Below are 230,686 nucleotides of genomic sequence, written 5' to 3'. Positions count from 1 at the left end.
AAGGAAAAATAAAATGGGATGATAAAGTCATCAAATACCTTCCCAATTTCAGGATGTACAATGATTATGTAACCCAAGAATTTACCATTCGAGACTTATTAACCCATAGAAGTGGTTTAGGTTTGGGTGCAGGAGATTTAATGATTTGGCCTGACGGTAGTAATTTTACTGCTCAAGATATAATCGTGAACCTTCAGTATTTAAAACCCGTTTCTCCATTTAGAACTAAATATGATTATGACAATCTGTTATACATCGTTGCAGGAGAAGTAATTCATGTAGTTAGTGGTAAAAGTTGGTGCGATTTTATTGAAGAGCGCATCATGAAGCCATTGGAAATGAACAATAGCGCAGCTTCCTATGTTCGTTTAAAAGACACTACAAATATTATTGCTCCTCATGTTCCTATAAATGGAAAGTTGAAAGTCATTAAAAGATACCAAAACCAATTATTCGATGCTGCAGCTGGAATTTATTCTAGTGTAAATGATTTAAGTAAATGGGCCATTATGCAAATGAATAATGGAAAATACGGTCCCGAAAATAAACAATTGTTCTCCGAAAAAGAACACGATGAAATGTGGCAATTGCAAACGATTATTCCAACCAAAACAAGAGCGCCTTACAATACTCATTTTAACGGTTATGGATTAGGTTGGTTTTTAAGTGATGTAAAAGGATACAAACAAGTGACACACACTGGAGGATTAGAAGGAATAGTTACTCAAACTACTTATATTCCGGAGTTACAATTAGGAATCATTGTTTTGACTAACCAACAATCGGGTGCCGCATTTAGCGCAATAACCAATACCATTAAAGACAGTTACCTAGATATTAAGTCAGAAGATTATGTAACGCTGTATAGTAGTCGAATGAAGGAACATGAAGACTCTGCCGATAAAGTAACAGATGAAGTTTGGGCTGCCGTTGCCAAAAATAAAAAAGACAATTTAAAACCCGATTATAAAGGAATTCTAGGAACATACAAGGACAATTGGTTTGGAGAAGTGGTCATCAGTGAAAAAAAAGGAAGATTATTCTTTGAATCTCAGCGTTCTTCACAACTAAAAGGAGAAGTGTTTTTCTATAAAGAAGGGAACTATGTTGTAAAATGGAATAATGCTTATTTTCATGCCGATGCCCATCTCTTTTTCAAATATGACGCAACAGAAAAAGCTACTACACTCAAAATGAATCCGATATCTGAATTGACTGATTTTAGCTATGATTTCCAAGACTTAGATTTCATTCGATTATAAGGCTAAATAGGCTTTAAACCGAGAAAAAAAACACTCAAAATATATTTTTTACGCATTAATTTATTGCTTGCATATATGCAAACTTATCGTTATTTTTAGGAATTGAACCATGCCGTTATGATAGAAATAGACATCGAAAAAGAAAATAAAGCAATTGCTCAAGAATATAAAGAATTACTTCGCATCAGTTACCAAACCTTAACTCCCGAAGATAAAAAACTAATTCGAAAAGCATTTGATGTTGCTGTAGAAGCGCATAAAGACCAGCGAAGAAAATCTGGTGAAGCTTATATATTTCATCCTATTGCTGTTGCAAAAATTGTTGCTTCTGAAATAGGTTTGGGAGCCACTTCTATTGCTGCGGCTTTAATGCATGATGTTGTTGAAGACACCCCTACTACAGTAAAAGATATTGAACGCATGTTCAATCCAAAAGTGGCACAACTTGTCGAAGGGTTGACTAAAATTTCTTTGGTTCAAAAAGACATGAATGTGTCTATGCAGGCCGAGAATTTTCGTAAAATGTTATTGACACTTAATGATGATGTACGTGTAATCCTTATAAAAATTGCCGACAGATTGCATAACATGCAAACTATGGAGTCAATGGAGAATTACAAACAAGTTAAAATTGCCTCTGAAACCTTATACATCTATGCTCCTCTAGCTCATCGTTTGGGATTGTATAATATTAAAACCAAGCTTGAAGACTTAGGTTTAAAATATACGGAACCTGCCGTTTTCAATGATATTGTTAGTAAAATAAAAGAAACCAAAGAACAGCAAGATGCTTATATCAAGGATATTTCGGATATTCTTAAAACAGCATTAGATGCTGAAGGAGTAGAATACATTATCAAAGGTCGACCAAAATCCATCTACTCTATCCGCAGAAAAATGAAAGCGCAAAACGTGAGTTTTGATGAAGTTTATGACAAATTTGCCCTTCGCATCGTTTATAAATCAAATCCACACGATGAAAAATTTCTAGCTTGGAAAATTTATTCAATCGTTACCGATCATTACAGGCCAAGTCCTAGCCGATTACGAGATTGGATTTCGTCTCCTAAATCAACGGGGTACGAAGCGCTACATATTACCGTCATGGGACCCAAAGGACGTTGGGTAGAGATTCAAGTTCGCTCGGAACGTATGGATGAAATTGCCGAAAAAGGGTATGCTGCGCATTACAAATACAAAAATGGAGCTACTGAAGAAAGCGGATTGGATGTTTGGCTTAATCTGTTAAAAGAAGCACTAGAAAATTCAGAAAGCAGTGCAGTAGATTTTGTCGAAGATTTCAAAATGAATTTATACTCCAAAGAAATCTACATTTTTACGCCAAAAGGAGATATTAAATCGCTGCCAAAAGGCGCCACTTCACTGGACTTTGCTTTTAGTATTCACTCCGAAATAGGAATCAAAACCCGTGGAACTAGAGTCAACGGAAAATTAGTTCCTTTAAATTACGAGTTGAAAAGTGGTGATCAGGTTGAAATAATAACCTCTCCAAACCAGAAACCTACTATCAACTGGCTCGATTATGTAACCACTTCGAGAGCAAAAAATAAAATTAGAAATGTATTAAATGAGAATACAAAGAAAATTGCTGAAGATGGAAAAGAACTACTTACCAGAAAACTAAAACACCTTAAAGTAACACTAAACGAAGGTGTAGTCAATGAACTAGTAAACTTCTTCCATCTCAAAACGAGTTTGGATTTATTTTACAGAGTAGGTATCGGATCCATAGAGAACCAACAGTTGAAAGACTTTGCCGCTCAAAAAAGCAATACTTTAATAAATTTCTTTAAAAATAAAATCAAACGTTCCGGCAGTACTGCAGATGTTGATATTCACAAACCCATGTTGAATAGCAATTATGATATGCTTGTTTTCGGTAAAGAGCAAGACAAACTGGACTACAAACTATCTGCTTGTTGTAATCCGATTCCAGGAGATCAAGTTTTTGGTTTTGTAACTATTAATGAAGGAATAAAAGTCCACAAAAAAGATTGTCCTAATGCCATCGCTATGCAATCCAATTATGCCTACCGAATCATGCAAGCCAAATGGATTGATTCTTCACAGCAAGAGTTTAAAGCAATCCTTAATATTACAGGAATGGATACTTTGGGACTTACTAACGAATTAACAAAAGTAATCTCAAACAACATGAATGTAAACATTCAAAGTATCTCCCTTAGTGGTGATGCTGGTTTATTTAAAGGGCAAGTTATTGTTATTGTTCAAAACATCACCATCTTGAAAAAACTGATTGACAATATTAAAAAAATTGATGGAGTTGACAAAGTATCAAGAGTATATCAAAAATAATTAACCTGTGAATTTTTGTATTAAAAACAGAATATTGTTGTGGATAGATTGTCAAAATTGGCATTTATAAAAACTGTTTTTGTTTCAAAACTCACAAAATTATCCCCTTATACTTATTTAAACTTGAAAACTATTAAAATAAAAAATTATCTTTGCCAGATATGACACTCATTTCCACAAATAATAACAAAAACCAAGAAATTGTAAAAAATGTTTTTACAATGTATCTTGAGCAAAAAGGACATAGAAAAACACCTGAACGTTACTCTATTCTTCAGGAAATTTACGAAAGTGAAGAACATTTTGATATAGAAAATCTGTATATCAAAATGAAAAACAAAAACTATCGTGTGAGTAGGGCCACTTTATACAACACAATTGAATTGTTATTAGACTGTGCTCTAGTACGTAAACATCAGTTTGGTCAAAATCAAGCACATTACGAGAAGTCCTATTTCGACAAACAACACGATCACATCATCATGACAGATACTGGTGAAGTAATTGAGTTTTGTGACCCTAGAATACAAAGCATAAAAAAAACGATTGAAGAAATATTTGATATTGAAATTACCAATCACTCTTTGTATTTATACGGTGTTAAGAAAAAATCAAAACCCGATAGTGCGGTTGAAGAATAACAAAAAAGAACAAAAAGTTAAAAAATATTATAGCAGAAATTAATCAGTACGGACGACATAAAAGTGGTCTCAACAACAAATAATAATTAGAATGACTGTAGATTTATTACTAGGATTACAATGGGGAGATGAAGGAAAAGGAAAGATAGTTGACGTTCTTACCTCAAAATACGATATTATTGCTCGTTTTCAAGGTGGCCCAAACGCTGGACATACTTTAGAATTTGACGGAATAAAACACGTGCTTAGAACTATTCCTTCTGGAATTTTTCATGGTAATAACATGAATATCATTGGTAATGGTGTTGTAATTGACCCAGTTGTTTTTAAAGGAGAAATTGATGGTTTGGCTAAATTTAATTTGGATATCAAATCGAAATTAATCATTTCAAGAAAAGCACATTTAATTTTACCAACGCACCGTTTACTGGATGCTGCTTCTGAAGCTTCAAAAGGAAAAGCAAAAATTGGTTCTACTCTTAAAGGAATTGGACCAACTTACATGGACAAAACTGGTAGAAACGGTATTCGTGTTGGAGATATTGAACTAGAAGATTTCGCAGCACGTTATAGAGCTTTAGCTGACAAGCATGAAGCAATGATTGCCTTTTATGATGTAAACATTCAATACAACTTAGAAGAACTAGAAAAAGAATTTTTTGAATCAATCGAAGATTTAAAAAAATTAGATTTTATTGATAGCGAAGAATACTTACACCAAGCTCAAAAAGCGGGTAAATCAATCTTATGTGAAGGAGCTCAAGGTTCGTTGCTAGATGTTGATTTTGGAACGTATCCATTTGTAACTTCTTCTAATACTACTGCAGCTGGTGCATGTACAGGATTAGGAATTGCTCCAAACAAAATCAAAGAAGTTTTTGGAATTTTCAAAGCATACGTAACACGTGTAGGTAGCGGACCATTCCCAACTGAACTTTTTGACGAAGATGGTACTACTATGGCACGCGTAGGAAATGAATTTGGATCTGTAACAGGAAGACAAAGACGTTGTGGGTGGTTAGACTTAGTAGCATTAAAATATGCTATTCAAGTAAATGGTGTAACACAATTGATGATGATGAAAGGAGATGTCCTTTCAGGATTTGAAACTTTGAAAGTATGTACAGACTACAATTATAAAGGTAAAAAAATTGCTCATTTTCCATACAACATTGAACCAGAAAATGTAACACCAGTTTACAAAGAATTCAAAGGTTGGAAAGCGGATTTGACGGGTATGACCACTTATGATGAATTACCTATCGAACTAAAAGAGTATATCGAATATATCGAACAAGAAGTAGAAGTTCCTATTAAAATTGTTTCTGTAGGACCAGACAGAAAGCAAACGATACTAAAATAAATTAATTAACGTCCCGATACATCGGGACGTTTTTTTTTATAAAAAAATGTATTTTTACTTGACTAAATTTCAATTTGTAAAAATTATAATTTTAATGAACCATCCTAAGAAAAATATTTTATTACTACTCCCCTTTCTATTTTTGATGCTTTTTCCTTCTTGTAAAAAGGAAGACTTACCCGTTTCAAATGAGAGTAATTTAGATTATTCCATTTCTGGTTCAGCAATTATGCACAAGGGTAAATCCATTCAACTCATTGGAGCCAATGCCTTTCATGTATTTAGTGTAGGCAGTCAAGACATGAACAGTTGGAATCTTGATATAGTGAGGGAATTCATTGGAAATGTTATAGAAACTCCAATCACAGCTGGTCCTATACAATCTACTAACGGATCGTACCTCTATTCATTGCAACGTATCGTAGATGACAATCGCATCAACGGTAAAATCACAATCCTTTGTGCTTTTGGTTGGGATGGAAACAGTCCAACTGAATTTACTGGAAAAAAACCCACGCAAACTTTCTGGTGGAATGATTATAAAGCGAAGTTAGCACAATGGGCGGTTCAGTTTAAGTACCAACCTGATGTTTGGATTGAAGTATGGAACGAACCGTATCAATATGATAGAGGCGATGGATATACCGATACGCTATGGATGAACGACATGAATGAATTGACATCGATAATAAGAAACACTGGAAATCCAAATATAATCCTAATCCCATGTGCCGAACAAGGCCAAGACGAGAGTGTTTTATTAAATAAAGCAACTGAATTCTTGGTCAACAAATCAAATATTTTATTTGACATTCATGCCTACGAAAAATGGCTTTTAGATACTCCAAATTCAATTAATTCCCGCTTAAGCCAGTTACAAAATAAAAAAATACCAATTATCTTTGGAGAAACGGCTCCCATGAATGCTGGCGTTCTAATGAATCCAAAATCCTTTTTAGACATCCTTTCTACCCGTGGAATTTCGGTTTGTGCTTGGGTTTGGAAAAAAGATGGTACTGATCATGATGCATTATTAACTGCTTCAGGTCTTCCAAATGACACTAACAATAATAATTGGGGAAGTACATTTAAAAATCTTAGTTTAACTCCTAGAAATCCTTAATTTTAACACTCAAAAATCAATATACATCACATGCAAAACCCTGAAATAAAAATCAAACAAACTGACCTACTATCCGACAACTGGTACATTCTAAACAGAGTCACTTTTGATTATCAAAAAAAAGATGATTCTTGGATTACTCAAAAAAGAGAAGTCTATGACCGAGGTAACGGTGCCGGTATTTTACTTTATAATTCTAAAGAAAAAAAAGTAATCCTAACTCGTCAATTTCGATTACCTACTTACCTTAACGGAAATCAAAGCGGAATGATGATTGAAGTTTGTGCCGGACTTTTGGATGCCGATCATCCAGAACAATGCATCATTAGAGAAACTGAAGAAGAAACGGGTTATCGCCTAACAACCGTTCATAAAGTAATGGAAACCTATATGTCTCCTGGTGCCGTAACTGAAATTTTATATCTTTTTGTAGGTGAATATGATGAATCCATGAAAGTAAGTGATGGTGGCGGAGTAGCACATGAAGAAGAAAATATTGATGTATTAGAAATGTCCTATGACGAAGCATATGCTATGATTGATAACGGACAAATAAAAGATGCCAAAACAATTATGCTCTTACAATATGCGAAAATACACAATCTTGTTTGATATAAAATACATCCTTAAAAAATGAATAATCAAACAAAAGGCGTTTTATTTGCCTTGACTGCAACTTTACTTTGGTCTGTAAATATGGTTATTGCCAGTGGTATAAAAGGGCATATTCCACCTGTAGGATTGGCGTTTTGGCGATGGACAATTGCTTGTGTGGCTTTGGCTCCTTTCGCGTTAAAGAGCACCATAAAACACAAAACTATTTTACTACACAATAAAGGATATCTGGTTGTAACAGCTATTTTAGGAATTACCATTTTCAATACGTTGATTTACTTCGCTGGCAAAACCACCTCGGCAGTCAATTTGTCTTTGATCGCAATTTCGATTCCGTTATTTATTGTTGTCTTATCCCGAATTGCCTTTAAAGAAAAAGTGGCTGCCATACGGATTCTGGGTATTGCAACCATTATTACAGGTGTTTTAGTACTAATAACCAAAGGATCTTTACAAGCATTACTGGAAATAAATTTTACAATTGGTGATTTATTAATGCTACTTGCTTGTTTTTTCTTTGCGAGTTACACTATTTTGGTACGGCTCAAACCCAAAGAAATTCCGTCAAATGTATTTTTATTTACCGTCTTTGTTATAGGAACCGTTCTATTGTTCCCGTTTTATCTATGGGAACATTTCTATTATAAAAAAGTTGTTTTTGATGCTACCACAATTTATGCTACAACGTATGTTGGGATATTTGCTTCCTTAATTTCCTATTACTTATGGAATGAAGCCATTCGGTTAATAGGAACCAATAAAACAGCATTGATTTATTATTTAATCCCTGTTTTTAGTGGAATATTAGCTTACTTTTTTCTAAATCAAGCGATTGTTTTAACCCAAATTATAAGTATGGGTATCATTATTACGGGGCTATTATTGACTAATAAAAAAGGCTGATTTTAAGAATTGGAATAAAACAATTTAATTTCTTTGCAAACGCTACGATTTTTCTTCTTATTAAATAGATTCCAATAACAAACGAATGCTAAAATATAGCCATGACAAAATAGCACCAATTGGGAGCTTTTTATAGATCTGTTAGGGTATTGAATTAATTATTAATTGTTGCTGTATCCACTGCCTGGAAGAAACGGCTTAGTTTTCCGTTGCTAACCGTCCAGACATGCGTAGCATTGGCTTTGAATGAATTACCAGTAGCGTTATTTGTTCCTTGATAATAACCTACCATGACTACTTTATCAGCTGCTCCAAATATTTCACTTACTGCAATATTGAATCCATCAAAGAAAACGGGCAGATGCATAAAAACGTTAGTTACTATTGCTTCTGGACCTGTAAAAATACCATCACCTTTCACAAAAGGCATACCCTTGCATTCGTGCCATTCCATTGCTGAATCAAATAGGGCTAATACGCCCGGCACATTGCCAGTAGAAAAATGGGAATATGCTTGCTTAACTAAATCTATATTTGTCATAATGATGTTATTAAAGTTAAAAAATAAAGATTAGATATAAAAATAGTGAAAAAGTAGATACCCTGAAAATAAAAATACATTTAACTGACAGCATAAATATTTAAATATCAGTACATTACAATCAACTCAGAAGATTCAGTCTGCTTTACAGCCGCTAGGAATAATATTCTTATTTAAGTAGGTACTCGTCACAGACAAACAGCAGCGTATAAGCAAAAAATGAGAGCCAGTGGTACCTCTTTTTATTTTGTTTGGCGATATAGTTTAGTGTGGTAGCTTCGTTCCTCGCTATGACTTTCTTTGTGAAATCGTATTGTTTTCTCAGTTTGCGTTAAAAGACGGGATAGATCACCCCGTTGAGTCATTGCGAGGAACGAAGCAATCTCATTCCGTTTTTTCGTTTCAAAAATTAAAAATTCGATAGCGTATTTTTAAACCATGGCAATTATCAATTCCAATTCACTTTCGGAGTTTAATTGTCCAAACTCTTTGTGTTCACGGATTGAATCAGTTCTTTGACACAATGTACTCCACTATAGCTTGTGAATGTATTTTAGTTGTGTCAAAAATTGGAATAGTAAAATCGTCTTGACTTATCAACAACGGTATCTCAGTACAACCTAAAATAATGCATTCTGCTCCGTCCTCAACTAATTCATTTACAATTGAAATGTATTTTTTCTTTGTTTCTGGATTTACAAATCCAACTCCTAATTCTTCTTTGACTGTCTGTTGAATATAATCTCTAGTTTCTTGTTTTTTGGGTGTCAATACTTCAAGCCCAAATTCTTCCAGTTTTTCTCTATAAAAGTCCATTTCCATTGTGAACTTTGTTCCCAAAAGCCCCACTTTTTTAAATCCACACTTGTTAATCGCTTTTGCTGTTTCTGCTCCAATATGAATGATAGGTAAATTGATTGTCTCTTGTAATTTGTCTGCAAAAAGATGTGCCGTATTTGCACACAAAACAATACTATCAACCCCATTTTTCTTTAGACTTTGACAGGCATTCAGCAAAATTTCAAATGAGTTTTCCCAACTGACCGCTTGAATGTCTCCAAAATTTAAAGAGTAGATAATACATTCCGCAAAGTTTAACCCACCTAATTTTGTATTAACTCCTTCGTTGATGAATTTGTAATAATCCATGGTCGAAACCCAACTAATTCCGCCTACTAAACCTACTTTATTCATATCCTTTTTGTTTATTACTCTTTTGCCAACTTATTTCAGGACGATAGCGTATCGATTTTATAAGTGGTTCAAAAAACATTTTATTTTTGTTATCTGCGTTGCAAACGCTACTATTTTTAACCTATTTAAGTAGGTCCTCGTCACAGACGAGAACCAGAGGATTTTTTTGAGTAGCACTTGGAAGCGTAAACAGCTAAAGCTTTTACAGGAGAAACTTCGAGTGAAAGTCTTGGAAAAAGTAGAAAAGAAACCTTTTTTACCCAAATGTCCTTGTTGCAAAACAGGGAATTTACATCGAATAGCAGTATTTGATCAGCGTGGTCCGCCTGCTTGGTATCTTGGCGGTAGCCAAAGTTTAAGTTCCTCTATTAACTAATTTATGGGTAAGGGATTTTATGCCCAAAAGTGACCGAAAACACTCAAAAACAAAGCAGAAACTACTCTAAAAAAAAGAGGACCATAAATCCTCTTGATATTCTCTCTAATTTTTTTACGATAAGTGCATAGGGTTGCGGAAGTGGAAGCGGTTCCGTTCAACCGGAGTTTCATTGTTCGTGCTACGCACGCAACGAAACTCTAGCTGTTAGCAGCTGGCTTTATTTTATCGAATTTATTATTTTGGAATGCAATTCTTTTAGTTTTTTATTTGTTTGTGGTATTTCTAAAATAGTTCCTAGGCTTTTAATTTCTTGTTCATTATGTGATTTTCTAGTCATTTGAGCTCGGTCATCTATAATTATGCGTCCTAATCTTTCTTTACTACTTTCTTCAACAGTGACAAAAGAATGACAAATCGTATCTCTTAAATTTCTCACAGTAACACCATTTATAAATTCCTCTGACAAATCAAGCTTTGGCATTTTTGAAGGCATTCCTGCGTCTAATTGGTCGTTAGTGGCGTAAGGAATTAATAAGTAAAGTGCGATTATTTCACGAACACCCGGTATTGAGAGAATTCTATCATTTCCTTCTAAAATATTTTGTGCAATTTCTGAAAGGAAAATTGAATGTTCTTTAAAATTGGTATCTCTGTCTTTATTCATTTTTACAGTTTAATAATATTTTTAGAAAAGTTTATAAGATGTTGATTTTTAAATACTTGACAGTCTATTGCTACTAACTAGTATATAAGCGAAACAAACCTTCGTATATACCCCAAAATTTGGGTAGATTGGCGAAGGTTTGTTTCGCTTTACCTACTCTCAAATATATAACTTATTCTTTAGAAAGTTTGTAAAGTAATTATAGAACCAAAAACGGTCTGCCTAGCCCTGATGGAAATGAAAATCCCGAGCCCTTGCGAAGCTAAAGGGTGAGGATTGTAATGTACAGCAGGACTGAAAGTGGTTTTGGAAAGGAATCGTTTTGCTCCTAAAAAATCTAGCCCATAAAAAAGGGAACTCCAGTAGAATTCCCTTTTTTGCCTTGTATTAATTCCTATTTATTAGGTTGTGGTGTCATCCTTAAATAGTATTTTATTCTTTCGAAACCTTTAGGGAATTTAGCAGGAATGTCTTCGTCTTTTATGGCGGGAGAAATCACTACGTCTTGACCATCTTTCCAGTTGGCCGGAGTAGCTACACTATAATGGGATGTCAACTGCAGGCTATCAATTACACGTAGTATTTCGTCAAAATTCCTTCCTGTCGACGCAGGATAAGTAAGTATCAATTTTATTTTTTTATCAGGTGCAATTATAAAAACGGAACGAACGGTGAAGGTATCGTTTGCATTGGGATGAATCATGTCATACAAATTAGCGACTTCTTTACTTTCATCGGCTATGATAGGATATTGTAAAGTCACATTTTGAACTTCTTCAATGTCTTTGATCCATTTTAGGTGCGATTCGAGTCCATCCACACTTAATGCAATGACTTTGGTATTTCGCTTGACAAATTCTGGATAATAATTAGCCACCGTTCCTAATTCGGTAGTACAAACGGGAGTAAAATCAGCAGGATGTGAGAATAAAACGCCCCAAGAATCGCCTAACCATTCATGAAAATGTATTTTTCCTAATGTTGTTTCTGCAGTAAAATCTGGAGCTATATCTCCTAATCGCAATGTTGCCATGAGTTTTTGTTTTAAATTTATTTAAAATTAGTCAAAAAGTCCCACAAGACACACAACCAACATCATAAATAAAACAAAAATGTTCTAGAAACACTGGTAATGAAACCTAAAAGATAAAGTGAATGGCGTTTTTAAAACCATTGCAAAATAAAGTACCAAAAAACCAAGCTGATAAAAGAGATTGGTATTCCATAACCAATCATCATACTGCTTAATCGGGGTTTTAGACCGTGAGTAGCAGCTAATATACTTCCTGTAATCATAGGCGCCATTGCTGCCTCCATAATAGAAACATCAATCATTTTAGAATGTTGGCCCAAAACGATTACATATAAAAAATAAATTAGCGCAGGTGTCAATAGCAATTTATATAAAAGACCCAGTCCTAAAAATTTCCAGTGCTGACTTCTACTCTCAAATCGCAACTGTAATCCTACTGAAACTAATGCTAATGGAGTAACTGCACTTCCTGTTTTTTGAAAAATAAACTGTATCCATTCTAGAAAATCATATCCAAATACATTCATGAAACAAGCAAAGAGAAATGTAATAAATGGCGGAAAAAACATAATTTTTTTTACAATCTGACCACTGCTTTGTTCCCCTTTTGAATATAAGGTTGCCACTAGAATCCCTAAGGTAGAAAGTACCACAAAAGTGCCCGGCTGATCGACTAATATGGCCGTTTTCATTCCGTCTGCTCCATATAAAGCTTGAATTATTGGAAATCCTAAAAAGGAGGTGTTTCCTAGTCCCGATGTTATAATTAAACAACCAGTCAATTTTTTGGACCACTTATATTTCTTTCCTAAAAAACGAAAAAACACAAATGAAAATCCAAATGTAATCCATGCGACTCCAATGGGAAATAACAATTGATTATTCCAGTGGATTTTTGGAATAAAATACAAGGCCAAAGCTGGAAGACAAATGTAAATAACAATCTTGTTTAACAACTTATAACTATCTGTAGGAAACCATTTTACCCGTTGTAAAACAAGACCGATGAATAAGTATATAAAAATGAGAAGAATATTGATCATAGCGCAACAAATATATTCACTAATTTATATAGTAGCTAGAATAAAAAACAAAATTATTAAAGAAGCTTCAAAAATTTTTACTGCATACTTTTTTAAATACTATTGCTCTTTTCTTATCCATAAAAAATTTAATTAATTCCAATAATTCCCGTTTAAGTATTAATTTTACGGAAAACGATTTAAAATTTTGGAAAACGACAACATAAAACATTCTGCTCTTAACGAAAAAGCTGGAATTTCACCTCCAGAATTTATCAGCTCAACTGTTGTAAAAAAAATTCAGAAATTCAGAAAAATACAACCTTCTGCCGAGGAATTAGTTGGTGGCATTTTATTGGGCAACATAACTGATTTAAGTCGGGCCATTACTTTAGTCGAAAGCTTAAATCCCGATCATTTGATAAAAGCGAATGAAGTGATCAATGCCTGCTTACCGCATGCCAATAAATCAGTTAGAATAGGAATCACTGGTGTTCCAGGTGTGGGAAAAAGTACTTTTATAGAGGCTTTTGGAAAATACTTAACGGAAATAGGCAAGAAAGTCGCTGTTCTAGCTGTCGATCCTAGTAGTTCTATTTCTCACGGAAGTATTCTTGGGGACAAAACCCGAATGGAAGAATTAGTAAAAGATAAAAATGCCTACATACGTCCCTCCGCTTCTGGAGATACATTAGGCGGCGTAGCACGAAAAACAAGGGAAACCATTACCCTTTGTGAAGCTTGCGGTTTTGATACTATTATTATTGAAACAGTAGGTGTAGGTCAGAGTGAGACCGCTGTTCACAGCATGGTTGATTTCTTTTTACTGCTAAAAATTGCAGGTGCTGGTGATGAGTTACAAGGTATTAAACGTGGTATCATGGAAATGGCCGATGCTATCGTTATCAATAAAGCAGATGGAGATAACATCAGAAAAGCAAAACTGGCAAAAACCGAATTCAATCGTGCTTTGCATCTTTTCCCTGCCAAAAAATCAGGATGGACGCCTACAACCGCTACCTGTAGTGCGATTACTCAAGATGGAATATCAGATGTTTGGGAGACTATTTCTACCTTTCTTGAGTTGACAAAAGACAATGATTATTTCTATACAAAACGAGCTGAGCAAAACGAATATTGGCTGATGGAAACCATCAATGAGCAGCTAAAATCTAATTTTCACAATGATCCAGAAATTCAAAAATTATTGGATTCTACTAAAAAAGCGGTGCAAAATGATGAAATTTCACCCTTTGCAGCCGCTCAGTTATTATTAAAAACGTATTTTAAAAAATAAAATTATTCTTTTTCGTAACGCTCCATTTCTCTGTCATAAAAAGCATTCGCCTGTTCTATCAAGCCTTCCATTTCTGAGTTCAATTCAGATTCATCTAGATCTTCTGCTTCTTCCATGAACTCCACTTCATCATCTTTTAGATTAATGATAAATCTAGGGTAATCCAAATGAATGATAAAAATATCATCTGGAAAATCAGTATTGTCGCCTAGTAAAAATTTTGGTAATTCCATTTTTTAATATTTATTGATTGATGTGTTTATCCTGTCTATTATAATCGTTTAAACGAATGAACAAATAACCGAATAAACTTTTAAAAAATCTATTTGTCAGAAAGAATTATTGGAGCACCGCCTTTACCATTCATGAAAATAATTTTCGTATTGGGTGAAGCTGCTAATTCTTTTTGGGCTTTAATCGTTTCGTATTGCAATTGCTTATCGGTTAATCCCGTTGAAATTATTTTTTGATAATCAGCGATACCTTGTGCTTCCACTCTTTTACGCTCGGCCTCTTGTTTTTCTTTTTGCAAAACAAATTGCATCTTTTGCGCATCTTGTTCTGCATTAATTTTACTTTCAATAGTTGTTTTAACAGATGCAGGAAGATTTATATTTCGAATCAATAATTGCTCTAAAATAAGTCCTCTACTTTTAAAATCAGCTTCAATACTTTTAAAAATTCGATCTTGAAATTCATTTCTTTTAGTTGAATATAAAGCTATTGCATCATAATAAACAGCATTGTCACGAATACGAGTACGAGTAACAGGTCTAACGATTTTATCAGAATAATTTACTCCAATTTGTTTAAAAATCTTAGGAGCATCTACTGAAGATACGCGGTATAACACCGTCAAATCAATTACTACTTCCAATCCATCATTAGATAATACACGAATAGCATCATCACCAACTTGAGCACCTTCGCCATGCTCTGCTGACATAGTATAATTTTGTGTTTGAATATCAAATTCAGTGATATCCAAAAGTGGATTAATTAAATGCAAACCACTCTCTAAAATATCCGGTTCTACATTACCATATAGTGATTTCACACCTACTTTTCCAGCATCAATTTGCTTGAAAGCAGAAGAGAAAAAGCCTATAATAATTATTAAAACTCCAATAATCTTAAGTAAGTTAGCAAATTTAGAAAATGGACTATGGTCATTTTTTAAAGTAAAACTCATAACCACTAAGATGATACCCAGAATAATAAATACAATCATTTTTTAAATTTTTAGTTGCCTAGATAAGACGATCAAATGAATAATAAGTTACACAGAATAATTATACTAAATTCAATGGTTTTCCAAAACCAATTTTTTAGTCAATCTAGTAAAGCGAATATACAAAAATAAAGCAGCAGTTGATAATCCTGCGAGAAGTCCTATCCAAATTCCAGTTGCTTTTAATTCAGTATATAAGCCTAAATAAATGGATATCGGAAACCCAACCACCCAATAAGCTACAAAAGTGATGTACATAGGCACTTTTACATCCTGCAATCCTCTTAATGCGCCTAATACAACTACTTGGATTCCATCGGAAATTTGAAAAACGGCGGCAACTAATAATAATTGAGCAGCAATAGTTACGACCTCCGTATTTACGGCTAAATCTTCCATATTTTTCATATCAACAAATAAAGCTGGTAAATAAGAATGAAAAATTACAAATAAAGCGGCAAAAAATGTTTCTAATACAATTGCTAATAAAAAGATAGAAAAGGCAACGATACGAAGTTGCTTATAATTAGCAAGTCCTTTTTGATTCCCTACACGAATCGTGGCTGCTACACTTAATCCCATAGCAAACATAAAAGTAAAAGTAGCCAAACTTAATGCGATTTGGTTGGCTGCCTGATTGATTATTCCTAAACGTCCAGAAAGCCAAATGGCTCCTGTAAACAAACCTACTTCAAAAAACATTTGCATAGCTGAAGGCGCTCCCAATCGGATGATTTTCATATTCACCTCCTTTTTTATATTCTTCAAAGAAAAATTCTCGAAAAAAGGATGAAACTTTTCCTTTTTTTGCATCATATAATGCATATATCCCAACATTACAAAACGGGAAGCTATCGTTCCTATAGCTGCGCCAACAATTCCCAACTCTGGAAAAATCCAAATACCATATATAAACAGATAATTTAAAACCACATTCACTACATTCCCTAAAATAGTAGCCCACATCGAATATTTGGTTTCACTCATCCCATCAGCAAATTGCTTGTATCCTTGAAATATGATTAACGGGATTAAGGAAAAAGCGACAATGTCTAAATAAGGTTTAGCCAACTCGACTACGTTTTCTGGTTGTCCCATGAAACCTATTAATGGTTTAGAAAAGAAAATAAGTCCAAAAAGAAACACGCCTAAAAAAGAACACAAATACAAACCATGATGAAAAGCACTTCGCCCTTCTAAAATGTTTTTTTTGCCGTCAGCTTGTGCAGCCAAAGGGGTAATTGCTGTAGAAAATCCAATCCCCAAAGACATGGCTATAAATACAAAACTATTCCCTAGAGAAACTGCGGCCAATTCAGTTGGGCCTAGTTTACCTACCATTATATTATCTACTATCCCAACAACAGTATGCCCTAACATTCCCAAAATTATAGGATAGGCCAATCTTAAATTATAGGAAAACTCTTTTGTATAACTAGCTAAATTCAATTTTTATTTTTTTTTTAGAAGCAAATATAATTAGAAGCATTTGATTGTTCTTGTATAAATCAATTTATAGCTGAAAAATTTTAAGATTTTTTTAAGGATTCAGATATTATGTAACAAAATCAAATAATTCTATAACATTTCAGGAGGGTCTCAGATATAAATTTGCACCAGTCATCAACACAAAATAAACATATAAGATGGCTTTAAAATTTAATAATATAAAACTCAAAATTATGAAACCTACACAAAAAATTAAAATTTTATTCGTATTTGCAGTCTCGACACTATTTGCAAGTAACGTTCAAGCCCAAGAAAAAACTGAAACTCCAAATTATGATCAAGGATTCCGTTTAGGAGTTGGTTTAAATGCAGGATATGCAACTCAAGACCCATACAAATTGGCTTTAGGAGCTGATGCTAGATTACAATATGATCTATCAAAAATCTACTCTTTGACATTAACTACCGGATACACTAATTTATTTGTAAGCAAAGCAGATACATTCCCAGGTCAAGTAGAAGGAAAAGATCTAGGAATAATTCCAGCAAAAGCAGGTTTTAAAGCATTCGTTTGGAAAGATCAATTTTATTTAATGGGAGAAGCAGGTGCTGCATTTGCAGTTAGTAACGTTGACAACACCAGAGATAAAACATCTTTATTATTGTCTCCAAGTATAGGATACGCTACTAAATACATTGATATATCTGTAAATTATACACATTATAACCATTTTGACCGTATTGACAGTAATGGTTCTATTGGCAGAGGAGTAGGACAAGTTGGTGTACGTTTAGCTTATGGTTTTAAACTATAAAATAGAATTGAATTAGTAAAAAAAATGCGCTGAAATTCAGCGCATTTTTTTTATTTATCATTTTTCAAAATGTCTTTATACATCTCAATATTAGCTTTTATTTTCTCGTCTAGTTCCGGCTCTTTAATATCCGTATGTTTTTGCATTTCTTCCCAAATAATTTTGGCAATTATATAACGGCACATTTCTTTATCATCAGCAGGCACGACATACCAAGGTGCGTTTTCAGTTGAAGTATTATTTATTGCTTCCTCATAATAATGCATATAATCAGCCCAACGTTCTCTTTCTTTTAGGTCACCTGTAGAGAATTTCCAATTGTGTTTTTCTTCATCCAATCGACGCAACAAGCGCTGTCTTTGCTCTTCTTTACTCATATTCAAAAAGAATTTCAGCACGATAATTCCATTTTGGGTAATGTGTTTTTCAAAATTCCTTATTTGCTCCATGCGATTTTCCCAAAATTCAGGCGTAATATCCTCTACCTTTTCGATTCCAGGAATATTTTCATTCATAATATATTCAGGATGCACTCGAGTGACCAAAACATTTTCATAATGGGTACGATTAAAAATGGCAAACTTTCCTTTCTCTGGCAAAGCTAGATAATGACGCCATAAATAATCATGCTCCAGCTCCGTCGAATTGGGCGTTTTAAAACTATGAACGATAACTCCTCGAGAATTGAATTCTTTAAAAACTTCGCGAATCAAACTGTCTTTTCCTGCAGTATCCATCCCTTGCAAACAAATCAAAACCCCGTAACGGTTGTGTGCATACATCACATCCTGCAACGCACTCAGCTTTTCCCGCACATTGTCTAATTTATCTTCTTTTTTATCATCACTTGCTCCAATACTTAAATTGGTCGCCATCTCAGCTAATTTTATGGCATTAACTACTTTAAAATCGTTGGGATCAATAGACTTCATAGGAAAAATTTTATCTTTATAGAATCAAATATAACAAATAATTAGGACTAATCCTGATGTATTTCAGGAGCTATTTCCGGCTATCCGTTGCAATCTTTCTAGTCCTGAACTTGTTTCAGGACTAGAAAGGATTTCCACTGCTATCCGGGCTAGGACATCCGCTTTCACAACAACAATTATGGGCAACTTTACACTCGAATTATTATTTCACATCATTGGCATTGGCTCAGCCTCAGGCCTTTTTTACAAAGAAAACAGCTTACTACTTATTGGCGACAATAGCGGATTCCTTTATGAATACCATCTGGATTCCAAGGCGTTAGAACAGCATCCATTGATACAAAACCCAACAGCAAATATTCCAAAAAGTGAGAAACCTGATTTTGAGTCCATAACTCATTTTCAAGATACTTTATATATTTTTGGTTCGGGTTCCACTCCAAAAAGAAACACGATGGTGGAATTTGATTTAAACAAAAAAAAGAAAATCAAAACCAACAATCTAGTTGATCTCTATGCCGTAATGCAAAGTTTTGGAGACATCAAACCCGAAGATTTTAATCTAGAAGGTGCCGTTTACGATGGTGACAATTGGTATCTATTCAATCGTGGGAATGGAGTTTCAAACAAAAACACACTCTTTACGCTGCATGCCAAAAAACTTAGTGATGAATTCAGCTTACTTTCAAATGATTACAAATTGCCCAAAATAAAAGGAATTTGCTCTACTTTTACTGATGGCGTTTTGATCAATGACAAACTTTATTTTTTAGCCACTGTCGAAGATACTCAATCCACTTATGACGATGGAGCCATTCTAGGCAGCTTCATAGGGCGCATTGATCTTGAAACCATGAAAATCGATTTTACAAAGAAAATAACTAGCATTAATAAATTTGAAGGCATAACTGTTTTCTCCAATTCCAAAGAGAAAATCGAATTCCTTCTCTGTGAAGACAAAGATACTGATGAGTTAAAAACAGCCATTTACAAATTGGTACTAGATTTAAAATAAGATGAGCGATAGTACAAAAACAGCCCAAAAATCAACGGTTATTGGTGGAATCGCATTTCTACTTTTCATCTTATTTACGACCACTTTTTTTCTTCCATCCATAAGACAGTTAGGCATTGATTACAAAACTGCCTTCTTCATCTCTAGATTAATAATTTGGATTTGCTTGCTATTAACATTCCTATATGCCATGTATATAGAAAAGCAACCTTTTTTATTATGGAAAGAAAAAGAATACTCTTTTCCCTATTATTTAGCGTCGATAGCGGTAACGATGATCGTTTTAGTCTTTGTTGTATTTGTAGTTTCTATGGTATTAAAAACATTGGATTCGAATCTTGAAAGTAAAAAAATGAACGAAATCATACAGTTTTTCAAGAATAACACGCCATTAATCTGGTTTACATCCATAACTGCAGGAATTACCGAAGAATTACTCTTTCGAGGCTATCTCATCCCTAGATTGGAAATAATAGTAAAAAATACTTTCCTATCAGTCCTTATTTCTAGTATTTTATTTGGACTTTTACATTATAGCTATGGGACTTTAATACAAGTAATAGGACCGTTTTCTATTGGCTTAGTTTTAGCCTTGCATTATCAAAAATACAGGAACATTAAAATCGTAATCATTTGCCATTCCTTATGGGATCTAGCATCATTATTAGTAAATACATCCCATTAACCCTAACTTTAAGTATTTTTTCACATTGCCCATTCATTTAAAAAAACGGAATGGTTTAACTTTGCTCACAACATCTAAAATTGAATGAAATGACTGACTTAAAAAATAAAAATGCACTGATCACTGGTGCCGGAAAAGGAATAGGAAAAGCAATTACTTTGGCCTTAGCTAAGGAAGGCGTAAACGTAATATTACTTGCGAGAACGCAAGAAGAGATTGATAATGTTGCTGCTAAAGCGCGTTCTTTAAGAGTAAAAGCACTTGCCTTAACCGCTGATGTAGCCGATATTGATTCGGTAAATTCTGCCGTTGAAAAAGCTTTGGCCGAATTTGGAACTATTGACATCTTAATTAACAATGCTGGAATTGCAGCTTTTGGTAAATTCTTAGAACTAGAACCTACAGCTTGGGAACGCATCATTCAAGTCAACTTAATGGGAACCTACTATATGACTCGTGCTGTTTTACCTAATATGATCGAAAGACAAACGGGTGACATCATCAACATTTCATCGACTGCAGGATTAGCAGGAAACGCATTAACGAGTGCGTATAGCGCTTCTAAATTTGCTGTTTTGGGACTTACTGATTCTTTAATGCAGGAAGTTCGTAAGCACAATATTCGCGTAACCGCATTAATTCCAAGCACGGTTGCTACTGATATGGCCAAAGATTTAAAACTAACGGACGGAAATCCTGAAAAAGTAATGCAAGCCGAAGATATGGCTGAATTAATTATCGCCCAGTTAAAATTAAACCGACGCGTTTTCATTAAGAATAGTAGCATTTGGTCTACGAATCCTTAAAATTAGACGAAAGTCAAATGTTTTAAAATCGAAAGACTAATTAGTACTAAAAAACCATTAAGAGATTAAGTTTATTAAGCGCAACACCTAATAAACTTAATCTCTTAATGGTTAAAAAAACTTATATCACTTTAATATTTAATCTTAGGATTGAAGAGTAAAAAACTAAATCTCTTAATGGTTAAAAATTAAACTTCTACTTCAATAAACTCCATTCGCACTGAACCATCCTCATCAATATGAGTCAAATTGATATTGTGTAATGTATTCACCAATTCTGGATTCCAAGGTGTTTTTACTTTTACGTAATTCTCTGTAAAACCGTGGATATACCCTTCTTTATTTTCACTTTCGAATAAAACGGTTCTATTACTTCCTAGCTGACTTTCATAAAAAGCACGACGTTTCTTTACGGATAAACCACGTAACATTTTACTTCTTTTAGAACGTACATTGGCAGCAACAACTCCAGGCATATCGGCAGCTTCTGTATTATCGCGTTCTGAATACGTAAAAACATGCAAATAAGAAATATCCATCTCATTTAAGAAATGATAGGTTTCTAAGAATTGTTCATCGGTTTCTCCGGGAAAACCAACAATTACATCTACACCTATACAAGCGTGTGGCATCACTTCTCTAATCTTATTCACTCGCTCTGTGTACACTTCGCGTTGGTAACGGCGTTTCATCAGTTTTAAAATTTCATTACTTCCTGATTGTAATGGAATATGAAAATGAGGCACAAAAGTTCTGCTTTTAGAAACAAACTCAATCGTTTCATTTTTCAACAAATTAGGTTCAATGGATGAAATTCGTAATCTTTCGATTCCTTCCACTTCATCTAATGCTTGCACTAATTCTAAAAAAGTATGTTCGTGTTTTTTATTACCAAACTCTCCTTTACCGTAATCTCCAATATTTACACCCGTAAGAACAATTTCTTTTATATTTTGTTTTGAAATTTCGTAGGCATTTTTCAATACATTCTCCAGTTCATCAGATCGAGAAATTCCTCTAGCAAGCGGAATCGTACAATACGTACATTTATAATCACAACCATCTTGTACTTTCAAGAAAGCACGTGTTCTATCTCCTATGGAATAACTTCCTACATAGAAATCGGCTTCCGATATCTCGCATGAATGTACCTCGCCCATATCATTTTTGGACAAGTCATTAATATAATCGGTGATTTTAAATTTTTCTGTAGCTCCCAGAACGAGATCTACTCCATCAACAGCCGCTAATTCTTCGGGCTTCAATTGGGCGTAACACCCTACAGCTGCTACAAATGCTTTGTCATTCAACTTCATCGCTTTTTTAACGACTTGCTTGAATTGTTTGTCCGCATTTTCAGTTACTGAACAGGTATTAATTACATACATATCAGCCACTTCTTCAAAATCGACGCGGTCAAAACCTTCATCTTGAAAACTCCTTGCTATTGTTGATGTTTCTGAAAAGTTTAGTTTACATCCCAGCGTATAAAAGGCAACCTTTTTTCTGTTTTCCATAAGTAAACTCAATTTAATGAAATCGTTGTCAAAAAAATTGAGTGTGCAAATTTACATATAAATTGCAAGAATTAAAATTGGATTATCATTATATTTGTAAATAGATTCTAAACAAAAAAAATCATGCAACCTACTAATTTACAAAAAGATAAACTGGAGTTAATTGATAAAATTATCCATACAGAAGATCAAAGCACTTTGGACTTTTTAAAAAATGTCTTAAATGACGAACCATTGGAATACGAATTGACCCATGAACAAAAATTAATTTTAGATGAATCTACAGCAAAATATTATTCTGGGGAAGAACCTTCTTTCACGTGGGAAGAAATAAAAAATAATGCTAGAAAAAACTTTCATGAAAAGAAATCTTAAATTTTCTTTTCGAGCTAATGTAGACACCATTGTTGCTTATGAATTTTATGAATCTAAACGTAAAAATCTAGGCGAACGATTTCTAAACGATTAGAAGAATGCTATAAAGCGATCGTTTTAAACCACACAACTTATAAAGTTGTTTACAAAATATACCATCAAGCAGTCGTGAAAAAATATCCTTTTGTTGTTTTGTATAGTGTTGACGAGAAAGATATTATTATTACCGCTATTTTCAACACTAGTAGAAACCCAAAGAAAAAACTTAGATAGAAATCTATAAGTTCTATGTTCTTTAGACAGATAAACACATTACTTACAAAGTTACTGCACACAAAAAAACCATTAAGAAATTAAGCTAATTAAGACTTACTCTTAACTTTCCTTAATTTCTTAATGGTTCAATTAAACTCTAAAAGATTCTAAGCCAATATAAATCGTCTTACCACCTCAGCAACGCCGTGGTTATTATTTGAAGCCACAATAACATCCGCTTTGTCTCTCAATTCAGGATCCACATTATCGACCCAAACACCTAATCCTGCATATTCAATCATGGTCAAATCATTCCCTGCATTACCTACAGCTATAATTTCCGCCTGAAGAATCCCCAATTTGTCGGCTAAAAATTTGATACTTGCGCCTTTATCTATTCCGTTTTGAGCTACTTCTAAAAAGAAAGGTTTTGACATACACACACTCAGGTGTGGCATTGCTGCTTTTAAATCTTTCTCCACTTCTTTAAGATAACAGGGTTCTTCTAATAAAATACATTTTATAGCTGAAGACTGTACTTCTGCTTTAAAACTTACTACTTTATTGTGTTCTAAACCGGTGATATTTTTTTCGATTTCAATGTATTCAGAATCTGTTTCACTCACGATTTTCCCGTCAACATAAGTAATTATATGCGTTTTGCTTTTTACACTATATTCATATAACTCATGAATTTGTTTTTGAGTTAACGTTTGCTCAAAAATAATTTTACCTTCTTTTAAATCAGAAATTACGGCTCCATTATAAGAAATCATATACGAATTATGTAAGTTCAATTCTTTTGCATAAGCCGTCATTGCGGGCGTAGGTCTTCCCGAAGCCAAAACTACATGAACACCAAGTTCTAGGGCTTTAGCTAGCATTTCCTTATTTTCAATCGAAACTTCATGATCATCATTCAACAAGGTATCATCCATGTCTAAAACCAACATTTTATATTTCATCCCCTTTATATTATTTTAATTTACAAAAAAGAAAACCTTGAGGGTATTTTAAGCATCAAGGAATTAATTTTATAAAACTATTATTGTATTAAATACTTAATCTAAATTCTTCAATAATTGGATTCACCTTAGCAAATTCAGTTTCTTGAACGAATAATTCTACAGCTTGACCATAACTTCCAAAACCTGCCAATCTTGCCGATTGAATATTGTCTTTCTTTACTACATCAACTCCTATTTCTTCAATTTTTTCTTTTAAAGCTAAAGCCAAAATCTCACTTCCCGAAAACACTTTCATTAGTCCCATTATAAATTTTGTTTTATTGTTTAAACCGCAACGTTTTCAGTGCATAAAAATTGAAAACATTGAAAGTCTTTTATTTAATTATTCCCATTTTCTTCATCCCCTTCTTGCTCCTCGAAATCTTCTACTTCCTCATTCTCTTCTTCGAAATCTTCAAAATCAAATTCAAAAGGTTCTACAAGCATTTTATCAGCAAGACTTTCAATTCGATCTGTCATTTGTTCCGTAAAAATGATGCGTTGTGTTTTTATGATGCTATTTGAAATACGCATGATTTTTGTTTCATGACGTAATTTCAAAATAGGATCTGCATCATCAAGAATAAACATTTTTAAACGGTTTACATTAAATCCTGCAGTGGTAAACATTTCACTCAACTTATTAGGTGTACCAATCAACACATCTACTCCACCAGAAATATAATTTTTGTCATATTCCATATCCCCCTTGTCATGCACTCCGTAAACACTGATATCAGTGTGTTTACCATATTTCTCAAAAAGTGCTTCCATGGCCAATACCTTGGCTTTGTCCTCAACAATGATCAAAGCACGTGGAGATTGCTCTCCTTCTTTAACTAATTGCTGGATCACATTGATTACAATAGTAGTCGTTTTACCACTTCCTGCTGGTGCCAAAATAAGGCAATCAGCACCACTTTTTAAAGTTGAAAAAGTTTCTTGTTGCATTGCATTGGCTTCTGTTAAGCCATTTGCAATTAAAGATTCTTTTAAGCCTTCGTTAATTTTTTTTAATTTCATTTATTTTATATTGAAAGATTTAAGAATTGAAAAATTAAAAGAATTTCCCTCCTAATTTTTAAATCTTTAAATCTTTAAATTATTCAATTATTTTGAAGCAAACAACTTCACATCACTCTCGGAAATTTCGTTTCCTCCAAGAATTATTAAACGCTCCACTACATTTCGTAATTCACGTATATTTCCAGTCCAATCGTATTCCTGCAATAATTTGATTGCATCTTTAGAAAAATGTTTTAATGCATTTCCTTGCTCAGAAGCAATTTTGTCAGCAAAATGAGAAATCAACATTGGAATATCGTCACGTCTGTCATTCAACGATGGTACTTTTATTAATATTACTGCTAAACGGTGGTATAAATCTTCACGGAAACGACCTTCGGCAATTTCGACTTTTAAATCTTTATTAGTTGCTGCCACAACGCGAACATTGACTTTGATATCTTTATCAGCGCCTACTCTAGTAATCATACTTTCTTGTAAAGCACGCAATACTTTGGCTTGAGCCGAAAGACTCATGTCTCCAATTTCATCCAAGAAAATAGTTCCTTTATCGGCCGCTTCAAATTTTCCTGCGCGGTCTTTTACAGCCGAGGTAAAAGCACCTTTTACATGACCAAAAAGCTCGCTTTCTATCAGTTCAGATGGGATTGCGGCACAGTTTACTTCGATTAAAGGAAAATCAGCTCTCTCACTTTTTTCATGCAATTGATGCGCCACTAGTTCCTTACCAGTTCCATTTGGTCCTGTAATTAAAACACGAGCTTCCGTTTGAGCAACTTTGTCAATCATCACTTTAATGTGATTGATGGCCTCACTATCCCCAATCATTTCGTAGTTCTTGCTGACTTTTTTCTTTAGAATCTTATTTTCAACTACCAGTTGTTTTTTGTCTAATGCGTTTCGAACGGTATTTAATAAACGGTTCAAATCAGGTGGTTTTGATATATAATCAAAAGCGCCCAAACGCATGGTATTGATTGCCGTTTCCATATCGCCATGACCAGAGATCATCACCATTGGGATTTCGGGTTTTATTTTTTTTACGGCTTCGAGTAACTCCACACCATCCATTTTCGGCATTTTGATATCACACAAAACCAAATCGTAATCGTTGTTTTTTATTTTTTCAAAACCTATCGCACCATCTTCGGCATCTTCTACTTCATAGGTATCGTTCTCTTCGGAAAGTATTTTTGTTAGTACTCTTCGAATAGCTGCTTCGTCTTCTATAATTAGTATTTTAGGCATGTTTTTTTATTATTTTACCGCAAAGTTCGCAAAGTTTTTTTGCAAAGTTCACAAATTAATTATAATCTATTTCAATAACCCTGATTGCAGTGAAAATCCTTTTTTAATTCGCTTCTTTAGCGAATTAAAAAAGATTGAAACGAAAAGCAGGAAATAGTTCCAAATTATTTTAATAGTTAAGCCATTTGTACAACTCTTTCCAAGTTGGTTTTTTACCGTACATCAATATTCCAACTCTATAAATCTTAGCAGCAAACCAAACTACTCCAAAGAAAGTGGCGAATAATAGTGTTACGGATATGGCAATTTGCCACAAAGGTACGCCAAACGGGATTCGCATCAACATAACAATAGGCGATGTGAGCGGAATCATGGAGAAAACGACCGCAATAGTTCCGTGCGGATCATGTATTACACTAAAAAATCCAACATAAACACTCAACATCAACGGCATGATGATAGGCAGTAAAAACTGTTGTGAATCGGTTTGATTATCCACTGCCGCACCGATTGCTGCGTAAAATGAACTGTATAGAAAATAACCACCTATGAAATAAACCACAAAACCCAGCAAAATATTAGCAATGGGTAAGTTCCACAATTCTTTGATATACATTTGGGCTGTACCAGCAAATTCTTGTTGTGCTTGTTGCATTAATTCAGGTGGGACTTTAGCTGTTGGCCCCACATTTACCCCAAAAAACAATGAAGCGGCAAACATTAATGATAGTCCAATTACGGCCCAAATTACGAACTGCAATATTCCTGCTAATGAAGTTCCTATGATTTTACCAATCATTAATTGGAATGGTTTAACTGAGGAAATAATGATTTCTATGATACGATTTGTTTTTTCTTCGATTACAGAACGCATCACCATATTTCCATAAATTATGATGAACATCATTATTAAATAACCAAAACCGCCACCAATAGCAATTTTAATTTCATTTAATCCTTTTACACTTTCTTCCCCAGAAGCTTTGGCCAGACTAATATTTACTACCGATTGTGCCTTTTTAATAGCTAAGGTATCAAGGTGTGCGTTCTCTAAATTTATTTTGGTGATTTTATTGCCTATGACATCTTGCACATTTTCAATAAAAGAAATACTGGGACTACTGTTCGATATGAATTGGATTTTACTTTCAAAATCGGTAATATTTGTTGATTTCGGAATGATTAACAGTCCTTCATAACTTTCGTTAGTGATGCTGTCTTTCAGAAATTTCGAATCGATTACCGATAAATCGAGGTATTTATATTCGCCCTTTTTACTGTTTTGTGCTGTAAAGTCTTTTACAAACAAACCGGATTCGTCGTGAATGGCGATTCGTTTTGTGTCTGCTTTCATCGAACTTAAATAACCTACAAAAGCGGCTATTCCAACAAAAAGTAACGGACTTAAAAAGGTCATTACGATAAAAGATTTATTACGCACTTTGGCAATAAACTCTCTTTTTATGATTAATGAAATGATGCTCATTTTAATTTAGAATTTAGGATTTACCAAAAAATTATTTTTCGCTAACGGATTGAATAAAAATATCATTTACACTTGGTATTTTTTCCACAAAATGAGTGACTTGTCCACGTTGCGTCAATACGTTCAATAGTTCATTTGGCAAGGCTTTCCCTAATTGAATTTCTAGCTTTAGTTCCTTATTTAAGGATTTGAAATTAGCAGGCCCCACAGTGAATTTTTGTGTAATATCATACATCAAACCTTCTACATTATCAGATAAAATCCCCACTTCATAGCTATTCGTTTTGAACTGTCTTTTTACATCACTCAGTTTCCCTTCTAATAATTTGTTTGACTTGTGGATTAAAGCGATATCATCACACAGTTCCTCAACACTTTCCATGCGGTGTGTCGAAAAAATGATAGTGGCACCCTCTTCTCTTAAAGCCAGGATCTCTTCTTTTATAACATTGGCATTTACTGGATCAAAACCAGAGAAAGGCTCATCAAAAATCAATAATTTTGGCTTGTGCAAAACACAAACTACAAACTGAATTTTTTGTGCCATTCCTTTAGAAAGCTCTTGGATTTTTTTGTTCCACCAACCTTGAATTCCTAGTCTATCAAACCAATAATCCAATTGTTTTTTGGCTTCGGCTTTTGAAAGTCCTTTCATTTGAGCCAAATACAAACATTGTTCTCCCACTTTCATACTGGTGTACAATCCTCTTTCTTCAGGAAGGTATCCAATATATTGAACGTGTTTGGGTTGTAGTTTTTCACCATCAAGAATGATTTCACCACGATCTGGAAATGTAATTTGATTTATGATTCGGATTAAAGATGTTTTTCCGGCACCGTTAGGACCTAATAGTCCATAAATACTGCCCTTAGGAACCGATAATGAAACTTCATTAAGCGCTACATAATCACCGTATTGCTTAACTACTTTATTAACTTCAAGTAAAATACTCATGCTGAATTTTGAATTTATTTCATCCGTTTAGCTCGTTATAGCCTAACGCGTGTAAAAGTAAATAATTAGTAGCAAAATAGGCCCAAATGTTACATAAAAAAACCCATCCTTATTTGAACAAGGATGGGAAATATATTTAATTTTTAACCTTTATAAAAATTAAGAAAACATATCTTTTACTTTCTCGAAAAATGATTTATCTGATTTTTCAGGATTTGGAACAAAGTTTTCATCATCAATGTTTTTTTCAAAAAATTGTTTTTGCTCTTTGTTTAATGTTTTTGGAGTCCAAACGTTTACATGAACTAGTAAATCACCACTTCCGTATCCATTAATACTAGGAATTCCTTTTCCTTTGAGTCTAAGGATTTTTCCTGATTGAATTCCTTCTTCCAGTTTGATTCTAACTTTACCATTGATTGCTTCGATATCTTTAGAGATTCCAAGAACCGCCTCGGCAAAACTGATGTATAAATCATAATGCAAATTCTCTCCTTCACGTTTCAAGAATTCATGTTCTAGCTCTTCGATAGCAACAATTAAATCACCTGGAACACTGTTCCCTGGGGCATCGTTTCCTTTATTAGAAACTTTCAGTTGCATTCCGTCAACTACACCAGCAGGTATTTTTATAGATACTGTTTCATCTTCAAGAATCATCCCTTGAGCATCCGCTTCAGATGGTTTTTTGTCTAAAATTTGACCAGAACCACCACAAGTTGGACAGGTTGAAGCTGATTGCATTCTACCCAAAATTGTATTGGTTACACGCATTACTTGCCCTTGACCATTACAAGTAGAACAGGTTTTATACGATACGCCAGGCGCTTGAACCTTGCGTTTTACTTTTACTTTTTTCTCTACACCATTGGCAACTTCTTCCAAAGTTAATTTTACTTTGATACGAAGATTGCTTCCTTTAGTTCTACGTTGACCTCCGCCACCGCCACCAAATCCGCCACCACCACCAAAGGCGCTACCGAAAATATCTCCAAATTGACTGAAGATGTCATCCATATTCATTCCGCCATGATGACCACCGCCACCAAAACCGCCTGAACCATCAAAAGCTTGATGACCGTATTGGTCGTATTTCGCTTTTTTATTCTGATCACTTAAAATTTCGTAAGCTTCAGCAGCTTCCTTAAATTTATCTTCTGCCGATTTGTCTCCAGGGTTTTTGTCAGGATGAAACTCTAAGGCTTTTTTTCTGTAAGCTTTCTTTATTGCTGCAGAATCTGCACTTTTTGAAATGCCTAATATCTCGTAAAAATCTTTTTTCATTTTTTTGTTTTTGAATGGTATAGAAGCAAAAAATTATTTCCTCTATTATTGCCCTATTACAACTTTTGGAAAACGAATAATCTTATCTCCCAATTTATATCCTTTTTCAAGAACATCAACAATTTTACCTTTCATCTTATCAGAAGGAGCAGGAATTTGAGTAATTGCTTCGGCAAAATCAGCATCAAATGCATCTCCTGCTTTTACATCTATTTGTTCCAATCCTTTAGCTACTAAAGTATTTTTAAGTTTTTCATGAATAAGCTCAACGCCTTTCATTAATACCTCATCCTCAGATTTAGCAATTTCAACAACTGCTCTGTCAAAATCATCTAAAACAGGAAGCATCGCCAATAAAACTTCTTGGTTTGCCGTTTTAAACAATTCGATACGCTCTTTAGTCGTTCTACGTTTGTAATTTTCAAATTCAGCAAACAACCTTAAATACTTATCTTTTTCTTTAGCTAAGTCTTGCGTTAATTGCTCCTCAACACTTAATTCTTCAGCAATTACTTGCTCTTCATTAGTATTCGTATTATTATCTGTAGTTACATCCTCTATGTTTTGATCGATTTCTGTATTATCAGTAGCCATATTACTAGTATTTTTAAAAATATTCTTAAACTTCATTTTTTTCACTTTTCTTTGAATTGCAAAAGTACTGCCAAATCTTATAAAATGTCAAATTGTCATTGTTTAATTTAACTAAATTTATTTTCATAAAATATTTCGTTCATTTACTTTTCAACCATAATTAAAATTTTAATATAATTTTAAGACTATTACGTTTTAGTTTCTATAAGTTTGTTACTGGTTCTGATCTAAAAATTTAAGGTTAGTTTCTGTATAATTATTAATTCGTGATTACCTTATATTAAAAAAAGCTTTGTTTACTAAAACAAAGCTTTTTTTTATGCCATTTTTAAAATAACCTAAAAAGAAAAATAAAGGATATTTAAATCAAAATTTACATTAAAGTAATTCTTAAAATCGCAATTTTAAAAAACACCTCTTTCCTGTTTCATAAAATACAGCCCTATGAAGTAAGAATGTTGTCTTAAAAACAGAAAATTACAATCTTCATTTATTCTTCATTTAAGGAATATAATTTTGACTTATAAAATAACCATGAAAAATTGAAGGAAAATTTCAGCATCAATGACGCTTCTAGAATTAAAGTCAAAAAATAGTGTTATCACTTATGAAATAGGGATTATTTGTAACGGAATATTTTACGATACTTTTTTCTTGACAAAATGGTGATTTTATAAAAATTACAGAAAAAGATTAGGTTATTTATATTTTAAAGTTGTTAGTAATAAAAGTCAGTAAAGCAGTTTGCTGGCTTTTTTTTAACTTTAAATAACAATTAAATAGTGTCATATATAAATAAATAGAGAGACCAAAAAGATTTATATTTGATTTGATTCTCAAAAAAATAATTAATGAAACTAACTTTATTAAAATCATTCCTAATTGCGTCTTTTTTAATTCTGATATCTTGTCAAGATAAAAAACAACCCCCTTACAAAGCTGGCGTAGTTATTTCTTTTGATGACGCCTATGTTGATGAATGGTACGAAGCTGATAAAGTACTAAAAAAATACGATTGGAAAGCTACATTTTGTGTTTGCAGAATAGACTCCATTGGTAAACCTCAAATGCAAAAACTGCATCAATTACAAGGTGAAGGACATGAAATTGCAGGTCATGGATACCACCATTATAATGCAGTGAAATTTGTAGCCAAAAACGGAATTGATAAATACATCAAACAAGAAATTGATCCAATGATGGTTTCAATGAAGAAAAATGGTTTTAACGTTTCTTCATTTGCCTATCCTTATGGGGAGCGGTCGGCTGCACTCGATACAGCATTAGCACCAAAATTTAAAATAATCAGAGGAAGAGATTTTGAAAATAAAAAACCGGAGAAAGAAGGCTGCTATTTTAGAAACTCCAAATACCTCTATGCTTTTGATATTGACAACAGTCACATCCATTTTAGCATTCCTTATTTATTGGAGTTATTAGATGATGCTAAAAAACAAAATAAAATTTTGATTTTATGCAGTCATAAACCCGTCAAAAACATAACGGGAAATTATCAAACAAAAATTGAAACTTTGGAGTTTTTATGTAAATACATGAAATTGAATAATCTGAAATTTTATACGTTATCTGACTTGGATAAATTAAAGCAAAACAACTAATATGAACTTACTTATAGTTGAAGACAATAAAGAATTGGCAATTGAACTAAAAGAATTTCTTTCTAGTTCAGGCTATATTTGCAAAATTTCAAATACTTGTGAAGACGCACTTGATGAAGCTAGTAGTAACAATTATGACATCATGATATTAGATTTAGGGTTGCCTGATGGTAGTGGTTTTGATGTTTTAAAATCGGTACGAAAAAACCAATTGAAAATGGCGGTAATTGTCGTTACCGCACGTGGAGAGTTGGAAGATAAAATCAACGGATTACAACTTGGCGCCGATGATTATTTGACCAAACCATTTGCTCTTACTGAACTGCAAGCACGACTTTTTGCCATTGTTAGGCGTTTAGGAGGTTTTGCTCAAAACGAACTCGAATTGTATGGGTTTAAGCTACAATTGCAAGATTACAAAGTAAGTTATAATGGATTACCTATAAAATTGACCAAAAAGGAATTTGATATTTTTCAATATTTAGTTTTAAATAAAAACCGAGTAATTACTCGTATGCAACTCATTGAACACGTTTGGGGTGACATTCTAGAAGTAACTTCCGACAGTAATTTTATTGATGTACATGTTAGAAATCTTCGAAAAAAACTTGATAAACATGCCTCTTTAGAATGGTTTGAAACGGTTAGAAATGTTGGTTATAGAATAAATATTTAGTAGTATAATTCATAATAACAAGATGTATACGTCAGTAAGACTAGTAAGTAAAAGCAACAATAGATGACCTAAAACAAATAACTTTTACAAATATGAAACTAAAACATAGACTTTCATTATTCAATATTGTAACAAAATTATTTTTGATAATTATTTTATGGATAACGTTACCCTACATCGTAAAAAAAGTAATTTACAATAATGCTGATGATGAATTATTAGAAAAGAAAGAAAAGTTTGTTCATAATCTAGATTCTAAAGAAATTAAAGACTTTTTATTAGCCAATGATTCAACTGAAGTATATAGTAATTTCACCATTTTACATAAAGAATTTACTCAATTAGAAGTATCGCCTAATCAAAAAACAATCAGTAAAGATGTTTTTTATAATGACCAAAGAAAAATTGAAAATCAAGAGGCTGAGTATCGAGTTTTACAGCATCATTTTAGCTACAATGCGACCAATTATCAACTTGAAATAGGAACTAATATAAAAGCAATAGATGATCTAATCGTTTTGCTTCACTATATAATCATAATTACTTTTTTGATAGTTACCTTTTTTACATTTATCATCGATCTTTTTTATGTGTCCTATTTATTGAAACCATTTAATAAAATAGTAACAACAAAAATTGCTTTAATCAATGAACCCGAAAAATTCAATCATACTCTAATACACAGTAAAACATCTGAATTTAAAGACTTAGATGATGCCTTAAATAATATGATGAATAGAATTACAGATGCTTTTGATAAAGAAAAACTATTCATAGGTAATGTGTCACATGAGCTCCTTACACCTATTGCTATTTTAAAAAATCGATTTGAAAACTTAATTCAAAACCAGTCCTTAGATGATATTGCTATTGATAAAATTTCTGATTCCTTAAACACATTGGATGCAATGAAAAAAGTAATCAATAATTTACTTTTAATTTCAAGAATTGACAATAAACAATTTCAAACCAATGAAGAAATTAATATTAGTGAGATTATTACGGAACTGATTGAAAATCTAAAAGATAGAATTCAAGAAAGAGAACTTAGTGTAGCTAAAAATATCAGAGAAAATTTTGATTTTAAAGGTAACAAAACACTTATTCAAGTTATGATTACTAATTTAATCACTAACGCAATAAAATACAATAACCCTTCTGGAAATATTACTGTTACAGATTCATGGAATAATAAGAACTATACCTTAATTATTTCAGATACTGGAATAGGAATGAATAAGGAACAACTTACCCAAATTTTTGATCGTTTTACACGAATTAATTTTGAACAAGATGGTCATGGAATCGGGCTTGCTATTGTTGATAGTATTGCCAAATTACATCAAATTGAAATTCAAGTCGAATCAGAAATTAATAAAGGCACATCTTTCAAAATTACATTCCCAATTTCTTAAATATTAATAAAAAGTTAAAAATTATTCCATCGCGAAATCTTCATTTTCTCTTCATTTAACGGTTATACATTTGACGTATAAATAATAACATTTATAAAAAAACAATAACAATTTAAATTTTAGAAATTATGAAAAAAGTAATCCTGTTAGCAATGTTAGTTTTAGGAACTACAGCTATGGTAAATGCACAAACTGCTACTAAATCAACTGCTCCTGCAAAAGAAGTAAAAATTGGAAAACACAAAAAGCACAACAAAAAAGAAGCTGCAAAAATGGAAGCAACTAAAACAGAAGCAACAAAAAAATAATAATTGCTAATCAAAAATTTTTAGTAATTATATGAGATTGAGTATTGACAAAAAAGCTATTCAAAATAAAAATTTGAATAGCTTTTTTTTATAACTCTTTTATGAAGAATGAAATTTTACATAAATAAAGTAGTAAATCTGAGCTTACTCCTTTTTAAAAATTGTATTTCTATTTTTTATTACTCTAGTTTTTTTTTCAAGACTTGGCTTATTACCTATTTTAATAATTCCTTCTTGAGTCCTTCAAGATCAAAAGAAATCTGTTCTCCTGTTACTAGGTTTTTAAGCGAAAATAAATTGGCTTCTATCTCATTTTCACCTGCAATTACTGCATAAGGGATATTTCGTTTATCAGCATGTTGAAACTGTTTTGCCATTTTTACAGCATCAGGATAGAGTTCTACTTTTACCCCTGAAGCCCTTAATTCTTTAACTGCTTTCATGGCATAAAAAGCTTCTCTATCACCATAATTTATGAAGAGTGCTTTTGTGGTTTCAGTAACTGTTTCTGGAAACAAATTAAGCTCTTCTACAACCAAATAAATTCGGTCCAAACCAAAAGAGATCCCAACACCACTCATATTTTTCAATCCAAAGATTCCAGTCAAATCGTCATAGCGACCACCGCCACCAATAGACCCCATAGCGACTGCCTTTGGCGGAGCAACTTCAAAAATAGCACCTGTATAATAATTCAGTCCTCTAGCCAACGTAACATCTAGATCAAGAATCGCAGTTGATAATCCCAATTCAGTAACATTATTACAAATGAAACGTAGTTCTTCTACTCCTTTCATTCCTTCAGCAGAAAGAGCTAAAAGCTGAGATAATTTTTCTATTTTCTCCGAAATTGTTCCTGTGAAATTAAACAAAGGCTGTACTTTTTCAATAGCCACTTCGTCAATTCCTTTTTCAATCATTTCTTTTTTAACTCCGTCCTCTCCTATTTTGTCTAGTTTATCTAAAGCGACAGTAAAATCGATCAATTTATCCGATGCGCCGATAACCTCAGCAATTCCAGATAATATTTTTCTATTATTGATTTTTACGGTTACTCCTTCTAAACCCAAAGCAGTAAAAACAGTATCGTATAGCTGTACTAATTCTACTTCTTGCCATAAAGACTTAGAACCTACCACATCAGCATCACACTGAAAAAACTCTCTAAAACGTCCTTTTTGTGGACGATCAGCACGCCAAACGGGTTGGATTTGGTACCTTTTAAATGGAAATTCGATCTCATTTTGATGTTGCACCACGTATCTTGCAAAAGGCACTGTTAAATCATAACGCAAGGCTTTCTCTGATATACTTGAGGTCAACTTCGTGCTGTCTTTATTTTCTAAATGAGTAACATTGGCTTTGGCCAAATAATCTCCCGAATTTAATATCTTAAAAATCAAACGATCACCTTCTTCCCCATATTTCCCCATTAAGGTATCTGAGTTTTCAAAAGAAGGCGTTTCGATAGGCTGAAAACCAAATTTCTCAAAATTACTTTTAATAATTTGCATGATATATTGACGTTTTGCCACCTCAGCAGGTGAAAAATCTCTAGTCCCTTTAGGTATACTCGGTTTTGATGCCATTTTTATAATTTATAATTCTTGCTGCAAATATCTTATTTTTAAAATAAATATTCCATCTTCTAAAACAAACTTGTAACAAAAATTGTATTTTCGTGTCAAACTAGTATGATGCTAAATTTATTCAAAGAAAATGTACGGATTGCAATTGGTTCTATTAGAACGCAATTATTGCGTACCACACTAACCGTTTTAATCATTGCAATAGGAATAACAGCTTTAGTTGGGATCCTTACTGTTGTGTCCGCATTAGAAAACACGATATCCTCTGATTTCGCATCGATGGGAGCCAATACATTCAATATAAATCAATACGAAAACACTACTCGAAGACGAGGAGAAGAACGAGAAATTATTAATCCAATTATTTCGTATCCCGAAGCTGTAGAATTTAAAAATAAATACAAATATCCTTTTACAGAAACTTCATTATCATTTACCGCCACATCAGCAGCTGAAGTAAAATTTGAAGCCACCAAAACTGACCCTGAAATTTCTGTTGTGGGTGTAGACGAACATTTTATTACAAACTCTGGTTTAGAAACTAAACTGGGACGAAATTTTAATGGTTTTGATATTTCTAATAATACGTATTCTTGTATTGTAGGTTCTGATTTTGAAAAAGGATTATTAAAAGACGTAAACCCAATTGATAAAATAATTTCCATTCGAGGTGCCCGTTTCAAAGTAATTGGAGTACTAAAAGAAAAAGGATCCACCTTTGGTAATAGCCAAGATTTAAGAGTTTTAATTCCTATTCAAGTGGCGCGGTCCTTATTTACAGCTCCTAATATCAATTATACCATGAGCATTATGGTTTCTAAGAAAGAACTTCTAGATCAAGCCATTGATAACGCTACGAGCACTATGCGAAGAGTTCGAAAATTGAGCCCTTTAAAAGACAATAATTTTGGAGTAGTACGCTCTGACGATTTAATAAATAGAATTTTAGGAATCACAAAATATTTAGGATTAGCTTCTTGGCTAATTGGAATTATAACCATCCTAGGTTCGTCAATTGCTTTGATGAACATCATGATTGTTTCGGTAACGGAGCGTACAAGGGAAATTGGAGTTCGAAAAGCATTAGGTGCCAAAAAAAGCACCGTGGCTTTTCAGTTTTTTATAGAAACGCTACTTATTGGTCAATTAGGAGGATTAATGGGAATTATTTTCGGAATTCTGATTGGTTACGGAATAGCAACTGCGATGAGTTTTGCGTTTGTAATTCCATGGGGCGCCATTTTTGCAGCTTTTTTAACCAGTTTCATTGTGGCAATTATATCTGGTTTATATCCAGCTATAAAAGCATCTACACTTGATCCTATTGAGGCTTTACGTTACGAGTAAATAGAAGCTTAAGATACTATATCTCCTTAAGTCAAACTACTTTTGGTCATTCTATCATTTCCGTAAATATCTTTACGCAATTCACTATTTTTAAAAGTCATTTCTTGCAGTAAATCAATCATTTCTTTCCCAAGATATTGATTGATTTCAAAAAACAATAAGCCGTTTTGAGTTAGGTTTTTCTGAGCCAATTCAGCAATTTTTTTATAAAAAATCAAAGCATCTGTATCATCTACAAAAAGAGCCAAATGGGGCTCGTTATCCAAAACATTTTTTTTGATTTCTAATTTTTCTAAATTCCGAACATAAGGAGGATTCGAAACAATAATATCAAACTGCTGCCCTAAATCTTCGGTTTCAAGAATATTTTGATGAATAAATGTGACGTCCACATTGTTTTCAATTGCATTTTTTTTGGCTGTAGCCAACGCTTTTTCCGAGACATCGATAGCAAAAACCTGAGCATCGGGAATATTTTTTGCTAATGAAATCGCAATACAACCGCTTCCTGTACCAATATCTAGAATTCTTAATTTTTGAGTTTTGAGTTTTGAGTTTTGAGTTTCAATAATCCATTCTACCAATTCTTCGGTTTCTGATCTTGGAATTAATACATTTTCATTTACTTCAAAATCCAAACCATAAAAACTCGTTTTCCCTAATAAATATTGAACTGGAATTTCTAGTTTTAGTTGTTCCAAAAAGGAATTCCAAACCAAGATTTCTTCATTTGTGAAAACTAAATCAGGCTGCAAAGCCAAATCAATTCTTTTTAATTGGTTTTTATCTTCTAATATTAAATAGAAAAAACTCTCAGCCTCATCTTCTCCATGAATTGGAGTAAGTGCTTGAATAAATTGATCACGGTATTGTTTAATTTTCATTTTTTTATTGCTTTATGAATTTAAAAATTCACAATTCATAACTTATAATTTTTTCAACATCCAAACCGGACAAGAAGTATGACCTGTGCATCCCATAGGAGAATCTATGTATTCAAAACCTACTTTTTTATACAGTTTTTGAGCGCCAAGCATATAAGGCATCGTTTCAAGATAACAGCTTTCAAATCCAAAATCTTTAGCACTTTGCAAACAAGTAGCCATCATTTGGCTCCCGATTCCCAAACCACGAGTTTCAGGTAAAAAATACATTTTTTGCAATTCGCAAATAGTCTCCGCTTCATTTTCAAGTGGTGCTACTCCTGCAACTCCTACTACTCTTCCTTCGTTTTCAACTACAAAATACGCTGATCTAGGCTTACTGTATTCTTCATACATTAAATCTAAATAAGGGTCGGCATATGCTGTTCCTACTTTTGGAATATTCAATTCATCAAAAACAGAACGAATTAATTTCGCAACGCTTTGATTATCTCTTTTTTCAATTTTTCTAATGATCCAGTTTTCCATTATAATTAAATGCTACTATTTGAAAGACAAAAATAGAAATACTTTATTGTTATTTACTGAAGTTTTAAAACTAAATCATAAACTCAAAAATAACTACTTTTGCATAGTGAAGAAAAATGAAACATACATCAAGCGCTGCATCGAATTAGCCAAAAACGGACTAGGAACTACCTATCCTAACCCTTTAGTGGGAAGTGTTATTGTTTATGACGGCAAAATTATTGGAGAAGGCTGGCACAAAAAAGCGGGTGAACCCCATGCTGAAGTAAATGCTATAAATTCCGTAAAGGACAAATCCTTATTACAAAAAGCGACCATTTATGTGAGCTTGGAACCTTGCAGTCATTTTGGAAAAACGCCTCCATGTTGTGATTTAATTATCCAAAATAAAATTCCAAATGTTGTTATTGGAACTGTTGACCCAAATGAAAAAGTGGCAGGAAATGGAATCAAAAAATTAATTGAAGCAGGAATACATGTCACTGTTGGCATACTCGAAGACGAATGCAACGAGTTAAACAAACGCTTTTTTACTTTTCATCAAAAGAAAAGACCTTACATAATTTTAAAATGGGCAGAAACTCAAGATGGTTTTATTGCACCGAAAGAAAAAACAGAAAAAAGACCCGTTTGGATAACCAATACCTATTCTAGACAACTCGTCCATAAATGGCGAACTGAGGAGCAAGCTATACTTGTAGGCACACAAACTGTGATGGATGACAATCCAAAACTAGATGCTCGCGATTGGAAGGGTCAAAACCCTATTAGGATCATTATCGACCAAAACAATCGGATCCCGAAAAACAGACATGTACTTGACAACCAAGTTAAAACTATAATTTTATGTAAATCCACATCAAATGTTGACAAAGAAAACTGTATCTTTGAAGTAATTGATTTTGGGCAAAACATAGCTCATCAAATCACAAATGTATTATTTCGACACCAAATTCAATCTGTAATTATAGAAGGCGGTAGACAAACTTTACAAACATTCATTGATGAAAACCTTTGGGATGAAGCACGAATATTCGTAAGCAACGTCTCTTTTTTATCAGGAACAAAAGCCCCTGCTTTAGAAAAAAATCAGATCGAAAAGCATTCGATTGGTACTGACGAACTTATAATTTACAAAAACCATGATTAATACTATCATTTTTGATTTTGGGGATATTTTTATAAATCTAGATAAGCAAGCCACTAGTGATGCCTTAAAAAAATTAGGATTAAAAGAATGGAATGAAGATCTAGATAAATTAAATATTGCATTTGAAAAAGGAGAAATTTCTAGAGAAATTTTTTTGATTGGAATTCAAAAACACATTCCTAATGCAAGTATAGATGAAATATTAAAAGCTTGGAATGCCGTACTATTAGACTTTCCATTGTATCGTTTGGAATTCCTTCAAATGCTTTCAAAAAAATACCGTTTATTTTTATTGAGCAATACGGATGCCATTCATATTAAAAAATTTGAACATAAAAGCGGAATATCCTTTTATAGTGATTTTTACCAATGTTTTGAAAAAGTATATTTTTCATTCGAAATTGGCATGAGAAAACCAGACAGTAGCATTTATAATTACGTTTTGAATAAACATGAATTGCAACCCAAAAGAACCTTGTTTGTTGATGACAAAAAAGAAAATACAGATGCTGCCCTTTTACTTGGGCTAAATATTTGGAATTTACAAGTAGGACAAGAAGATGTCGTTGATCTATTTACCAAAAATATAATTTAAAATTCCTTTTGAAAAACAAAGATACTTACAATACCATTGAAGCCCCAACGGAAGAAATTTTATTTAAAGAGAAAAATAGTAAATTTTTTGGTTATGCTTTTCCAATCCAATCGGAGGAGGAAGTAAAACCATTAATTGACGTTCTTAGAAAAAAACATCCAAATGCAGGCCATTTTTGTTATGCATATCAATTAGGCACCGATATGCTGTCCTATAGAGCAAATGATGATGGAGAACCAAGTAATAGCGCAGGAATGCCTATTTATGGACAAATACAATCCTTTGATGTAACAAATACATTGATTGTTGTGGTTCGAATTTTTGGAGGAACAAAATTAGGAGTAGGAGGCTTAATCTCAGCTTATAAAACAACAGCACAGATTACACTTGAAAATTGTACCATATTTGAAAAAACGATAGATATACATTATCTAATTTCATTCGATTATAAAAACATGAATAAAGTCATGCGGGTAATTAAAGAAAAAAAGCTTGATATTGTTTCTCAAGAAATGGAACTAAATGAAGAAACTGGATTACCAATTGGAACAATTGAAATAAAAACACGTAAAAAAAATGCCGAAACAATTTTCGACATTTTTAATTCGTTATATGAAATAGATATTAAAATTAAGGAATAATTATAATACAATTCTAATAATTTTAAATTCGTAATAACTTTTCTTTTACATAGTCTGGTGGAAGTGTGGGGCGAGTCGTTTTCATATCAACAAAAACCAAAATTGAGCTCGCAATTGTTAATAACTCCATTTTTTCATTATATATCTCATAGTCAAATTCTATCTTAACGGAAGTCTGACTTTTAAAAATAGTTTTAACAGTTAAGAGATCATCATATCGGGCTGGTTTTTTGTAATTTATATTCAAAGATACCACAGGAAGCATTATGCCATTTTCTTCCATCCATTTATACGAAACCCCAAGGTTTCTTAGCCATTCCACGCGTCCCATCTCAAAATACTGCGCGTAATTACCATGATAAACAACCCCCATTTGGTCCGTTTCTGAGTATCTAACCCGTACTGTAAATTCGTGTACTTTCATTATGAATTTTATTATTTTAACATTATTATTTTAACATTCAATACCTACTTACAACAATATTTCTTCAAAATCAACCCCTAATTATTTTTTTTTACAGAAATTTGTTCACATATTTGTTACCCCGAAAAATATCATCTTTTTTGATAATATTTAATAAGACAACGATTACTAAATAAAATAATTTACATAGAATTTATGAACAAAACTGCTCAATCAGTATGGGAAAACTGTTTGTCTTTTATAAAAGACAACATTCAAGATCAAGCATTCAAAACTTGGTTTGAACCGATCAAATCAGTTGAACTTACCGATAACGCATTATATATTCAAGTTCCAAGTAAATTTTTCTACGAATGGTTAGAAGAACACTATGTGAAATTATTAAAAGTTGCCTTAACTAAGGAACTTGGTAAAAACGCAAAGTTACTTTATAAAATTAAGATGGAAAACACTTATGGTAATAAACAACCGTTTACGGAACAATTACCAAGTGCCAACCGGGCTCCAATGAAACCACAAAATGTTGACGCCCCTTTTAAAAACTTAGATCCAGAATTAAAAAATCCTTTTGTAATCCCAGGAATTAGAAATTTAAAAATTGAATCCCAACTTAATGCCAACTATAGTTTTGATAATTTCCTTGAAGGAGATTCTAATAGGCTAGCTCGCTCAGCGGGCATGGCTGTTGCCAATAAACCTGGAGGAACATCATTTAACCCGTTATTGATTTTTGGTGGCGTAGGACTTGGTAAAACACACTTAGCGCATGCTATAGGAGTTGAAATCAAAGACAAATACCCAGACAAAACTGTTTTATACATTTCTGCCGAAATATTCACACAACAATATATTGATTCCGTTAAGAAAAATAATAGAAATGACTTCATTCACTTCTATCAATTGATCGATGTTTTAATTATTGATGATGTACAATTCCTTTCGGGTAAATCAGGAACACAAGATGTCTTTTTCCACATCTTCAACTATTTACACCAAAATGGAAAACAAGTAATTCTTACATCAGACAAAGCACCGGTTGATATGCAAGATATTGAGCAACGCTTATTATCTCGTTTCAAATGGGGATTGTCTGCTGAATTACACCAACCAGATTACGAAACTAGAATTTCAATCTTGAAAAACATTCTATATCGGGATGGTGTGGAGATTCCAGAAGAAATTATTGAATATGTAGCACGCAACATTAAATCAAATGTGCGTGAATTAGAAGGAGCAATTATTTCCTTAATTGCACAATCTTCTTTCAATAAAAAAGAGGTTACTATTGAATTAGCCAAAAGTGTGGTAGAGAAATTTGTGAAAAATGTAAAACGCGAAATTTCTATTGATTACATTCAAAAAATTGTTTCTGATTATTTCCAATTGGATTTAGAAACATTACAATCAAAAACTAGAAAAAGACACGTGGTACAGGCGAGACAACTGGCTATGTTTTTTGCTAAAAAATTCACTAAAGCGTCCTTAGCCAATATTGGTTCTCAAATTGGAGATCGTGATCACGCAACAGTATTACACGCTTGCAAAACAGTTGACAATCTTGTGGCAACCGATAAACAATTCAAAAAATTTGTTGAAGATATCCATAAAAAATTAACGTTATAAACGCATCATGCCCGTAAAAATTTTAATGGTTTGTTTGGGCAATATTTGTCGATCACCGTTGGCAGAAGGTATCTTAGCTTCTAAACTTCCAAAAGAAAAATTTACAGTAGATTCTGCAGGAACTGGTTCTTGGCATATTGGCCACGCTCCAGATTCTCGCTCCATTGCTATAGCAAAAAAGTACAAACTAGATATTTCAAAACAAAAAGGAAGACAATTCAATACTTCTGATTTTGAAACTTATGATTACATCTATGTCATGGACAAATCCAATTATGACGATGTAATCGAATTATCTAAAACTCAAGAACAAAAGAATAAAGTACAAATCATTTTGAACGAATTGTACCCCAACGAAAATGTAGATGTACCTGATCCTTATTTTGGTATGCCCAATGGATTTGATATCGTTTATAATATGCTAAATGAAGTTTGCGAAATTATAGCTACAAAAATTAAAGAGACCCACTCATAATTTTAGGAGTCCTATTTTACCCGCAAAACAAATTCATTTCTTTATTAATGCCGTTCTTTGCATTTCTAAATTAGATTAAAAACATAAATCGATCAAAATGAAACCAAATACTTTACTAGGAAAACTCTATTTAATCCCAACCACAATGGGGGATTGCGACCCAATGGATGTTTTGCCTCAAACTGTTAAAAGGACCATCGATTTTATTGACCATTATATTGTAGAAAACGACAAAACAGCTCGAAAATCGATTAAAGAAGTTAATCCCGAAAAGAAACAATCGGACTTAGTTTTGTTTACTCTAAACAAACGCACTGAAGTAAAAGAACATCTTGATTTTATCAAACCATTACTAGAAGGTAAAAACATGGGATTAATGAGTGAGGCCGGTTGCCCTGGTGTTGCTGATCCTGGTGCTGTTATCGTAAAACTAGCACATGAAAAAGGAATTCAAGTAGTTCCCTTAGTTGGCCCCTCTTCTATTCTATTAGCCATGATGGCTTCAGGAATGAATGGTCAAAGCTTTACCTTTCACGGGTATTTACCTATTGAAAAAGACGAGAAAAGAGCCAGTTTTAAAACTTTAGAACGAATTTCTTTCGAAAAAAATCAATCACAAATATTTATTGAAACCCCTTATCGCAACAATAAATTACTCGAAGATTTATTACTGACCTTGCATCCTGAAACACACTTATGTATCGCTACAGACATTACATTACCAACAGAATACATCAAGACTAAGAAAATTGCGGCTTGGAAAAAAGAAACGATTGATTTACATAAACGTCCTACTATTTTTATTATTCATAAAATGTAATTTTTAAACTATAAACTTTTTTATATAATAGAAATCTCAAAACCATATCCATTTTCCTATAAAGTAACTGCTTTGTACGGAAATGGATTTTTGGTTTTTATTAATAATAGTCTTAGCACTTTTTAATTTATAATATTAAATGGCATAAAATTCATTTTATTATCAAAAAATTAATATTAAACACTGATAATCAATATTTTATACTTAAATTTAATATCCCCTTATCTTAACCAAAAATCATCATTATAAATTTAAAAAAATTTAATTATGAAAAACAAGATTTTAAAAGGAGGATTAATGTTGGTTACTATGTCTTTACTGATAGCCTGTAATCAAAAAAAAGAGGCACCCATGGCCGTAATTGACAAAGACGCAATCAAAACCGAAATTCAGTCGATGGAAGATGCATTTGCAACTAACTTTAATGCGAGAAGCACCGATAACATCATGTATTACGCAGATGATGCCATCAGTTTTTCAAATGAAAAAAAACCTTTAGAAGGGAAAGCTGCCATTCAAGCTTCAATAAAAGAGGATTTAAAAACTTTTCCAAAAGGAGCCAAAATCAGTTTTGAAACTAAAGAAGTTCATGTTTCAAATGATGCCAATCAAGTGGTAGAAATTGGCGGCTATGAGGTCAAAGATTCCACTGATGCAAAAATCATGAGCGGCAACTTCATCAGCCTATTTGAAAAAAAAGACGGCAAATACATTTGTATTCGAGACATGGGAAACTCTGATATGCCTAAACCAAAAAAATAAAACAATATCATAAAAACACAAAGTAAAGTACTCCTAACAAAGTACTTTACTTTGTGTTTCCGTTTTAAATAAATACAATGTCGATTACAAAAAAATGAATCCGAAAAATGTATTTCTAAACTCAAATCAAATACTTACTTTTAGATCATTAAAAAAAGAAGCATGTCAAAACTCCCCAACATTGGTACAAGTATTTTTACAGTAATGTCTAAAATGGCAACAGAATATGATGCTGTCAACCTTTCACAAGGCTTCCCTAATTTTCCTGTAGACGAGCGTTTGACTACTATTGTAGCTCAGTTAGCCAGTGAAAATGTACATCAATATTTACCAATGGCAGGTTATCCTCCATTGTTAACCAAAATTGCTCAACAAACCTACCGTTCTTATAAAAGAACCATTCGAACAGACACTGAAATTCTTGTTACTGCTGGTGCGACCCAGGGTATTTTTACCACCATTCAAGCTTTAATTAAATCTAATGATGAAGTCATTATCTTAGACCCTAGCTATGATTGTTATGAAGCGCCAGTTCTTTTATGTAATGCAAAACCAGTGCGAGTTCCTCTTAATGATAATTATACTCCCAACTGGGAAAAGATAGAAAATGCGTGTTCTTCAAAAACAAAAATGATTATTGTCAATAATCCGCATAATCCAACTGGGAAAATTTGGATTCATTCTGATTTTGAAGCATTAGAAAATATATTACAAAAATATCCTGAAATGATTGTTCTCTCAGATGAAGTGTATGAATACATCACATTTGAAAAAAAACATATTTCAGCTCATACACGTGAAAAATTATTAAATCGTTGCATAATAATTTCTTCTTTTGGAAAATCCTTCCATGTTACTGGTTGGAAAATAGGCTATCTCATTGCTCCTGAACATTTGATGAAAGAAATCAAGAAAGTGCATCAATTTTTAGTTTTTAGTGTGAATAGCATTTGTCAGGTGGCTATTAGCAACTATTTAGACTTAGTATCTGTTGAAGAAATAAGTCAATTATATATTGAAAAACGGGATTATTTTAGCGCTTTATTAAAAGAGAGTCGTTTTAAATTACTGCCTTGCGAAGGCACTTATTTTCAAGTTGCATCCTATGCTTCTATATCAAATGAAAACGATGTTGATTTTTGCAAAAGATTAATCACAGAGCATGGGGTGGCGGCAATACCCATCTCTACTTTTTATGAAAACAACATAGCCCATCACCTCATTCGTTTTTGTTTTGCAAAAGACAATGCGACTTTAGAAAAAGCGGCAAAAAAACTATGTGCAATTTAGGTGTAGTCAATTACTTGATTTTATATGCATGCATACTATTTAATTTGTTATATTTACAATAAAAAAATTATATCATGGGTTATACAGATAAAATGTTACGCGATGATGCATTAAAAGGCAAAGTTATAGTCGTAACCGGAGGAGGAAGCGGTTTAGGTAAAGCAATGACAAAATATTTCTTAGAACTAGGTGCAAAAGTAGCAATTACGTCAAGAGACCTAGAGAAATTAAAAAATACAGCCTCTGAATTAGAATTAGAAACAGGTGGAACCTGTTTGCCTTTACAGTGTGATGTACGTCATTATGAAGAAGTCGAAAACATGCTGCAAGGTGTCTTGAAAGCTTTTGGAAAAGTAGATGTCCTTTTAAATAATGCTGCAGGAAACTTCATCTCTCCTACCGAAAGATTATCTACTAATGCATTTGATACCGTAATTGATATTGTTTTAAAAGGAACTAAAAACTGTACACTTGCTTTTGGAAAACATTGGATAGATACCAAACAAACATCATCAACTGTTTTAAATATTGTAACTACCTACGCATGGACAGGATCGGCTTATGTTGTGCCAAGTGCCACTGCCAAAGCTGGAGTATTAGCTATGACCAGAAGTCTGGCTGTAGAATGGGCAAAATATGGCATCCGAACTAATGCAATTGCACCAGGACCATTTCCTACTAAAGGAGCCTGGGATCGATTATTACCTGGAGATCTTGCCGAAAAATTTGATATGGCTAAAAAAGTGCCGTTAAAGCGTGTGGGAGATCATCAAGAGTTAGCCAACTTAGCTGCCTATATGGTTTCTGATTTTTCAGCCTATGTAAATGGGGAAGTAGTTGTAATTGATGGTGGTGAATGGCTTAAAGGTGCTGGACAGTTTAATTTGTTGGAAGCCATTCCAGAAGAATTATGGGACCAACTTGAAATGATGATTAAAGCAAAAAAGAATAAATAACTAAAATCAAAATTATTATATAAAAAGAGCGCTAATTAATTAGCGCTCTTTTTTTATAATTAGGCATTCAAAGCCATCAAAATCTCTGTTTTCAATAATCCGCTACCTCCCCCGTAATGCTGTACCACTGCAGTATTAGAATTTTGTTTCCTAAAAAACAAACGCAAATGGGTTTCGCTTTCTTCAGTAATTCCAGGTCCCAATAAAACTATTTCGAATTTTTTTTCTTGAAAAAGAACTTTAGCTTCTTCATCATTCAAAACACCAATCCCAGACCAATCAGCATTTGCATTAATTAATCGGACTACCGTACGTAATATCTCAAAATTTCTGCCTACGTATAGAATATTTATATTTCCCATAACTTTATCTAAAAAAAACCTCAACTACATGAAGTACCTGAGGTTATGCTAAAAACCGATTATTCTTTTATAAATTGAAGTTCTATTGCCAATTTAACTTCTTCACCAACTAGTACACCACCAGTTTCAAGAGCTGAATTCCAAGTTAATCCCCAATCTTTTCTATTAATTTTACCTTCTAATGAAAGAGCTAATTTTGTATTTCCCCAAGGGTCTTTCATTAATCCACTAAATTCTGCTGGTAGCTTTACTGATTTTGTTACCCCATGCATTGTTAAATCACCTACCAATTCATATTCCCCTTCATTAATTTTAGAGAATGAAGTTGCCGAAAATTTAATTGTTGGAAATTGCCCTGCATCAAAAAAATCAGCACTTAATAAATGGGTATCTCTATCCGCATTACCAGTTGCAATTGAATCGATTGCTCCGGTAAATTCAATTTTTGCATTTTCGAAATTCGAATCATTGGATTCGATTGACGCATCAAATTTTGTAAATTTACCTGAAATAGTAGTAAACATCATGTGTTTCACTTTAAACCCAATTTCTGAATGTGTTGGGTCAATTGCCCATTTTGTTGTTGACATAATAGTATTATTTTTAATTATTTAATTTATTTAGTAACTAATTATAATTTCATGGGTACTTCCATCAAAAGAATTTCGGCATTATCAGAATTAGCAATAAGATTGAATGAATCCGTATCAGTTATTCCCAGACCATCACGCTCATTTAAAGTAATACCACCAATAGTAAAGTCTCCTTTTAAAACAAAAGCATAAATACCGTTTCCTGCTTTCTTTAATTGGTATGAAGTCGAAAAACCTTTATCAAATTTTCCAATATGAAACCAAGCATCTTGATGAATCCAAACGCCTTCATCTTCTGGATTTGGAGATAAAATTTGTTGTAGATTATTGTGACGATCTTTCAAGTCCAAAGTGATTTGGTCGTAACGAGGTGTTACATTTTTTTTATTTGGATAAATCCAAATTTGCAAAAACTTAACCAACTGGTCTTTATTTTTATTATACTCACTGTGAAAAATCCCAGTTCCTGCACTCATCGCTTGAATATCTCCTTCTTTAATTACAGTAGTATTTCCCATACTGTCTTTATGTTCTAAATCTCCTTCGAGTGGGATAGAAATAATTTCCATATTATCGTGTGGGTGTTTTCCAAAACCCATTCCTTGACTCACTCTATCATCATTCAAAACGCGCAATACACCAAAATTCATACGTTCCGGATTGTGATAACCCGCAAAACTAAAAGTATGAAATGACTCTAACCATCCATGATTAGCATGTCCTCTGGTATTTGCTTTATGTAAAATAGAATTTGAAATCAAACCTTCTTTAGTACTATTTGTATTTTCCATTTTCGCTTTTGTTAATTATTATGATACAAAGTTGCGACTAAAAAGAAACTAAAGCATTGAACTAGGACAAGAAATGAAAATAGTTGAAATTAATTTTTAGCGAGTTTTGTTCTAATTTTACTTAGAAACTCAGGAGATATCCCTAAAAAGGAAGCGATATAATGTTGCGCTACACGCTGAGAAAGTGTAGGATATTTATCTAAAAACTCCAGATATTTATCTGTTGCAGTTTTAGAAATAGCATTAAACAATCGTTTTTGCGTTACTGCTAGATTGCGTTGCATTAATATACGGAAAGCCCTTTCAAATCTTGGTGCCTTTGCAAATAACACCTCTTTAGATTCGGGATTGAACATAAAAAATTCGCAATCTTCTAAGGTTTCAATAAATACATCACTGGGACTGTCCTCATAAATACTAAATGAAATATCACTTACCCAAGCATTTTCAATTGCTAATTGCAAAATCACTTCTATACCATTGGAATCTATATAATACTTGCGAACACAACCTTTTACAACAAAAGCTTCAAAATTGCATTTTTCACCTTCATGTAAAAGAATTGTCTTTTTTGGAATTTTTTTATTTTCTAATAAAGAATTAAAAATGCTTAATTCCTCTTTTTCAAAAGTGACATAACGGCTTATATTTTTATTGATTTGAGTATACAAAGTATTATTTTTAGGAAATTAAAGGTACTAAATTAATTCAAAAACTGGTGGGTAAATTGGCATTATAACTGAGTATCTCTTCGGTCAAACTAAAAATTAGCTATTTAATCTATAATGAATAATACGGATTTCCATTTTTAGTTTAAAAAAATTAATAAATACTAATTCTAATTTAGCAATTCTCTATTTTCAATCTATAAATTCCTATTTTTGCTTCATCAATAAATAACTCAACTATTATATGCTTATTATAGGAATTGCAGGTGGAACTGGAAGCGGAAAAACAACCGTAGTTCATCAAATCATGAATGAATTACCCGAAACAGAGGTAGGAATTATTTCACAAGATTCATATTACAAGGAAAATCACGGTCTTTCATTCGATGAAAGAGCACTAATCAATTTTGATCATCCACGTGCAATTGATTTCGAGTTATTAGTCACACATCTTAAAGAATTAAAAGAAGGAAATAACATCAATCAACCCGTGTATTCTTTTGTGACGCACAATCGAAGCGATGATACTGTTTTTACACATCCTCGAAAAGTGATGATTGTGGAGGGTATTTTAATTTTGGCAAATCCAGAATTAAGAGATTTATTTGATGTAAAGATTTATGTTCACGCTGATTCTGATGAAAGATTAATCCGTCGAATGAAACGTGATATTGCTGAAAGAGGTCGAGATATGGAAGAAGTTTTAAACCGTTATCAAACAACATTAAAACCCATGCATGAGCAATTTATAGAACCCACAAAAGCATTTGCGGATATTATCATTCCTAATGACAAATACAATACAGTAGCTATTGATGTAGTTCGGGCAGTAATAAATCAAAGAATTCTATAATTTTATTGTAATTTTATCAGAATATAGGATTCTAGAATTTAATTGCAACGGAAGGCATAAACTAAGCATTATTTTACGTTTTCAACTTTAGTTATGTTAATAAAACATTGGCTATTCGTTTAATAAGGACTTTAAAAAAAAAGAAATGACAAATCCACATAAAGACAAACCTTGGTTTAAATTTTTAAGTAATAAATACATTTGGGTATTGCTTTTCTTTTCAACTTGGATGGTTTTTTTGGACAACTATTCCTATTTTGACCATCGATTTCTAGACACTCAAATTAATGAACTTGAGGATAATAAAGAATATTATCAAGAGGAAATAAAAAAAGACGAAGAACAAATTAAAGAACTTAAAAACCCAGAACAAATAGAAAAATATGCTCGTGAGAATTACTATATGAAAAAAGACAGCGAGGACATTTATCTAATTGAATTTGAAGGTGACAGTATAGAGAACAGCAATAAACCCTGAATTATAAAAACCAAAAATTAAAATGGCTACTAATCTATTTGAAGATTTCGATCCTGTTTCTTCCAAACAATGGAAACAAAAAATCCAGTTTGAACTTAAAGGTGCCGATTATAATGATACCTTAATATGGAATTCTCCAGAAGATATTAAGGTGAAACCTTTTTATCACAAAGATGAATTTACCAAAGCTTTTCCAATAACCACAAAGGCTTCCAACTTTAAAATTTGCCAAAATATATTTGTTTTTGATATTGAGAAATCAATAGAAAGAGCTTTAGATTCTTTAAATAGAGGTGCTGAAAGTCTTCGTTTTACTATTGAAAATGATACTATTGACATTACTAAACTTTTAGAAAACTTACCATTAGAAAATGTTTTTGTTTACTTTAATTTAAACTTTATTTCAATCGATTTCGTAGCTAAAATCAATACAATAGCAATACAAAAAAAGGCAGTTGTATTTATCAATTTAGATCCAATAGGACAATTAGCCAAAGACGGAAACTGGTTTACAACTAAGGATAAAACCAATTTTGATACGCTCAATTTAATTACTACTGCCGTACCAAATCATTCGGTATTAAGCATTGACACTAGTTTATATCAAAATGCAGGTGCCAATATGGTACAGCAAATTGCTTATAGTTTAGCGCATGCCAATGAATATTTTAATAGGATTCCTATTATCAATCAACCCATCGTTTTTGAAGTTGCAGTAGGTACCAATTACTTTTTTGAAATTGCAAAACTACGTGCACTACGCCTTTTATTTAAGCTAATTGCAAAAGAATATAATCACAACTTAGATTGTCATCTCTTTGTTACACCCACAAAACGAAACAAAACCATTTATGATTATAATGTAAACATGTTACGTACCACAACCGAATGTATGTCGGCAATTATTGGTGGTGCGGATACTATTGCTAACTTACCTTATGATTCTTTGTACCATAAAGACAATGAGTTTGGAGATCGCATTGCTCGAAATCAGCTGTTAGTATTAAAAAATGAAAGCTATTTTGATAAAGTAAATAATCCCGCTGATGGAAGTTATTATATAGAAACACTCACCAATCAACTGGCCGAAAAATCGTTGACTTTGTTTAAAGACATCGAATCCAATGGTGGTTTTCTAAAACAATTGAATGAAGGAATCATTAAAAGAAAAATTCAGGAAAGTGCTGATAAAGAGCAAGATCTTTTTGACTCAGGAAAAGAAGTATTGTTAGGTACCAATAAATACCCAAACAAAGAAGATCACATGAAACAGGATTTAGAACTTTATCCATTTGTAAAAATCAATCCAAGAAAAACGTTGATAACCCCTATTATAGAAAAACGCCTTGCCGAGAAAACGGAACAGGAACGTCTCGCATTAGAGTAATTTTTCAATAAAAGGAATCAATTAAAAACGCATAAAAATTAGAGTCAAAATGATAAGAAATGACCTCAAACATATTAAATTAGAAAGTAAAAAGACAAATGATGACCCTCAAAATTCATCGTCAGAAAATTTCTTAACGGCAGAGGGAATCGAACTCAAACCAACCTATTCTGAAAAGGATATTGAAAATCTAGCGCATTTAGATTTTGGAGCTGGCTTTGCGCCAAATTTGCGCGGACCATACACTACGATGTATGTGCGCAGACCATGGACAATTCGTCAATATGCCGGTTTTTCAACTGCAGAGGAAAGTAATGCTTTTTACAGACGAAATCTTGCTGCTGGTCAAAAAGGATTATCCATCGCATTTGATTTACCCACGCATCGCGGATATGATTCAGACCATGAACGTGTTGTGGGAGATGTAGGAAAAGCGGGTGTGGCAATAGATTCGGTTGAGGATATGAAAGTATTATTCGATCAAATTCCATTGGATGAAATGTCAGTTTCCATGACTATGAATGGTGCAGTATTACCCATTATGGCTTTTTACATTGTGGCAGCCGAAGAACAAGGGGTAAAACCTGAATTACTTTCAGGAACGATACAAAATGATATTCTAAAAGAGTTTATGGTGCGTAACACTTACATCTACCCACCAACTCCATCCATGAAAATCATTGCCGATATTTTTGAATTTACAAGCAAGAAAATGCCAAAATTCAACTCGATATCTATATCGGGATATCACATGCAAGAAGCAGGTGCTACTGCCGATATTGAATTGGCTTACACATTGGCTGATGGATTGGAATACATTCGCACTGGACTAGCAACGGGAATGAAAATTGATGAGTTTGCCCCTCGTTTATCTTTTTTCTGGGCGATTGGAATGAATCACTTCATGGAAATTGCTAAAATGCGTGCTGGACGAATGATATGGGCCAAACTAGTAAAACAGTTTAATCCAAAAGATGATAAATCATTAGCATTAAGAACCCATTGCCAAACAAGTGGCTGGAGTTTAACAGAACAAGATCCTTTTAATAATGTAGCGCGTACGTGTATTGAAGCATCGGCAGCCGCTTTTGGAGGAACACAATCACTACATACTAATGCTTTGGATGAAGCGATTGCTTTGCCAACTGATTTTTCGGCAAGAATTGCTCGAAATACACAAATATTTTTACAAGAAGAAACCAAAATTACAAAAACTGTAGATCCATGGGCAGGTAGTTATTACGTAGAAAGCTTGACCGATGAGATTGTCCAAAGTGCTTGGAAACTTATTGAAGAAGTAGAAGAATTGGGAGGAATGACCAAAGCGATTGAAGCAGGGATTCCTAAACTAAGAATAGAAGAAGCAGCGGCTAGAAAACAAGCCCGCATTGATAGTGGACAGGACATAATTGTAGGGGTCAACAAATACCGCTTGGACAAAGAAGATCCTTTACAAATTCTAGATGTCGATAACCAGATGGTGCGAAAGCAACAATTGGAACAACTCGATCGTATAAAAGCAACAAGAGATACTAATAAGGTACAAGAATCAATTAAAAAATTAATCCTTTGTGCTCAAACTGGTGAAGGCAATTTACTGGAAATCGCAGTAGAAGCTGCAAGAAACAGAACTACGCTAGGCGAAATTAGTGATGCCTTAGAAACTGTTTTTGGAAGGTATAAAGCACAAATTAAATCCTTTAGTGGCGTGTATAGTAAAGAAATTAAAGACGATAAAAGTTTTGAAAAAGCAAAACAGCTAGCCGATACCTTTGCCAAACAAGAAGGTCGTCGTCCTAGAATCATGATTGCCAAAATGGGACAAGATGGGCACGATCGCGGTGCAAAAGTAGTAGCCACAGGTTACGCTGATGTAGGTTTTGATGTGGATATTGGTCCGTTATTTCAAACTCCTGCCGAAGCTGCAAAACAAGCCATAGAAAATGATGTACATATTCTTGGTGTTTCCTCATTGGCTGCAGGCCACAAAACTCTAGTTCCACAAGTGATAGAAGAGCTTAAAAAATATGGTCGTGAAGATATAATGGTAGTCGTAGGTGGTGTGATTCCGGCACAAGATTATCAATTTTTATTTGATGCTGGTGCAGTAGCTGTATTTGGACCTGGGACAAAAATTAGCGAAGCTGCTATTAAAATATTAGAAATTCTGATAGGGTAATAAATAATAATAATAATAATAGATAAATCATATAATAGTAAAACACCAACTTTATGTTGGTGTTTTTTATTTTAAAGCGTATTTTATCTAATTAAAAAAAAGGAACCCTTCCTATTAAATATATGGCAATACAGACTTCTATTATTAACAAAATTTACGTAAAACCTTAACTATCAAGTACTAAAAAAATAAATAACTTTACCTAATTAGGCAACTGAACTAATTGTATGCTCCAAGTCTTAACTGTTATTTTATTAAAAAGTGTAGATTAAATTATACTAATAAAAAGGGGAAGAAAACAACAAGCCTTACTAATTTAATTCTACTACTAATTATTAATCAATTAAAAATCAACTATTATGAAAGCGTATATTATTGCCATGTTTGCATTTGGAATAACAAGTTTGTCCTATTCACAGGATATAATGAATGATGATACTGAAGATGTAAGTTATAAAGTAGAAAATTTACCAGCAGTTGTTATCAAAAGTGCAGGAACAGATTTTTCAGTTTATTTACCAGACCGTAATCCTGACAATACCATTAGGAAACTTGAAGATGAATTTATTGCTTACGACTTGGGTAAAGACTATGAAGGTTATGAAACATATTTAGTCGTAATGGAAGTAAAAGATGGCTCATTGGCAGCAACATATAATGAAAAAGGGAAATTAATTCGTGTGGTGGAAAATTACAAGAATGTAAAGCTACCTAGTAAAGTAATTTTCTCTGTTTACAAAAACTATCCTGGATGGCAGATTGTAAATGATAAATATTTATACTCACAAAAAGAAGGAGATATTCAAAAAAAACAATATCATTTAAAAATTAAAAAAGGAAATGAAACACGTAAATTAACGGTTCATCCAGACGGTAAAATTATTGCAGGTATCTAAGTTTAAAAAATATAAAATCATTTGGCTGTTCTTAAAAAAGAGCAGCTTTTTTTGTTTTAACTATCATCAATGATGAATAAATAGCGCTTCAATTTGCTCCTAAAATAATACCTATTACAGTATAGAAAATATAATTTAATTTATCCAAAAGATGACAATTCTTAATAAAAAAAAGAAGTAGAAACCAATTTTATTAACATAAGATACGGATTAAATTAACAGAAATTAGATAAAAAAAAACTACCTTTAAGAAGATTACTTATATGATTATCAACGATTTAAAAAGACCTCAGCATTGAATTAACCTATAATATTATGTATATATAAATATTAATTTAAAAACTAAATATTATGAAATCATTTATTATTATGTTATTAGTTGTAGGCCTATCTTTTTCCGTTTATTCGCAAGATACAGAAAAAGGAAAGGTTAGTGTTGAAGAATTACCCGCAGTGGTAATTAAACGAATTGGTTCTGATTTTTCTGTTTACATTCCAGACAATCATCCCGACCAAGACGTTAGAAATATGGAACAAAAATTTATTGCTTATGACATTGGGAAAGATTATGAGGGATATGAAAACTATTTGGTATTGATGGAAACAAAAAATGGATCTTTATCAGCTACTTATGATGAAAAAGGAAAATTAGTTCGAGTTGTAGAAAATTACCAAAATGTAAGATTGCCTAATGAAGTAATTTATTCAATATATAAAACCTATCCCGGTTGGAATATTGTCAACGATAAGTACTTATATTCTCAAGAAGAAGGGGATATTGTTAAAAAACAATATAATCTAAAGATTGAAAAAGGCAAACAAAAAATGAAATTGTTAGTTCGTTCCAATGGCGAAATATTGAAAGCTAAATAAAAAAATGGCAGACCAAAAAAAATTGGGCTGCCATTTTTATTTTATCGTTATATTATTTAATTTAAGCTTGCTACTGCATTCACATTAGCTACAATAAATGAAGTGTCATATCCTCCAAATGCTTTCATATAACTTCTAATTGAAGTACCATAAGCATCTTTAATAAATTTCTTCCCATTGTGCTTAAAGTATCTTCTTACAGAACCTGCTCCACCAAGATGTGCAGCCGCCAAAATTCCTGATTCTGTTACCAAAATTCCATTAACTACTTTACCATCATACTTTTCGATGATATCTTGTAATATCCATTTGTTTTTTGATAAAAGTGCCACAAAGGCTCTTTCTTGTAATTTGGGGCTTTTTAGGAATAAAATACTATCCTTCACACCAACAGATCTTAAGGTTTCTATACCAAATTGGTATTTACCTAAATAACCGAGAGAATTGATTTTTTTGTACTTCCCTTCTGATTCTTTGAAACCAAGTGCTTCCTTAAAACCAATAAATAAATTTCCAGTAAAAGGGAAATTTAAATTGATATAATCTTCTTGTTCTATGGATGGATATAAGTATCGTGTTCCATCCGTGTTTTTTATTAGAAACCAATCATTTTTTTCTATTTTAAGAGGTTTAAAACCCGCACTTAAAAAGGCTATAATAATCGCCAAACTTGTATAAAAATACCACTTCTTTACCATAAATTGTTTTTCTTCAAAACGCTGTCCCGTTAAGAAATTTCTGCGTGCAAAGATACAATAAATTTTATAAAGCTGAAAATCAACCTATTAAATTTTTAAAAATATAAAATTCGTCCTCTAAAACCCTCGTTAACTGAGTATTCAATCGTTGGAGCTGGAATTTTAAGCGTATTAAAAACAGAAAAAAAAGTCTTCAAAAAATGAGATTTTGTTTCAATTTTCGTCAGGTCAACGTCAAAACTCAAATAAAACTGTCTGAATCTCTCTGTTTTCGGAAGGAGTAATTTATCAGAATTTTCGCTATTTCCACTCACCATTCCATCCGCTCCATAACCCATTGCGAGATTGAGCCATTTTGGTATTTTAGAACCTTTGGAAAAAGAATATAAATTAACCGAAAGCCAATACGTTTGACCGTTATAATCTTTAAGGATCTGCTCCGCTAAGTTGCTTCCTAAAACGTTGGGCCTATATTGGGCAAATTGTGTGGTGTGAAAAGAGAATTTTGGTATAATACGTTGTTCATTCCATAATAACTCTTGGGAAACATATAAAGCCGTTCCAGAAGCATTTGCTATAACATCTCCAGGTGATGCTCCCCATTCAGAAGAATAGCCATCTAAAACCTCAACAGCCGTTAAAAATGCAAATCCTAAACCAGCACCATATAGCAATTGCTTCTTTTTACTAGCTCCACTCCATTGTAGCATTTCACTTCCCATCCTTCCCAATTGATACGAAGAATAGAAATGTCCTATTTTATCCATTTGAAGCCATTCCGCATTATCATTTATAAAATGAAAATTAGATCTTGGATAATCGGCATACCATAGCTGGTTTAGGCCTACTAATGCTGCAGAGGCCAATATTGATTCTGAAAGAATAACTGTATTTTGTCTTTTTATATTTAAAGTGTCCGAAGGTTTTAAAAAACGATCGAATTTACTTTGAGCATCTGCATCACGCAGTCCACTTACCAAAAAAAACATCAGAAAAAAAATAGCTTTATATTTCAAACCTATCTTTTTACTCCTTGGCTGTTGATCCAATCCGAATATTTTTTAGCATTTTTATTATGCTCAGGCAAAGTCGCAGCAAATTCATGGTATCCAAAACGTTCTACACTAGCACAAAAATAAATAAAATCATTCTTTTCTGGATCCAATACTGCTTCTAGAGCTGTAATGTCGGGCATTGCAATAGGACCAGGAGGAAGTCCAATATTGACATAGGTATTATAAGGAGAAGACATAGTCAAGTCTTTAAAAAACACTCTTTTAATTACTTGATTAAAGTCATCGTCTTTTTTCTTGATAGCAAAAATTACTGTGGGATCCGCTTGAAGCGGCATGCCCAATCGCAAACGGTTTAAGTAAACTCCTGCAATTCTTGGTCTTTCATCTTTTTTAACCGATTCTTTATGTACGATAGAAGCTAAAATTGTAGCTTCAATTGGGTTTAAACCTTGTTTTTCTGCTTTAGCAACTCTTTCTTTATTCCAAAAATTACGGTATTCTTTAATCATCTTATCTCGAAACTTCTCTGCAGATGTGTTCCAATACGTTTCATAGGTATTAGGAATAAACATGGCCAAAACATTATCTTCATTAAATCCGTTTTCTTTCAAGAAGATAGAATCTTTAAATGAAGTTAATAATGATAAACTGTCCGCCTCAATTTGGGATCCTACTCGACCAGCAAGATTTTCCACTCGCTCTTGATTATTAAAAGCCAACTTTACAGGAACATTACTTCTTAAAGATTTGACTAATTCATAACTATTCATCCCTTTAGTAAAAAGAAAACGTCCCGATTTTACATTTTCAGGATAACTCATTTTACTGGCTACCATTTCTAAACGGTCGATATTTACGACATAATCTGCCAATATTTTTTTGACATCAGTATACGTTGCATTTGTTGGGATATGAACATAAACTTCTTTATCTGAAAACTTAGTGTTAGCAGCAAAAATTTGGCTCATCAAAACAAAACCGTAAATGATTAATCCACTTACTAAAACAACAGCTGCGATGGTAATATATTTTTTAAAATTCAAAACTTAAATATTAAAGTTGATTATTGATTAATTGAAAAACGGCTTCGTCTTTGTAAACACCATTCACCAGATTCCAATCTTTTTTTGTACCTATATTTTGGAATCCAAATTTAGTAAAAAGAGCGATACTAGATTTATTTTCAGTCCCAATATTTGCATATAATTGATGTAAATTTAAATGGTGAAATGAATACTGAATTAAAAGCTCCAAAGCTTCGGACCCAATGTTCTGTTTTCGATTTTCCTGCCCTTGAATTACAATCCCTACTCCTGCTCTATTATTCTTTGGATCAAAATCAAATAAATCGATTAATCCCAATGCAGGAAAGTCTTGGTCTTGACATATGGCCAAACGCAATTGCTTGGCTTCATAAATATCTTGATGCGCATTCTCCAAGTATTGCTTCACTAAAAATCGACTGTAAGGAGTTTGCGTGTTGCTTACTTCCCAAATACGCTGATCATTCTCAATGGCATAGATGAACTCTAAATCATTAGGTTCCAATGCGCGGATGTATATATTTTCGCCTTTTAGAGTTATCATACAAATTTTGTGAGTTGAAGTTTTAGGCTTTTATTAAATTTCAATAACACCTTTAAAAACAAATTTGGCTGGTCCTATTAGAAAAACATTAGTATATACATTGTTCTTTTTATCAAAAGAAACGGCTAGTTTTCCACCTTCCACATTCAAATCGATAGTTGTAGCATCAGTAACTCCTTTGGCATTCATCGCAATTGCAACCGCAGTCACACCAGTTCCACAAGCTAATGTTTCATCTTCAACTCCTCGTTCATAAGTACGGACCGAAAAAGTAGTATCATCAATTTTATTTACAAAATTGATATTACTACCCGCTTTTCCATATAAATCACCGTATCGAATTGCAGCACCATTTTCTTTTACATTATAATGTTCTAAGTCCTCTACTAACTGAACATGATGTGGAGATCCTGTATTCAGGAAAGAATAATCAGGAGTTTCTTTGATCTCTAAAACATCAATCATTTGTAATGATACAATTCCGTCTTCTGCTACACTTGCATGATGTAAACCATCTATAGCGTTAAAAGTAGCATCGTTTTTAATGACCTTTAGCTGTTGGGCGAAAGCCACTAAACATCTTCCTCCATTACCACACATAGTACTTTGATTCCCATCTGAGTTGTAATACACCATTTTAAAATCGGCTTCAGGATCATTTTCTAATAAAATAAGTCCATCTCCGCCAATTCCAAAACGCCTGTCACATAAATGAGCAATCAACTGTATATTTTCTTTTGGAAAAGTATTCGAACGATTATCAATCATTACAAAATCATTTCCGGTTCCTTGGTATTTATAAAATTCTATTTGCATTATTTTTTTAATTGTGTTTCACAAAAGTACGAACTATTAATGAAATGTTAATCATTGTTAAAGAGCGTTAAACTGTTTTTTAACAATCTAAAATAGCTTTATTTTTACTAGACAAATAACGTAAAACACACTCTATTATGAAAAAATATTCACACCTATTACTGGTGTCTCTGCTTAGCGGAGCCATAACATTAGGGGCTTACAAATTATTATTTGACACTAATGGTTATTTTTCCAACTCAAATCATTCCATAACTACCCTTGCAAACAACTCATTTACCAAAAATGTAGGCCTATCCCCAGATGTACTTGATTTTACCGATGCGGCAGAGAAAACAATTCACTCTGTAGTCCATGTAAAAAATGTTTCATACAAAACCGTTACTAATCCTATGCTGGAATATTATTACGGGTACAAAGGAGGGCAAACCCAGGAGCAAGTAGGAACAGGATCTGGAGTAATAATTTCAGAAGATGGTTATATTGTGACCAACAATCACGTAATTAAAGATGCCTCAGAAATTGAAATTACCTTAAATAATAAAAAAACATACAAAGCAAAACTGATAGGAACCGACTCTAAAATGGATATTGCTTTGTTAAAAATTGATGCCGACGAAAAGCTTCCTTATACTGCTTTTGGAAATTCTGATTCCGTAAAAGTAGGTGAATGGGTTCTTGCCGTAGGAAATCCATACAACTTAACGTCTACAGTAACGGCTGGAATTGTTTCGGCAAAAGCGAGAGATATTGGAACAAGTGGAATCCAGTCCTTCATTCAAACTGATGCTGCCGTTAACCCTGGAAATAGTGGTGGTGCTTTAGTAAACACCCGCGGAGATTTAATAGGAATCAATACCATGATCTCTTCTATGACAGGTTCTTATGTAGGATATTCATTTGCAGTTCCTTCTAATATTGCTCGAAAAATTATCGAAGACATTATGGAATATGGCAATGTACAAAGAGGAATTCTAGGTGTAGAAGGTGGGGAATTGAACGGCCCTGTTTCTAAAGAATTAGGAATCAACCAGACAGAAGGATTTTACATTAAAAATGTAACCAAAAAATCAGGAGCTGAGAAAGCTGGACTTACAAAGGGAGATATCATTGTGAAATTAGACAGTCAAAACATTGCTACTTATGCTGACTTATCTGGATATATTAACACTAAAAGACCTAATGATAAAGTGGATGTAACCATTATTAGAGACGGAAGTAAAAGAACTCTACCTGTAATTTTGAGTAAAAACGAATTTTTTAGTACGGAGTTCAAAGGAATTGAATTAGAAAATATTGACGCCACTGATAAAAAGAAATTTCACTTGGATTACGGAGTAAAAATTAAATCTATCAATAACGAAAATTTGGTCCAATACACAGATGAATTAAAAGGAAATATTATTTTGAGTATTGACAACGTAAAAGCCAAAGACATCGAATCAGTTTCCAAACTTTTAAATAGCAAAGACGAAAGTCAAAGTGTAAGACTAGAAATGGTCAACAAAAATGGAGAAGTATTTCGAATAATCATTTAATTCGATTCTTAAAAATCAAGGAAAGCCAGCTCATTCATTGAGTTGGCTTTTTTTATTTGAAAAAAAATGAAAAATAGTCTACGAAATCGATTGAAATGGGTATTTTTGCACCAAATTTAAAAAAATAACTACTCAATTTTTCAAATTTTCAAGTATGAAAAACACAGCTTTGTACCAAAAAGAAGTCTCATCTCAGGTAGATAGACGACGGGCGGGAGTCAAATTAATTAAAATCGTTAGTGATTTATGGTATGACAAATCCATAGAAATGGTTTTATTTAAAAATCAATTATTAGACAAAAATGTAAGTGACATTATCAACTTGCATCAATATGCAGCCGATTTTGTAGGCAAACCTATTAGTATTTTTGATACCGTTGAAATTGCCAAAGTAGTTCGAGAATTAGACTTACCTCCTTCCAAGTTGGACATTGGTAAACTAACTTACGAATACCTTTTAGAAGAAGACAAATTTGAAGATGCGAGACATTTTGTATTGGATAAACTGAAAGAAGCTAAAACTTCTGAAGAAATCCAACCCAAAGATGTAGTTCTTTATGGTTTTGGAAGAATTGGTCGTTTATTAGCTAGAGAGTTAATGTCTAAAACAGGAAAAGGAAATCAATTGCGATTGAGAGCGATTGTAACTAGAGATAAAAACGATGCTTCCAGTCTTGAAAAAAGAGCTTCTTTATTGCGTTATGATTCCATTCATGGTGATTTTCAAGGATCAGTTTCTGCCGATGTTGCCAATAATGCCTTAATTATCAACGGAACAACAGTACATATTATTACTGCTAATGCGCCTGAAGAAATTGATTATACAGTCTATGATATTGACAATGCTTTAATTATAGACAATACTGGTGCTTTTACAACTGAGGAAGCTTTAAGCAGACATTTAGTTTCAAAAGGAGCACACAAAGTATTGCTGACTGCACCAGGAAAAGGAGTTCCTAATATTGTTCACGGGGTAAACCAAAACGAATACAACCCAGACGAAATTAATATTTTCTCTGCAGCTTCTTGTACTACTAATGCCATTACGCCAATCCTAAAAGCAGTCGAAGATACTTTAGGCGTTGTAAAAGGACATTTAGAAACAATTCATTCGTACACAAACGACCAGAACTTAGTAGACAACATGCACAAAAAATACCGTCGTGGTAGAGCTGCTGCTTTGAATATGGTTATTACTGAAACGGGTGCTGGAACTGCTGTTGCAAAAGCACTACCATCTTTAGAAGGAAAATTAACTTCAAATGCCATTCGTGTTCCTGTTCCGAATGGATCTTTGGTTGTATTGAATTTAGAAGTTTCTAAGAAAACATCAATAAAAGAAATAAATTCGATAATGAAGAAATACGCTCTTGAAGGAGAGTTAGTAGAGCAAATCAAATACTCTATGAATAACGAATTGGTCTCTTCGGATATCGTGGGTACATCGGCACCATCGATCTATGACAGTAATGCAACTATCGTTTCTAACGATGGAAAAAACATTGTATTATACATCTGGTATGATAATGAATACGGTTACAGCCACCAAGTAATTCGCTTGGCAAAATATATTGCAAAAGTAAGACGTTTCACGTACTACTAGCAAATCGCTTACAGGTTGGAATTTGTAATTGCAGATTTTTAGTTTTTAGTTTTTAGTTCAAGTTTTAGATTTAAAGAGTATTGCAATCCAACCTGTATCTAATAAAAAATCCGTTTCGATTAATTTCGAAACGGATTTTTTTATTCTTATTAAAAAGAAAATAGAAGATAGAATCAAAAAAACAAATTATAAAGCATAACAGATTCTAATCTTTTGATTCTTACCCCTTGATTCTAGCTTCTTCTCTCTATAGTAACCTACTCTTTCGCTTTTGTCAAATAATAAACTGGAATACCTATTAACATAATCAATACACCCCAGCCACTTGTACTCGTTTTAGTGTAAAGCAAAGCAATACAAATTGCACTTGCAATAATGATATAAATAGCAGGAATTACTGGATATCCAAAAGCTTTATAAGTACGTTCAGCATCAGGTAATTTTCTACGCAAAATGAAGATTCCTAAAATAGTCAAGATGTAAAAGATCAAAACGATGATGACTACAAAGTCCAATAAGTCACCATATTTCCCTGTTAAACACAAAGCCGAAGCCCAAACACATTGTGCCCAAATAGACCAAGCAGGAACGCTTGCTTTATTCAGTTCAGCTGCTTTTTTGAAGAAAACACCATCTTGTGCCATCGTATAATACACTCTTGCACCAGCCATAATTAAACCGTTATTACAAGCAAAAGTCGAAATCATAATCATTACCGCAATAATCAAGGTCCCTATAGAGCCAAAAATATATTGTGAAGCCACTACCGCTACTCTATCTGACTCGGCTGTTGCTATTTCTTGCAAAGGCACAACCGCCAAATACATTAAGTTTGCCAAAATATAAATTACACTTACAATCAAAGTCCCCAAAAACAAACTCAATCCTACATTGCGTTTTGGGTTCTTAATTTCGGCAGCAATAAAAGTTACTCCTTCCCAAGCCACACTCGAAAACATCGATCCTACCAAAGCAGCCGATATTCCCGATATCAAAGCCGTTCCGCTAATAGGCATCCAAGAACCACTCGCTACATCCAGTGATTGCGATGTCCAGGCATTAGCCCAGTTCGCATCCCAAACCTCAGCTTTAGCGGCAAAAAAACCAAAAAGAATTAATCCCGCCAAAGATAAAATCTTGATTACCGTTAACACGGTTTGTAAAATCTTAGAGTTTTTTACCCCACGACTGTTGATATAACTCAATAAAATAATTGTAAAAATAGAAACCAGTTGCGCTGCATTCAGTTTAAAATCTCCTATTTCATATAGGATGTTTTTATCACTAAACGACGGAAATAAATAGGCAGCAAACTTGGAGAAAGCTACACCCACTGCAGCAATCGTTCCGGTTTGAATCACTGCAAAAAAGCTCCAGCCATATAAAAACCCAATTAATTTACCGTATGCTTCCTTAATGTATACGTATTGACCGCCCGCTTTAGGAAACAAGGCACTCAACTCGCCGTAACTCACCGCAGCAATCACCGTAATAACACCCGTAAGCACCCACATGGCAATCAACCATCCAGCCGAACCCAATTGACGAACCATATCAGAACTCACTATAAATATTCCCGAACCTATCATCGATCCCACCACCAGCATGGTTCCGTCCAGCAGGCCGAGTTCTCTCTTAAAATCGTCTTGGTTATTGTCTTGCATATTTGTTTTTGGTTTTAATGGTTGGCTAAAGATATACTTTTTTTCTAAAAACTTTAAGGTATCCTTAAAACTTACGCTTATTCTTTTTGGCGTGTCCTTGTTACAGAAAATTTCAGCAAAATAACTGCTTAAGTGCGGCAACAAGGTCAGGCTATCCGTTTCAAATAAAATTCACTGAATACCAAATAAAATAATATCAGATGAAGTAATCTCCCTGAAAAACGGGAGGATTTCCACTGCTATCCTTCACGCAACACAAAAATATAATTACTTAATTTACAATTTAGTAAAAATTGAATTCCAAAAAATGATTTGATAAAATAACAAGAAAAAACGCACTCAAGACATCGATTTGAAGATGAAATTTATATATATTTGATTAAAGCTTTAAGGTAATTACAACTTTAGATGATGAAAGTGTACAGAAAAAAAAGACAACATAGTAAACCAACTTTTCCAAAAGTGACACTTCATCAACTTGACTGGTTGGAGTGGATTTCAATTGGGCTTTGTATTTGGTTTTGGTTTTATCCTCATCCATATAAATTAGTTTTTGGTTTAGTTCTTTCGTTACCTATAATTGGACTCATTATAAACGGACTCTCAAAACCAAACCTAGCTTCATTAGTTTCAATTACAAATCAGAAAGGCGAAGAGAAATACGATCTTGCTGACTTTATAGAATTTCCTGGGCTTATTATTTTTATTAGGGTTTTAATTGATTACGAATTTGAAAGTTTTTTTAGCATATTAAAAGTAGGTACTATTAGTTTTCTTTTATTGCTTGTTATACTTGGAACAACACATAAACTTGTCCATAAAACGAATCCTAATATAGTACTAATTTATCTTACAGTTGTAGGTAATATTGCTATATATAGTTATGCAGCAACGTACGGAATTAATTGTGTTTTCGACAATTCTATCCCGAAAATTTATCAGGCTAAAGTAATCAACAAATCAATAAGCAGTGGAAGACGAAGTACAACATATTATTTTAGAGTTGAACCTTGGGGGCACCATCGTGATGCCGAAAATATATCAATAACAAAAACTCAATATAATGAAACAGAAATTGGACAAACAGTTTCAATTGATTTCAAAGAAGGTCTCTTAAATATACCTTGGTATTACATTGAATAATAATCTTATAACAAAAGACTAACCTCCATCTAACCTATGAAAAAAATAATTGCAATTCCAATATTACTATTTAGCCTAAAATCTTTATCACAACAAATAGACACAATTAAGCTTTCTGAAATAAAATTATGCGAATTAACCTTAGACAATCTAAAACAAAAAGACGCTACAATAATTCAAGTCAAGTTAGATGAAATGGACTTATGTACAGATGGCTTTGTACAAGATGAAAGATTTGAGAATCTAATTGGCTACGCCTCTATACTATATCCTGGTGTAATTTTTCAAAAATACAAATCAGATTTAAATACAATTGCAAAAATTCACTTAACCAAAGATTTTAAAGGATATTTACCTGATGGAAATTATGTTGACTTAAAGTATTTAAAAGCAAAAGATGTTCTTATAAAATATGATAGTTTGAATGTTTGGACTTCTAGAGGTTGTTCTGATTATTTAGGAATAAATAAAAGCAAAGCGCTTTACTTTTATGTAAAACTAAATAAGAAAAAAGAACCTCGTTATCCAATAGACTCAAAATACTACTCAGAACAGCAAATTGAAGGAATTGATATTGTTTCAGATTGTTACTCATTTAACAAAAAAGACAATCCAACAATTCAACCACTTTACATTCTTGATGGAAAAGAAGTGAATGAAGATATTTTGAGAGCAATTAAACCCGAAGATGTTGAGTCTATTAATGTTTTAAAAGATAAAAGTGCAGTTGACAAATATGGAGAAAAAGGAAAAAATGGCGTGATTGAAATATTTTCAAAAAGCAAATAATATAATTATTCCTGCAAAAAACAAATTAGCCTTCAAATAAAATTAGCTCAATATTTAAATTAATATTAATCAAATCTATGAAAAAATTAACATTACTACTCCTTATACTTTCTTTTTATTCAAAAGGTCTTGCTCAAGAAACTAAAAAATCAAATACTGACACCCTTTTGAAAGAGTTGGCTGAAAACAGCTGCAAATGCATAGATTCAATTAATGTTTACGATAAAGCTACTGATATAGTAGCAAAAGAAATTAGTAAATGTATTGATGAACAAACTGGAGCACTTCAACTAGGTAAAAAACTAATGAATATCAAAGACTTGAAAAAAAATGCCAAAGAGAAAGAAGGCAAAAAACAAGTGGATATTTCAATTGATTTTAACAAAAATTCAGAAGAGTATAAAAAATCTTATTACGAATTAGAACGGTATATGATGAGTAATTGTAGCTCTATAAAAGACAAAGTGGCGTCAACTGAAAAACAAAGTACAAAATCAGTATCAGAGAATAAAAAAGCTTTAGAATTTTATTCCAAAGGTCAAAAAGAATCTAAAAATGAAAATTATGAAAAAGCAGCACAATATTTTGAAAAAGCAGTGAAAGAAGATCCTGAATTTGCCTTTGCTTGGGATAATTTAGGCATTAGTTACAGACAATTAAATAATTTTGACAAAGCCATTGAATCGTATAAAAAATCTTTAGAATTAGACCCAAATGGATTAATGCCTTTGCAAAATATCGCAATTGTATATCAATATAAAAAAGAATATTCTAAAGCCATAGAAGCCTATGAGAAATTAGCTAAAGTAGACAACAACAATCCTGAAGTTTTTTATGGCATAGGAAATGTTTACACAACAAACCTAAAGGATTACGAAAAAGGATTAGATAATATGTGCAAAGCCTACAATCTATACATCGATCAAAAATCACCTTATAGAACTGACGCCGAAAAAATTATTAATATCATTTATTCTGAAATGAAAAAACAAGGAAAAGAAGAGCAATTTAACACTATTTTAAAGGCCAATCATATTAATCAAAACTAATGAATGCATCATTAGACTGATTTTTATTTCGTATCATAATAACTTCATCTACGCAACTCAAAAAACAACTCTTATTTATTTAACGAATTGAATTACTTTTGTTGAAACATAAAACAACTTTATCTTGAGAAAATTTAAAGCAAAAAAACATTCAATACTAATGCAGTCTTCCATTAGCATCGCATTGGTATTTACTGTTTCAATAATCTGTTTTTTTTCCTTAAAATATATCGATTACAGGATAACTGCATTAATTCTACTGATGACGGTTTCTATTGTTGCAATGCTTTTTGAAATTATACCAGTTGTAGTAACAGCTATTTTAAGTGGTTTGATTTTAAATTTCTTCTTTATACTTCCTCTTTATACTTTTCATATTACAAATACCGAAGACATATTACTGTTTTTAATGTATTTTATTATAGCGTTAGTAAATGCCGTTTTAACCTTAAAAATTCGAGAAGCCGAAAAAAAAGCAAGAGATAAAGAAGAGAAAGAAAAAACAATAAAGCTATACAATACCTTACTCAATTCCCTATCTCATGAGTTGCGAACCCCAATAGCTACAATTATTGGAGCAATTGACATACTCAAAGAAAATAAAAACAAACTTTCAGAAATAAATCAGAACGCACTATTAGATGAAATTGACTCAGCTACTATTCGACTCAATAGACAAGTAGAAAACTTATTAAACATGAGCCGATTAGAAACTGGAATGCTAAAACTAAAACTAGACTGGTGTGATAGTAATGAACTTATTTATGGAGTAATTCAAAAAATAGCAACCATAAAAAACAATCATACCATTCATTTTATTTCAAATGAAAAATTACCATTATTCAAGCTAGATGCAGGATTAATGGAAGAAATTATTCAAAATTTAATAACTAATGCACTACAATATACTCCCAAAAACTCAATCATAAAAATTGAAGCTTCACATCAAAATGACAGTTGCGTTTTTTCAGTTTCTGACAACGGAAATGGCTTCCCTGAAAGTCAAATTCAATTTGCTTTTGATAAATTCTACCGATTACCAAGCACAAAAACGGGAGGAAGCGGCCTTGGACTATCTATTGTAAAAGGTTTTGTTGAAGCCCATAATGGGACTATAAAATTAAAAAATAATCTGAATTCTGGTGCCAATTTCACCGTAACAATTCCTACGGAAACCTCTTATTTAAACAATCTCAAAAATGAATAAAGCCGAAATATTAGTGATTGATGATGAAGCGCCAATTAGAAAACTATTAGAAATTACATTAGAAAGTAACGACTACAAAGTGTGGCTTGCCGAAACAGGAAAAGAAGGAATTCTTATGGCTGTAAATCATCCTCCAGAATTAATTTTATTAGATATTGGTTTACCTGATAAAAGCGGACACGAGATTCTTAAAGAATTACGCACTTGGTACAATAAGGCAATTATTATCCTATCTGTACAAGACAGCGAAGATGATATTGTAAAAGCACTAGATAATGGAGCCACTGATTACCTAACAAAACCGTTTAGAAACGCCGAACTTTTGGCACGAATTCGTTCAGTAATTCGACGAAATCAATTACAAAATGATTGTAGTATTCTTACTTGTGGAGATTTACAAATTGATTTTGGAGCTCGAATCATAAAACAAAATGACGAAGTATTAAAATTAACTACAACCGAATTCAATTTATTATCCCTTTTTATGAAAAATGAAGGTCGAGTATTAACACATCAATTTGTCTTAAAAGAAATTTGGGGAGTGGCCTACCAAACAGAAACACAATACTTAAGAGTTTTTGTAGCAACATTGCGCAAAAAAATAGAAGAAAACCCAAACCACCCAAAACACATCATTACTGAAAGTGGTGTTGGATATCGTTTTATCTAATCTTTATAAAATCTTTATATTCTGCAAATACCATTTTAAAGACCTTTGTATCATTAGAATTTTAAAAAAATTACACAATGAATACAACAAAAAATGGTGTCGCTAATAAAGTAACTATTGCATCACTTTTAGTCGCACTTGGTATTATTTATGGAGATATAGGAACAAGTCCTCTCTATGTTTTCAAAGCAATTATTGGATCTAGAGATATTAACCTAATGTTAGTATATGGTGGTGTTTCCTGCGTTTTTTGGACTTTGGTTTTTCAAACAACAATCAAATATATTTGGCTTACACTTCGAGCAGACAACCACGGTGAAGGTGGGATTTTCTCTCTTTACGCCTTAGTTAGACGTTACGGCAAAAAATTAGTTATTCCAACAATACTTGGAGCTACAACCCTATTGGCCGATGGAATTATAACACCACCTATCTCTGTTTCCTCTGCAATTGAGGGTTTAAATATGGTACACGGTTTAGAAAATATAATTATTCCTGGTAATTTTTTAACTATTGGAATTGTAGTAGCTATTTTATCATTATTATTTTTCTTTCAGCGTTTTGGAACTCAAGTCATAGGTAAAGCATTTGGTCCTATAATGACAATTTGGTTTACAATGTTGTTAGTGTTTGGAATTAAAGAAATTGCGCAACACACAGACATATTACACGCATTAAATCCGTATTATGCTTATGATTTATTAGTAAATTACCCTAAGGGCTTTTGGTTATTGGGTGCTGTTTTCCTCTGTACAACAGGAGCCGAAGCTCTATATTCGGACTTAGGACATTGCGGTATAAAAAACATTCGCATCACTTGGGTTTATGTAAAAATAAGTTTAGTTGTTGCATACTTAGGACAAGCAGCTTGGCTTATGCATCAAGGCGAAACTTTATTAAATGGTAGAAATCCTTTTTTTGAAATTATCCCCACCTGGTTTTTATTACCTAGTGTCATAATTTCTACTTTTGCTACAATTATTGCCTCTCAAGCCTTAATAAGCGGAAGTTTCACCCTAATTAGTGAAGCTATGAACCTGAATTTTTGGCCTCGAATTACGGTAAGACAACCCAGTGACAGCAAAGGTCAAATATACATCCCAAGTATCAATACCATACTTTGGTTTGGATGTGTTTTAATGATGGTTTACTTCAAGGAAAGTGCACACATGGAAGCTGCATATGGTTTCTCTATTACCATTACTATGATGATGACCTCCTTATTATTAAGCTATTTTATTTATTATAGATTAAAATGGAAAAAAATATACGTCATCTTATTTCTAACCATTTTTGGAACTATTGAAATATCTTTTTTCATAGCAAATGTGGCAAAAATTAAAGAACGTTGGATGTTTTTATTCTTCGAATTGTTCATTTTTATGGTAATGTACATTTGGTATTATGCTCGAAAAATCCACAATCGTTTTACAAAATTTGAAGAAATAGGAAAATACAGTTCCCAACTTACAGAATTAAGTCAAGACGATGCCATTCCAAAATTTGCAACGCATTTAATATATTTAACTAAAGCTGACAGAAGACATGAAATAGAAGATAAAATAATCAAATCTATTTTTGCTAAAAAACCAAAACGTGCCGATGTATATTGGTTTTTACACATCAATCGTACCGAAGACCCCTTTACATTATCGTATGATGTTTCGGAATTAGTTGATGATAAAGTTATAAAAATAAACATCAATGTAGGGTTTCGAATACAACCTAAAACGGAACTTTATTTCAAAAATATAGTAAAAGAATTAGTAAACAATAAAGAACTTAATTTAGATATTCGTCCTGACGGATCCAGCAAATACAATAACGAGCCTGATTTTAAGTTTATTGTAATTGAGAAATTTTTATCTATCGAAAACGAATTTACATTACGTGAAGGGCTATTACTAAATGGTTATTTCTTATTGAAACGTTTAGGAGTAAGTGATGAAAAAGCATTTGGATTAGAAAAATCAGATGTTGAGATAGAACAAATTCCTTTAGTTTATCAGCCTATAACTAATATTAAATTGGATCGTGCAACAAGGTAACAACAAGTTTTTTAAACCCTCGTAAACATAATAATTCTACCACAATAAAAAAGCTGCATTTACTCAAAATGCAGCTTTTTTATAATTCAATTAGAAAACAAAACTTATTTATTTTGTTTTCATTGGTGGCAAATCAAACGCAGCTGATTCATGGTCAAAACCGTTGCGGTGTGAACCATCGCAAAAAGGTTTGTTAGATGACAATCCGCAACGACAAAGCCCTAATGCTGTTCTTCCTTCTAATCCGTATACTTTTCCTTCACTATCCATTATTTCAAAATCGCCTTCTATTTTAATAGAACCGTTCTTGTTGATTATTAATTTTGTCTTGCTCATAATGCTATTTATTTCTTTTTGGTTCAAAGATTGCAAAATAAAATATACAATTTTGTATTCGTGGGTATTTTTTATAATTTAAATTCCTAATTTACATCAATTCTATTTTATATAAAGTGTACTTAAATTCAATTAAAGACATGAAAAATGAACCTTCAGATACTGATTTTTTGGCTTCTTTACAATTTCAACCTTTAACCAAAAAGAATTGGAATCAGTTTGTACAATTATTTGGTAACAATGGGGCTTGCGGAAACTGTTGGTGCATGTATTACCGACTTAAAAAAAGTGATTTTGACGAAGGAAAATGCAATGATGGAAATAAAGAAGCGATGAAAGAACTTGTGTGGGACAATCAACCCACGGGAATTTTAGCTTTTTATGAAGATATTCCCATTGCTTGGTGTGCCTTTGCTCCAAGAGAAGACTTCTCAAAGCTAGCAAGATCCAGAGTGCACAAACCCATTGATGACAAATTAGTTTGGTCTATCCCCTGTACATTTATTGCAAAAAAATTCAGACGCCAAGGTGTTTCTGTCGCGCTATTAAAAGGGATTGCAAACTATGCCAAAACAGTAGGTATAAAAATATTAGAAGCGTATCCTACTATTCCCAGTCAAGAAAAACTCCCCGATTCTTTTGCTTGGATTGGGTTATATAAATCATTTGAAAGAGCTGGTTTTGAGATTGTCGATAGAACTTCTAAGAATAGACCGATGGTTCGCTATTATATCGAATAACAAAATCATTAAATTTTTAAAACACGATAATAATTATAATTTATTACTGAAAAATAAACGGTAAATTAGTGCTTCTTTTCTGAGGTTTATAGAAGAGCTCTATGCTCAAATAAAAATCAGATTATTTTTTTAAAAACAAATTAGCGCTATAAAAATGAATACATTAAAATTAGGATGGGTAGGCCTTGGAAACATGGGAAATCCAATGGTAATGAACTTGCTAAAAGCAGGTTTTGAAGTAACTGTTTTCAACCGAACTAAAGATAAAGAAGCTCCACTAATTGAAGCAGGTGCTACAACAGCAAATAGTCCACAAGAACTGATGGAAAAATGCGATGTTGTCATTACTATGTTATCCAATGATGCTGCAGTAAAAGAAGTTTTTGAAAGCCCAACGGGTTTATTATCCAAAGAGTATCCTACGAAAGTTATTATCAACATGAGTACCGTTTCGCCTGAAACATCTCGTTATCTGGCAAGCAGTTGTAGTACCCATAATGTCCATTTTATAGATGCTCCAGTTTCAGGAAGTGTTAAACCTGCTCAAGATGGAACACTAGTAATTCTTGTAGGTTCAAGTACTACTGATTACGAATTAGCAAAACCTATATTTGACGTTTTAGGTAAAACTGCAATACACGTAGGGGAAGCGGGTGTAGCAAGTTCAGCTAAACTAGCGATTAATTACCTTTTAGGACTCAACCTACAAGGATTAGCCGAAACCGTATTGTTTGCCGAAAGTAATGGAGTGAGCAAAGAAGACATGTTAAACATAATTAATGCTGGTGCGTGTGGCAACGGAATTACCAATATAAAAGCACCTTCTATCTTAAATGACTCCTACCCTGCCGCCTTTGCCTTGAAACATCTAGTTAAAGATTTACGATTAGCCAAAGAAGCGGGACTAGATTCTCCATTGATACATCCATTATTTAATAGTTATGCTGCAGCAGAAAAAGAAGGATTAGGAGATCAAGATGTAATGGCAATTTTAAGTAGTTTAAAAAATAAACAATAATTTACAATAAAAATATATGGGATTATTTTCAGCGCTTTTGGGTAATGCAGGAACTGTAAGCCAAGAACAATTAATGAAAGAATACGGTCAACTTTTAATTGATGGAGAAGAAATAGAAATGGGTTTTAAACTCATTCGAGACACTTTTATTTTTACCACCAAACGACTAATTCTAGTGGACAAACAAGGTTTAACCGCAAGTAAAACCGAATACAAATCAATATCCTATAAAAGTATTTCAAGATTTAGTGTTGAAACAGCCGGAACATTTGATCTTGATGCCGAACTTAAAATTTGGGTCTCTAGTGAATTGCAGCCTAGCATCAGAAAACAGTTTAATAAATCAGTCAATGTATATGAAGTACAAAAAGTATTGGCGCATCATGTTTTAAAGTAATACCTAAAAAGAAGTTTACCTAGATTTGAAAGTATGGAACGCGCGCAAAAAAATATAGATAGTTATATCAAAGATTTTCCAAAAGAGATACAAATTATCTTGGAAAAAATGAGAGAAACCATTAGAAATAGCGCTCCCAAAGCAAAAGAAACTATTAAATATGGTATTCCCACTTTTACTCTGCATGGCAACTTGGTACATTTTGCAGCTTTTAAAAATCATATTGGTTTTTATCCTACACCAGGTGGTATAGATGCTTTCAAACAAGAACTTTCAATATACAAAGGTGCAAAGGGATCTATTCAGTTTCCTTTTGACAAAGAAATACCCTATGATTTAATACGCAAAATTGTTGATTATAGGGTAAAAGAAAATGAAATGAAGACCCCTACAAATAAATAAAAGTGCAATACCATTAAATTAACTATCTAGTATACTAGCAAATAATCCCGATTCATTTAAAAAATTATTACTTTAGTAAAAAAAATATCATGAAAAAATTAGGTTTATTATTACTTGTACTTGTAGGTTCTGGTTCGCTTTGGGCGCAGGAATCTAATTTCTTTTCACTAACATTAAATCACGACGCCATATCGGTTAAGGATGTAAACCGTTCGGTTGATTTTTATAAAAATGTATTGCACCTTCAAGAAATTACGAATCGCACCGAAAAAGAAGGAATTCGCTGGATGTCACTAGGTGATGGAAAAGAACTACACCTTATTTCTACTATCAAAGAACCTGTCGTTATTAATAAAGCAGTGCATATTGCATTTACAACTCCGGAATTTGACCATTTTATGAATGTTTTAAAAGAAATGAAAATTACGTACTCTGATTGGGCAGGTTCATTGAACAAAATTAGCATTAGAGCTGATGGGATTCAACAAGTCTACATTCAGGATCCTGATGGGTACTGGATTGAAATAAATAGTGCTGAAAAAATATAAACTATTTTCGTTGCACTACACCAATAGCCCTGATGCAAGTGAAAGCATTATGAAATTCTTCCCCTCTTTTTCTTGAACTAAAAGAGCGACTAAAAGAAGCTCCTTTTAGGGCATTAGAAAAAAGGGAAGAAATAAAATAAGGCTGTAACGACAGCAGAAAAAAGCTCCATAAAAAAACTCCCAAGTAGCCTTGAGAGTTTTTTTATATATCTAATATGTGATTTATATTACAAAACACGATTGATTTGAGTTAACTTCTTACTATAATACTTTTCTTTTATCGAAGAAATAATAACTCCGCCGCCTACAGAAGCGTGGATGAATTTAATATCTCCATCATTTACTTCGACTACCATTCCAACATGATTAATTTGTCTTCTTCCATTAGTTTTAAAGAAAATTAAATCTCCTTTTTGTGCATCTTCATTATTTATTTTAACACCATAACGAGACTGCTCAATAGAAGTTCTAGGCAAATCGATATCAAATGCACCAAAAGTAGTACACATGAGACCGGAACAATCAAAACCCTCTTTTGTAGTTCCACCTGTGCGGTAGCGAGTCCCTATATTTTCAGAAGCGGTTGAAACTAATTGATCTAGAAAATCAGTTCCGTGAAAACCTTTAACATTATAATCTGGGGTTTGTGACGTTTCTGCAATTACTTCTTTAACAATAACGGGTTCAACAATTTTAAGACTATGAATTGACAATTTATAACCTACAGGTAGTCTTTTTACTATTTTAGGATTTTGTCTCTCTAGTTCTTTAACTGAAATACCAAACTCTTTTGCTATACCATATTTAGTTTCTTTAGGTAAAACTTCACGGGTTATTACTGAAGTTTCAACTATTTTATTATCTAATACAACTGGCTGAACAGGGTCTAAAATTACTTTTTCAGTTACTGTTTTATTATTATTATTATTATTATTATTATTATTATCAACAGTTGCGATTGGCTTAGTACTATTTTCTGGTTTCACAGGAATAATAATCTTTTGACCAATTTTTAATGCTTCTGTCTCCAATATTGGATTTGCTTTGTCTAAATCGGCAACCGTAATCCCATATTCTTTTGCAATAGCATATTTGGTTTCACTAGGTTGTATCTCACGAACAATTCCATCAGTAGTAGTTTCAGCAACAATTGAATTTGTTTCTGTTTCTTTTTTTGATGGTGTTTTTTCGGGAACTGTTGTTTTTGGATTTTCTTTTACTGGTTGTTGTACAGCTACTTGTTGCGTTGTAGTATTTAATTCGTTTCCTGGAATAGTGATTTTTTGACCTTTTTTTAATCCTGATTTTTCAAGTGCAGGATTGCTTTTGTATAGATCATTGACCGTAACTCCATATTGTTTAGCAATACCGTAAAGTGTTTCTTTGGAAAGAACTGTATGTGTTTTTTCAGGAAAATTGGTAGTAATTTCGGTAGTTGCAATTTTACCTTTTACTGTAGTTGAAGGAATTAATAGAACGGTGTGAAACTTTATCCCTTTTTTGGCATCAGGATTAAGTTCATAAATAGCACTTGTCTTGACATGGTATTGTTGTGCTATTTTAGTAATTGTCTCTCCTTTAGAAACGGTATGTTTTGTGTACTTTTCTTGCGAAAAAGAACTGAGCCCAGTTAAAAATACCATCCCTAAAATCCAATTACTATACCTCATAAAATACATTTAAACGCTACATACAAAAAACAACACCTTAATTACCAGCAATATATAAAAAAACTTTAATAAAAATCAATTATTTTTTATACTTTAAATTATAAAAAATCAAAAAAATCATTTGATAAAAGCGAATTTAACCAATTAATACAAATATCGTATTTTTTTAACAACTCTTTATATAGAATTTAACAAACCTCAAAAATTAAAAAAACTTTTTAAAATACAGTCATATTATCCTTACTTTTAATTCTAAAATAGAATCTCATATTAAAATTAATGCTTTGAAAAAATTAATATTCCTTTTTACATTTTCCTCCTTACTTACGTACGCACAAAGTATAAAAGGAGTTGTCCTAGATAAAAACACAAACCTAGGTATTGAGGATGTCAATATTACCTCCCAAAAAACAACGGCAACTGCATTAACGGATGAAGACGGCAAATTTAACTTAAAATTGAAAAATGAAATTCAATATAATGATTCCATCTATTTTTCGCATATAGGTTATATTACAAAAGGAATTCTTATTTCAGAATTCAAAAAAAATAATTTTTCTATCCAACTAGAAACTGAAATTGAAAATTTAAAAGAAACGACTATATACAGTACCAAAAATTTAAAAAGTAAAATTAGCTTCACCAAGTTAAGCAACTTAAAAAAAGGGATTTACTCTTTTGGCTCTGTATTAATTGATGGTAAAATATACGTAATTGGTGGTGATACTTCATTTGAATCAGATGCTTTCAAAAAATTGCAATACGAAAACCCCGACTTTACTTTGGAAGATTATATGAGAGAATTAGCTACGCAGTTCAGTGGTACTGCATTTTCAGGCAATTTATATATTTACAACATAAAACAAGATTATTGGGAAAAATCAACAGCTGACTTCAGAAAAAGAGCGTATCATAATCTTAATTATTATGACAATAAAATATACGTAATAGGTGGCAGAAGAAGATCTAGAAATGGTGTCTATGATTATTTAGAAAATACTATTGAAGTATACGATTTGAAAAATAAAACAATTGAAATTGATAAAACAAATCCACACCAAGCCACCAATTTTTCTTCATTTACCTATAAAGATAATATAATCCTCTTGGGAGGATCCACAAAATCAAATGAAAAAGGGGAGAAAATATATTCCAAAGAAGTTCACAACTATGATACTAAATCTGGATATTGGTACAAACTAGAAGACATGCCTACTGCAAAGGAAACATCCGGTGTTCTAGTAGGAGACAAAATTTATTTAATTGGTGGCTACGACAATAAACCATTAACAGAAATTACAACTCTCGATTTACTAACTGGGAAGTGGGATACAATTGGCAATCTACCATATGCAATGGAAAAACCTGCTTTGACAGTAAATAATGATACGATATATATATTTGAAAACGGGAAAATTATCACATTGGACCTCAATTCCAATATTTTAAAGGAATACTTAATTGACTTACCCATGAAGACTTCTCAATTGTATTTCTATAATGATACTATATATTTACTTGGGGGTTCAATAGAAAACTATTATTCGAAGAGCCCATCTGCTAATCTTTACAGTATTGATCTAAATGAATTTACTATTACAAAAATTTACCACTTAAAAACTTTATAACTTGATAAGATTACAAACAAAAAACGCTCTGTTTTCACAGAGCGTTTTTAAATATATAATAAAACTAAAAATTAAGCTTCAGCTGCAATTAAGTTTAATGCTGATCCAGCAACATACCAACCAATTTGCCCTTCATTGTATGTATGGTTAGCCAAGATAATATCTTTACTTCCATCAGCATGAACAAATTCTATTGATATTGGTTTCGCTGGAGCAAAATCGACTAAATCAATAAAGTTGATTGTATCATCTTCTTGGATTTTATCGTAATCTGCTTCATTAGCAAAAGTCAATCCTAAAAGTCCTTGTTTTTTAAGATTCGTTTCATGGATACGAGCAAATGATTTTACTAGTACTGCTTTTACTCCTAAGAAACGAGGTTCCATTGCAGCATGCTCACGAGAAGAGCCTTCCCCATAGTTATGATCTCCAACAACAACGGAAGGGACTCCAGCTGCTTTGTATGCACGAGCAACTGCAGGAACTGCATCATATTCACCTGTTAATTGATTTTTAACTGAATTTGTTTTTTGTGTGTACGCATTTACTGCACCAATCAACATATTATTAGAAATATTATCTAAATGTCCACGAAAACGCAACCATGGTCCAGCCATAGAAATATGGTCCGTTGTACATTTACCAAATGCTTTAATAAGCAATTTAGCTCCTGTAATATTTTTTCCGTCCCACGCATCAAATGGAGCTAATAATTGTAGTCTATCCGATGTTTCACTAACCACTATTTTAACACCAGAACCATCGGAAGCAGGCGCTTGAAATCCATTATCATCAACATCAAATCCTCTTTTTGGTAATTCATCACCATAAGGAGCTTTCAATTTCACTTCTTCTCCATTATCATTCAATAAAGTATCCGTTAATGGATTGAAATCTAATCTTCCTGAAATTGCTAACGCAGCTACCATCTCTGGTGAAGTTACGAAAGCATGTGTATTTGGGTTACCATCTGCTCTTTTTGAGAAGTTACGGTTGAAAGAGTGCACAATTGTATTTTTCTCCTGTTTATCAGCTCCTGCTCTATCCCATTGTCCAATACATGGTCCACAAGCATTTGTAAATACTTTTGTACCCATTTTTTCAAATGTAGCAATTATACCATCTCTTTCAATTGTAAATCTAATTTGCTCTGAACCTGGATTAATTCCAAACTCCGCTTTTGGAGTAATTCCATGCTCAACAGCTTGATTTACGATAGATGCTGCACGAGCCATATCTTCGTAAGAAGAGTTGGTACAAGAACCAATTAATCCCCATTCTACTTTTATAGGCCATCCATTTGCAGCAGCTTCTTCTTTCATTTTAGAAACTGGAGTACCTCTATCTGGAGTAAAAGGCCCATTGATATGTGGTTCTAATTCTGATAAATTTATTTCAATTACTTGGTCAAAATAGTGCTCAGGATTAGCATAAACTTCAGGATCGCCTGTTAAATAATCAGCCACTTTATCAGCAGCATCCACTACATCTTGACGACCCGTTGCAGATAAATACCTACGCATAGAATCATCATAACCAAATGTTGAAGTTGTAGCTCCAATTTCGGCACCCATATTACAAATTGTACCTTTACCAGTACAAGACATATTAGTAGCACCTTCACCAAAATATTCAACAATAGCACCAGTTCCCCCTTTTACAGTAAGAATATCAGCTACTTTTAAGATCACATCTTTTGGAGCAGTCCAACCAGATAACTTTCCAGTTAACTTAACACCAATTAATTTAGGAAATTTTAATTCCCATCCCATACCTGACATTACATCAACGGCATCAGCTCCACCAACACCTATTGCCAACATACCTAATCCACCTGCATTCACAGTATGAGAGTCAGTACCAATCATCATTCCGCCTGGAAAAGCATAATTCTCCAAAACGATTTGATGAATAATCCCCGAACCAGGTTTCCAGAATCCAATTCCGTATTTATTTGAAACAGAAGAAAGGAAGTCAAAAACTTCACTTGACTGTTGTTTTGCTACTGCTAAATCTTTCTCAGCACCTACTTTCGCCAAAATTAGGTGATCACAATGTACCGTTGTAGGCACCGCTACCGTTTTCTTACCTGCATGCATGAATTGCAACAAAGCCATTTGAGCAGTTGCATCTTGACAAGCTACTCTATCTGGAGCAAAGTCAACATAATCAACTCCTCGTCCGTACGCTTGCTTTGCCTTTCCGTCCCACAAGTGGGTATATAAAATTTTCTCTGTTAAAGTTAGCGGACGACCCACTACCTCGCGTGCAGCATCAACACGAGCAGCCATGTTGTCATACACTTTTTTAATCATATCAATATCAAAAGCCATAATATATAAGTGTTTTTGTTGTTCAATTTTAAACACCACAATATACAAAAAAATGAGGAGCTATAAAAAAAAGCCTGAGTTAATAACTCAGACTTTTCATATATTTAATAAAGATTAACAATTACCTAACTAATTGCTTATGAGGAGGTGCAAACTTAGTCAAATTGATTCCTTTTACAGCTACTTTGTATTCTTCTATAGTAGGAGTTCTACCTAAAATTGTGGATAAAACTACAACAGGTGTAGACGAAAGTAATGACTCTCCTTTTTTACCTTCAGTATCCTCAACAACTCGCCCTTGGAAAAGACGTGTAGAAGTTGCCATTACCGTATCTCCTTTGGCGGCTTTTTCTTGATTACCCATACATAGGTTACATCCTGGACGTTCTAAGTACAACATTTTTTCGTATGAAGTACGTGCTATCGCTTTAGGTATGTTATCATCAAATTCAAAACCAGAATACTTCTGTAAAATCTCCCAGTCTCCTTCTGCTTTAAGTTCATCTACGATATTATAAGTAGGTGGCGCCACTACAAGCGGTGCTTTGAACTCTACCTTACCTTGTTGCTCATCTATGTTTTTAAGCATTTGAGCCAGAATTTTCATATCTCCCTTGTGAACCATACAAGAACCTATAAAACCAAGATCTACTTTTTTATCACCACCATAGAAAGAAAGTGGTCTAATTGTATCGTGCGTATATCGTTTAGAAACATCAATATTATTTACGTCTGGATCTGCAATCATTGGCTCTGCAATCACATCAAGATCAACAACAACTTCAGCAAAATACTTAGCATCTGCATCTGGAGTCAATGCTGGTTTGTCACCTGATTTGATTTCCGCAATTCGCTTATCAGCAATAGCAATCAATCCTTTCAGAACTTGTGTTTTATTATCCATTCCTTTATCAATCATGATCTGGATTCTACCTTTTGCAATCTCTAAAGATTCGATTAATGTAGCATCTTCAGAAATACAGATAGAAGCTTTCGCTTTCATCTCTGCAGTCCAATCCGTAAATGTAAAGGATTGGTCAGCTGTAAGAGTACCAATATGTACCTCAATAACTCGTCCTTGGAACACGTTATCTCCTTTAAACTGATGAAGCATCTGAGATTGAGTAGCATGAACTACATCACGGAAATCCATATATTCCTTCATTTCCCCTTTGAAAGTTACCTTCACAGATTGCGGGATTGGCATAGAAGCCTCACCTGTAGCCAATGCAAGTGCAACGGTTCCTGAGTCAGCACCAAAAGCAACTCCTTTAGACATTCTGGTATGAGAGTCACCACCAATAGTAATTGCCCAGTCATCAACTGTAAGGTCATTTAATACTTTATGAATAACATCCGTCATTGCAAGATATTCTCCTTTCGGGTCACGTGCAGTAATCAAACCGAAGTCGTTCATAAACTTCATTAATCTAGGGATATTTGCCTTAGACTTATTATCCCAAACTGAAGCAGTGTGGCACCCTGATTGATAAGCACCGTCAACAATTGGCGAAATCACAGTAGCAGCCATAGACTCTAACTCCTGAGAAGTCATCAAACCAGTTGTATCTTGCGAACCCACAATATTTACGGTAACACGCACATCTGAACCAGCGTGCAATACTTTACCTGGAGTAGTTCCAACAGCGTTTTTATTGAATATTTTTTCAACTGCAGTTAGACCTTGTCCTTCAATAGAAATTTCTTTTGATGCAGCGTACACTTGAGGTATATCAATATTTAAAGTTTTACAAGCAAATGTTTGTAATTTTTTACCAAAAACGATAGCATAAGACCCACCCGCTTTTATAAATTCCACTTTTTGAGGAGTTAAAGAAGATGAAATATCAATCAATTCTTTGTCCCCATTATATAATTTCTTAGTCTTTGTGTTGATTGTAAGAACAGTTCCTGTAGCAACAGAGTACACTTCTTCAAGAATAGCCTCTCCTGCTGCATCAACGACAACATTTCCTTCTGCATCTAATTTTTTAGCCCAGTTTTTAAGATCAATCCCAATCCCACCTGTTACCCCAACAGTTGTTAGGAAAATTGGTGAAATACCGTTTGTACCGGCAATAATTGGAGCAATATTGATAAATGGAACATACGGACTTGCTTTTTTACCTGTCCATAATGCCACGTTGTTAACACCTGACATTCTTGATGAACCTACGCCCATAGTACCTCTCTCAGCGATTAACATAACGCTTTTATCAGGATTAGCTTCTGCCAATGCTTTAATTTCATCTTGTGCTTCAGGAGAAATCAAACATTTACCATGCAATTCACGATCCGATCTTGAGTGTGCTTGGTTTCCTGGAGAAAGTAAATCAGTTGAAATATCTCCTTCACCAGCGATATAAGTAATTACCTTAATTTCTTCAGCTATTTCTGGTAATTTTGTAAAGAATTCTGCTTGAGCATAGCTCTCTAAGATTTCTTTTGCTACAGCATTACCGCTTTTATAAGCCTCTTCTAAACGATCAGTATCTGCTTCATAAAGAAAAACTTGTGTTTTTAATACTGCCGCAGCATCTTTTGCAATAGCAGCATCAGCACCTAAAGCTAAGTCTAGCAACACTTCAACCGAAGTTCCACCTTTCATATGTGATAACAACTCTAAAGCAAAAGCAGGAGTAATCTCAGCAACAACTGATTCTCCTAAAATAATTTCTTTCAAAAATTTAGCTTTTAAACCTGCCGCAGGAGTAGTACCCGGTACCACATTATAAATAAAAAAGTCAAGAGAACTTTCTCTATCCTTGTTATTTAAATCTTTAATTTGCGAAATAACATCGCTTAGTAATTCAGCACCATCAATTGGCTTTGGGTTAAGTCCTTGGTTTTTTCTTTCTTCAATCTCTTGGATGTAATCCTGATACGTATTCATAATAGAAGTCTTTTTCAATTTTAATAGCAGATTCCATTGATAATTTCAATATCAAAAAGCCATTATATATAGGTGATTTTTGTTTTTTCAAGTGCAAATTTACATATTAAAGATGAGAATTAAAAAAATTTAATAGAGGTGCCCTTTTCAAAAATTATTATTATCTAATACTGATTTTTAATGCGTATAATTAGTAAAATAGAAAAAATTTAACACTAAAATGATTAATCCGTAATCAAACATTTGTATTAGTATTTTTTCTAAAAAGCAAAAATCACACTCAACAAGAAAACGTTGTAGTTCTATTCAAAACCCAACTACAAACCAGCTAATAAATTTCATTTTAAAGTAACTTTGAGATTATAATCTCTTCAGTTATCCCCTCAGCATCTGCTTTGTAATTCTTGATAATTCTATGGCGAAGTATGCCAATTGCCACGGCTTTGACATCTTCAATATCTGGCGAAAATTTACCGTTGAAAGCGGCATGAGCTTTGGCAGCTAAAATTAAATTTTGTGATGCCCTAGGTCCTGCACCCCAATCTAAATAATTTTTAACAAACCCATCAGACAAAGCATTATCAGGACGTGTTTTACAAACCAAACTTACTGCATATTCAACAACATTATCGGCAACTGGTATTCTACGTATCAAATGCTGAAAGTCTATTATTTCTTGAGCCGTAAAAAGAGGATTAATACTTGAACTCACATCAGAAGTAGTTCTTTTAACCACTTCTACCTCTTCATCAAATGAAGGATATTCTAATTTTATAGCAAACATAAAGCGGTCTAACTGCGCTTCTGGCAACGGATAAGTTCCCTCTTGCTCAATAGGGTTTTGTGTAGCTAAAACGAAATAAGGCAGATCCAGTTTGTAATTCTCACCTGCTATTGTAACAGAACGCTCTTGCATCGCTTCTAATAAAGCGGCTTGTGTTTTAGGAGGTGTTCTATTGATTTCATCCGCAAGAATGATATTCGAAAAAATAGGTCCTTTTATAAATTTAAATTGGCGATTTTCATCTAATATTTCACTACCTAAAATATCGGAAGGCATCAAATCTGGTGTAAATTGTATTCTTTTAAAATGAAGCCCTAAAGCTTGAGCCAGTGTATTTACTAACAATGTTTTTGCTAATCCTGGAACACCAACTAAAAGAGCATGACCTCCAGAAAAAATACAGAGTAAAATTTGATCTACTACTGCATCTTGACCCACTATTATTTTGGCGATTTCGTTTTTAAGATCGTTCCGTTTCTGTACTAAATTATGTATTGCTGCTACATCAGACATTTATAAACCTATTTAAATTAAAAAAGAGTTAACGCTATGAAAATCCATAAAGCTAACTCTTTTTATTTATTTTATAAAAATTATTTTTTCTTCAACCAGTTATTGGTAAAATCACAATCTCTGTATTCACCAAGAACCTTAATATACGTTTCATTTATTTTCTCATCAAACCATTTTCCAACAGCTTTAATTTGTTTTTCTTTTAAAGCCAACTCTTTTATTTTAAGATAATCGGTGGCATAATCCGCAACATGTTCGTTGATTCTATTTGTCACAGTAATAAGCTTAAAACTTTTTTTACCGTTTTCATCCGTATCCAATATAGGTTGTGAAATCGCATCATCTTTTAAATTTGAAACTTGACCATACAGACTAGGATCCATTTTTGTCAATTCGAAACGCGTATCTTGCGTTTTTGGATTAATCAAAACACCACCATTTGCTTTAGTTTCCTTTTGATCAGATTCTGTTCTAGCCGCTTCTGCAAAAGTTATTTTTTTATCTACAATTTTACTTCTAATTAAACTTATCTTCTCTTTAGCTTCATTAATAGCTTCGTCAGAAACTGTTGGCGTCAATAATATATGGCGTAATTCAATTTCTTGTCCTTTAATTTTCTCTATGTATATAATATGAAACCCGTAAATAGTTTCAAACGGAGCCGATATCTCCCCTTCTTGCAAACTAAAAGCAACATCCTTAAATTCTTTAATAAAAGCTGTTTTTCTATTCATTTTATAATAACCTCCATTTGTAGCTGACCCAGGATCTTTAGAGTATAAAACTGCTTTAGTTGCAAAACTAGAACCTTCTTCTACTTCTTTCTTAAACCCATTAAGTTTATCAATTACTTTTTGTTTTTCAGCATCCGAAACTTTAGGAGTAATTACGATTTGCGCTACTTCCATTTCTGCACCAAAAAGAGGCAATTCATCCTTAGGTATTTTTTTGAAAAAATTACGAACTTCTTCTGGTGTAATTTCAACTCCTTCAACAATCTTTTTTGTCATTTCAGAAGTTAATTTTTGCTCTTTCAAAATATCAAAAAAGTAACTTTTAAACTCCTCTTCTGAATTTTTTTTATAGTATTTTACTACTTTTTCAAGAGATCCAATTTGACCTACCATATAGGCTAATCTATCTTCCAACATCCCTTTTACTTCAGCATCAGTTACTTTAATACTATCCTGAATTGCTTGATGCGCATACAGTTTGTCTTCCATTAGTTTTCCTAACATCTGACATCTTGTTATATCTTTAATTGAACCTCCTTGACTTGAAATTTCTAAATACGATTTATCAATATCTGAATCCAATATAATATAATCCCCTACAGTAGCAACTACACCGTCTATTTTTTGTCTTTGATTGGATTGGATTTTCTTAACAGGAACAATAACACTGTCTTTAATTATCTCTTGAGCTCTTGAAATTGTACTTGAAAATAGTAAAAGAAAAAAAACAAGCGCAATTTTATTATTTATGGACTTCATTTGTAATTTATTTAATAGCATTATTTGAAATTTATATTACGGCAAAGGATTCTGTTCCTCAATTCTTCAAAATTTATTTATAGAAGTCTTTACTTTCGCGACCAAATATACGCTATAAGTATCAAGAAATAAAAATGTTCTTACAAACCTTTTCCCATAATTAAAACGAACAAAAATAACAATTCAATTACATAATACAAGTTTCCACTCTACTATTAACAAAATTTTATAGGAGCATTATTCTTTATTAGAAGTACTGCATTAATAGTCCTTTTAACTTATTGAAATCGAGTTTGCAATAATTATAAATGAGGCTATTCTAAAAGAGAGCCTCATTTTTTTTTATTAGCATTTATAAATAGTACTTTTGCAAACTATTTACAGTAAATATGAGCTTTTTAAAAGAAATACAAAGAAGAAGAACTTTCGGAATTATCTCGCATCCCGATGCAGGTAAAACAACACTAACAGAAAAATTGTTGCTTTTTGGAGGAGCAATTCAAGAAGCTGGTGCAGTAAAAAACAATAAAATTAAAAAAGGAGCTACGAGTGATTTCATGGAAATTGAGCGTCAGAGAGGAATTTCGGTTTCTACCTCTGTTTTGGCTTTTAATTACCAAGATAAAAAAATCAATATTCTTGATACTCCTGGGCATAAAGATTTTGCCGAAGATACTTTTAGAACTTTAACCGCTGTTGACAGTGTTATCGTTGTAATTGACGTAGCAAAAGGGGTTGAAGAACAAACAGAAAAATTAGTCGCAGTTTGTAGAATGCGAAAAATTCCTATCATCGTTTTTATTAATAAAATGGACCGTGAGGGAAAAGATGCTTTTGACTTGATGGATGAAGTGGAACAAAAATTAGGACTTACTGTCACACCTCTTAGTTTTCCAATAGGAATGGGGTATGACTTTCAAGGTATTTATAATTTATGGGAACAAAACATCAATTTATTTAGCGGAGACAATCGTAAAAATATTGAAGAAACAATCGCTTTTTCTGATGTTCAAAACCCTGAATTAGAAAAAATAATAGGTCAAAAACCTGCAAATACTTTACGTGAAGAACTAGAATTGATTGATGAAGTTTATCCAAAATTTGATCGTCAAGACTATTTAGACGGTAAACTACAACCCGTGTTTTTTGGATCGGCATTGAACAATTTCGGGGTAAGAGAATTACTAGATTGTTTTGTTGCTATTGCACCTTCACCTAGACCAAAAGAATCCGAAACAAGATTAGTAGATCCAAAAGAAGAAAAAATGTCTGGTTTTGTATTTAAAATCCATGCAAATATGGATCCAAAACACAGAGACCGTCTTGCTTTTATAAAAATTGTTTCTGGAACATTTGAAAGAAACAAACCCTATTATCATGTACGTCAGAAAAAGAATTTAAAATTCTCAAGTCCAAATGCTTTTTTTGCAGAAAAGAAAGAAATTGTAGACATCTCTTATCCTGGAGATATTGTAGGTCTTCACGATACAGGAAATTTCAAAATTGGCGACACTTTAACCGAAGGAGAAATCATGAGCTTTAAAGGAATCCCTAGTTTCTCTCCAGAGCATTTTAGATACATTAATAATGCAGATCCAATGAAAGCAAAACAACTGGATAAAGGTATCGATCAATTGATGGATGAAGGGGTTGCACAGTTGTTCACACTTGAAATGAATAACCGTAAAATCATTGGAACTGTAGGTGCACTTCAGTATGAAGTAATCCAATACCGACTAGAACATGAATATGGTGCTAAATGTACTTATGAAAACTTTCCTGTACACAAAGCATGTTGGGTAAAACCAGATGATGCTAAAAACAATGAGTTTAAAGAATTTAAAAGAATCAAACAGAAATTCTTAGCGCACGATAAATACGGACAATTAGTCTTTCTAGCTGATTCCGACTTTACAATCCAAATGACTCAAAACAAATACCCAAGTGTAAAATTATTCTTTACATCAGAATTTGAATAAGGTTATAAAAAATACAAGAACAAAAAAAAACGCTAATTCACATTAGCGTTTTTTTTATCCCTTTTAAATTTTATTTTGTTTATGCTAAAGCACTTTCAAAATTCACTGCTTTTTTCAAGAAAGCTTTAATCAATAAACGATTAGGTGCCAACCCAGAAGTCATAATTTGTTTTTTTGTATTTATACCCTCAGTAGATATTGTACTGTTTGGATCTTGTTTTGAACCCATGAACCAAAGAACAAATTCCATATTAGCTGCTTTGTTATTTTCTTGTTTAACCTCATTAGTAGATTCTGTAGTATTTGATACTAAAGAATTAACAATTTGAGTTTGAGAAAATGAAACATTAGACAACAAAATAAAAGCAAACATTAAAAATAATGTTATTGAATTTCTCTTGTTATTTATAGCTACTGAATTGATCATAATTTTTGTTTTTCAATAAGGATTATTAATTTATCTCCTTATTCTTTAGCAAAAATACAACCGCATTAGACTTTTAAAAAATATTTCCGATGAACACCACTTAAACTCGTTAACTAACAAAAGAACAGTTTAAACGCTAATATGTACGTTCACTGACCTACTAATTTTCACATTAACAACAAATATTTACTACTTACTACGAATATCCCATTTGCAATAATAAGATATAACAAAAAAGGCTCCATAAAAATGGAGCCTTTAATAAAAATTATGCTTGTCCTGCAGGACCAAAATTCAGCGGTATTGGAGGTTGTTCAGTATCTTTAATCTCACCATGGGCAAGTTCAAAACGATGAATATTTTCTCCAATTGCTTTCAACAATCTTTTGGCATGCTGCGGAGTCAAAACTATTCTTGACTTTACTTTAGCTTTAGGAATACCAGGCATGATACTTACAAAATCGAGAACAAACTCTGAAGATGAATGATTAATTATTGCTAAATTGGAATAAATTCCTTCAGCAGTTTTTTCATCCAACTCTATATTAATTTGTTCCTGTTGTTGTTTAGAATTACTCATATCTTAATAAATATATTCCTCTTTATTAGCCATCATATCATTATAATCTTCTTTTGATCCTACTATCGTGTGATCGTATTCTCTCATACCAGTTCCGGCAGGGATTCTATGACCAACAATAACATTTTCTTTCAATCCTTCTAAATAATCAATTTTACCCGCAACAGCAGCTTCGTTTAATACTTTAGTTGTTTCTTGGAAAGAAGCAGCAGAAATAAATGATTTTGTTTGTAATGACGCTCTCGTAATACCTTGTAAAACTGGAGTACCAGTAGCAGTAATAACATCGCGTGCTACAACAATATTTTTATCATTACGTTTTAAAAGTGAATTTTCATCACGTAATTCACGAGGCGTTATAATTTGACCTTCTTTTAGGTTAGTCGAATCACCAGCTTCTTCAACAACTTTCATACCATAAAGCTTATCATTTTGAACGATAAAATCTTTAGTATGAATCAATTGATCTTCTAAGAATAAAGTATCTCCAGGATCTTGAACTCTCACTTTACGCATCATTTGACGTATTACTACTTCAAAGTGCTTGTCGTTAATTTTCACCCCTTGTAAACGGTATACTTCTTGAATTTCATTAACCAAATACTGTTGAACAGCAGCAGGTCCTTTAATTCTTAAGATATCATCTGGTGTGATTGCTCCATCAGATAAAGGTACACCAGCTCTTACGAAGTCATTTTCTTGAACAAGAATTTGACTTGAAAGTTTTACTAAGTACTTTCTGATGTCACCAAATTTAGATTCGATAACAATCTCACGGTTACCTCTTTTGATTTTTCCAAAAGAAACAACACCATCAATTTCAGAAACTACAGCTGGATTAGATGGATTACGAGCTTCTAACAACTCTGTAATTCTTGGTAAACCTCCTGTAATATCTCCTGATTTAGAAGAACGACGTGGAATTTTAACCAATACTTTACCTGCTTTAATTTTCTCCCCATTTTCAACCATTAAGTGGGCACCTACTGGTAAGTTGTAAGAACGAATCAATTCACCTTCTTTACCGTAAACCAATAAAGTAGGTATTAATTTTTTAGCTCTTGACTCAGAAATTACTTTTTCTTGGAAACCCGTTTGCTCATCAATTTCAACCATAAATGATTGACCTTGCTCTAAATCTTCGTAAGCAATTTTACCCGTGAATTCCGAAACAATAACTCCATTATATGGATCCCATTTACAGATTACATCTCCTTTTGCAACGGATTGACCGTCTTTTACAAAAATACTTGAACCGTAAGGGATATTATGAGTATTTAATAAAATACCTGTTTTTTCGTCAATTAATTTTAATTCAGTTGAACGAGAAACTACGATATCAACTGCATTACCATCATTGTCTTCACCTTTAACAGTTTTTAAATCTTCAATTTCTAGTTTACCGTTAAATTTAGTAACGATGCTAGATTCTTCAGAAATACCACCCGCAACCCCTCCAACGTGGAAAGTACGTAATGTCAGCTGTGTACCTGGTTCTCCAATAGATTGTGCTGCAATTACACCAACTGCCTCACCTCTTTGTGTCATTTTACCAGTAGCTAAGTTTCTACCGTAACATTTAGCACAAATACCTTTAGGAGCTTCACATACAAGAGGCGAACGAACTTCCACTTTCTCGATTGGAGAAGCTTCAATTACTTTCATTATTGCCTCAGTAATTTGTTGTCCAGATTGTACTAATACTTCATTAGTTAAAGGATTAATAACATCTTGCAATGCAACACGCCCTAAAATTCTTTCTCCTAATGATTCAACAATTTCTTCATTCTTTTTCAATGCTGAAACTTCAACACCTCTTAATGTTCCACAATCTTCGATGTTAACAATAACATCTTGAGAAACATCATGCAATCTTCTTGTTAAATATCCTGCATCCGCCGTTTTCAAGGCAGTATCCGCAAGACCTTTACGCGCACCGTGAGTAGAGATAAAATACTCAAGGATAGAAAGACCTTCTTTAAAGTTAGACAAAATCGGGTTTTCAATAATTTCCCCACCACCAGCAGTCGATTTTTTAGGCTTAGCCATCAAACCACGCATACCAGTTAACTGACGAATTTGTTCTTTGGAACCCCTTGCTCCAGAATCAAGCATCATATACACTGAGTTGAAACCTTGTTGGTCTTCTCTAATGTTTTTCATTGCTAATTCAGTAAGCTGAGCATTTGCAGAAGTCCATACATCAATAACTTGGTTGTAACGTTCGTTATTTGTAATAAGACCCATGTTATAATTAGCAGAGATACCTTCAACTTGCTCTCTAGCATCTGCAATTAATTTTGGTTTTTGCTCTGGAATTCTAATATCACCTAATGAGAATGATAATCCTCCTCTAAAGGCGAATTTATACCCCATATCTTTCATATTATCCAAGAAAGCTGCTGTTTCAGGTACACTAGTCGCGTTTAATACGTGACCAATAATATCTCTAAGGTTTTTCTTAGTTAATACATCATTGATATAACCTGCTGCTTCTGGTACTACTTCATTAAATAATACACGACCCGCAGTAGTTTGAATGATTTTATATACTAATTCTCCAGCATCATTAAAATCTTTAGCTCTAATTCTAACACGAGCATTCAATTCTAATTTACCTTCGTTTAATGCAATATTTACTTCTTCAGCAGAATAGAAAGTCAAATCTTGACCTAAAATAATGTGTTCAGGAGTTGAGATACGTTCTTTGGTCATATAATATAGACCCAAAACCATATCCTGAGAAGGTACAGTAATTGGCGCACCATTTGCAGGATTCAGAATGTTATGAGAAGCCAACATTAATAATTGTGCTTCAAGAATAGCTTCTGGTCCTAACGGCAAGTGAACTGCCATTTGATCCCCATCAAAATCCGCATTAAATGCAGTACAAACTAAAGGGTGCAATTGGATTGCTTTTCCTTCAATTAATTTTGGTTGGAACGCTTGTATACCTAATCTGTGCAAAGTAGGAGCACGATTCAGTAATATTGGGTGACCTTTAATTACATTTTCAAGGATATCCCAAACTACTGGCTCTTTCTTATCTATTATTTTCTTAGCTGATTTTACAGTTTTAACAATACCTCTTTCTATCAATTTACGGATAACAAAAGGTTTGTATAGTTCAGCTGCCATATCTTTAGGGATACCACATTCGAACAATTTCAATTCAGGTCCAACAACAATTACCGAACGAGCAGAATAATCCACACGTTTTCCAAGTAAGTTTTGACGGAAACGTCCTTGCTTACCTTTAAGGGAATCAGATAATGATTTTAATGGTCTGTTAGATTCTGTTTTAACAGCAGATGCTTTTCTAGTATTGTCAAATAATGAATCTACTGATTCTTGCAACATACGTTTCTCGTTTCTTAAGATCACTTCTGGAGCTTTAATCTCCATTAATCTTTTCAAACGGTTGTTACGTATAATTACACGACGGTATAAATCATTTAAATCTGAAGTTGCAAAACGACCTCCATCAAGTGGCACAAGTGGACGTAATTCTGGTGGAATAACAGGAACTACTTTCATAATCATCCATTCTGGACGATTCTCACGGTTCAAGTTAGATTCACGGAAAGACTCAACTACTTGTAATCTTTTTAATGCTTCTGTTTTACGTTGTTTAGACGTTTCATTGTTAGCACTATGTCTTAATTGGTAAGATAACTCATCCAGATCAATACGAGCTAATAAGTCCATAATACATTCAGCTCCCATTTTGGCAACGAATTTATTAGGATCGAAATCATCTAAATACTGATTATCAGCAGGAAGTGTATCTAAGATATTCAAATATTCTTCTTCTGTTAAGAAGTCTAATCTTTGAACTGATTCACCTTCTGCATTTTTAGCAATACCAGCTTGGATTACTACGTATCTTTCGTAGTAGATAATCATATCTAATTTCTTAGATGGAAGACCAAGGATATAACCAATTTTATTTGGAAGAGAACGGAAATACCAAATATGAGCAATTGGCACAACAAGGTTGATGTGACCTACTCTATCTCTACGTACTTTTTTCTCAGTAACTTCAACACCACAACGGTCACAGATGATCCCTTTATAACGAATTCTTTTGTACTTTCCACAAGCACATTCAAAATCCTTAACAGGTCCAAATATTCTTTCACAAAAAAGACCGTCACGCTCTGGTTTGTGTGTACGGTAGTTGATTGTTTCTGGTTTCAAAACTTCACCTCTAGACTCTTTCAAGATAGATTCTGGAGAAGCAAGACCAATTGATATTTTATTGAACCTTTTTACAGGGTTCTTATCTTTATTATTATTTCTATTATTCATCATAGTTTTTACTATTGATTTAATTGCAATTAAAAATTGATTCTAGTAAAGGACTTCATGTCTTTACTACTCCGGATTACTTCTCAAAACTTTAAACTTGTTATTTAAAGCGCTAGTTACACAAATAGCAATCTGCATAAAAAATCGGAACGGTTTACGGCTCTAAATCCTAAAAACTTATTAAAAAAAGTGTTCAGTATTCAGCTTTAAGTGTTCAGTTTATCACTGATTACTAAAAACTGAACACTGAATACTAAAATATTATTCTTCTAATCTAATGTCTAACCCAAGACCTTTCAATTCATGCATTAATACATTGAATGATTCAGGTAATCCTGGTTCTGGCATAGACTCTCCTTTTACGATAGCTTCGTAAGTTTTAGCTCTACCAATTACATCATCAGACTTCACTGTCAAGATTTCTCTAAGTGTACTTGACGCTCCATAAGCCTCAAGTGCCCAAACCTCCATCTCTCCAAAACGTTGACCTCCAAATTGAGCTTTACCTCCAAGTGGTTGTTGTGTAATCAACGAGTATGGTCCGATAGAACGTGCGTGCATCTTATCATCAACCATGTGTCCTAATTTTAACATATAGATCACACCTACAGTTGCTGCTTGATGGAAACGCTCTCCAGTACCACCATCATAAAGGTGTGTATGTCCAAAACGTGGCACTCCAGCTTCGTCAGTCAATTCATTAATTTGGTCAAGAGAAGCACCATCAAAAATTGGAGTAGCAAATTTTCTACCTAAGTTTTGTCCAGCCCAACCTAATACCGTTTCATAAATTTGACCGATGTTCATACGTGAAGGTACCCCAAGTGGATTCAACACAATATCAACTGGCGTTCCGTCTTCAAGGAAAGGCATATCTTCATGACGAACAATACGAGCAACAATACCTTTGTTACCGTGACGTCCAGCCATTTTATCCCCTACTTTCAACTTACGTTTTTTGGCAATATATACTTTAGCTAATTTCAAGATTCCTGCTGGCAATTCATCTCCAACAGTAATAGTGAATTTCTCTCTTCTTAATGCACCTTGTAAATCATTCAACTTAATTTTATAGTTATGAATTAATTCATTCACCATTTTATTAGTTGAGTCATCCGCAACCCATTGACCTTTGCTTAAGTGAGCAAAATCTTCAACAGCATAAAGCATTTTTTGAGTATATTTTTTACCTTTTGGTAAAACTTCTTCACCCAAATCATTCATTACACCTTGAGATGTTTTACCATTAACGATTAAGAAAAGTTTTTCAACTAATTTGTCTTTTAATTCAACAAATTTAGTTTCGAATTCCATTTCTAAAGCGCCTAAAGCATCTTTATCTTGAGTACGTTTGCGTTTATCTTTTACTGCTCTTGCAAATAATTTTTTATCTAAAACAACACCATGTAAAGAAGGAGAAGCTTTTAATGAAGCATCTTTTACATCACCTGCTTTATCCCCGAAGATTGCACGAAGCAATTTCTCTTCTGGAGTAGGATCTGATTCCCCTTTTGGAGTAATTTTACCAATAAGAATATCACCAGGTTTAACCTCGGCACCAATTCTAATCATACCATTTTCATCCAAGTCTTTAGTAGCCTCTTCAGAAACGTTTGGTATATCATTTGTCAATTCTTCGTTACCTAATTTAGTATCTCTAACTTCTAATGAATAATCATCAACGTGAATAGAGGTAAAAATATCGTCACGAACTACTTTTTCAGAAATTACAATCGCATCCTCAAAGTTGTATCCTTTCCATGGCATAAACGCCACTTTCAAGTTACGACCTAAAGCTAGCTCCCCATTTTGAGTTGCATAACCTTCTGATAATACTTGTCCAAGAACTACTCTATCCCCTTTTCTTACGATAGGTTTAAGGTTAATACTTGTACCTTGATTGGTTTTTCTAAATTTAATTAGATTGTATGTTTTCTCATCAGTATCAAAACTCACCATTCTTTCTTCCTCAGAACGATCGTATTTAATAGTAATAATATTAGCATCTACATATTCAATAACTCCAGGACCTTCAGCATTTATCAATACTCTAGAGTCAGAAGCTACTTGACGCTCTAAACCAGTTCCAACAATTGGAGCTTCAGGACGAATTAATGGTACGGCCTGACGCATCATGTTAGATCCCATCAAGGCTCTATTCGCATCATCATGTTCCAAGAAAGGAATCAAAGAAGCAGAGATAGAAGCAATTTGGTTAGGAGCAACGTCTGTATAATCTACTTGAGCAGGATCAATAACAGGGAAATCACCTTCTTGACGCGCAATTACGTTTTCGGCAATGATTTTTCCAGAATTGTCCATTTCAATATTCGCTTGCGCGATTAACATTCCTTCTTCTTCTTCAGCACTTAAGTAAATAGGAGTAGACTCTAAATCTACAACTCCATTAGTTACTTTACGGTAAGGTGTTTCAATGAATCCCATTCCGTTTACTTTAGCATAAACTCCAAGAGATGAAATCAAACCAATGTTTGGTCCCTCTGGTGTTTCAATAGGACATAAACGTCCGTAATGTGTATAGTGAACGTCACGAACCTCAAATCCAGCTCTTTCTCTCGAAAGTCCACCTGGTCCTAGTGCAGATAATCTTCTTTTGTGCGTTATCTCAGCTAGTGGATTCGTTTGATCCATAAATTGAGACAACTGGTTTGTTCCAAAGAAAGAGTTGATAACAGATGATAATGTTTTAGCATTAATCAAATCTATTGGTGTAAACACCTCGTTATCTCTAACGTTCATACGCTCTCTAATAGTTCTAGCCATACGCGCTAAACCAACACCGAATTGTTGCGACAATTGTTCTCCAACTGTTCTAACACGACGGTTTGATAAGTGGTCAATATCATCAATATCTGCTTTTGCATTTATTAATTCAATCAAATACTTAACGATAGTTATGATATCTTCTTTGGTAAGCACTTGCTTTTCCATTGGAATATCTAAACCAAGTTTTTTATTCATTCTATAACGACCTACTTCACCTAAGTTGTAACGTTGGTCAGAGAAGAATAATTTATCTATAATACCACGAGCAGTTTCTTCATCAGGCGGTTCTGCGTTACGCAATTGTCTGTAGATATGCTCAACAGCTTCTTTTTCAGAGTTTGTTGGATCTTTTTGTAACGTGTTATGGATGATAGCATAATCAGCTTGATTAGCATCCTCTTTATGTAACAAAATAGATTTAACGTTAGAATCAATGATTTCTTCCACATTATCTTTGTCGATAATAGTATCTCTATCAAGGATTATCTCGTTACGTTCGATAGAAACTACTTCACCAGTATCTTCATCTACGAAATCTTCATGCCATGTATTTAATACACGAGCAGCTAATTTTCTACCGATATATTTTTTAAGTCCTGTTTTAGAAACTTTAATTTCTTCAGCAAGGTCAAAAATCTCAAGGATATCCTTGTCTCTTTCGAAACCTATTGCACGGAATAAAGTAGTTACAGGTAATTTTTTCTTTCTGTCGATATAAGCATACATTACGCTATTGATATCTGTAGAAAATTCTATCCAAGATCCTTTAAAAGGAATTACTCTGGCAGAATATAATTTTGTTCCATTCGCATGAAAAGACTGTCCAAAGAAAACCCCTGGAGATCTATGTAACTGAGAAACAACAACACGTTCAGCACCATTGATTACAAAGGTACCACTTGGCGTCATATAAGGAATTGTTCCTAGATATACATCTTGAACAATTGTTTCAAAGTCTTCGTGCTCTGGATCTGTACAATACAGTTTTAACCTTGCTTTTAAAGGTACACTATGTGTCAAACCTCTTTCTATACATTCTTGAATTGTATAACGTGGTGGATCCACAAAGTAGTCAAGGAATTCCAATACAAAGTTGTTTCTTGTATCTGTAATTGGAAAATTTTCCATGAAGGTATTATAAAGTCCTTCATTGCCTCTTTCATCAGATTTAGTTTCTAATTGAAAAAAATCTTGAAAAGATTTTACCTGAACATCTAGAAAATCTGGATAGTTCGGGATATTTTTTGTAGAGGCAAAATTCAATCTTTCAGTCTGATTTGTTATCATCAATGGACAAAATTTTGATTAAAAAGTAATTTTTTGTGTATAAACAAGAATTTATTTATACTTTTCTTTTACGACCATCACATCTTTAAAAACCAATTTAAGATAACTACTTTCTTATTATCTGTTAATTTTTTTTCCTCGTAATGGGTAAAAGGAATTTAATCTGAAAATCTATTTTGCAGTAAAACAAGATAGACTTTTATTATACGAAAAATGGTTTAGGTCTTTGGGCGACTAAACCCAAGACCTAAACCTAATTCTAAACTAAGAATGAATTATTTCAATTCAACTACAGCTCCAGCTTCTTCTAACGATTTTTTAAGACCTTCAGCCTCTTCTTTAGAAACACCTTCTTTAACGTTTGATGGAGCAGAATCAACTACATCTTTAGCTTCTTTCAAACCTAAACCTGTAAGTTCTTTTACCATTTTCACAACAGCTAATTTAGAAGCACCAGCTTCTTTCAATACAACTGTGAATTCAGTTTGAGCTTCTTCAGCAGCTTCTCCACCACCTGCAGAAACTACTACAGCTGCAGCAGCTGGTTCGATTCCGTACTCATCTTTTAATATTGTTGCTAATTCGTTAACTTCTTTTACAGTTAAATTAACTAATTGTTCTGCGAATTGTTTCAAATCTGCCATTTTTTCTATCGTTTTAAAATGATTTGTAAAATTATATTTTGTTTATTGTGCGCATTGTAAATAATAAAACTGAAGGAAACCTCCTTTTTTTATTATGCTTCTTCTGTTTGCTCTTCTCCAGCAAATTTGTTTTGAAGTGCAGAGATAATTCTTTGTGCTGGTGATTGAAGTAATCCAATAAGTTCACCAAGAAGCTCTTCTTTAGATTTGATAGTTGCTAACGCATCTAATTGATCATCTCCAATATAAACTTCAGCATTAATATAAGCTCCTTTTAAAACTGGCTTAGCCGATTTTTTACGGAAGTCTTTAATTATCTTACCAGGTGCATTTGCAACATCTGAGATAAAAATAGCACTATTCCCAGTTAAAACTGTAGGCAAGTCACCATATTCATTTTCAGAAACCTCCATTGCTTTTACAAGCAAAGTGTTTTTTACCACCTCTAATTTTATACCTGCTTTAAAGCAAGCTCTTCTCAACTTTGAAGTTGTATCTGCATTTAGTCCAGAAATATCTGCTATATAAACAATATTTGTACCAGCTAACTGTGCAGTTAAATCTTCAATCGCGATTGATTTTTCTTCTCTAGTCATACTAAAAATTTTTAACTACCAATTATACTGCTTTAGGGTCAAGCGCAATAGCTGGACTCATAGTGCTTGTAAGGTAGATACTTTTGATGTAAACTCCTTTAGCCGCAGTTGGTTTAAGTTTGATTAATGTTTGAATAATTTCATGAGCATTGTCAAAAATTTGTTCAGCCCCAAAAGAAACTTTACCAATTCCTGCATGCACTATACCAGTTTTATCAACTTTGAAATCGATTTTACCAGCTTTCACCTCTTGAACAGCTTTTGCAACATCCATAGTTACAGTACCTGTTTTAGGGTTTGGCATTAAACCACGTGGTCCTAAAATACGACCTAATGGACCTAATTTACCCATAACACTTGGCATAGTGATGATAACATCAACATCTGTCCAACCATCTTTAATTTTTTGTAAATACTCGTCAAGACCTACATAGTCTGCTCCAGCTTCTTTAGCTTCCGCTTCTTTGTCTGGAGTAACTAATGCCAATACTTTAACATCTTTACCAGTTCCATGAGGCAATGTTACCACACCTCTAACCATTTGATTCGCTTTTCTTGGATCTACACCCAATCGAACTGCGATATCAACAGACTCATCAAATTTTGCAGAAGAAACAACTTTAATTAATGCCGCAGCATCTTTTAAAGTATATAGTTTGTTCTTTTCAATTTTTGAAGCAGCCTCTTTTTGCTTTTTTGTCAATTTTGCCATGTTTTTCTCTTAATTAAAAAGGAGAATCTCCTGATACAGTTATACCCATAGATCTAGCTGTTCCAGCAACCATACTCATCGCAGCTTCCATAGTGAACGCGTTTAAGTCTGGCATTTTGTCTTCAGCAATAGCTCTAATTTGTTCCCAAGTAACACTAGCTACTTTTTTACGATTAGGTTCACCTGAACCAGATTTTAGCTTTGCAGCTTCCAATAACTGAACCGCTGCTGGAGGAGTTTTAACAACAAAATCAAATGATTTGTCTTTATACACAGTAATTTGTACTGGGCATATTTTGCCGGGTTTATCTTGAGTTCTAGCATTAAATTGCTTACAAAACTCCATGATGTTTACCCCAGCAGCTCCTAAAGCAGGTCCAACCGGTGGCGACGGATTCGCAGCACCTCCCTTAACTTGTAGTTTAACTACCTTACTAATTTCTTTAGCCATTTTTTAAAAAATTTAACACTACAATCTTTGGAAGCGATTGTAATAGATATTATATGTAATGTAACAAAAATTATACTTTTTCAACTTGCATAAAACTCAATTCTAAAGGCGTTTTTCTTCCGAAAATTTTCACCATTACTTCTAGTTTACGCTTTTCTTCATTGATTTTTTCAACCGTTCCGTTAAAACCATTAAAAGGGCCATCAATAACCTTAATAGTTTCTCCCAAATTGAAAGGAATAGCACGAGTATCAGTATTAACTGCCAACTCATCTACTTTACCTAGCATTCTATTAACTTCAGAAAGTCTTAAAGGAACAGGCTCACCACCTTTAGTCTCACCCAAAAAACCAATAACACTAGTTATAGACTTAATAATATGAGGTATCTCTCCAACAAGATTTGCTTCAATCATAACATAACCAGGAAAATAAACTTTATCCTTGATTATTTTTTTTCCTTCTTTTACAGTAACTACTTTTTCAGTAGGAACTAGAACTTGAGAAACATAATCACCCATCTCTAATCTAGAGATTTCAGTTTCTATGTAAGCTTTCACTTTATTCTCTTGCCCACTTACTGCACGAACAACATACCACTTTTTTACATTATTATCTGCCATCACAAAAACTACGCTTTTATCCAGTTAAAAAATCCAGCTAATGCTTTTGCAAAAAACTCATCTACTCCCCATGTTGCCAAAGCGAATAGAACAGAAAAAATAGCAACAACAATCGTTAGACGTTGCACCTCAGCCCATGTTGGCCAAGTCATATTTGACTTTAATTCCTCAAATGCTTCTGATATGTAATTAACTACTTTTGCCATTATGATATATTTTATTTTGCACGGGCGGAGGGATTCGAACCCCCATCAACGGTTTTGGAGACCGCTATTCTACCCTTGAACTACGCCCGTATTAAAAACCAGTAACAACCTAAGCCGTTACTGGTTTAAATTTATTTTATAGAATTATGCAATTTCAGTTACCTGACCTGCACCAACTGTTCTACCACCTTCACGAATCGCAAAACGTAAACCTACGTTTAATGCAATTGGACTTAATAATTTAACATCAATTGTTAAGTTATCTCCAGGCATAACCATTTCTACACCTGTAGGCAAAGTAATGATTCCAGTTACATCCGTTGTACGTACGTAAAACTGTGGACGGTAGTTATTATGGAATGGAGTATGACGTCCACCTTCTTCTTTTTTCAAGATATAAACCTCAGCTTTGAAAGTATCATGTGGTTTAACAGAACCTGGCTTACAGATTACCATTCCTCTTTTGATATCTTCTTTTTGAATACCTCTTAAAAGGATACCCACGTTATCTCCAGCTTCACCTCTATCAAGGATTTTACGGAACATCTCAACTCCTGTAATAGTAGAAGTCAATTTTTCAGCTCCCATACCAATGATTTCAACTGGATCTCCTGTATTAGCAACTCCTGTTTCGATACGACCTGTAGCAACAGTTCCACGACCAGTGATTGAGAATACATCTTCAACAGGCATTAAGAAAGGTTTTGCAACATCTCTTACTGGCTCTTCAATCCAAGCATCAACAGCTTCCATCAATTCAAGAATTTTTGGAACCCATACTGGATCATTGTTCAATCCACCTAAAGCAGAACCTTGAACAACAGGACCATTATCTCCATCATATTCATAGAAAGACAATAAGTCTCTGATTTCCATTTCAACTAATTCTAATAATTCCTCATCATCAACCATATCCACTTTATTCATGAATACAACCATTCTAGGAATACCAACTTGACGACCTAAAAGGATATGCTCACGTGTTTGTGGCATTGGTCCATCAGTAGCAGCAACTACAAGAATAGCACCATCCATTTGAGCAGCTCCAGTAACCATGTTTTTTACGTAATCCGCGTGACCAGGACAGTCAACATGAGCGTAATGACGATTAGCAGTTTCATACTCAACGTGAGATGTATTAATTGTAATACCTCTTTCTTTTTCTTCAGGAGCATTGTCAATTTGATCAAATGATTTTGCTTGACAGTAACCTGCATCAGATAACACTTTAGTTATTGCCGCAGTTAATGTAGTTTTTCCGTGATCCACGTGCCCAATTGTTCCAATGTTTAAGTGGGGTTTGTTACGGTTAAAGGTTTCTTTTGCCATTTTACTTAATTTTTAATCTAGTTATATATTCATTTCAATTTCCTACTTACTTGAGCCAATGTCGGGAATTGAACCCGAGACCTCTTCCTTACCAAGGAAGCACTCTACCCCTGAGCTACACCGGCAGAGACTTTCATTTAGATTTATCTAATCTAAATTTGTGGGGAGAGCAGGATTCGAACCTGCGAAGTTTACACAGCAGATTTACAGTCTGCCCTCGTTGGCCGCTTGAGTATCTCCCCTCTTTTTTTATCTTAATATTACATTTAGCCAAATGCAATACTACTGCTTATTTTGAGCCGGCGGAGGGACTCGAACCCACGACCTGCTGATTACAAATCAGCTGCTCTAGCCAACTGAGCTACGCTGGCAGTTTCAATAAAAAAAGTCCGCTATTTCTAACGGACTGCAAATGTAGAGATTTTATCTCTCAATCAAAACATTTTTTAAAAAAATTTTAATATTATATATGTGCTCTTATCTTTTCTTTCCTTTTTACCAACAATCGCTCTAAGGATTCAGCCGAAAGTTCTATTGCCTCTTCGAAAGTCTTACACTGTTTTTTTACTAAAAAATCATCTCCCGGAACATTAATTTTAACCTCAACAATTTTATTTTCTTTATCACTCGTCTTTTCAACTTTTAAATAAACATCAGAAGAAACTACCTTATCGTAATACTTCTCTAATTTATCCATTCGTTCTTGAACATAATTTACTAGTTTTCCGTCAACTGCAAAGTTAACTGCATGAACATTTACCTTCATAATCATTTTTTTTAATGGTTAAACTATTTCGAATTATTATTTATTCCTTGGATGAGCGTCCTTATACACTTTTTGCAATTCTGACAAACTACTGTGCGTGTAAATTTGCGTCGAAGCCAAACTAGAATGTCCTAACAATTCTTTCACTGAATTCAAATCGGCCCCGTTATTCAATAAGTGAGTCGCAAATGTATGTCTTAAAATATGCGGGCTTTTCTTTACTTTTTCCGAGACAGTACTAAAGTAAGAATTTATTAATCGATACACAAAAGATTCATTCAATTTTAACCCTTTTTTTGTTAGAAAAAAAAAGTCTTGATCTTTAATATATTCCAAATCAGACCGCTCTTTAATATAGTGAGAAAATTGAGACTTGATAATTGGTAAAACCGGCAAAATCCTTTCTTTATTTCTTTTACCAAGCACCTTAACCGTACTGTTTTCCACATTAATATTGTTAATATTTAGATGAATCAATTCAGCCCTTCGCATTCCGGTAGTATAAAACAAATCAATAATTAACTTATTTCTAACCTCTTCAAAACCAACAGGGTTCTCAACACCACTCAACACCGCCACCACTTCTTTTTCCGAAAAAGGAATCTGTAGTGTTTTTGGGATTTTCAATGCCTTGTGTTTCAACAGAGGACTAACTTCAATTTGCTTCGTCTTTAATAGAAATTTATAAAAAGCTTTTAAAGAAGCTATTTTCCTATTGACAGTTACATTAGACAAACCACCGTTTACAAGAGAAACGATCCAGCTTCTAATTCGACCATAACCCAGATGCACAATATTTTCTTCTTCAAAGTTTATTGTATTAAATGTTTGAAAGCTCAAAACATCATTTAAATACGCATTTACAGTATGTGAAGAATACTTTTTCTCCTTCAATAAATAATCCCGAAATGCCGCAATAATAGTAACCATATATAAAAATAAAAAAACCGTTAGCATCAAAGTTATAAAACTTTAATGACTAACGGTAATTATCATGTAAAAAGAACTACTTAGTTTTCTAAGTTGTCTTTCATGTTTTGAATATAAGCTGCTTTTTGAACTTTAATTCTATTTTTTACAGAAGGCTTAATAAAAGCAGTACGAGCTCTTAATTGACGAACAGTTCCTGTTTTATCAAATTTTCTCTTATAGCGCTTTAATGCTCTATCTATATTTTCTCCGTCTTTAATTGGTATAATTAACATAATATTGACACCCCCTTTCGTTAAGTGTGCAAAAGTAATCATTAATTTGAATTACAGACCATGAATTTCAATTATTTTTTGGTGTGCCGGCAAAACACAATTCCATTCCAAGACAACATTCCGTTTGCCGTCAGGCTATCCGCTACAATCTTTTATTCCGTTACACTTCATAAAAGGATTTTCACTTCTATCCTTCACACATAAAAAAAGAGCCAATAACTAAACTGGCTCTTCTAAATCACTCTAGTTCGTTCGCTTTTATTTCACCGCTGGCTTATAATTTTGTTTGTCAATTATCATTTTTGCTAAAATCTCCTTAAGAATTTCCGAAGTTCCACCCCCAATTGGCCCTAAACGACTGTCTCTAAACATACGTGCTAAAGGATATTCTTCCATATAACCATAACCACCTAACATTTGTAAACAACTATATATTGTTTCGTCAGCTACCTTTGTAGATTTTAATTTAGCCATAGTAGCCTCCTTAACCACATATTCTCCTTTATCCAATCGAGCTACAGCAGCATAATTAAACACTTTGCAATGCTCAACATCAGTAGCATGTTCTACCAAAGTATGTCTTAAAGCTTGAAACTTATCGATTGTCCTACCAAAAGCCTCACGTTGCCCCATATATTCGATCGTATAATCAATTGCATACTCCGCTCTAGCATGACCATTTATTGCCATAATCAAACGCTCTAAAGCAAAATGCTGCATAATATAAGGAAATCCCTTCCCTTCTTCTCCCATCAAATTTTCTACAGGAATTTCAACATTATCAAATGCAATTTCCGCAGTATCTGAAGCTCTCCATCCTAATTTATCCAGTTTTACAGCGGAAACTCCTTTTAAATTACTATCCATCAAGAACATACTGATCCCTTTATTACCTAGCTCAGGACTAGTTTTGGCTGCAACCACATAATAATCTCCATAAACACCATTAGTGATGAATGTCTTAGAACCATTAATAATATATTTATCACCTTTTTTAACAGCTGTCGTGCGCATACCAGCAACATCGCTACCTCCAAAGGGCTCTGTAATACACAAAGCGCCAATTTTATCACCAGATATACTTGGCGCTAAATACTCACGTTTAATTCGCTCATCCCCTTCTGCATTCAAATGGGTCATCGCTAAATAAGAATGTGCCCACATTGCAGCCGCAAAACCTGCTGATTTAATTTTTTGAAGTTCTTCTAAAAAAATAACAGTGTAAAATAAATCTAAGTTTAATCCACCATAAACCTCAGGATAGCGTATTCCGAAAAAACCCATTTCTCCAAATTTTTTCCATATAAAACGCTCAATTGCCCCCGTTTTTTCCCATTTTTCAATATGCGGAACAACTTCTTTCTGTAAAAAATCTTTTAAACTCTCTCTAAATAATTGGTGTTCTTCTGTGAAATAATTTGAATCCATGTATTTTAATATTTTTTTTTACTTTTATAAATTGAAGTGATTGAAAAGAAAAGCAAAGGCTTTATATTTCAGACTTAAGTTTTTTTTTTGAACTACATAACTAAGATCTGATTTAATGAAAGAAAAATACGCAACAAAAACAACTATTTTGCAGTAAATTAAAAAAATTTAAACCATTTCAATTATACACTTCTAATTAAAGTCCAAATATAAGGCAATTATTTTTGCTTTTTCAACAGGAAAACCCTTAATATTTATTAAATCCTCAATATTATTAAAATTTCCATTCATACTTCGATAGATAATAATCTCTTTAGCCAAAGGATATTTAAAATAAGGAAATTGAGCCATTTCTTTCAAAGACGCATTATTTATATTCACTTTTTTCAAATTACTACCAGCAACAATTTTAAAATGGGAATCAAGATTAGCGATCACTTCAGGAGATAAACCCCAAACGTCTTTCATTTGATCCATCGAAACAAAGCCTCCAAGACTTTCTTTTAAAATCAATATCCTTTTAGAAATCACCTCGCCTATACCATAAATTTTAATCAAATCTTCTTGCGTTGCCTTATTGATATCAATTAAAACTAATTTTTCCTTCTTAGGAAAATTTACAATCGACTTGTTTTTATAATCTACATATTCTTTACGTTCCTTTTTATTGTTTACCCAATCTGGAAATTTAAAAAGTGGCGCTATACTATTCAATAACGAGTCTGATACTTGAGTAACAGCCTGAAATTGTTTTGCAGAGTTTACATATTTATTCTCTTTTCTATAAGCGAGTAATCTATCTATTTCCTGAACTGACATACCCAGTTTGTAGCCTTTATAATCAGTGATGAAATTGGGGTTAAAAAGATAGACCTTAAATAGTGTTTTAGACTTGTCCTTTTTTAAAGCATCAAATTTAGACTGTATGGAAAGCCATTTTTGCTTACCCAAGTCAGTCTCTTGAATTACATTCTCATTAAAAAAGAAAAAACCCAATTGTAAAAACAGCATTATTACAACTAAAGAAAAAATACCAGCTCGTTGATCCTTTGAAAACTCAAAATAAGACTTTATATTTTTAAAATCCATTGACAAGAAATTGATTAAAAATTATATTTTTTTAGATAAAAATCGGTCAATATTTCCCTTTAATTACTGAGCTCTAAATTTATACAATTAAACGTCAAGATGGTTCGTACTAGAAAAATAATTTGACAATTATTAGTGTCAAATTGCTAAAAAAGCAATTTTATTATTAGTAAATAATAATATTATTTCGAAATTCGAAATTAAACAAACATCAAAGTCTTTTTATTTTTAAGTAAAATTGAAAAAATTATTTTTATATTTTGTAAAAAATAATACATTTGAGCACTAATAACAATTAAACCAATAAATATATGTCAATTTGGAAAACAAAACCTCTGTCGGTTTTACTAAATGAAGCTTCAGAAGACGAAAAAGGGTTAAAAAGAACATTGTCTTCGCGATCCTTAGTAGCACTTGGAGTTGGAGCAATAATTGGTGCTGGATTATTTTCCCTAACAGGAATTGCCGCAGCAGAACACGCTGGACCAGCAGTAACTTTATCATTTATCCTTGCCGCAGTAGGATGTGCTTTTGCAGGACTTTGTTATGCTGAATTTGCTTCTATGATACCAGTTGCAGGTAGTGCTTATACGTATTCCTATGCAACAATGGGAGAATTTATGGCATGGATTATAGGATGGGATTTAGTTCTTGAATATGCTTTAGGGGCCGCCACTGTCGGGGTAAGTTGGTCACGATACTTACTTGAGTTATTAAATAAATACGGTGTTCATCTGAACCCTAAATTCATATGCTCCCCATGGGAAACATTAACACTAGGTGATGGTACGGTTGTAGACGGAGGATACATAAATCTTCCTGCTATATTAATCGTTTCTGCTCTTTCCTTGTTATTAATTAGAGGTACAAAAGAATCTGCTAATATTAATAACTTTTTAGTAGTTCTAAAAGTTATAGTAGTTATTTTATTTATTGTCTTAGGATGGCAATATATTGACCCTGCTAATTACTCTCCATACATTCCGGAGAACACAGGTGTTAAAGGACAGTTTGGTTGGTCAGGAATTGCTGCAGGAGCTGGAACCGTTTTCTTTGCTTTTATTGGTTTTGACGCTGTTTCTACCGCAGCACAAGAAGCTAAAAATCCACAAAAAGGAATGCCAATTGGAATTTTAGGATCATTAGTTATTTGTACTATCTTATATGTGTTATTTGCTCACGTAATGACAGGACTTGTTCCTTATTATAAATTTGTTGGAGATGCAAAACCTGCAGCTACAGCGTTTGCTGTTACTGGATATTCATTCCTTCAAACTGGATTAATCGTAGCTATTTTGGCTGGATACACTTCTGTAATGCTTGTGATGTTAATGGGACAAAGTCGTGTTTTCTATACCATGAGTAAAGATGGCCTATTGCCTTCTTTTTTCGGAGATATTCATAAAAAATTCCGTACTCCATGGAAAACAAACATCTTCTTTATGATCTTTGTAAGTTTATTTGCTGGTTTTGTTCCAGTAAGTGACTTAGGACATATGGTAAGTATTGGAACATTATTAGCATTTGTATTAGTTTGTATTGGTGTACTAGTAATGCGTAAAAAAATGCCAGATGCTCCAAGATCTTTCAAAACTCCATTTGTACCATATGTACCTATCGCTGGTATTCTTGTTTGTGTGTATTTAATGTACTCACTTCCTTATGAAAGCTGGTTGCGATTAGTAATATGGATGGCAATTGGTATTGGGCTTTACTTTGCCTACGGTAAGAAAAATAGTAAATTAAATAATCCAGATAAATAATATCTGGTAGTCATAAATAGAAAAAGGGATTATAAAGTGTCAAAGCTTTATAATCCCTTTTTTTTATTTTTTTTACAAATCAAATACAGAGGTTCTTTTTGCGCGAATTAAATCTTTAAGCCTAATCCAAAAGGCCAAAGTTAAATAGACACCAAACCAAAGACCAGCTGTAACAAAAGAGATGTAAATAAAAAAAAGGCGAACACTTGTTACTCGCATTCCTAATTTATCAGCTAATCTTGAAGATACATGGAAACCATATTTTTCGAAAAAATATTTAAGTTTAATTACTCTAGCAATTTTTTGAGCCATTATCTATTTTATAAAATTGAATTTAGCAAAAATACGATATTATTTCTGATCTTCTAAACCAAAGAATTAATCTTGTTTCATCAACTCCATTCCCACTGCGCAATCTAAACACTTACTTTTTGAACAATATTCATTTTTAAGTTGCAATAATGACTGAGTTTCAAAAGCATTTGAAGTTTTTAATCCAAAAGAAGTAAACTTATCTATAATCGCATTTTTCTCTGGATGAACATCCATAACTAACTGGATTAGATTTTCAGAAATTTCTTTACCAATACTTTTTGCATACGCAAATTGAATAGGAATGATTGTATTTATAATCAATAAATCGACAAAGGCTTTAGATAATGTTTTCTTTTTCTTTGGACTTTCCTTGTCAAATTGATAATGATTCTCCCAATACTTTGAAGAAGCAATCTGAAATAAATCATAACAACTTTCAACTGAATTGAGATCAGTAATTTTAGAAAATAAATTATGTCTAGACTGATATAAATTAGCTAATTGAGAAAGTCGTATCGTTGGAAAATTATCGGGTCGGTGTTTAAAAAACTGAACTGGTGCCAGATTCATTTTATCTATTTGATACTTGTGCAGCAAATAAAAATACCTGATTTTTAAATCTTTAAAATAATTATCTTCCTTTTCGGAATCGAGTAGTCCAGCATTTCCAAAGAGTAAGGCTTCTAAATTTTCGACCTCCGCACTTTCTTTTCTAATGATAGTAAATGGAATTGATTTGGCATTTTGGTAAAAAACATCGCCATTCGTATTCAACCCAAAATTCTTAGCCAATAGACTAAATAAAACGGCTTCCCAATCATTATTGGTTTGTTCCAATAATTCATAAATAGGCTTGGATTTTCTTTCTAATCGTTCAAAAAACAAACGCTCTTGCCAATTTTTCAATGTAAACTCGCTTATCTCTTTTAACTGTTTTTCGCAATAAATCCAAGATTTAGGAGCCATTAAAGATTGATAATTAGCAACCGTGTTCTTATCTACATATTGACAGAGTTCTAAAACAGGAATTTCGGTATTGTCTTTCCTAAAGATTTCGGTATCGTGTTCCCAAACGACATGAAGAATCACGTTTTCATAACCCGCATCTCTTTCATGATGATGCACATACCAATCAGAAGATTTAAGATGGATCTCCACATTACCAGCCCATTTTTGATTGCCGATGGTAATTTGAGCATTAAAAAAATCCGGTCCTGCTAATTCTAAATATTGGCCAACATGAGTAATTGTAACCTCTTCTTTATTTGAAGTTTTTAAATTTAAAGTATCAAACTTCTTGAATTTCCAGAGGTAGTGCAGAAAATCTTCTTTCATCTTAAAGCCTTGTTGTTAAGAGACTAAAGTAATGAAAAAATAGTTCCGTTTCACTTAAAGGATGAAATTGAGCATCTTATCTCATCATATATAGTTTAGCACAAGCTCGAGCATCTGACAATGCTTCGTGATGATTTAAAGCAATATTCATTGCTCGGCAACAATCACTTAATTTTGTCGGTTTTAACCCTTTGGCTTTATAGATTTTTACGGTACATTCCCAACGAGAGGCAATATTTAAATCTTCATAATTTAAATTGTAAAGTGCCATCGATTTAGCCAATACATTCCTGTCAAAACTTTCATTATGAGCAACCACTACTCTATTTTGTAATCGTTTTTGAATTTCGGGATAGACTTGAGCAAATGTTTTTGCATTCAATGTATCACGTGGATATATTCCATGAACTTGAATGGTAAATGGAGAATATAAATTATTGGGAGGCTTGATCAAAGTAACAAACTCGTCCACAATTATTCCGTTTTCTACGGTAACAATACCTACAGAGCAAGGATGGAATGCAGTTGCGGTTTCAAAATCTATGGCAGTAAAAGTCATTTGTAAATTATAATTATAAGTAAGCAATTATCAACAACGAATTTATATAAATTAATTAAAAAAACTCGTTTTAGAAATTAAAAAAGCCACGAATTTAAAATAGAACACAAAATTAATTTATGCTTATCTATGTAATTCGTGGCAAAAAAAAAATTGGTTTGAAATTATTTTATTGATCCAATAATATCATATTTGGTAATTATATGGTGTTTCCCGTTTCCTAAATCAATCAAAACAGCTGCGTTTTCTCTAGAGAATAATTTAGATACTGCTTCAATAGTAGTCCCTAACTCCACAATTGGATAGGGTTTCCCCATGATCTCACGAATGGGTCTATCAGCGGTATTTTTATCGCTTACATAACTTTGAAACAAATCAGATTCATCAAGAGAACCTACAAATCCAGTAATATCCATTACAGGAATTTGAGAAATTTTATATTGACGCATTCTTTCAATAGCATGAGAAACTAATTCTTCAGTTCGTGCAACAATTAATGGTTTATCAATATGATCTTTGATAACATCTTCTGCTTTAGTAACTGTCTCTTCTAGGAATCCGCGTTCGCGCATCCAGTCATCATTAAACATTTTACCTACATAACGACTTCCTGAATCATGAAACAACACGACTACTACATCGTCTTTCTTAAAATGTTCTTTGAGTTGCAATAATCCTTTTACGGCTGCACCAGCCGAATTTCCAACAAATATTCCTTCCTCTAATGCAATTTTACGCGTATAAACAGCTGCATCCTTATCGGTTACTTTTGTAAACCCGTCAATTAAAGAGAAATCAACATTTTTAGGAAGTATATCTTCGCCAATTCCTTCCGTGATATAAGAATAGATTTCGTTTTCGTCAAAAATTCCAGTTTCATGGTATTTTTTAAAAACAGAACCATAAGTATCGATTCCCCAAATCTTAATATTTGGATTTTTCTCTTTTAAATATTTTCCTACTCCTGAAATCGTTCCTCCTGTTCCTACACCCGAAACAAAATGAGTAATCTTACCTTCTGTTTGTTCCCAAATTTCCGGTCCCGTTTGTTCGTAATGTGCTATGGCATTTGATGGATTATCGTATTGGTTTACGTACCAAGAATTAGGAGTTTCCTCCGCTAATCTTTTAGAAACAGAATAATATGATCTTGGATCTGTAGGCTCTACATCAGTAGGACAAACCACTACTTTTGCTCCCACAGCGCGTAGAATATCCATTTTTTCTTTGGATTGTTTATCAGAAATCACACAGATTAATTTGTAGCCTTTTATAATTGCTACTAAGGCTAATCCCATTCCTGTATTTCCAGAAGTACCTTCAATAATAGTTCCGCCTGGTTTTAGACGGCCGTCCGCTTCGGCATCTTCAATCATTTTTACTGCCATTCTATCTTTTACAGAATTTCCTGGGTTGAAGGTTTCCACTTTGGCAAGTACTAAAGCGTCTATTCCTTCGGTTACTTTGTTCAATTTAACCAAAGGAGTATTTCCTATTGTACCTAATATATTTTCAGCGTAATGCATTTGATTTTATTTTAATAATTGCAAAATGTTATAAATGTAGTCGCAAAGATAGCATTTTGTTATAAAATAGCATCAATTAGTCTGTTTTGCGTTCGTGATAAAAGCGACATCCTCTACTTGCTCCCTTTAAGCAAGTGGCAGCTATAGCGGATAGCAGGATGAAACGCCCAAGAAAAACTTAAAATCGAATGGGAATTAGTTAAAGAAGTTCCAGATTAAACCAAAGCGAACTGTGAAATCACGATACGGACTATTGGGTGCTGAATAGAAGTTATTTCCTGTAAAAGAAGAATTAAAATGCTCTGCTTTGAAGTAGATTCTTGTTCGTTGAATGCGAGCATTAACGAAAAAATCAACATTAGGATAATTACCAATTTCTTTTTTATTTTGAACAAAAAATTCTCCAATAACCGGATTATAATCATTCGCCAAGTAGCTTGTAAAATAATTCAATGTGAAACCAGTTTGCAAAAACAACGCTTTTTTGAACAGGTAATTAGTATAATAAATGGTGTTTCTAGTCACTATTTCGGGAACATTTAAAATAGCATCTTGTTGATCTGCTTTTTGGTATAAAACGGTATTATCTAAAGCAAATCTCCCGAATTTAAATTCCTTACTCGCTTTAACAGAAATGTAATTTATCGTATTACCATATTGTTTTGGCGTTACAATTTGCTGGCTGTCATCAGTTGCTGTGTTTTCAAAATACAAGTGATCATTTAATGTCATTAATTGAAGAGAAGCTTCAATCCATGGCGTCGACGCATTGGCAGTTATCGAATTTATTTTTTCGTTTTTGAAATCATTCGACCAGTTGTAATTTATATAACTACTTTGATATAAGTTGTAATTATCGTTTGGTAGTTTATTTAAGTTTTGGTATCCAAATGAAAATTGATAATCATCATTCATTTCATAATGCAACTTAGCATCTAAATTCGACAACGATTGATTTGTAACCGATCTTGAATACAAGAATTTTCCGTTCCATTTATTTTTTTGATATTCGTATTGCCCACCTGCACTATTAATATTTCTAGACAAAGAAGCAGGAACGGTTTTAGTATCAAAAATCAATATTTGATTGTAGTAATAATTCGATCTAAAATCATCGGCAAAAAACTGAAATTTACCTAAAGTCGTATTCTCATAAACCAACCCCACTTTATTATACATTTTATTGTAATGCGTTTGATCATTGATTCCAGAACTTACAAAAGAATCCCCAAATCTATAAACAATTGAAGAACCTACTGTAGAAGGAACCGTAGCTTGATTGTATTCGAAAAACTTATTTTCGTAATTGAATTGATGGGCAACATATAAATTATTTTCTCCCTTGGTTGGATTCACTCTGAAAAAATGATCCACAAAAAAACGTTTCCCTTTTAAGAAGGATTTGGCATCATTGAAATAAACCTCCAATCGTTGTCTATTATCGTATTTAGGATCTTCGCTTTCAAAATCAGAAATGGTTGTTATACCCCCATTTTCTTCATTTAAAATATCTTGATATGTAAAATGAGCATTGGCAACATAGCGGTTATTTAGCGTGTTGTAACTTGTTGTGAATCTAAAATTTCCTGTACTAGCCAACTGATTAATATATTTTCCCTCAGAACGCAATCCTTTATAAGCGATAGAAAAATTGAGTCTAGGTGACGTATTTATAGCAAAAAAAGCATCCAGAGATTGTCCTTTTTGCATAACCGATTTGAAGTACAATTCAGTTACTGGAGTTGCTACAGAGCTGTATTTAATTTGATTGGCTTCCAAAAAATTAAAATGTTTTGCCTTGAAACCAAATTCTGGATATGGAGAAAACTCTGTTAAACTATATTGAAGTGTGTTATAGGTTTGCCCTTCATTAGAAAAGGGTAAAAGTCCAAAAATGTCTTTTCGTAAATAATTAAACGAATATTCTCTTTTAATAGTAAGAGCAGTATCAAGATAAGTGGTATCACGTTCTATGTTTATAAAACGGTACATATCCATCGTAGCTACTTTTTGAACTTTAATTGAATCTGATTCTCTTTGATATTTATTATTGTTGTTATTATTGCCGCCATTTCCTGAATTTACTTGAGAAAACAAAAGAGTAGGAAATATTATGAAATATAAAAAAAAGAGGATTCTCATTGAAACGGATATATAATTAGGGCTATTATTTTCACACTAGTAATACGAGCAAAGGTAAATGATAAAATCATATAAAAAAACACCATAATTTACAGACTTAATATTGCAAATATTTAAAATAACGAAACATTATTAATAAAATTTCATAACCTTTGTTAAACCAAAAAAATAATATGCTTGCACTTAATTTTTCTAATTTTATTCTAGAAACTGGAACCGATGAAGCGGGACGTGGCTGTCTCGCTGGTCCTGTAACTGCGGCTGCAGTGATTCTACCACAAGATTTCGAAAATACAACCTTAAATGACAGCAAGCAGTTAACCGAAAAAACGAGAGAAAAACTAAGGCCTATTATCGAAAATCAAGCTGTTTCATTTGCTGTAACTCATTTGTATCCCAATGAAATTGATGAAATAAATATCTTGAATGCTTCGATGAAAGGAATGCAAGAATGTGTTTTGAAATTAAATCCAGTCCCTGAATTTATTATTGTTGATGGCAACCGGTTATTGAATGCAAAACTGGGTTTAAAAAGTACTTTTGGAAAGCAATTTTCAAAAACTGAAATTGAATTATTAAAATCAATTCCGAATCAAAGCATTGTAAAAGGAGATGCTAAATTCATGAGTATTGCTGCGGCTTCCGTTTTGGCCAAAACGTATCGGGACAAGTATATGAATGCCATTCATGAGGAATTCCCCATGTACAATTGGAAAAAAAACAAAGGCTACCCAACTAAAGAACATCGAGAAGCAATTAGAAAATATGGGGTAACTAAATACCACCGAATGAGTTTTCGATTATTGCCGGAACAGTATAAATTTGATCTATGATTAACGATTGATGATTTCAGATTTCACGAAAGTTGCATCAAATAATTGTGAGAAGTGTTTCAAAATTTTACCTTTAACTTCCTCTTCATCTACTCTTTCAACTCCCAATTCTACTTGTAAAGAAGTGACTGCTTTGCCTCGAATTCCGCAAGGAATGATGTTGTCAAAATATCCCAAATCGGCATTGACGTTTAAAGCAAATCCATGCATGGTTACCCAGCGCGAAGCACGAACACCCATAGCACATATTTTTCGTGCAAAAGGAGTTCCAACACCTAGCCAAACTCCAGTTTCTCCTTCGCTTCGTCCACATTCTAAACCGTATTCTTGAAGTGTAAGAATAATAGATTCTTCCAGAAAACGCAAGTATTTATGAATGTCAGTAAAGAAATTTTCTAAGTCTAAAATAGGATAACCTACAATTTGTCCTGGCCCATGATAGGTAATATCACCACCACGATTGATTTTGTAGAAAGTAGCTCCTTTGTCTTCCAATTGTTTTTCGGATAACAATAAATTACTCAAATCCCCACTTTTCCCTAATGTATACACATGCGGATGCTCTACAAATAGAAAATAATTGGGCGTTTCTAATTCCAGTTCTTCTCTCCTATTCTTAATTTTTAAATCTACAACGCCTTTAAACAATTCTTCTTGGTATTCCCAAGTTGCTTTGTAGTCTTTATTTCCTAAATCTTGAAGTTGGATTGTTTTATTCATTTTTTGAAGTCTCAAATTTTCAGAGGTACAAAGGTACAAAGTTTTTAAGAATGAATAAGTTGTTTTCTATTACACATTTGTCAAGTCGAGCGCAGTCGAGACCAACTAGATGAGTCTCGACTGCGCTCGACTTGACAAGAAAAACGATTTTTTAAGTTCAACATCGTTACTCTAAAACTACTTCCAAATTAGTAATCTCAGGATTTTGAAGACAATCTGTTAATAGAAAATGCAATTCCAATGATTTTTTGTCTTCGCTAATTATTGCCTTTGTGTTCGAAACAGATTTTATTTTTTTAGGGAAATGATAACGTAAAACATATGGCTGACTTATTTTTAAATTAGAAAACCGAATTTTTAATTCGGCTATTTTATCCTGCTGTTTTTTTAATTCAGCTTCATCAGTAATTTTTACCATTCTTTTAAAATGACTTCCGTCAAAAGTATAACTGACATTATAATAATGTTCTTCGGCAGATAAAGCATAATTATGTTCTAAATCATCTGCATATTCTTGAGTTTTATATAAATCAGGCACTTCTTGCATATTATTGAAATCTAGATTCATCTTTGTTCGAAATTCTTTCTCATAAGAACTATTCTTAATATGAACCTGAACTGCTGCATATTTTTGAAAAATAGCTTTTTCGAATGATGGAAGTTTTAAAAAATTCTCCAAATATTTATTTATGTAATCCTTAAAAATATAAGTAGTGTCTTCAAATTTCTCCTCTTTTGAATAATTTTCACCAGACAATTGCATATAACTATTTTCGTCCCGTAGCGATTCCGTTTCTATTTTACCAGAGCCATCTTGGTTTAAATAAATAGTTTCTGTTATTTGGCAACTAGTTAAGGATACCATTAAAATGAGAAGTAGATATATTTTAGTTTTCAAGTTTTTAAATTTGGATTATAAATTAGTATCGAATATAGTATAATTACTCGAATCCCTAGCCCAGATTAAAGTGGAAATCCTTTAGTTTTTTTCTTTAAAAAACTAAAGATTGTAACGGAAAGCTGGAAAATGCTCCAAAAAAAACTTTGCTCCCATAAAACTTTGCGATTTTGCGACTTATAAAGTATCTTTGCGCTCTTAAAATCAGCATAAAATGGCATTATCAGAACAAGAAATTATCCGTAGAGAAAAACTACAAAACTTACGTAATTTGGGAATAAACCCTTATCCAGCTAATCTTTTTCCAGTAAATCATACTTCGAAGCAAATAAAGGAAAGCTTTGAAGAAGGTAAAAAGGTCATTGTTGCTGGGCGTTTGATGAGTGTGAGAGATCAAGGAAAAGCTTGTTTTGCTGAACTACAAGATAGCGAAGGGCGCATACAATTGTATGTGAATCGCGATGTATTGTGTGAAGGTGATGATAAAACATTATACAATCAGGTATTTAAAAAATTAACTGATTTAGGTGATTTTATTGGTATTGAAGGAGAATTGTTTACTACTAAAGTAGGCGCACAATGTATTCGTGTGGATGGTTTTACTTTCTTGAGCAAAACATTACGTCCGTTGCCTTTACCAAAAGTAGACGAAGACGGAAAAGTACACGATGCTTTTAATGACGCTGAATTACGTTACAGAATGCGTTATGTGGATTTAACTGTGAATCAAAATGTGAAAGAAACGTTTATCAAAAGAACAAAAATGTTCAATGCGATGCGTAATTTCTTCAATGATAGAGGATATCTTGAGGTGGAGACTCCAGTTTTACAACCTATTCCTGGTGGAGCAGCAGCACGTCCGTTTATCACACATCACAACTCGCTCGACATTCCGCTTTACATGCGTATTGCAAACGAATTGTATTTGAAAAGATTAATTGTTGGTGGTTTTGAAGGAGTTTATGAGTTTTCTAAAAACTTCAGAAATGAAGGAATGGATAGAACCCATAACCCAGAATTTACCGCTATGGAAATATATGTAGCCTATAAAGACTACAACTGGATGATAGAATTTGCCGAAGATCTTCTAGAGCATTGCGCCATTGCTGTTAATGGAACTAGTGAAGCGACTTTTGGAGAACACACTATCAACTTTAAAGCACCTTATGCTCGCGTTACTATGACTGATTCTATCAAACATTTTACTGGTTTTGATATTTCAGGAAAAAGCGAAACGGAACTTTTTGAAGCGGCTCGCGGAATGGGAATTGAGGTTGACGCTACCATGGGTAAAGGAAAATTGATTGATGAGATTTTTGGTGCTAAATGTGAAGGGAATTACATTCAGCCAACATTCATCACTGATTACCCAAAGGAAATGTCTCCACTTTGTAAAGAGCACCGTGACAATCCAGATTTGACGGAACGTTTTGAATTAATGGTTTGTGGTAAAGAAGTAGCCAATGCGTATTCAGAATTAAACGACCCAATTGACCAAAGAGAACGTTTTGAAGAGCAATTAAAACTAGCTGCAAAAGGAGATGATGAAGCAACTGAATTCATAGACGAAGATTTCCTTAGAGCATTAGAATACGGAATGCCTCCTACATCAGGAATGGGAATTGGAATGGACCGTTTAATTATGTTCTTGACTAATAATGCCTCTATTCAAGAAGTATTGTTGTTTCCACAAATGCGTCCAGAGAAAAAACAAATTGTGGTGGAGCTTGAAGCAGATGAAAAAACAATTGTTGCTATTTTAGAAGCAAATGATAACCAAATGGAATTTGGTTTACTAAAAATAAAATCAGAATTGAGCGGTAAAAAATGGGATAAAGCCATGAAAAACCTTTCTTCACTTGGAATGACCGAAGTAGTTGTTGAAGGTGATGTTAAAGCGTGCCGATTGAAAGGATAATAGAGATACAAAAAGGAGTTCCAATTGGAACTCCTTTTTTATTTTAAGGAAAGATCAATATTACTTCTTGATAAATATACTAGTCCTATATTTTAAAGAATTATAAACAAAGTCATTATGTCAGAATCATTACCTATTAAACGAGCTAAAGAATTACAATCCATTACTGTTCATCATCATAACGGATTACTTTTAAGCAGGAAAATTAGAATTGGATTTAACAAAAAAATAGAGCCAAAACGAATTAAGAAATATGTAGATTGGTATTATGAAAATCAAATAGTCCCACATTTACAACTGGAAGAAGAACTTCTTTTTCCTATTTTAGGCAATCAAAATGAATTGATTAAAAGAGCTTTGACAGACCACCGCCGATTAAGGCGTTTATTCAAAAAATCAGAACAAATTGAAAAAACGTTAGTCCAAATTGAAGAAGAAATAGAATCACACATCCGCTTTGAAGAACACACTCTTTATGCTGAAATTCAAAAATTTGCATCGGTAGAGCAACTAACTGAAATCGAAGAAGCACATTCAAAAATGGCCTTTATAGAAAATGAAGAAGATCAATTCTGGAATTAACAATTCAGTACTTATTCAGATTAAAAAATGAGTTTGAGAACCTTTTCAAACTCATTTTTTAATTCATAAACTTTCACTAAATGCCATACAAAAAATTGTGGTAGCGTATAAAAACAAATGCTAAATCAAATTACTCCTCTACTAAAAAAGCGAGCTTAAAATTTAGCCTTTTTTGATAACTTTAAAAAAAAAATCTTTTTACCTGTAATAATTCTAAACTTTAGCCACTAATTAAGAAAAAACATAGTGAGTAGCGATTTTTACACCACATTCATTTTACCGTATTCAGGAATCATTATCAAGATTTGCAGGGCGTATACTAACACCCAAGAGGATTTTGAAGATTACTACCAAGAAGTTTGTTTACAGATTTGGAAAAGTCATGCTAATTTCCGTGAACAATCAGAATGGTCTACTTGGATTTACAGGATATCATTGAATGTGTGTTTGACTTTACTGAAGAAAAAAAAGAAACATCATTTCGTTTCTGATGCTATGCCTGACGAGGCAATAGAGGACAGCCGTTCTTTTGTAGATGAATCTCTTAACCAACTCTTTCAAGCCATCAGACAATTATCTGAAATTGACAGAGCAGTCATTATGCTTTATTTAGAAGAAAAGTCGTACCAAGAAATTGCTGAAATTATTGGAACAAACCAAAACAACATTGGGGTGCGCATTAAAAGAATTAAAGAACGCTTAAAAAAATTATTAGATGGAAAAGTCAATTGAAACAATTTGGAACGAAGGTTTTTTGAAAAATGATGCTTTAATAGCACCAAAATTGAATGACCTCTACAATCGAAAGTCGATAGATATAGTAGAACAATTTAAAAGAATGTATAAAATAAATCGGATTGCAGTTCTTGCATTTGCCTTTATCATTTTACCTATTTCTTTTTTAGTCAAAATACCCTATATGGGTATCGGAATATTTATTTTATTTAATGTATTAGCTGCTATTGCTGATAAATTTGGTAAAAGTTTAGACAAAATAGACAAAACCGTTAGCAGTTACCAATACCTCCTTTCGTTTGACAAATGGACAAAAGAAATGGTTTCAGTAAACACTAAGTTGTCAACTTTTTTATATCCTTACGTATTCATAATCATGGTTTCCGGTTTTTGGTTTGGAAGCATTGGAGGAGACGTTCCGGGTGACAGACTTTTAAACTATTTGCTTTTGGAATACCCCAACACCTATTTAATCTTAGGCTTTCCCCTAATTCTAATCATCATAGCGATTACTATTATTAGTTTATTAGCCTATTTCGGAGGGAGAATCGGGAAATGGGATTTGAATCTCGTATACGGAAGAATATTAAAAAAGCTAGATACTATGCTGGCGGATATGGCAGAACTAAAAGCCTAATTATTTTTTTTAACAACCAATACATTAAACAAGTTTTTGAGAATCTCAATTTCAGAAGATAAATAAAAAAAGCGGCTTGAAAATTCAAGCCGCTTTTTTTAAGCTAATTCCAATTCTGGAATTTTGATATTTGCAATTTCGGTTTTATACTGATCTAATAAATCAATTTTACTATTCACAAAATCCTTTACAAAAAACGGAGTTGCAAATAAATTCTCATAATATCCGATACCCTCTAAAAGATTATTTTTAAACAAGTTCCATTTTTTAATTTGTCCCGCTGTTATGGATGTAGAAACAGTAGCAATTTCATTTTTTAAATAATCGGTATACATCTTCAACTCTTTGACAAACATGTTTGGACGGCCTTCCCCATCTAATACAGTATCATTTCCATAAATATGTTGTACCATTTTTATTAATGAAACTTCATGATCAAAATACGCCATATTGGGTCCTGGGCAAATGACCACTCCTTGTGCTTGCCCTTTAATTTTTAGGTCGTTTTCAAGATAAGACGCATTGGCTAATCCAACGCAAAGACAGGATTTGTCAGTGATTTTATTTTTAGCATTCGCGTACATTGTTGCTGTCAAAGTTTCTTTTTCCACCTCTAATTCTTGCAATTTTACATCTTGGTATTTCTTAGAAGCGGTACAAATTCCTTCGGCTCCAAATTCCTTACTCAATGCTAAAAACCTTTTAGGACACGAACTTCCTGCTTTATTATCTTGAATTCGTTTTTGCTTGAGGGTTTCATTTGTCGTTCCTCTCAAAGTGTTAAACGGAATTCCTAATGGCGAAATTGGACTTAGATACAAATCTTCTTCTTTGGCTTTCGCCAATAATTCACGGGTATGGACATCTACAGAAGTTGCCTCGGGAACCAATAAAAAAGGACTTCCCCAACCGACAGAATCCACTTGATAGTGATCCAATAAAAAGTCATGTTCTGTTGCGGTTCCTACTCCACCTTGAACCGTTATTTTTAATTCTAATGGATTTTCAGGAATGTATTTCCCTTTAATAGCTAAAGCTTTTACCATCAATTCATGAGCTGATTGAATTAATTGTTCTTTCTTTTCTTTGAATTCTTCTAAAATAGGTCCTAATAAATAACCGTCAGTTGCGAAAGCATGTCCTCCACAATTCAATCCTGATTCTACGCGGTACTCAGAAACCCAAAGTCCTTTCTTAGCTAAAAAATTTCCTTGTATCATGGCCGAACGAAAATCACTAACTTTTAAAATAATTTTTTTATTCAGATGATTATTTTCATCTGGAAAAAAAACATCGAAATTTTCGAAATAGCTATACAATCTGGGGTTCATCCCTGCAGAAAGCACAACCGATGACGACAAATTACTATTTGCAAAACCACGAAGTGAAGCATGCGCGTCATTAAACTCAGTAGGCAATTGTTCGTCTTTTATAAAATTATCCTTGTCAATTTTAGTCATGATATTCACATCAATATCACCAGGGCTTAGATTACTTTCCAGATAATTCATAATTGCTTCCTTGCCGTCTTCCATCATGTTTTGCAACCCAATTTTAATGGCTGATTTGTTAGGCAACATAGCAATATAATTGTCTAATGCTATTTTGCTTTCAGACAATTCATTTTTAAAGTTTTCAAACTTATCTTTTACAATTTTGTCAACCAGATTCAAATAAGTTGTAATTCTTTTTGCACGATAATCATGCATTTTTTGTGTGATTTCTTGATAAGGAAGATTGAATTTAGAGCTGTAAAAAGCACTCATTTTTTCAATAAGATCATCATCAATAATTGAAATCACTGAGGAAATTCCAAATTTTGCAACTCGAATCGGACTATCAATCGTGTATGCCAATCCCATAACAGGAATATGAAATGTATGTAATGGTTTTGTAGTTGTCATTGATTATAATTTTAAATAAATAATCCACAAATATTGTTATTATCCCCCATAAAAAAACTGATATTTATCATGCTCTAATTTTAGATAAAACAAAAAAACTTGAATTTTGAAGACGCATCTCCAAAATTCAAGCTTTTATAAAAATTTAAATTGTTACAAAAAAAGTGCTTTTTACAAAGTATAATTCAAATTCACACTCCAACGATAATTGGCTTCAATTCGTCCACTAGATAAATTTTGATTGATAGGAAACATGGCATTGACACCAATAGAAAACTTATCTTTCCCCGCTTCTAAACCAAATTTACTAAACAGAATAGCTCCAGAAGTATCAGGCAATGTAGTCCCATACTGCTTATTGGACTCATAAACCTCACCAGCAAGACCAACTTGTGGCATCAGTTTTATAGCATCAAAGTCTAAAAGATAGAATAAAGTACTTCCATAATTAAGCTGATTCCCATACTGATAATTCTTTTTATTTTCTGTTTTAACAGTATAATTCAACATAGCATTCAAACCCAAATTTTGCTTTTTTATTACATATTCAGTCACAAACAGATAGTCAAAACTTCCTGTACCTACCTGAAAACTCTGGTTTACACTTCCTGAATTATTTGCCTCATTAAACTTACCTGTTGGTATTTTCACACCTCCACCAACTTGTAGATTATGCGTAAACAGCGTGCTGTCTTTTTCCGTTTGATAAACGGAATAGGTTGCAATTACTGAAATATCTCCAAGACCTTGAATATTTTCCGTTCCCGTGGTTAGTGCTCTTTCATGAAACTGATACGGAATTAAGGCGGCTAGTTGAATTTTTGGTGTTACCGGAATTCTAGCCCAAACTTGTACGGTATTGAAGTTTTCATCAATCCATGGGGAATTGGCAAAAATTCCATCACGACTCGTATAACTTTGATTAAAATAACGAACACCAATAAAATTACTATTAAGCATAGAGCTAAATCCCATACTTCCACCACTTGCCGAACAGCCGCAAGCATCACAATCATCCAGCAATTGCATTTTTACAAAGGTGAATCTGGAAATGCTGTCGTTTTCAATCTTTGCAGATGCATACTGAATAGCAAAAAGCGAAAAAAGAGTTATTATTATTTTATTTTTCATTGTAATTAATATTCTGAAAATCGTTTATCTGTAAGATATTGATTGTCGGTTAATGTATTTAAGAATGCAATTAATTGTACTTTCTGTGTGGCAGTAAGAGGAATCCCTACAATACCATTTTGTTTTAAAATAGGATCCAATGTTGGCGAATCAGTAACTCCTGAGCTGTAATAATCCAATACTGATTCTAAAGTTCCAAAGCGACCATCATGCATGTAAGGAGCAGTCATCGCTACGTTGCGTAAACTAGGCACTTTAAACTTATAATAATCGGTGGCGAGTTCCGTAACACGATACCTTCCTACATCATTTATTGCAGGGTTTATTACCAATCCATTATTACGGAACGAGTTATCCGTCATCAAATCAGTGGCGTGGCACGAAGCACATTTTGTATTAAACAATGCATATCCTGCTAGTTCCTCAGTGGTCAAGCTTCCTCCAGTTTCAACCCTTCTGTACTTATCAAACTTAGAGTCAGATGAAGTGAGCATCACCATAAACTGGGAAAGTGCTTTCAGCATGTTCTCAATAGTAATGTCTCCATTTGTAAAAGCCTGCTTAAACAAGGTTTTATAGACTGGATCAGCTTTCATCATTACTAGAATAGCATTTAAATCTCCATTCATTTCCACAGTACTTGTTAACGGTATTATGGGTTGTAAATCGAGATGATTCGCTGCTCCATCATACATAAATGTAGTTTGGTAGGCCATGTTTTGGATAGCCGGTGTGTTCCTAGTACCAATTCCTTCTCCTACTCCATGACTAAAAGTGTGCCCATGATGTGTAAATGCATTTTCCTGAATGTGACAAAATCCACATGAAACTAATCCATCTGAGGACAAACGGCCGTCATAGAACAACTTTTTCCCTAGCTCAAATCCTTTTTCCGTTGGTGGATTAAGAGCAATGTTATAGGCTAATTCTGGAAAATTGGACGGAACTACAACAGCCAATGGTTTATTGATATAAGCATCGTCATTATCCGTACAGCTGAATAAAAATGGAAATAGCAACAAGCAATAATATATTTTTCTCATCTCAAATGTTTTAGAAACGAAGAAGTACTAAATAGCCCCGACTGAACCGATATCCCGCGCCTTTTTTGGCGTGGATAAAGGATAAGGCGGGACAACTATTCCTTATGAAAAAGAATAGTTGTGCTCCTCCTTAATTATTTAATCATTATGAACATGAGCAACGGTAAACATATTAGATAGGTTAGCCGTGATAAGTGCTAAGCTGGAACCTCCCATAATAGTTGCATTCTCTGATAATTTGAATTTATTTGTTCCGTCGATGATTTTAGATACATCAGAAACAACGTGGATTTCAGGAGTAATTGTTGTTCTCACCATCGCATTTGTTGGTAAATCAAGTGTTACTTCGGTATAATTATAATCGGTTCCCGTTTGTCCTGTGTGTACTTTAAAATCTTTTGCAGTTGTTACTGTTGGTGAGGTAAATGTTCCTTCGAAAGCCACAAATTTATAACCTGCTGACCAACTCCACATCATTCCTGCTGCTTGAGCTTGAGCTAAAAAATCGCCTTGCCCTGTTGCTCCAAGTTCCCATTGTGCTTTATCTACTCCGATTCCGAATTTTATTTTGGTGTAATTTCCAGCAGGAATTCCTTCCAGTTCCGCTACTCTTTTATTAGAATCTGATTCATCAATAATAAAATAACTTTGACTTTTAGGATAGGTAAAAGTAGTTCCATCTTCCTTTGTCAAGACGATATTACTAATGATATATTTTACGGTACTAATTTTAAGCATTTCACTATTCGAAGTGGTATTTGCTTGAGTTCCTAATATTAAATCATTGGCTCCAAAAGCATTATCAAATTCAACTCCTAGATTTCCTGTTCCTGTAATTGCGATTTCATCACTTGAGCATGAAGCAAATGCTACACTAATAGCAATAATTACAATTGCTTTATTCAATATATTTTTCATTCTTTTTTTAAATTTTCATTCTTTTTTTAAAATAATTTTGCGCACAAGTCTATTTCAAATGAAGATGTTCAAATGAAAAGTACAGCTGGCACTGCTTTTACTAAAATTTAAGAAATAAAAATGGGGGGATGAAAAATAGAGTATACTTCTAAATGGGAATATAAATTAGTGTATTTAGAATTTAAAATATATTGAACTGGTTTATTACCAATCATAAATACATACTCACTTACTTCCTGGACAAAAAGGTCGTTTAACGTATTGGTATTTGTTTTTTTATTGGTAGAAAGGGGTTTTTCATCATCAGCTGCATTTGCCAGTTCTTTCATCAACTGACATTTTCCATTACAATGCAACTCCGGTTTGTCTTTATTTACACAAAGTACTGTAGAGATATAATCATAATTAACAATATAGTCTATAACCGGAAACACTGGTTTTAGAAAAAGAACTATAATGATTATGAGTGCGATTTTTTTCACTGTGCAAAGATAGCTTACTATTTTTAAAAATATCAAATAAATTTTAGCTTTTATTAAACTTTTGTTAAGGATTAAACCTTTGAAAGGTATCCCTGTCTTATTACTATAACTTAAAAATAATAAAAATGAAAAAATTACTTATTGCTGCATTATTGGTTGTTAGTATGACAAGCTTTGCACAAGACTCTAAAGGAATGGAAAAAAAACAACATAGAGCTGAGATGGAAAAATTAACTCCTGAACAACGAAATCAGCTAATGTTGAAAAAAATGACATTAGAACTGGATTTAAATGTAAAACAGCAAGATCAAATGAAACAAGTCATTATGGAACAAAGCAAAAAAAGAGAAGCTATGAGAGAGGCTCATAAGGCAGATAAGAAAGAGATGACTAGTGACGAACGTTTTGCCATGAAAAACAAAATGTTAGACGAACAAATTGCTATGAAAGCAAAAATGAAAAACATATTATCTCCGGAGCAATTTGAAAAATGGGATGCTATGAAAAAGAACCATCATCATAGAAAAGGAATGCATCAAAGAAGAGGGATGCATGAAAGAAACACAAAAGAAGAAATGAAAAAATAATTTTAAAAAAAACTCTCGGTTAATGCCGAGAGTTTTTTTTTGTATTAAAAAGTTTTAGCAACTTTGTCAACGGCTTGAATCGTAAAATCCAAATCTTCATATGAAAGTGCATCCGTAATAAACCAAGTTTCATACGCTGAAGGCGCAATATAAACCCCTTCATTTAATAATCCGTGGAAGAATTTCTTAAAAGTTTCATTGTCACCGTTCCCTGCCGTTTTAAGATCAACAACTGGTCTCGCATCAAAATGTACTGAAATCATCGAACCAATTCTATTGATTGTAAAAACAACATTATTAGCTTTCAAAACCTTTTCTATACCTTCATGTAAGTAGGCTGTTTTATCAGCTAATCTTTGAAAAATAGCGTTATCATTGTTTAATGTTTGCAACATGGCTAAACCTGCGGCCATAGCAAGTGGATTTCCTGATAAGGTTCCTGCTTGATAAACAGGTCCTAAAGGCGCTAAGTAATTCATTATTTCTTCGCGAGCTGCAAAAGCACCCACTGGTAAACCTCCACCGATTACTTTTCCGAAACAAACAATATCAGCATCCACATTAAAAAGTTCTTGAACTCCACCTCTTGCTAATCGGAATCCGGTCATTACCTCATCAAAAATAAGTAGAATTCCATTAGCAGTACAAAGTGTTCTTAATCCTTCAAGAAACCCTTTATTTGGAGGAATACAACCCATGTTTCCTGCAACAGGTTCTACAATAATTGCTGCAATTTCATTTTCATTGGCCTCAATTAAAGTCTTTACGTTTTCTAAATCATTGTAATTAGCCAATAAAGTATCCTTGGCAGTTCCTTCCGTAACTCCGGGACTATTAGGACTACCGAAAGTAATTGCACCACTTCCTGCCTGAATCAAAAATGAATCAGAATGGCCGTGATAACAACCAGCAAATTTTACTATTTTATCTCTTTTTGTAAATCCACGAGCTAGTCTTACGGCGCTCATACAAGCTTCGGTTCCTGAATTTACAAAACGTATTTTATCAATATTGGGCACCATTGCAACAGCTAAGGCTGCAATTTGAGTTTCTAATTCGGTAGGCATTCCAAAAGAGGTTCCTAGTTTAGCTTTCTCAATTACTGCTTGTACAACTGGTTCAAAAGCATGTCCCAAAATCATTGGCCCCCATGAATTAATGTAATCAATTAAACGATTTCCGTCTTCATCGTATAAATAGGCTCCTTTAGCACTTTTTACAAAAATTGGAGTTCCTCCTACCGCTTTAAATGCTCTTACTGGTGAGTTTACACCACCAGGTATTACTTTTTCTGCTTCAGCAAAAAGCTGACTACTTCTTTTATATATCATTTTTTTGTATAAATTCTAAATGTGAAATTATGATAATTTAATTTACTCTCAGTTTTTGTCCAATGGAGATTGTATTTTCTGACAGATTATTTTTTAGTTTTAAGTCGGTAACTAGTAAGTTGTATTTCCTAGAAATAGAGTACAAAGTGTCTCCTTTTTGCACTTCATAATAATCACCAGACTGTGTATTTACACTAGCTATTTTTATAGGTTGATTTTCTGTTCGTGTATAGTTGATTCCTAAAACTTGTGAATCATATTGCCCTAAATTATAGCGTTCAATATAAGATATTAGCTTTTCAGGGTATCTAGGATCTGTAGCATAACCTGCTCTTCTAAGTCCTTTCGCCCAAGCTTGATAATCTGATTTTGACAAGGCAAACAAACTGGAATACCTACTTCTCCCTGTCAAAAACAAGGCGTGATCTTTAAATGATTCAGCTGGTTCTTTGTATTTTCTAAAACATTCTTGACTGGAATCATCATCATGCCTAACACTTTCTCCCGTCCAATCTACATGGCATTTAATTCCAAAATGATTATTTGCTGTTACTGCTAAATCTCCTCTTCCTGCACCAGATTCCAAAATTCCCTGAGCCAGAATAATACTCGCTGGAATTCCATAAACTTTCATATTATTCATGGCAATATCTTTATATTGAGAAATATAATTTCCTATAACATCATTAGAAACAACCGTTCTTGAAGTGGATTCGATTATTTCATCTTCTTGTGCTCTCTTTTCGTTTTCTCTCTTTTCTTGAAGTACTTTCTTTTCAGCTATGGGTTTTGCAATAATTTTCTTTTTAGAAGTACGAACAACTGGCTTTTTATTACTTTGAGAAACTGCTTTGGTGGTTACAATTGGAGATTTTGTAGCGTTACAACTTATTAACGTTATAATTATAAAAAGGAGTACGATTTTTTTAAACATGGATATCTAGTGTTGGTAATTTTTTCTTTTTTAATTTCAAATTCATTCCCTGTATTCCTTGAATTCCACCAGTGTGAATCAATAAAATTTTGGAGTGCGAAGGAAAATGATTTGTAGCAATCCTATCCATAACGCCAAAAACCATCTTTCCAGTATAAATAGGATCTAATGGAATTTTATTTTCTTGATAAAACTGGTTTATAAAAGCAATCAGTTCTTCATTAATTTTACCGTAACCACCAAAATGATAGTCCGCAATTAGTTCCCAATTTTTATTCTGCGCAAAAATACGAATTTCATCTTTTAAAAAGTCTCCTTTTAAAGCGGGAAATCCTAAAACTTTTTGATGAGGAAGTGCGCTATTTATAATACCTGAAATAGTACCACCAGTTCCCACTGAACAACAAATGTAATCAAATTGACTATCCACAGGAGTTAAAATTTCCTGACATCCTTTTATTGCCAATTCATTAGTACCTCCTTCAGGAATAAGGTAAAAGTTTCCGTAAATACTTTTTAAAGTTTCTAAAAACAATGTTTCTTGCTTGTTTCGGTATTCTTCTCTAGAAACAAATTTAAATTCCATACCACAGTTTTTAGCAAATTGCAATGTTGGATTTTCTGCAATTTTACTTTCTAATTCATCGCCACGAATAATTCCTATTGTCCGAAATCCATTTTCTTGACCTGCATAAGCAACTGCAGCAATATGATTCGAATAAGCTCCTCCAAACGTGAGCAATGTATCTTTATGCTCTTTTTTTGCTTGAAGCAAATTGTATTTTAACTTCCTGAATTTATTTCCTGATACAAAAGGATGAATAAGATCTTCCCGTTTTATAGAAACGGTAATCGAATTTGGAAACGATATGGTCAGGTGTTGATTCAATCTTTTTTTTTACAAAGGTAAAATTTATATACAACAAAAAAATGCAATCAGTTACTGATTGCATTTTTTAGAATCATAAAAAACAAACTAATTTTTAATTATAATTTTCTGATTGAAAATCGCGTTTTCATTTGTAGCTAACTTCGCAAAATAAATTCCATCACTTAGGTTTGCTGTTGTAAAACTATAAGTAGTATTAGTCCCTAGGTCTTTTTTATTAAAAATGAGTTTTCCTAAAACATCATATAAACTACAAGACACTAATTCCTTTTGCAAAGGGTTACTAAGTGTTAGGCTTTTAGTTTTATTATTTTGATACATCAAAAATTTTTCTTTGTTTACATCCTCTACCCCTAAAGTTGATCCATTTTTGAAGGTGATTTCAAATTGGGTATTATTAACACCCGCAGGCAAGTCTACCTCATAAAAACTATTTTTGATATCAAAATAAGAATCGGAAGTTTTATCATGCAAATAAACATTTTCTATTTCTGTGAAGTTTATAATTTCTTTGACTGAAATTTTATAATTGGCTTGTGCTTGATTTTTAAATCCTAAAGGGATTTTTTTATCTATACCAAATTGTACCGCATCTATAATATATTCATTCTCATTTAATACAAAATAAATATCTGCTTGATCATTATCACTCGTTGATAAAGCATCCATGGCATGATCTACACCATCAGTAGCTTCAGGGACAAATGCAAGAACCATTTGACGAACACCCTGTCCATTCAACAATGTATTTAATCTAATTTGTGACGGAGGAGTTGTATTAATTGTCGTATAATCAAATCCTGAAACTGATTGTATGGTAGATAAAAACGAATTGCTTTTTACTGTTTTAGGGATATTGGCATTCTTTTCGAACTCAGATGAATTTGAAGCACCTTCTTTTACATAAACTCTGTAACTATTTTTCATTTCGACAATTCCATTAACCTTACCTTCAATCATAAAACCCTGGCCTACTGGTGAGAAACGTCTCCCATAAACTACTCCAGAACCAGTTGATATTACTTCATTTCCAGAACCATCATACGAATAAAAAGTAGCTGGAGTATACACTCCATTTCCAGATCCACCTAGCGGAGAATAAGCACCGTACCCCCCCTTATAATCAGCTATATAATGAGAATTTACTGTTTTATCTTGTTCCCAAAAATAAGCAATACCAGTAGAATTTGTTGCATTAGTTAAAAAAGCAGCTAAATCTATTGCAGATGGATATGGATTCCCTGTTAATGTTAATTCTTCATGAACAACAGGTATAGAGATAGTACCATCATTAGGTTTACCCCTAAAATCATAACGTTGTTTACTACCTGAATTATTTTGCACACCATTTACAGTAATGGAATTAATCCCTGATGTTCCCTTCATTGTAAAACCTTCACCCGTATTTAAAGTGGAACCTGAACCTACATAAACCCAGTTTGAAGTGGAATTGGCAGGCAGTTTCCATATCCAATATGGAGCAATTGCTAAAGGGGAAGAGGCACCATTATAATTATTTGATGGCAATATAGTCGATGAATTACTATTTGTCAAATCTACTACATCCATTAGTTGTGTAATTCCAAAAGCTGTATTTCCAACTGTTGCACTACTTCCTCCTACTGGTGAACACCAGTAATTATATTGAAAATTATTAGTTGTTCCTTCTTGAAAAACAGATAAAGTTCCTAATCCTTTATTAGCACTTGCTGCTGTAGTCCCTTGTAGCAATTGAGCATCTTTCCTTAAATAAAAATTACTAGTAGCCCCTTTTAATTCCAATTCATTTTTTATAAAAACAACTTCGTTATTTACAAAAACAGAACTATTTGGGCTAACAAACATTTGGGCATTAGAATCATGCAAAAATAAAAACCCAATAATAATCACTGTTGTATTCCTAAGTATTTTTGAGCTCATAAATAATTGTATTTTAATATATTACACTAATTTCTTGTTAAAAAAGAATTCTAATTATTGAAAATGTAAAAATAAAATCAAAAGATTTCTCTACAAACTGATTAACTTTAGAAGACTTTATTAAAGTTACTAAAAAATAATTTTGAAATAGGATAAAATGACGATAATAGGTAAAATAAATCGTTTAAATACATCTTTTTAATATAAAAAGATGTATTATCTTACATTTGTAAAAATGTAAAAACAAAACAAAAAAGATGTTTAGTTATATCTTTAAAATAGAAGTATCAAACTCAGTTGATGAATAAATATTTTGTGAATTCATAAAAGGATCTGTTTTTTAAATAATTCAAATCCGATTCATTAGCATAAGCTTCTCTTTCAAAACTAATATTCCTATAGGCCAAATTTCGATTCTTAAATTGAATCAAACGAACCAAATATTCCAAAAAATAACATACAAAAAAAGGAAGTATTAATAATTCTTTTTGTTGTCTCAAATGTATTTTTTCGTGATTGATAAAAACAAGATTTTCTTTATCAACATGGTGTTTTATAAAAATAAAAGGAAATGCGGTTAATCCGGAAAATCCTTTGGGTATTAAATATTTGGTAACTACTAGATACATTCGCTTTCAATTAAAAAATAAGAGTTATACTGATTGCAAAATAATCAAAATTTTATAAAACTAAACTTTAAAAAAAAACGTAAATTAAATTAGAATTCAATTACAAATTATCAATTTTAAAAAAAACAAACCATGTTATAAAATAAATCAATAAACAAAAAAAATATTTTACATTTGCAAATTATTTCTCCTACATAAGAGGCTAAATAACAAATAATTAATGACCTGATTAAGTAGGACCGTTAATTTCCAAAAAACAAAAACAAGTCACAAATTACTTTGCCACGAAGAAATATGACAAAAAAATTACTTTCTATGAATAAGGCCTTTTACGTATTTGGTTTTATTTTATTTTCTCTATTTACTAATGCACAATCACATACTATTGTATATGAAAATTTTGATAGTAACAACGGAAACTGGAGCTCCACTACAAATACAGGTAAAAATGGATCATGGGTCTATAATGCTAATCCTATTGTTGGTGAAGGTAGCTATTGGAGTATAACACCATACAGCACTTATTCAGATAATTCTTTTACTAGATTAACAAGTCCCGTTTACTCTACAACTGGATTTAATACCGTAAAGCTTTATATTGATATTCGATATAAAACGGAATCAGGAAATGACGGTATGAACATTGAATACACCACTGATGCGACAGGACTTACAGGATGGACTAGATTAGGTAATCAAGGCCAAGGTAACAACTGGTACAATGATAATGATGTTAATGGTATAGCGAACAATGTCCACGGATGGTCTGGACAAAATACAGAAACAGCTGCGAGTCCATCAAAATTTATTGAAGCATCTATATCTGCATCAGATGTTGTTGCTTTAAACAACCAAACATCACTACGCTTTAGAATCAACTTTGGCACAAATAATTCAACTAAAGATGAAGGCGTAGCCATAGATAATTTAATCCTAAAAGGAGAATTTATAACATCACCTAAAAACCCTATTAACGGACCTGGAAATATCAACTCGAATTTAAAACTTTGGCTAAAAGCAAATACAGGAACAAGTACTACCGTTAATAATACTGCTATAACACAATGGAGTGATCAAGCTTTCAATAACAATGCCAATGGTTACAGCTCTTTTGCACCAAAATATAGAAATGATGCCACTCGAAATATCAACTTTAATCCTGTTATCGATTTCTCAAGAAGTGCTAGTAATGTTCTAAAAGGAAAAGGCGGTTACTGGTCACAGGATTACTTTATTGTTGTAAAAACCAATGCTCCTTCTGATAAGACAACAAACAACTCCCAAGAATTAATATCTGGAAGAATTACTCCAGATAATTTTGGTCAAGACGGAACGGGATTAGGTTTGGGAAGAATCTCGTCAAGATTTAATAGTGATAATCTAATATCACATATGATAGGTGTTTATTCGCCAAACGGGACACCTGCCTCAACTGATTCGTACGGAAGATCTTATGCTCCTCCTTCTCCAAGTAACGCAACTAGTGGCAACGTAATGATTTTGAATGTAAAATCGAACTCAAATACTACTGAAATCTATTTGAACGGAAAAAAAATAGACAATCATACAGCTACAAATGGAACCTCTGGAACAGGAACTCCATTAAACTTCTCAGAATATAATAATTCCGTATTTCAATTAGGAGTAGGTCGATTTACATTGAATGGATTTTTAGTAGGTGGAAGTCTTTTCAATACTTATTTAGATGGTAGAATGACCGAAGTAATAAGTTACTCTACCCCAAGAATAGCTTTAGACCAACAAAAAATACAATCTTATTTAGCCATTAAAAATGGGGTTACTTTGCACGCAACTGGAAGTACAACCACTGATGATCTTTGTGATGTAAATTATATAGATACTGCAGGGAATATCATTTGGAACTTTACAAGTAACAGTGGATACAATTACGATATTGCTGGAATTGGTAGAGATGACCAATCCATTTTAAATCAAAAACAATCAAAAACCGAAAACCCTACGCAAGATATTAGTATGGGATTGGGTGATTTATTAGATATAAATACAAATAACACAAATACTTTTGACTCTGATAAGAAGTTTTTGGTTTGGGGTAATAACCATGGTACATTGGCAGCACAGCCAGAAGTTACTATAAATATTAGTTCTGGAATAACAACACCATCAACTCTAACAACTAATGTAAGTTTTATATCAGTTGGGAGAACTTGGAAAGTAGTCGAAACTGGTGGAAATGTTCCTACTGTAAAAGTATCGATACCCACAATCATGCTTTCAGCTACTTTAACACCTCCTGGTGATTACCTTATGTTCATTTCAAATACCCCTAATTTTGACCCCACTGCTGAATATAGAGTAATGACTGAAAACGGTTCTAATCTAGAAACAACTTATGATTTTGACGGTACTAAATACATCACTTTTGGGTTTGCTCCCGAAAAAACTTTTGAGCGATGTGTGAAATTCAACGGAACAACCGATTATATGGATGCAGGAAAAGTTTTAAACTTAAATACCTCTTTTACAGTTTCTGCTTGGGTAAATAGAAATTCGGTAAACAAAACAATTCTTTCTAAAAGAGATAATGGTTTTACAACTGGTTATGACTTAGGCATAAATACAGCTGGAAAAGCAGAAATGAGTTGGATCGTTGGTGCAACAAAATATACTATCACATCAAGCTCAGTTATACCTGCTGGTGTTTGGCATCACATAGGTGTTATTTATAATGGTACAGTTGCTAAAATATATGTGGATGGAATAACAAAAAATAGTGCTACAATTCCAAATGTACCCACTAATACACAATCTTTTTTAATTGCCGCCGCTGATGGAGTAAATACTACTTCCTATTTTAATGGCTCAATTGATGAAGTCCGTATTTGGAAAATAGCATTAAATGATGCCCAATTCCGCTATGTTATGAATCAAGAAATTTTAAGCAATAGCACTTTAACAAATGGTGCAATTATACCAAACACCATTACGTTAAATGATATAAGTAGCATTCCATGGACTAATCTAAATGCTTATTATCCAATGTCAACTTATACGTACACCAATGCAAAAGACAAATCAAGTTATAATTTAACAGCAGCTTTAAGAAATTTAAAAACGGTAGACCGACAAACAGCTCCTTTACCTTACGAATCTCAAGCCAATGGTTTATGGCAAACTCCTGGGACATGGTTAAACAATCTTGTGCAAGATTTACCCAATAGCACTTCTATTGAAGACCCTACTAAAACTATAGACTGGAATATTGTAAAAATGACTCACAATATCACTTCTCAAGGAAACAAAACTGTATTAGGGTTATATGTAGGTGTAGGAACAGGAAGTACTTTAACTGCAACAACAACTGGTGGATTACAAACAGACGGAACTAAAATAGAAGTTTCTCATTATTTAAAATTAGACGGTAAAATTGATTTAGTAGGTCGCTCACAACTCGTACAAAAATTAGGAAGTGATTTAGATGTTACAAGTTCTGGTTCAATTGAAAGAGACCAACAAGGACAGGCTAATAAATACAATTATAATTATTGGAGTTCCCCTGTAGGAACCATAAACAATTCAGCTAATAATACCCCTTTTACTGTAGGTACAGTACTAAAAGATGGAACTAATCCAGCTTCACTCGTAGCTATCAATTGGATTGGAGGGTATGATGGAGCTCCAACAACGCCAATTAGTTTAGCGCGTTATTGGATTTACAAATTTGATAACTTAGCCAATGACTATTATAATTGGAATCAACTTTTTGAAACAGGTACTTTACAAGCTGGTAAAGGATTTACGCTAAAAGGAAGTGGAGCTGCAACAGCTACGCAAAACCTTACCTTCGTGGGAAAACCAAATAATGGAACCATTACAAATACAGTTGGAGCCGATCAATTATTACTTACAGGGAATCCCTACCCATCAGCATTAGATGCAAATAAGTTTATAAATGATAATATAGGATCTATTGAAACCTCAACATCCAATCCCGCTATTGATGGTGCACTCTATTTCTGGGAGCATTATGCAACCAATGTTAGTCATAATTTAGGAAGTTACCAAGGCGGTTATGGAATCCGAAATTTATCGGGCGGTGTTGCACCAAGTTCAGTAGGCGTTAATTTTATTAGTGGTTCTGGAGCAACAAGCAAAGCTGCTCCAAATCAATTTATCCCTGTGGGCCAAGCTTTCTTTATTAATGGTAAAATAGGGTCTGGTGGTAACGTAATATACAACAACAGCCAAAGAGATTTTCATAAAGAGGATGAAATAGGAGTTTCACAAACCACTTATAAAATTCCTGAAAACCAAAAAGGATATGAAGCCCATTGGACTGATAACAGTAATGCTACGCTTGAAAAAGACAATTACAAAAGAGTACGATTAGGGTATAATTATTATAACCAAAATTTCCATAGACAAGTATTGTTAGCATTTATGGATGAAAAAGCAAATAGTGAAATTAACGATGGGTACGATGCTTCTGAACATTGACGACTCTCCTAGTGATATGTATCTATTAAATAAAGAAAATGAATTAGCAATTGAGGGTGAAGGCTATTTTGATACTAATGCATCATATCCAATTGGTATACGAAACGAAGTTGCCGGGAAAATTTCTTTTAATATAGACTCTTTAGAAAATTTTGACGAAAGTCAAAATGTATATATTTTTGACAAGGAAACTAATACTTACAATTCTATAAAGAATACAATGTATGAAGTTGAACTTCCCGAAGGCACCTTTAATGACCGCTTTGTTCTCCATTTTAGTTCTATGACATCCAAAACATTAGGAACTACAGACTTTAATTTAAAAAATGGTATAAAAGTAATCGTCAATAATGGAGTAACTGTACAATCAGACACAGTACTTATAAAAACCATCTTGGTATATGACTTATTAGGAAGAAAAATTGATAGCTACAAAAAAGTGAATGCTGCAACTCAACTCTTAAATCAGCTAAACAAAACAAATTCAGGATTGATACTCAAGATAACATTAGATAATGATGAAGTCATTTCAAAGAAAATAATTTATTAATTTTTAAAAAGCCACTTAATTGAGTGGCTTTTTTTATAGCCCTAAAATTTATAATCAATACAAAAAAGTAGAAGTGGTTAACTAAAAAACAAAAAATCAACTAAAATGATCGCTCATCATTATTAATTATTTAGCACTAAGAGAATACAATCATTATAAAATGTATAAATTTGTATTGGTAAAATAGTTTCTTTTAAAGAAAAACTCAATCGTTTGAGTTCTCTTTGAACTTAGAAATTTAAAATACATTTCAACAGAATACGACTAAAATGATTAACCCAAATAAGAATACTGAATTAATTGAAGGGGAAGATTTTTATTATACCACAGAAGGTTATAAATGCTTCACTGAAAAACACCACTTAAAAAGAGGCTATTGCTGTAAGAGTGGTTGTCGTCATTGTCCCTACGGATTTGATAAAAAAACGGGAACTATTAAAAAGTAAGCAGTGTTCAATGCTCAATCACAAATTCAACTCAACAAAATAAATGGATATTTGCTTTCAAAAATTTAGGATTACCATCTACAAATCCTATCACAGGTCGGATATTCGTTATCCATAGTCACTTTTTTTAAATAGAAAATGTGCTAATTTAAAATTAGAGTATTCTAATTTTAGCAATTATCACTTTTTCAATCTTTAAATTTTTCAATCTTTAAATTAAAAAAATGACTTTTCAAGAACAAATCCAACAAGGAATACCTACGCTATTGCCACAACCTAAACCCTATGAGACAAATATAAATCATGCTCCAAAGCGAAAAGAAATACTGTCAGCCGAAGAAAAAAAATTAGCGCTTCGTAATGCCCTACGCTATTTTGATGCCAAACATCATGCGGAACTAATCACTGAATTCAAAGCCGAATTAGAAACTTACGGACGCATATACATGTACCGTTTGCGCCCTGATTATGAAATGCGTGCGCGTCCCATCAATGAATATCCTGGACAATGCGAACAAGCAAAAGCTATAATGTTAATGATTCAGAACAATCTGGATTATGCCGTAGCGCAGCATCCCCATGAATTAATTACTTATGGTGGTAACGGAGCCGTTTTTCAAAACTGGGCACAGTACCTTTTGACCATGAAATACCTGTCGGAAATGACAGAAGACCAGACTTTAACCATGTATTCTGGTCATCCTATGGGTTTATTCCCTTCACATGCAGCAGCTCCAAGAGTGGTGGTGACAAATGGTATGGTAATCCCTAATTATTCTCAACCGGATGATTGGGAAAAGATGAATGCTTTAGGTGTATCGCAATACGGCCAAATGACCGCTGGAAGTTATATGTACATCGGTCCGCAAGGAATTGTACATGGAACGACGATTACAGTTTTGAATGGTTTTAGAAAAATAAAAAAAACGCCAGAAGGGGGATTATTTGTAACCTCTGGATTAGGCGGAATGAGTGGCGCTCAACCCAAGGCAGGAAATATTGCGGGTTGCATCACCGTATGTGCCGAGGTCAACCCAAAAATCACGCACATCCGTCACAGTCAAGGTTGGATTAACGAAGTCATCGAAGATTTGGATGAATTGGTAAGCAGAGTCGCTTTGGCGAAAGCCAATAAAGAAGTAGTCTCTATTGCCTACCTAGGAAATGTGGTGGATGTATGGGAAAAATTTGACCAAGAAAACATCCATATTGATTTAGGAAGTGATCAAACATCATTGCACAATCCTTGGGCAGGTGGTTATTATCCTATTGGAATCACGTTTGAAGAAGCGAATGATATGATGGCTAATAATCCTGATTTATTTAAGGAAAAAGTACAAAAAACGTTACGTCGACATACGACTGCTATTAATAAACATACCGCCAAAGGAACTTATTTCTTTGATTATGGAAATGCTTTTTTACTAGAAGCGTCCCGCTCAGGTGCGGATATTATGGCTGAGAATCACATTGATTTTAGGTATCCTAGTTATGTACAAGACATCATGGGACCTATGTGTTTTGATTATGGTTTTGGACCATTCCGTTGGGTTTGTGCTTCAGGAAAAACAGAAGATTTACAAAAAACAGATGATATTGCTTGCGCTGTGCTGGAAGAAATGGCAAAAACGGCTCCTATTGAAATTCAGCAACAAATGCAGGATAATATCAAATGGATCAAAGGGGCTCAAGCCAATAAACTCGTGGTGGGTTCACAAGCTAGAATTCTTTATGCTGATGCCGAAGGTCGTGTAAAAATCGCCGAAGCTTTTAATCAGGCTATAGCCAAAGGTTCAATAGGAACTGTAGTACTAGGAAGAGATCATCATGATGTTTCGGGAACGGATTCGCCTTATAGAGAAACCTCCAATATTTATGACGGATCTCGTTTTACTGCTGATATGGCCATCCAAAACGTAATTGGAGACAGTTTTCGAGGTGCTACTTGGGTATCTATTCACAATGGTGGTGGCGTAGGCTGGGGAGAGGTAATTAACGGTGGTTTTGGTATGGTTCTTGATGGTTCTAAAGAAGCTTCAAGACGCTTAGCCTCAATGCTTTTCTGGGATGTCAATAACGGAATATCAAGAAGAAGTTGGGCGCGTAATGAAGGGGCTATCTTTGCAATAAAAAGGGCTATGGAAACGCAACCTTTATTAAAAGTGACCATCCCTAATATAGTTGACGATAGTTTATTGGATTTTTAAAAATTTGATCGTAACTTTAGTAAACCCATATTAATCAAATAATCACACCATGAAAGCAATAAAACTTCTTCCCGTACTTTTTCTTTTCGTTTTGGGCGCTTGTAGCTCTATCAGAGTCAATTCTGATTATGATAAAAATGTAGATTTTAGTCAATTTAAAACTTATGCTTTTCAAAAAAGCGGAATTGATAGAGTACAGGTTTCTGAACTGGATAAAAAAAGAATACTTCGTGCCATTGATGCGGAACTCAGCAAAAAAGGAATGACTAAAAGTGAAAATCCAGATTTGCTAATCAACATTTTGACTAAAGAAAGAGAAAAACTAGACGTTAACCAGTACAATGCAGGTTGGGGTTATGGCTGGGGTTACGGTTGGAATCCTTACTTATGGGGAGGACGTACCTATGTTACCTCTTCTACTGAAGGAACATTATACATCGACTTAATTGATGCCAAGAAAAAAGAATTGGTTTGGGAAGGTGAAGGCGTGGGTTATTTAACTGAAAATAGAGACAAAAAAGAAAGTCAAATCAATGAGTTTGTTGCTAAAATTTTATCACAATTCCCACCAAAATAACAATAGCTTAAACCGTATATACTAGAAATGGCCTACCTTTGTGTAGGCTTTTTTTATACCCAATTATGACCATACAAACAGACATAACTACCCTAGACGATATTAAATTACTGGTAGATACCTTTTACGCTAAAGTGCAAAAAGACGATTTCATAGGTCCTATTTTCAATCAAAAAATAGGCAACCGCTGGCCTGAACATTTGGAAAAAATGTACCGCTTTTGGCAAACTATTTTACTAGAAGTACACACCTATTCCGGAAGTCCTTTTCCTCCGCACAAACATTTACCAGTGGACAAAGTCCATTTTGACCGCTGGATGGAAATTTTCATTGCCACAGTAGACTCCTTATTTACAGGAACTATTGCTGAGGAAGCCAAACTACGCGCCAAAAACATGGCTGAGATGTTCAATTATAAGATTAACTATTTCAGAGATGCTGGACAAAAAGGAGATCTTTTAAATTCTAAATAACACTTCATGCGCAAATTATTATTTTTAGCTTTTTTACAACTTGCTTTTATATCCTGTTCGAGTGTAAAACCTACAGAAACAGCAAACGGCAGCCCAACCTTACACTTCATCAACTCCACTGAAGTGCCTTTCAATCAAGAATTTAAAAACACCGTTATAGGCGGCTTATCCAGTATTGATTATGATGCCAAAAATGATTTGTATTATTTCATTTCTGACGATAGATCCATTTATAATGATGCCCGTTTTTATACTGCCAAAATTCATTTGGATTCAGATACCATCAAAAATATTGCTTTTGAGAATGTGGTTACTTTAAAAAATGAAGCTGGAGCCAAATACAGTAATTGGGAGACAAAACCGTCTCAATCTATCGATCCTGAAGAAATGCGTTACAACCCCAAAACGAAGTCAGTGGTTTGGAGTAGCGAAGGGGCTCGAGTGATTGCCAAAGATTTTGTGGTCTTGCAAAATCCTTCGTTGCAAACAGCCGACTTAAACGGAAATTTCGTCAACGACTTTAGTTTACCCACCAACCTCAACATGCAAAAAGAGGAAAAAGGACCACGTAGCAATGGTGTTCTCGAAGGAATAACCTTCAACAAAGACTACAGCAAAGTGTACACGAACGTGGAAGAACCGCTGTACGAAGACGACACCGAAGCTACAACTACCAAAGGCGGAATGATTCGTCTGTTTGAATTTGATACAAAATCGAGAAAAAACACGGCGCAATACGGTTACCTTCTCGATCCGATTGCACATGAACCCAACCCACATACTGGCTTTGCCGTAAACGGAATTTCCTCGATACAGTATTACAGTAAAAACCAACTCTTGATTGTGGAGCGCTCCTACTCTACTGGAAAACAAGCCTGCACGATAAAAGTGTATTTATGTGATTTTACCAAAGCGACCAATGTAAAAGATATTGCTTCCTTACAAAATCAAGGCATTCAATTGGCCTCCAAAAAACTGCTCTTGAACATGGACGATTTAGAAATTTTTACGGATAATATCGAAGGAATTACTTTTGGACCAAAACTAGCCAATGGCAAGCAATCCTTACTTTTTGTATCCGATAATAATTTCTCGGACAAACAGAAAACGCAAGTGCTACTTTTTGAAGTAAATTAAAAAATAGTAGTTTTTTATAAATATCGAAATCCGTAACAGTAATGTTGCGGATTTTTTTTTAATACTTATTCAACCGATTGGGATTTTGTTTTCCGTTGAAGATATCAATAATCAAGACAAAATCTAATTTGCGCTCATAAATGATTTTGTAAGACCAAATGCTAATATGCCGAAATCTTTCTTTATTGATAATTGGCTCTATGGCAAATTCATAACGAGAATCATGAAGAGATTCTGCTAATGCTATTATTTTATCCAAAACCATTTCAGCATTTTGAGGACTGTCTTCCAAAATATAATAATAGATTTTAGAAAGGGAGTCTTTTGCTTCTTTTGACCAAACTACAGTCATTCCTTTTTAGATAAAATAGAAGTACGAACTTGCTCAGAAGTATAGGTTTCAGCACCATCAGCAACGGATTGACTTATTGATTCAATATGCGCAATGTATTCTGATTTGGTTAAAGATTCTCCATCTAATGTTAGAGCGACAATAGAATCGCTATTTAAAATAGCATCAATTTTATCCAAAAGTGTTTCATCTTGAACATCAATTAATTTCTTAATCAACTGGTTTTTATGCGCTTCAATATTCATAACCATAATTATTTAATAGAGTAAAGATAGTTTATTTTAGAAGTAAATTAAAATAGTTTTATAATTACAAAACTGTATACCAAATTATAAGCAATTAAAAAATACTTTTAATTAATAAGATTTTTCAGAAATAAATTATATAACTAAACATTGATTTAATTGGTTTAGAAGACTAACTTTACTTTTTAACTTACAACGATTAAAATGAAGCGATTATACATCATCATAATATTTCTGATAATAAATCACAGTTTTGCACAATCTAAAATAAAATTTTCATTAGATGAGGTTTCTGATATGACTGTAATGTTATACCAACAAATTAATGATTCGACTGGAACTAACGGTACAGGAACTATTATCGAATACAAAAACAAATATTTCTTATTGACTGCTGCCCATGTTGCTAAAGAATTAAAAAATACTTCAAAAATTATTTTTAGAATAAATAACGATCAGCCAGCGGTAATCGATTTAGTATCTCTAAATCAAAAAATGAATTGGCAATTTCATCAAATTGCTGATATTGCAATCATGGAACTAATACCTTACAATTTAGATATAAAAAATAGATTTATCAATTCCTCATTTCCTTCAACATTAATCAGTGATGAAAAAACACTATTATGGAAAGAATTTGAACTGACTTTTCTGGGTTATCCAGTAACTGATTTAATATTGGAACACTTTTCAGCATTATCCTTTAAAAGTAATTATGCTAGTGGATTAATAACCCAAACTTTTTCTTATTATGGAAAAAATAAAAAGTGTTCGGTATTTTACTTAGACAAATCTAGTATTCAAGGAGCAAGTGGTTCAGGATTATATCTATCAATAAGTAAAATGGTAGAAATTGGTGCTTTAGATAGAACAATATTAGTAGGAATTGTTAGTGGAACACATTCTGACAATACAGGAGGTAAATTAGCGATAATAATGCCTTCATTTTACATATGGGATTTGCTGAAATTAAATTAGAATATTCCACCGCTACTGCACAAAATGAAATTCACCGAAGTTAATCCTTTCGTGTGGTTCATTATTATTACAACTACAATCCTAAAGAGAATATATTAAATTTAATTGGTTCATGTGATGACATTCGCCGCAGCGAACAGTTCTATCCTCCCCCCCGATTACTATGGTTTAAGCAAATAATAATTCATAAAATTTTCATTTATTTTTTGTGAATAATTCAATAACTTTGTGTTGAAAACAAACAATAAGTCTTGCGAAGGGGAAAAAGTTTTTACTACTTCTTCCCTATCAAAAGAAAAATTTATTTAATTGATCTTAAGCTATTTGTCTTTTTTCAAAGGTTCTGTTTTCCTTAATACATGCGCAAAGACGATGTATGAGTTTGTTTCTTACATTGTTAATTACGAGCATTTTGCTTTTTCCTTCTTGTACTTTTCGGCTATAATAAATTTTCAACTCTGGATCACTTGTGATTGCAGATAACGCACACATATGCAACTGTTTTTTTAATTTTTTATTTGCCATATAATGGACTTTTGGTTTTGAACGTACACTTTTTCCTGAAGTGTGTTCAAAAGGTACAACGCCTGCATAACAAGCCAATTGGCGAGGAGTGATATACATTGTAAATTCATTTGTAAAACAAATTAAGAATAAAGTTGTTACTTTTCCAACGCCTGTAACCGATGTCGATATTTTAAATATTCTAGAAAGATTTTCATCTTCGTTGATTATTTTGTCTAATTGTTTTTCTATTTTTTGCAAATCTGTTTCAATTCCTTTAATTGTACTTTTTTGGAGTTTTTCTGAGAGTTTAGCCACTTCTAAATCAAATGACTTAAGTTCTCTTACATTACGTAACAACGAAGCTTTTGTAATCACTAGCTTTTCTCTTAAAGACAATAAGTTTCTGATTTTATCAACTTCTTTTCTAGGAGCTTTGTACAGAACTGCTTCGTCAACATTCTTCATGGCATAATAAGCTATTCTTTCAGCATCAATTTTGTCGTTTTTACCTCTCTGAACACCAATACTTCGAATAATTTTCAACGACATTTCTACCCAAAGATCAAACTTAAATACCATCAAATACTTGATAAGTAACTTTCCATACATGCCAGTGTGTTCTAAACAAATCAATGTGTTTTCAAAAGTAGCATTTTGCTCTTTCAACCATTTGCGAAGTGCTTGGATTCCTTTGTAATCATTTACAAATTGATTATGGATGGTGTTTTGTTTATCTCCATTCAAAATCACAACAGCATCAAAATATTCTTTGGATACGTCAATGCCTAAAAAATGTTTAAATTTGTTCATAAGAAAATGTTTTAAAGATTAGCAACCAGTTTATTGAACACACTCATAACCTTGATAATAGGCCTAAAAACCTGAATTACTATTTGATGCTTGTTCAATACAAACTGACAAAGTCCTAATCGGGGGATAAGTCTAAAACTTTGCGGCGCGAATGGTTCACTTTGTCAGTTTGGTTGTTAATTTAAATTTAATGATTTTTCAAAGAACAAATCTAAAGGCTGCCGCACGAATCCTTTCGTGTGGCTCGTCTTAATAAAAGATAAATTTCATACAAATACACATTGGTTCTGGATGTGATTTACTTCGTCTGTTCCCTAACGCTCGAGTCACCTTCGTCGGAATGAAAAAGAATGTAGAATTTGTTTGTAAAAGAGTTTTAGTGTGATTGCGTCGTTCCTCGCAATGACTTGCTGCACGTTTACTTATTATTGGAATTCTTCATTGATTGGAATGAAAATAAACCTACAAGGTTCAAAAAAACCTTGCAGGACAGGAATCAATAAACAAACATTTTACCACAACTCCCCTAGCCCCGACTGAAATGGAAAGCTTTTTGTACAAGCCGTTTTTTTAGGTTTTCCTGTTTATAAAAAGCGACCAGAGGAAGCTCTTTTATAAACTATGGAAAAACAAACGGCTGGACAAAAACTTGCAATGAAAAGCGGGAAATGGCTTCAAGAATTCGTACTTTTGCATGATAACTACAACGATTTCGAAATGAACTCAATTATAGAAAGTAATCCGTTATTAGACCGATTACCCAAACATTTAAAGCAATTTATTAAACCTCAGGATTATAGCGATTATACGCCTATCAATCAAGCGGTTTGGCGCTATGTGATGCGTAAAAACGTGGATTATCTTGCTCAAGTGGCGCATAGCTCGTATCTGGAAGGGTTGAAGAAAACAGGAATTGAGATTGACAATATCCCGAGTATGTACGGTATGAACCGCATTTTGACCGAAATAGGTTGGGCTGCTGTTGCCGTGGATGGGTTTATTCCGCCCAATGCTTTTATGGAATTTCAAGCGTATAACGTTTTGGTAATTGCCTCGGATATTCGCCAACTGGAACATATTGAATACACGCCTGCTCCCGATATTATTCATGAAGGTGCCGGTCACGCGCCTATTATTGCCAATCCAGAATATGCGGAATATTTGCGCCGTTTTGGAGAAATAGGATGCAAAGCGATTTCATCGGACAAGGATTATCAAATGTATGAGGCAATCCGACTTTTATCCATCGTCAAAGAAGCCGAAGGTACGCCACAAGCTACGATTGACGCTGCCGAAAAAGCAGTCGAAGACTTGCAAAACAACATGGGCGAACTGTCTGAAATGGCTCAAATACGCAACCTACACTGGTGGACTGTGGAATATGGCTTGATAGGAACGGTAGAAAATCCAAAGATTTACGGTGCAGGATTGTTGTCGTCTATTGGTGAAAGTGCTTACTGCATGACGGATCAAGTGAAGAAAATCCCTTACGATATCTCAGCAGCCTACCAAAGTTTTGACATTACAAAACTACAACCCCAATTGTATGTTACGCCAACTTTTGCGTATTTGAATTTGGTTTTGGAAGAATTTGCGAATAAAATGGCATTGCGCACAGGCGGCTTGTCTGGAATTGAGAAATTGATTCACTCGGGCGCTTTGGGAACGATTGAATTGAGCACGGGATTGCAAATTTCGGGTGTTTTTACCAAAGTAATTGCTGATGAAGGGAAACCGATTTACATACAAACAATTGGAAAAACAGCTTTGGCTTCCCGCGAAAAAGAATTAGTAGGCCATGGTACTTTGACTCATGCCGAAGGTTTTGGTAGTCCAATAGGAAAACTGGAAGGAATTAACTTAGCGATAGAAGATATGAGTCCGAAGGACTTGCATGCCTATGACATTATAGAATCCAAAGCCGTTAAACTAGAGTTTGAAGGCGGTATCACTGTGGAAGGCGAAATTGTAACGGGTTCTAGAAACCTACAAGGTGAGATTATCTTGATTCGTTTTAAAAACTGTACGGTGACGCATGGTGAAACGATTTTATTCCAACCCGATTGGGGTGTTTATGATATGGCGGTGGGTAAAAAAGTAGTTTCGGCTTTCTCTGGTCCTGCCGATGTGAATAGTTTTGATTTGATTACCCATTTACCATCTAGCACCACCATTAAAGCGACACATACTGCAGAGCGCGATGATTTAGAAATTTTATACCAAACTGTTAGAATTATCAGGGAGACACATGACATCTACGCTTCGCTTAGTCCTATTTTTCATAAATTAAAAGTAAATCACCCAAAAGATTGGTTACTTTCGGTTGAGATTGTGGAGCTTTTAAAAGACCGCAATGATGCTCCACTATTGGATGAAGTATTGGCACATCTCGAACAATTAAAACTTGCCAGACCCGAAGTGGCGCATTTGATTACTGGAGGATTGGACTTGATTTTTGAGAAGGCAAAAGCATAAAATTTTAGCCACGAATGCACTGATTAAAGTTGATTCGTATTGTAAATAGATAACCGCAAATTCGCAAATTATTTTAGCGGACTTGCGGTTATCTATTTTGAGATAATTATAATAGAAATTAGTGAATTCGTGGATTTCACTTTATAATTAAAACTGACTATTGTAGAGGCAGATTAAAAAAAAAACGAACACAAATTCGCAAATTATTTTAGCGGACTTGCGGTTATCTACTTTGAGATAATTATAATAGAAATTAGTGAATTCGTGGCTTTCACTTTATAATTAAATTCGTGGCTTTTTCTTTTACAACTTTATTTGCTGACTTAAATCTTTATCGCTTTCAATTACTTTGCCTTCGTATTTTAAAGTCCAACCTAAATTACTGGTTGTAATAAGGATCTTAGACAATTCACTAATTAAGCGATTTTGAGCATTAGATTTTAATGTGGAAGTTTCCATTTTCTTAGCTAAATTAGCTTTTACTGACTTGTTGATTTTGTTATAATCATCACCCGTAAAAGGGTTCAGCTTGCTTTGTTCTACATCATAAAACTTGATATCAGGACTAATTTTTATTTCTTCTTTAGGGATATAAACAATCGAGATTGTTTTGTTTTTCTCATCAATATCGTATTTCATTTTGTGTAAATCGTAAGCCACTGTCACATCTGCATTTACGACAATCAATGCTTTTTTATCAAAAGAAAACATTCCCATCAAGTATTTCTCTTGGTTTTTATAGGTTATCACTTCAGAATAATGCCCTTCAGTAACAACCAGTTTTCCTACGTTTACAATTTGCTGCTGAATCAAACCAGCGCCATCTATAGTTGTAGCATCATCTGCTTTTTTAAATTCACAAAACTTGAATAACAGCACCACTGTTACTATTAAACCTATAAAAACGAATAGTCTTTTTAACATAATTAAAATTTCATGAATGAATATTGGGAAACCATTTTGCTGATTTTAGCTTGCAAATTGGATTCAAATTTTTGATGACTTTCAGATGCTGGATTAAAAGCTCGATGTTGTAATGATTTTTGAATGGTCGCAACGGCATCCATTGTTTCGTAAGCTGTTTCGGCAATATTTGTTTCTTTAAAACGCTCCCAAATATAATCAACCGCCAATGCGCTTGGATGTAACATATCCTCTGTGTAAAAGCGATAATCACGCAGTTCATCCATCATGATTTCGTAACTCGGGAAATAAGTAACAGCCGAAAGTCGAAAGTCAAAAGTTGCATGTAGCGCACTTATTAAATGCGCTTTACTTAGTTGATTATCTACAAAACCATCCTTAATGTGACGCACTGGCGAAACGGTAAAAATAAATTTTGCTTCTGGATTAATGGATTGAATTAACTGAATAGTGTTAGAAATACTTTCTTTAATTGTATGTATCGAAAGTAACTCTTTGGCGAATTGTTTTTGCGGTACTTTATGACAATTCGCTACTATTTCATTGCTTTCTGTAGCACGATAAACCCAAGAAGTTCCGTAGGTAATAATAATATGAGAAGCTTCCTTTAATTGCTGTTTTATAGTTTTTAGAATAGTATTTAAAGTCATTAATAGCTTTTCTTTACTATTGGAACTTAAATCCGAATGAACATCGAAACAATGCCAACGTTCGTTATGAAAGAAAACCACCTCCTCCGTAAATTGTTTTTCTGAAACCACTAACCGAACTAATTTTTCAATAGAAACAGGATTGAAAATAATCCCAAAAGGATTACAACTGTTTTGAAACTGATAATAATCTAGTTTCTCCGCCATATTGACTGCAAAACAAGAACCTAAAGAAATCACCTTTGAATTATAATCAAGGAGGGAATTACTTTTAGGAATAGGTATTTGGGTTCTGAATTGCATCATTCTAATTTACTACAAATTTGAATAATTTTAGTGACTTAAACACGGTTTAGTTCATTTTTCATTATTTAAAAAAATAGTATTAAAAAACCCTTTTAACGTTTTATAGTTGAAAGGGTAGTTTTATATGGTTTTACAAACTAAATTGTTTACTCATAGAAATATTGAAAAATAGCATTGAGTTTATCACCATTATATTCATAATATTCTTTTCTTTCAATAGGATATCCATTAGTATTGTAGGTATATTGATTGGTTGTTGGATAATACCCCGAAATATTTGTTTTTAAAACAGTGTTAGATCGATCTAAATGTGGTTTTGAATAAATAACACTAAAATTTGGTGGCAAATCAAAGTATATCATTTTATTAAATCCTAAAATATTTTTTTTGGGATTGGATTTCAAATCATATTCAAAACTAGAATACGTGTTAGTTCCATCTATAGAACCCATTTTAATAATATTTCTATTCGCATCAAAAACAATCTTAACACTTGCAGATGAATTTTCAATATTGTCTCTGGAATCTGTTGTAAACATTTTAAACTCCTGAGTATTATTATCAATTTTGGTATACAACACCTTGAAAATCATTTTAAATGAATCAAAATATTGTTCCCTTATCGATGAAATTAAATTTTCATTGCTATCATAAACAAAGTTAGTACTCATTACTAATTTTTCGGGTACTCCAAATATATTATTAACCTTAATGTTAGTTATTAAATTTCCTGTATAAGTATAGTCCATTCTATAACTATAGCCAACGTCCGTCCCCATACTAAAACTATTTTGCTTCCAAGACTCACTTACAATTTTATTCCCATCATAAGAAAAGGTTGTTGTGACTAATACTTTACCTGCTGAATCAGATGTAGTAATTTTCTTTACTAATGCAGAAGGCGCAACTACAACTGGCGAATCACTCCCAGAAGAATCACTTGAACATGAAAACAATAATGTCATAAAAACCACTAGTACTAAAGCTGATTTTTTCATATTTATTTTTTATATAAATAAAGTAAATAAAAAACATTTAACACTATTTTTTGCACAAAAAAACTCAATTGTCTTTTAATCAAGACCATTGAGTTTTTTATTATAATTCAATCTTTTTTATTCTGTTTTATTTGTAGAAATATTCAGTTTTTAAATACCCTGATTTCCCATCAGATGGCATCACTGATTCAGCAACTTTTTCAGTAGGATATCCTTCTTTATCATATTTAAAAGAGCTCTTGTAAAAATTAGCCGATGATGTGATTTGATCTTCTGCATTTGTAATTGTTGCTTCCACAATACCTATCTGGCTATTATTTATAGAAATTAAATCGTTTTGATTCAGCAACTTATCAAAGCCCAATATGTTATAAAAGGGATTGTTTTTTAAGTCATATTCATAACTCAGGTCGTAATTTGAAGTAATCCCTGGTTCAGTATCATCAAGCGTTCTTTTGTCTTTAATCAAGTTTTTATTTTTGAAAAACAAAACACCATGACAAACCTTAACCTCTTCATTCTGAGAACTCAAAGTTGTTTTTTGATAAGAAACCGTTTCATCGGACTTATGCGTGAATTTAATTGAGTAATTGTCTGATGATTTTATACCCACTAATTTGTCCTTATCATAAGTGAATTCTAAGGAAGTACTACTTTGATTTACCTTCGTCTTCGTAATTATCTTAGTGATTAAGCCATTCGTATATGTATAATCAACATGTTGTTTTTCATTATCTGCATTTACAATTTCATTTCCTTTATAAGTAAACAAAGTCGTATTTGATGTACCATCAGATGAAGTTTCAACTAATTTTTTAAGTAACTTTATGTTGTCACTATTATCTTTTGAACATGAAAAAAGAATCAATAAAAAAATTGACACCACCCCAAATAAAATTTTTCCTTTTCTCATTATAATAAATCTAATAGGGTCGACGCATAGGGCTTTACCAATATCAAACCTAAAAAAATAAAATAAAAGCTACAAAATTCATCGTTACAATCCTTATTTTTCGGATTAACTACTTATTAATAGCCTTGAAAAAACAGTATATAAGTAATGAATTTGGGAATTTACGAGTTAAAAACAATCCTATTTTATTTAAAAAATCATCAGTTCGCTACTACAAATTCTAGAATTAAAACAACCTACTTCTTGGAAGATGAATTTTATTTGTTGTTTTTTATAATGTTCATTAATTATAAAATAATTGCGACTTTAAATGATTCGCATTATGTCCTCCAAACATTTCATTTTCAGAAACTATTTCCGTAGGATAGTCATTCGAATTATATTTATATTTATTGGTGTTCATTTTGACAGCTGAAATAGCTTGATCTTCATTTACATATTTAACTGATGATGTTTCCATACTACTAATATCATTATTTGAAGAAATAAATTTAGAATAATCTAACAGTTTACTAAATCCTAAAATATTAAGCAATGCGTTATTTTTATAATCATAAGTAACCTCCATTTTATTAACTGCCAAAACTCCTGTCCCCACATTATCTAAAACTTTTTCATCTTTGATAAGGTTTCCATTTTGAAAATATAAAGTTCCGTGATTACTTCTAACCTCATTAGCATTTGAATCCTTTGTTAGTTTTTCATAAGAAACTGTACCATCTGTGTTGTGAATATAATTCAACGTATAATTATCTGAAGAAATAATTTTTACTAATTTATTATCAGAGTATACATATTCCAACGTATTTTGATTTTGGGTTGATTTATTTAACACAGTAATTTTAGTAATTAAATCTCCTGTATAATAAAACGTTGAAAATTCACCAACTTTATCAATACTCACAATTTTATTAGCTTCATAAGCAATAAATGTTGCTTTCGAAGATCCATCAACAGCAACTTCAACAATCTTTTTTAATAAAAGAGCTTGGTTGTCATTCCCGTTATCGTTAGTACAAGAACACAGAGTTATTAATAAGATTGAAACTAGTAAAACTATTTTAGTTGGTGTTTGCATGTTACTTAATTTATCCACATTTATTAAATGTTTCTGTTTTTTAAATTGATGGGGCAAACCTAAAAAAATAAAATAAAAGCTACAAAATTCATCGCTACAATCCTTATATTTCGGTTAAACTACTATTTTAAAAAACTAACAAATACAACCTATGAGGTTCATTTTACAATAGATTCTACAAATAATAAACCCTTTTAAAGCGCATGCTCTAAAAGGGTTATTTTATATAATGATTAAAACTATTTTACTTCACAAACTCAACTGCTTTATCTAAAGCTTCTTGAATTCCTTCTGATTTTTTACCTCCTGCAGTGGCAAAGAAGGGTTGACCTCCACCTCCACCTTGAATATACTTCCCTAATTCACGAACGACTAGTCCTGCATTTAAACCCTTTTCAGCTACTAATTCTTTAGAAATATAACAACTTAACATTGGTTTTCCTTCTTCGGCTGTAGCCAAAACTAGGAACATATTGCTTCCTAGATTTCCTAATTCATATGCCAAATCTTTAGCACCCTCTGGATTTAAATCCACTTGTTTTGCTAAAAATTGAATACCATTGATTTCTTGCAACTCTTTAGCCAAATCCCCTTTCATATTTTTAGCCTTCTCTTTCAATAAGGTTTCCAATTGTTTTTTCAATTTGGCATTATCCTCTTGAAGAGAAACTACTGCTTTCAGCGAATCTTGTGGGTTTTTTAAAGCTACTTTAATTTCGCTCAACATGTTTTCCTGAGATGCAAAAAAAGCTTTTACAGCATCGCTAGTTATTGCTTCAATACGGCGAATTCCTGCCGCAACTGCTCCTTCACTTGTGATTTTAAAATGCCAGATTTCCGCCGTGTTTTTCACATGGATTCCTCCGCATAATTCCATACTGTCACCAAATTTTATAGCACGTACATGATCTCCATATTTTTCTCCAAAAAGTGCCATCGCTCCTTCTTCTACCGCTTGTGCAAAAGGAATATTCCTAAGTTCAATCAATGGCAATTGTTCTTGAATTCTAGCATTTACAAAATCCTCTACCTGCTGCAATTCTTCATCCGTTACTTTTGCAAAATGTGAAAAGTCAAAACGCAAATAGTTCGGATTTACCAATGATCCTTTTTGCTCTACGTGTGTACCTAAAACAGTACGCAATGCCAAGTGCATTAAATGGGTAGCCGAGTGATTCTTGGCACTTGCTGTTCTTAAATTAGTATTTACTTTAGCAACAAAACTAGCATTTACATTTTCTGGCAATTGCTTAGCAAAAAGTAAAATAAGGTTGTTTTCTTTTTTAGTATCTATAATTTGAATGGTCTCATTTGCTGAAACCAATGTTCCTTTGTCTCCTACTTGTCCTCCTCCTTCTGGATAAAACGGACTATTATCTAATACAATTTGGTATAAAACGCCATCTTTTTTAGAATCGACTTTTCGGATACGGGTGATTTTCACGTCTGCTTCTGTGTCGTCGTAGCCTACAAATGTTTCTACATTTCCAGGTATTAAAACAGACCAGTCTTCTGTTGAAACTTCCGATGCTGCTCGAGAACGCGCTTTTTGTTCTTGCATTGCAATATCAAAACCCGCTTCGTCCAACTCTAATCCTCTTTCTCTTAAAATCAAAGCCGTTAAATCCTTTGGAAAACCAAAAGTATCATACAATTCGAATGCTTTAGCACCTGAAACTTCTTTTCCTTTTGTTTCAGTAATAACATTTTCAAGCAATTGCAATCCTTGGTCTAATGTTCTTAAGAAAGAAGCTTCCTCTTCTCTAATTACATTCGTTACCAAGTTTTGTTGCGATTTGATTTCTGGGAAAAATTCACCCATTTGATTGGCCAAAACAGCAACCAATTCAAATATAAAAGGTTCTTTAGTATTCAAAAAAGTAAATCCGTAACGGATCGCACGACGCAAAATACGACGAATTACATAACCCGCACCAGTGTTTGAAGGCAACTGACCATCAGCAATGGCAAAAGCAACCGCACGAACGTGATCCACAATAACGCGAATTGCTATATTCGTTTTGTTTTGTTCCTCGCTTATGTCTTTAACTTCGTTTGAAGTATATTTTAATCCTGTAATCTGTTCCACTTTCTCAATAAGTGGCGTAAATACATCCGTATCATAATTTGAAGTTGTGTTTTGCATCGCCATACACAAACGCTCAAATCCCATACCGGTATCCACATGTTGGGAAGGCAATTTTTCAAGAGAACCATCCGCTTTGCGGTTGAATTCCATAAATACATTGTTCCAAATCTCTACTACTTGAGGATGATCTGCATTTACTAAACTTCTACCTGAAACAGCAGCTCTTTCTTCATCCGAACGTAAATCGATATGAATTTCAGAACATGGTCCGCAAGGTCCTTGATCTCCCATTTCCCAAAAATTGTCTTTTTTATTCCCTAGAATGATGCGGTCTTCTGGCACAAACTGTTTCCAAATATCAAATGCTTCCTGATCAAAAGGGACATTTTCAGCTTCGTTCCCTTGAAAAACAGAAACGTATAAACGGTCTTTGTCTAATTTTAAAACTTCAGTCAAAAATTCCCAAGCGAAAGGCAAAGCCTCTTTTTTGAAATAATCGCCAAAAGACCAGTTTCCTAACATTTCAAACATAGTATGGTGGTAAGTATCAAAACCTACATCCTCTAAATCATTGTGTTTTCCTGAAACACGAAGACATTTTTGCGTATCGGCAATTCTATTGCTTTTGGGTGTGGCATTTCCTAAAAAATACTCTTTGAACTGAGCCATCCCTGAGTTGTTGAACATCAAAGTAGGATCATCTTTAAGAACAATTGGTGCAGAAGGAACGATTAAATGCCCTTTGCTTTGAAAAAAATCTAGAAATTGTTTACGTACGTCTTGTGATTTCATTATTTATTTTAGTTTAAAGTTTAAGGTTTAAAGTTGATTAGACCAGAAACTATCTCTTTTTATTATTTTTTTTCTTGCCCCAGATAGTAGTGAAAAGCTTCGAGGTTTTGAAATTTATTTTTTCTTGTGGTGGTAGAGCGACCGCAGGAAGCTCCTGCCAGCGCAGTAGAAAAAAAGATTTCAAGACGAGAACTTGAAACGAATAGCTGGAATAGGCACATTATTTTATTTATTCCTGAAAAAAGGGTTGAACAAATGAAACATTTATTAAATTTGTTCGACTAACATTTTACAATGTGCAAAAATAGGGTATTTTAAAACATGGCGAAAGTAAAATATTATTACGATTCCGAAAATCTAGCATATCGAAAAATAAAAACAAAAAAAAGATGGAAATTCGGTTTTGCCATCTTGTTTTTAGTGGCTTCTGCATTGTTTGGCGTTTTAAGTTTTGTCGTTTTATTGAACACCCCTTATTTCGACACTCCAAAGGATCGATTGTTATTGCGTGAAATTGAAAATTTAAAACTGAATTATGCTGTTTTAAATAAAAAAATGGACGAGGTGGATGATGTCATTGTAGCTATTGAAGATCGAGATAACAATTTATACCGCACGTACTTTAATACTGCTCCGATTCCCGAAGAGGAAAGAAAATCAGGTTTTGGAGATGTAAACCGGTATGTAGCACTTGAAGGATATAACAATACACAACTGGTTTTAAATACCACAAAAAGAATAGATGTTTTGAGTAAAGAATTGGCAATTCAATCTAAATCTTTGGACTATATTTTAAAATTAGCCAAAGAAAAAAACAAGCTATTGTCATCTATTCCTGCCATTCAGCCAGTCCGAAATGAAAACTTGAAACGTATGGCTTCTGGTTTTGGATATCGAACAGATCCATTTACCAAAGCGCGTAAAATGCATGAGGGAATGGACTTTACAGCCAAAACAGGCTCTCCAATCTACGCCACTGGAGATGGTGTTATAGCTGAAGCCAATAGTAATGCTTCAGGTTTTGGTAATCATGTGGTCATTAGGCATGGTTATGGATACGAAACGTTGTATGCGCATTTAAGCAAATACAACTGCAAAGCGGGACAAAGAGTGAAGCGTGGAGATATTATAGGGTATGTAGGAAGCACAGGGCGATCTGAAGCACCACATTGCCATTACGAAGTACATAAAGATGGAAAAGTAGTGAACCCACTTAATTTCTATTACGGAAATATATCGGCAGTGGAATATGTAGCCATATCAAAATTAGCCAACCAAGAGAACCAGTCACTGGATTAATTTATAATATAGACGTTATAAAATGGAGCGTTTGGCTTTAAAATTATAACATTAAACTTTTAAACAAGAAAATGCATATAGAACTTTCAAAAGATAAAAGATATTACAGCATTGGGGAAATCTCCAAAGCTTTTAATGTTAATGCATCCTTAATTCGTTTTTGGGATAGTGAATTTGATATTCTAAAGCCTAAGAAAAATGCCAAAGGAAATCGAATGTTTACTCCAGAGGATGTGACCAATTTACAGCTCATTTATCATTTAGTAAAAGAAAGAGGTTTTACACTGGAAGGAGCAAAAACGCATTTGAAAGAAGGACAAAAGAAAACCTTAGATAAGTTTGAAATTATTAGAAAATTAGAAACGATACGAACACAATTAACAAATATTAAAAACCAACTTTAAAATTAAATAAACATGAAAAGATTTTTGCCTTGGATTATTGGAGCTGTACTTATTTTAGGAATATACAGCTGGGTTAAAGGAATAAACAATACTGCTGTAACCTTAAACCAAACAGTAGAACAATCATGGGGAGACGTACAAACGGCTTATCAAAGACGTAATGACTTGATTGGAAATTTAGTTAATACTGTAAAAGGAGCAGCTGATTTTGAAAAAAGCACTTTGACTGCAGTAATTGAAGCTAGAGCAAAAGCAACTCAAGTTACAGTGGACCCAGCAAACATTACTCCAGAACAATTAGCTGAATTCAACAAAGCACAAAGTGGTGTTAGTAGTTCATTATCTCGTTTATTGGTAACGGTAGAGCAATACCCTGATTTAAAAGCGAATCAAAACTTCTTGAAATTACAAGATGAATTGGCGAGTACTGAAAATCAAATCTTAACGGCTAGAACTCGTTTTAACGAAGCAGTAAAACCATACAACACACACATCAAAACGTTCCCAAACAGCCTTTTTGCTGGAATGTTTGGATTCAAAGAAAAAGCATACTTTAACGCTGTTGAAGGTGCTGATAAACCCGTAGAAGTAAAATTCTAAAAACCGAATTTAAATTTTTGAGTACCGATTTTTGATAGCAGAATAAAAACTTCTCCAATCAGAAATCGTTACTCTTCATTAAAAAATAATTTCCATGTCAAAAGTAGAAGATTTTTTAACACAAGAAGAAGAACAAGAAATTGTAGAAGCGATTCGCGTGGCCGAAAAATACACCTCTGGCGAAATAAGAGTACATCTTGAAAAAACGACAGAATTAGATCCTTTTGATCGTGCTTTAGAAGTTTTTAATGAATTAAAAATGGATGAAACCCAACTGAAAAATGGAGTTTTAATCTACCTAGCTGTAAAAGACAAAACCTTTGTGATTTGTGGTGACCAAGGAATTAATGAAATTGTAGCTAATGATTTCTGGGATAGTACCAAAGACATAATGGTTACTCACTTTAAAAATGGCAATTTCAAACAAGGTTTGATTGATGGTATTTTAAAAGCGGGTGAAGAATTAAAAAAACATTTTCCATGGTCCGAAGATGATACGAATGAATTATCAAACGAAATATCTAAAGGATAATATGATTATATCTAAATCGAATACCCTACTTTTTTTCAAACTACTTATTTGTTTTTTTATTACTCAAATAGGTTTTGCACAATATACAATACCCAAAGTCCCTAGTGAACAAACCTCTGTTTATGATTATGCTAATCTTTTAAGTGCGTCAGAAAAAGCACAACTTGAAGAAAAATTAATCCATTATTCAGATACCACAACTACGCAAATCGTTGTTATTACTATTGAAAGTTTACAAAACGAAGATGTAAGTCAACTAGCAACTAAATGGGCTCAAACTTGGGGAATTGGAGGAACTGCAAAAGACGATAATGGAGTTATTATTTTGGTGGCTAAAGCCGAAAGAAAAATTGCAATCAACCCCGGTTACGGATTGGAAGATCGATTAACAGCGGGAATTGGAGGAGAAATAATTCGAAATATAATTACACCTGAATTCAAAGCCGGAAGTTATTACAATGGTTTAGACAAAGGAACTGATGCTCTTTTTGATGTTTTCAAAGGGAAGTACAAAGGAGAAAGAAAACAAACGCAGCAAAAAGACTTTCCAATTTTACCATTTATTGTTATTATCATCATCATCCTTGTTCTTATTTCTAAAAATAAAGGTGGCGGTGGCGGAAACTCTGGAAATCGCGGTGGTCGTGGCCCTAGTTTACTAGATGTCATTATCTTAAGCAGTCTTGGACGTGGCGGAGGCGGTGGTTTCGGTGGCGGTTCATCAGGAGGTGGATTTGGCGGCGGAGGCGGTGGCTTCGGTGGTGGATTTGGTGGAGGAGGATTCTCTGGTGGAGGCTCTAGTGGAGGCTGGTAATTATTTATTAGAACCTTTTTATAAAACGATCAACGGTACTATAAAATAATACCCTTGCAAAAATGCATACAATAATTTTAAATCCATACTAGTAAATGCTTTCACACAAAGCCAAATACGCACTAAAAGCACTACTCTTTTTAGCTCAGCAAGATGAAAATCATATTTCAAGAACAATTGAAATTGCAGAAGAGGCCAATATTCCAAAAAAGTTTTTGGAACAAATCTTATTGGATCTAAAACGAGGACATTATGTGGGTAGTAAACAGGGCAAATTTGGAGGTTATTATCTTTTAAAATCTAAAAACGACATCACTTTAGCCGATATTTATCGGTTATTTGATGGCGCTATTGCCCTTTTACCTTGCGCTTCTTTAAATTTTTATGAGCGATGTGCTGATTGCACCAGCGAACACAACTGCCTGTTGCGAAGCGGATTAATCACTGTTAGAGATGAAACTTTAAAGGCAATGGAAGAAATCACAATTGCTTCATTAGTAAAAAAATAAAAATTTTATTTTAAACTCTACTAATTACATAGAATTAATTATATATTTGTTGAAAATTATATAACACTAACTAGTTAAAGTAATTTTAAAAATAGTGCGTTTTTTAAACTCGACTAATCCTATATAATTAATTACATTATGAGACCAATTCAATCAAAAACTGAAATTTTAAATACTATAGCATTTTTAAAATTTAGAGCAATGGATTCTTTTTGTTATATGTGCCTTCGGGCATACTAAGCACTGTTTCATTAGAAATAAAAAAAAGAAAATAAAAAAGTATCCAATATAGATTTAAAAATAAAAATGAAAACAAAATACATACTCCTACTGATCATCACTTTTTTTTCAGTCGAAATAGTTTCGGCACAATCATCAGATGACTTAATCAATTTACTAATTCAAAAAGGCATTGTAAAACAAACTGATGCTGATTCGCTTCGTGCTGAATATGCTTTCAAACAACAAGAAGTAAAAGAAAAACAAAAACTATTTAATGTTCTTTCCAGCCGCAATATTACTATTGGTGGTTACACCCAGGTTCGCTATCAATCTTTACAAGAGCCAGGAAAGCCAGACGGCTTTGACATAAGAAGAGCTCGTTTTGATCTAAAAGGCAATTTTTCGCCAGAATGGGAATACCGACTGCAAACTGAATTTGCAATCAGCACCAAAATAATAGATGCCTATTTTGTCTACAAACCATTTGAGTTCTTAAAAATAACAGGAGGACAATTTTTAATTCCCAATTCATTAGATAGTACCACTTCGGACAATTTATTAGAAACCATTGACCGCGCTCAAATAAGTGGCTTAACAGGACGAAATAAAGATGCAATAGGAGATCAAAATGGCCGCGATATAGGAATACAAGCGAGTGGTAGTTTATTCAAAACAGCTTCAAATCGTTTTTTACTAGATTATTATGTAGCTTATTTTGATGGACAAGGAATCAATATCACTGCCGATAAAAACGAATCCAAAGACATTGCAGCTAGAATTGTAGGTCATCCTTATTCCTTTTTGGATTTTGGTATCTCATATTCAAACGGTCATGACTCATGGACTACGCCAGCTAGAAACCAAGACCAAGTACGTACTGGAGCTGATGTCGCAGTAAATTATAATGACTTTTCATTTAGAGCCGAATATTTACAAGCACAACAAGGCACTTATATTGTAAATGGAGTAAATAGAGATCTACTTAAGGACGGCTGGTATGCGCAGCTAGGCTATTTTGCACTACCTAAAAAACTACAATTTGTAGCAAAATACGACACGTTTGACCCTACAAAAAACAATCCTAAAAACGACATAACTTCATTCTATACACTTGGTGCCAATTTATATCCAAATTCATTTGTGAAATTTCAAGTCAACTACAAGCACAAAAGTGAACAAGGATATTCAATCAACAAAGATGAAGTCATCGCACAACTACAATTAAAATTCTAATTAATAAAATCCCTAAAATAAATAAAATGAAAACAAATAAAATCACATTAATAGCCGTAATAATTTTAGTATTGGCAAATGCGACCGCTTCAAAAGTAGCGGCACAAGATTTAAAAGGAAATATCAGTATCTCTGGAGCATTTGCTTTGTATCCCATTACAGTAAAATGGGCAGAAGAATTCAAAAAAATCAATCCAAATGTAAAAATTGACATTCAAGCAGGAGGAGCTGGAAAAGGAATAACTGATGTACTTTCTAAAGTAACAGATATTGGTTTAGTATCTCGTGATCTAAATGCGGCAGAGTTTAAAAAAGGAGCTTTTGCCATTGCTGTAACTAAAGATGCTGTGATACCTACAATAAGTGCTACGAGTCCATACAAAAAAGTACTGTATGAAAAAGGAGTTAAAAAAGAGGCATTTAACCACATCTTTATTACTGGAAAATACAAAACATGGAATAACTTAGGTTTTAAAAGCGAAGCTCCAATACATGTTTATACTAGATCTGATGCATCAGGAGCTGCTGAAACTTGGGCTAAATATTTCAATAAAAAACAGGAAGATTTACAAGGTGTGGCTGTCTTTGGTGATCCAGGTTTAGCACAGGCAGTAAAAAGAGATCCTTCTGGATTAGGGTTCAATAATATCGTGTATATCTATGATACCAAAACAAATAAACCAACAAATGGAGTTGTTCCAGTACCAATAGATTTGAATAACAATGGAAAATTAGATCCAGATGAGAATTTTTATGATGATATCGATCAATTAATTGCGGCTATTGTTAGTGGAAAATATCCATCGCCTCCCGCTAGAGATTTATATTTTGTGACTATAAATAAACCTACTAATCCAATCGTAAAAGAATTTATAAAATACATTCTTACTGATGGACAGAAATTTGTTCAAGAAGCAGGATATATTAAGTTTTCAAAAGAAAAAATCGCTAAAGAGTTAGAGAAAGTAAAATAAATAAATCGTTTCATATTCCCTTTAGCAATAATGGAAAGAACTTATAATTCCTTCTACAATCGAACTAATTGGAGTTTAAATAGTAAAAAATGAAAAACATACGACTCCTGAAAGACAGTGCATTGAGCAAACTATTTTTAGTACTGACACTATTATCAATTTCTACAGTACTATTTATAGGTTTGGGTTTGTTTTACAAATCTTTCCCTCTATTAAAAACACATTCTTTGACTAATTTACTATTTTCATCAGAATGGAAACCTTTCAAAGAAGCCTTCGGATTTTATCCTTTTATTATTGGAACACTATGGGTAACGGCAATAGCAATATGTATCGCATTGCCACTATCAATACTTACGGCAATCTTTCTTTCAGAATATGCTCCAATAAAAATCCGGAAATTGATTTTGCCGCTTATTGAATTATTATCAGGAATACCACCTGTTCTTTTTGGAGTTTGGGGCGTGCTGGTTATCGTTCCATTAATACAAGATAAGATAGCGCCTCATTTTATAACATTCACAACAGGATATTCTATACTGGCAGGAGGGATTGTATTGGCCATTATGATTTTTCCGCTTATTATCAGTATTCTGATAGAAGTGTTTGATAATGTTCCGCAAGAACTAAGAGATGCTTCATTAGCTCTGGGTGCAACAAAATGGCAAACCACAAAAAAAGTACTTCTTAGAAAAACATCTGATGGGATAATAGCGGGAGTAGTTCTGGCCATTTCCAGAGCATTTGGAGAAACTATCGCCGTATTAATGGTTTGTGGAAACTTAGCACAAGTCCCAAATACGGTTTTTGATTCAGGATATCCTTTGCCCGCACTTATTGCTAATAATTATGGAGAAATGATGTCGATTCCTATGTATGACTCGGCACTAATGTTTGCTGCATTACTCCTATTTGTCATTATCTTTTTGTTTAATGCCCTGTCTAGAATTATTTTATTCCGAATTGAAAAAAGAACCAATTAAATCCATCAAGATGAGAAAATTAGAAGAAAATATAGTTAAGTTTTTGATGGTACTCAGTACATTCATCATCAGTAGTACTTTGTTCCTGATATTGTATACCATTTTTTCAAAAGGTATCGGATCCTTGAGTTGGGACATGATTTCAAAAATTCCAGAAGGAGGATTTTACATTGGTAAAGGAGGAGGAATTCTGAATGCTATAATTGGGTCCATATACATCACTATTGGCGCTACATTTCTAGGTCTATTAATCAGCATTCCTGTTGTAATTTACATCAATGTTTATGCAAATAAAAACTCGCTCTTAGCTAACATTACGAGATTGAGTTATGATATTTTATTTGGAATTCCATCGATTGTTTATGGAGCCTTTGGATTTGGCATCATGGTATATATGGGATTAAAAACCTCATTAATAGCGGGTATTATAACAGTAACCTTATTAATAATCCCCATTCTTGTACGAGCCATAGATGAAGCGGTACGGGTTATTCCTGAAGAAATGAGCAGTGCGGTTTATTCCCTTGGAGGAACACGTTATGAAACAGCCAAAATTTTATTGCGACAATCTATTCCTGGAATCATAACCGCTATTTTATTATCATTTGGTAGAGCAATTGGTGATGCAGCTTGTGTACTTTTCACTGCTGGTTTTACAGATAGTATTCCAACTTCACTTGATCAACCTGCTGCAACACTGCCACTATCCATATTTTTTCAATTAAGCAGTCCAATACAAGAAGTCCAAAACAGAGCCTATGCATCAGCAGTTATATTAACTATAATAGTTCTGGTTATAAGTATCTCAGCAAAAATAATAAGCAAAAATCTTTCAAAAAATAAAATATGATCATTCAACCACATATTAGTATACAAAACTTAAACGTACACATTGGAGAAAACCACATCCTTAAAAACATCAATCTGGATATTCCTGATAAAAAAGTAACGTCATTAATTGGCCCTTCTGGATGTGGAAAAACAACGCTTTTAAAAACCATGAACCGATTACTAGACCGACAAACCGATGTACGTGTAGAAGGAAAAGTTTTAGTTGATGGCGAAAACATCTATGATCCAAAAATTGAAGTTACACACATTAGAAAAAAAATGGGATTACTCTCGCAAAGACCTTTTCCATTACCAATGAATATCTATGACAATATTGCTTATGGGCAACGAATTCATGGAAATAATAACAAAAAAGAATTAGATGAAATTGTAGAAAAACAACTTCGGGCTGTAAATCTTTGGGATGAAGTCAAAGACCGATTAAAATCACCTGCGACACGTTTATCCATAGGGCAACAACAACGATTGTGTTTAGCAAGAGGACTTGCTATTGAACCCGAAATCATTTTGGGTGACGAGCCAACCTCAGCATTGGATCCCATTTCTACACAACATATAGAAGAATTGTTTTTGCAGCTTAAGGACAAATATACCATTGTATTGGTAACACATATCCTTCGACAAGCACGCAGGGTTTCTGACTATATTGGTTTTGTGTATATGGGTGAAATTATTGAATTTGGTCCTACCGAGGAAATATTATTAAACCCGAAAGAAAAATTGACTAAGGACTATGTAAAAGGTTTTTTGAGTTAGATTGTAGCGTTAAAATCCACAGTTTTGTATTTAAAATTAACATATTGATTATAAGTTATTTAACTTATAAAAAAGTGCGTTTATCGTAACTTTAATAGAAAACAAAGCCATGAAAAATTTTGCAATTCAACTCGTGTGGTTTACCACTTTGTATGTATTTATTTTTGCCGGTTTATGTCAATTCAACATCCCATTAGCGGTATTAATCAGTTTGCTCATTTTTGGACATTTACTAATACTCTTTATGGTTTATACGGTTCTCAAAGATAAATACACCACTACAAAAACCTTTAAAGACTGGTATGAAGATCATCCCATGGACACTTTGGATGAGTAGAAACACCATTAGTTTCATTAAAGGTATTGATGTAAGAATGCGGCTCAGCTGCTGTTATTTCTGCTATAGGAAGAAGGCATTAAAGTTTCACTACATGCCTTCTTCCTTTTTTTATTGTAAAGATCAAAAACTAACGTACTTTACTTTTTAATACAAAACGATGCAGCAACTTCGGAAAAAAGCGTTTTAAATAAATGCCTAAAACTTCTTTTCCACCAATATAAGCCTCAAATTTATTAGCCTCTACAGCCTTAACTAGTTTTTTAGCAAAAACATCAACGGCCATTCCGTTTAAGGTTGCAATATCATCCTTATTTTGTTTTGTACCATCTCCTGTGAGTGCATTTATAGCCACATTAGTTTGAATAAAACCAGGGCAAATTAATGTTACATTGATATTATCTTTTTCATGCTCCATACGTAACACATCAAAAAAACCGTGTAAAGCATGTTTTGCACCACAATAACCGGAACGATATGGAGAGCCAAATTTCCCCATCAAACTGGTAATAGTTACAAAATATCCTTTTTGATTTTGAATAAAATGAGGCAATAACGCCTTTGATAATGCTACAGTGCCAAGATAATCCACTTCAATCAGTTTTTTATCCACTTCAAAGTCTGTTTCTACCAAAAGAGAACGTTGACTTACTCCCCCATTATTTATAAGAATATCAATTTTTCCAAAAAAAGAAATTGCATCGGCTACCTGTTTTTTGGCATTATCAAAATCCGACAAATCAAATGGTAAAACCGCAACTTCTGAATTTGCACATTTGGATTTTACCCGTTCTAAGTTTTCAATATTACGCGCCGATAGAATGAGTTTACAATTGCGGCCTGATAACTCATAGGCCAAAGCCTTTCCTATACCACTTGAAGCTCCTGTTATCCAAACTACCTTGTTATTTATGGAATCCATTTTTCTTATAAAAGTAAAAAAGTTTATCGAGTTATTACTAACTCAATAAACTTTCTGAAAACATTGTAGAAATAAAAACTATTTCTCTCTAATATAGATATCTATTGGCACTCCTGAAAAGTCCCAGTTGTCACGAATTTTATTTTCAAGATAACGTTTGTACGGTTCTTTTACGTATTGTGGCATATTGGCAAAAAACACAAACTGAGGCGTTGGTGTTGGTAATTGCATACAATATTTAATTTTTACATATTTCCCTTTTGTTGCTGGTGGCGGGTATGCTTCAATCACTTTCAACATGTATTCGTTGAATTTTGAAGTAGCAATACGTTGTTGTCTGCTTTCGTACACTTTTACCGTAGCTTCTAATGCTTTCAATAAACGTTGTTTTGTTAATGCAGATACAAAAAGAATAGGCACATCCGTAAATGGCATTAATTCTTCTCTAATTTTATCTTCATAATCTCTAGTAGACATGGTTTCTTTTTCAACTAAATCCCATTTGTTTACTAAGATCACAACCCCTTTTCTGTTTTTTTCAGCCAACCAAAAAATACTTTGATCCTGACCTTCAAATCCACGAGTAGCATCAATAATTAAAATACAAATATCAGCATGTTCAATGGCACGAACAGAACGCATTACAGAATAAAATTCTAAATCTTCCTTTACTTTAGCTTTACGACGGATTCCCGCTGTATCCACTAAATTGAATTCGAAACCAAAACGGTCAAATTTTGTATCAATAGAATCACGAGTTGTCCCCGCAATATCAGTAACTATATAACGATCTTTTCCAATCAATGCATTGATAAAACTTGACTTTCCAGCATTTGGACGACCTACAACTGCAAAACGAGGTAATGCAATTTCCTCTTGTGTTGGTTCTGGTTTTATTGGGAATGCTTCAATTAAAGCATCTAATAAATCTCCAGTTCCACTTCCTGAAATACTTGCAAAAGTGTAATATTCCCCTAATCCTAGGTTGTAAAACTCAATAGCATCTTTTTCACGCATTGCGTTATCTACCTTATTTACAGCTAGCAAAACAGGCTTAGTCACTTTACGCAATAATCTCGCAACGGCATCATCCATTGGTGTGATCCCTTCTTCAACATCAACTACAAATATGATAACATCAGCCTCATCGATAGCCAATTCTACTTGTTTACGGATTTCGCCTTCAAAAACATCATCAGAACCACGTACATAACCTCCTGTATCAATTACAGAAAATTCCTTTCCATTCCATTCACTTTTACCATAGTTTCTGTCACGGGTAACTCCCGAAACTGAATCTACTATAGCTTCTCTTCTTTGTATCAGCCTATTAAAAAGGGTTGATTTCCCTACATTAGGTCTTCCTACTATCGCAACAATATTGTTCATAATATAAATTCAAATATTTTGCAAAGGTAGTGTAAAAAGCGTGAATATCAATTATTTTACTATATTAGCTATAATCAACATTTTAACCCTTTAAAATCGATTAGATGGATACTGAAAATGAGATTACACTTCGTTTGCGTTTTCATAAAGATATTAAAGAAAACAGCGCTTCTCTACTTTTAAAATTCGAAAACTATTCTAAAATAAAATCGGAGGATTTCACCATAAAGACAAGTGATAATCACATTTGGTTAGCCATAGTCCCAGCAAAAAGAAAATATTGGACTCCACATTTGCATTTGGAATTAGAACCTAAAAGTGATTCCGAAACTCATATTAGAGGATTATATGGACCAGACCCTACACTTTGGACCTTCTTCATGTTTCTCCATTTTATAATTGCAGGTATATTTCTAATTTTTTGTGCGATTGCTTATTCGGACTATATTTTAAAAAATTCCATTACTTTAGATTTGATTATCATTACGTTGATGACTTTCTTTTGGTTTTTCCTATATTATCTAGCTAAATCCATTCGGAAAAAAGGACATCCGCAAATGAACGAATTGGAAAATTATTTTAATACCATTTTAGAATCGTAATAAAAATAAAAAAGCCCCGATACAATCACTAAAGATCGTATCGGGGCTTTTAATATAACTTCAATAAAACTATTGATTGTAACCAAAACGTTTTAACATATTGGCATTGCTTCTCCAGTTTTTATTTACCTTCACATATAGTTCAATATGTATTTGTTTTCCAAAAAACTTCTCTAAATCAGCACGAGAATCCATCCCCACTTTCTTTAAAGCGGCTCCTTTGTGACCTATTACAATTCCTTTTTGAGTTTCGCGCTCCACCATAATCAAAGAACGGATTCTAATGATGTTCTCATCCTCAAAAAACTCTTCGGTTACAATTTCTACCGCATAAGGAATTTCTTTGCTGTAATTCAATAAGATTTTTTCACGAATAGTCTCGTTAACGAAAAAACGTTCCGGTTTATCCGTTAATTGATCTTTTGGATAATAAGCTGGTGATTCTGGTAAAAGAGTAATTATTCTTTGGAAAACTTCAGGAACATTAAAGTTTTGCAATGCTGATATTGGAAAAATTTCGGCATTAGGTACTTTTTCAGCCCAGAAAGCTACTTGTTCTTCTAATTTTTCTTGATTAGAAGTATCTATTTTATTCAATAATAATAGTACTGGAATTTTGGCGTGGATGATTTTATTGAAAAAAGCTTCATCTTTCAAATCTTGCTCTCCTATTTCGACCATGTAAATCAAAATATCAGCATCTTCAAATGCTGACTTTACGAAGTTCATCATCGATTCCTGCATTTCGTATGCTGGCTTAATGATTCCAGGAGTATCCGATAAAATCATTTGAAAATCTTCTCCGTTTACAATCCCTAAAATTCTGTGACGTGTTGTTTGTGCTTTGGAAGTAATGATTGATAACCTTTCTCCAACAAAGGCATTCATCAAAGTTGATTTACCAACATTTGGATTTCCAATGATATTTACAAAACCTGCTTTATGTGACATTTAATATGTATTTATTTTGCAAAGGTAGTTATATCAAGTCAATAGATGAAATAAAACATTTTTTTAAATTTATCTTGCAAATACCAAATTTCGTTGTACCTTTGCACCCGAAACAACGCGGGATAGAGCAGTAGGCAGCTCGTCGGGCTCATAACCCGAAGGTCACAGGTTCGAGTCCTGTTCCCGCTACTAAGTTAATTTTATTGAGATTACAAACGCACATCGCGGGATAGAGCAGTAGGCAGCTCGTCGGGCTCATAACCCGAAGGTCACTGGTTCGAGTCCAGTTCCCGCTACTAAGAAAGCTTCCTAGAAATAGGAGGCTTTTTTCTATTTAAGACGACAATAGCCTGAACATCCTAGTCAATCCCCTCAGTAACTTTTATTATTTAATCGCTTTTTTAAGCTTATCTAAAGAATCATCATTCCATAACTTGATTTGATCTATTGCTAAACCCGCAATTGCCAAAGCGCCATTTTTACTTAAATGGGTATCATCTGATTTTCCTTCTGGGTAATATGGAATCTCTCCTGGTTTGAAATGTAAATGCAACCCTTTTGATTTTTCGGAACCATATGAAGCTTCTAATAATTCGGAATAATATTCTAAATCTACAAAAGGTACTTTATATTCTTGTGCTACCAGACGAGTTTCTAATGGATAATCACCATGCGTCCCAACTAAAACCCCATTCTCATTAAAATTCCTCCTTGCAATTGATGAAAACAAAATTGGAACCGCTGTAATAGTATTCCCAGGAGGAGGTTATTCACATTTAGCAATAAATAAAGAAGGGAATAAAGTTGCAGAATGGTTAAATACAATGGGGATAACAGCCTATGTATTAAAATATAGGTTACCAACTGATCAAATAATGAAAGATAAAACTACTGGACCATTGCAAGATGCACAAGAAGCAATACGGTACGTGAGACGAAATGCTGCTAAATGGAATATAAATAAAAATAAAATTGGAATTATTGGATTTTCTGCTGGAGGACATTTAGCCTCAACACTAGCTACACATTATAGTGAAAAGGTTTATCAATCAACAGACACTACAAATGCTCGTCCAAACTTTTCCCTCTTAATTTACCCAGTAATTTCTATGAATAGTGAGATTACTCATCTAGGCTCACAAACTAATTTATTAGGAAATCAAGCTTCAGCATCATCAATAGAGAAGTTCTCCAATGAGTTACAAGTAACGTCCGAAACTCCAGAGGCTTTTCTTGTCCACGCATCGGATGACACAGTGGTATCAGCAAAAAATAGCATTGTTTATTATGAAGCTTTAATTAAACATAAAGTTCCAGCGGAGCTCCATTTATATGAGAAAGGTGGCCATGGTTTTGGATTGGGTAAAGAACACAGCAGTAAATATTGGACGACTGACTGTCAAAATTGGCTAAAAGAACACAAATATGTTGATTAGAAAAAGTTTCTTTCAAAAAAAAACCTGTGATGTTTTACATCACAGGTTAAACTAACTAAATTTATCACAAAAACTTATTTTAAAACAACCAAATTTTATAATATATTTTTAATCTTCAGATACTAATGGTCTTTCAACATCCATTTTTACATCTAATAGTACTGCAACACCTTTATCATTAACCATTGTCATATTTAAAGTATCTAATACTGCCAATTTTCTTGATGTTAAACCACTAAACATATTGTATGAAATATTCATTTCTTTTAGATTATTTAATTTCTCTAAATCGAAAGGAACTTGTCCATCCATATTATTTTCAAATAAGCTAAGGTTTTCTAAATTTTCTAAATTGGCAACATTAACACTTAATTTCCCAACTATTTTATTACTATTTAAAAGCAAAACTTTTAATGTTTTTACTTCATAAAGAGAGTTAGGTATTTGACCTTCAATTTCATTATTAAAAACGGCTAAAGTTTCTAAAGATTTTAAATTCCCAATTTGAGAAGGCAATTCACCAGAAATTCTATTCATGTAAAGCTCAAGATCTTTTAAATTATTCATTTCACAAATAGTAGCTGGTATAATTCCGGTCAATTTATTAAACGAAAGATCAAGTACTTTAAGTTCTTTTAAATTTTCCAAAGCATAAGGTATACTTCCAGAAATATTATTTTTATGTAAATTTAATTCTTGCAAATTGACTAAGCTTGAAATTTCACTAGGAATTTCACCAACTAAGTTATTATCAGATAAATTGATTGCAATTACTTTGTCTCCATCCAATTTGACACCATACCAAGTAGAAATTGGGGTATTTAAATCCCATTTTGTAGTCCAATTGTCTCCATTAGTTGCTTTATACAATTTCAACAGCACTGCCTTATCAGAAAAAGAAACATCTGCCATCATCGAAAATGATGTTAAAACAGTTAAAAGTAGAGTTAAAATATTTTTCATAATAATTGGGGTATTACTTATTTGATAGAATAAAAGTACTTACAAAGGAGTTTATCAACAAATAAAATCGATGAAATACATCAATTGTAATTATAATGGTATAATATTCCTACAAAAAAATGAATTATTATTAATAAAAAAAATATTACATTTGAAATATCAACTTTAAATATAACTTTATGGAAATTAACTTTTTAGCACTTGTTGTTGCTGCAATTTCAACATTACTAGTCGGTTTTGTATGGTATCATCCAAAAGTTTTTGGAACAATATGGATGAAAGAGTCAGGAATGACCGAAGACAAAATGAAAGGCGGCAATATGGCCTTGATTTTTGGCATGGCCGTTTTTTATGCTTTTTTAATTGCTATGGTCCTTCAAACCCTAACCATTCATCAATTTGGAGCCTTAAGTATGGTTGGCGGTGACGCTACAATTGCAAAACCATCTTACACAGCATTTATGGCAGATTACGGAACAGCATTTAGAACTTTTAAACATGGAGCGTTACATGGTTTCATTTCGGGACTTTTTCTTGCGTTACCCATTATTGGAACAAATGCACTTTTTGAAAGAAAAAGCTACAAGTACACGTTAGTAAGTGGTGGTTTTTGGATAGTATGTTTTATGCTAATGGGCGGAATTATTTGTGCTTGGAAATAAAAACTAAATATTCTACTCTCTATTAAAATCTCATTTCATAAAAAAATGAAATGAGATTTTTTTTTAAAAAAGCTGTTCGATGGAATTAGCTAATTCAAAATCTTTATCAGTAAGTCCGTTGGCACTATGTGTTGATAATCTAATATCTACTTTATTATACACATTAAACCACTCTGGATGATGATTTTGTTTCTCAGCCAGCAATCCAACTTGAACAATAAACCCTAGCGCTTCACTAAAATTTTTAAAAATAAAATTTTTCTCAATTGCTTCATTTTTAAAAAACCAACCTTTTATTTCTCTCAATTTAGGTTGAGCTGTTTCTTCATTGTACTTTTCCATAACAATATGTTTTTATTAAAATTAGTTAAAATTTATATAATCTCTTTCTCATTTAACTTTATATATTAATTTAGACAAATACTAATTAACTATCTATTGGGCTCTAACTTTTCATTTCAAATCTATTCTTCCTCAAAAAATCTACCTGTTGGCTGGGATTCATTAGTTGTTGACAACATCTTTCTTTCAAGTGATTATTTATCTGTTCTAGAATCATCCGCCCCTACAAATATGGATTGCCATTTTATTGGTTTGTTTCAAGACCAAGAATTAGTTGGCGCGGCTTTGTCACAATTTATTAATTTAAGTGAGGTAAGTTCTTTTGGAGAAAGAGATCATTGTTTAAAAACGGTGATTCGGAATTTAGTTTTTAAAAATCTTAGTTCGAAAGTATTGGTGATTGGAAACAATATGCTTACTGGTCAAAACAGTTACTGCTTTAATGAAAAATTACCTGTAACTGAAGGCTTAATTTTATTAGAAAAAGCATCCGAGGAATTAAAGAAAATCTTCAAAAAAAAGGCATTAAAAATACATCTCACCATTTTTAAAGATTTTGCAAATCAAGAAATTCAAAATTTTAAAATTCCTGAGTACAATTCTTTTTTCAACTTTTCCACACAACCAAATATGGTTTTTTCTATTCAAGAAACATGGAATATATTTGATGATTACATCAATGATTTATCCAAAAAATATAGAGATCAATACAAGAGAGCAAGAAAAAAAGCAACAACTATTACTAAGAAAAAATTATCTCTAGAAGAAATAAAAGAATACAATATCAGAATACATGAGTTATATATGAATGTAGCAAAGAACGCACCTTTTAATACTTTTTATTTGCCTGAAAATCATTTTGAAGAATTTAAAAAAGCACTAAAAGACCAGTTTCTTTTTTACGGTTATTTTATTGATAATGAATTAATCGGATTTAATACCTTAATAAAAAATGGCAAAGACATTGACACCTATTTCTTGGGATATGATGAGAAGCACCAACGTGAAAAAATGTTATATCTCAATATGTTGTATGATATGATTGGTTATTCAATCAATAAAGGATACAAACGAATCATTTTTGCAAGAACAGCTTTAGAAATAAAAAGTTCGGTAGGCGCAAAACCAATTAAAATGTATGGTTTAATGAAACACAGCAATCCTTTTATCAATTTATTTGTATCTAGAACGTTTAGTTATTTTGAACCTGTAATGGAATGGAAAGAAAGAAACCCATTTAAATAATAGAAATATTATGGAATAGCTACCCTCATTTTTTGAGCAGAAATTGAAATATTAAGTTCCGTTTCTAACCCATAATATTCTCCGTCAATTTGAAAACTAACCGGTCTATCTGTTTTGATTATGGCTTTGTCCGTTGAAATAATCTCAATGTCTTCGGTATCTAATGGTAAATTCCCTGTAATAATTTTGCCAAAAACAAGCAAATCTAAATTTTTTATAATTACCAATTCAAATTTACCATCATTCATCAGTCCGTTTGGATTTATAGTCACTCCTGTTCCATATTTTTGAGAATTAGCAACAACAATCATTTGTGCTAAACAGTCAAACTTTTTTCCATTTGCCTCTATTGTTGCATTAAAAGGATCTTCTCTATCAATCAAAGTATTAAATGCTTGCAAAGCATAGCCCCATTTACCATGCAGCGCATTATTTTCATAGTTTTTAATAAGTGAAGCATTCAACCCTAAGTCACTTAAATGCAAACTTTTTTTACCGTTTATTACAACTATATCTATTTCTACATAATCATTATGAAAACATATCGTTAAATTCTCCTCAAGAGTCTTTGGTAAATTTAAATCGGTTGCTAATCCATTTGCTGATCCTGCAGGTAAAATTCCAAAAATAACTTCAGCATTTTCTAATGCTTCCACTGCTAACTTTATAGTACCATCTCCTCCAGCTACAATTATTCTTTCTGGTTTGAATATATTATAAATTTCTTTAATCTTTTTGCTATCAGCATCCCCTGTTGTTTCATATAATACAAAGTTAAGGTTTTCCTTAGCGACATAAAGTGCAGTTGCCTCTATAAATTCTGATTTGTCAATTCCTCCTGACACAGGATTAGTAATCATTACGATATTCTTTTTCAAAGTTTTATTGCTTTTATTGCTTAAAAATAATTAATTTTCAACTTACTTCAAAAGTACTACAAAATGAGACCTGTTTTAAAATTATATCGTGGTTATGCAAATGAGCAAGAGTTAATTGTGATGGGGCATGTTTTCAAGCCTACAAAAAAGAAAGATTATGACTTTCTTTCAAAAAACTTCAAAAACGCAAGCTCGGTAATCAGTATGTTCAGAATAAAAACAATGGCAAATGCCGATGTTTATTTGACCCATAACAATACCAAAATTCACACAAAAACATTAATAGACGGCTATTTTAAATTTTGTATTCCATTAGATCAAAACATTCATTATGGTTGGATTGATTATGAAGTGAGTATTATTCACGAAACGCATACCATTACAAGTAAGGAGAGCTTCATTCGACCATTCAAAGGAAATCTTGGAATTATTTCAGATATTGATGATACTTTTTTAGTTTCTTACACGATTAATCCACTCAAAAAACTATATCACCTTTTATTTAGAAATGTAAATACCAGAAAAATTTTCGCAGATGTAGCCCAGCATTATCAAGCCTTAAGCACTGCTGGAAGAAAAAACAATGAAGAACTAAATGCTTTTTTTTATGTTTCTAGTAGTGAATGGAACTTATATCGTTTCCTAGTGAAATTTACAGACATCCACAAATTACCAAAAGCTGTTTTATTATTAAAAGACATTAAAACAAGTTTGACTAACTTTTTTTGGACTGGACGTGGAGGTCATAATCATAAATTTGACAAAATAAAACATGTTTTAGAATTCTATCCAAATCTAAAATATGTCTTAATTGGTGATGATTCTCAACATGATCCATTTCTTTACGAAGCTATTAGTAAAATTTTCCCTTTAACCGTTAAGGTTATTTACATTCGGCAAACGGGCAAACATAAGAAAACTAAGGTGATTAAAGCCTTAACTAATCTAGAAACCTTAAATATTTCCGTTTGCTATTTTAAAACTAGTACTGAAGCAATTGCTCATTCAAAAAAAATAGGGTTAATTGATTAAAAAATAGTATTCAAATTCATACACTTATAGCCCAGATAGGAATGAAAATCCTTTCCATAAAAAAAATCCTTTTTTACAACTGAGGCAGAGCGACCAAAGGAAGCTCCTGCTACAGTTTTGTAAAAAAAGATTTTTTGTGGAAAGATTGTAATGAATAGCTGGATTGGCTACAAATTATCTATTTCTTCTTGTACGTTTTCCCAGTCAGCTAATAATTTATCTAACTCGGCTTTCTTTTTATTGTAGGCTGTAAAAAACTTAGCATCTTCTATGTGTTTGTCATAATTAGAAGCAAGCATTTTATCATCATTTTGAATGTCTTTTTCCAATTGCTTGATTTGGCTTTCGACTTTACTCAAGCGATTCTGTAACGATTTCCCTTTCTTTTGATCTTCGTATGATGCTTTATTACTTTCTTTAGGTGCTGCAGCTTTTTGAGCATCTTTTTTCTCGACTTCACGCATATTCTCTAAATTGCGTTGCTCCAAGAAATAATTTATATCACCCAAATATTCCTTTATCTTTTGATCTTTGAACTCATAAACAAGATTTGACATTCCCTGTAAGAAATCTCTATCGTGAGAAACCAAAAGTAAGGTCCCTCCAAATTTTTGTAAGGCAGCCTTTAGCACATTCTTAGATTTAATATCCAGGTGATTCGTAGGCTCATCCATCAGCAAAACATTGATGGGCTGTAATAACAATTTACATAGTGCCAAACGGTTTCTTTCTCCTCCTGAAAGCACTTTTACCTTTTTCTCTACATCATCACCACGAAATAAGAACGAGCCTAACATGTCACGGACCTTCATTCGGTTCGTATCGGCAGCGGCATCTTCCATAGTTTGAAGTAACGTAATTTCTCCGTCTAAGTATTCTGCTTGGTTTTGGGCAAAATAACCCAATTGTACATTGTGTCCTAATTTAATAGTACCATCGTACTCAAATTCGTCAACTATCGCTTTGATAAAAGTTGATTTTCCTTGTCCGTTTTGACCAACAAAAGCAATTTTACTTCCTCTTTCAACTAATAAATTAATATCTTTTAAGATGGTTTTATCACCATAACTTTTGGTTACGTTTTCAGCTTCAACTACTACTCTACCTGGCTCTTTGGAAACTGGAAAAGTGATGTTCATCACCGAATTATCATCTTCATCTACTTCAATACGTTCAATCTTATCTAATTTCTTAATCATAGACTGCGCCATAGAAGCTTTAGAAGCTTTGGCACGGAATTTCTCAATTAATTTTTCTGTTTCTTCAATTTTTTTCGCTTGATTCTTTTGTGTGGCCAATTGTTTCTCGCGAATTTCATGACGCAATTCTAAATATTGAGAATAAGGCTTGTTAAAATCATACGCTTTTCCTAACGAAATTTCGATCGTTCTGTTGGTTACATTATCCAAAAACATTTTATCGTGCGAAACAATAACAACAACTCCAGGGTAATTACGTAAGAAACTCTCTAACCAAATGATACTTTCGATATCCAAGTGATTGGTAGGCTCATCGAGTAACAATACATCATTAGCTTGTAATAATAATTTGGCTAATTCGATACGCATTCTCCAACCTCCAGAAAAAGTTTCTGTTTGATTATTAAAAACTTCTCTTTTAAAACCAAGACCAAGAAGAATTTTCTCCGTATCTCCCACGTAATTATAACCACCCAACAATTCAAAACGATGCGTATAATCCGATAAATCTTCAATTATTTTTGAATATTCTTCACTTTCATAATCAGTACGAGTGACCAATAAGTGATTAATTTCTTCTAATTTTTTTTCTACAATTTTAATATCTATAAAAGCTTCATATGCTTCTTCTAGAACTGTACGTCCTTGCTCAAAATCAATATCTTGACGCAAAAAACCCATTCTAACATCTTTTTCTTGAGAAATCACACCTGTGTCAGGAAGAAAATCTCCTGCTAACATTTTTAGCATGGTCGATTTACCTGCACCATTCTTTCCAACAAGACCTACTCGATCTCCAGCTCCAAGACGAAATGTTACTTCTTCAAATAAATAAGTACCTCCGAATGAAACGGATAAATTGTGTATATTAAGCATGTATTATGAGTTTATTCCTTTTTGAATTTGTAAATTTACAACTTCCAGAAAAGGAAAAATTAAATTTTTTGCAAATGTTAAAAAAAGGATCCAAATTATATAGCATTTTAACAGGAACTTGTCCTAAATGTCAGAAAGAGAGCATGTATTTAGATCAAAACGTGCTGCATTTGGGCAATATTTTAAAAATGAATGAAAAATGCAGTCATTGTGGTCTAAAATATCAAATTGAACCCTCCTTCTTTTATGGAGCTATGTACGTTAGTTATGGACTAAATGTAGCTACAGGAATTGCTGCCTTTATAGTTTCCTATTTAATTTTTGGCTCCTCTTTAAAAGTGGCTTTTATAGCTATAATAGCATCTATTATTATATTATTTCCATTTATATTAAGATGGTCAAGAAATATCTATATTAATATGTTTGTTTCTTACGATCCAAATTTTAAAGCTTAATACTTATTGTTTTTTAGGTTTAAACCGATTTATATTAATAACTGTATCTAAAGGTATTCCTTCTTCAATATTTTCAAATAAAGCTTTTGCCATTGCAGGTCCTAGCATTACGCCACGAGTCCCTAGTCCATTAAGAATATGCATTGAATTGTGCTCTGAATGTGTTCCTACCAAAGGTCTTCTATCTTTTACTGTAGGTCGTACACCAGCAAAGTGTTCCACAATTTCAAAATCACAGGTAATAATTTCTTTTATTCTGTCTATTAACTCCTGCTTGCCTTCTTCTGTAGGCAAATCTGTTTTGTCTTTCCAATTATAAGTGGCACCTACTTTAAACAAGTCTCCGCCTAGTGGTAAAATAAAAACACTAGTATTAATTATTACATCTAAGTTTAATTGTGGCGCTTTGATGATAAACAACTCCCCTTTTGTACCATCTAACGGCAAGTGGTTAAAGAAAGGATTTGCATGCATACCAAATCCCTCAGCAAAGATTATATTCTTAGCTTGGATATCTTTATAACTAACACCTTCATTATGGATGACTAAAGAATCATAATCAAAGGATTCGCACAAAAATAAATTATGCTCCATTAGATAAGCTCTATATTTTTCTAATAACAAAGCTGTATCAATATATCCAGTATGAAGTACTTCGCCATAATTATAAGGTGAGTGAATTCCAGAAAATTGGGTTGTAATTATATTTGGAGACAAGAAAGGAGATAAAGCTTCTTTATCCGAAGCTGTAAACCAATTATTTTGTTCTTCTATAGAAAAAAACTTTCTTAGAATTGGCTTTTTAAAATCGAATTGCATTTTAAGTTTCTCTTCAATAACAGAATAAAAGCTTTCCATCAATACTAATTGTTCCTGAGCACACCAAACTTCACTAAATCGTTTTAAAATAACAGGGTTGTACAATCCCCCAGCAATTCTAGATGAATTTTGAGAATAATTATCCAGAACCAAAATTGACTTATGATGCTTTAGAGCCATTTCGGAAAATGATATTCCTGCTAATCCAGAACCAACAATTAAATAATCAATCATATTAAAAAATGAATTTTAGAATAAAATACAAAGTACGTGTATTAAAAAATAAAACTAAGTCAGCTATAAATAAAAAACTCTTGCTTTACAGCAAGAGTTCTAATATTAACTAATAAATGAAATTAGTAATTCCACATATCAGATTCGAAATCACGTATCTTTTCTTTAACTCTTTCCGATTCCAACAATTGATTTTGAGCGTTATCTTTCATGTATTCAGCAATAGATCTATCACCATATACATTTTCTTCTTTATAGATAACACTATTAAAACGCCTTGAATTTAAAATTTGATCAAAAGAAATAGGCATGGCAGAATTCACGTCGTTAAATGCTTTTGCTTCATGCAAAACCTCTCTAGCCGACGGAAAAAAGATCCAAAATAATTCAATATAATCTTTTTCATCATTATTCATAGTGTACACATCAGGAGTCACAGGACAAATACCTAAAAGACGATATTTTAATTCACTTTGACGTTTATCAAAATACCAATATCCTTTAATCTTGTATTGTGTTACATCTTGAGCTGTTAAATCAGATCTCAAAATATACTCAGGAGAAACCTGTGATCCAGCATTTATTTGCTCCCTACCAGCATCCGTAGTATCAACTCTTGTTAAAGAAGATTGAATGTCTTTAAAAGATTTCTTAGTATTAAAATAACTATCAGAATAGACGTCACTAATTGCACCGCTTCTAATTGCTTTTGTCAAAACATCATATAAAGAACGTCTATCAGAACCAATGTTAGCAGTATCAATAGGAAAGTATAAAGCGAAGTTGATTTTCTCGCTTAAATCAATAATTTCCCAAGTCGTCTTACCCATTAATACATCTCTATCATGAACGTAACCATAGGCCAAAGGCTTATCATTATCAGAAATAAGCTGAGCAGCAGTTTTAAGACCTATTTCAGAAGGTGTTTTTGCATTTAGCAAATTAGATTGCGCAAAAGATGAAACACTTCCAGTAACGGAAATAATAACTAATAAAAATTTTCTCACATTCATCATGTTTTCATTATAAGATATTGAAGATGCCAATAAGGCAACCTACTTATTATTGTATTTCAAAAATAACCGGAGCAGTTCTAGGTAATAAATAACTACCAGCACCTACTAATTTTGTTTTAATTTCAGAAATGGTAACTTGATCTCCTCTTCCCGCTTTAGAAAGTACAGCTTTACATTGAGAATTTAATTTATCACCTTGTACAACTACTGTTGGCTGTCCAGTAACTTTTAAATTGAACCCTACAACATTTAACCCCACTTCAAAATCAAAATCTTCTAATTTAGCACCTATCGTTGCAATCTCAAGATTAGATTTAGGCCCTTTTACAACACCCGTTTCTCCTCTAATTGTTCCTGTTGGTCCTGGAATTCCTTTAATTCTAAATGTCTTTTTATCTGAAACTTTAGAACCATCAGGTAACGTACCTGTAACATTAATCACTACTTCATTCCCAGATGTAGGACTCATGCTAAATTTACCACCACCTGCAGAGCTTAATCCTGGAGCTGAAGCTGAAATTTTATCAGCAGAGATTCCAGCAAATGAAATAGTCATTGGATTAACAACACCTCTGTACACTACATTCATTTTATCCGCTGAAATGGTAGCCGATTTAGGTCTTGCAACAACCACATATTTGTCTTTAATTGCTAAACTTACTGTCTTCCCTCCCTCATCAAAATTAAACGAACCATTTATAGGATGTTCACCAATATTACCTGCTCCAAAAGAAAATTTAGCTTGACCAGCCATCGCTTGAATATTTGAACCATTCAATATAACTGATTTAGCCTGTAATGATGGATCAAATTTTCCTAATATAATTTTACCTGAAACTGCTTCACCTTGAAAGAATACTGATTTATCAAGAACTACAATTGGTTGATAAGCTGTAAGTGATGCAGCAGCAACCAAATCAGATTGAAACATTCCACTCATAATATCACTTTCTGTAGCCTTAATGTCAGCTTGCAATTGAGATATTTTAGTAATTGTAGCAATCAAAGGAAAACCTTTGTAGTTATAATCAATCCAATCTAAATTAGCACCTGCTTTTTCTGAATACACTGGTTTTGTAGCAAATCTAGCTTCTATTTTTGTCATTTCAGACTCTGCAATAGAACTACCTCCAATTTGCTTAATCTGAGCTGGATAACTATTTATTTTATCTAAAAATTCTTTACCTTGTTTAGAGACTTTATCTCCAGTAAAAAACATGCGATCTATTAAATCGCCCTTATCCATTTGTTCATAAGGCAAATTACCTTTAGCGTCTCTTTCAAAATTTTTAGTAACAGATGCTTTAATATTTTCTAAATAATCATTAAATTGTTTAGATAAAGCTCTTATCTTTTCAACTTTTACCTTTTTATCTCCAAATTGACCCGGCTGATCAACCGCTTTTTGCGCCAATTGTGCAAATGAGCCTTCATTTCTTTGATCTGTAATTGCATTTGATTCTACAATTTTAACATTTAAAATCCCAAAAGCAGATAAAACTTCTTTTGACATATTTAAAGCCAGCATTGCAATAAAAATTAAGTACATCAGATTTATCATCTTCTGTCTAGGGGTAAGTTTTCCTCCTGCCATATTTTCTACTAATTAGTTAGTTGTTTTTTTATAGTTCGAAACTAATTATCCCTTGTTATTCATTGCAGAAAGCATTCCACCATAAACATTGTTCAATGACGACAAATTTGTAGTCAATGACTGCATTTGCTCTTTTAATTTCAAGTTATTTTCGACAACTTCTTCATTAATTTGGGCATTTCTTGACGCACTTTGCAATTGTATTTTATATAAACTATTTAAAGATTCCATTTGAGCAGCAGCAAGAGTCAATTCTTCACTGTATTTCTTAGTTGATGCCATTGATTCAGCAGTTGGAGCAATACTTTTTGCAGCTGATTCGAAATTTTTAATGCTATTTCCTAAACTTGACATCAATTCCCCGTCAATTTTTGCATCTTTCAACATGGCATCTAATTTTTGAGAAAGTAAACCTTGAGCTTCAGCAACTGGAGCCTCTACTTTAGGTGCTTTCTTTTTTGCCTCACCATTTGCCAATTCTGGATATACTAAAGTCCAGTCTAATTCATTATCAACAGGTTCAAAAGCCGAAAGAGCAAAAATCCCAGCTTCAACCAACAATCCAATCGTTAACATTAAATTACCAGTTATAGGACCAAATTCTATGTGTGTTATTTTGAATAATGCTCCTACGATTACAACTGCAGCACCCATTCCATAACAGAAATTCATTGCTTTTTTGCTTAATATTGCCATAATTTAATTTTTTTTTAGGTAGTTAGTAGATTTGGTTTTTGTTTTTATTTATCTTTTAATTTTCTTACCGTTTCCGGTTGTTTCTAATCCCATGTAATCTTGAACAGTTCTGAATCCAATAAAACTTCTTGCAGAATCAGCATATTCAAAATCTCTAGTACTTACTTGTAGGAAATAAGCAACGTCTTTCCATGATCCTCCACGAACTACTTTACGTTTGTTTGAGCCATCCTGAACATTTGGGTTCATTGAAGAAACATATTCATAAGCATTTGGGTCATATGATGAATCAGTCCATTCCGAAACGTTTCCAGCCATGTTATACAAATTATAACCATTTGGCTCGTAAGATTTAGCTTCTACAGTATACAATGCCTGGTCAGCTGCATAATCCCCTCTATTTGGTTTAAAATTAGCAAGAAAACAACCTCTATCATTTTTAGTGTAAGGACCTCCCCAAGGGTAAGTACCTGACTCTAAACCACCTCTAGCTGAATATTCCCATTCTGCTTCCGTAGGCAATCTGAATGAATTGATTAAGTCGTGTCCTTTTTTCTTTGATTTGATATATGTATTTTTATTAAGTGTTCTCCAAGCACAAAAAGCTTTTGCTTGTGTCCATTTCACACCAACAACAGGATAATCTCCATATGCTTTATGCCAGAAATAATCATTATGCATTGGTTCATTGTAAGAATACGAAAAATCTTTAATCCAAACTGTTGTATCTGGATATACTTTTACTTCTTCTGTTTTAATAAAATCTTTTCTTTTTCCAACTTTAGCTTTAGCTGCGGCCTGAATATCCATCCAAGAGTAACGGAATTTAAGCTTATCTACATCAATAGTCCTTAAACCATTATAAGAAGCCGCTAAGGGCAAATACATCGAGTCCATTACTTCAACGTAATATTCGTCAGGATATAACTTAGTATCTTTAATTAATTTTACTTTTCTATTTAATCTTCTACCAGCATAAGGATCGTCGTCCGTACCTATACTGTAATAGTTATCGTACATATACTTATCATACGCAGTCATTTTTTCCGGATCAGAATCATTAAAAGCAAAATCACCTATACTTCCAGCATTTTTACCTTTTCCTTTTCCATCACCTGCTTTAATACCACTTTCATCTGCAAGAATAGCTAACCTTACTCTCATTGTAGAATCTTTTACCCATTCTACAAACTGACGGTATTCGCTATTGGTAATTTCAGTTTCATCCATATAAAAGGAACGAACAGTAACCGTTTTTGTTGGAGCATCTTGAATTGCAGCTACATCATCATCAGATTTACCCATTATAAATGCACCTCCAGGAACCAAAGTCATTCCATAAGGTTTTTCTGGATGCCATTTCCCTCCATTAATCCCTACCAATTCACCTTTGTCGCCTGATTTACCACAGCTTATTAATAGCGCCAAAATTGCCATAAATGCAATGAACTTCTTCATATAAATTCGGGTTAATTATTCATTATTATTTAAGTGTGTAAACCTATTTATTATTTTTTTAAAAAACAATTATTTTACACTAAACAACATTATTTTTTACAATAAAAATTCAGTAAGCTTAAAAACAATTTTTAAATACTGTTTTTACGCTGTGCCTTCCACCATCTTTCAGGTAATTCCTGATTACATGCCCCTATATATTCATCATAAGAACATGGTAATAACGTATTTCTTTTCAATTTATTATTCCCATTTGAAATAAATGGAATTTCAATCCACCATCTATCCGTCTTATCACTTTTATAAAAAACTAAAACTTCTTCTTCAGATGGAACTATATATTTTATATAATTTTCTCTACTTCCAAAAGGATATTCATTAGAACGATAATGAAACCCTTCAATAAAATACCAAATAATTTGTGCAACTAATACTGATTCCTGTACAGAATTATTATGATTAAATATCCCAAACATGGATACTTTATCACTTATACCAGCATACCTTGACAAGGAACAAATCTCTTTTCCATTAAAACCATTAGGCGTAAATATACTGAAATTTCCTGAATCTGAGGACTTTACAGAATTCAAATCAAGACTAACGATGTCAGCATCCCTAAAAACGGGTTCAGCCAAAGCTATATTATTAGAAATTTCACCCAAGCGATATCCATCAAAAAATAGCTTTTCAACTAAATCTATCTCTTCTTGAGAATTATAATAGGTTTGATATCCTATATTACAATAATTAAAGAGATTATTAGGTTCGTCAATTATTATCTTGGTCAAATAAGAATTTGAAGATGTTTCTTCATTTTCTTTTCCAAAATCAAATTTACTATCTATAGAAACTAGGTTAACCATTTGTTCTAATTCGTCATATGCTCTATATAAGGCATAGGTCAAATCTTGAGAACCTCCGATAATGATTGGAATAATTTTATTTTTAATCAAATTAGAAACTACTTTACGTAAAGCAAAATAAGTATCGGTAATCGTATCTCCGGCAAGAATATCTCCTAAATCCGCAATTGAAGCGTCCCAATTTCCCGGAAACATACTGTACAATTCTTTTCGAATAGCCATTATATCCACTTCCGAAAATGCAGTATCGCTTCCGCGATTTTCCAAAACTCCAATCACGGCGATATTAATTTTATTTAAATCTGGAAATTGATCTTTAGTATGAAAAACAATTTTACTTCCCAATTGCTGAGAAGATAACTTTTCCAAAAAATCACTATCAATGGGTTTTAAAAAATCAAATTCCATTTTATTTCTTTTTTACTACAGGTTTCTTAACGGTAACTTTTTTCGCTACTGCCTTTTTAGCTGGAGCTTTTTTCGCCGCTACCTTTTTCGCTGGTGTTTTCTTAGCAATCATCTCTTGAACTTCTTCCAAAGTTAATTTAGTAGCATCTACGTCCTTACTCAGTTCAATTTTAATTTTTCCTTTAGTAATAACGGAACGACCCCAACGTGCTTTTTCAACTAAAATCCCTTCTTCAACCCAGTTGTGCAATACCTTGTCGATATTTTTCTGTAATTTATCTTCAATCAATGCTTCTATGTCCGATTGCGATAAATTATCAAAATTATATTTTTTACTTACATTAATAAATAAGCCATTCCATTTTATAAAAGGACCAAAACGGCCAGTTCCTTTTTGAACTCCTTCTCCTTTATAAACAGCTATTGGAGCGTCAGCAATTGCTTTTTCGTCAATTAACTCTTGCGCTCTTTTAAAATCAACGTCAAGTGGATTCTCTCCTTTTGGCAAAGATACAAATGCAGCACCATGACGAATATAGGGACCAAAACGACCATTACTCACTTCGACCTCTTCTCCTTTGTATTCTCCTAAATTTTTAGGAAGCAAAAATAAATTTAATGCTTCTTCTAAATTTATATTTCCTATATTTTGGTCTGCCATCAAACTAGCAAACTTTTTCTCTTCATCATCTGCAGCTCCAATTTGAGCCATAGGTCCAAACTTTCCTAAACGAACAGAAACTGGCTTTCCACTTTTTGGATCTGTTCCTAAAATTCGCTCTCCACTTTCTCTTTCAGCATTTGCCTCTACATCTTTAACTATTGGATGAAATTGATCGTAGAATTCTTTCATCATTACTGCCCAATCAACATTTCCCTCCGCAATTTCATCAAAATCTTGCTCTACTTTGGCGGTAAAGTTGTAATCTAATATGTTTCCAAAATTCTTAACCAAGAAATCAGTAACAATAGTTCCAATATCTGTTGGCACTAATTTTCCCTTATCTGAACCGGTATTTTCTTTAAGTAACTTCTCTCCTACTTTATTTGATTGCAAAGTAAGTTGAGTATAATTACGCTCCTGACCGTCAAGATTTCCTTTCTCTACATAGTTTCTATTTATAATTGTAGAAATAGTTGGAGCATAAGTAGATGGGCGCCCAATCCCTAGTTCTTCTAATTTTTTTACTAAAGAAGCTTCAGTATAACGAGCTGGTGGTCTTGAATATCTTTCTGTAGCAGTGATGTAGTTATTTAATAACTTTTCATTGACTTTCATTGCAGGAAGCATTCCTTCTTGCTCCTCTTCATCGTCATCATGACCTTCAAGATATACTTTTAAAAACCCTTCAAATAGCAATACTTCACCAGAAGCTGTAAACAACTCTCCGTGATTATTAGCTTCAATTTTTACGTTTGTTCTTTCCAGTTGCGCATCACTCATTTGGGAAGCCAATGTTCTTTTCCAAATTAAGTCATACAATCGAGCTTGGTCTCTGTCAATATTTACAGTGTGTCTTGACATATCCGTAGGACGAATCGCCTCATGCGCTTCTTGAGCTCCTTTACTTTTATTGACAAAAGTACGAGGCTTAGAAAACTCCTTACCATAAGATTTAATAATTTCAGCTTGAGCCGCATCCATAGCATCCTTAGACAAGTTAACACTATCGGTTCTCATATAAGTGATAAGTCCAGCTTCGTATAAACGTTGTGCTAATTGCATAGTAATTCCAACTGGCAAGTACAACTTGCGTGCCGCTTCTTGTTGTAAAGTTGAAGTTGTAAACGGACCTGTTGGTGATTTTTTTGTCGGTTTCGTTTCTAAATCTGAAACCTTATAAGTAGAACCTACATTTTTATTTAAAAAATCTTCGGCTTCTTTTTTAGTATTGAAATTCTTAGGCAGCTTTGCTTTGAATGACTTTCCTGCTTCGTTAGTAAATTCTGCAACAACAGAATAAGTTGCAATTGAATTGTAATTTTGAATTTCTCTTTCACGCTCCACAATTAAACGAACGGATACTGATTGTACACGACCTGCTGAAAGTCCGCCTTTTATTTTTCTCCAAAGAACAGGAGATAATTCATAACCTACCAATCGATCTAAAACGCGACGTGCTTGCTGCGCATTCACTAAATTATAATCAATCTCGCGAGGATTATCAATTGCTTTTAAAATGGCATTTTTAGTAATCTCATGAAAAACAATACGCTTTGTTTTTTTTGCATCTAATTTTAATTCTTCCGATAAATGCCAAGAAATAGCTTCCCCCTCTCGATCCTCATCACTTGCTAACCAAACCATTTCGGCTTTTTTAGCCAATCCTTTTAGCTTGGTTACTAATGCTTTTTTATCAGCCGAAACTTCATATTTAGGTTTAAAACCATTCTCTACATCTACACCAATTTCCTTTGAAGGCAAGTCGGCAATATGCCCATAACTTGACTCTACTTGGAAATCACTTCCTAAAAATTTCTCGATTGTTTTTGCCTTTGCAGGTGACTCAACTATTACTAAATTCTTTGCCATTGCTCTATTTTTCTAGGACAAAAGTAGAAGTTTTTTTTAAATATTGGGCTTTTGAAAATTTTTAAAATATTTTTCATCCAAAAACTAATCCCTAAAACGGTAACTAATAACAATCATTAAAACCAATAAAATCAATTCTTTTACAACTAATACGTATACATTAATTAATAAGAATCATCCTTTTCCAGCAACGACAACATCAATACCAAATTCTTCTAGTTTTACTTTTGTTTCGTTATCAATACCACTATCCGTAATCAAAACGTCAATTTTATTTAAATTACAAATTTTACCAAACCCCCTAATATTCATTTTTGTAGAATCTGCTAACACGATAACTTTCTCAGCCACGTCAATCATCGCTTTATTAAGATGTGCCTCAAGAGCATTTGACGTACTCAAACCAAATTCTAAATGAAGACCATCCGTTCCTAGAAACAACTTATTACAAGAAAACTGACCTAAAGTGGCTTCTGCAATAGGCCCAACTGCCGAAGTCGAACTATTTCGAATATCTCCACCTAATTGAATTGTATCAATACTTGTATCTTTACAAAGCTCTAACGAAACCTTTAACGATGGCGTAAGGACTGTTAATTTATGAAAACCTTTAATAATACGTGATAAATAATGAATATTGGAACCCGACCCTAATATAATATAATCATTATTACTAATATACTTCAAGGCTTCTTCTGCAATTTGTTTTTTTTGCTCTACCTGCAACGTTTCCTTATCACTTACATCCCTTTCAAAAGCATAAATAGGCTGTTTACTAGCTCCTCCATGCGTACGATGTAAAAGTTTTTCGTTTTCCAAAAAATTTAAATCCTTTCGTATGGTTACGGTTGAAACATTATGTGTTTCACATAAATCAACCACATTCACATATCCTTTTTGATCTAATTCTTTAAGTATATCTTCTTGCCTTCTATTGATTATAGTCATAATATCTCTCCTGTTGCTTAATTTTGGTTATTTTTAAAGGTACAAAAATAAAATATATAAATAAATTTCATTTAAATAATTTTACCTTCATTTAATTTCATTATGTTTGTTATTCGAAAGTAATCGAAGCTACAAAACAACAAATATAACACACAATGAAACTATCCGAACAATTAACAAAACTAAAACAAACACCAGAATGGGATGTAATCATCATTGGTGGAGGGGCCAGCGGACTAGGAACTGCACTTGATGCTGCTAGCAGAGGGTACAAAACGATTTTAGTTGAAGCAGTAGATTTCGCAAAAGGCACCTCAAGTAGAAGTACTAAACTAGTTCACGGTGGTGTACGTTATCTTGAGCAAGGTGATATCTCTCTTGTAAGAGAAGCTCTTAAAGAAAGAGGTTTAATGGCCCAAAATGCTGGTCATCTTGTTAAAAACCAATCTTTCGTTATACCCAACTATAATTGGTGGGGCGGTTATTTTTACACTATAGGACTTACCATTTACGACATGTTAGCTGGTAAATTAAGCTTAGGCAAATCTAAATATATTTCAAAGAAAAGAACAATTGAGTTACTTCCCACAGTTGAACAAAAAGGATTAGTTAGTGGTGTTATCTATCAAGACGGTCAATTTGACGATTCACGTTTAGCCATCAATATTGGTCAGACCGCCGTGGAAAAAGGAGCCTGCCTTTTAAACTACACCAAAGTAGTTAACTTATTAAAGGACAGTAAAAACCAAGTTACTGGTGTGCAAGTAAAAAACCAAGAAACTGGAGAGGTATTTGAGTTAAAAGGAAAAGCGATCATAAACGCAACTGGAGTTTTTACTAATGCAATAATGAAACTAAACGATACTGTTTATAGAAAATACATTGTTCCAAGTCAAGGCATCCATCTTGTCTTTGACACATCGTTCCTACCTAGTGACTACGCATTGATGATTCCTAAAACAAGTGATGGACGTGTTTTATTTGCAGTGCCCTGGCATGATAAAATTGTAGTTGGAACAACTGATACACTAATCAAGAGTCACAGTTTAGAACCTATAGCATTAGAAAAAGAAATTGAATTCGTATTAGAGACAGCACAGCGATTCTTAGCAAAAAAGCCCACACGCGCAGATGTACTGTCCGTTTTTGCTGGATTAAGACCACTTGCAGCTCCAGAAAAAGAAGGAAAAAGCACGAAAGAAGTTTCACGAAGTCACAAAATAATTGTTTCTGAAACTGGATTAATCACTATCACAGGCGGAAAATGGACCACTTATAGAAAAATTGCTGAGGATATTATTGACAAAGCGATAACTGTAAGACATCTACCTAAAAAAGAATGTCAAACAGAACACATATCCATTCATGGAAATATTAAAACAAACACTGTTGATCGCGAAAACCACCTATACATATACGGAACTGATGCTCCTAAAATACTAGAATTACAAAATGAAGAACCCGAATTAAAACAAAAACTCCATCCAAATTATGATTATACCATGGCAGAAGTTGCATGGGCAATTCGCTATGAAATGGCAAGAACAGTTGACGATGTGCTTTCAAGAAGAGTACGCCTCTTATTTTTAGATGCTCGTGCAGCTATTGCCGTTTCAAAAAAAGTAGCTCAATTGATCGCTAAAGAACTTGGACACGATGAAGATTGGACAGAAAAACAAATAACCGAATTTAAGACTTTAGCCAACGGATTCCTTTTATCGGAATTTAAAATAAATTAATCTTTAACTATAAATGCCAACCATGCAAAATAAATTAATCCTTGCCCTCGACCAAGGGACAACATCATCAAGAGCAATCATCTTTAACCATAGTGGAGAAATAGTAAACATATCTCAAAAGTCATTTGAGCAAATATTCCCTAAACCAGGATGGGTTGAACACGATCCAAACGAAATTTGGTCTTCCCAAATTAGTGTTGCTGCCGAAGTCATTGCAAAAACAGGAATAAACGGAAAACAAATTGCTGCAATTGGCATTACAAATCAAAGAGAAACTACAATTGTCTGGGACAGAGAAACTAGCGAACCTATTTACAACGCAATTGTTTGGCAAGATCGAAGAACCGCAAAGTATTGTGATGAGTTAAAAGCAAAAGGACACGCAGAAATGATCCAGAAAAAGACCGGTTTAGTTTTAGATGCTTATTTTTCTGGGACAAAGGTAAAATGGATTTTAGACAATGTTCCTGGAGCGCGTGAAAAAGCGGAACAAGGAAAACTATGTTTTGGAACTGTAGACACATGGCTAATCTGGAAACTTACTCGTGGAGCCATGTTCATGACAGATGTTTCTAATGCCAGTCGAACATTATTATTAAACATCCACACACTAGAATGGGACACTGAACTACTTGAGTTATTTGACATTCCAAGAGCAATGCTTCCCGAAGTAAAAGAAAGTAGCGAAATATACGGAGAAACTTGCACCACATTATTCGCAACAAAAATCCCTATTGCAGGGGTTGCTGGAGACCAACAAGCAGCACTTTTTGGTCAATTATGCACAAAGCCTGGTATGGTTAAAAACACATACGGAACGGGTTGTTTCATGTTAATGAATACTGGAGAAAAACCTGTTTATTCCAAAAACAATTTACTAACTACGATAGCTTGGAAAATCAACGGAAAAACAACGTACGCATTAGAAGGAAGTGTTTTTGTAGGAGGTGCAGCCGTACAATGGCTGCGAGATGGAGCTAAAATAATTGAATCAGCAGAAGAAATCGAAGCTTTAGCATCACAAGTTCCAGATAATGGTGGCGTTTATTTCGTGCCAGCATTAACAGGTCTTGGCGCTCCATATTGGGATCAGTATGCAAGAGGCGCAATTGTAGGAATAACAAGAGGAACAACAAATGCACATATTGCCCGCGCTACTCTTGAAGGAATCGCCTACCAAGTATACGATTTAGTCAAAGCTATGGAAGCTGATTTTGGTAAAAAAGGAACCGAATTAAGGGTGGACGGAGGAGCTGCAGCAAATAATTTAATGATGCAATTCCAATCTGATTTATTTAATTTTAAAGTAATTAGACCAAAAACACTAGAAACAACTGCTTTAGGAGCAGCATACTTAGCTGGACTAGCAATTGGATATTGGAAAAGTGTGGACGATTTACAACAACAATGGTCAATTGACCGTGAATTTACCCCGGAAATGCCAAGAAATGAAGTCGAGATATTAGTACATAAGTGGGACAGAGCTGTTGGACGAGCTTCAAACTGGATCGAAGATTAATTGTAACCAAAAAAAAACACCAAAAGATGACACCATTTATAGCAGAAATTATTGGCACTATGCTAATGATTTTATTAGGCAACGGAGTAGTTGCAAACGTAGTTCTTAAAGGAACAAAAGGAAACAATTCAGGTTGGATTGTAATTACTACAGCATGGGCTTTTGCTGTTTTTGTAGGTGTCGCTGTGGCTGGCCCAGTAAGTGGAGCGCATCTAAATCCTGTTGTAACACTTGGACTAGCAATTATTGGTAAATTTGCCTGGAGTCAAGTAGCGACCTATATTATCGCTCAAATGATTGGAGCTATGCTAGGCGCTTTCTTAGTTTGGCTATCACATAAAGATCATTTCGCCGCTACTGAAGATGAAGCCTCAAAATTAGCTTGTTTTAGTACAGGTCCAGCTATACGAAACTATTCATCTAACTTAATAAGCGAAATCATAGGAACCTTTGTACTTATTTTTGTGATTTTTTATCTCGCAGGTCCTAATGTAAGTATTGCAGTAGCCGCTGATGCTAAAATTGGATTAGGTTCAATAGGTGCTCTACCTGTAGCAATTCTTGTATGGGCAATTGGATTAAGCCTAGGTGGCACAACGGGATACGCTATTAACCCAGCTCGAGACCTAGGCCCTAGAATTGTACACTCAATACTTCTAAAAGGAAACAGCGACTGGAGTTATGCCTGGGTTCCTATTATAGGCCCAATCGTAGGTTCAAGCTTGGCTGCATTATTATATTTATTGCTCATATAACCCTAACTTAAATAATAATAATAACCTCTGTAATTTCACTTACAGAGGCAACTTGACTTGTAAAAAAACACACTATCGTTTCTGATAAAATTCCCTTAAACGAATTTAAGTTTACACACTACTTTAAAGCGGCTTAAATAATCACAAATAACAACTGCAATGATCATAGTAGTAGAAACTCCATCTTTTTAGAATTGAGTTATCGCCTTTACCCGCTTTTAAGGATTGAAAAATAAATTTAAATACACAGACAGTACTGCTTTTCCTATTAATGAGATAAACATCTATTTGTCAAAAAATTGAAAGTAATTTTGATTTCGTATATATGGGTATAAAAGACATAAAAATATTTAATTTTTCAATTACAAACTAATTATTTCCACAAGATCAATGTGGAATCCTTACAATAAAATAACGCCCTATCCTCAGTCTAGATAGCTGGGAAAAACCTACAAAAAACTTCCGATTTTGGTGCCTTAAAAGCGACCGAAAGTAGCGCTTTATAATACTTGTAATCCTTATTTTTTATAAAACCTCGAAACAAAAAGTAAGAAACAGCTGTTAAAATAGTATTCCCAAAATGACTTAAAACAATGTTAATTCTTCGTCTGACATCTTGTCATATTGATTGAAATTGCCTTATCTTTGCGTTTTTAAAATATACAATGGAAAAGATTATTGAAGAAAGTAAACAAGGCGAAAGTCTTGTTCTGGAAAACAAACCTGAGAATACAAAAAAATTATTTATAGAAAGCTATGGTTGTGCGATGAACTTTTCGGACAGTGAGATCGTTGCTTCCATATTATCCGTAAATGGATACAATACAACGCAAGTTCTGGAAGAAGCCGATTTGGTTTTAGTAAATACTTGTTCCATTAGAGATAAAGCAGAACAAACTGTTCGTAAACGTTTAGAAAAATACAATGCAGTAAAACGCATTAACCCTAAAATGAAAGTGGGTGTTTTAGGCTGTATGGCGGAACGCCTTAAAAGTCAATTTTTAGAAGAGGAAAAAATTGTAGATCTTGTAGTAGGTCCTGATGCCTATAAAGATTTACCTAATCTATTAGCAGAAGTTGAAGAAGGTCGTGATGCCATAAATGTAATTTTATCGAAAGATGAAACGTATGGTGATATTTCTCCTGTTCGATTGATGAGTAATGGAATAACCGCATTAGTTTCTATAACTCGTGGCTGTGATAACATGTGTACTTTTTGCGTAGTTCCATTTACCCGCGGTCGTGAAAGGAGTCGTGAGCCACAAAGTATCATGAAAGAAATTCAGGATTTATGGGATAAAGGGTTTAAAGAAATTACTCTTTTAGGACAAAATGTTGACAGTTACCTTTGGTACGGTGGTGGTTTGAAAAAAGATTTTGAAAATGCCTCTGAAATGCAAAAAGCAACAGCAGTAGATTTTGATCAATTACTAGAAATGGTCGCTGAAGGTTTTCCTAAAATGAGAATTCGATTTTCAACATCCAATCCTCAGGATATGCATGAGAGTGTTTTACATGTGATTGCAAAACACAATAATATATGCAAACACATTCACTTACCGGTGCAATCAGGAAGTAATAGAATTTTAGCGGCAATGAATCGCCTCCATACCCGTGAAGAATACATGACCTTGATCGATAAAATAAGAACCATAATCCCTAACAGTTCTATTTCACAAGATATGATTGCTGGTTTCCCAACTGAGACTGAAGAAGATCACCAAGACACTTTGAGTTTAATGGAATATGTGAAATATAATTTTGGTTATATGTATTCGTATTCTGAACGCCCAGGAACTTTGGCTGGAAGAAAAATGGATGACGATGTAACCGAAGAAATAAAAGCAAGAAGACTGCAGGAAATTGTAGACTTACAACAAAAACATGCTTGGTTGCGATCAGAAGAATTTATTGGACAAACGGTAGAGGTCTTAGTTGAAAAAGTTTCAAAAAAATCGACTGAAGAGTTTTCAGGTAGAAATTCACAAAGCATCACTGTAGTTTTTCCGAAAGAGAATTATAAAATCGGTGATTTTGTAAATGTAAAAATCAACTCCTGTACTAGCGGAACTTTGAAAGGAGAGGCAGTGGGTTTAAGTGAGATGAATTAAGGAAGTTTAAAAAAATTACACCACAAATTACACAAATTTTCACAAATTATAATTTTCAATGTTGTTTATTAATCCCCTAACCTGATTATTTATAAATGCAATATTACAAACAAGAAGAGAATTATAAGATAGTTGGTATTTGTATGGAAGTTCATAGAATTTTAGGTCCAGGTCTACTAGAAATAGTATATAAAGATGCCTTGGAAATTGAATTTAAAAACAATAATATTCCATTTGAAAGAGAAAAATAATTTTCAATTCAATACAAAGGAAATATTCTTGCTCACAAATTTTATGCTGATTTTATTGTTTATGATGAAATTATCCTAGAAGTAAAAACAGTTAAAGAAATTAATAACGAACACATAGCCCAAACATTAAATTACATTAAACTTGCAGATTCACAAATTGGAATTATCGTGAATTTTCAGAATAAATCACTAACAAACAAACGATTAGTTATATAAATAAATTTGTGGAAATTTGTGTGATTTGTGGTAAAAAAGACAAATAAAGACATGACAAAAAAACAAATAATCATAGCAATACTTACTTTCATCATAGGATTTGGGGGAACGTTTTATATAATTAGAACCTACTTTCCAAAGCACAAAGTAGAAAAAACGAGTACTGTAAAAGATACTTTGACAAAAAAATAAATTACAACAGTGAATCGTTTAATTAAATAGAGTTCGATTTTGAACTTGAAAACTTAAACCTCAAAACTTTAAATACAAAATAATGGATACAGTTCAAGCCATAAAACAACGATTTGAAATTATTGGAAATGATCCAAAATTAAATCGTGCCATAGAAAAAGCCATTCAAGTTGCCCCAACCGATATTTCAGTACTGGTTGTAGGTGAAAGTGGTGTAGGTAAAGAAAGTATACCTAAAATAATACATTCGCTATCCCATAGAAAACACGGTAAGTATATTGCTGTTAACTGTGGTGCCATTCCTGAAGGAACAATTGATAGTGAACTTTTTGGTCATGAAAAAGGAGCTTTTACGGGAGCAACAAGTACCCGTGAAGGGTATTTTGAAGTGGCTGATGGGGGAACTATTTTCCTAGATGAAGTAGGTGAATTACCATTAACTACCCAAGTGAGATTACTTCGTGTTTTAGAAAATGGCGAATTTATTAAAGTAGGTTCTTCTCAAGTTCAAAAAACAGATGTTCGTATTGTAGCTGCAACCAACGTCAACTTATTTGATGCCATCGAAAAAGGAAAATTTCGTGAAGATTTGTATTACCGTTTAAGTACAGTTGATATCCTTTTACCTCCTTTAAGAGATAGAAAAGATGATATTCATTTATTGTTTAGAAAATTTGCTGCCGATTTTGCACATAAATATAAAATGCCTCCATTAAAACTAGACGAAAATGCAGTTTTAGTATTACAAAAATTTCGTTGGAGTGGAAATATTCGTCAATTGCGAAATGTAGCCGAACAAATTTCAGTATTAGAAACAAATAGAGACATTTCCGCTCAAACCTTACAATCCTATTTGCCTTCAGAAGGGAGTAACTTACCGTCGGTTATTAAAGATAAAAAAGCAGAAAGCGACTTTAGTACCGAAAGAGATATTTTATACAAAGTCCTCTTTGACATGAAAAGTGATTTACATGATTTGAAAAAACTAACTCTAGAATTAATGAAAAGTGGTGCATCAAAAGCACAGGACATCAATCCTTCTTTAATTCAGAAAATATATGGTTCGAAAGAAAATGACAGTGAAATAGACTTTGAAGAAGAACCAAGAACTGCTTTAATTTCCACACCAAATAAAGAAGAACGTTACGAAGAAAATGACGAGAATTATTTGTTTGCGGAGACTATTGAAGAAGAAGAAGTTTTAAGATTGGAACAAAAAGAAATCGAAATGATTAAGAAATCATTAGAAAAAAACAAAGGAAAACGTAAAGCAGCTGCAGATGAACTTGGGATTTCTGAAAGGACATTATACCGAAAAATTAAGCAATTCGACCTTTAAAAAATTAGCAAATAGTAATAGATATTTACAAACTATTTTTTGAATACCTTTGAACCGAGCGTTAGCCAACTAACGTAGCAATTTTTAAATGAAAATGAAAAAACTACACTATACCCTCTTAATCGCTTTGTTATTTGCACTTAACAGTTGCTCAGTATATAACTTTACAGGAACTGGAAAAATTGACGCCAAAACATTTCAAGTCAACTTTTTTCAAAATAATGCTGACCTGATTGAACCAGGAATTGACCGTACATTCACACTGGCGCTTCAAGATATTATACAGAATCAAACCAACCTAAATTTAGTGAAAACAGGAGGTGATTTGACATACGAAGGAGAAATTGTAGATTACAGAATAAGCCCAATGACTGCAACAGCGGATCAAAAAGCATCTCAAAACCGTTTAAAGATTAGAGTAAATGTTCGATTTACAAACAAAAATAAAGAAGTAGATAATTTTGAAAAAACATTTGAATTCTATTACGATTATCCTGCAACACAACAATTAGGCGGAGCAACTTTGAGCAACGCTTTAAAAGAAATATTCGATAGAATAACACAAGATATCTTCAATGAGTCATTAGCCAAATGGTAGATCATTTTATAAAACAATATATCCAACTGAATACTTATTTATGAACGTAACCGATTATACTTACTTAATTAATAAACCAAATGCGATTACAGAAAATCAAACGGAGGCTTTGACAAAAGTGCTAGATGAGTTTCCTTTTTTTCAAAGTGCAAGAGCTTTGCGTTTAAAAGGGCTGTATAATCAAAATAGTTTTAAGTATAATTTTGCTTTAAAAGTAACTGCAGCACATACAACAGACAGAACCGTTTTATTTGATTTTATCACTTCGGATAGTTTTATTGCGATTCAAAAAGAATTTTATGACAAGAAATCACTTGAGCTTCTTGACATAACTGTAATCGATAGTGAAGTCGTTATTTCAAAAGAAAATTTAAAGGTAGAGAAAACACCTATAGAACAATCTGTTCTCACTTCTATTAAGGAAGCTTCAAATGAAACTATTGACAGCACAAAAATAGTTGAAGAAAAATTGGCCATAGGCAAGCCTTTGGATTTTTCTAAAAATGAGACACACTCTTTTCAGGAATGGCTTCAGCTTTCTAGAACACAACCTATAATAAGAGAACCCGAAGTCAATAAAACTCCAAAAAACACTGTTCTGGACGAGACAAAAAAGAAAAAAGCAAAACTAATTGACCGCTTTATCGAATCAAGTCCTAAGATTTCACCTGTAAAACATGGAGTACCTTCCACTATTCATATTGATATTAATAAAGACGATAATTCGTCATTAATGACCGAAACTTTGGCAAGAGTCTATTTGGAACAAAAAAAATATCAAAAAGCGATTCAAGCTTATGATATATTAATTTTGAAATATCCAGAAAAAAGTAGTTTCTTTGCAGACCGTATATCGGATATTAAGATTTTACAACAAAACAATAATAATTAAACAATGAGCACATTTTCAATTTTTTTAGTTTTAATCACAATAGTTTGTTTTCTATTGATCGTAGTAATAATGGTTCAAAACCCTAAAGGTGGTGGACTTTCTTCTACATTAGGAGGATCGACTCAAATGGGTGGTGTACAAAAAACAACAGACTTTTTGGACAAGAGTACTTGGACATTAGCTACAATTTTAATTGCATTAATATTACTTTCTAGTTTGAGTTTTACTGGAACATTAAGCGATACTGATTCTAAAATCATTGACAATACACAAACTGCAGCTCCTGCTTCGCCAGTACAAAACACACCTGCACCAACAACACCTGCAAAATAATTTACATTATATAAATATTACTAAGTGCCAGCCTGTCAAAGCTGGCATTTTTTATAAGAAAATGTGTCAGTTATAGCAAGATGGCACAATTTCTGAAATCGTATTAACAATCTATATAAAACAATAAAAACATATAATTATGGCTTTAAACATTAAACCACTTTCAGACCGTGTTCTTATTGAACCAGTTGCTGCTGAAACAAAAACTGCTTCAGGAATTTTCATTCCAGATACTGCAAAAGAGAAACCACAAAAAGGAACTGTTGTTGCTGTAGGAAGCGGAACAAAAGATCACTCCATGACTGTTAAAATTGGTGATTCTGTTCTTTACGGTAAATATGCAGGTACTGAATTAAAATTGGAAGGTAAAGATTACTTGATAATGAGAGAAGATGATATTCTTGCAATAATTTAAATTTTGTTTCAAGTTTGCTTCGCCTGTTCACTATCGTTCGGGTCAGGTTTCAATTTTCGAATCCTAAAATGAAACTTTAAACAAAAAAATTTCAAACATTAAACAAAAAAATTAAGATGGCAAAAGATATAAAATTTGATATTGAAGCACGTGACGGACTAAAACGTGGTGTAGATGCATTGGCTAATGCAGTAAAAGTGACTCTAGGACCAAAAGGTCGTAATGTAATCATCGGAAAATCTTTTGGTGGACCAAATGTAACTAAAGATGGTGTTACTGTAGCAAAAGAAATTGAATTGAAAGACCCATTAGAAAACATGGGAGCTCAAATGGTTAAAGAAGTCGCTTCTAAAACTAATGATTTAGCTGGAGACGGTACTACAACTGCAACAGTTTTAGCACAAGCTATTGTAAAAGAAGGCTTAAAAAACGTTGCTGCAGGTGCAAATCCAATGGATTTGAAACGCGGTATTGACAAAGCTGTTGAGGCCATTGTTGCTGACTTAGCAAAACAATCAAAAGTAGTAGGTACTGATTCTGAAAAAATCAAACAAATCGCTTCTATTTCTGCTAATAATGACGAAGTAATTGGTGAATTGATTGCTACTGCTTTTGCAAAAGTAGGAAAAGAAGGTGTTATCACAGTTGAAGAAGCTAAAGGAACTGATACTTATGTTGACGTTGTTGAAGGAATGCAATTTGACCGAGGATATCTTTCTCCATATTTTGTTACAAATCCTGAAAAAATGGAAGTGGAATTAGAAAACCCTTACATTTTATTATATGATAAAAAAGTTTCTTCACTAAAAGAATTACTTCCTGTATTAGAGCCAGTAGCACAATCTGGAAAACCTTTATTAATTATTGCTGAAGATGTTGATGGTGAAGCGTTATCTACATTGGTAGTAAATAAATTAAGAGGAGCATTAAAAATTGCGGCTGTAAAAGCACCCGGTTTTGGAGACAGAAGAAAAGCAATGCTTGAAGATATCGCTATCTTAACAGGTGGAACTGTAATTTCTGAAGAAAGAGGTTATACTTTAGAAAACACAACAATTGAAATGTTAGGAACTGCTAAAAAAGTGACTATCGATAAAGACAATACTACTGTTGTAAGCGGAGCTGGTGAAGCTGACATGATCAAAAATCGTGTGAACCAAATTAAAGGTCAAATGGAGGCTACAACTTCTGATTATGACAAAGAAAAATTGCAAGAGCGTTTAGCTAAATTAGCTGGCGGTGTTGCGGTTCTTTATGTTGGAGCTGCTTCTGAAGTAGAAATGAAAGAGAAAAAAGACAGAGTAGATGATGCATTACATGCAACTCGTGCTGCTGTTGAAGAAGGTATTGTTGCTGGCGGTGGTGTTGCACTATTAAGAGCTAAAAATGCATTAACTACTGTAAAAGCAGACAATGCTGACGAAGCAACAGGAATTCAAATTGTATCTCGTGCAGTAGAATCTCCATTAAGAACTATTGTTGAAAATGCAGGTCTTGAAGGTTCTGTAGTTGTAGCAAAAGTAGCTGAAGGAAAAGGTGATTTTGGTTATAACGCCAAAACTGATGAATATGTAGATATGCTAAAAGCAGGAATTATCGACCCTAAAAAAGTAACACGTGTAGCATTAGAAAATGCAGCATCAGTTGCTGGAATGATTCTTACTACTGAGTGTGCATTAATTGACATTAAAGAAGATAACGGAGGTGGAATGCCAATGGGAGGCGGAATGCCAGGAATGATGTAATATCAAACCCTTCTAGATATAAAAAAATCCGTTCAACAATGTTGAACGGATTTTTTATTTATACTTTTTTTTGAAAATAATATTTCGTCAAATAAGCACTACTTTTTTAGTTCTATTCCTCTGAAACTGGATGCTTTCTAGCTAACTTGATTAGTACTGGCGATAAAGTAATTACTACCAAACCAATAACGATTAACTCAATATGTTCTTTCAAATTTATTTGATAATTATCTAGTAAAAATCCATATAAATAATGTCCTGCGAAAATCAATATAAATGACCATAGAAAAGAACTAACCACATTATAAAACATAAATTTCTTTTTATCCATAGTCACAATTCCAGCAACAATAGGAGCGAAAGTTCTAAATATTGGCAAAAACCTAGCGAAAATAATTGCTCTACCTCCATGCCTTTCAAAAAAATCTTTAGATTGAACAAGGTATTTTTTCTTAAACCAAAAAGTATCTTTTTTATTATAGAGATAGTATCCGCTTTTTGATCCAAACCAATAGCCGACAATATTACCTAAAATACCTGCAAACCCAACCATTGTCGACAAGAGAACAACATTTATAAAATCACTATCTATAAACAATATATTTTCAATCAATTCACGATTGTAAATTCCAGCAAGAAATAGCAAACTATCTCCAGGTAAAAAGAAACCAGCAAACAATCCTGTCTCGGCAAAAACAATAAACAATACTATATATATCCCTAATTTTATTCCATTCACATCAAAATGAATATAAAAAAGTGGGTCTATCAAATTCTTCCAATCAAAGCTATTCATTCTGTGGGGTTTTATTCAAAAATGTTTTGTGCGTGAAAGTAAGTATAATTTACATGAACCACAATTTATTGAATCTTTTTAAAGATTAATTAACGATTAATCTAAAATTAAAATACCATGACAACCCTACATGCTTCTAGTACAGATTTAACAATCTAGTTTTTTTACGCCTAATAGTATATTCAACTGAATTACAATATGAAGGATTAAAGGTCAAATTCTTGTCCCATTAGTGGAATGACACAATCAAATCCATAATGTTCATTAATTTTTATACGCAACTCATCAGCAGGAATATTTTCCCCATGGACTAAAAATACTTTTTTAGGTTTATTTTCTAAGGCCGAAAGCCAATTAAGTAAATCCTTTTGATCACCATGTGCTGACAGCCCTTCAATGTCAAGAATTTTAGCTAAAACAGGATAATATTTTCCGTAAATTTTAACTTCTTTGGCACCTTCAAGTAATTTGCGTCCTCTAGTTCCTTCCGCTTGGTACCCCACAATAATAATAGTAGTCTCTGGTAATCCAATGTAATTTGTTAAATAACTTAAAACACGTCCTCCAGTCACCATTCCACTAGCAGCAATTACTACTTTTGGTTTTTTATTATAAATAGCCTCTATTGTATCTTTATAATCCGTAATCATCGTGAACATTTTACTCATAGCCACGCAATCGTCTATGGAAAGCTTATGCCATTTTAAATTGTTAAAAAAAACATCAAATGCACTTACTCCCATCGGGGAATCAATAATATATTCAATGTCTGGGATTTTTTTCTCCGTTTTTAACTTCCATAACAAATACATTATACTCTGTGCCCGCTCTACAGCAAAAGAGGGAATTATTACTGTCCCACCATTTTTAAAAGTAGAATTGATATACGTTTCCAATTCTAATTTCGCATCCGTTTCAGGATGAAGACGATTACCATAAGTGCTTTCCAGAAATATATAATCCCCTTTTGTTGGCCTTGTGGATGGAAACATTAAAACATCATTATCCCTACCTACATCTCCAGAAAAAACCAAAACTTTACCTTCTAAACTCAATTCTACACTACAAGCCCCAATGATATGTCCTGCATTTGTAAAAACTGCTGAAATTTCAGCATCCAGTGGAACTGTTTCCTTTACATTAACAACTCTAAAAAAAGGAAATACTTTCTCGGCTTGCGCAGCAGTATATAAAGGTTTAGCGACTTCATGTTTAGAATATTTTTCCTTATTTGCTTTGTACGCTTCTTCTTCTTGAATTTTACCACTATCCAAAAGAATTAATTTAGCAATTTCTTTAGTTGGACTTGAACAATAAATTTTTCCTTTAAATCCCTGTTCAACTAAAACTGGCAACCAACCACAATGATCTAAGTGTCCATGGGTCAATAGAACAAAATCAATAGTTGAAGCCAAAACAGGCAAGGGATTCCAATTGAGTTCTCTCAAAGGCTTTATACCTTGAAAAAGGCCGCAATCTATCAAAATCCGCACACCATTACTTTCTACTAATGTTTTTGAACCTGTAACTGTTCCAGCTCCTCCAATAAATTTTATTTTCATGATTCCGTGTTTATAATGAACAATTAATCAAATAGTTATTTTATACACATTTACACAATTCCCTAACTTCTTTCAAAACATTTTTAATCCTATTGGAACTCAAACTAATTTTTTCTAAAGCATCTGAATTATTTATCAATTCCTTGGCTAAAATCACATCCAGAAATAATAATTTATCTTTTTCAGCAAGTGACAAAGTGGTTAAACAAGTGACTGGATAAAGACAGTCATTATCGTTTTTTGTTTTCAAACTATTATTTTTAGGATAATCCCAACTCAATAAATTCATTCCAGAACATTTAGCAAAAGCTATTGCATCTGAGGTGAATCGGTTGTTCGTTGAAATCCAACATTTTGATACCGTATCTTTTTTGGAAAAAATCATATGGTTTCTATCTTTCAAATCATTAAATCTTGAAAGCACATATAATGGTACTTTAACATCTGAGGCAGCTTCTCTACTAGAATGAAACTTACATTCTATCATTGCAATAGCATTATCTTTCTTTACTAAAACATCTATTTCATGTGAAACACACTTTCCTTGCAAAACCAGATTTGTGGTAGTTGTATATTTTTCGGCATCAAAAAGTCGAGCTATATATTTCTCGAAGAAAAAACCAGCAGGACCTAACAACTGAAGTGCTGCTCTTAGGTTATATCTGGCTGCATGTGAATTAGCCTCTTTTTTTAATAAAAGAAAAGCTCTTTTATAAATATGTTTGGTTGAAATTCCTTCGTAAAGTTCATTTTTAATTTTATTCAAAATATCTTCAACAATAACAGGACTAGCACCAGATTTCAACAATGAAACCTTTAGTTTTTCTGGCTCAAAATCAACAATATCTCCAGAGTGTTTTACTATTTTCATGACTCTAAATTATTGATTATTAATGATTTAATATTCAATTAAAGATAATGAAAATAAATCATTTATTAACCTTTTGGAAATAAAAAGCAGGAATAAACAATAGGACAAAAATAGGCTGAATTAAAAACCTCCTAATATAAAAAAGAAAAAGATTATTATTCACTCCATAAAAATTAATCACCATATAAAAAGAAGCGATTAAAATCATAAAAAAAAGCAGATACAAAATAGCAGCGAATTTAATTATCTCAACATCTTTAAATAATACATAAAGCAACCCTAACGAAATGATAGTATTAAGTCCATATCGAAATAAATAACCTATAAACAAACGATATGGACTATAAATAGGTAGCGGTAAATTATTAAAATCACTTTTAAAATAATTTAAGAAAGGATCATAGAATAAACGGTCTTCAAAGGCGCGAACTAAAATAAGTAATAGCACTAACAGTGCTGCCGCAACAAGTCTAAGTTTATGTGTTAGTAGAATTTTTAGCATATAATGAAAATTTATTAACCCAAATTACCCATAAAATAAAAACGACTCCATAAATAAACAACGGAAAAAACACACCGTGTAAAATAGATTCTTGTGTAGGAAAAAAATAAATCAGAACACACAACAATGCAATTCGCATCACATTTAAAACATAAATACCTAAACTTCCTCCGATAATATATAAAACTGTAGGTTTTAATTTTCCTGAAAAAGAAACTACAAACGAAATAAATAAAATAATAACACTAATCGCATTGCACCCCTCAATCAATCTGGCAACATATTTTTGATTGTAAATCAATTTGATGTAATCATCTGTTTTATTTTCTTCAAGTACCACATCAGCATGAAACAGTTTCAATAATTGTTCTGTGTTTTGGGCGACTAATTTTGTAATTGAATCTGTTTGATTGCTCTCAAAACCATTTAAGAACATTTGATAAACAAAAGCTAATATTATGTAGGTTAAAAAAAACTTTGCCAAAAAAAGCAAAAAAGGCTTATACAAAACAATATATTTTCTCAAAATGCAATTTTTAACAAATTTAATATAAATAAGATTAAGGACTTTAAATACTTTTGTATAAAAATTGAACAAAATGACATTTCAAGAATTGAAACCAAAAGTAACAGCAATAACATCAAACAATTCACTTACAAGAGACGAAAAATTATTGACCATTTGCCAACTTTTAAATTCCAGCATAGAATACTATAATTGGGTAGGCTTTTATTTTGCAAACCACGATACAAAAACATTACATCTAGGTCCTTATGTAGGAGCAGAAACAGATCATACCGTTATCCCATTTGGAAAAGGAATTTGTGGGCAAGTAGCAGTTTCAAACGATAATTTTGTTGTGCCAGATGTTGCCGCTCAAGACAACTATATTGCTTGTAGCTTTACTGTAAAATCAGAAATTGTTGTTCCTTTATTTGCAAATGGGCAAAACATTGGGCAAATAGACATTGACAGTCATGTGATTGACCCTTTTACAGAAGCGGACGAACGATTTTTGGAGTTTGTAAATGAGGAGGTTGCAAAATTGTATTAAGATTTAAAATAATTTACAATTCATAATTATTAATTGATAATTATTAATTACTTTTGCACCCGTCTTACAATAGCTGTATGACATACATAAAAATCATTAAACAAATATTGGAATGTATTTAACTAAAGAGATTAAAGAAGAAATCTTCGCACAACACGGAGAAAAAACAAACACTGGAAAAGCTGAAGCACAAATCGCTTTATTCACTTTCAGAATTAGCCACTTAACTGAGCACTTGAAAAAAAATCGTCATGATTATAACACAGAGCGTTCATTAGTATTGCTAGTAGGTAAAAGAAGATCATTGTTAGATTACTTGAAAAAGAAAGAAATCAACAGATATCGTGAGATTATCAAAGTATTGGGTATCAGAAAATAATCAATATAAAAAAGAGGTGCGTAAGTGCCTCTTTTTGTTTTTACACAAGAATAAAAAAGTTTGGTTTTTCATTGGGTTTTAGGCATTAACTACGCAAACAACAACTACAACACAACTAGAACCCATGTTTAACTAATAAATTAAATTTATGATTCCACAATTATTTGTAGAAAGTATCGATTTAGGTGATGGCAGAAACATCACAATCGAGACAGGTCGTTTAGCTAAACAAGCTGACGGATCTGTAGTAGTAAGAATAGGTAAAACTGTTATTTTAGGAACAGTAGTATCTTCAAGAAAAGCAAGTCCAGGCATCGACTTTTTACCACTTACGGTAGATTATCGTGAAAAATTTGCTGCAGCAGGACGTTTCCCTGGAGGTTTCTTCAAAAGAGAAGCAAGACCAAGTGATAGCGAAGTGTTAACCATGCGTTTAGTAGACCGTGTTTTACGTCCACTTTTCCCAGATGACTATCATGCAGAAGTGCAAGTAATGATTCAATTAATGTCTTACGATGAAGACATTATGCCAGATGCACTAGCAGGTTTAGCAGCATCAGCAGCATTAGCTTTGTCTGATATTCCTTTTGAAACATTAATTTCTGAAGCTAGAGTTGGTCGTATCGACGGAAAATTCATCATCAACCCATCTCGCGCACAATTAGCATTATCAGATATTGACATGATGATTGGAGCTTCTATGGATTCTATCGCAATGGTAGAAGGTGAAATGAAAGAAATTTCAGAAGCAGAAATGCTTGAAGCAATTAAATTTGCTCACGAACATATCAAAAATCAAATCTCTGCTCAATTGCGTTTACAAGCTGCTTTTGGAAAAAAAGAGACTAGAACGTATGAAGGAGAAAGAGAAGATGAAGCAATTTACGCTAAAGTAAAAGCGGCATCTTACGATAAAATTTACGCTATTGCAAGCAAAGGTTCTTCTAAACAAGAACGTACAACTGCATTTGACGAAGTAAAAGAAGAAGTTAAAGCATTATTTACTGAAGAAGAATTGGCGGCTGATGGAGATTTAGTTTCTAAATACTTCAAGAAAACAAACAAAGAAGCAGTTCGTAACGTAACTTTAGATTTAGGAACCCGTTTAGACGGAAGAAAAACTACAGAAATCAGACCAATCTGGTGTGAAGTAGATTACTTACCATCTGTACACGGATCTGCATTGTTTACTCGTGGAGAGACTCAAGCTTTGGCAACAGCAACTTTAGGAACATCTAGAGAAGCAAACCAAATTGATTCTCCATCAGAACAAGGTGAAGAGAAATTCTACCTACATTATAACTTCCCTCCTTTCTCCACTGGTGAAGCTCGTCCTTTAAGAGGAACTTCAAGAAGAGAAGTAGGTCACGGAAACTTGGCTCAAAGAGCATTAAAAAACATGATTCCTGCTGATTGTCCTTATACAATTCGTGTTGTATCTGAAGTATTAGAATCGAATGGTTCTTCTTCTATGGCAACTGTTTGTGCTGGAACATTATCATTAATGGATGCTGGTATTCAAATGATTCGTCCCGTTTCTGGAATTGCAATGGGATTGATTACTGACGGAGATCGTTATGCTGTATTGTCTGATATTCTTGGTGATGAAGATCACTTAGGAGATATGGACTTTAAAGTAACAGGAACTTCTGTAGGTATTACTGCTTGTCAAATGGACATCAAGATTGACGGATTGAAATACGAGATTATGGAAGCAGCACTAGCTCAAGCTCGTGATGGACGTTTACATATTCTTGGTAAATTAATCGAAACTTTAGCTGAGCCAAAAGCAGATGTTAAAGCATATGCTCCAAAAATCATTACAAGAAGAATCCCTAATGCTTTCATTGGAGCATTGATCGGACCTGGTGGAAAAGTGATTCAAGAATTACAAAAAACTACAGGAACTACAATTGTTATCAATGAAGATCCAACTACTGAAGAAGGAGTTATTGAAATTTTAGGAACTGATCCTGCTGGAATTGAAGCAGTATTGGCTAAAATTAAATCAATCACTTTCAAGCCTCAAATGAATGAGTCTTACGAGGTAAAAGTAATCAAAATGCTAGATTTTGGTGCAGTTGTAGAGTATACATCAGCTCCAGGAAACGAAGTTTTATTACATGTATCTGAATTGGCTTGGGAACGCACAGAAAATGTTTCTGATGTAGTGAACATGGGTGATGTTTTTGAAGTGAAATACTTAGGTATGGATCCAAAAACTAGAAAAGAAAAAGTGTCAAGAAAAGCACTTTTACCAAGACCTCCACGTGAGGAAAGAAAAGAGTAATCAGATCTTAGTTTACTAAAGGTTTATTTATAGGAAATCCCGTTTCATGAATTTGAAACGGGATTTTTGTTTTGCATTAGGGATGGCAGCGTTTGTTTGAGCTCTTTTTATGCAATGAAATGGAATAAAAAAGCGAGTGCGGACAGCCCGACCGCAGGGAATGCCCAAATTAAATGGTCTAAAAAATAAAATAAATATTTATTTCATCCCTTTTGTAACTTTTTCACAACTTCGTACGTATAATCACTTGTACACTTAAAACTTGAGGAGACAAAAACATGAGACAACTAAAAATTACCAAGCAGGTAACGAATCGTGAAACTGCATCATTAGACAAATATTTACAAGAAATTGGAAAAGTTGATCTTATTACCGCTGACGAAGAAGTAGAATTAGCTCAAAAGATTAAAGCTGGTGATCAAAAAGCACTAGAGAAATTAACAAAAGCCAACTTACGTTTCGTAGTTTCGGTAGCAAAACAATATCAAAACCAAGGATTAACGCTTCCCGATTTAATTAACGAAGGAAATCTTGGTCTTATAAAAGCAGCACAACGTTTTGATGAAACACGTGGTTTCAAATTCATTTCGTATGCCGTATGGTGGATTCGTCAATCGATACTTCAAGCATTGGCTGAACAATCCCGTATCGTTCGTTTACCATTAAATAAAATTGGTTCTATCAATAAAATCAACAAAATGTACGCTTTATTAGAGCAATCTAACGAGCGTCCACCATCTGCTGAGGAAATTGCAAAAGAATTGGACATGACCGTAAATGACGTAAAAGAGTCAATGAAAAACTCTGGACGTCACTTATCAATGGATGCGCCGCTTGTAGAAGGAGAAGATTCTAACCTTTATGACGTTTTACGTTCTGGTGAATCTCCTAATCCAGACAGAGAATTAATCCACGAATCATTACGTACCGAAATCGAGCGTTCATTAGAAACATTGACTCCTAGAGAGGCTGATGTGGTTCGTTTGTACTTTGGTCTTGGTGATCAACACCCAATGACTCTTGAGGAAATAGGTGAAACTTTTGACCTAACTCGTGAGCGTGTTCGTCAAATCAAGGAAAAAGCAATCCGAAGATTGAAACACACTTCAAGAAGTAAAATATTAAAAACCTACTTAGGTTAATTCACAATATTCCCCAATTAAAATCTTTAAAACTTAAATTTTTTAATTCAAAATGAACAACAGTTTGATTGACTGTTCGTTTTTTGATTGATGATTGAAACTCCGGCTGATTACCGGAGTTTTATTTTTTTAATCTGAATTCATTTCAGATTCTCTTCTATCTTAATTCCAGATCCTCGTTCCTCTTTTTTCTTTCCTCTTTTTTCTCTTTTCTGGCGTAACCCTTCGTAAAAACTTCGGGTCGGGCTTTATGTTTCAATCTTTTTATTAAAAAAAAATAAAAAGGATTTCCACTTCAATCCCTTACGCAAAACATGGGTAACTCGCGAGTTGTACCTTTTATAAAAAAACTTTCCCGTTTGTTTTAAATAAACTAATTTTGCACAAACAACAACTTAAGAATCTGAAATAAATTCAGATTAAACAACAAAACAATGAAAAATACACTTATTGCTCCATCAGTATTAGCGGCCGACTTTGCTAACCTGCAACGTGACATTGAAATGATTAACAACAGTGAAGCAGATTGGTTTCATATTGATATTATGGATGGAGTTTTTGTACCCAACATCTCTTACGGAATGCCCGTTTTAGAAGCAATCAACAAACATGCTAAGAAAACAATCGACGTACACTTGATGATTGTTGATCCTGATCGCTACATTAAAACCTTTGCAGACTTAGGAGCAAATATCCTTAGTGTACACTACGAAGCATGTACTCACCTGCACAGAACCCTTCAAGCCATAAAAGCCGAAGGTATGAAAGCTGGAGTAGCCTTAAACCCACATACTAACGTTGATTTATTAGAAGATGTAATCAATGATATTGATTTAGTTTGCATCATGAGTGTAAATCCAGGTTTTGGCGGACAGTCATTTATAGAAAACACCTATGCTAAAGTAAAAAAATTAAAAGAATTAATCACGAGAAAAGGAGCCAACACCATTATTGAAATTGACGGTGGAGTTACCAATAAAAATGCAAAACAATTAGTTGAAGCAGGAGCTGATGTTCTTGTAGCGGGAAGCTATGTTTTTAAAGCAGAAAACCCAACAGCAACTATTGCCGATTTAAAGAAATTGACCACTCTATAAAATCAAAAAAGTCCCTTAATTGGGACTTTTTTATTTAACTTTCATGAGTAGTATTGTATTAAATCATCATGAATTTTTTAATATCCTTTTCACTAATCTTAGGATTAGCGCCCTCTTGTCCTGCCACTAATGCTCCCACTGCGCAGGCATAATTTAATGCTTTTTGTGGCGATTTCCCTCTAAGTAATCGTATAAGAAGAGACGCTAAAAAAGAATCCCCCGCACCAACGGTATCTACTACTTTTACAAAATAACCGCTATTATAATAAAATTTATCATTATAATATAAAACCGCTCCAAATTCCCCCTTAGTTACACAAACTTGTTTTGAATTTGTTTTCTCAGCAATGAATTTTATGTTTTGTTCAAATGAGTTATATGGAGAACCCAACTCTCTACTTATTTCACGTAACTCTTCATCATTCAACTTAATAAAATCAGCTTTTTGCATCAGCTCATTTAACACCTCTGCTGTATAGTAAGGCGATCTTAAATTTGCATCAAAAACCTTATACTTTGCCTTGTCCAATAGGGAATTCAAAGTTTCACGAGAAACTTCATCTCTAGAAGCTAAACTCCCAAACACAAATACATCTGCTTCAGAAATCACTTTATCCATTACTTCTGTTTCTACAATTTTATCCCAAGCAGAGGGGTATAATATATCATAAGAAGCATTTCCCTTTTCATTTATCATTACATGAACGGCACCCGTTTTATATTCCTTAGTGACTTGAATTAAGTCAGTAGTAACTTCTTGAGCATTTAAAAAAGATAAAATATCTTCCCCATTTTCATCCTCACCTACTCGGCTTATCATAGTCGTTTCAACCCCTAAAGAGTTCATCCGTAAAGCCACATTTAAAGGAGCTCCTCCAATTTTTTTATGTGTTGGAAAAATATCCCATAGGACTTCTCCAAAACATACTGCACTTAAAGTGTATTTTGCATTCATAATAAAAACTAATTAAAAATTAAGAACAAGCACAAAAATAACTTATTCAATAAAACAGTTAAAAGTTAAAGGCAAGAATAAATCTTGCCTTTAACAGAATTAAAAAACCACCAAACAAATTTACTCCTTAATAACCAGGGTTTTGTTTGTACAACCCTGCTGTAAAATCTATCTCTCTTTGAGGTATTGGATAATACTCATCTCTACCTGCTGTAAACTTAGCATTAGTAAGAAAATCTCTTTTCGTTTTCTCTACATTAAGGTACGCATTTAAAACAGGCTCAGCTATACCCCATCTTACTAAATCAAAAAATCGTGGACCTTCCATACCAAATTCCAAACGTCTTTCAAACATAAGTGCCTTCATAGCATAGTCTTTCGAAGGAAAAGAAGAATACTGCTGCACTTTATAAACATTTGAAGCTCCTGCTACTAATGGCATAGACTCACTCGCACCTGCTCTAGCTCTAATTTGATTGATTAAAGGCAACGCTTCTGTATATCTATTTAATTGAATTAATGCCTCCGCTTTGAACAATAAAACATCTGCATATCTAATAAAATCAACATTTTTAGAAGTACCTATAAATGGTCCGTTTTTCACATAACAAGAACAATCTGGAGATTGTTGTTCTTTCATATTTCCAAAATACCCATAAACACCTGGATCTCTAGCCCAACTAAAATTATAAACCATATCTCCAGAAGTTTTTAAAGTGTTTTTATATTTAAATGGTCTTCCTGGAACTCCTACTGTATGGTCAATTCTTGGATCAAGTGTAACACCAGCAGCAAGAGGAGCACTACCATTCGTAATTGTATTAAAAACATCTGAATTATTGAAAGTATCTAATAATGGTAAGCCATTTGCATCTGTTTTAAAAGCATTCACCATATTTTGGCTAGCCATATGAAAACCACAACAGCCGTAAAGAGGTGTTCCATGAGGAGAATTTAAGCCTGTAACAAAACTTACTCTTCCAGTATTTGTTCCATCATTAATAGAAAACTGAACAGCCCAAATCGATTCAGAACCATTGTCATGACCATCCAAAAAATTATTTCCATAATCTGGCTCTAAAGCACCAGTAACTTTATCCGCATAATCTATTACTTCTTGTAATTTTGCTGCATCTATACTTGTAACTTGATGCGCATCATTTTGCTTATAGGCTTGATATAGACTTAATTTTGCAAGATAAGCGGCAGCGGCATTTTTATCAGCTCTACCTACTTGATCTTGACTTTGTGGTAAATTATCGAATGCAAATTTGAAATCTTCAGCAATTTTATCCCACAAAGCATCGCTTGTTAAATCATTTGACGTTTTTAATATATCTTCCTGAGAAAGTTCTTCTGTGATATACGGAACTTTATTAAACAATAACTTTAGCATAAAATGAGAATGTGCTCTTAAAAAACGCAATTCTGCTTGTCTTACTTTCTTTAACGGATAATCTGCATCAGGAATTTCATTGATTACAGACAAAGCAAAGTTTGCTCTAGAGATTGCTTTATAATGATTTGTCCAAGTTCTAGGCAACATCCAGTCACCATAATCAGCGATTGTTGTATTGTATTGTTCGTATGTATCTATCACATCAACATCACCACGACCACCTCCACCTTTGTAGGCATCATCAGATCGTACACTTCCATAAACCCATTGGTTTGTTATTGGCCCAACCATTTCATCATTCCCAATTGCTGCATAAGCTGCGGTAACAAGAGCGTCCGCATTTGCAGCAGTTGCCACATTCACAGAAGATAGCACTCCTGTTGGTTCATAATCTAAAAAATCGGAGCTACATGATGCCAAAAACAAAATTGACAAGCAACTGATAACTATATTATTATATTTCTTCATGATAATTAATTAAAAATTAAAGTTTACACCTAATGAAAATGTAGTTGGTACTGGTATTCTATTAACATCTGTTCGCTCTGGATCGGAACCAATATATCCTTTTGGCGTAAACCAAAATAAATTTTCTCCTTGTGCATATACTCTGCAACTAGTAATGAATCCCGATTTTTCAACTAGCTTATCTGAAAATGAATATCCAATTTGCATGTTTCTTAGTTTGAAATAAGAATTATTTCTTAAGATATAATCTGACATTTGTGAGTCATTGTGTGCTAATGAAAGAGAAGGCACCTCAGTATTTGTATTTGTTGGCGTCCAAGCATTCAATGTTCCAGGGGCAGCATTGTCTCTCCCTTGAACAAAATTATTCCAATAGATATATGGATCAACTCCAACTCTTCCAGCTACACCAGAACCAAAAATAGAAAAATCAACATTTTTATACGCTAAACTAATATTAATACCATATTCTAATCTTGGAAGTGTTGAACCAATAAAAGTTCTGTCATCTGAATTTATCACATTATCCCCATTGATATCAACAAATTTAATACCCCCTAATCGAGAACCTACTTGAGTAGCATGCGCATCAATTTCAGCTTGATTTTGGAATAAGCCCTCTGTTTTATATCCAAAAACTTCGAATTGTGAATGTCCAATTATCGAATTAGCTGCAGTTCCTGGATAAGCTGCTCTTACCTCTTCAGGCAAATCCGTGATTTTATTCTTGGTTGCACCAAAATTTGTGGTAACATTAAAATATAATCCATTTTCTAATTTATCAGCATATCCTACTGTAAGTTCCCAACCTTTATTTGCTGTCGAAGCACCATTTACAAAACGTTGTTGCCCTTCTCCAACAGCAGATGCAACTGGTGGTCTAATCAAGATTCCTTCTGTTTTTCTTGAGAAATAATCAAAAGAACCTGATAATTTGTTTTCAAAAAAACCAAAATCCAAACCTACGTTAACCTCTTTGGTAGTTTCCCATTTTAATCCTGAATTCGCAGCTTGTATAGATACAAAGCCTGAAGGCAAATTTCCAGTATTGGTTCCATTTAAATCATAAGCAGTTCCTACATTATAATAAATATTGAAAAAATCTGGATAATATACATTTTGATTCGGTCCGTATCTAGCTTCATATAGTCCAAAACGAGCATTATCACCAATGGATTGATTACCAACTTCTCCGTAACCAGCACGTAGCTTCAAGTTTGAAACTGCTTTCACATTTTTAAGAAATTCTTCATTATTTATCCTCCAACCTGCAGTAACAGCTGGAAAAATACCATATCTATTGTCTTGACCAAATCTTGATGAACCATCTCTACGAATAGTGAATGAAGCTAAATATCGGTCAGAAAAAGAATAATTAAATTTTCCAAACTGAGAAAGTAGTCTGCTACCGGTTGAAATTCCATTGTTTGTTCTCGCTCCTGTAGCCGCAGATAGTGTAAAATAAGATTCTGATTCAACTGCAAATCCCTCTGCACGGGCATACAACGTATTCAAATCTGTTTTAGTCGATTCAGTTCCTATCAGGATTCCGAATTTATGCTCAGAAACAGTAAGATTATAATTTAAAGTATTTGAAATCGTTAAACTAGAATATTTATTGGTATCAAAGGTTAAACTATTATTACCTCTATTAACAAATCCATTTCTAACTATTGGCTCAATGTCTTTTCTACTGAAATCATTAAAATCCATTCCAATACTATTTCTGAAGGTTAGCCCTTTTAAAATATCAATTTCTGTAAAAACATTACCATATAAAGCAATTTTTTTGCTATTATCCCATCTGTTCAGATATTGCATTAATAATGGGTTATTTCTATCTGAATAACCAGACCCCAATGGGCCAGCATAATCACCAGACGCAGTATAAACTGGAATAGTTGGTGCAAGAGTTATTGCTAAACCTGGTGTTGGAGCGTTTCCAACATCATTTGCAGCAGCTCTTTCATTTGACTGTGTAAATTGAGAATTAACACCAAATCTCACTTTGTCATTGAATAACTTGAAATTGGCATTAAGTCTTGCAGAATATCGCTCATAATTAGTATATTTTAGCATACCTGAATTATCTAAATACCCCATGTTTAATACTGCATTTGCTTTTTCAGATCCTCCAGATACAGATAAATCATTATTAATAAGCAATCCTGTTTTGTATACAGTATCTTGCCAATCTGTATCACCAACAGGAACATTAGTATCGCCACCTACATAAGGCTTTACACTTACACTATTCAATATTGGATTATTAAAATCATTATTCCAATCAAAATTATAGATTTCACCATATCCACCTGACGGACTTGCTCCATCATTAACAGATGCTTGCCATAATACTTTTCCTCTATCCAAAGCATTAAGCATTTTATATCGTTGTTTTTTCTCAGAAAGAACAGAAACATTTGTACTATATGATACTTTAGTCACGCCACCTTTTGCAGCATTTTTAGTTGTAACAATGATTACCCCATTCGCAGCTCTAGATCCATAAATAGAGGAAGCCGATGCATCTTTTAAGACTTGAATAGATGCAATAGCACTTGGGCTCAAACTAGCAAAAACCTCAGGTCTTGTTGTAGGAACACCATCGATAACATACAATGGATCTGTATTACCAAGTGTACTTACCCCTCTAATTAATATTCTACTATTTGCTCCGCTTGGATCTCCTGATTTCTCTATAGTCAAACCAGCTACCCTTCCTTGCAAAGCTTGCATAGCATTTCCAGAACTCATGGTTTGCCCAGTAATAGGTTTCAATTCTACTACAGTAACTGCACCCGTTAAATCGGCTTTTTTCTCTCTAGAATACCCAGTTACAACAACATCATCTAATTTCAAGGATTCTGCTTTCATTGAAATTTTTAAAGAAGTTTGTCCATTAAGCTTAATAGTTTGTGTTGCATAACCAGTATAGCTAAATACCAAAGTTGCATTTTTGTCTACATTGTTAATCGAAAACTGGCCGTCAAGATCTGTAGAGGTTCCTATTTTTGTTCCAGAAACCAGTACTGATGCACCAGGTAGAGACATCCCATCTTCCGAAGAAGTTACCACTCCTTTGATTCCAATATTTTGGGCCGATAAAGAAAAAAAGGATCCCATTAGGATTAGGTAAAGAATAATTTTGTGTTTCATAATTAAGTTGGTTTAGTTAAAATTTAGTTGATTAATAATTACGTTTTCAATGGTATACTCCGTATTAGCTTTAGAAGCTGAGAAAAATTCCATTGGTTTATCAGGAAAAAATATTTCTGTCATTACTGTCTTTCCATTATTATAAAAAATTTCAATTGAGGTTTTATCGACGATTATTCTTATATCCATTTTATCAAAATCACCAGTAAAAGGAGCTTTTGAAATCTTGTTTGCGAAAACATCAGAAAAAGTAATTTTACTGGATTTTGATCTATCTATAAAAAAGTAATTTTCCTTTTTATTGATTCCAAATTGAATTGAATTGTTAGCATCATTAGACAACGAAAAGCTGTAAACATCCTTTTTAAGATTCTTTAATGAAAATCGAATATCTAGTTTAGATAAATTGACTAAACCTTTATCGATTAAAACCGTTTCTTTATCTATTTTAAGAGATTCTTTTTTAATCGTTTTAGCGATGTAATTTTGTAATTCTTTTACAGGTTTAGACGAAACAATAAAGTGCCCATCCTCTTTTATAAGTACCAATTCTCTCGGAATTGTCATGCTACTTCTCCATGTTTCCGTAGGTACTTTTTGAGCATAATCCCAATTTGACATCCATCCAATAAATATTTTACGGCCATCTACCTCAGAAATATTTGACCAAGTAACACCCGCATAATTGTCTCTTCCGTAGTCAATCCAAAGGCCTTTTTGTTCTTTAACATCTTTTGCAAAAGATGTATCTATAGTGAATGTTTTTCCATCAAAATCACCTACAAAATATTGTGTAGCTGAACCACCATTAGGACCTCCAGGATTAATACTTGACAACATAACCCATTTGTAATCATCAGTTCCATCAATCAGCATGGGAAAGAAATCTGGACATTCCCATACCCCTCCGTGAGCACCAATCTCTTTTCCAAAATTGGAAAGCAGTGACCAGTCTTTCAAGTTTTTAGAACCGTAAAGCATTGTTTTATCTCCTCCTGCAAGTATCATAATCCACTGTTGATGAATTGCATCCCAAGTCATTTTAGGGTCTCTAAAGTCTTTGATATTTGGGTTTTTAATGATTGGATTAGCCTCATATTTCGTCCAGGTCAACCCTTCATTTAAGGAATACGCAATACCTTGTGACTGAAAATTAATCTCTCCAGCTTTTTCTTTAATTGCATCATGATAAGTAAACATAGCGACCATAGGAGGATTTTTTAAGCTCCCAAATCCTGATGTATTTTTGACATCAACTACGGCGCTTCCTGAAAAAATATACCCTTTTTCATCTGGATAAAGTGCAATAGGTTTTTCAGTCCATGAGATAAGATCAGTACTTATTGCATGTCCCCAATGCATCGGTCCCCATACATTTGAATCAGGATAATATTGATAAAAAAGGTGGTAATATCCATTATAATAAAACATCCCATTTGGGTCATTCATCCACCCTTTTTTGGGAGTAAAATGGAAATTTGGCCTGTATAATTCTGCCTCTGAATAGTCCTTCTTTTCATTAAGTAAAGATTGCTTACATCCTACTAAGACTACTGTACCTAAAATCATACATAAGAGTTTCAAAAATTCTTTTTTTATTATTGTCTTCATAACTATTATTTAATTAATTTTTTACTCAATTCTTCCAAAGAAATTCCTTTTGTTTCCGGCATCATAAAAGCAACAAACAAGAGTTGAAAAACCATCATCACTGCAAAAAATAGAAATACTGCTCCAGGTCCTACTGTAGAAAATAGATATGGAATTAATGATGGAATGATAGCTGCTAAAACCCAGTGTGTAGTACTCCCAAAGGATTGTCCTGATGCCCTTAAATGGTTTGGGAAAATTTCTGAAATAAAAACCCAGATTACGGCCCCTTGCCCTATAGCATGAGCAGCAATAAATAGAAATAAGAAAATAGGAACAGCCATTCCTTCCCAGTGAAAAAAGAAAGCCATTGCAACTAGTGAAAGTGATATAATGTAGCCTACAGAACCAATGTACATTAATATTTTACGACCTAATTTGTCGATTAAGAAAACTCCAAGCAGTGTGAAAATTAAATTCACTACACCTATTCCAATACTACTTAACAAAGCAGTGCTTTCTCCAAGACCCGCTTCTTGAAATATTCTGCTCGAATAATATAAAAAAGCATTAATCCCCGATAATTGATTGAAAAAAGCCATTAAAAAAGCCAATACCAACGGGGTTCTGTATTTCTTTAAAAAGATAGTATCATTAACTTTAGAAGCATCTTTATTATCTTTATCTATCTCTTCTTTTATTTTTTCATAATCCGCTTCTTGTCCCATTAACTGTAAAACTTTTCTTGCCTCCTCATTCTTAAATTTAGATAATAACCATCTTGGACTTTTAGGAATCGAAATAATTAACAAAACATAAATGACAGATGGAATTGCTTGTACTCCCATCATCCATCTCCATGAATTTTCACCCACATCATTTAAAAGATAATTTGATAAAAAAGCCATAAGAATTCCTAAAACAATATTGAATTGATAAAAAGCAACCAACTTACCTCTATCTTTTGCGGGAGCAATTTCTGATATATATGCTGGTGCCGCAATGGTTGATGCCCCAACACCAAGACCACCAACAAATCGAAAAGCAGCAAAAACAAAAGGATTATTTGCAAAAGCAGACCCAATAGCAGAAAACAAGAATAAAACACCTATCCATAATAAAGTATTTTTTCTCCCTATCTTATTAGTAGGAATCCCACCAAATATTGCTCCAAGAACGGTTCCCCATAAGGCCATTCCCATAACAACTGTTCCGTGAAATGCATCCGAGGAATTCCAAAGAACTTGAAGCTTTTTATCAGCTCCAGAAATAACAACGGTATCAAAACCAAATAGGAATCCTGCTAAAGAAGCAATCAATGCCCAAACAACTATTTTTTTCATTATCAAAAAATATTAAATTAGATTGCTAAGATATCCGTATAAATTCTGCCTTTATTTTGAGGATGTTACAATTTCATTTAATACCGTTTCACAATAACGAATAAACAACAAAGTGCTTATTATCAAATAGTTAAAATTAAAATCGCTAAAATAACTACTTCGTTGTAGTTCGATTATGTTACACGTGTTACAATCATGTTACACGTATTTTTCTAAAAAAAATAGATATTCAGGAATAAAAAAAGTCGCATGACGAATTTTATTCGATTAATAAAATTTTAAATTTATTTTTACAGGAAGTTTAAAAATAATCGATAAAAAAATGAATTTATTAAGCTATTCTATATTTTGAAGTATTCAAAAGCTTTTCAAGAAAAATCAAACAGATGAAATGCAATGTGAGCTCAAGATTCAGTGACGTTTTTATACCAGAGTACAGGAATTCCAACAAGAATAAGACAACTTGTATTAAAAAAATCCCAATATATCTTCTGCTCCGTTTTATTATACAAAAGGCACTCGAACCCAGATTCCGAATAGTTACATCCAGCGTGGAAAGCAGCAGAATTATTGCATTGAAATAAAGCCATAAAAAAAAACCATCAAAATTAGATTTTGATGGTTTTGATTTTAAGATTTCGCAGGTAAGAAAGTAAAAAATAAACAGAATTAATTTTAATTACTGATCCTTTAAAAACAAGCGTTATAAAAAAGATTAAAAAGACTAAAGTCACCCTTTTCTATACTCCTTTATTTAAAAATTTTTAAGTCTGAAAAAGTGACTTCACCATTATCCGAAAAAATAGCCCACGGATTCTGATTCATTTTATAGATACGGTTTGTAAAAGCGATTTCGTCATTAATGTATATCACACATACCGAATTTTCAGAAATGATTGTAACATCAAACTCTTTACTTGCCAACACAGTTAGCGGAAGCTGCGTTACATTTATGGAGGACGCATTTTTTATAACCTTATCTAATCTTAATTGATTTTTGGCTAAATCGAATACAATGGCAAATACTTCATTTCGTGTCCCACAGGCTCCAAATTCAAAACCAAATTGAGTGGATGATGTCGCTTTTATATGTGTTTTAATTTTAAATGCTCCAGTTTCTCTGTCAAACACTGAAAATGCTGTTTCAGAAGCATTACCCTTCAATGTATAGGCATCTCCTTGCTTTGTAGCTCCAAAACTTATTTTCGAATTTAAAGCTCTATTAATAATAAACTTGTTATCTACACCATTAGGTATCGCAATACCTAATGTTCCATTTGGATGCTGAACAATTCGATGCGTTACAAGAGATCCAGCCCAATCAAAATTATTAGAATCAATATCTTTATTTTTCGTAGGACACCATCCTGTTATATATCGATTGGTACCATCTGTAACTGTTTTTCCAGCATAAAAGGCAATCCCATCTAACTTATTATTTATAGGAGAAATCCAAGTATTAGCTGTCAGTAAACGGTATTTATAGTGTACCATTCGATCATCAATATTTGAGTAAATCAAATACTGATAATCACCCATCGTGAACACATCAGGACATTCAGTAATAAAGGTAGTTATATCCTCATAAAATGGCTTTTCCAAAGTCCAATCTCTCAAATTCACAGAACTGTATTGAGCGATTACTGCTCGCCATGGCACAGTACTATTAGTAACTAAACCAACCTCAGAACGTGTTGCAATCAACATTTTATAAGTTCCTGTACTTTTATCTTCTATGACGATTGGGTCTCTAAATTCATTGCGATCATATCCCCAAGAAGCCTGCAATAAAAAAGAAGGATCTTTGGTCCAATTTTTTAAATCCGTAGACGTTGCAAGCATAATTTTTTCTTTGGGATCAAGATTTCCGTTATGACCTGTATAGAAAGCGTAATAAACACCATTCCTTTTAAAAACGGATCCTGTACCCAATGCACCATCCTGCTGATTCGCAGTTCCTGTGGCAATCATTTCGCTATTGTCTGCAAATGAAGAAAAATCAGTTGTAGTTACTTTATACCAAGGATGAAACTTAGGCAAGGTGTTTCTGGCATCATACAAATAGAAAATATGGAATTTTCCGTTTTCATAAAATGGCATAGGATCTCCTACCCAACCAGTAGTTGGTTTATAAAAAGTGGTATACTGATTTGCCGATTCAACAGTCGTCTGACAAGCTAGCGCAGTTGTTTCGGCAACCGGAATTTCAATTCCTGGTTTATTATCACTACTGCAATTATAAATCAATGCAAAACAAAGTGGAAGACATAAAAACTTAAAACCTATTTTCATATTTTGATGGTTTACGAGAATGATTAAGTGCATAAAAAAGACATTAATACTCTTCGATTAAATATTTCTATGAGAAAAAGGAAACGATCAAAAAGAAATTAAAAACTTCCAAGATCTTTCGCAGCTGTAATTTAAATTGAAACAAAAAAATAATTATGTTTAGATCTTAAATTCAATTACCAAGATATTTTTAAAAAATCAGCTTTTATATCAAGAATAGTGTGATTTCATATAATGCTTTACAAAATCATAAAAAACAACTCAAAAACTCTAATTATCAACACATTATATACAAAATAAAAAAGCAACTACTTCGTTGTAGTTGCCATTATGTTACATAAAGTACAATTATGTTACGCTATTTTTGTTAGGAAGAAAATGGTTCCATCGATAATAATCTACTTTTTACTTTTGTATTCTTTAGGTGTAACTCCAAATTTATTTTTAAAGGAAGTTGAAAAATAATTTGGTGAAGAGAAACCCACTGCATAGGCAATTTCTGAAATGTTTAATTCTGACTTTTTCAGTAGCTCCTTTGATTTATCTAATCGCATATTATTTATATAGTCACTTACACTTATTCCTAATATAGCTTTCACTTTTCGATACAATTGTACCCTAGAAATAGTTAAACTTCGTGCAAGATCTTCAACAGTGTAAGCAGAATTATCCAAGTTTTTTTCAATAAGATCATTTAACTTTCTTACAAAATCTTGTTCAGAAACACCAAAATCACCATCCTCAATATTTAAAATATTATTTGTATAATAAAATCGAAGTTTCTCTCTATTAAAAAGCAACCCTTTTATAGATTGAGACAACACTTTTAAATCAAAAGGTTTTGTTAAGAACACATCAGCACCACTCTCTAATGCCCTTAAATAAGAATCTGGATCGTCTGAGGCGGTCAGTATCAAAACTGGAATATGTGAAGTTCTAAGATCTTTCTTTAAAATTTGACATATTTCAAAACCGTTTTTTCCAGGTAAGTTTAAATCACAAATAATAACATCCGGTATTATTTCCAACGATTGCTCAATAGCATCAAATCCATTAGAGGTGTATACGTTATACTGTACAGACAATTTATCTGAAATAAAATCAGATAAATCCTTATTATCTTCAATATACAAAACAGAATATTTATCCTCATTAGTTTTGGTACCTGAACTTTGAATTACCTCCTCATCCAAATAATCCGTTTGATTAATGATGTCTAAAACCAGATTCTTTAGAATATTCTTTTCGTCAAGATGTGCTTTTCCTAATTGTAATGTTATTATAAATTCAGTCCCATTTTTAGAAATAATCTCTATAGTTCCCTTATGCAAATCAATAAAACTTTTTGACAAATGCAACCCAACCCCTGAGCTATTTCTATAATTATTCGACCCTTGGTAAAAGGCATTAAAAACTTGATTTAATTCGTTTTCTGGGATTCCTATTCCCGAATCTTTAAAAGATATTTTTACTACATTATTAGCTTTATCTTCTCGTATTTTTATTGCGATTTTACCATTTTCAGGTGTAAATTTAAATGCATTCGACAGTAAATTAAAATAGACTTTATCCATTAAATTGCGATCAATATAAACTTCAAGTTCAGGATTATTTGACACCAAGGAGAAGTCGATATTACGCTTCTTAGCTTCTCTTGTAAAATCGACAATAATACTATTTGAAAAATCCAATAAATTAGTATTTGAAGCCCTTAGTACAAATTTTTTATCTTCCACTTTTCTATAATCCAATAGCTGATTAATTAAACGGAGTAGCCTTCTGGAATTATTATACATCAAATTAATCTCTTTATTTACTGAACTCCCCTTAGTTTTTAATTCAGTACTCAAAGATTCGACCGAACTCAAAATTAGAGTCAGAGGCGTTTTAAATTCATGAGACAAACCCATAAAAAAATTCAAACGTGCTTCATTACTTTGTTTTATTTCTTCCGAGTATTTTCTAATTTCATTTCTTTGACTTTTAATTTTTTTATTTCTCTCTTCTAATTCAATCTTTTTACGACTTATTGTTATACGGGAATAAATACTAAAAAAAGCTAAACCTAATGCCAAGATAAATAGAAAAAATAAAAGCTTTAAAAGGTTACTTTGATTTGAATATTTCTCTACTTGTTTTTTGATAACACTTTGTTGTTCCTCAATATCAAGTTGTTGCTTTGATATTTTATCATATTGATTACTCATAATATCTGCATTAAGAGAATTTATCAATATGGTATTGAGTTTATTATTTTTGGGTACACTCTCTTGATTCGCTATTTTCATTGCCAATTTGATAGCTTCGCTCCCTCCTGTGGGGTATAAAATGGTAGATTCCAGTATTTCGTCCTGAACAAGCTGAATCCCTCCAAATGGTCCATTAAGTCCATCGACCCCAATAAATTTTATTTTATTTTCTAAACCCTTTAACTTGGCTATCTTCCATGCATTATAAGCAATCAAATCATTAAAAGAATAGACATAATCTATATTTGGCAAACTGTCTAATAATTTACCAAAAGTTGATTTAGGATGCCCAAAGTCATTAGAGTCAGTAATAATAACTTTAATTCCAGGAAATTGCTTAACAATTTGTTGAAATCCTATACTTCTTTCAAGCCCAGGAGATGTTTTTAAATCTGCATCAATTTCAACCACAGTAGCATGTCCGTTGGAAATGGAAGCAATATGCTTACCCGCTAATCGCCCAACTTCAATATTATCTGCTCCTAAAAATGCGGTATAATTTGGAGTATTTGCCTTTCTATCCACCATAATTACTGGAATGCCTTTTTCTCTGGCTTTCTCTATTACAGGGACAATTGAGTCTGATTCAAAAGGAGAAACAATAATAACATCCACTTTATCAGCAATAAATCTTTCAATATCATGAATTTGCTTTTTTGCACTACGATTGGCATTGTAAATAGTCAAGTTAACTTCTGGATGAAGCGAGGCTTCTACTTGCATACTATGATCCATTGTTTTTCTCCAAATATCATGATCTATACTTTGAGAAAAACCAATAGTTATTTTACGATTATCCGTAGCTGAAGAATTACAAGAACTTTGTATTAAAACGAAACTTAAAAGCAGTACAAAAAAGATACTTCTTATCATGATCAGATTGGTTGGTTATAGTATATTATTAGTCTAGAAATACTAATAACTTTTAGTTTATGATGAAAAACACAGAAATAGCCTGCTATTTTTGAAAATACATTAGTTTATGAATGTGAAGTGTAGTATTTAATAATATTCCCTAGCAGCTATTATAAAGTATTGAAAAACAAATATAAAAAAAAATGGTACCAAAATTAAATTTACAACAGTAAATTAGAACAAACGAAATAAAATAAAAAGCTCCCTCTTTATAACTTTAAAACTATTCATCTATTCATATTGCTCCACAAAATATTTAATTAAATCCGTTGTAGTTACAATCCCCATTAAAACACCATTCTCACAAACTGGCAGTGCGTGAAATTCATTTTTGGATAGAATTTCAGCTGTTTCTTTTATTGTGGTCTCTGGGCTAATAATCACAATTTCTTTGGTCATTACTTGCCGAATTGAAAACATATTAAAAACGATTGACTCTACTTCATCTGCTTCCTTTTCAACAACATCTGCATAAGAGACTCTCAGCAAATCAGTATAACTTAGCATCCCAATAATTTTACCATCACTCACTACTGGAATATGTCTAATTTTATGCTTTTTAAATAAATCTTCTGCTTTAGTCAATTCGTCAGAAAGATTCAATTTAATTATGTTTCTGGTCATAATCTCTGAAACCGGAACTATACTTTTCATGACATTGCTTTTTTAATTTCTACTTAAATTTACAACTTAAAAATCACAATTAATAGCAATTTAAATTATTAAACAAACGAGAAAACTAAAAATATCTTTATATTAAATGGAAATAAATCCAAAAAACACGATATTTTTAAGACCCAATTTAATCCACTTTTTTATAAAAAATCACCGAATGTGGGTATTGTTTATCGATTTATTTTTTCAAATATTTGTGAGTAAATATTCACAAAAAAAATAAAGTTTAGTCTCTCCTAGAAATCAAACAGTTAACTAACTTATTGCTCGTCGAATCATTTAAATTAAAACAAACAACCCCATTAATTGAAATTAAAAAAAAGAAATGAACAAAATTTTTATTGCGCTTACCTTTATTATTTGTATAAAAGCCAATTCTCAAATAGCTAGTGACTACTACACATCAGGGAATAACAAAAACCTATTAAAAGATTACAAAGAAGCAGTTAAAGATTACAGTAAAGCCATTGAACTAAAACCCAACTTTAGCAAAGCTTACTACTCAAGAGCACTAGTAGAAAACATTCAAAAAGAGTACAAAGACGCTCTTAAAGATTTATCTAAAGTGATAGAAATTGATCCAAATCATAGCAAAGCATATTATTCTAGAGCAGCTACTAAAAGTATTTTGAAAGATTATAACGGCGCGATTGAAGATTATTCTAAGGCTATTGAAATAGATCCGAAATTTAGCAAAGCATATAATGACCGGGCTGAATTGAAGTTTAAATTAAACCAAACAGAAAGTGGCTGTAGTGATTTAAATAAAGCAGCTGAACTTGGCTATCCCTACCCCTTTGATTACATTAAGAAAAGGTGCAAATAAAAAAAGAGCGATTATATAATCGCTCTTTTTTTATGTAAAACTAAAAATTTTATATTATTTGTGGCCGCGACAGGGTTCGAACCTGCAACCCTCAGAGTCGAAATCTGATATTCTATCCAGTTGAACTACGCAGCCGTTTGATTTTAGATTAACGATTTTAGATTTGTGATTTAAAATCGTTAACCTTGAATCCTAAAATTTATGTCAATAGTTTTTTTACTATTGTAGAAATAACTTTCCCTTCGGCAGTACCACCTAATTGAGCAGCAGCTAATCCCATTACTTTCCCCATTGATGCAATACCAACAGCTCCAGTTTCGGCAATTATTTTTGCTATCACTACTTCTACTTCAGCTTCTGTTAATTGTGCAGGTAAGAATTTTTCGATTACTGCAATTTGAGCCAATTCTGGTTCGGCCAAATCCAAACGATTTTGTTCTGTGAAAATTCTAGCACTTTCCTTACGGGTTTTCACTAATCTTTGTAGTAATTTAACTTCGTCATCTTCGGTAATTTCTTCTTTTGATCCCGTTGCTGTCTGAGCTAAAAGGATCTCAGATTTAATAGCTCTTAAAGCTTCTAATGCAACTGTATCTTTGGCTCTCATGGCGGTTTTCATTTCGTCCATGATTTGTACTGATAAACTCATATTCTTTATTATTTATTTGATTAATCGATTATTCATCGATTGTTGAATTCCTGTTACGAACTATCTTTTGCCCCAGATGGTAGTGAAAAGCATTTTGAGAGCCAATGCTTTTTTTCTTGAATTTAAAAAGCGACCGAAGGAAGCTCTTTTAAAGACGTAGAAAAAACCATTTGGCGATAAAATCTTGTAACGGACAGCTGGATTAAGGCACAAAAAATATTCTTTGCTAAAATAGTGGTGCGAAGATAAAAAAAATAACCCGAAAATTAAATTCAATTTTCGGGCTAGTTCTTATTGGTTAAAATTAATTAATCTACATTGTCATGTAAATAAGAATTATTTGAACGCAGCTGTAAATCATTATTGCTGTCTGTACCAACAGAAATTCTAGAATTTGTATTGTTTGACTGTGTATTTGAGATATCTATTCCTAACCTTTTGTAAGCAGGTTCTCTTTCATATTCATCCACTTTAGAAACATTATTATGAAACTTATAGTTGAATTCTTTTAGCTTTTTTCTTCTCTCATCAGCTCTTAGCCTCAATGTTTCCTCAATTGTCATTTCCATTGGAGATATCTCCTCAAAATGAGAAGGAGCATTTACACTTTTATCCACTTGCTTCATTGTGATATTCAATTCAGCTGGTATCACTTCTTCCACAACTTTAGCAACTGGTTTTGAAGAAATCAATTCATTCTCCGCTTCCATATACTCCTCAAGAGAATATTTAATGATTCCATTATCAGACAATTCAGTTACTGGAACAAATTGAACGGGTTGATTCACTTTTATCTCACGTGTTTCATTTGTCAATTCAAATAAAACTTTCTCTTCTTTTATTTCTGCAACTGGCTCAGGTTTTGCAATTGGCAAGTCAAAAGAAAATGTTGTTTGCTCTTGTCTTTCAATTACTTTAGGCTGTTGCACTTCTGCTTCTACTTGTTTTGGAGCTGTAAATGTAAAATCAATATCTTTAATAGGAGAAACGATTTCAAAAGTAACATCTAAGTTCTTAATAAACTCAGACATGGCCAATAAACCTTCGTTTCCTGGAACTGGAACAATTGCTTCAGGCACGACTTTGTCTTCTAACAAATCAAATACGATTCTTTCATCGGAATTTGATTTTGGTGATTCTGTATTTAAATCAAAAGCAGGTACCGCATTTTTTGATAGATTATAAACATTACTTTGTTCATCCTCTAGTGCATGAATTATTTTTTTCGGCTCCGTATTTACGATTCCATTTTGTTGTTCAATATCAAAACCTGTTGCAATTATAGTAACTGCAATAGCATCACCAAGAGTTTCATCTTCACCAACACCCATAATAATATTGGCATTGTGACCTGCTTCATTTTGAATGTGGTCATTGATTTCTCCGATTTCATCTAAAGTGATTTCATTAGTTCCAGAAACGATGAGCAACAATACGTTTTTGGCACCTGTGATTTTGTTATCATTCAATAATGGAGAATCTAAAGCAGAAATAATAGCTTCTTTTGCTCTATTTTCTCCTTCAGCAACAGCCGAACCCATAATTGCAGTTCCACTATTAGACAAAACGGTCTTCGCATCACGTAAATCGATATTTTGAGTGTAGTGATGTGTTATCACTTCAGCAATACCTCTTGAGGCAGTTGCTAAAACTTCATCCGCTTTTGAAAATCCTGCTTTGAAACCAAGATTACCATATACTTCTCTTAATTTATTATTATTAATAACGATTAAAGAATCTACCTGCTTGCGTAATTTTTCTATTCCAATTTTCGCTTGTTCTTGACGCACTTTCCCTTCAAATAAGAATGGAAGTGTTACAATACCTACAGTAAGAATTTCTCTCTCTTTGGCTAATTGAGCAATAACCGGCGCAGCACCTGTTCCAGTACCACCACCCATTCCAGCTGTGATGAAAACCATCTTAGTATTGCGGTCCAACATTTTTTCAATTTCAGCAATGCTCTCAATAGCTGATTGCTGCCCTACATCAGGATTAGCACCAGCACCAAGTCCTTCAGTCAAGTTTACCCCTAACTGAATTTTATTAGGTACTGAACTACTTTGTAATGCCTGAGAATCAGTATTACATACAATAAAATCCACCCCTTTAATTCCTTGCTTAAACATGTGGTTTATAGCGTTACTTCCACCTCCACCTACACCAATTACTTTGATTACATTTGATTGGTTTTTTGGTAAATCAAATGAAATACTTCCAAATTCTGAGTTGCTCATCATTTTATTTGGTTTTTGATATTAATTATTAATTGTTGTTCTATTTTATTTAGGTTTACCCTATTCCGCGTTGTCTAAAAAATCTTTAATCTTATCTACATATCGGTCAAAAAAAGATCTTTTTATTTTATCTCCT

Annotated in this window: 210 protein-coding genes, 7 tRNA genes and 1 pseudogene (2 of these 218 running past the window's edge); 101 read left to right on the top strand and 117 right to left on the bottom strand. The window is 33.0% G+C overall.

From position 1 onward, the window contains the following. From AB3G39_RS06370 to AB3G39_RS06340, 7 genes are all read left to right on the top strand, one after another. Positions 1–1,262 carry the 3' portion of a serine hydrolase gene (locus AB3G39_RS06370; protein ID WP_369769765.1) on the top strand. 283 nt of this gene lie to the left of the window's left edge, so only the last 1,262 of its 1,545 coding nucleotides appear in the window; the start codon falls outside the window, past its left edge; the stop codon is at positions 1,260–1,262. Between the two features lie 117 nt (positions 1,263–1,379). After that, on the top strand, positions 1,380–3,599 hold the full coding sequence (locus AB3G39_RS06365) for a bifunctional (p)ppGpp synthetase/guanosine-3',5'-bis(diphosphate) 3'-pyrophosphohydrolase (protein WP_367754694.1): 2,220 nt from the start codon (positions 1,380–1,382) through the stop codon (positions 3,597–3,599). A gap of 161 nt (positions 3,600–3,760) precedes the next feature. Further along, positions 3,761–4,240 (top strand): Fur family transcriptional regulator, encoded by a 480-nt coding sequence (locus tag AB3G39_RS06360; RefSeq protein ID WP_367771579.1) that lies wholly within the window; start codon positions 3,761–3,763, stop codon positions 4,238–4,240. A 91-nt stretch (positions 4,241–4,331) separates the two neighbouring features. Then, positions 4,332–5,603, top strand: coding sequence for an adenylosuccinate synthase (locus tag AB3G39_RS06355; protein ID WP_369769764.1), 1,272 nt, complete (start codon positions 4,332–4,334; stop codon positions 5,601–5,603). Positions 5,604–5,697: 94 nt separating this feature from the next. Beyond that, positions 5,698–6,726 (top strand): cellulase family glycosylhydrolase, encoded by a 1,029-nt coding sequence (locus AB3G39_RS06350; RefSeq protein ID WP_369769763.1) that lies wholly within the window; start codon positions 5,698–5,700, stop codon positions 6,724–6,726. Between the two features lie 30 nt (positions 6,727–6,756). Continuing rightward, positions 6,757–7,338: an NUDIX domain-containing protein gene (locus tag AB3G39_RS06345; RefSeq protein WP_367771583.1), complete on the top strand. Its 582-nt coding sequence runs from the start codon at positions 6,757–6,759 to the stop codon at positions 7,336–7,338. Positions 7,339–7,359: 21 nt separating this feature from the next. Next, complete coding sequence (locus tag AB3G39_RS06340) at positions 7,360–8,244, top strand: DMT family transporter (RefSeq protein WP_369769762.1); 885 nt, start codon at positions 7,360–7,362, stop codon at positions 8,242–8,244. 154 nt (positions 8,245–8,398) lie between these two features. On the opposite strand, the gene AB3G39_RS06335 is transcribed toward AB3G39_RS06340, so the two are convergent. The 5 genes from AB3G39_RS06335 to AB3G39_RS06315 form a co-directional block, all read right to left on the bottom strand. Further along, complete coding sequence (locus tag AB3G39_RS06335) at positions 8,399–8,785, bottom strand: nuclear transport factor 2 family protein (protein ID WP_369769761.1); 387 nt, start codon at positions 8,783–8,785, stop codon at positions 8,399–8,401. A 507-nt stretch (positions 8,786–9,292) separates the two neighbouring features. Beyond that, complete coding sequence (locus AB3G39_RS06330) at positions 9,293–9,979, bottom strand: aspartate/glutamate racemase family protein (RefSeq protein ID WP_369769760.1); 687 nt, start codon at positions 9,977–9,979, stop codon at positions 9,293–9,295. Between the two features lie 596 nt (positions 9,980–10,575). Next, the gene (locus AB3G39_RS06325) at positions 10,576–11,022 is read right to left on the bottom strand and encodes a hypothetical protein (RefSeq protein ID WP_369769759.1); all 447 of its coding nucleotides are present in this window, start codon (positions 11,020–11,022) and stop codon (positions 10,576–10,578) included. 394 nt (positions 11,023–11,416) lie between these two features. After that, positions 11,417–12,055: a peroxiredoxin gene (locus AB3G39_RS06320; RefSeq protein ID WP_367771601.1), complete on the bottom strand. Its 639-nt coding sequence runs from the start codon at positions 12,053–12,055 to the stop codon at positions 11,417–11,419. A 131-nt stretch (positions 12,056–12,186) separates the two neighbouring features. Next, the gene (locus AB3G39_RS06315) at positions 12,187–13,098 is read right to left on the bottom strand and encodes an AEC family transporter (protein ID WP_369769758.1); all 912 of its coding nucleotides are present in this window, start codon (positions 13,096–13,098) and stop codon (positions 12,187–12,189) included. Positions 13,099–13,285: 187 nt separating this feature from the next. Here AB3G39_RS06315 and meaB point away from each other — a divergent pair, with 187 nt between their 5' ends. Continuing rightward, entirely contained in the window at positions 13,286–14,374 is a 1,089-nt protein-coding gene (gene meaB / locus AB3G39_RS06310; protein WP_369769757.1) for a methylmalonyl Co-A mutase-associated GTPase MeaB, read from the top strand. Between the two features lie 2 nt (positions 14,375–14,376). Here the strand turns inward: meaB and AB3G39_RS06305 are convergent, their stop codons facing one another. The 3 genes from AB3G39_RS06305 to AB3G39_RS06295 all read right to left on the bottom strand — a co-directional run bounded on the left by AB3G39_RS06305 (position 14,377) and on the right by AB3G39_RS06295 (position 17,054). Beyond that, positions 14,377–14,607, bottom strand: a complete 231-nt coding sequence (locus AB3G39_RS06305; RefSeq protein WP_369764589.1) for a hypothetical protein — start codon at positions 14,605–14,607, stop codon at positions 14,377–14,379. Between the two features lie 89 nt (positions 14,608–14,696). Continuing rightward, positions 14,697–15,605 (bottom strand): prohibitin family protein, encoded by a 909-nt coding sequence (locus AB3G39_RS06300; RefSeq protein WP_367771608.1) that lies wholly within the window; start codon positions 15,603–15,605, stop codon positions 14,697–14,699. Positions 15,606–15,677: 72 nt separating this feature from the next. Continuing rightward, positions 15,678–17,054: an MATE family efflux transporter gene (locus AB3G39_RS06295; protein WP_369769756.1), complete on the bottom strand. Its 1,377-nt coding sequence runs from the start codon at positions 17,052–17,054 to the stop codon at positions 15,678–15,680. A 233-nt stretch (positions 17,055–17,287) separates the two neighbouring features. Here AB3G39_RS06295 and AB3G39_RS06290 point away from each other — a divergent pair, with 233 nt between their 5' ends. After that, on the top strand, positions 17,288–17,869 hold the full coding sequence (locus AB3G39_RS06290; RefSeq protein ID WP_369752400.1) for a hypothetical protein: 582 nt from the start codon (positions 17,288–17,290) through the stop codon (positions 17,867–17,869). A 50-nt stretch (positions 17,870–17,919) separates the two neighbouring features. Here the strand turns inward: AB3G39_RS06290 and AB3G39_RS06285 are convergent, their stop codons facing one another. Further along, positions 17,920–18,801 carry a PPK2 family polyphosphate kinase gene (locus AB3G39_RS06285; RefSeq protein WP_369769755.1) on the bottom strand — a complete coding sequence of 294 codons (882 nt, stop codon included), beginning with the start codon at positions 18,799–18,801 and terminating at the stop codon, positions 17,920–17,922. A 178-nt stretch (positions 18,802–18,979) separates the two neighbouring features. Here AB3G39_RS06285 and AB3G39_RS06280 point away from each other — a divergent pair, with 178 nt between their 5' ends. The 3 genes from AB3G39_RS06280 to AB3G39_RS06270 all read left to right on the top strand — a co-directional run bounded on the left by AB3G39_RS06280 (position 18,980) and on the right by AB3G39_RS06270 (position 21,307). After that, a complete protein-coding gene (locus tag AB3G39_RS06280; protein WP_369769754.1) occupies positions 18,980–19,816 on the top strand; it encodes a hypothetical protein in 837 nt (278 codons plus the stop codon). A gap of 1 nt (position 19,817) precedes the next feature. Next, the gene (locus AB3G39_RS06275) at positions 19,818–20,501 is read left to right on the top strand and encodes a lysostaphin resistance A-like protein (RefSeq protein WP_367754731.1); all 684 of its coding nucleotides are present in this window, start codon (positions 19,818–19,820) and stop codon (positions 20,499–20,501) included. A gap of 89 nt (positions 20,502–20,590) precedes the next feature. Beyond that, positions 20,591–21,307 carry a 3-ketoacyl-ACP reductase gene (locus AB3G39_RS06270; RefSeq protein ID WP_367754733.1) on the top strand — a complete coding sequence of 239 codons (717 nt, stop codon included), beginning with the start codon at positions 20,591–20,593 and terminating at the stop codon, positions 21,305–21,307. A gap of 188 nt (positions 21,308–21,495) precedes the next feature. On the opposite strand, the gene mtaB is transcribed toward AB3G39_RS06270, so the two are convergent. After that, positions 21,496–22,824 (bottom strand): tRNA (N(6)-L-threonylcarbamoyladenosine(37)-C(2))-methylthiotransferase MtaB, encoded by a 1,329-nt coding sequence (gene mtaB / locus AB3G39_RS06265; protein WP_369752404.1) that lies wholly within the window; start codon positions 22,822–22,824, stop codon positions 21,496–21,498. 123 nt (positions 22,825–22,947) lie between these two features. Here mtaB and AB3G39_RS06260 point away from each other — a divergent pair, with 123 nt between their 5' ends. Continuing rightward, positions 22,948–23,199 carry a hypothetical protein gene (locus AB3G39_RS06260; RefSeq protein ID WP_369752405.1) on the top strand — a complete coding sequence of 84 codons (252 nt, stop codon included), beginning with the start codon at positions 22,948–22,950 and terminating at the stop codon, positions 23,197–23,199. A gap of 422 nt (positions 23,200–23,621) precedes the next feature. Here the strand turns inward: AB3G39_RS06260 and AB3G39_RS06255 are convergent, their stop codons facing one another. The 8 genes from AB3G39_RS06255 to AB3G39_RS06220 form a co-directional block, all read right to left on the bottom strand. Further along, on the bottom strand, positions 23,622–24,419 hold the full coding sequence (locus AB3G39_RS06255) for a Cof-type HAD-IIB family hydrolase (RefSeq protein WP_369769753.1): 798 nt from the start codon (positions 24,417–24,419) through the stop codon (positions 23,622–23,624). Positions 24,420–24,507: 88 nt separating this feature from the next. Further along, positions 24,508–24,726, bottom strand: coding sequence for a DUF2007 domain-containing protein (locus AB3G39_RS06250; RefSeq protein ID WP_367754741.1), 219 nt, complete (start codon positions 24,724–24,726; stop codon positions 24,508–24,510). 74 nt (positions 24,727–24,800) lie between these two features. Beyond that, entirely contained in the window at positions 24,801–25,484 is a 684-nt protein-coding gene (locus tag AB3G39_RS06245; protein ID WP_369769752.1) for a DEAD/DEAH box helicase, read from the bottom strand. Positions 25,485–25,571: 87 nt separating this feature from the next. After that, positions 25,572–26,735, bottom strand: a complete 1,164-nt coding sequence (locus AB3G39_RS06240; protein WP_369766248.1) for a sigma-54-dependent transcriptional regulator — start codon at positions 26,733–26,735, stop codon at positions 25,572–25,574. Between the two features lie 169 nt (positions 26,736–26,904). After that, positions 26,905–28,221: an ABC transporter permease gene (locus tag AB3G39_RS06235; protein ID WP_369766247.1), complete on the bottom strand. Its 1,317-nt coding sequence runs from the start codon at positions 28,219–28,221 to the stop codon at positions 26,905–26,907. 31 nt (positions 28,222–28,252) lie between these two features. Beyond that, positions 28,253–29,176: an ABC transporter ATP-binding protein gene (locus tag AB3G39_RS06230; protein ID WP_367754749.1), complete on the bottom strand. Its 924-nt coding sequence runs from the start codon at positions 29,174–29,176 to the stop codon at positions 28,253–28,255. A gap of 159 nt (positions 29,177–29,335) precedes the next feature. Further along, positions 29,336–30,460, bottom strand: coding sequence for a molecular chaperone DnaJ (gene dnaJ, locus AB3G39_RS06225; RefSeq protein WP_369769751.1), 1,125 nt, complete (start codon positions 30,458–30,460; stop codon positions 29,336–29,338). A gap of 45 nt (positions 30,461–30,505) precedes the next feature. Next, positions 30,506–31,090: a nucleotide exchange factor GrpE gene (locus AB3G39_RS06220; RefSeq protein ID WP_369752411.1), complete on the bottom strand. Its 585-nt coding sequence runs from the start codon at positions 31,088–31,090 to the stop codon at positions 30,506–30,508. Positions 31,091–31,905: 815 nt separating this feature from the next. Here AB3G39_RS06220 and AB3G39_RS06215 point away from each other — a divergent pair. From AB3G39_RS06215 to AB3G39_RS06200, 4 genes are all read left to right on the top strand, one after another. After that, positions 31,906–32,673 carry a polysaccharide deacetylase family protein gene (locus AB3G39_RS06215; protein ID WP_369769750.1) on the top strand — a complete coding sequence of 256 codons (768 nt, stop codon included), beginning with the start codon at positions 31,906–31,908 and terminating at the stop codon, positions 32,671–32,673. Between the two features lies 1 nt (position 32,674). Next, positions 32,675–33,349, top strand: a complete 675-nt coding sequence (locus AB3G39_RS06210) for a response regulator transcription factor (protein ID WP_367754757.1) — start codon at positions 32,675–32,677, stop codon at positions 33,347–33,349. A gap of 92 nt (positions 33,350–33,441) precedes the next feature. Then, a complete protein-coding gene (locus AB3G39_RS06205; protein WP_369752414.1) occupies positions 33,442–34,764 on the top strand; it encodes a sensor histidine kinase in 1,323 nt (440 codons plus the stop codon). Between the two features lie 128 nt (positions 34,765–34,892). Further along, positions 34,893–35,072 carry a hypothetical protein gene (locus AB3G39_RS06200; RefSeq protein WP_369752415.1) on the top strand — a complete coding sequence of 60 codons (180 nt, stop codon included), beginning with the start codon at positions 34,893–34,895 and terminating at the stop codon, positions 35,070–35,072. Between the two features lie 215 nt (positions 35,073–35,287). On the opposite strand, the gene hisS is transcribed toward AB3G39_RS06200, so the two are convergent. Further along, positions 35,288–36,661 carry a histidine--tRNA ligase gene (gene hisS, locus AB3G39_RS06195; protein ID WP_369769749.1) on the bottom strand — a complete coding sequence of 458 codons (1,374 nt, stop codon included), beginning with the start codon at positions 36,659–36,661 and terminating at the stop codon, positions 35,288–35,290. A gap of 105 nt (positions 36,662–36,766) precedes the next feature. Between hisS and AB3G39_RS06190 the strand changes: the two genes are divergently transcribed. Next, entirely contained in the window at positions 36,767–38,008 is a 1,242-nt protein-coding gene (locus AB3G39_RS06190; RefSeq protein WP_367754764.1) for an ABC transporter permease, read from the top strand. Between the two features lie 26 nt (positions 38,009–38,034). On the opposite strand, the gene prmC is transcribed toward AB3G39_RS06190, so the two are convergent. Together prmC and AB3G39_RS06180 are read right to left on the bottom strand one after the other, a co-directional pair. Further along, entirely contained in the window at positions 38,035–38,892 is an 858-nt protein-coding gene (prmC, locus tag AB3G39_RS06185; RefSeq protein WP_369769748.1) for a peptide chain release factor N(5)-glutamine methyltransferase, read from the bottom strand. 42 nt (positions 38,893–38,934) lie between these two features. Next, the gene (locus tag AB3G39_RS06180; RefSeq protein ID WP_369752419.1) at positions 38,935–39,420 is read right to left on the bottom strand and encodes a GNAT family N-acetyltransferase; all 486 of its coding nucleotides are present in this window, start codon (positions 39,418–39,420) and stop codon (positions 38,935–38,937) included. A 106-nt stretch (positions 39,421–39,526) separates the two neighbouring features. Here AB3G39_RS06180 and ribD point away from each other — a divergent pair, with 106 nt between their 5' ends. Genes ribD through AB3G39_RS06165 form a run of 3 tightly spaced genes read left to right on the top strand, consistent with a single transcriptional unit; the run spans position 39,527 to position 41,806 of the window. After that, positions 39,527–40,570, top strand: a complete 1,044-nt coding sequence (ribD, locus tag AB3G39_RS06175) for a bifunctional diaminohydroxyphosphoribosylaminopyrimidine deaminase/5-amino-6-(5-phosphoribosylamino)uracil reductase RibD (protein WP_369766264.1) — start codon at positions 39,527–39,529, stop codon at positions 40,568–40,570. Then, positions 40,563–41,165 carry an HAD family hydrolase gene (locus tag AB3G39_RS06170; RefSeq protein ID WP_369766242.1) on the top strand — a complete coding sequence of 201 codons (603 nt, stop codon included), beginning with the start codon at positions 40,563–40,565 and terminating at the stop codon, positions 41,163–41,165. The genes ribD and AB3G39_RS06170 overlap by 8 nt, the downstream gene beginning before the upstream one ends. 8 nt (positions 41,166–41,173) lie before the next feature. Then, on the top strand, positions 41,174–41,806 hold the full coding sequence (locus AB3G39_RS06165; protein ID WP_367771663.1) for a YigZ family protein: 633 nt from the start codon (positions 41,174–41,176) through the stop codon (positions 41,804–41,806). Positions 41,807–41,828: 22 nt separating this feature from the next. Here AB3G39_RS06165 and AB3G39_RS06160 read toward each other — a convergent pair whose 3' ends face one another. Then, positions 41,829–42,230, bottom strand: a complete 402-nt coding sequence (locus AB3G39_RS06160; protein ID WP_367771665.1) for an acyl-CoA thioesterase — start codon at positions 42,228–42,230, stop codon at positions 41,829–41,831. Positions 42,231–42,425: 195 nt separating this feature from the next. Here AB3G39_RS06160 and dnaA point away from each other — a divergent pair, with 195 nt between their 5' ends. The 6 genes from dnaA to AB3G39_RS06130 all read left to right on the top strand — a co-directional run bounded on the left by dnaA (position 42,426) and on the right by AB3G39_RS06130 (position 48,156). Beyond that, positions 42,426–43,853: a chromosomal replication initiator protein DnaA gene (dnaA, locus tag AB3G39_RS06155; protein WP_367754774.1), complete on the top strand. Its 1,428-nt coding sequence runs from the start codon at positions 42,426–42,428 to the stop codon at positions 43,851–43,853. Positions 43,854–43,860: 7 nt separating this feature from the next. Beyond that, the gene (locus tag AB3G39_RS06150) at positions 43,861–44,328 is read left to right on the top strand and encodes a low molecular weight protein-tyrosine-phosphatase (protein WP_369769747.1); all 468 of its coding nucleotides are present in this window, start codon (positions 43,861–43,863) and stop codon (positions 44,326–44,328) included. 97 nt (positions 44,329–44,425) lie between these two features. Further along, on the top strand, positions 44,426–45,148 hold the full coding sequence (locus AB3G39_RS06145) for an SAM-dependent methyltransferase (protein WP_367754778.1): 723 nt from the start codon (positions 44,426–44,428) through the stop codon (positions 45,146–45,148). Between the two features lie 267 nt (positions 45,149–45,415). Then, positions 45,416–45,910 (top strand): DUF4440 domain-containing protein, encoded by a 495-nt coding sequence (locus AB3G39_RS06140; RefSeq protein ID WP_369766241.1) that lies wholly within the window; start codon positions 45,416–45,418, stop codon positions 45,908–45,910. A 162-nt stretch (positions 45,911–46,072) separates the two neighbouring features. After that, complete coding sequence (locus AB3G39_RS06135) at positions 46,073–47,200, top strand: methionine aminotransferase (RefSeq protein WP_369769746.1); 1,128 nt, start codon at positions 46,073–46,075, stop codon at positions 47,198–47,200. 74 nt (positions 47,201–47,274) lie between these two features. Further along, a complete protein-coding gene (locus AB3G39_RS06130) occupies positions 47,275–48,156 on the top strand; it encodes an SDR family oxidoreductase (RefSeq protein ID WP_369769745.1) in 882 nt (293 codons plus the stop codon). Positions 48,157–48,215: 59 nt separating this feature from the next. Here AB3G39_RS06130 and AB3G39_RS06125 read toward each other — a convergent pair whose 3' ends face one another. From AB3G39_RS06125 to AB3G39_RS06110, 4 genes are all read right to left on the bottom strand, one after another. Further along, positions 48,216–48,518 carry a hypothetical protein gene (locus AB3G39_RS06125; protein ID WP_367754785.1) on the bottom strand — a complete coding sequence of 101 codons (303 nt, stop codon included), beginning with the start codon at positions 48,516–48,518 and terminating at the stop codon, positions 48,216–48,218. A gap of 59 nt (positions 48,519–48,577) precedes the next feature. Next, complete coding sequence (locus tag AB3G39_RS06120) at positions 48,578–49,108, bottom strand: YceI family protein (protein ID WP_369769744.1); 531 nt, start codon at positions 49,106–49,108, stop codon at positions 48,578–48,580. 41 nt (positions 49,109–49,149) lie between these two features. Continuing rightward, positions 49,150–49,902, bottom strand: coding sequence for a pirin family protein (locus AB3G39_RS06115; RefSeq protein WP_369752426.1), 753 nt, complete (start codon positions 49,900–49,902; stop codon positions 49,150–49,152). A gap of 89 nt (positions 49,903–49,991) precedes the next feature. Then, entirely contained in the window at positions 49,992–50,573 is a 582-nt protein-coding gene (locus AB3G39_RS06110) for a Crp/Fnr family transcriptional regulator (RefSeq protein WP_367754791.1), read from the bottom strand. A gap of 241 nt (positions 50,574–50,814) precedes the next feature. Between AB3G39_RS06110 and udk the strand changes: the two genes are divergently transcribed. The 6 genes from udk to AB3G39_RS06080 all read left to right on the top strand — a co-directional run bounded on the left by udk (position 50,815) and on the right by AB3G39_RS06080 (position 57,236). Further along, positions 50,815–51,423, top strand: coding sequence for a uridine kinase (gene udk, locus AB3G39_RS06105; RefSeq protein WP_367754793.1), 609 nt, complete (start codon positions 50,815–50,817; stop codon positions 51,421–51,423). 145 nt (positions 51,424–51,568) lie between these two features. After that, positions 51,569–51,901: a septum formation initiator family protein gene (locus AB3G39_RS06100; RefSeq protein WP_367754795.1), complete on the top strand. Its 333-nt coding sequence runs from the start codon at positions 51,569–51,571 to the stop codon at positions 51,899–51,901. A 22-nt stretch (positions 51,902–51,923) separates the two neighbouring features. Continuing rightward, complete coding sequence (locus tag AB3G39_RS06095) at positions 51,924–53,288, top strand: methylmalonyl-CoA mutase subunit beta (protein WP_369769743.1); 1,365 nt, start codon at positions 51,924–51,926, stop codon at positions 53,286–53,288. A gap of 49 nt (positions 53,289–53,337) precedes the next feature. Then, positions 53,338–55,467, top strand: a complete 2,130-nt coding sequence (gene scpA, locus AB3G39_RS06090; protein ID WP_369769742.1) for a methylmalonyl-CoA mutase — start codon at positions 53,338–53,340, stop codon at positions 55,465–55,467. Positions 55,468–55,826: 359 nt separating this feature from the next. Beyond that, complete coding sequence (locus AB3G39_RS06085) at positions 55,827–56,363, top strand: hypothetical protein (protein WP_369766237.1); 537 nt, start codon at positions 55,827–55,829, stop codon at positions 56,361–56,363. A gap of 351 nt (positions 56,364–56,714) precedes the next feature. Further along, complete coding sequence (locus tag AB3G39_RS06080; RefSeq protein ID WP_369766236.1) at positions 56,715–57,236, top strand: hypothetical protein; 522 nt, start codon at positions 56,715–56,717, stop codon at positions 57,234–57,236. A 56-nt stretch (positions 57,237–57,292) separates the two neighbouring features. On the opposite strand, the gene AB3G39_RS06075 is transcribed toward AB3G39_RS06080, so the two are convergent. The 5 genes from AB3G39_RS06075 to dapF form a co-directional block, all read right to left on the bottom strand. Continuing rightward, positions 57,293–57,934: a peptidoglycan-binding protein LysM gene (locus AB3G39_RS06075; protein ID WP_369752433.1), complete on the bottom strand. Its 642-nt coding sequence runs from the start codon at positions 57,932–57,934 to the stop codon at positions 57,293–57,295. 95 nt (positions 57,935–58,029) lie between these two features. Next, positions 58,030–58,950, bottom strand: coding sequence for a DUF2279 domain-containing protein (locus AB3G39_RS06070; RefSeq protein ID WP_369766235.1), 921 nt, complete (start codon positions 58,948–58,950; stop codon positions 58,030–58,032). 2 nt (positions 58,951–58,952) lie between these two features. Next, positions 58,953–59,993, bottom strand: coding sequence for an endolytic transglycosylase MltG (gene mltG / locus AB3G39_RS06065; protein WP_369752436.1), 1,041 nt, complete (start codon positions 59,991–59,993; stop codon positions 58,953–58,955). 10 nt (positions 59,994–60,003) lie between these two features. After that, on the bottom strand, positions 60,004–60,537 hold the full coding sequence (locus AB3G39_RS06060; protein WP_369766234.1) for a GNAT family N-acetyltransferase: 534 nt from the start codon (positions 60,535–60,537) through the stop codon (positions 60,004–60,006). A gap of 33 nt (positions 60,538–60,570) precedes the next feature. Further along, the gene (gene dapF / locus AB3G39_RS06055) at positions 60,571–61,353 is read right to left on the bottom strand and encodes a diaminopimelate epimerase (RefSeq protein WP_369752438.1); all 783 of its coding nucleotides are present in this window, start codon (positions 61,351–61,353) and stop codon (positions 60,571–60,573) included. Positions 61,354–61,490: 137 nt separating this feature from the next. Between dapF and AB3G39_RS06050 the strand changes: the two genes are divergently transcribed. Both AB3G39_RS06050 and AB3G39_RS06045 read left to right on the top strand, forming a co-directional pair. Continuing rightward, the gene (locus AB3G39_RS06050; protein ID WP_367771703.1) at positions 61,491–62,891 is read left to right on the top strand and encodes a trypsin-like peptidase domain-containing protein; all 1,401 of its coding nucleotides are present in this window, start codon (positions 61,491–61,493) and stop codon (positions 62,889–62,891) included. 154 nt (positions 62,892–63,045) lie between these two features. Next, positions 63,046–64,494: a glyceraldehyde-3-phosphate dehydrogenase gene (locus AB3G39_RS06045; RefSeq protein ID WP_369752441.1), complete on the top strand. Its 1,449-nt coding sequence runs from the start codon at positions 63,046–63,048 to the stop codon at positions 64,492–64,494. A 257-nt stretch (positions 64,495–64,751) separates the two neighbouring features. Here the strand turns inward: AB3G39_RS06045 and AB3G39_RS06040 are convergent, their stop codons facing one another. Next, positions 64,752–66,158 carry an APC family permease gene (locus AB3G39_RS06040; RefSeq protein ID WP_367774170.1) on the bottom strand — a complete coding sequence of 469 codons (1,407 nt, stop codon included), beginning with the start codon at positions 66,156–66,158 and terminating at the stop codon, positions 64,752–64,754. A gap of 408 nt (positions 66,159–66,566) precedes the next feature. Here AB3G39_RS06040 and AB3G39_RS06035 point away from each other — a divergent pair, with 408 nt between their 5' ends. From AB3G39_RS06035 to AB3G39_RS06010, 6 genes are all read left to right on the top strand, one after another. Beyond that, positions 66,567–67,301 (top strand): hypothetical protein, encoded by a 735-nt coding sequence (locus AB3G39_RS06035; RefSeq protein ID WP_369752442.1) that lies wholly within the window; start codon positions 66,567–66,569, stop codon positions 67,299–67,301. 36 nt (positions 67,302–67,337) lie between these two features. Then, positions 67,338–68,090 (top strand): hypothetical protein, encoded by a 753-nt coding sequence (locus tag AB3G39_RS06030; RefSeq protein ID WP_369752444.1) that lies wholly within the window; start codon positions 67,338–67,340, stop codon positions 68,088–68,090. Positions 68,091–68,167: 77 nt separating this feature from the next. Then, entirely contained in the window at positions 68,168–69,139 is a 972-nt protein-coding gene (locus tag AB3G39_RS06025) for a tetratricopeptide repeat protein (protein WP_369752446.1), read from the top strand. 124 nt (positions 69,140–69,263) lie between these two features. Further along, positions 69,264–70,346, top strand: coding sequence for an ATP-binding protein (locus AB3G39_RS06020; RefSeq protein ID WP_367771712.1), 1,083 nt, complete (start codon positions 69,264–69,266; stop codon positions 70,344–70,346). Next, positions 70,339–71,016 (top strand): response regulator, encoded by a 678-nt coding sequence (locus AB3G39_RS06015; protein WP_367771715.1) that lies wholly within the window; start codon positions 70,339–70,341, stop codon positions 71,014–71,016. Before AB3G39_RS06020 ends, AB3G39_RS06015 begins: the two co-directional genes overlap by 8 nt. A gap of 77 nt (positions 71,017–71,093) precedes the next feature. Further along, on the top strand, positions 71,094–73,064 hold the full coding sequence (locus AB3G39_RS06010) for a KUP/HAK/KT family potassium transporter (protein ID WP_369766233.1): 1,971 nt from the start codon (positions 71,094–71,096) through the stop codon (positions 73,062–73,064). Positions 73,065–73,172: 108 nt separating this feature from the next. On the opposite strand, the gene AB3G39_RS06005 is transcribed toward AB3G39_RS06010, so the two are convergent. Then, the gene (locus tag AB3G39_RS06005) at positions 73,173–73,400 is read right to left on the bottom strand and encodes a CDGSH iron-sulfur domain-containing protein (RefSeq protein ID WP_367771720.1); all 228 of its coding nucleotides are present in this window, start codon (positions 73,398–73,400) and stop codon (positions 73,173–73,175) included. Between the two features lie 140 nt (positions 73,401–73,540). Here AB3G39_RS06005 and AB3G39_RS06000 point away from each other — a divergent pair, with 140 nt between their 5' ends. The 5 genes from AB3G39_RS06000 to AB3G39_RS05980 all read left to right on the top strand — a co-directional run bounded on the left by AB3G39_RS06000 (position 73,541) and on the right by AB3G39_RS05980 (position 76,505). Beyond that, positions 73,541–74,140, top strand: coding sequence for a GNAT family N-acetyltransferase (locus AB3G39_RS06000; protein ID WP_369766232.1), 600 nt, complete (start codon positions 73,541–73,543; stop codon positions 74,138–74,140). 154 nt (positions 74,141–74,294) lie between these two features. After that, a complete protein-coding gene (locus AB3G39_RS05995) occupies positions 74,295–75,158 on the top strand; it encodes an NAD(P)-dependent oxidoreductase (RefSeq protein ID WP_369766231.1) in 864 nt (287 codons plus the stop codon). 16 nt (positions 75,159–75,174) lie between these two features. Beyond that, the gene (locus tag AB3G39_RS05990) at positions 75,175–75,555 is read left to right on the top strand and encodes a PH domain-containing protein (RefSeq protein WP_367754829.1); all 381 of its coding nucleotides are present in this window, start codon (positions 75,175–75,177) and stop codon (positions 75,553–75,555) included. A gap of 33 nt (positions 75,556–75,588) precedes the next feature. Beyond that, entirely contained in the window at positions 75,589–75,957 is a 369-nt protein-coding gene (locus AB3G39_RS05985) for an iron chaperone (protein ID WP_369766229.1), read from the top strand. Between the two features lie 89 nt (positions 75,958–76,046). Further along, on the top strand, positions 76,047–76,505 hold the full coding sequence (locus AB3G39_RS05980; protein WP_367754833.1) for a VOC family protein: 459 nt from the start codon (positions 76,047–76,049) through the stop codon (positions 76,503–76,505). 227 nt (positions 76,506–76,732) lie between these two features. Here AB3G39_RS05980 and AB3G39_RS05975 read toward each other — a convergent pair whose 3' ends face one another. Continuing rightward, positions 76,733–78,175: a LysM peptidoglycan-binding domain-containing protein gene (locus AB3G39_RS05975; RefSeq protein WP_369766228.1), complete on the bottom strand. Its 1,443-nt coding sequence runs from the start codon at positions 78,173–78,175 to the stop codon at positions 76,733–76,735. A gap of 284 nt (positions 78,176–78,459) precedes the next feature. Between AB3G39_RS05975 and AB3G39_RS05970 the strand changes: the two genes are divergently transcribed. After that, positions 78,460–79,803: a kelch repeat-containing protein gene (locus tag AB3G39_RS05970; RefSeq protein WP_367771733.1), complete on the top strand. Its 1,344-nt coding sequence runs from the start codon at positions 78,460–78,462 to the stop codon at positions 79,801–79,803. Positions 79,804–79,874: 71 nt separating this feature from the next. Here the strand turns inward: AB3G39_RS05970 and AB3G39_RS05965 are convergent, their stop codons facing one another. From AB3G39_RS05965 to AB3G39_RS05950, 4 genes are all read right to left on the bottom strand, one after another. Beyond that, a complete protein-coding gene (locus tag AB3G39_RS05965; RefSeq protein ID WP_367771735.1) occupies positions 79,875–82,136 on the bottom strand; it encodes an aconitate hydratase in 2,262 nt (753 codons plus the stop codon). Positions 82,137–82,257: 121 nt separating this feature from the next. Next, on the bottom strand, positions 82,258–85,029 hold the full coding sequence (locus AB3G39_RS05960) for a bifunctional aconitate hydratase 2/2-methylisocitrate dehydratase (protein WP_367774172.1): 2,772 nt from the start codon (positions 85,027–85,029) through the stop codon (positions 82,258–82,260). A 343-nt stretch (positions 85,030–85,372) separates the two neighbouring features. Beyond that, a complete protein-coding gene (locus tag AB3G39_RS05955) occupies positions 85,373–86,326 on the bottom strand; it encodes an AAA family ATPase (protein WP_367754840.1) in 954 nt (317 codons plus the stop codon). A gap of 80 nt (positions 86,327–86,406) precedes the next feature. Further along, positions 86,407–87,840 (bottom strand): peptidylprolyl isomerase, encoded by a 1,434-nt coding sequence (locus AB3G39_RS05950; protein ID WP_367771737.1) that lies wholly within the window; start codon positions 87,838–87,840, stop codon positions 86,407–86,409. 368 nt (positions 87,841–88,208) lie between these two features. Here AB3G39_RS05950 and AB3G39_RS05945 point away from each other — a divergent pair, with 368 nt between their 5' ends. Further along, complete coding sequence (locus AB3G39_RS05945) at positions 88,209–89,798, top strand: peptide chain release factor 3 (protein WP_367771740.1); 1,590 nt, start codon at positions 88,209–88,211, stop codon at positions 89,796–89,798. 79 nt (positions 89,799–89,877) lie between these two features. On the opposite strand, the gene AB3G39_RS05940 is transcribed toward AB3G39_RS05945, so the two are convergent. The 20 genes from AB3G39_RS05940 to AB3G39_RS05845 all read right to left on the bottom strand — a co-directional run bounded on the left by AB3G39_RS05940 (position 89,878) and on the right by AB3G39_RS05845 (position 108,238). Next, complete coding sequence (locus AB3G39_RS05940) at positions 89,878–90,225, bottom strand: hypothetical protein (RefSeq protein WP_367754848.1); 348 nt, start codon at positions 90,223–90,225, stop codon at positions 89,878–89,880. Positions 90,226–90,493: 268 nt separating this feature from the next. Beyond that, positions 90,494–90,805, bottom strand: a complete 312-nt coding sequence (locus tag AB3G39_RS05935; RefSeq protein ID WP_331578288.1) for a DUF3467 domain-containing protein — start codon at positions 90,803–90,805, stop codon at positions 90,494–90,496. A 3-nt stretch (positions 90,806–90,808) separates the two neighbouring features. Continuing rightward, complete coding sequence (gene rpoC / locus AB3G39_RS05930) at positions 90,809–95,119, bottom strand: DNA-directed RNA polymerase subunit beta' (protein ID WP_367754850.1); 4,311 nt, start codon at positions 95,117–95,119, stop codon at positions 90,809–90,811. 258 nt (positions 95,120–95,377) lie between these two features. Continuing rightward, entirely contained in the window at positions 95,378–99,190 is a 3,813-nt protein-coding gene (gene rpoB, locus AB3G39_RS05925) for a DNA-directed RNA polymerase subunit beta (protein ID WP_367771745.1), read from the bottom strand. A 275-nt stretch (positions 99,191–99,465) separates the two neighbouring features. Further along, positions 99,466–99,834 carry a 50S ribosomal protein L7/L12 gene (rplL, locus tag AB3G39_RS05920; RefSeq protein WP_026708579.1) on the bottom strand — a complete coding sequence of 123 codons (369 nt, stop codon included), beginning with the start codon at positions 99,832–99,834 and terminating at the stop codon, positions 99,466–99,468. Between the two features lie 92 nt (positions 99,835–99,926). Next, positions 99,927–100,430, bottom strand: a complete 504-nt coding sequence (rplJ, locus tag AB3G39_RS05915) for a 50S ribosomal protein L10 (RefSeq protein WP_367754854.1) — start codon at positions 100,428–100,430, stop codon at positions 99,927–99,929. A gap of 22 nt (positions 100,431–100,452) precedes the next feature. Next, positions 100,453–101,142, bottom strand: coding sequence for a 50S ribosomal protein L1 (rplA, locus tag AB3G39_RS05910; RefSeq protein ID WP_367754857.1), 690 nt, complete (start codon positions 101,140–101,142; stop codon positions 100,453–100,455). Between the two features lie 13 nt (positions 101,143–101,155). Beyond that, entirely contained in the window at positions 101,156–101,593 is a 438-nt protein-coding gene (gene rplK, locus AB3G39_RS05905; RefSeq protein ID WP_367754859.1) for a 50S ribosomal protein L11, read from the bottom strand. Positions 101,594–101,663: 70 nt separating this feature from the next. Further along, positions 101,664–102,215, bottom strand: coding sequence for a transcription termination/antitermination protein NusG (gene nusG / locus AB3G39_RS05900; RefSeq protein WP_367754861.1), 552 nt, complete (start codon positions 102,213–102,215; stop codon positions 101,664–101,666). 8 nt (positions 102,216–102,223) lie between these two features. Continuing rightward, the gene (gene secE, locus AB3G39_RS05895) at positions 102,224–102,421 is read right to left on the bottom strand and encodes a preprotein translocase subunit SecE (RefSeq protein ID WP_367754863.1); all 198 of its coding nucleotides are present in this window, start codon (positions 102,419–102,421) and stop codon (positions 102,224–102,226) included. Positions 102,422–102,440: 19 nt separating this feature from the next. Next, a tRNA-Trp gene (locus tag AB3G39_RS05890) sits at positions 102,441–102,511 on the bottom strand. A gap of 54 nt (positions 102,512–102,565) precedes the next feature. Beyond that, positions 102,566–103,750 (bottom strand): elongation factor Tu, encoded by a 1,185-nt coding sequence (tuf, locus tag AB3G39_RS05885; protein WP_367754865.1) that lies wholly within the window; start codon positions 103,748–103,750, stop codon positions 102,566–102,568. 53 nt (positions 103,751–103,803) lie between these two features. Continuing rightward, positions 103,804–103,875, bottom strand: a tRNA-Thr gene (locus AB3G39_RS05880). 36 nt (positions 103,876–103,911) lie between these two features. Beyond that, positions 103,912–103,992, bottom strand: a tRNA-Tyr gene (locus AB3G39_RS05875). Between the two features lie 55 nt (positions 103,993–104,047). Continuing rightward, positions 104,048–104,121, bottom strand: a tRNA-Thr gene (locus AB3G39_RS05870). 92 nt (positions 104,122–104,213) lie between these two features. After that, on the bottom strand, positions 104,214–104,516 hold the full coding sequence (gene hpf, locus AB3G39_RS05865; protein WP_367757973.1) for a ribosome hibernation-promoting factor, HPF/YfiA family: 303 nt from the start codon (positions 104,514–104,516) through the stop codon (positions 104,214–104,216). Between the two features lie 36 nt (positions 104,517–104,552). Further along, positions 104,553–105,446 carry a tyrosine-type recombinase/integrase gene (locus AB3G39_RS05860; protein WP_369766227.1) on the bottom strand — a complete coding sequence of 298 codons (894 nt, stop codon included), beginning with the start codon at positions 105,444–105,446 and terminating at the stop codon, positions 104,553–104,555. A gap of 80 nt (positions 105,447–105,526) precedes the next feature. Beyond that, complete coding sequence (rpsU, locus tag AB3G39_RS05855) at positions 105,527–105,721, bottom strand: 30S ribosomal protein S21 (RefSeq protein WP_007137807.1); 195 nt, start codon at positions 105,719–105,721, stop codon at positions 105,527–105,529. 258 nt (positions 105,722–105,979) lie between these two features. Continuing rightward, positions 105,980–107,149: an acyl-CoA dehydrogenase family protein gene (locus AB3G39_RS05850; protein ID WP_369766226.1), complete on the bottom strand. Its 1,170-nt coding sequence runs from the start codon at positions 107,147–107,149 to the stop codon at positions 105,980–105,982. Positions 107,150–107,341: 192 nt separating this feature from the next. Next, positions 107,342–108,238: a ComEA family DNA-binding protein gene (locus AB3G39_RS05845; protein WP_369766225.1), complete on the bottom strand. Its 897-nt coding sequence runs from the start codon at positions 108,236–108,238 to the stop codon at positions 107,342–107,344. 311 nt (positions 108,239–108,549) lie between these two features. Between AB3G39_RS05845 and AB3G39_RS05840 the strand changes: the two genes are divergently transcribed. Then, positions 108,550–110,001 carry an amino acid permease gene (locus tag AB3G39_RS05840; protein WP_367754873.1) on the top strand — a complete coding sequence of 484 codons (1,452 nt, stop codon included), beginning with the start codon at positions 108,550–108,552 and terminating at the stop codon, positions 109,999–110,001. A gap of 72 nt (positions 110,002–110,073) precedes the next feature. Here the strand turns inward: AB3G39_RS05840 and AB3G39_RS05835 are convergent, their stop codons facing one another. The 5 genes from AB3G39_RS05835 to AB3G39_RS05815 form a co-directional block, all read right to left on the bottom strand. Beyond that, the gene (locus tag AB3G39_RS05835) at positions 110,074–110,313 is read right to left on the bottom strand and encodes a PspC domain-containing protein (protein WP_369752465.1); all 240 of its coding nucleotides are present in this window, start codon (positions 110,311–110,313) and stop codon (positions 110,074–110,076) included. 66 nt (positions 110,314–110,379) lie between these two features. Then, positions 110,380–111,651 carry a DUF2851 family protein gene (locus AB3G39_RS05830; RefSeq protein WP_369766223.1) on the bottom strand — a complete coding sequence of 424 codons (1,272 nt, stop codon included), beginning with the start codon at positions 111,649–111,651 and terminating at the stop codon, positions 110,380–110,382. Between the two features lie 76 nt (positions 111,652–111,727). After that, positions 111,728–112,210 (bottom strand): 3'-5' exonuclease, encoded by a 483-nt coding sequence (locus AB3G39_RS05825; RefSeq protein WP_369766222.1) that lies wholly within the window; start codon positions 112,208–112,210, stop codon positions 111,728–111,730. A gap of 164 nt (positions 112,211–112,374) precedes the next feature. Then, entirely contained in the window at positions 112,375–113,736 is a 1,362-nt protein-coding gene (locus tag AB3G39_RS05820) for a pyridoxal-phosphate dependent enzyme (protein ID WP_367771766.1), read from the bottom strand. A 195-nt stretch (positions 113,737–113,931) separates the two neighbouring features. After that, on the bottom strand, positions 113,932–115,878 hold the full coding sequence (locus AB3G39_RS05815) for a putative porin (protein WP_369766221.1): 1,947 nt from the start codon (positions 115,876–115,878) through the stop codon (positions 113,932–113,934). Positions 115,879–116,051: 173 nt separating this feature from the next. Here AB3G39_RS05815 and AB3G39_RS05810 point away from each other — a divergent pair, with 173 nt between their 5' ends. Continuing rightward, positions 116,052–116,711, top strand: coding sequence for a ribonuclease HII (locus AB3G39_RS05810; protein ID WP_369766220.1), 660 nt, complete (start codon positions 116,052–116,054; stop codon positions 116,709–116,711). On the opposite strand, the gene lipB is transcribed toward AB3G39_RS05810, so the two are convergent. Both lipB and AB3G39_RS05800 read right to left on the bottom strand, forming a co-directional pair. Further along, positions 116,712–117,431, bottom strand: coding sequence for a lipoyl(octanoyl) transferase LipB (gene lipB / locus AB3G39_RS05805; protein ID WP_369752469.1), 720 nt, complete (start codon positions 117,429–117,431; stop codon positions 116,712–116,714). 166 nt (positions 117,432–117,597) lie between these two features. Further along, positions 117,598–118,329: a hypothetical protein gene (locus AB3G39_RS05800; RefSeq protein WP_369766219.1), complete on the bottom strand. Its 732-nt coding sequence runs from the start codon at positions 118,327–118,329 to the stop codon at positions 117,598–117,600. A gap of 214 nt (positions 118,330–118,543) precedes the next feature. On the opposite strand from AB3G39_RS05800, the gene lysS reads away from it, so the two are divergent. From lysS to AB3G39_RS05780, 4 genes are all read left to right on the top strand, one after another. After that, on the top strand, positions 118,544–120,247 hold the full coding sequence (lysS, locus tag AB3G39_RS05795; protein WP_369769741.1) for a lysine--tRNA ligase: 1,704 nt from the start codon (positions 118,544–118,546) through the stop codon (positions 120,245–120,247). 117 nt (positions 120,248–120,364) lie between these two features. After that, a complete protein-coding gene (locus AB3G39_RS05790) occupies positions 120,365–120,829 on the top strand; it encodes a hemerythrin domain-containing protein (RefSeq protein WP_367754891.1) in 465 nt (154 codons plus the stop codon). 246 nt (positions 120,830–121,075) lie between these two features. Next, positions 121,076–121,561 (top strand): RNA polymerase sigma factor, encoded by a 486-nt coding sequence (locus AB3G39_RS05785; RefSeq protein ID WP_367754893.1) that lies wholly within the window; start codon positions 121,076–121,078, stop codon positions 121,559–121,561. Further along, positions 121,545–122,201 carry a hypothetical protein gene (locus tag AB3G39_RS05780; RefSeq protein ID WP_367754895.1) on the top strand — a complete coding sequence of 219 codons (657 nt, stop codon included), beginning with the start codon at positions 121,545–121,547 and terminating at the stop codon, positions 122,199–122,201. The genes AB3G39_RS05785 and AB3G39_RS05780 overlap by 17 nt, the downstream gene beginning before the upstream one ends. A gap of 98 nt (positions 122,202–122,299) precedes the next feature. Here AB3G39_RS05780 and AB3G39_RS05775 read toward each other — a convergent pair whose 3' ends face one another. From AB3G39_RS05775 to AB3G39_RS05755, 5 genes are all read right to left on the bottom strand, one after another. After that, positions 122,300–124,105, bottom strand: coding sequence for a hypothetical protein (locus AB3G39_RS05775; RefSeq protein ID WP_369766218.1), 1,806 nt, complete (start codon positions 124,103–124,105; stop codon positions 122,300–122,302). Between the two features lie 171 nt (positions 124,106–124,276). After that, complete coding sequence (locus AB3G39_RS05770; protein ID WP_367754899.1) at positions 124,277–125,236, bottom strand: transporter; 960 nt, start codon at positions 125,234–125,236, stop codon at positions 124,277–124,279. A gap of 5 nt (positions 125,237–125,241) precedes the next feature. Further along, entirely contained in the window at positions 125,242–126,279 is a 1,038-nt protein-coding gene (locus tag AB3G39_RS05765) for a cytochrome-c peroxidase (RefSeq protein WP_369769740.1), read from the bottom strand. A 138-nt stretch (positions 126,280–126,417) separates the two neighbouring features. Continuing rightward, the gene (locus tag AB3G39_RS05760; protein ID WP_369769739.1) at positions 126,418–127,197 is read right to left on the bottom strand and encodes an MbnP family protein; all 780 of its coding nucleotides are present in this window, start codon (positions 127,195–127,197) and stop codon (positions 126,418–126,420) included. 107 nt (positions 127,198–127,304) lie between these two features. Further along, complete coding sequence (locus AB3G39_RS05755; protein ID WP_369766216.1) at positions 127,305–127,679, bottom strand: hypothetical protein; 375 nt, start codon at positions 127,677–127,679, stop codon at positions 127,305–127,307. Between the two features lie 125 nt (positions 127,680–127,804). Here AB3G39_RS05755 and AB3G39_RS05750 point away from each other — a divergent pair, with 125 nt between their 5' ends. Beyond that, positions 127,805–128,266 carry a hypothetical protein gene (locus tag AB3G39_RS05750; RefSeq protein WP_369766215.1) on the top strand — a complete coding sequence of 154 codons (462 nt, stop codon included), beginning with the start codon at positions 127,805–127,807 and terminating at the stop codon, positions 128,264–128,266. Between the two features lie 44 nt (positions 128,267–128,310). Here AB3G39_RS05750 and hemL read toward each other — a convergent pair whose 3' ends face one another. The 5 genes from hemL to AB3G39_RS05725 form a co-directional block, all read right to left on the bottom strand. Next, positions 128,311–129,597 (bottom strand): glutamate-1-semialdehyde 2,1-aminomutase, encoded by a 1,287-nt coding sequence (gene hemL, locus AB3G39_RS05745; RefSeq protein ID WP_369766214.1) that lies wholly within the window; start codon positions 129,595–129,597, stop codon positions 128,311–128,313. Positions 129,598–129,634: 37 nt separating this feature from the next. Further along, positions 129,635–130,531 (bottom strand): glucosaminidase domain-containing protein, encoded by an 897-nt coding sequence (locus AB3G39_RS05740; RefSeq protein ID WP_367771794.1) that lies wholly within the window; start codon positions 130,529–130,531, stop codon positions 129,635–129,637. Beyond that, a complete protein-coding gene (locus AB3G39_RS05735; RefSeq protein ID WP_367771797.1) occupies positions 130,524–131,420 on the bottom strand; it encodes a 1-aminocyclopropane-1-carboxylate deaminase/D-cysteine desulfhydrase in 897 nt (298 codons plus the stop codon). The genes AB3G39_RS05740 and AB3G39_RS05735 overlap by 8 nt, the downstream gene beginning before the upstream one ends. 87 nt (positions 131,421–131,507) lie before the next feature. Beyond that, positions 131,508–133,340 (bottom strand): T9SS type A sorting domain-containing protein, encoded by a 1,833-nt coding sequence (locus AB3G39_RS05730; protein ID WP_367771800.1) that lies wholly within the window; start codon positions 133,338–133,340, stop codon positions 131,508–131,510. 293 nt (positions 133,341–133,633) lie between these two features. Next, a complete protein-coding gene (locus tag AB3G39_RS05725; protein WP_369766213.1) occupies positions 133,634–133,969 on the bottom strand; it encodes a hypothetical protein in 336 nt (111 codons plus the stop codon). A gap of 315 nt (positions 133,970–134,284) precedes the next feature. Between AB3G39_RS05725 and AB3G39_RS05720 the strand changes: the two genes are divergently transcribed. From AB3G39_RS05720 to AB3G39_RS05690, 7 genes are all read left to right on the top strand, one after another. Continuing rightward, positions 134,285–138,448 carry a LamG-like jellyroll fold domain-containing protein gene (locus AB3G39_RS05720; protein ID WP_369769738.1) on the top strand — a complete coding sequence of 1,388 codons (4,164 nt, stop codon included), beginning with the start codon at positions 134,285–134,287 and terminating at the stop codon, positions 138,446–138,448. After that, positions 138,396–138,998 (top strand): hypothetical protein, encoded by a 603-nt coding sequence (locus AB3G39_RS05715; protein ID WP_369769737.1) that lies wholly within the window; start codon positions 138,396–138,398, stop codon positions 138,996–138,998. Before AB3G39_RS05720 ends, AB3G39_RS05715 begins: the two co-directional genes overlap by 53 nt. Before the next feature lie 269 nt (positions 138,999–139,267). Continuing rightward, positions 139,268–139,444: a DUF5522 domain-containing protein gene (locus AB3G39_RS05710; protein ID WP_367771810.1), complete on the top strand. Its 177-nt coding sequence runs from the start codon at positions 139,268–139,270 to the stop codon at positions 139,442–139,444. A 224-nt stretch (positions 139,445–139,668) separates the two neighbouring features. Further along, positions 139,669–141,651, top strand: coding sequence for a urocanate hydratase (locus AB3G39_RS05705; protein WP_369769736.1), 1,983 nt, complete (start codon positions 139,669–139,671; stop codon positions 141,649–141,651). A gap of 49 nt (positions 141,652–141,700) precedes the next feature. Further along, positions 141,701–142,228, top strand: coding sequence for a DUF4136 domain-containing protein (locus AB3G39_RS05700; RefSeq protein ID WP_367771816.1), 528 nt, complete (start codon positions 141,701–141,703; stop codon positions 142,226–142,228). Positions 142,229–142,293: 65 nt separating this feature from the next. Further along, on the top strand, positions 142,294–142,701 hold the full coding sequence (locus tag AB3G39_RS05695; RefSeq protein WP_367771818.1) for a group III truncated hemoglobin: 408 nt from the start codon (positions 142,294–142,296) through the stop codon (positions 142,699–142,701). 6 nt (positions 142,702–142,707) lie between these two features. After that, complete coding sequence (locus AB3G39_RS05690) at positions 142,708–143,838, top strand: esterase-like activity of phytase family protein (RefSeq protein ID WP_369752482.1); 1,131 nt, start codon at positions 142,708–142,710, stop codon at positions 143,836–143,838. Positions 143,839–143,896: 58 nt separating this feature from the next. On the opposite strand, the gene AB3G39_RS05685 is transcribed toward AB3G39_RS05690, so the two are convergent. Together AB3G39_RS05685 and AB3G39_RS05680 are read right to left on the bottom strand one after the other, a co-directional pair. Next, complete coding sequence (locus AB3G39_RS05685; RefSeq protein ID WP_367771824.1) at positions 143,897–144,190, bottom strand: type II toxin-antitoxin system RelE/ParE family toxin; 294 nt, start codon at positions 144,188–144,190, stop codon at positions 143,897–143,899. Beyond that, a complete protein-coding gene (locus AB3G39_RS05680; RefSeq protein WP_367771826.1) occupies positions 144,187–144,435 on the bottom strand; it encodes a hypothetical protein in 249 nt (82 codons plus the stop codon). Before AB3G39_RS05680 ends, AB3G39_RS05685 begins: the two co-directional genes overlap by 4 nt. A 204-nt stretch (positions 144,436–144,639) precedes the next feature. Between AB3G39_RS05680 and AB3G39_RS05675 the strand changes: the two genes are divergently transcribed. Next, positions 144,640–145,413, top strand: coding sequence for a hypothetical protein (locus AB3G39_RS05675; RefSeq protein ID WP_367771829.1), 774 nt, complete (start codon positions 144,640–144,642; stop codon positions 145,411–145,413). Positions 145,414–145,728: 315 nt separating this feature from the next. Here the strand turns inward: AB3G39_RS05675 and AB3G39_RS05670 are convergent, their stop codons facing one another. Then, positions 145,729–146,730, bottom strand: coding sequence for an IS110 family transposase (locus AB3G39_RS05670; protein ID WP_369765230.1), 1,002 nt, complete (start codon positions 146,728–146,730; stop codon positions 145,729–145,731). 717 nt (positions 146,731–147,447) lie between these two features. Here AB3G39_RS05670 and AB3G39_RS05665 point away from each other — a divergent pair. After that, complete coding sequence (locus tag AB3G39_RS05665) at positions 147,448–149,205, top strand: aromatic amino acid hydroxylase (RefSeq protein WP_369766263.1); 1,758 nt, start codon at positions 147,448–147,450, stop codon at positions 149,203–149,205. Positions 149,206–149,508: 303 nt separating this feature from the next. On the opposite strand, the gene AB3G39_RS05660 is transcribed toward AB3G39_RS05665, so the two are convergent. The 6 genes from AB3G39_RS05660 to alaS form a co-directional block, all read right to left on the bottom strand. Next, the gene (locus AB3G39_RS05660) at positions 149,509–150,129 is read right to left on the bottom strand and encodes a DUF4230 domain-containing protein (RefSeq protein ID WP_367771832.1); all 621 of its coding nucleotides are present in this window, start codon (positions 150,127–150,129) and stop codon (positions 149,509–149,511) included. A gap of 2 nt (positions 150,130–150,131) precedes the next feature. Continuing rightward, positions 150,132–151,082, bottom strand: a complete 951-nt coding sequence (locus AB3G39_RS05655) for a GSCFA domain-containing protein (protein ID WP_369766262.1) — start codon at positions 151,080–151,082, stop codon at positions 150,132–150,134. Between the two features lie 149 nt (positions 151,083–151,231). Continuing rightward, positions 151,232–152,083 carry a hypothetical protein gene (locus AB3G39_RS05650; RefSeq protein WP_369766208.1) on the bottom strand — a complete coding sequence of 284 codons (852 nt, stop codon included), beginning with the start codon at positions 152,081–152,083 and terminating at the stop codon, positions 151,232–151,234. A 127-nt stretch (positions 152,084–152,210) separates the two neighbouring features. After that, positions 152,211–152,996, bottom strand: a complete 786-nt coding sequence (locus AB3G39_RS05645) for a hypothetical protein (RefSeq protein ID WP_369766207.1) — start codon at positions 152,994–152,996, stop codon at positions 152,211–152,213. 283 nt (positions 152,997–153,279) lie between these two features. Next, a complete protein-coding gene (locus AB3G39_RS05640; RefSeq protein ID WP_367754939.1) occupies positions 153,280–154,074 on the bottom strand; it encodes a hypothetical protein in 795 nt (264 codons plus the stop codon). A 244-nt stretch (positions 154,075–154,318) separates the two neighbouring features. Then, positions 154,319–156,955 (bottom strand): alanine--tRNA ligase, encoded by a 2,637-nt coding sequence (gene alaS / locus AB3G39_RS05635; protein WP_369766206.1) that lies wholly within the window; start codon positions 156,953–156,955, stop codon positions 154,319–154,321. 321 nt (positions 156,956–157,276) lie between these two features. Here alaS and AB3G39_RS05630 point away from each other — a divergent pair, with 321 nt between their 5' ends. From AB3G39_RS05630 to AB3G39_RS05575, 12 genes are all read left to right on the top strand, one after another. Then, a complete protein-coding gene (locus AB3G39_RS05630; protein ID WP_367754943.1) occupies positions 157,277–158,254 on the top strand; it encodes a M23 family metallopeptidase in 978 nt (325 codons plus the stop codon). A 71-nt stretch (positions 158,255–158,325) separates the two neighbouring features. Continuing rightward, positions 158,326–158,658, top strand: coding sequence for a MerR family transcriptional regulator (locus AB3G39_RS05625; protein ID WP_367754945.1), 333 nt, complete (start codon positions 158,326–158,328; stop codon positions 158,656–158,658). A gap of 12 nt (positions 158,659–158,670) precedes the next feature. Continuing rightward, the gene (locus AB3G39_RS05620; RefSeq protein ID WP_369766205.1) at positions 158,671–159,258 is read left to right on the top strand and encodes a LemA family protein; all 588 of its coding nucleotides are present in this window, start codon (positions 158,671–158,673) and stop codon (positions 159,256–159,258) included. 94 nt (positions 159,259–159,352) lie between these two features. Next, positions 159,353–159,790, top strand: a complete 438-nt coding sequence (locus AB3G39_RS05615; protein WP_369769735.1) for a TPM domain-containing protein — start codon at positions 159,353–159,355, stop codon at positions 159,788–159,790. 1 nt (position 159,791) lies between these two features. Beyond that, complete coding sequence (locus AB3G39_RS05610; RefSeq protein WP_369766203.1) at positions 159,792–160,604, top strand: YgcG family protein; 813 nt, start codon at positions 159,792–159,794, stop codon at positions 160,602–160,604. A 95-nt stretch (positions 160,605–160,699) separates the two neighbouring features. After that, positions 160,700–161,113, top strand: a complete 414-nt coding sequence (locus AB3G39_RS05605) for an Rrf2 family transcriptional regulator (RefSeq protein ID WP_367771845.1) — start codon at positions 160,700–160,702, stop codon at positions 161,111–161,113. Between the two features lie 306 nt (positions 161,114–161,419). Next, on the top strand, positions 161,420–162,568 hold the full coding sequence (locus AB3G39_RS05600; RefSeq protein ID WP_369769734.1) for a porin: 1,149 nt from the start codon (positions 161,420–161,422) through the stop codon (positions 162,566–162,568). Positions 162,569–162,594: 26 nt separating this feature from the next. Then, positions 162,595–163,542 carry a PstS family phosphate ABC transporter substrate-binding protein gene (locus AB3G39_RS05595; protein ID WP_369766201.1) on the top strand — a complete coding sequence of 316 codons (948 nt, stop codon included), beginning with the start codon at positions 162,595–162,597 and terminating at the stop codon, positions 163,540–163,542. Positions 163,543–163,631: 89 nt separating this feature from the next. Continuing rightward, complete coding sequence (pstC, locus tag AB3G39_RS05590; RefSeq protein ID WP_367771851.1) at positions 163,632–164,525, top strand: phosphate ABC transporter permease subunit PstC; 894 nt, start codon at positions 163,632–163,634, stop codon at positions 164,523–164,525. Between the two features lie 10 nt (positions 164,526–164,535). Then, positions 164,536–165,375 carry a phosphate ABC transporter permease PstA gene (gene pstA / locus AB3G39_RS05585; protein ID WP_369766200.1) on the top strand — a complete coding sequence of 280 codons (840 nt, stop codon included), beginning with the start codon at positions 164,536–164,538 and terminating at the stop codon, positions 165,373–165,375. Next, the gene (gene pstB / locus AB3G39_RS05580) at positions 165,372–166,133 is read left to right on the top strand and encodes a phosphate ABC transporter ATP-binding protein PstB (protein WP_367771853.1); all 762 of its coding nucleotides are present in this window, start codon (positions 165,372–165,374) and stop codon (positions 166,131–166,133) included. Before pstA ends, pstB begins: the two co-directional genes overlap by 4 nt. Before the next feature lie 109 nt (positions 166,134–166,242). Next, a complete protein-coding gene (locus AB3G39_RS05575) occupies positions 166,243–166,470 on the top strand; it encodes a hypothetical protein (RefSeq protein WP_367771854.1) in 228 nt (75 codons plus the stop codon). Positions 166,471–166,600: 130 nt separating this feature from the next. Here the strand turns inward: AB3G39_RS05575 and AB3G39_RS05570 are convergent, their stop codons facing one another. Then, positions 166,601–167,392: an SDR family oxidoreductase gene (locus AB3G39_RS05570; protein ID WP_369766199.1), complete on the bottom strand. Its 792-nt coding sequence runs from the start codon at positions 167,390–167,392 to the stop codon at positions 166,601–166,603. Between the two features lie 78 nt (positions 167,393–167,470). After that, the gene (gene der / locus AB3G39_RS05565; protein WP_367754970.1) at positions 167,471–168,781 is read right to left on the bottom strand and encodes a ribosome biogenesis GTPase Der; all 1,311 of its coding nucleotides are present in this window, start codon (positions 168,779–168,781) and stop codon (positions 167,471–167,473) included. A 104-nt stretch (positions 168,782–168,885) separates the two neighbouring features. On the opposite strand from der, the gene AB3G39_RS05560 reads away from it, so the two are divergent. Beyond that, entirely contained in the window at positions 168,886–169,383 is a 498-nt protein-coding gene (locus AB3G39_RS05560) for a hypothetical protein (protein ID WP_369752489.1), read from the top strand. Positions 169,384–169,452: 69 nt separating this feature from the next. Here the strand turns inward: AB3G39_RS05560 and era are convergent, their stop codons facing one another. Beyond that, entirely contained in the window at positions 169,453–170,334 is an 882-nt protein-coding gene (gene era / locus AB3G39_RS05555) for a GTPase Era (protein ID WP_367771859.1), read from the bottom strand. Between the two features lie 116 nt (positions 170,335–170,450). Here era and AB3G39_RS05550 point away from each other — a divergent pair. Next, a tRNA-Met gene (locus AB3G39_RS05550) sits at positions 170,451–170,523 on the top strand. A 34-nt stretch (positions 170,524–170,557) separates the two neighbouring features. Then, positions 170,558–170,630 (top strand) — tRNA-Met (locus AB3G39_RS05545). Positions 170,631–170,719: 89 nt separating this feature from the next. Here the strand turns inward: AB3G39_RS05545 and AB3G39_RS05540 are convergent. Then, entirely contained in the window at positions 170,720–171,064 is a 345-nt protein-coding gene (locus AB3G39_RS05540; protein WP_369769733.1) for a hypothetical protein, read from the bottom strand. Here AB3G39_RS05540 and AB3G39_RS05535 point away from each other — a divergent pair. Then, a complete protein-coding gene (locus AB3G39_RS05535; protein WP_369769812.1) occupies positions 171,051–171,770 on the top strand; it encodes an alpha/beta hydrolase in 720 nt (239 codons plus the stop codon). The genes AB3G39_RS05540 and AB3G39_RS05535 overlap by 14 nt on opposite strands. A gap of 108 nt (positions 171,771–171,878) precedes the next feature. On the opposite strand, the gene AB3G39_RS05530 is transcribed toward AB3G39_RS05535, so the two are convergent. After that, complete coding sequence (locus AB3G39_RS05530; RefSeq protein WP_367771865.1) at positions 171,879–172,733, bottom strand: leucine-rich repeat domain-containing protein; 855 nt, start codon at positions 172,731–172,733, stop codon at positions 171,879–171,881. Between the two features lie 179 nt (positions 172,734–172,912). Here AB3G39_RS05530 and AB3G39_RS05525 point away from each other — a divergent pair, with 179 nt between their 5' ends. Next, positions 172,913–173,395 (top strand): DUF1761 domain-containing protein, encoded by a 483-nt coding sequence (locus AB3G39_RS05525; protein WP_367771867.1) that lies wholly within the window; start codon positions 172,913–172,915, stop codon positions 173,393–173,395. Positions 173,396–173,458: 63 nt separating this feature from the next. On the opposite strand, the gene AB3G39_RS05520 is transcribed toward AB3G39_RS05525, so the two are convergent. Further along, positions 173,459–173,737 (bottom strand): 4a-hydroxytetrahydrobiopterin dehydratase, encoded by a 279-nt coding sequence (locus AB3G39_RS05520; RefSeq protein WP_367771869.1) that lies wholly within the window; start codon positions 173,735–173,737, stop codon positions 173,459–173,461. 96 nt (positions 173,738–173,833) lie between these two features. Here AB3G39_RS05520 and AB3G39_RS05515 point away from each other — a divergent pair, with 96 nt between their 5' ends. Beyond that, positions 173,834–174,982, top strand: a complete 1,149-nt coding sequence (locus tag AB3G39_RS05515; RefSeq protein WP_369766197.1) for a GNAT family N-acetyltransferase — start codon at positions 173,834–173,836, stop codon at positions 174,980–174,982. A gap of 8 nt (positions 174,983–174,990) precedes the next feature. Here AB3G39_RS05515 and AB3G39_RS05510 read toward each other — a convergent pair whose 3' ends face one another. Next, a complete protein-coding gene (locus AB3G39_RS05510) occupies positions 174,991–175,860 on the bottom strand; it encodes a diacylglycerol kinase family protein (RefSeq protein WP_369766196.1) in 870 nt (289 codons plus the stop codon). 63 nt (positions 175,861–175,923) lie between these two features. Here AB3G39_RS05510 and AB3G39_RS05505 point away from each other — a divergent pair, with 63 nt between their 5' ends. After that, positions 175,924–176,892, top strand: coding sequence for an App1 family protein (locus AB3G39_RS05505; RefSeq protein ID WP_367771874.1), 969 nt, complete (start codon positions 175,924–175,926; stop codon positions 176,890–176,892). A gap of 167 nt (positions 176,893–177,059) precedes the next feature. Here the strand turns inward: AB3G39_RS05505 and AB3G39_RS05500 are convergent, their stop codons facing one another. Further along, entirely contained in the window at positions 177,060–178,967 is a 1,908-nt protein-coding gene (locus tag AB3G39_RS05500; RefSeq protein WP_367754991.1) for an ABC-F family ATP-binding cassette domain-containing protein, read from the bottom strand. 74 nt (positions 178,968–179,041) lie between these two features. Between AB3G39_RS05500 and AB3G39_RS05495 the strand changes: the two genes are divergently transcribed. Further along, positions 179,042–179,422, top strand: a complete 381-nt coding sequence (locus AB3G39_RS05495; protein WP_367754993.1) for a DUF983 domain-containing protein — start codon at positions 179,042–179,044, stop codon at positions 179,420–179,422. 3 nt (positions 179,423–179,425) lie between these two features. Here AB3G39_RS05495 and AB3G39_RS05490 read toward each other — a convergent pair whose 3' ends face one another. The 8 genes from AB3G39_RS05490 to AB3G39_RS05455 form a co-directional block, all read right to left on the bottom strand. Next, entirely contained in the window at positions 179,426–180,475 is a 1,050-nt protein-coding gene (locus tag AB3G39_RS05490; RefSeq protein WP_369766195.1) for an NAD(P)/FAD-dependent oxidoreductase, read from the bottom strand. A 122-nt stretch (positions 180,476–180,597) separates the two neighbouring features. Next, positions 180,598–181,488, bottom strand: a complete 891-nt coding sequence (gene gldN / locus AB3G39_RS05485; protein WP_367774182.1) for a gliding motility protein GldN — start codon at positions 181,486–181,488, stop codon at positions 180,598–180,600. Between the two features lie 49 nt (positions 181,489–181,537). Further along, entirely contained in the window at positions 181,538–183,085 is a 1,548-nt protein-coding gene (gldM, locus tag AB3G39_RS05480) for a gliding motility protein GldM (protein ID WP_367771878.1), read from the bottom strand. Positions 183,086–183,130: 45 nt separating this feature from the next. Continuing rightward, complete coding sequence (gldL, locus tag AB3G39_RS05475) at positions 183,131–183,781, bottom strand: gliding motility protein GldL (protein WP_367754999.1); 651 nt, start codon at positions 183,779–183,781, stop codon at positions 183,131–183,133. A gap of 48 nt (positions 183,782–183,829) precedes the next feature. Beyond that, entirely contained in the window at positions 183,830–185,239 is a 1,410-nt protein-coding gene (gldK, locus tag AB3G39_RS05470) for a gliding motility lipoprotein GldK (protein WP_367755001.1), read from the bottom strand. A gap of 131 nt (positions 185,240–185,370) precedes the next feature. Further along, positions 185,371–186,513: a formimidoylglutamase gene (locus tag AB3G39_RS05465; RefSeq protein WP_369752495.1), complete on the bottom strand. Its 1,143-nt coding sequence runs from the start codon at positions 186,511–186,513 to the stop codon at positions 185,371–185,373. Position 186,514: 1 nt separating this feature from the next. After that, positions 186,515–189,046, bottom strand: a complete 2,532-nt coding sequence (gene topA / locus AB3G39_RS05460; RefSeq protein ID WP_369752496.1) for a type I DNA topoisomerase — start codon at positions 189,044–189,046, stop codon at positions 186,515–186,517. A gap of 174 nt (positions 189,047–189,220) precedes the next feature. Next, entirely contained in the window at positions 189,221–189,994 is a 774-nt protein-coding gene (locus tag AB3G39_RS05455; protein WP_367771884.1) for a DeoR/GlpR family DNA-binding transcription regulator, read from the bottom strand. Positions 189,995–190,149: 155 nt separating this feature from the next. On the opposite strand from AB3G39_RS05455, the gene AB3G39_RS05450 reads away from it, so the two are divergent. From AB3G39_RS05450 to groL, 11 genes and pseudogenes are all read left to right on the top strand, one after another. Next, the gene (locus AB3G39_RS05450) at positions 190,150–191,733 is read left to right on the top strand and encodes an FAD-dependent oxidoreductase (protein WP_369766194.1); all 1,584 of its coding nucleotides are present in this window, start codon (positions 190,150–190,152) and stop codon (positions 191,731–191,733) included. A 22-nt stretch (positions 191,734–191,755) separates the two neighbouring features. Continuing rightward, on the top strand, positions 191,756–193,252 hold the full coding sequence (glpK, locus tag AB3G39_RS05445) for a glycerol kinase GlpK (RefSeq protein ID WP_367771888.1): 1,497 nt from the start codon (positions 191,756–191,758) through the stop codon (positions 193,250–193,252). A gap of 26 nt (positions 193,253–193,278) precedes the next feature. Continuing rightward, entirely contained in the window at positions 193,279–194,007 is a 729-nt protein-coding gene (locus tag AB3G39_RS05440; RefSeq protein ID WP_369766193.1) for an MIP/aquaporin family protein, read from the top strand. Positions 194,008–194,672: 665 nt separating this feature from the next. Beyond that, positions 194,673–196,118: a tRNA (N6-isopentenyl adenosine(37)-C2)-methylthiotransferase MiaB gene (gene miaB, locus AB3G39_RS05435; RefSeq protein ID WP_369766192.1), complete on the top strand. Its 1,446-nt coding sequence runs from the start codon at positions 194,673–194,675 to the stop codon at positions 196,116–196,118. Between the two features lie 95 nt (positions 196,119–196,213). Further along, positions 196,214–196,585 (top strand): annotated as a pseudogene (locus AB3G39_RS05430) (GxxExxY protein). A 274-nt stretch (positions 196,586–196,859) separates the two neighbouring features. Next, positions 196,860–198,116 (top strand): sigma 54-interacting transcriptional regulator, encoded by a 1,257-nt coding sequence (locus AB3G39_RS05425; protein WP_369766191.1) that lies wholly within the window; start codon positions 196,860–196,862, stop codon positions 198,114–198,116. An 88-nt stretch (positions 198,117–198,204) separates the two neighbouring features. Then, a complete protein-coding gene (locus tag AB3G39_RS05420) occupies positions 198,205–198,714 on the top strand; it encodes an LptE family protein (RefSeq protein WP_369752499.1) in 510 nt (169 codons plus the stop codon). Between the two features lie 40 nt (positions 198,715–198,754). After that, positions 198,755–199,606 (top strand): tetratricopeptide repeat protein, encoded by an 852-nt coding sequence (locus AB3G39_RS05415; protein WP_369766190.1) that lies wholly within the window; start codon positions 198,755–198,757, stop codon positions 199,604–199,606. Between the two features lie 3 nt (positions 199,607–199,609). Then, on the top strand, positions 199,610–199,939 hold the full coding sequence (gene secG / locus AB3G39_RS05410; RefSeq protein WP_367755016.1) for a preprotein translocase subunit SecG: 330 nt from the start codon (positions 199,610–199,612) through the stop codon (positions 199,937–199,939). Positions 199,940–200,078: 139 nt separating this feature from the next. Beyond that, a complete protein-coding gene (gene groES / locus AB3G39_RS05405; protein WP_367755018.1) occupies positions 200,079–200,354 on the top strand; it encodes a co-chaperone GroES in 276 nt (91 codons plus the stop codon). Positions 200,355–200,470: 116 nt separating this feature from the next. Then, positions 200,471–202,099 carry a chaperonin GroEL gene (gene groL / locus AB3G39_RS05400; protein WP_367771902.1) on the top strand — a complete coding sequence of 543 codons (1,629 nt, stop codon included), beginning with the start codon at positions 200,471–200,473 and terminating at the stop codon, positions 202,097–202,099. Between the two features lie 112 nt (positions 202,100–202,211). On the opposite strand, the gene AB3G39_RS05395 is transcribed toward groL, so the two are convergent. The 5 genes from AB3G39_RS05395 to xrtF all read right to left on the bottom strand — a co-directional run bounded on the left by AB3G39_RS05395 (position 202,212) and on the right by xrtF (position 206,356). Continuing rightward, the gene (locus tag AB3G39_RS05395) at positions 202,212–202,895 is read right to left on the bottom strand and encodes a DedA family protein (RefSeq protein ID WP_367755021.1); all 684 of its coding nucleotides are present in this window, start codon (positions 202,893–202,895) and stop codon (positions 202,212–202,214) included. A gap of 206 nt (positions 202,896–203,101) precedes the next feature. Next, positions 203,102–204,457 carry an MBL fold metallo-hydrolase gene (locus tag AB3G39_RS05390; RefSeq protein ID WP_369752500.1) on the bottom strand — a complete coding sequence of 452 codons (1,356 nt, stop codon included), beginning with the start codon at positions 204,455–204,457 and terminating at the stop codon, positions 203,102–203,104. A gap of 40 nt (positions 204,458–204,497) precedes the next feature. Then, a complete protein-coding gene (locus AB3G39_RS05385) occupies positions 204,498–205,328 on the bottom strand; it encodes a restriction endonuclease (protein ID WP_369752501.1) in 831 nt (276 codons plus the stop codon). 58 nt (positions 205,329–205,386) lie between these two features. Next, positions 205,387–205,830 (bottom strand): exosortase F system-associated protein, encoded by a 444-nt coding sequence (locus AB3G39_RS05380; RefSeq protein ID WP_369766189.1) that lies wholly within the window; start codon positions 205,828–205,830, stop codon positions 205,387–205,389. Beyond that, positions 205,805–206,356 (bottom strand): exosortase family protein XrtF, encoded by a 552-nt coding sequence (gene xrtF / locus AB3G39_RS05375; protein ID WP_369766188.1) that lies wholly within the window; start codon positions 206,354–206,356, stop codon positions 205,805–205,807. The genes AB3G39_RS05380 and xrtF overlap by 26 nt, the downstream gene beginning before the upstream one ends. 73 nt (positions 206,357–206,429) lie before the next feature. Between xrtF and AB3G39_RS05370 the strand changes: the two genes are divergently transcribed. From AB3G39_RS05370 to rpe, 5 genes are all read left to right on the top strand, one after another. Further along, positions 206,430–206,885: a GAF domain-containing protein gene (locus AB3G39_RS05370; RefSeq protein ID WP_367755031.1), complete on the top strand. Its 456-nt coding sequence runs from the start codon at positions 206,430–206,432 to the stop codon at positions 206,883–206,885. A 112-nt stretch (positions 206,886–206,997) separates the two neighbouring features. After that, on the top strand, positions 206,998–207,264 hold the full coding sequence (gene rpsO, locus AB3G39_RS05365; RefSeq protein WP_367755033.1) for a 30S ribosomal protein S15: 267 nt from the start codon (positions 206,998–207,000) through the stop codon (positions 207,262–207,264). Between the two features lie 148 nt (positions 207,265–207,412). Further along, positions 207,413–209,554, top strand: coding sequence for a polyribonucleotide nucleotidyltransferase (locus AB3G39_RS05360; protein WP_369766187.1), 2,142 nt, complete (start codon positions 207,413–207,415; stop codon positions 209,552–209,554). Between the two features lie 278 nt (positions 209,555–209,832). Beyond that, positions 209,833–210,696 carry an RNA polymerase sigma factor RpoD/SigA gene (locus AB3G39_RS05355; RefSeq protein ID WP_007137700.1) on the top strand — a complete coding sequence of 288 codons (864 nt, stop codon included), beginning with the start codon at positions 209,833–209,835 and terminating at the stop codon, positions 210,694–210,696. A gap of 434 nt (positions 210,697–211,130) precedes the next feature. Then, complete coding sequence (gene rpe / locus AB3G39_RS05350; RefSeq protein WP_369766186.1) at positions 211,131–211,793, top strand: ribulose-phosphate 3-epimerase; 663 nt, start codon at positions 211,131–211,133, stop codon at positions 211,791–211,793. 58 nt (positions 211,794–211,851) lie between these two features. Here the strand turns inward: rpe and AB3G39_RS05345 are convergent, their stop codons facing one another. The 8 genes from AB3G39_RS05345 to AB3G39_RS05310 all read right to left on the bottom strand — a co-directional run bounded on the left by AB3G39_RS05345 (position 211,852) and on the right by AB3G39_RS05310 (position 226,817). Continuing rightward, positions 211,852–212,748 carry a carbohydrate kinase family protein gene (locus AB3G39_RS05345; protein ID WP_369752505.1) on the bottom strand — a complete coding sequence of 299 codons (897 nt, stop codon included), beginning with the start codon at positions 212,746–212,748 and terminating at the stop codon, positions 211,852–211,854. A gap of 127 nt (positions 212,749–212,875) precedes the next feature. Continuing rightward, complete coding sequence (locus tag AB3G39_RS05340; RefSeq protein WP_369766185.1) at positions 212,876–214,615, bottom strand: RagB/SusD family nutrient uptake outer membrane protein; 1,740 nt, start codon at positions 214,613–214,615, stop codon at positions 212,876–212,878. Positions 214,616–214,624: 9 nt separating this feature from the next. Then, complete coding sequence (locus tag AB3G39_RS05335; protein ID WP_369766184.1) at positions 214,625–217,774, bottom strand: SusC/RagA family TonB-linked outer membrane protein; 3,150 nt, start codon at positions 217,772–217,774, stop codon at positions 214,625–214,627. Positions 217,775–217,786: 12 nt separating this feature from the next. Next, positions 217,787–219,385: a glycoside hydrolase family 32 protein gene (locus AB3G39_RS05330; protein WP_369766183.1), complete on the bottom strand. Its 1,599-nt coding sequence runs from the start codon at positions 219,383–219,385 to the stop codon at positions 217,787–217,789. Positions 219,386–219,390: 5 nt separating this feature from the next. Beyond that, entirely contained in the window at positions 219,391–220,707 is a 1,317-nt protein-coding gene (locus tag AB3G39_RS05325; protein ID WP_369766182.1) for a sugar porter family MFS transporter, read from the bottom strand. Between the two features lie 750 nt (positions 220,708–221,457). Further along, entirely contained in the window at positions 221,458–222,999 is a 1,542-nt protein-coding gene (locus AB3G39_RS05320) for a glycoside hydrolase domain-containing protein (protein WP_369766181.1), read from the bottom strand. Positions 223,000–223,397: 398 nt separating this feature from the next. Continuing rightward, entirely contained in the window at positions 223,398–226,121 is a 2,724-nt protein-coding gene (locus AB3G39_RS05315; protein ID WP_369769732.1) for a substrate-binding domain-containing protein, read from the bottom strand. Positions 226,122–226,394: 273 nt separating this feature from the next. Next, positions 226,395–226,817 carry a CBS domain-containing protein gene (locus AB3G39_RS05310; RefSeq protein ID WP_367771926.1) on the bottom strand — a complete coding sequence of 141 codons (423 nt, stop codon included), beginning with the start codon at positions 226,815–226,817 and terminating at the stop codon, positions 226,395–226,397. A gap of 346 nt (positions 226,818–227,163) precedes the next feature. On the opposite strand from AB3G39_RS05310, the gene AB3G39_RS05305 reads away from it, so the two are divergent. Beyond that, positions 227,164–227,664 (top strand): tetratricopeptide repeat protein, encoded by a 501-nt coding sequence (locus AB3G39_RS05305; RefSeq protein ID WP_367771928.1) that lies wholly within the window; start codon positions 227,164–227,166, stop codon positions 227,662–227,664. 61 nt (positions 227,665–227,725) lie between these two features. Here the strand turns inward: AB3G39_RS05305 and AB3G39_RS05300 are convergent. The 4 genes from AB3G39_RS05300 to ftsA all read right to left on the bottom strand — a co-directional run. After that, positions 227,726–227,799 (bottom strand) — tRNA-Arg (locus AB3G39_RS05300). A 64-nt stretch (positions 227,800–227,863) separates the two neighbouring features. Next, complete coding sequence (locus AB3G39_RS05295) at positions 227,864–228,313, bottom strand: GatB/YqeY domain-containing protein (RefSeq protein ID WP_367771930.1); 450 nt, start codon at positions 228,311–228,313, stop codon at positions 227,864–227,866. A 308-nt stretch (positions 228,314–228,621) separates the two neighbouring features. Next, a complete protein-coding gene (gene ftsZ / locus AB3G39_RS05290) occupies positions 228,622–230,553 on the bottom strand; it encodes a cell division protein FtsZ (protein ID WP_369752511.1) in 1,932 nt (643 codons plus the stop codon). A 57-nt stretch (positions 230,554–230,610) separates the two neighbouring features. Continuing rightward, on the bottom strand, positions 230,611–230,686 hold the end of the coding sequence (ftsA, locus tag AB3G39_RS05285; RefSeq protein ID WP_367755049.1) for a cell division protein FtsA. It continues 1,304 nt past the right edge of the window; the window shows 76 of its 1,380 coding nt (coding positions 1,305–1,380); the start codon falls outside the window, past its right edge; its stop codon occupies positions 230,611–230,613.

Origin of the sequence: Flavobacterium sp. WC2416, from assembly GCF_041200095.1 — a bacterium.
Lineage (GTDB): Bacteria > Bacteroidota > Bacteroidia > Flavobacteriales > Flavobacteriaceae > Flavobacterium.
Note: the sequence above shows the minus strand (reverse complement) of the source record. Positions and strands in the feature narration are given on the sequence as shown.

Excerpts from the sequence above, each read along its gene's own strand:
- AB3G39_RS06205 (WP_369752414.1), top strand. The coding sequence starts at position 33,442 with ATGAAACTAAAACATAGACTTTCATTATTCAATATTGTAACAAAATTA.
- AB3G39_RS05650 (WP_369766208.1), bottom strand. The coding sequence starts at position 152,083 with ATGAAAAAATCAGCTTTAGTACTAGTGGTTTTTATGACATTATTGTTT.
- AB3G39_RS06150 (WP_369769747.1), top strand. The coding sequence starts at position 43,861 with ATGCCCGTAAAAATTTTAATGGTTTGTTTGGGCAATATTTGTCGATCA.
- AB3G39_RS05840 (WP_367754873.1), top strand. The coding sequence starts at position 108,550 with ATGTCAATTTGGAAAACAAAACCTCTGTCGGTTTTACTAAATGAAGCT.
- AB3G39_RS05730 (WP_367771800.1), bottom strand. The coding sequence starts at position 133,340 with ATGAGCTCAAAAATACTTAGGAATACAACAGTGATTATTATTGGGTTT.
- AB3G39_RS06050 (WP_367771703.1), top strand. The coding sequence starts at position 61,491 with ATGAAAAAATATTCACACCTATTACTGGTGTCTCTGCTTAGCGGAGCC.
- AB3G39_RS05825 (WP_369766222.1), bottom strand. The coding sequence starts at position 112,210 with ATGACTTTTACTGCCATAGATTTTGAAACCGCAACTGCATTCCATCCT.
- AB3G39_RS05715 (WP_369769737.1), top strand. The coding sequence starts at position 138,396 with ATGAAAAAGCAAATAGTGAAATTAACGATGGGTACGATGCTTCTGAAC.
- AB3G39_RS05690 (WP_369752482.1), top strand. The coding sequence starts at position 142,708 with ATGCGCAAATTATTATTTTTAGCTTTTTTACAACTTGCTTTTATATCC.
- AB3G39_RS05390 (WP_369752500.1), bottom strand. The coding sequence starts at position 204,457 with ATGAAAATAAAATTTATTGGAGGAGCTGGAACAGTTACAGGTTCAAAA.
- AB3G39_RS05395 (WP_367755021.1), bottom strand. The coding sequence starts at position 202,895 with ATGAATAGCTTTGATTGGAAGAATTTGATAGACCCACTTTTTTATATT.
- AB3G39_RS05630 (WP_367754943.1), top strand. The coding sequence starts at position 157,277 with ATGGCGAAAGTAAAATATTATTACGATTCCGAAAATCTAGCATATCGA.
- AB3G39_RS05360 (WP_369766187.1), top strand. The coding sequence starts at position 207,413 with ATGATTCCACAATTATTTGTAGAAAGTATCGATTTAGGTGATGGCAGA.
- AB3G39_RS06040 (WP_367774170.1), bottom strand. The coding sequence starts at position 66,158 with ATGCAAGACAATAACCAAGACGATTTTAAGAGAGAACTCGGCCTGCTG.
- AB3G39_RS05595 (WP_369766201.1), top strand. The coding sequence starts at position 162,595 with ATGAAAACAAATAAAATCACATTAATAGCCGTAATAATTTTAGTATTG.
- lysS (WP_369769741.1), top strand. The coding sequence starts at position 118,544 with ATGGCATTATCAGAACAAGAAATTATCCGTAGAGAAAAACTACAAAAC.
- AB3G39_RS05675 (WP_367771829.1), top strand. The coding sequence starts at position 144,640 with ATGAAGCGATTATACATCATCATAATATTTCTGATAATAAATCACAGT.
- rpoC (WP_367754850.1), bottom strand. The coding sequence starts at position 95,119 with ATGATGAATAATAGAAATAATAATAAAGATAAGAACCCTGTAAAAAGG.
- AB3G39_RS05305 (WP_367771928.1), top strand. The coding sequence starts at position 227,164 with ATGAACAAAATTTTTATTGCGCTTACCTTTATTATTTGTATAAAAGCC.
- AB3G39_RS06290 (WP_369752400.1), top strand. The coding sequence starts at position 17,288 with ATGAAACCTACACAAAAAATTAAAATTTTATTCGTATTTGCAGTCTCG.
- AB3G39_RS05330 (WP_369766183.1), bottom strand. The coding sequence starts at position 219,385 with ATGAAGACAATAATAAAAAAAGAATTTTTGAAACTCTTATGTATGATT.
- AB3G39_RS05605 (WP_367771845.1), top strand. The coding sequence starts at position 160,700 with ATGCTTTCACACAAAGCCAAATACGCACTAAAAGCACTACTCTTTTTA.
- AB3G39_RS06250 (WP_367754741.1), bottom strand. The coding sequence starts at position 24,726 with ATGGGACTAATGAAAGTGTTTTCGGGAAGTGAGATTTTGGCTTTAGCT.
- AB3G39_RS05570 (WP_369766199.1), bottom strand. The coding sequence starts at position 167,392 with ATGGATTCCATAAATAACAAGGTAGTTTGGATAACAGGAGCTTCAAGT.
- hemL (WP_369766214.1), bottom strand. The coding sequence starts at position 129,597 with ATGATATATAAAAGAAGTAGTCAGCTTTTTGCTGAAGCAGAAAAAGTA.
- lipB (WP_369752469.1), bottom strand. The coding sequence starts at position 117,431 with ATGAATAAAACAATCCAACTTCAAGATTTAGGAAATAAAGACTACAAA.
- AB3G39_RS05450 (WP_369766194.1), top strand. The coding sequence starts at position 190,150 with ATGAAACTATCCGAACAATTAACAAAACTAAAACAAACACCAGAATGG.
- AB3G39_RS06220 (WP_369752411.1), bottom strand. The coding sequence starts at position 31,090 with ATGAAGTTTAAGAATATTTTTAAAAATACTAGTAATATGGCTACTGAT.
- AB3G39_RS06100 (WP_367754795.1), top strand. The coding sequence starts at position 51,569 with ATGACAAATCCACATAAAGACAAACCTTGGTTTAAATTTTTAAGTAAT.
- era (WP_367771859.1), bottom strand. The coding sequence starts at position 170,334 with ATGTCACATAAAGCAGGTTTTGTAAATATCATTGGAAATCCAAATGTT.
- AB3G39_RS05315 (WP_369769732.1), bottom strand. The coding sequence starts at position 226,121 with ATGATAAGAAGTATCTTTTTTGTACTGCTTTTAAGTTTCGTTTTAATA.
- groES (WP_367755018.1), top strand. The coding sequence starts at position 200,079 with ATGGCTTTAAACATTAAACCACTTTCAGACCGTGTTCTTATTGAACCA.
- rpsO (WP_367755033.1), top strand. The coding sequence starts at position 206,998 with ATGTATTTAACTAAAGAGATTAAAGAAGAAATCTTCGCACAACACGGA.
- rpsU (WP_007137807.1), bottom strand. The coding sequence starts at position 105,721 with ATGTTAATTATACCAATTAAAGACGGAGAAAATATAGATAGAGCATTA.
- AB3G39_RS06160 (WP_367771665.1), bottom strand. The coding sequence starts at position 42,230 with ATGAAAGTACACGAATTTACAGTACGGGTTAGATACTCAGAAACGGAC.
- AB3G39_RS06345 (WP_367771583.1), top strand. The coding sequence starts at position 6,757 with ATGCAAAACCCTGAAATAAAAATCAAACAAACTGACCTACTATCCGAC.
- AB3G39_RS05845 (WP_369766225.1), bottom strand. The coding sequence starts at position 108,238 with ATGGATTTTAAAAATATAAAGTCTTATTTTGAGTTTTCAAAGGATCAA.
- AB3G39_RS06015 (WP_367771715.1), top strand. The coding sequence starts at position 70,339 with ATGAATAAAGCCGAAATATTAGTGATTGATGATGAAGCGCCAATTAGA.
- AB3G39_RS06320 (WP_367771601.1), bottom strand. The coding sequence starts at position 12,055 with ATGGCAACATTGCGATTAGGAGATATAGCTCCAGATTTTACTGCAGAA.
- AB3G39_RS06235 (WP_369766247.1), bottom strand. The coding sequence starts at position 28,221 with ATGAGCATCATTTCATTAATCATAAAAAGAGAGTTTATTGCCAAAGTG.
- dnaJ (WP_369769751.1), bottom strand. The coding sequence starts at position 30,460 with ATGAAAAAAGATTTTTACGAGATATTAGGCATTTCAAAAAGTGCAGAT.
- ftsZ (WP_369752511.1), bottom strand. The coding sequence starts at position 230,553 with ATGATGAGCAACTCAGAATTTGGAAGTATTTCATTTGATTTACCAAAA.
- AB3G39_RS05345 (WP_369752505.1), bottom strand. The coding sequence starts at position 212,748 with ATGAATGCAAAATACACTTTAAGTGCAGTATGTTTTGGAGAAGTCCTA.
- AB3G39_RS05985 (WP_369766229.1), top strand. The coding sequence starts at position 75,589 with ATGGAACGCGCGCAAAAAAATATAGATAGTTATATCAAAGATTTTCCA.
- mtaB (WP_369752404.1), bottom strand. The coding sequence starts at position 22,824 with ATGGAAAACAGAAAAAAGGTTGCCTTTTATACGCTGGGATGTAAACTA.
- AB3G39_RS06280 (WP_369769754.1), top strand. The coding sequence starts at position 18,980 with ATGGGCAACTTTACACTCGAATTATTATTTCACATCATTGGCATTGGC.
- AB3G39_RS06305 (WP_369764589.1), bottom strand. The coding sequence starts at position 14,607 with ATGGAATTACCAAAATTTTTACTAGGCGACAATACTGATTTTCCAGAT.
- AB3G39_RS06045 (WP_369752441.1), top strand. The coding sequence starts at position 63,046 with ATGAAAAACACAGCTTTGTACCAAAAAGAAGTCTCATCTCAGGTAGAT.
- AB3G39_RS05680 (WP_367771826.1), bottom strand. The coding sequence starts at position 144,435 with ATGAATATTGAAGCGCATAAAAACCAGTTGATTAAGAAATTAATTGAT.
- AB3G39_RS05440 (WP_369766193.1), top strand. The coding sequence starts at position 193,279 with ATGACACCATTTATAGCAGAAATTATTGGCACTATGCTAATGATTTTA.
- AB3G39_RS06030 (WP_369752444.1), top strand. The coding sequence starts at position 67,338 with ATGAAAAAAATAATTGCAATTCCAATATTACTATTTAGCCTAAAATCT.
- AB3G39_RS05960 (WP_367774172.1), bottom strand. The coding sequence starts at position 85,029 with ATGAATACGTATCAGGATTACATCCAAGAGATTGAAGAAAGAAAAAAC.
- AB3G39_RS05965 (WP_367771735.1), bottom strand. The coding sequence starts at position 82,136 with ATGGCTTTTGATATTGATATGATTAAAAAAGTGTATGACAACATGGCT.
- AB3G39_RS05355 (WP_007137700.1), top strand. The coding sequence starts at position 209,833 with ATGAGACAACTAAAAATTACCAAGCAGGTAACGAATCGTGAAACTGCA.
- AB3G39_RS05935 (WP_331578288.1), bottom strand. The coding sequence starts at position 90,805 with ATGAGTAATTCTAAACAACAACAGGAACAAATTAATATAGAGTTGGAT.
- secE (WP_367754863.1), bottom strand. The coding sequence starts at position 102,421 with ATGGCAAAAGTAGTTAATTACATATCAGAAGCATTTGAGGAATTAAAG.
- AB3G39_RS05740 (WP_367771794.1), bottom strand. The coding sequence starts at position 130,531 with ATGTTTAAAAAAATCGTACTCCTTTTTATAATTATAACGTTAATAAGT.
- AB3G39_RS05295 (WP_367771930.1), bottom strand. The coding sequence starts at position 228,313 with ATGAGTTTATCAGTACAAATCATGGACGAAATGAAAACCGCCATGAGA.
- AB3G39_RS05335 (WP_369766184.1), bottom strand. The coding sequence starts at position 217,774 with ATGAAACACAAAATTATTCTTTACCTAATCCTAATGGGATCCTTTTTT.
- AB3G39_RS06200 (WP_369752415.1), top strand. The coding sequence starts at position 34,893 with ATGAAAAAAGTAATCCTGTTAGCAATGTTAGTTTTAGGAACTACAGCT.
- AB3G39_RS05665 (WP_369766263.1), top strand. The coding sequence starts at position 147,448 with ATGAACTCAATTATAGAAAGTAATCCGTTATTAGACCGATTACCCAAA.
- AB3G39_RS05660 (WP_367771832.1), bottom strand. The coding sequence starts at position 150,129 with ATGTTAAAAAGACTATTCGTTTTTATAGGTTTAATAGTAACAGTGGTG.
- der (WP_367754970.1), bottom strand. The coding sequence starts at position 168,781 with ATGAACAATATTGTTGCGATAGTAGGAAGACCTAATGTAGGGAAATCA.
- AB3G39_RS06255 (WP_369769753.1), bottom strand. The coding sequence starts at position 24,419 with ATGAAATATAAAATGTTGGTTTTAGACATGGATGATACCTTGTTGAAT.
- AB3G39_RS05820 (WP_367771766.1), bottom strand. The coding sequence starts at position 113,736 with ATGCATTACGCTGAAAATATATTAGGTACAATAGGAAATACTCCTTTG.
- rpoB (WP_367771745.1), bottom strand. The coding sequence starts at position 99,190 with ATGATAACAAATCAGACTGAAAGATTGAATTTTGCCTCTACAAAAAAT.
- AB3G39_RS06075 (WP_369752433.1), bottom strand. The coding sequence starts at position 57,934 with ATGGTAAAGAAGTGGTATTTTTATACAAGTTTGGCGATTATTATAGCC.
- miaB (WP_369766192.1), top strand. The coding sequence starts at position 194,673 with ATGGAAAAGATTATTGAAGAAAGTAAACAAGGCGAAAGTCTTGTTCTG.
- AB3G39_RS05810 (WP_369766220.1), top strand. The coding sequence starts at position 116,052 with ATGCTTGCACTTAATTTTTCTAATTTTATTCTAGAAACTGGAACCGAT.
- AB3G39_RS06125 (WP_367754785.1), bottom strand. The coding sequence starts at position 48,518 with ATGGGAAATATAAATATTCTATACGTAGGCAGAAATTTTGAGATATTA.
- AB3G39_RS05380 (WP_369766189.1), bottom strand. The coding sequence starts at position 205,830 with ATGCTAAAAATTCTACTAACACATAAACTTAGACTTGTTGCGGCAGCA.
- AB3G39_RS05760 (WP_369769739.1), bottom strand. The coding sequence starts at position 127,197 with ATGAAAAATATATTGAATAAAGCAATTGTAATTATTGCTATTAGTGTA.
- AB3G39_RS05790 (WP_367754891.1), top strand. The coding sequence starts at position 120,365 with ATGTCAGAATCATTACCTATTAAACGAGCTAAAGAATTACAATCCATT.
- nusG (WP_367754861.1), bottom strand. The coding sequence starts at position 102,215 with ATGGCAGATAATAATGTAAAAAAGTGGTATGTTGTTCGTGCAGTAAGT.
- AB3G39_RS05495 (WP_367754993.1), top strand. The coding sequence starts at position 179,042 with ATGTTAAAAAAAGGATCCAAATTATATAGCATTTTAACAGGAACTTGT.
- AB3G39_RS06325 (WP_369769759.1), bottom strand. The coding sequence starts at position 11,022 with ATGAATAAAGACAGAGATACCAATTTTAAAGAACATTCAATTTTCCTT.
- hpf (WP_367757973.1), bottom strand. The coding sequence starts at position 104,516 with ATGAAGGTAAATGTTCATGCAGTTAACTTTGCAGTTGACGGAAAACTA.
- dapF (WP_369752438.1), bottom strand. The coding sequence starts at position 61,353 with ATGCAAATAGAATTTTATAAATACCAAGGAACCGGAAATGATTTTGTA.
- AB3G39_RS05310 (WP_367771926.1), bottom strand. The coding sequence starts at position 226,817 with ATGAAAAGTATAGTTCCGGTTTCAGAGATTATGACCAGAAACATAATT.
- AB3G39_RS05500 (WP_367754991.1), bottom strand. The coding sequence starts at position 178,967 with ATGCTTAATATACACAATTTATCCGTTTCATTCGGAGGTACTTATTTA.
- AB3G39_RS05340 (WP_369766185.1), bottom strand. The coding sequence starts at position 214,615 with ATGAAGAAATATAATAATATAGTTATCAGTTGCTTGTCAATTTTGTTT.
- AB3G39_RS06135 (WP_369769746.1), top strand. The coding sequence starts at position 46,073 with ATGTCAAAACTCCCCAACATTGGTACAAGTATTTTTACAGTAATGTCT.
- AB3G39_RS05320 (WP_369766181.1), bottom strand. The coding sequence starts at position 222,999 with ATGAAAATAGGTTTTAAGTTTTTATGTCTTCCACTTTGTTTTGCATTG.
- rplJ (WP_367754854.1), bottom strand. The coding sequence starts at position 100,430 with ATGACTAGAGAAGAAAAATCAATCGCGATTGAAGATTTAACTGCACAG.
- AB3G39_RS05860 (WP_369766227.1), bottom strand. The coding sequence starts at position 105,446 with ATGGTTACTATTATTGCGGCATTTCGGGATTATTTATTGAAGGAGAAA.
- AB3G39_RS05525 (WP_367771867.1), top strand. The coding sequence starts at position 172,913 with ATGGAAATTAACTTTTTAGCACTTGTTGTTGCTGCAATTTCAACATTA.
- AB3G39_RS06210 (WP_367754757.1), top strand. The coding sequence starts at position 32,675 with ATGAACTTACTTATAGTTGAAGACAATAAAGAATTGGCAATTGAACTA.
- AB3G39_RS05975 (WP_369766228.1), bottom strand. The coding sequence starts at position 78,175 with ATGAGGTATAGTAATTGGATTTTAGGGATGGTATTTTTAACTGGGCTC.
- AB3G39_RS06300 (WP_367771608.1), bottom strand. The coding sequence starts at position 15,605 with ATGATTGTATTTATTATTCTGGGTATCATCTTAGTGGTTATGAGTTTT.
- AB3G39_RS06035 (WP_369752442.1), top strand. The coding sequence starts at position 66,567 with ATGATGAAAGTGTACAGAAAAAAAAGACAACATAGTAAACCAACTTTT.
- dnaA (WP_367754774.1), top strand. The coding sequence starts at position 42,426 with ATGAACAAAACTGCTCAATCAGTATGGGAAAACTGTTTGTCTTTTATA.
- AB3G39_RS06285 (WP_369769755.1), bottom strand. The coding sequence starts at position 18,801 with ATGAAGTCTATTGATCCCAACGATTTTAAAGTAGTTAATGCCATAAAA.
- AB3G39_RS05830 (WP_369766223.1), bottom strand. The coding sequence starts at position 111,651 with ATGAAAGAAGATTTTCTGCACTACCTCTGGAAATTCAAGAAGTTTGAT.
- AB3G39_RS06355 (WP_369769764.1), top strand. The coding sequence starts at position 4,332 with ATGACTGTAGATTTATTACTAGGATTACAATGGGGAGATGAAGGAAAA.
- gldL (WP_367754999.1), bottom strand. The coding sequence starts at position 183,781 with ATGGCAATATTAAGCAAAAAAGCAATGAATTTCTGTTATGGAATGGGT.
- AB3G39_RS05420 (WP_369752499.1), top strand. The coding sequence starts at position 198,205 with ATGAAAATGAAAAAACTACACTATACCCTCTTAATCGCTTTGTTATTT.
- AB3G39_RS06275 (WP_367754731.1), top strand. The coding sequence starts at position 19,818 with ATGAGCGATAGTACAAAAACAGCCCAAAAATCAACGGTTATTGGTGGA.
- pstA (WP_369766200.1), top strand. The coding sequence starts at position 164,536 with ATGAGAAAATTAGAAGAAAATATAGTTAAGTTTTTGATGGTACTCAGT.
- AB3G39_RS06335 (WP_369769761.1), bottom strand. The coding sequence starts at position 8,785 with ATGACAAATATAGATTTAGTTAAGCAAGCATATTCCCATTTTTCTACT.
- AB3G39_RS06270 (WP_367754733.1), top strand. The coding sequence starts at position 20,591 with ATGACTGACTTAAAAAATAAAAATGCACTGATCACTGGTGCCGGAAAA.
- hisS (WP_369769749.1), bottom strand. The coding sequence starts at position 36,661 with ATGGCATCAAAACCGAGTATACCTAAAGGGACTAGAGATTTTTCACCT.
- rplL (WP_026708579.1), bottom strand. The coding sequence starts at position 99,834 with ATGGCAGATTTGAAACAATTCGCAGAACAATTAGTTAATTTAACTGTA.
- AB3G39_RS05685 (WP_367771824.1), bottom strand. The coding sequence starts at position 144,190 with ATGACTGTAGTTTGGTCAAAAGAAGCAAAAGACTCCCTTTCTAAAATC.
- prmC (WP_369769748.1), bottom strand. The coding sequence starts at position 38,892 with ATGAAAATTAAACAATACCGTGATCAATTTATTCAAGCACTTACTCCA.
- AB3G39_RS05670 (WP_369765230.1), bottom strand. The coding sequence starts at position 146,730 with ATGAACAAATTTAAACATTTTTTAGGCATTGACGTATCCAAAGAATAT.
- AB3G39_RS06060 (WP_369766234.1), bottom strand. The coding sequence starts at position 60,537 with ATGATAACTCTAAAAGGCGAAAATATATACATCCGCGCATTGGAACCT.
- AB3G39_RS06130 (WP_369769745.1), top strand. The coding sequence starts at position 47,275 with ATGGGTTATACAGATAAAATGTTACGCGATGATGCATTAAAAGGCAAA.
- AB3G39_RS06025 (WP_369752446.1), top strand. The coding sequence starts at position 68,168 with ATGAAAAAATTAACATTACTACTCCTTATACTTTCTTTTTATTCAAAA.
- AB3G39_RS05415 (WP_369766190.1), top strand. The coding sequence starts at position 198,755 with ATGAACGTAACCGATTATACTTACTTAATTAATAAACCAAATGCGATT.
- AB3G39_RS05940 (WP_367754848.1), bottom strand. The coding sequence starts at position 90,225 with ATGATCAATTCAGTAGCTATAAATAACAAGAGAAATTCAATAACATTA.
- AB3G39_RS05710 (WP_367771810.1), top strand. The coding sequence starts at position 139,268 with ATGATTAACCCAAATAAGAATACTGAATTAATTGAAGGGGAAGATTTT.
- AB3G39_RS06095 (WP_369769743.1), top strand. The coding sequence starts at position 51,924 with ATGGCTACTAATCTATTTGAAGATTTCGATCCTGTTTCTTCCAAACAA.
- AB3G39_RS05995 (WP_369766231.1), top strand. The coding sequence starts at position 74,295 with ATGAATACATTAAAATTAGGATGGGTAGGCCTTGGAAACATGGGAAAT.
- AB3G39_RS05465 (WP_369752495.1), bottom strand. The coding sequence starts at position 186,513 with ATGGAATTTGATTTTTTAAAACCCATTGATAGTGATTTTTTGGAAAAG.
- AB3G39_RS05505 (WP_367771874.1), top strand. The coding sequence starts at position 175,924 with ATGAGACCTGTTTTAAAATTATATCGTGGTTATGCAAATGAGCAAGAG.
- AB3G39_RS05835 (WP_369752465.1), bottom strand. The coding sequence starts at position 110,313 with ATGGCTCAAAAAATTGCTAGAGTAATTAAACTTAAATATTTTTTCGAA.
- AB3G39_RS06085 (WP_369766237.1), top strand. The coding sequence starts at position 55,827 with ATGAAAGCGTATATTATTGCCATGTTTGCATTTGGAATAACAAGTTTG.
- AB3G39_RS05695 (WP_367771818.1), top strand. The coding sequence starts at position 142,294 with ATGACCATACAAACAGACATAACTACCCTAGACGATATTAAATTACTG.
- AB3G39_RS05325 (WP_369766182.1), bottom strand. The coding sequence starts at position 220,707 with ATGAAAAAAATAGTTGTTTGGGCATTGATTGCTTCTTTAGCAGGATTC.
- AB3G39_RS05640 (WP_367754939.1), bottom strand. The coding sequence starts at position 154,074 with ATGCAAACACCAACTAAAATAGTTTTACTAGTTTCAATCTTATTAATA.
- pstB (WP_367771853.1), top strand. The coding sequence starts at position 165,372 with ATGATCATTCAACCACATATTAGTATACAAAACTTAAACGTACACATT.
- AB3G39_RS06180 (WP_369752419.1), bottom strand. The coding sequence starts at position 39,420 with ATGGAAAACTGGATCATTAGAAAAATTGAAAAAAGAGATAATCAAAGC.
- gldN (WP_367774182.1), bottom strand. The coding sequence starts at position 181,488 with ATGAATGTGAGAAAATTTTTATTAGTTATTATTTCCGTTACTGGAAGT.
- AB3G39_RS05520 (WP_367771869.1), bottom strand. The coding sequence starts at position 173,737 with ATGGAAAAGTACAATGAAGAAACAGCTCAACCTAAATTGAGAGAAATA.
- AB3G39_RS05725 (WP_369766213.1), bottom strand. The coding sequence starts at position 133,969 with ATGTATCTAGTAGTTACCAAATATTTAATACCCAAAGGATTTTCCGGA.
- AB3G39_RS05625 (WP_367754945.1), top strand. The coding sequence starts at position 158,326 with ATGCATATAGAACTTTCAAAAGATAAAAGATATTACAGCATTGGGGAA.
- AB3G39_RS05560 (WP_369752489.1), top strand. The coding sequence starts at position 168,886 with ATGGATACTGAAAATGAGATTACACTTCGTTTGCGTTTTCATAAAGAT.
- AB3G39_RS05980 (WP_367754833.1), top strand. The coding sequence starts at position 76,047 with ATGAAAAAATTAGGTTTATTATTACTTGTACTTGTAGGTTCTGGTTCG.
- AB3G39_RS06340 (WP_369769762.1), top strand. The coding sequence starts at position 7,360 with ATGAATAATCAAACAAAAGGCGTTTTATTTGCCTTGACTGCAACTTTA.
- scpA (WP_369769742.1), top strand. The coding sequence starts at position 53,338 with ATGATAAGAAATGACCTCAAACATATTAAATTAGAAAGTAAAAAGACA.
- AB3G39_RS05600 (WP_369769734.1), top strand. The coding sequence starts at position 161,420 with ATGAAAACAAAATACATACTCCTACTGATCATCACTTTTTTTTCAGTC.
- AB3G39_RS05575 (WP_367771854.1), top strand. The coding sequence starts at position 166,243 with ATGAAAAATTTTGCAATTCAACTCGTGTGGTTTACCACTTTGTATGTA.
- AB3G39_RS06230 (WP_367754749.1), bottom strand. The coding sequence starts at position 29,176 with ATGAGTATTTTACTTGAAGTTAATAAAGTAGTTAAGCAATACGGTGAT.
- alaS (WP_369766206.1), bottom strand. The coding sequence starts at position 156,955 with ATGAAATCACAAGACGTACGTAAACAATTTCTAGATTTTTTTCAAAGC.
- AB3G39_RS06215 (WP_369769750.1), top strand. The coding sequence starts at position 31,906 with ATGAAACTAACTTTATTAAAATCATTCCTAATTGCGTCTTTTTTAATT.
- AB3G39_RS05700 (WP_367771816.1), top strand. The coding sequence starts at position 141,701 with ATGAAAGCAATAAAACTTCTTCCCGTACTTTTTCTTTTCGTTTTGGGC.
- rpe (WP_369766186.1), top strand. The coding sequence starts at position 211,131 with ATGAAAAATACACTTATTGCTCCATCAGTATTAGCGGCCGACTTTGCT.
- AB3G39_RS05955 (WP_367754840.1), bottom strand. The coding sequence starts at position 86,326 with ATGTCTGATGTAGCAGCAATACATAATTTAGTACAGAAACGGAACGAT.
- AB3G39_RS05750 (WP_369766215.1), top strand. The coding sequence starts at position 127,805 with ATGAAAAAATTACTTATTGCTGCATTATTGGTTGTTAGTATGACAAGC.
- AB3G39_RS05530 (WP_367771865.1), bottom strand. The coding sequence starts at position 172,733 with ATGAAAAATATTTTAACTCTACTTTTAACTGTTTTAACATCATTTTCG.
- AB3G39_RS06260 (WP_369752405.1), top strand. The coding sequence starts at position 22,948 with ATGCAACCTACTAATTTACAAAAAGATAAACTGGAGTTAATTGATAAA.
- rplK (WP_367754859.1), bottom strand. The coding sequence starts at position 101,593 with ATGGCTAAAGAAATTAGTAAGGTAGTTAAACTACAAGTTAAGGGAGGT.
- secG (WP_367755016.1), top strand. The coding sequence starts at position 199,610 with ATGAGCACATTTTCAATTTTTTTAGTTTTAATCACAATAGTTTGTTTT.
- AB3G39_RS05705 (WP_369769736.1), top strand. The coding sequence starts at position 139,669 with ATGACTTTTCAAGAACAAATCCAACAAGGAATACCTACGCTATTGCCA.
- AB3G39_RS06240 (WP_369766248.1), bottom strand. The coding sequence starts at position 26,735 with ATGCCTAAAATACTAATTATAGAAGACGAAGCAGCTATTCGAAGAGTA.
- AB3G39_RS06315 (WP_369769758.1), bottom strand. The coding sequence starts at position 13,098 with ATGATCAATATTCTTCTCATTTTTATATACTTATTCATCGGTCTTGTT.
- AB3G39_RS05385 (WP_369752501.1), bottom strand. The coding sequence starts at position 205,328 with ATGAAAATAGTAAAACACTCTGGAGATATTGTTGATTTTGAGCCAGAA.
- tuf (WP_367754865.1), bottom strand. The coding sequence starts at position 103,750 with ATGGCAAAAGAAACCTTTAACCGTAACAAACCCCACTTAAACATTGGA.
- AB3G39_RS06115 (WP_369752426.1), bottom strand. The coding sequence starts at position 49,902 with ATGGAAAATACAAATAGTACTAAAGAAGGTTTGATTTCAAATTCTATT.
- AB3G39_RS06360 (WP_367771579.1), top strand. The coding sequence starts at position 3,761 with ATGACACTCATTTCCACAAATAATAACAAAAACCAAGAAATTGTAAAA.
- AB3G39_RS05775 (WP_369766218.1), bottom strand. The coding sequence starts at position 124,105 with ATGACAACTACAAAACCATTACATACATTTCATATTCCTGTTATGGGA.
- AB3G39_RS05770 (WP_367754899.1), bottom strand. The coding sequence starts at position 125,236 with ATGAAAAATAAAATAATAATAACTCTTTTTTCGCTTTTTGCTATTCAG.
- AB3G39_RS06350 (WP_369769763.1), top strand. The coding sequence starts at position 5,698 with ATGAACCATCCTAAGAAAAATATTTTATTACTACTCCCCTTTCTATTT.
- udk (WP_367754793.1), top strand. The coding sequence starts at position 50,815 with ATGCTTATTATAGGAATTGCAGGTGGAACTGGAAGCGGAAAAACAACC.
- AB3G39_RS05620 (WP_369766205.1), top strand. The coding sequence starts at position 158,671 with ATGAAAAGATTTTTGCCTTGGATTATTGGAGCTGTACTTATTTTAGGA.
- AB3G39_RS05765 (WP_369769740.1), bottom strand. The coding sequence starts at position 126,279 with ATGAGAAAAATATATTATTGCTTGTTGCTATTTCCATTTTTATTCAGC.
- AB3G39_RS06140 (WP_369766241.1), top strand. The coding sequence starts at position 45,416 with ATGAAAAACAAGATTTTAAAAGGAGGATTAATGTTGGTTACTATGTCT.
- AB3G39_RS05815 (WP_369766221.1), bottom strand. The coding sequence starts at position 115,878 with ATGAGAATCCTCTTTTTTTTATATTTCATAATATTTCCTACTCTTTTG.
- rplA (WP_367754857.1), bottom strand. The coding sequence starts at position 101,142 with ATGGCAAAATTGACAAAAAAGCAAAAAGAGGCTGCTTCAAAAATTGAA.
- AB3G39_RS05850 (WP_369766226.1), bottom strand. The coding sequence starts at position 107,149 with ATGGATTCAAATTATTTCACAGAAGAACACCAATTATTTAGAGAGAGT.
- groL (WP_367771902.1), top strand. The coding sequence starts at position 200,471 with ATGGCAAAAGATATAAAATTTGATATTGAAGCACGTGACGGACTAAAA.
- AB3G39_RS06010 (WP_369766233.1), top strand. The coding sequence starts at position 71,094 with ATGAATACAACAAAAAATGGTGTCGCTAATAAAGTAACTATTGCATCA.
- glpK (WP_367771888.1), top strand. The coding sequence starts at position 191,756 with ATGCAAAATAAATTAATCCTTGCCCTCGACCAAGGGACAACATCATCA.
- topA (WP_369752496.1), bottom strand. The coding sequence starts at position 189,046 with ATGGCAAAGAATTTAGTAATAGTTGAGTCACCTGCAAAGGCAAAAACA.
- AB3G39_RS05655 (WP_369766262.1), bottom strand. The coding sequence starts at position 151,082 with ATGCAATTCAGAACCCAAATACCTATTCCTAAAAGTAATTCCCTCCTT.
- AB3G39_RS05455 (WP_367771884.1), bottom strand. The coding sequence starts at position 189,994 with ATGACTATAATCAATAGAAGGCAAGAAGATATACTTAAAGAATTAGAT.
- AB3G39_RS06005 (WP_367771720.1), bottom strand. The coding sequence starts at position 73,400 with ATGAGCAAGACAAAATTAATAATCAACAAGAACGGTTCTATTAAAATA.
- AB3G39_RS06120 (WP_369769744.1), bottom strand. The coding sequence starts at position 49,108 with ATGTCAACAACAAAATGGGCAATTGACCCAACACATTCAGAAATTGGG.
- AB3G39_RS05720 (WP_369769738.1), top strand. The coding sequence starts at position 134,285 with ATGAATAAGGCCTTTTACGTATTTGGTTTTATTTTATTTTCTCTATTT.
- AB3G39_RS05990 (WP_367754829.1), top strand. The coding sequence starts at position 75,175 with ATGGGATTATTTTCAGCGCTTTTGGGTAATGCAGGAACTGTAAGCCAA.
- AB3G39_RS06000 (WP_369766232.1), top strand. The coding sequence starts at position 73,541 with ATGAAAAATGAACCTTCAGATACTGATTTTTTGGCTTCTTTACAATTT.
- AB3G39_RS05610 (WP_369766203.1), top strand. The coding sequence starts at position 159,792 with ATGATTATATCTAAATCGAATACCCTACTTTTTTTCAAACTACTTATT.
- AB3G39_RS05615 (WP_369769735.1), top strand. The coding sequence starts at position 159,353 with ATGTCAAAAGTAGAAGATTTTTTAACACAAGAAGAAGAACAAGAAATT.
- AB3G39_RS06145 (WP_367754778.1), top strand. The coding sequence starts at position 44,426 with ATGAAACCAAATACTTTACTAGGAAAACTCTATTTAATCCCAACCACA.
- AB3G39_RS05645 (WP_369766207.1), bottom strand. The coding sequence starts at position 152,996 with ATGAGAAAAGGAAAAATTTTATTTGGGGTGGTGTCAATTTTTTTATTG.
- pstC (WP_367771851.1), top strand. The coding sequence starts at position 163,632 with ATGAAAAACATACGACTCCTGAAAGACAGTGCATTGAGCAAACTATTT.
- gldM (WP_367771878.1), bottom strand. The coding sequence starts at position 183,085 with ATGGCAGGAGGAAAACTTACCCCTAGACAGAAGATGATAAATCTGATG.
- AB3G39_RS06365 (WP_367754694.1), top strand. The coding sequence starts at position 1,380 with ATGATAGAAATAGACATCGAAAAAGAAAATAAAGCAATTGCTCAAGAA.
- AB3G39_RS06080 (WP_369766236.1), top strand. The coding sequence starts at position 56,715 with ATGAAATCATTTATTATTATGTTATTAGTTGTAGGCCTATCTTTTTCC.
- AB3G39_RS05425 (WP_369766191.1), top strand. The coding sequence starts at position 196,860 with ATGGATACAGTTCAAGCCATAAAACAACGATTTGAAATTATTGGAAAT.
- AB3G39_RS05370 (WP_367755031.1), top strand. The coding sequence starts at position 206,430 with ATGACATTTCAAGAATTGAAACCAAAAGTAACAGCAATAACATCAAAC.
- AB3G39_RS05780 (WP_367754895.1), top strand. The coding sequence starts at position 121,545 with ATGGAAAAGTCAATTGAAACAATTTGGAACGAAGGTTTTTTGAAAAAT.
- gldK (WP_367755001.1), bottom strand. The coding sequence starts at position 185,239 with ATGAAGAAGTTCATTGCATTTATGGCAATTTTGGCGCTATTAATAAGC.
- AB3G39_RS05490 (WP_369766195.1), bottom strand. The coding sequence starts at position 180,475 with ATGATTGATTATTTAATTGTTGGTTCTGGATTAGCAGGAATATCATTT.
- AB3G39_RS06190 (WP_367754764.1), top strand. The coding sequence starts at position 36,767 with ATGATGCTAAATTTATTCAAAGAAAATGTACGGATTGCAATTGGTTCT.
- AB3G39_RS05950 (WP_367771737.1), bottom strand. The coding sequence starts at position 87,840 with ATGCTATTAAATAAATTACAAATGAAGTCCATAAATAATAAAATTGCG.
- AB3G39_RS06330 (WP_369769760.1), bottom strand. The coding sequence starts at position 9,979 with ATGAATAAAGTAGGTTTAGTAGGCGGAATTAGTTGGGTTTCGACCATG.
- AB3G39_RS05945 (WP_367771740.1), top strand. The coding sequence starts at position 88,209 with ATGAGCTTTTTAAAAGAAATACAAAGAAGAAGAACTTTCGGAATTATC.
- AB3G39_RS06170 (WP_369766242.1), top strand. The coding sequence starts at position 40,563 with ATGATTAATACTATCATTTTTGATTTTGGGGATATTTTTATAAATCTA.
- AB3G39_RS06245 (WP_369769752.1), bottom strand. The coding sequence starts at position 25,484 with ATGAAATTAAAAAAAATTAACGAAGGCTTAAAAGAATCTTTAATTGCA.